Origin of the sequence: Paraburkholderia sp. BCC1886 (genome assembly GCF_900996245.1) — a bacterium.
Lineage (GTDB): Bacteria > Pseudomonadota > Gammaproteobacteria > Burkholderiales > Burkholderiaceae > Paraburkholderia.
On sequence record NZ_CAAJGK010000022.1, the window covers coordinates 1 to 230,686 of the forward strand.

195 protein-coding genes and 1 pseudogene (1 of these 196 cut by a window edge) are annotated in these 230,686 nt (G+C 62.1%); 120 read left to right on the forward strand and 76 right to left on the reverse strand.

Going from position 1 to position 230,686, the window contains the following annotated elements; genetic code table 11:
• Positions 1 to 156: 156 nt before the first annotated feature.
• The 3 genes from FQ746_RS01690 to FQ746_RS01700 are packed head-to-tail and all read right to left on the reverse strand — an operon-like array spanning position 157 to position 4,581.
• Positions 157 to 1,281 carry a lipocalin-like domain-containing protein gene (locus FQ746_RS01690; RefSeq protein WP_144106923.1) on the reverse strand — a complete coding sequence of 375 codons (1,125 nt, stop codon included), beginning with the start codon at positions 1,279 to 1,281 and terminating at the stop codon, positions 157 to 159.
• Complete coding sequence (locus tag FQ746_RS01695) at positions 1,281 to 3,857, reverse strand: FtsX-like permease family protein (protein WP_144106925.1); 2,577 nt, start codon at positions 3,855 to 3,857, stop codon at positions 1,281 to 1,283. The genes FQ746_RS01690 and FQ746_RS01695 overlap by 1 nt, the downstream gene beginning before the upstream one ends.
• Positions 3,847 to 4,581: an ABC transporter ATP-binding protein gene (locus FQ746_RS01700; protein WP_144106927.1), complete on the reverse strand. Its 735-nt coding sequence runs from the start codon at positions 4,579 to 4,581 to the stop codon at positions 3,847 to 3,849. The genes FQ746_RS01695 and FQ746_RS01700 overlap by 11 nt, the downstream gene beginning before the upstream one ends.
• 682 nt (positions 4,582 to 5,263) lie before the next feature.
• On the opposite strand from FQ746_RS01700, the gene FQ746_RS01705 reads away from it, so the two are divergent.
• The 31 genes from FQ746_RS01705 (at position 5,264) to FQ746_RS01855 (ending at position 51,604) form a co-directional block, all read left to right on the forward strand.
• Positions 5,264 to 6,817 (forward strand): NuoM family protein, encoded by a 1,554-nt coding sequence (locus FQ746_RS01705; RefSeq protein WP_144106929.1) that lies wholly within the window; start codon positions 5,264 to 5,266, stop codon positions 6,815 to 6,817.
• A 368-nt stretch (positions 6,818 to 7,185) separates the two neighbouring features.
• Complete coding sequence (gene cyoA / locus FQ746_RS01710; protein WP_144106931.1) at positions 7,186 to 8,085, forward strand: ubiquinol oxidase subunit II; 900 nt, start codon at positions 7,186 to 7,188, stop codon at positions 8,083 to 8,085.
• 3 nt (positions 8,086 to 8,088) lie between these two features.
• On the forward strand, positions 8,089 to 10,074 hold the full coding sequence (gene cyoB, locus FQ746_RS01715; protein ID WP_144106933.1) for a cytochrome o ubiquinol oxidase subunit I: 1,986 nt from the start codon (positions 8,089 to 8,091) through the stop codon (positions 10,072 to 10,074).
• A complete protein-coding gene (cyoC, locus tag FQ746_RS01720) occupies positions 10,074 to 10,691 on the forward strand; it encodes a cytochrome o ubiquinol oxidase subunit III (protein ID WP_144106935.1) in 618 nt (205 codons plus the stop codon). Before cyoB ends, cyoC begins: the two co-directional genes overlap by 1 nt.
• On the forward strand, positions 10,692 to 11,024 hold the full coding sequence (gene cyoD / locus FQ746_RS01725; RefSeq protein ID WP_144106937.1) for a cytochrome o ubiquinol oxidase subunit IV: 333 nt from the start codon (positions 10,692 to 10,694) through the stop codon (positions 11,022 to 11,024).
• 204 nt (positions 11,025 to 11,228) lie between these two features.
• Positions 11,229 to 11,576: a winged helix-turn-helix domain-containing protein gene (locus FQ746_RS01730; protein ID WP_144106939.1), complete on the forward strand. Its 348-nt coding sequence runs from the start codon at positions 11,229 to 11,231 to the stop codon at positions 11,574 to 11,576.
• Between the two features lie 268 nt (positions 11,577 to 11,844).
• A complete protein-coding gene (locus FQ746_RS01735; RefSeq protein ID WP_144106941.1) occupies positions 11,845 to 13,014 on the forward strand; it encodes a nucleotide sugar dehydrogenase in 1,170 nt (389 codons plus the stop codon).
• A gap of 565 nt (positions 13,015 to 13,579) precedes the next feature.
• Positions 13,580 to 14,365: an SDR family NAD(P)-dependent oxidoreductase gene (locus tag FQ746_RS01740; protein ID WP_144106943.1), complete on the forward strand. Its 786-nt coding sequence runs from the start codon at positions 13,580 to 13,582 to the stop codon at positions 14,363 to 14,365.
• Positions 14,366 to 14,471: 106 nt separating this feature from the next.
• The gene (locus FQ746_RS01745) at positions 14,472 to 15,899 is read left to right on the forward strand and encodes an LTA synthase family protein (RefSeq protein WP_186310600.1); all 1,428 of its coding nucleotides are present in this window, start codon (positions 14,472 to 14,474) and stop codon (positions 15,897 to 15,899) included.
• Between the two features lie 2 nt (positions 15,900 to 15,901).
• Complete coding sequence (locus tag FQ746_RS01750; RefSeq protein ID WP_144107295.1) at positions 15,902 to 23,536, forward strand: type I polyketide synthase; 7,635 nt, start codon at positions 15,902 to 15,904, stop codon at positions 23,534 to 23,536.
• Entirely contained in the window at positions 23,506 to 24,450 is a 945-nt protein-coding gene (locus FQ746_RS01755; protein ID WP_144106945.1) for a UDP-3-O-acyl N-acetylglycosamine deacetylase, read from the forward strand. Before FQ746_RS01750 ends, FQ746_RS01755 begins: the two co-directional genes overlap by 31 nt.
• A gap of 19 nt (positions 24,451 to 24,469) precedes the next feature.
• Positions 24,470 to 25,810, forward strand: a complete 1,341-nt coding sequence (locus FQ746_RS01760; protein WP_144106947.1) for an aminotransferase class I/II-fold pyridoxal phosphate-dependent enzyme — start codon at positions 24,470 to 24,472, stop codon at positions 25,808 to 25,810.
• Positions 25,811 to 25,835: 25 nt separating this feature from the next.
• The gene (locus tag FQ746_RS01765; protein ID WP_144106949.1) at positions 25,836 to 27,011 is read left to right on the forward strand and encodes a polysaccharide biosynthesis/export family protein; all 1,176 of its coding nucleotides are present in this window, start codon (positions 25,836 to 25,838) and stop codon (positions 27,009 to 27,011) included.
• Positions 27,012 to 27,017: 6 nt separating this feature from the next.
• Positions 27,018 to 27,836: an ABC transporter permease gene (locus FQ746_RS01770; RefSeq protein ID WP_222105838.1), complete on the forward strand. Its 819-nt coding sequence runs from the start codon at positions 27,018 to 27,020 to the stop codon at positions 27,834 to 27,836.
• Entirely contained in the window at positions 27,833 to 28,495 is a 663-nt protein-coding gene (locus FQ746_RS01775) for an ABC transporter ATP-binding protein (RefSeq protein ID WP_144106951.1), read from the forward strand. The genes FQ746_RS01770 and FQ746_RS01775 overlap by 4 nt, the downstream gene beginning before the upstream one ends.
• On the forward strand, positions 28,492 to 29,667 hold the full coding sequence (locus tag FQ746_RS01780) for a chain-length determining protein (protein ID WP_260853849.1): 1,176 nt from the start codon (positions 28,492 to 28,494) through the stop codon (positions 29,665 to 29,667). The genes FQ746_RS01775 and FQ746_RS01780 overlap by 4 nt, the downstream gene beginning before the upstream one ends.
• Before the next feature lie 189 nt (positions 29,668 to 29,856).
• Positions 29,857 to 31,122 carry a UDP-N-acetyl-D-mannosamine dehydrogenase gene (gene wecC, locus FQ746_RS01785; protein ID WP_313955553.1) on the forward strand — a complete coding sequence of 422 codons (1,266 nt, stop codon included), beginning with the start codon at positions 29,857 to 29,859 and terminating at the stop codon, positions 31,120 to 31,122.
• A complete protein-coding gene (locus FQ746_RS01790; protein ID WP_144106955.1) occupies positions 31,119 to 33,527 on the forward strand; it encodes a hypothetical protein in 2,409 nt (802 codons plus the stop codon). Before wecC ends, FQ746_RS01790 begins: the two co-directional genes overlap by 4 nt.
• The gene (locus FQ746_RS01795) at positions 33,524 to 34,993 is read left to right on the forward strand and encodes a class I SAM-dependent methyltransferase (RefSeq protein WP_144106957.1); all 1,470 of its coding nucleotides are present in this window, start codon (positions 33,524 to 33,526) and stop codon (positions 34,991 to 34,993) included. Before FQ746_RS01790 ends, FQ746_RS01795 begins: the two co-directional genes overlap by 4 nt.
• A gap of 105 nt (positions 34,994 to 35,098) precedes the next feature.
• Positions 35,099 to 39,268: a glycosyltransferase gene (locus FQ746_RS01800; RefSeq protein WP_144106959.1), complete on the forward strand. Its 4,170-nt coding sequence runs from the start codon at positions 35,099 to 35,101 to the stop codon at positions 39,266 to 39,268.
• A gap of 75 nt (positions 39,269 to 39,343) precedes the next feature.
• Positions 39,344 to 40,003, forward strand: coding sequence for a class I SAM-dependent methyltransferase (locus FQ746_RS01805; RefSeq protein ID WP_144106961.1), 660 nt, complete (start codon positions 39,344 to 39,346; stop codon positions 40,001 to 40,003).
• A gap of 166 nt (positions 40,004 to 40,169) precedes the next feature.
• The gene (locus FQ746_RS01810; RefSeq protein ID WP_144106963.1) at positions 40,170 to 41,528 is read left to right on the forward strand and encodes a hypothetical protein; all 1,359 of its coding nucleotides are present in this window, start codon (positions 40,170 to 40,172) and stop codon (positions 41,526 to 41,528) included.
• A 63-nt stretch (positions 41,529 to 41,591) separates the two neighbouring features.
• Complete coding sequence (locus FQ746_RS01815; RefSeq protein WP_144106965.1) at positions 41,592 to 42,761, forward strand: nucleotide sugar dehydrogenase; 1,170 nt, start codon at positions 41,592 to 41,594, stop codon at positions 42,759 to 42,761.
• A complete protein-coding gene (locus FQ746_RS01820; protein ID WP_144106967.1) occupies positions 42,758 to 43,870 on the forward strand; it encodes a glycosyltransferase in 1,113 nt (370 codons plus the stop codon). The genes FQ746_RS01815 and FQ746_RS01820 overlap by 4 nt, the downstream gene beginning before the upstream one ends.
• Positions 43,867 to 44,424 (forward strand): hypothetical protein, encoded by a 558-nt coding sequence (locus FQ746_RS01825; protein ID WP_144106969.1) that lies wholly within the window; start codon positions 43,867 to 43,869, stop codon positions 44,422 to 44,424. The genes FQ746_RS01820 and FQ746_RS01825 overlap by 4 nt, the downstream gene beginning before the upstream one ends.
• Positions 44,421 to 45,413, forward strand: a complete 993-nt coding sequence (locus FQ746_RS01830) for a polysaccharide deacetylase (protein WP_313955554.1) — start codon at positions 44,421 to 44,423, stop codon at positions 45,411 to 45,413. The genes FQ746_RS01825 and FQ746_RS01830 overlap by 4 nt, the downstream gene beginning before the upstream one ends.
• On the forward strand, positions 45,410 to 46,729 hold the full coding sequence (locus FQ746_RS01835) for a glycosyltransferase family 4 protein (RefSeq protein ID WP_144106971.1): 1,320 nt from the start codon (positions 45,410 to 45,412) through the stop codon (positions 46,727 to 46,729). Before FQ746_RS01830 ends, FQ746_RS01835 begins: the two co-directional genes overlap by 4 nt.
• Complete coding sequence (locus FQ746_RS01840) at positions 46,730 to 47,815, forward strand: glycosyltransferase (protein WP_144106973.1); 1,086 nt, start codon at positions 46,730 to 46,732, stop codon at positions 47,813 to 47,815.
• Positions 47,816 to 47,828: 13 nt separating this feature from the next.
• Positions 47,829 to 49,292 carry a glycosyltransferase gene (locus FQ746_RS01845; protein ID WP_144106975.1) on the forward strand — a complete coding sequence of 488 codons (1,464 nt, stop codon included), beginning with the start codon at positions 47,829 to 47,831 and terminating at the stop codon, positions 49,290 to 49,292.
• Entirely contained in the window at positions 49,282 to 50,007 is a 726-nt protein-coding gene (locus FQ746_RS01850; protein WP_144106977.1) for a GNAT family N-acetyltransferase, read from the forward strand. Before FQ746_RS01845 ends, FQ746_RS01850 begins: the two co-directional genes overlap by 11 nt.
• 163 nt (positions 50,008 to 50,170) lie before the next feature.
• Positions 50,171 to 51,604 carry a mannose-1-phosphate guanylyltransferase/mannose-6-phosphate isomerase gene (locus FQ746_RS01855; protein ID WP_144106978.1) on the forward strand — a complete coding sequence of 478 codons (1,434 nt, stop codon included), beginning with the start codon at positions 50,171 to 50,173 and terminating at the stop codon, positions 51,602 to 51,604.
• Between the two features lie 22 nt (positions 51,605 to 51,626).
• Here the strand turns inward: FQ746_RS01855 and FQ746_RS01860 are convergent, their stop codons facing one another.
• The 4 genes from FQ746_RS01860 to FQ746_RS01875 all read right to left on the reverse strand — a co-directional run bounded on the left by FQ746_RS01860 (position 51,627) and on the right by FQ746_RS01875 (position 56,509).
• Positions 51,627 to 52,319 (reverse strand): HAD family hydrolase, encoded by a 693-nt coding sequence (locus FQ746_RS01860; protein WP_144106980.1) that lies wholly within the window; start codon positions 52,317 to 52,319, stop codon positions 51,627 to 51,629.
• Positions 52,320 to 52,412: 93 nt separating this feature from the next.
• A complete protein-coding gene (locus FQ746_RS01865) occupies positions 52,413 to 53,861 on the reverse strand; it encodes a cytochrome-c peroxidase (RefSeq protein WP_144106982.1) in 1,449 nt (482 codons plus the stop codon).
• Between the two features lie 141 nt (positions 53,862 to 54,002).
• Positions 54,003 to 55,817 (reverse strand): phospholipase C, encoded by a 1,815-nt coding sequence (locus FQ746_RS01870; protein WP_144106984.1) that lies wholly within the window; start codon positions 55,815 to 55,817, stop codon positions 54,003 to 54,005.
• Between the two features lie 329 nt (positions 55,818 to 56,146).
• On the reverse strand, positions 56,147 to 56,509 hold the full coding sequence (locus tag FQ746_RS01875) for a BON domain-containing protein (protein WP_144106986.1): 363 nt from the start codon (positions 56,507 to 56,509) through the stop codon (positions 56,147 to 56,149).
• Positions 56,510 to 56,780: 271 nt separating this feature from the next.
• Here FQ746_RS01875 and FQ746_RS01880 point away from each other — a divergent pair, with 271 nt between their 5' ends.
• From FQ746_RS01880 to FQ746_RS01900, 5 genes are all read left to right on the forward strand, one after another.
• A complete protein-coding gene (locus tag FQ746_RS01880) occupies positions 56,781 to 58,490 on the forward strand; it encodes a long-chain fatty acid--CoA ligase (RefSeq protein ID WP_144106988.1) in 1,710 nt (569 codons plus the stop codon).
• Between the two features lie 171 nt (positions 58,491 to 58,661).
• Complete coding sequence (locus tag FQ746_RS01885) at positions 58,662 to 58,991, forward strand: hypothetical protein (protein ID WP_144106990.1); 330 nt, start codon at positions 58,662 to 58,664, stop codon at positions 58,989 to 58,991.
• Between the two features lie 322 nt (positions 58,992 to 59,313).
• Positions 59,314 to 60,492, forward strand: coding sequence for a glycine betaine/L-proline ABC transporter ATP-binding protein (locus FQ746_RS01890; RefSeq protein ID WP_144106992.1), 1,179 nt, complete (start codon positions 59,314 to 59,316; stop codon positions 60,490 to 60,492).
• Entirely contained in the window at positions 60,485 to 61,387 is a 903-nt protein-coding gene (gene choW / locus FQ746_RS01895; RefSeq protein ID WP_144106994.1) for a choline ABC transporter permease subunit, read from the forward strand. Before FQ746_RS01890 ends, choW begins: the two co-directional genes overlap by 8 nt.
• A gap of 15 nt (positions 61,388 to 61,402) precedes the next feature.
• On the forward strand, positions 61,403 to 62,413 hold the full coding sequence (locus FQ746_RS01900) for a GlxA family transcriptional regulator (RefSeq protein WP_144106996.1): 1,011 nt from the start codon (positions 61,403 to 61,405) through the stop codon (positions 62,411 to 62,413).
• Positions 62,414 to 62,421: 8 nt separating this feature from the next.
• On the opposite strand, the gene FQ746_RS01905 is transcribed toward FQ746_RS01900, so the two are convergent.
• The gene (locus FQ746_RS01905; RefSeq protein WP_144106998.1) at positions 62,422 to 63,504 is read right to left on the reverse strand and encodes a GlxA family transcriptional regulator; all 1,083 of its coding nucleotides are present in this window, start codon (positions 63,502 to 63,504) and stop codon (positions 62,422 to 62,424) included.
• Between the two features lie 288 nt (positions 63,505 to 63,792).
• Here FQ746_RS01905 and FQ746_RS01910 point away from each other — a divergent pair, with 288 nt between their 5' ends.
• The 7 genes from FQ746_RS01910 to FQ746_RS01940 all read left to right on the forward strand — a co-directional run bounded on the left by FQ746_RS01910 (position 63,793) and on the right by FQ746_RS01940 (position 72,370).
• Complete coding sequence (locus tag FQ746_RS01910; protein ID WP_144107000.1) at positions 63,793 to 65,178, forward strand: L-serine ammonia-lyase; 1,386 nt, start codon at positions 63,793 to 63,795, stop codon at positions 65,176 to 65,178.
• Between the two features lie 37 nt (positions 65,179 to 65,215).
• A complete protein-coding gene (locus FQ746_RS01915) occupies positions 65,216 to 66,460 on the forward strand; it encodes a sarcosine oxidase subunit beta family protein (protein WP_144107002.1) in 1,245 nt (414 codons plus the stop codon).
• A 37-nt stretch (positions 66,461 to 66,497) separates the two neighbouring features.
• Entirely contained in the window at positions 66,498 to 66,809 is a 312-nt protein-coding gene (locus FQ746_RS01920) for a sarcosine oxidase subunit delta (RefSeq protein ID WP_144107004.1), read from the forward strand.
• The gene (locus tag FQ746_RS01925; RefSeq protein WP_144107006.1) at positions 66,806 to 69,808 is read left to right on the forward strand and encodes a sarcosine oxidase subunit alpha family protein; all 3,003 of its coding nucleotides are present in this window, start codon (positions 66,806 to 66,808) and stop codon (positions 69,806 to 69,808) included. The genes FQ746_RS01920 and FQ746_RS01925 overlap by 4 nt, the downstream gene beginning before the upstream one ends.
• Complete coding sequence (locus tag FQ746_RS01930; protein ID WP_144107008.1) at positions 69,798 to 70,454, forward strand: sarcosine oxidase subunit gamma; 657 nt, start codon at positions 69,798 to 69,800, stop codon at positions 70,452 to 70,454. Before FQ746_RS01925 ends, FQ746_RS01930 begins: the two co-directional genes overlap by 11 nt.
• Before the next feature lie 72 nt (positions 70,455 to 70,526).
• The gene (locus tag FQ746_RS01935) at positions 70,527 to 70,790 is read left to right on the forward strand and encodes a hypothetical protein (protein ID WP_144107304.1); all 264 of its coding nucleotides are present in this window, start codon (positions 70,527 to 70,529) and stop codon (positions 70,788 to 70,790) included.
• A gap of 137 nt (positions 70,791 to 70,927) precedes the next feature.
• Positions 70,928 to 72,370, forward strand: coding sequence for an MFS transporter (locus FQ746_RS01940; protein ID WP_144107010.1), 1,443 nt, complete (start codon positions 70,928 to 70,930; stop codon positions 72,368 to 72,370).
• A gap of 18 nt (positions 72,371 to 72,388) precedes the next feature.
• On the opposite strand, the gene ampC is transcribed toward FQ746_RS01940, so the two are convergent.
• On the reverse strand, positions 72,389 to 73,555 hold the full coding sequence (ampC, locus tag FQ746_RS01945; RefSeq protein ID WP_144107012.1) for a class C beta-lactamase: 1,167 nt from the start codon (positions 73,553 to 73,555) through the stop codon (positions 72,389 to 72,391).
• Positions 73,556 to 73,692: 137 nt separating this feature from the next.
• On the reverse strand, positions 73,693 to 74,688 hold the full coding sequence (locus tag FQ746_RS01950) for a GlxA family transcriptional regulator (RefSeq protein WP_186310601.1): 996 nt from the start codon (positions 74,686 to 74,688) through the stop codon (positions 73,693 to 73,695).
• Positions 74,689 to 75,644: 956 nt separating this feature from the next.
• Between FQ746_RS01950 and FQ746_RS01955 the strand changes: the two genes are divergently transcribed.
• The 9 genes from FQ746_RS01955 (at position 75,645) to FQ746_RS01995 (ending at position 87,040) form a co-directional block, all read left to right on the forward strand.
• Positions 75,645 to 76,616, forward strand: coding sequence for a dipeptidase (locus FQ746_RS01955; RefSeq protein ID WP_144107016.1), 972 nt, complete (start codon positions 75,645 to 75,647; stop codon positions 76,614 to 76,616).
• Between the two features lie 57 nt (positions 76,617 to 76,673).
• Positions 76,674 to 77,210 carry a DUF5943 domain-containing protein gene (locus FQ746_RS01960; protein ID WP_144107017.1) on the forward strand — a complete coding sequence of 179 codons (537 nt, stop codon included), beginning with the start codon at positions 76,674 to 76,676 and terminating at the stop codon, positions 77,208 to 77,210.
• A 59-nt stretch (positions 77,211 to 77,269) separates the two neighbouring features.
• Entirely contained in the window at positions 77,270 to 79,333 is a 2,064-nt protein-coding gene (locus tag FQ746_RS01965) for an NADH:flavin oxidoreductase (RefSeq protein ID WP_144107019.1), read from the forward strand.
• 2 nt (positions 79,334 to 79,335) lie between these two features.
• Positions 79,336 to 81,249: a (Fe-S)-binding protein gene (locus FQ746_RS01970; protein ID WP_144107021.1), complete on the forward strand. Its 1,914-nt coding sequence runs from the start codon at positions 79,336 to 79,338 to the stop codon at positions 81,247 to 81,249.
• Positions 81,250 to 81,253: 4 nt separating this feature from the next.
• Complete coding sequence (locus FQ746_RS01975) at positions 81,254 to 82,441, forward strand: electron transfer flavoprotein subunit alpha/FixB family protein (RefSeq protein ID WP_144107023.1); 1,188 nt, start codon at positions 81,254 to 81,256, stop codon at positions 82,439 to 82,441.
• Complete coding sequence (locus FQ746_RS01980; protein ID WP_144107025.1) at positions 82,438 to 83,205, forward strand: electron transfer flavoprotein subunit beta/FixA family protein; 768 nt, start codon at positions 82,438 to 82,440, stop codon at positions 83,203 to 83,205. Before FQ746_RS01975 ends, FQ746_RS01980 begins: the two co-directional genes overlap by 4 nt.
• 73 nt (positions 83,206 to 83,278) lie before the next feature.
• A complete protein-coding gene (locus tag FQ746_RS01985; RefSeq protein ID WP_144107027.1) occupies positions 83,279 to 84,592 on the forward strand; it encodes an aromatic ring-hydroxylating oxygenase subunit alpha in 1,314 nt (437 codons plus the stop codon).
• Positions 84,593 to 84,643: 51 nt separating this feature from the next.
• On the forward strand, positions 84,644 to 85,888 hold the full coding sequence (locus FQ746_RS01990) for a hybrid-cluster NAD(P)-dependent oxidoreductase (RefSeq protein ID WP_144107029.1): 1,245 nt from the start codon (positions 84,644 to 84,646) through the stop codon (positions 85,886 to 85,888).
• 294 nt (positions 85,889 to 86,182) lie between these two features.
• On the forward strand, positions 86,183 to 87,040 hold the full coding sequence (locus tag FQ746_RS01995; protein WP_144107031.1) for a glycine betaine ABC transporter substrate-binding protein: 858 nt from the start codon (positions 86,183 to 86,185) through the stop codon (positions 87,038 to 87,040).
• A 71-nt stretch (positions 87,041 to 87,111) separates the two neighbouring features.
• Here the strand turns inward: FQ746_RS01995 and purU are convergent, their stop codons facing one another.
• Positions 87,112 to 87,987: a formyltetrahydrofolate deformylase gene (gene purU / locus FQ746_RS02000; protein ID WP_144107033.1), complete on the reverse strand. Its 876-nt coding sequence runs from the start codon at positions 87,985 to 87,987 to the stop codon at positions 87,112 to 87,114.
• Positions 87,988 to 88,224: 237 nt separating this feature from the next.
• Here purU and FQ746_RS02005 point away from each other — a divergent pair, with 237 nt between their 5' ends.
• Genes FQ746_RS02005 through FQ746_RS02025 form a run of 5 tightly spaced genes read left to right on the forward strand, consistent with a single transcriptional unit; the run spans position 88,225 to position 94,197 of the window.
• On the forward strand, positions 88,225 to 89,682 hold the full coding sequence (locus FQ746_RS02005; protein WP_144107035.1) for an MmgE/PrpD family protein: 1,458 nt from the start codon (positions 88,225 to 88,227) through the stop codon (positions 89,680 to 89,682).
• Positions 89,683 to 89,718: 36 nt separating this feature from the next.
• Positions 89,719 to 90,603, forward strand: a complete 885-nt coding sequence (locus FQ746_RS02010) for an oxaloacetate decarboxylase (RefSeq protein ID WP_144107037.1) — start codon at positions 89,719 to 89,721, stop codon at positions 90,601 to 90,603.
• Between the two features lie 3 nt (positions 90,604 to 90,606).
• Positions 90,607 to 92,022 carry a 3-isopropylmalate dehydratase large subunit gene (gene leuC / locus FQ746_RS02015; protein ID WP_144107039.1) on the forward strand — a complete coding sequence of 472 codons (1,416 nt, stop codon included), beginning with the start codon at positions 90,607 to 90,609 and terminating at the stop codon, positions 92,020 to 92,022.
• A 2-nt stretch (positions 92,023 to 92,024) separates the two neighbouring features.
• A complete protein-coding gene (gene leuD / locus FQ746_RS02020; protein WP_144107041.1) occupies positions 92,025 to 92,675 on the forward strand; it encodes a 3-isopropylmalate dehydratase small subunit in 651 nt (216 codons plus the stop codon).
• 43 nt (positions 92,676 to 92,718) lie between these two features.
• On the forward strand, positions 92,719 to 94,197 hold the full coding sequence (locus FQ746_RS02025; protein WP_260853850.1) for an MFS transporter: 1,479 nt from the start codon (positions 92,719 to 92,721) through the stop codon (positions 94,195 to 94,197).
• Positions 94,198 to 94,227: 30 nt separating this feature from the next.
• Here the strand turns inward: FQ746_RS02025 and FQ746_RS02030 are convergent, their stop codons facing one another.
• From FQ746_RS02030 to FQ746_RS02040, 3 genes are all read right to left on the reverse strand, one after another.
• Positions 94,228 to 95,082 carry a GntR family transcriptional regulator gene (locus FQ746_RS02030; RefSeq protein ID WP_144107043.1) on the reverse strand — a complete coding sequence of 285 codons (855 nt, stop codon included), beginning with the start codon at positions 95,080 to 95,082 and terminating at the stop codon, positions 94,228 to 94,230.
• 125 nt (positions 95,083 to 95,207) lie between these two features.
• A complete protein-coding gene (locus FQ746_RS02035; protein ID WP_260853851.1) occupies positions 95,208 to 96,503 on the reverse strand; it encodes an acyl-CoA dehydrogenase family protein in 1,296 nt (431 codons plus the stop codon).
• A gap of 27 nt (positions 96,504 to 96,530) precedes the next feature.
• Positions 96,531 to 97,100, reverse strand: a complete 570-nt coding sequence (locus FQ746_RS02040; protein WP_144107047.1) for a peroxidase-related enzyme — start codon at positions 97,098 to 97,100, stop codon at positions 96,531 to 96,533.
• Positions 97,101 to 97,421: 321 nt separating this feature from the next.
• Here FQ746_RS02040 and FQ746_RS02045 point away from each other — a divergent pair, with 321 nt between their 5' ends.
• The 5 genes from FQ746_RS02045 (at position 97,422) to ligK (ending at position 103,093) form a co-directional block, all read left to right on the forward strand.
• Positions 97,422 to 99,011, forward strand: coding sequence for a tetratricopeptide repeat protein (locus FQ746_RS02045; RefSeq protein WP_144107049.1), 1,590 nt, complete (start codon positions 97,422 to 97,424; stop codon positions 99,009 to 99,011).
• A gap of 164 nt (positions 99,012 to 99,175) precedes the next feature.
• Positions 99,176 to 99,952: an IclR family transcriptional regulator gene (locus FQ746_RS02050; protein WP_144107051.1), complete on the forward strand. Its 777-nt coding sequence runs from the start codon at positions 99,176 to 99,178 to the stop codon at positions 99,950 to 99,952.
• Between the two features lie 95 nt (positions 99,953 to 100,047).
• Positions 100,048 to 101,364: an MFS transporter gene (locus tag FQ746_RS02055; protein ID WP_260853852.1), complete on the forward strand. Its 1,317-nt coding sequence runs from the start codon at positions 100,048 to 100,050 to the stop codon at positions 101,362 to 101,364.
• A gap of 17 nt (positions 101,365 to 101,381) precedes the next feature.
• Positions 101,382 to 102,407, forward strand: a complete 1,026-nt coding sequence (locus tag FQ746_RS02060; RefSeq protein ID WP_144107053.1) for an amidohydrolase family protein — start codon at positions 101,382 to 101,384, stop codon at positions 102,405 to 102,407.
• Between the two features lie 2 nt (positions 102,408 to 102,409).
• On the forward strand, positions 102,410 to 103,093 hold the full coding sequence (gene ligK / locus FQ746_RS02065) for a 4-carboxy-4-hydroxy-2-oxoadipate aldolase/oxaloacetate decarboxylase (RefSeq protein WP_144107055.1): 684 nt from the start codon (positions 102,410 to 102,412) through the stop codon (positions 103,091 to 103,093).
• A gap of 12 nt (positions 103,094 to 103,105) precedes the next feature.
• On the opposite strand, the gene FQ746_RS02070 is transcribed toward ligK, so the two are convergent.
• Entirely contained in the window at positions 103,106 to 103,999 is an 894-nt protein-coding gene (locus FQ746_RS02070) for a LysR family transcriptional regulator (protein WP_144107057.1), read from the reverse strand.
• Between the two features lie 97 nt (positions 104,000 to 104,096).
• Between FQ746_RS02070 and FQ746_RS02075 the strand changes: the two genes are divergently transcribed.
• On the forward strand, positions 104,097 to 104,600 hold the full coding sequence (locus tag FQ746_RS02075; RefSeq protein WP_144107059.1) for a lactoylglutathione lyase family protein: 504 nt from the start codon (positions 104,097 to 104,099) through the stop codon (positions 104,598 to 104,600).
• 154 nt (positions 104,601 to 104,754) lie between these two features.
• Positions 104,755 to 105,855, forward strand: coding sequence for an NADH:flavin oxidoreductase/NADH oxidase (locus FQ746_RS02080; RefSeq protein ID WP_144107061.1), 1,101 nt, complete (start codon positions 104,755 to 104,757; stop codon positions 105,853 to 105,855).
• A gap of 90 nt (positions 105,856 to 105,945) precedes the next feature.
• Here FQ746_RS02080 and FQ746_RS02085 read toward each other — a convergent pair whose 3' ends face one another.
• Positions 105,946 to 107,457 carry an MDR family MFS transporter gene (locus FQ746_RS02085; protein WP_144107063.1) on the reverse strand — a complete coding sequence of 504 codons (1,512 nt, stop codon included), beginning with the start codon at positions 107,455 to 107,457 and terminating at the stop codon, positions 105,946 to 105,948.
• 245 nt (positions 107,458 to 107,702) lie between these two features.
• Here FQ746_RS02085 and FQ746_RS02090 point away from each other — a divergent pair, with 245 nt between their 5' ends.
• The 4 genes from FQ746_RS02090 to FQ746_RS02105 all read left to right on the forward strand — a co-directional run bounded on the left by FQ746_RS02090 (position 107,703) and on the right by FQ746_RS02105 (position 113,368).
• The gene (locus tag FQ746_RS02090) at positions 107,703 to 108,761 is read left to right on the forward strand and encodes a LysR substrate-binding domain-containing protein (RefSeq protein WP_144107064.1); all 1,059 of its coding nucleotides are present in this window, start codon (positions 107,703 to 107,705) and stop codon (positions 108,759 to 108,761) included.
• Positions 108,762 to 108,874: 113 nt separating this feature from the next.
• On the forward strand, positions 108,875 to 110,491 hold the full coding sequence (locus FQ746_RS02095) for a tannase/feruloyl esterase family alpha/beta hydrolase (RefSeq protein WP_144107066.1): 1,617 nt from the start codon (positions 108,875 to 108,877) through the stop codon (positions 110,489 to 110,491).
• Positions 110,492 to 110,512: 21 nt separating this feature from the next.
• Entirely contained in the window at positions 110,513 to 111,823 is a 1,311-nt protein-coding gene (locus FQ746_RS02100; RefSeq protein WP_144107068.1) for an MFS transporter, read from the forward strand.
• 75 nt (positions 111,824 to 111,898) lie between these two features.
• Positions 111,899 to 113,368 carry an FAD-binding oxidoreductase gene (locus tag FQ746_RS02105; RefSeq protein ID WP_409932353.1) on the forward strand — a complete coding sequence of 490 codons (1,470 nt, stop codon included), beginning with the start codon at positions 111,899 to 111,901 and terminating at the stop codon, positions 113,366 to 113,368.
• Between the two features lie 42 nt (positions 113,369 to 113,410).
• On the opposite strand, the gene FQ746_RS02110 is transcribed toward FQ746_RS02105, so the two are convergent.
• The gene (locus tag FQ746_RS02110) at positions 113,411 to 113,818 is read right to left on the reverse strand and encodes a RidA family protein (RefSeq protein ID WP_144107072.1); all 408 of its coding nucleotides are present in this window, start codon (positions 113,816 to 113,818) and stop codon (positions 113,411 to 113,413) included.
• Positions 113,819 to 114,038: 220 nt separating this feature from the next.
• Here FQ746_RS02110 and FQ746_RS02115 point away from each other — a divergent pair, with 220 nt between their 5' ends.
• Complete coding sequence (locus FQ746_RS02115; RefSeq protein ID WP_144107074.1) at positions 114,039 to 115,445, forward strand: TIGR00366 family protein; 1,407 nt, start codon at positions 114,039 to 114,041, stop codon at positions 115,443 to 115,445.
• A gap of 13 nt (positions 115,446 to 115,458) precedes the next feature.
• Here the strand turns inward: FQ746_RS02115 and FQ746_RS02120 are convergent, their stop codons facing one another.
• From FQ746_RS02120 to FQ746_RS02170, 11 genes are all read right to left on the reverse strand, one after another.
• Complete coding sequence (locus FQ746_RS02120) at positions 115,459 to 115,854, reverse strand: VOC family protein (RefSeq protein ID WP_144107076.1); 396 nt, start codon at positions 115,852 to 115,854, stop codon at positions 115,459 to 115,461.
• An 86-nt stretch (positions 115,855 to 115,940) separates the two neighbouring features.
• Complete coding sequence (locus FQ746_RS02125; RefSeq protein WP_222105839.1) at positions 115,941 to 116,984, reverse strand: ABC transporter substrate-binding protein; 1,044 nt, start codon at positions 116,982 to 116,984, stop codon at positions 115,941 to 115,943.
• A gap of 10 nt (positions 116,985 to 116,994) precedes the next feature.
• Positions 116,995 to 119,214 (reverse strand): TonB-dependent receptor, encoded by a 2,220-nt coding sequence (locus FQ746_RS02130; RefSeq protein ID WP_144107078.1) that lies wholly within the window; start codon positions 119,212 to 119,214, stop codon positions 116,995 to 116,997.
• 29 nt (positions 119,215 to 119,243) lie between these two features.
• Positions 119,244 to 120,020 (reverse strand): ABC transporter ATP-binding protein, encoded by a 777-nt coding sequence (locus FQ746_RS02135; RefSeq protein ID WP_144107080.1) that lies wholly within the window; start codon positions 120,018 to 120,020, stop codon positions 119,244 to 119,246.
• Positions 120,020 to 121,093 carry a FecCD family ABC transporter permease gene (locus FQ746_RS02140; protein ID WP_144107082.1) on the reverse strand — a complete coding sequence of 358 codons (1,074 nt, stop codon included), beginning with the start codon at positions 121,091 to 121,093 and terminating at the stop codon, positions 120,020 to 120,022. Before FQ746_RS02140 ends, FQ746_RS02135 begins: the two co-directional genes overlap by 1 nt.
• Positions 121,094 to 121,327: 234 nt before the next feature.
• On the reverse strand, positions 121,328 to 122,251 hold the full coding sequence (locus FQ746_RS02145) for an ABC transporter permease (RefSeq protein ID WP_144107084.1): 924 nt from the start codon (positions 122,249 to 122,251) through the stop codon (positions 121,328 to 121,330).
• Complete coding sequence (locus FQ746_RS02150; RefSeq protein WP_144107086.1) at positions 122,248 to 123,294, reverse strand: ABC transporter permease; 1,047 nt, start codon at positions 123,292 to 123,294, stop codon at positions 122,248 to 122,250. Before FQ746_RS02150 ends, FQ746_RS02145 begins: the two co-directional genes overlap by 4 nt.
• The gene (locus FQ746_RS02155) at positions 123,284 to 124,834 is read right to left on the reverse strand and encodes an ABC transporter ATP-binding protein (protein ID WP_144107088.1); all 1,551 of its coding nucleotides are present in this window, start codon (positions 124,832 to 124,834) and stop codon (positions 123,284 to 123,286) included. The genes FQ746_RS02150 and FQ746_RS02155 overlap by 11 nt, the downstream gene beginning before the upstream one ends.
• Entirely contained in the window at positions 124,831 to 126,246 is a 1,416-nt protein-coding gene (locus tag FQ746_RS02160) for an amidase (protein WP_144107090.1), read from the reverse strand. The genes FQ746_RS02155 and FQ746_RS02160 overlap by 4 nt, the downstream gene beginning before the upstream one ends.
• A gap of 6 nt (positions 126,247 to 126,252) precedes the next feature.
• The gene (locus tag FQ746_RS02165; protein ID WP_144107092.1) at positions 126,253 to 127,242 is read right to left on the reverse strand and encodes a BMP family protein; all 990 of its coding nucleotides are present in this window, start codon (positions 127,240 to 127,242) and stop codon (positions 126,253 to 126,255) included.
• A 229-nt stretch (positions 127,243 to 127,471) separates the two neighbouring features.
• Entirely contained in the window at positions 127,472 to 128,257 is a 786-nt protein-coding gene (locus tag FQ746_RS02170) for an IclR family transcriptional regulator (protein ID WP_144107094.1), read from the reverse strand.
• Positions 128,258 to 128,468: 211 nt separating this feature from the next.
• Here FQ746_RS02170 and FQ746_RS02175 point away from each other — a divergent pair, with 211 nt between their 5' ends.
• The 7 genes from FQ746_RS02175 (at position 128,469) to FQ746_RS02205 (ending at position 137,830) form a co-directional block, all read left to right on the forward strand.
• Positions 128,469 to 130,094, forward strand: a complete 1,626-nt coding sequence (locus FQ746_RS02175) for an acyl-CoA carboxylase subunit beta (RefSeq protein ID WP_144107096.1) — start codon at positions 128,469 to 128,471, stop codon at positions 130,092 to 130,094.
• Positions 130,095 to 130,179: 85 nt separating this feature from the next.
• Positions 130,180 to 132,147 (forward strand): acetyl/propionyl/methylcrotonyl-CoA carboxylase subunit alpha, encoded by a 1,968-nt coding sequence (locus tag FQ746_RS02180; protein ID WP_144107098.1) that lies wholly within the window; start codon positions 130,180 to 130,182, stop codon positions 132,145 to 132,147.
• A 44-nt stretch (positions 132,148 to 132,191) separates the two neighbouring features.
• Positions 132,192 to 133,418 carry a CaiB/BaiF CoA transferase family protein gene (locus tag FQ746_RS02185; RefSeq protein ID WP_144107310.1) on the forward strand — a complete coding sequence of 409 codons (1,227 nt, stop codon included), beginning with the start codon at positions 132,192 to 132,194 and terminating at the stop codon, positions 133,416 to 133,418.
• A complete protein-coding gene (locus tag FQ746_RS02190; protein WP_144107100.1) occupies positions 133,415 to 134,632 on the forward strand; it encodes a CaiB/BaiF CoA transferase family protein in 1,218 nt (405 codons plus the stop codon). The genes FQ746_RS02185 and FQ746_RS02190 overlap by 4 nt, the downstream gene beginning before the upstream one ends.
• Positions 134,633 to 134,660: 28 nt before the next feature.
• Positions 134,661 to 135,455 carry an enoyl-CoA hydratase/isomerase family protein gene (locus FQ746_RS02195; RefSeq protein WP_144107102.1) on the forward strand — a complete coding sequence of 265 codons (795 nt, stop codon included), beginning with the start codon at positions 134,661 to 134,663 and terminating at the stop codon, positions 135,453 to 135,455.
• Positions 135,452 to 136,441, forward strand: coding sequence for a hydroxymethylglutaryl-CoA lyase (locus FQ746_RS02200; protein WP_144107104.1), 990 nt, complete (start codon positions 135,452 to 135,454; stop codon positions 136,439 to 136,441). The genes FQ746_RS02195 and FQ746_RS02200 overlap by 4 nt, the downstream gene beginning before the upstream one ends.
• A gap of 57 nt (positions 136,442 to 136,498) precedes the next feature.
• Positions 136,499 to 137,830: an MFS transporter gene (locus tag FQ746_RS02205; protein ID WP_144107106.1), complete on the forward strand. Its 1,332-nt coding sequence runs from the start codon at positions 136,499 to 136,501 to the stop codon at positions 137,828 to 137,830.
• Positions 137,831 to 137,851: 21 nt separating this feature from the next.
• Here FQ746_RS02205 and FQ746_RS02210 read toward each other — a convergent pair whose 3' ends face one another.
• The 8 genes from FQ746_RS02210 to FQ746_RS02245 all read right to left on the reverse strand — a co-directional run bounded on the left by FQ746_RS02210 (position 137,852) and on the right by FQ746_RS02245 (position 146,028).
• Positions 137,852 to 138,508 carry an isochorismatase family protein gene (locus tag FQ746_RS02210; RefSeq protein WP_144107108.1) on the reverse strand — a complete coding sequence of 219 codons (657 nt, stop codon included), beginning with the start codon at positions 138,506 to 138,508 and terminating at the stop codon, positions 137,852 to 137,854.
• 56 nt (positions 138,509 to 138,564) lie between these two features.
• On the reverse strand, positions 138,565 to 139,605 hold the full coding sequence (locus FQ746_RS02215) for a porin (protein ID WP_409932354.1): 1,041 nt from the start codon (positions 139,603 to 139,605) through the stop codon (positions 138,565 to 138,567).
• A 134-nt stretch (positions 139,606 to 139,739) separates the two neighbouring features.
• Positions 139,740 to 140,666, reverse strand: coding sequence for an ABC transporter permease (locus tag FQ746_RS02220; RefSeq protein WP_144107110.1), 927 nt, complete (start codon positions 140,664 to 140,666; stop codon positions 139,740 to 139,742).
• A gap of 1 nt (position 140,667) precedes the next feature.
• The gene (locus tag FQ746_RS02225) at positions 140,668 to 141,807 is read right to left on the reverse strand and encodes an ABC transporter permease (protein ID WP_144107112.1); all 1,140 of its coding nucleotides are present in this window, start codon (positions 141,805 to 141,807) and stop codon (positions 140,668 to 140,670) included.
• The gene (locus tag FQ746_RS02230; RefSeq protein ID WP_144107114.1) at positions 141,804 to 143,432 is read right to left on the reverse strand and encodes an ABC transporter ATP-binding protein; all 1,629 of its coding nucleotides are present in this window, start codon (positions 143,430 to 143,432) and stop codon (positions 141,804 to 141,806) included. Before FQ746_RS02230 ends, FQ746_RS02225 begins: the two co-directional genes overlap by 4 nt.
• Positions 143,433 to 143,442: 10 nt before the next feature.
• Positions 143,443 to 144,525: a BMP family ABC transporter substrate-binding protein gene (locus FQ746_RS02235; protein ID WP_144107116.1), complete on the reverse strand. Its 1,083-nt coding sequence runs from the start codon at positions 144,523 to 144,525 to the stop codon at positions 143,443 to 143,445.
• A 114-nt stretch (positions 144,526 to 144,639) separates the two neighbouring features.
• Positions 144,640 to 145,026 carry a VOC family protein gene (locus tag FQ746_RS02240; RefSeq protein ID WP_144107118.1) on the reverse strand — a complete coding sequence of 129 codons (387 nt, stop codon included), beginning with the start codon at positions 145,024 to 145,026 and terminating at the stop codon, positions 144,640 to 144,642.
• Positions 145,027 to 146,028 carry an isopenicillin N synthase family dioxygenase gene (locus tag FQ746_RS02245; protein WP_144107119.1) on the reverse strand — a complete coding sequence of 334 codons (1,002 nt, stop codon included), beginning with the start codon at positions 146,026 to 146,028 and terminating at the stop codon, positions 145,027 to 145,029. It lies immediately after the preceding gene.
• 348 nt (positions 146,029 to 146,376) lie between these two features.
• On the opposite strand from FQ746_RS02245, the gene FQ746_RS02250 reads away from it, so the two are divergent.
• From FQ746_RS02250 to FQ746_RS02330, 17 genes are all read left to right on the forward strand, one after another.
• Positions 146,377 to 147,495 (forward strand): sensor histidine kinase, encoded by a 1,119-nt coding sequence (locus FQ746_RS02250; RefSeq protein WP_144107121.1) that lies wholly within the window; start codon positions 146,377 to 146,379, stop codon positions 147,493 to 147,495.
• A 113-nt stretch (positions 147,496 to 147,608) separates the two neighbouring features.
• Positions 147,609 to 147,785: a hypothetical protein gene (locus tag FQ746_RS34640; RefSeq protein WP_186310602.1), complete on the forward strand. Its 177-nt coding sequence runs from the start codon at positions 147,609 to 147,611 to the stop codon at positions 147,783 to 147,785.
• Between the two features lie 110 nt (positions 147,786 to 147,895).
• Complete coding sequence (locus FQ746_RS02255) at positions 147,896 to 148,861, forward strand: SMP-30/gluconolactonase/LRE family protein (protein ID WP_144107123.1); 966 nt, start codon at positions 147,896 to 147,898, stop codon at positions 148,859 to 148,861.
• 682 nt (positions 148,862 to 149,543) lie between these two features.
• Positions 149,544 to 150,932: a type III glutamate--ammonia ligase gene (glnT, locus tag FQ746_RS02265; RefSeq protein WP_186310603.1), complete on the forward strand. Its 1,389-nt coding sequence runs from the start codon at positions 149,544 to 149,546 to the stop codon at positions 150,930 to 150,932.
• 11 nt (positions 150,933 to 150,943) lie between these two features.
• Positions 150,944 to 151,852, forward strand: coding sequence for a class II glutamine amidotransferase (locus tag FQ746_RS02270; RefSeq protein WP_144107127.1), 909 nt, complete (start codon positions 150,944 to 150,946; stop codon positions 151,850 to 151,852).
• Complete coding sequence (locus tag FQ746_RS02275) at positions 151,840 to 152,529, forward strand: protein glxC (protein WP_144107129.1); 690 nt, start codon at positions 151,840 to 151,842, stop codon at positions 152,527 to 152,529. Before FQ746_RS02270 ends, FQ746_RS02275 begins: the two co-directional genes overlap by 13 nt.
• 49 nt (positions 152,530 to 152,578) lie before the next feature.
• Positions 152,579 to 153,940, forward strand: a complete 1,362-nt coding sequence (locus FQ746_RS02280) for an FMN-binding glutamate synthase family protein (protein WP_144107131.1) — start codon at positions 152,579 to 152,581, stop codon at positions 153,938 to 153,940.
• Between the two features lie 123 nt (positions 153,941 to 154,063).
• Complete coding sequence (locus FQ746_RS02285) at positions 154,064 to 154,672, forward strand: ANTAR domain-containing response regulator (protein WP_144107133.1); 609 nt, start codon at positions 154,064 to 154,066, stop codon at positions 154,670 to 154,672.
• Positions 154,673 to 155,031: 359 nt separating this feature from the next.
• Entirely contained in the window at positions 155,032 to 156,198 is a 1,167-nt protein-coding gene (gene urtC, locus FQ746_RS02290; protein ID WP_144107135.1) for an urea ABC transporter permease subunit UrtC, read from the forward strand.
• On the forward strand, positions 156,195 to 156,932 hold the full coding sequence (gene urtD, locus FQ746_RS02295) for an urea ABC transporter ATP-binding protein UrtD (protein WP_144107137.1): 738 nt from the start codon (positions 156,195 to 156,197) through the stop codon (positions 156,930 to 156,932). The genes urtC and urtD overlap by 4 nt, the downstream gene beginning before the upstream one ends.
• A 2-nt stretch (positions 156,933 to 156,934) precedes the next feature.
• On the forward strand, positions 156,935 to 157,624 hold the full coding sequence (gene urtE, locus FQ746_RS02300; protein WP_144107138.1) for an urea ABC transporter ATP-binding subunit UrtE: 690 nt from the start codon (positions 156,935 to 156,937) through the stop codon (positions 157,622 to 157,624).
• Between the two features lie 12 nt (positions 157,625 to 157,636).
• On the forward strand, positions 157,637 to 158,137 hold the full coding sequence (ureE, locus tag FQ746_RS02305; RefSeq protein ID WP_186310604.1) for an urease accessory protein UreE: 501 nt from the start codon (positions 157,637 to 157,639) through the stop codon (positions 158,135 to 158,137).
• Positions 158,130 to 158,807: an urease accessory protein UreF gene (locus FQ746_RS02310; RefSeq protein WP_144107142.1), complete on the forward strand. Its 678-nt coding sequence runs from the start codon at positions 158,130 to 158,132 to the stop codon at positions 158,805 to 158,807. Before ureE ends, FQ746_RS02310 begins: the two co-directional genes overlap by 8 nt.
• Positions 158,808 to 158,861: 54 nt before the next feature.
• Positions 158,862 to 159,560, forward strand: coding sequence for an urease subunit beta (locus FQ746_RS02315; RefSeq protein WP_144107144.1), 699 nt, complete (start codon positions 158,862 to 158,864; stop codon positions 159,558 to 159,560).
• Positions 159,561 to 161,273 carry an urease subunit alpha gene (gene ureC / locus FQ746_RS02320; protein ID WP_144107146.1) on the forward strand — a complete coding sequence of 571 codons (1,713 nt, stop codon included), beginning with the start codon at positions 159,561 to 159,563 and terminating at the stop codon, positions 161,271 to 161,273. It begins immediately after the preceding gene.
• Between the two features lie 55 nt (positions 161,274 to 161,328).
• The gene (ureG, locus tag FQ746_RS02325) at positions 161,329 to 161,991 is read left to right on the forward strand and encodes an urease accessory protein UreG (RefSeq protein WP_409932350.1); all 663 of its coding nucleotides are present in this window, start codon (positions 161,329 to 161,331) and stop codon (positions 161,989 to 161,991) included.
• Positions 161,981 to 162,805, forward strand: coding sequence for an urease accessory protein UreD (locus tag FQ746_RS02330; protein WP_144107148.1), 825 nt, complete (start codon positions 161,981 to 161,983; stop codon positions 162,803 to 162,805). Before ureG ends, FQ746_RS02330 begins: the two co-directional genes overlap by 11 nt.
• On the opposite strand, the gene FQ746_RS02335 is transcribed toward FQ746_RS02330, so the two are convergent.
• The 7 genes from FQ746_RS02335 to FQ746_RS02365 form a co-directional block, all read right to left on the reverse strand.
• Positions 162,802 to 163,119, reverse strand: coding sequence for a hypothetical protein (locus tag FQ746_RS02335; RefSeq protein ID WP_144107150.1), 318 nt, complete (start codon positions 163,117 to 163,119; stop codon positions 162,802 to 162,804). The genes FQ746_RS02330 and FQ746_RS02335 overlap by 4 nt on opposite strands.
• A 14-nt stretch (positions 163,120 to 163,133) precedes the next feature.
• Positions 163,134 to 163,829, reverse strand: coding sequence for a tetratricopeptide repeat protein (locus FQ746_RS02340; RefSeq protein WP_144107152.1), 696 nt, complete (start codon positions 163,827 to 163,829; stop codon positions 163,134 to 163,136).
• Entirely contained in the window at positions 163,826 to 164,773 is a 948-nt protein-coding gene (locus FQ746_RS02345; RefSeq protein WP_144107154.1) for a hypothetical protein, read from the reverse strand. The genes FQ746_RS02340 and FQ746_RS02345 overlap by 4 nt, the downstream gene beginning before the upstream one ends.
• Positions 164,774 to 164,791: 18 nt before the next feature.
• Positions 164,792 to 167,188 (reverse strand): N,N-dimethylformamidase beta subunit family domain-containing protein, encoded by a 2,397-nt coding sequence (locus tag FQ746_RS02350; protein ID WP_144107156.1) that lies wholly within the window; start codon positions 167,186 to 167,188, stop codon positions 164,792 to 164,794.
• Between the two features lie 104 nt (positions 167,189 to 167,292).
• Positions 167,293 to 167,733: a N,N-dimethylformamidase, small subunit gene (locus FQ746_RS02355; protein ID WP_144107158.1), complete on the reverse strand. Its 441-nt coding sequence runs from the start codon at positions 167,731 to 167,733 to the stop codon at positions 167,293 to 167,295.
• Between the two features lie 421 nt (positions 167,734 to 168,154).
• Positions 168,155 to 168,754 (reverse strand): ANTAR domain-containing response regulator, encoded by a 600-nt coding sequence (locus FQ746_RS02360; RefSeq protein WP_144107160.1) that lies wholly within the window; start codon positions 168,752 to 168,754, stop codon positions 168,155 to 168,157.
• Positions 168,751 to 169,926 carry a transporter substrate-binding domain-containing protein gene (locus FQ746_RS02365; RefSeq protein ID WP_144107162.1) on the reverse strand — a complete coding sequence of 392 codons (1,176 nt, stop codon included), beginning with the start codon at positions 169,924 to 169,926 and terminating at the stop codon, positions 168,751 to 168,753. The genes FQ746_RS02360 and FQ746_RS02365 overlap by 4 nt, the downstream gene beginning before the upstream one ends.
• A gap of 414 nt (positions 169,927 to 170,340) precedes the next feature.
• Here FQ746_RS02365 and urtA point away from each other — a divergent pair, with 414 nt between their 5' ends.
• The 3 genes from urtA (at position 170,341) to FQ746_RS02380 (ending at position 174,116) form a co-directional block, all read left to right on the forward strand.
• Positions 170,341 to 171,534, forward strand: a complete 1,194-nt coding sequence (urtA, locus tag FQ746_RS02370) for an urea ABC transporter substrate-binding protein (RefSeq protein ID WP_144107164.1) — start codon at positions 170,341 to 170,343, stop codon at positions 171,532 to 171,534.
• 76 nt (positions 171,535 to 171,610) lie between these two features.
• Entirely contained in the window at positions 171,611 to 172,513 is a 903-nt protein-coding gene (gene urtB, locus FQ746_RS02375) for an urea ABC transporter permease subunit UrtB (protein ID WP_144107166.1), read from the forward strand.
• A gap of 58 nt (positions 172,514 to 172,571) precedes the next feature.
• The gene (locus FQ746_RS02380; protein ID WP_144107168.1) at positions 172,572 to 174,116 is read left to right on the forward strand and encodes an amidase; all 1,545 of its coding nucleotides are present in this window, start codon (positions 172,572 to 172,574) and stop codon (positions 174,114 to 174,116) included.
• Positions 174,117 to 174,188: 72 nt separating this feature from the next.
• Here the strand turns inward: FQ746_RS02380 and FQ746_RS02385 are convergent, their stop codons facing one another.
• The 3 genes from FQ746_RS02385 to FQ746_RS02395 form a co-directional block, all read right to left on the reverse strand.
• Positions 174,189 to 174,518 carry a DUF4148 domain-containing protein gene (locus FQ746_RS02385; protein WP_144107170.1) on the reverse strand — a complete coding sequence of 110 codons (330 nt, stop codon included), beginning with the start codon at positions 174,516 to 174,518 and terminating at the stop codon, positions 174,189 to 174,191.
• A 165-nt stretch (positions 174,519 to 174,683) separates the two neighbouring features.
• Complete coding sequence (locus FQ746_RS34645; RefSeq protein WP_186310605.1) at positions 174,684 to 175,055, reverse strand: hypothetical protein; 372 nt, start codon at positions 175,053 to 175,055, stop codon at positions 174,684 to 174,686.
• 120 nt (positions 175,056 to 175,175) lie between these two features.
• Positions 175,176 to 175,649 (reverse strand): Lrp/AsnC family transcriptional regulator, encoded by a 474-nt coding sequence (locus tag FQ746_RS02395; protein WP_144107174.1) that lies wholly within the window; start codon positions 175,647 to 175,649, stop codon positions 175,176 to 175,178.
• A 146-nt stretch (positions 175,650 to 175,795) separates the two neighbouring features.
• On the opposite strand from FQ746_RS02395, the gene FQ746_RS02400 reads away from it, so the two are divergent.
• Positions 175,796 to 179,329, forward strand: a complete 3,534-nt coding sequence (locus tag FQ746_RS02400) for an indolepyruvate ferredoxin oxidoreductase family protein (protein ID WP_144107175.1) — start codon at positions 175,796 to 175,798, stop codon at positions 179,327 to 179,329.
• Between the two features lie 51 nt (positions 179,330 to 179,380).
• Here FQ746_RS02400 and FQ746_RS02405 read toward each other — a convergent pair whose 3' ends face one another.
• Positions 179,381 to 179,701 carry an AMP-binding enzyme gene (locus FQ746_RS02405; protein WP_222105841.1) on the reverse strand — a complete coding sequence of 107 codons (321 nt, stop codon included), beginning with the start codon at positions 179,699 to 179,701 and terminating at the stop codon, positions 179,381 to 179,383.
• 48 nt (positions 179,702 to 179,749) lie between these two features.
• Here FQ746_RS02405 and FQ746_RS35560 point away from each other — a divergent pair, with 48 nt between their 5' ends.
• Complete coding sequence (locus FQ746_RS35560; RefSeq protein WP_409932355.1) at positions 179,750 to 179,821, forward strand: hypothetical protein; 72 nt, start codon at positions 179,750 to 179,752, stop codon at positions 179,819 to 179,821.
• Positions 179,822 to 179,855: 34 nt separating this feature from the next.
• A pseudogene (locus tag FQ746_RS35565) lies at positions 179,856 to 180,062 on the forward strand (TRAP transporter large permease subunit); the annotation flags it as partial.
• A gap of 30 nt (positions 180,063 to 180,092) precedes the next feature.
• Here the strand turns inward: FQ746_RS35565 and FQ746_RS02415 are convergent.
• The 3 genes from FQ746_RS02415 to FQ746_RS02425 form a co-directional block, all read right to left on the reverse strand.
• Positions 180,093 to 180,695: a helix-turn-helix domain-containing protein gene (locus tag FQ746_RS02415; protein ID WP_144107180.1), complete on the reverse strand. Its 603-nt coding sequence runs from the start codon at positions 180,693 to 180,695 to the stop codon at positions 180,093 to 180,095.
• Between the two features lie 76 nt (positions 180,696 to 180,771).
• A complete protein-coding gene (locus FQ746_RS02420) occupies positions 180,772 to 181,536 on the reverse strand; it encodes an enoyl-CoA hydratase/isomerase family protein (RefSeq protein WP_144107182.1) in 765 nt (254 codons plus the stop codon).
• Positions 181,536 to 182,774 carry a CaiB/BaiF CoA transferase family protein gene (locus tag FQ746_RS02425; protein WP_144107184.1) on the reverse strand — a complete coding sequence of 413 codons (1,239 nt, stop codon included), beginning with the start codon at positions 182,772 to 182,774 and terminating at the stop codon, positions 181,536 to 181,538. Before FQ746_RS02425 ends, FQ746_RS02420 begins: the two co-directional genes overlap by 1 nt.
• 255 nt (positions 182,775 to 183,029) lie before the next feature.
• Here FQ746_RS02425 and FQ746_RS02430 point away from each other — a divergent pair, with 255 nt between their 5' ends.
• Positions 183,030 to 184,421 (forward strand): PLP-dependent aminotransferase family protein, encoded by a 1,392-nt coding sequence (locus FQ746_RS02430; protein ID WP_144107186.1) that lies wholly within the window; start codon positions 183,030 to 183,032, stop codon positions 184,419 to 184,421.
• 27 nt (positions 184,422 to 184,448) lie between these two features.
• Here FQ746_RS02430 and FQ746_RS02435 read toward each other — a convergent pair whose 3' ends face one another.
• On the reverse strand, positions 184,449 to 184,997 hold the full coding sequence (locus FQ746_RS02435; protein ID WP_186310606.1) for a helix-turn-helix domain-containing protein: 549 nt from the start codon (positions 184,995 to 184,997) through the stop codon (positions 184,449 to 184,451).
• A 259-nt stretch (positions 184,998 to 185,256) separates the two neighbouring features.
• Here FQ746_RS02435 and FQ746_RS02440 point away from each other — a divergent pair, with 259 nt between their 5' ends.
• From FQ746_RS02440 to FQ746_RS02450, 3 genes are all read left to right on the forward strand, one after another.
• Complete coding sequence (locus FQ746_RS02440) at positions 185,257 to 186,582, forward strand: MFS transporter (protein ID WP_144107190.1); 1,326 nt, start codon at positions 185,257 to 185,259, stop codon at positions 186,580 to 186,582.
• Positions 186,583 to 186,588: 6 nt separating this feature from the next.
• A complete protein-coding gene (locus tag FQ746_RS02445) occupies positions 186,589 to 187,197 on the forward strand; it encodes a glutathione S-transferase family protein (RefSeq protein ID WP_144107192.1) in 609 nt (202 codons plus the stop codon).
• Positions 187,198 to 187,260: 63 nt separating this feature from the next.
• Positions 187,261 to 188,037, forward strand: coding sequence for an aldolase (locus FQ746_RS02450; protein ID WP_144107194.1), 777 nt, complete (start codon positions 187,261 to 187,263; stop codon positions 188,035 to 188,037).
• Positions 188,038 to 188,108: 71 nt separating this feature from the next.
• Here FQ746_RS02450 and FQ746_RS02455 read toward each other — a convergent pair whose 3' ends face one another.
• The gene (locus tag FQ746_RS02455) at positions 188,109 to 189,278 is read right to left on the reverse strand and encodes a zinc-dependent alcohol dehydrogenase (protein WP_144107196.1); all 1,170 of its coding nucleotides are present in this window, start codon (positions 189,276 to 189,278) and stop codon (positions 188,109 to 188,111) included.
• A 19-nt stretch (positions 189,279 to 189,297) separates the two neighbouring features.
• On the opposite strand from FQ746_RS02455, the gene FQ746_RS34650 reads away from it, so the two are divergent.
• The gene (locus FQ746_RS34650) at positions 189,298 to 189,465 is read left to right on the forward strand and encodes a hypothetical protein (RefSeq protein WP_186310607.1); all 168 of its coding nucleotides are present in this window, start codon (positions 189,298 to 189,300) and stop codon (positions 189,463 to 189,465) included.
• A gap of 3 nt (positions 189,466 to 189,468) precedes the next feature.
• Positions 189,469 to 189,978, forward strand: coding sequence for a hypothetical protein (locus FQ746_RS02460; RefSeq protein ID WP_144107197.1), 510 nt, complete (start codon positions 189,469 to 189,471; stop codon positions 189,976 to 189,978).
• Positions 189,979 to 190,003: 25 nt separating this feature from the next.
• Here the strand turns inward: FQ746_RS02460 and FQ746_RS02465 are convergent, their stop codons facing one another.
• The 11 genes from FQ746_RS02465 to FQ746_RS02515 all read right to left on the reverse strand — a co-directional run bounded on the left by FQ746_RS02465 (position 190,004) and on the right by FQ746_RS02515 (position 202,012).
• Positions 190,004 to 191,803, reverse strand: coding sequence for a glycoside hydrolase family 15 protein (locus tag FQ746_RS02465; protein ID WP_260853853.1), 1,800 nt, complete (start codon positions 191,801 to 191,803; stop codon positions 190,004 to 190,006).
• A gap of 25 nt (positions 191,804 to 191,828) precedes the next feature.
• Positions 191,829 to 192,731: an SDR family oxidoreductase gene (locus FQ746_RS02470; RefSeq protein ID WP_144107201.1), complete on the reverse strand. Its 903-nt coding sequence runs from the start codon at positions 192,729 to 192,731 to the stop codon at positions 191,829 to 191,831.
• Positions 192,732 to 192,845: 114 nt separating this feature from the next.
• Positions 192,846 to 193,475, reverse strand: coding sequence for an ANTAR domain-containing response regulator (locus FQ746_RS02475; protein ID WP_144107203.1), 630 nt, complete (start codon positions 193,473 to 193,475; stop codon positions 192,846 to 192,848).
• A complete protein-coding gene (locus FQ746_RS02480) occupies positions 193,476 to 194,627 on the reverse strand; it encodes a transporter substrate-binding domain-containing protein (protein ID WP_144107205.1) in 1,152 nt (383 codons plus the stop codon).
• A 164-nt stretch (positions 194,628 to 194,791) separates the two neighbouring features.
• Positions 194,792 to 196,765 carry a nitric oxide reductase activation protein NorD gene (locus FQ746_RS02485; protein WP_260853854.1) on the reverse strand — a complete coding sequence of 658 codons (1,974 nt, stop codon included), beginning with the start codon at positions 196,763 to 196,765 and terminating at the stop codon, positions 194,792 to 194,794.
• Between the two features lie 6 nt (positions 196,766 to 196,771).
• Positions 196,772 to 197,578 (reverse strand): CbbQ/NirQ/NorQ/GpvN family protein, encoded by an 807-nt coding sequence (locus FQ746_RS02490; RefSeq protein WP_144107207.1) that lies wholly within the window; start codon positions 197,576 to 197,578, stop codon positions 196,772 to 196,774.
• A 63-nt stretch (positions 197,579 to 197,641) separates the two neighbouring features.
• Entirely contained in the window at positions 197,642 to 198,679 is a 1,038-nt protein-coding gene (locus FQ746_RS02495) for an aliphatic amidase (RefSeq protein WP_144107209.1), read from the reverse strand.
• Between the two features lie 193 nt (positions 198,680 to 198,872).
• Positions 198,873 to 199,658 carry an enoyl-CoA hydratase-related protein gene (locus FQ746_RS02500; protein ID WP_144107211.1) on the reverse strand — a complete coding sequence of 262 codons (786 nt, stop codon included), beginning with the start codon at positions 199,656 to 199,658 and terminating at the stop codon, positions 198,873 to 198,875.
• 53 nt (positions 199,659 to 199,711) lie between these two features.
• On the reverse strand, positions 199,712 to 200,344 hold the full coding sequence (locus tag FQ746_RS02505; protein ID WP_144107213.1) for a TetR/AcrR family transcriptional regulator: 633 nt from the start codon (positions 200,342 to 200,344) through the stop codon (positions 199,712 to 199,714).
• Between the two features lie 55 nt (positions 200,345 to 200,399).
• Positions 200,400 to 201,329, reverse strand: a complete 930-nt coding sequence (locus tag FQ746_RS02510; RefSeq protein ID WP_144107215.1) for a phosphatidate cytidylyltransferase — start codon at positions 201,327 to 201,329, stop codon at positions 200,400 to 200,402.
• 53 nt (positions 201,330 to 201,382) lie between these two features.
• Positions 201,383 to 202,012: a lysophospholipid acyltransferase family protein gene (locus tag FQ746_RS02515; RefSeq protein WP_144107217.1), complete on the reverse strand. Its 630-nt coding sequence runs from the start codon at positions 202,010 to 202,012 to the stop codon at positions 201,383 to 201,385.
• A gap of 266 nt (positions 202,013 to 202,278) precedes the next feature.
• On the opposite strand from FQ746_RS02515, the gene FQ746_RS02520 reads away from it, so the two are divergent.
• From FQ746_RS02520 to FQ746_RS02535, 4 genes are read left to right on the forward strand one after another with little or no spacing between them, the layout of a single operon-like run.
• Positions 202,279 to 202,896 carry a CDP-alcohol phosphatidyltransferase family protein gene (locus FQ746_RS02520; RefSeq protein WP_144107219.1) on the forward strand — a complete coding sequence of 206 codons (618 nt, stop codon included), beginning with the start codon at positions 202,279 to 202,281 and terminating at the stop codon, positions 202,894 to 202,896.
• The gene (locus FQ746_RS02525; protein ID WP_144107221.1) at positions 202,893 to 204,659 is read left to right on the forward strand and encodes a bifunctional alpha/beta hydrolase/class I SAM-dependent methyltransferase; all 1,767 of its coding nucleotides are present in this window, start codon (positions 202,893 to 202,895) and stop codon (positions 204,657 to 204,659) included. The genes FQ746_RS02520 and FQ746_RS02525 overlap by 4 nt, the downstream gene beginning before the upstream one ends.
• Positions 204,656 to 206,047: a phosphatase PAP2/dual specificity phosphatase family protein gene (locus FQ746_RS02530; RefSeq protein WP_144107223.1), complete on the forward strand. Its 1,392-nt coding sequence runs from the start codon at positions 204,656 to 204,658 to the stop codon at positions 206,045 to 206,047. The genes FQ746_RS02525 and FQ746_RS02530 overlap by 4 nt, the downstream gene beginning before the upstream one ends.
• On the forward strand, positions 206,047 to 206,496 hold the full coding sequence (locus FQ746_RS02535) for a hypothetical protein (protein ID WP_144107225.1): 450 nt from the start codon (positions 206,047 to 206,049) through the stop codon (positions 206,494 to 206,496). The genes FQ746_RS02530 and FQ746_RS02535 overlap by 1 nt, the downstream gene beginning before the upstream one ends.
• Positions 206,497 to 206,513: 17 nt before the next feature.
• On the opposite strand, the gene speD is transcribed toward FQ746_RS02535, so the two are convergent.
• Genes speD through FQ746_RS02555 form a run of 5 tightly spaced genes read right to left on the reverse strand, consistent with a single transcriptional unit; the run spans position 206,514 to position 210,032 of the window.
• Complete coding sequence (speD, locus tag FQ746_RS02540; RefSeq protein ID WP_144107227.1) at positions 206,514 to 206,936, reverse strand: adenosylmethionine decarboxylase; 423 nt, start codon at positions 206,934 to 206,936, stop codon at positions 206,514 to 206,516.
• Positions 206,933 to 207,088 (reverse strand): hypothetical protein, encoded by a 156-nt coding sequence (locus FQ746_RS34655; RefSeq protein WP_186310616.1) that lies wholly within the window; start codon positions 207,086 to 207,088, stop codon positions 206,933 to 206,935. Before FQ746_RS34655 ends, speD begins: the two co-directional genes overlap by 4 nt.
• Positions 207,085 to 208,593, reverse strand: coding sequence for a DUF4178 domain-containing protein (locus FQ746_RS02545; protein WP_144107229.1), 1,509 nt, complete (start codon positions 208,591 to 208,593; stop codon positions 207,085 to 207,087). The genes FQ746_RS34655 and FQ746_RS02545 overlap by 4 nt, the downstream gene beginning before the upstream one ends.
• Positions 208,594 to 208,602: 9 nt before the next feature.
• Positions 208,603 to 209,613: an SPFH domain-containing protein gene (locus tag FQ746_RS02550; RefSeq protein ID WP_144107231.1), complete on the reverse strand. Its 1,011-nt coding sequence runs from the start codon at positions 209,611 to 209,613 to the stop codon at positions 208,603 to 208,605.
• A gap of 32 nt (positions 209,614 to 209,645) precedes the next feature.
• Positions 209,646 to 210,032, reverse strand: a complete 387-nt coding sequence (locus FQ746_RS02555; protein ID WP_144107233.1) for a DUF350 domain-containing protein — start codon at positions 210,030 to 210,032, stop codon at positions 209,646 to 209,648.
• A 166-nt stretch (positions 210,033 to 210,198) separates the two neighbouring features.
• Here FQ746_RS02555 and FQ746_RS02560 point away from each other — a divergent pair, with 166 nt between their 5' ends.
• Together FQ746_RS02560 and FQ746_RS02565 are read left to right on the forward strand one after the other, a co-directional pair.
• Entirely contained in the window at positions 210,199 to 211,713 is a 1,515-nt protein-coding gene (locus FQ746_RS02560; RefSeq protein ID WP_144107320.1) for a polyamine aminopropyltransferase, read from the forward strand.
• On the forward strand, positions 211,713 to 213,332 hold the full coding sequence (locus tag FQ746_RS02565) for an FAD-dependent oxidoreductase (protein WP_144107235.1): 1,620 nt from the start codon (positions 211,713 to 211,715) through the stop codon (positions 213,330 to 213,332). The genes FQ746_RS02560 and FQ746_RS02565 overlap by 1 nt, the downstream gene beginning before the upstream one ends.
• An 83-nt stretch (positions 213,333 to 213,415) precedes the next feature.
• On the opposite strand, the gene FQ746_RS35475 is transcribed toward FQ746_RS02565, so the two are convergent.
• The 5 genes from FQ746_RS35475 to FQ746_RS02595 form a co-directional block, all read right to left on the reverse strand.
• Positions 213,416 to 214,183, reverse strand: a complete 768-nt coding sequence (locus tag FQ746_RS35475) for a hypothetical protein (protein ID WP_186310608.1) — start codon at positions 214,181 to 214,183, stop codon at positions 213,416 to 213,418.
• Positions 214,180 to 214,986: a DUF2092 domain-containing protein gene (locus tag FQ746_RS02580; RefSeq protein WP_186310609.1), complete on the reverse strand. Its 807-nt coding sequence runs from the start codon at positions 214,984 to 214,986 to the stop codon at positions 214,180 to 214,182. The genes FQ746_RS35475 and FQ746_RS02580 overlap by 4 nt, the downstream gene beginning before the upstream one ends.
• A gap of 147 nt (positions 214,987 to 215,133) precedes the next feature.
• Positions 215,134 to 215,544 carry a hypothetical protein gene (locus FQ746_RS02585; RefSeq protein ID WP_144107241.1) on the reverse strand — a complete coding sequence of 137 codons (411 nt, stop codon included), beginning with the start codon at positions 215,542 to 215,544 and terminating at the stop codon, positions 215,134 to 215,136.
• 28 nt (positions 215,545 to 215,572) lie between these two features.
• Positions 215,573 to 216,181, reverse strand: a complete 609-nt coding sequence (locus tag FQ746_RS02590; RefSeq protein WP_260853855.1) for a copper-binding protein — start codon at positions 216,179 to 216,181, stop codon at positions 215,573 to 215,575.
• A 79-nt stretch (positions 216,182 to 216,260) separates the two neighbouring features.
• Complete coding sequence (locus FQ746_RS02595) at positions 216,261 to 216,785, reverse strand: glycine zipper domain-containing protein (RefSeq protein ID WP_144107243.1); 525 nt, start codon at positions 216,783 to 216,785, stop codon at positions 216,261 to 216,263.
• Positions 216,786 to 217,199: 414 nt separating this feature from the next.
• Between FQ746_RS02595 and FQ746_RS02600 the strand changes: the two genes are divergently transcribed.
• From FQ746_RS02600 to FQ746_RS02630, 7 genes are all read left to right on the forward strand, one after another.
• Complete coding sequence (locus FQ746_RS02600) at positions 217,200 to 217,604, forward strand: helix-turn-helix domain-containing protein (RefSeq protein WP_144107245.1); 405 nt, start codon at positions 217,200 to 217,202, stop codon at positions 217,602 to 217,604.
• A gap of 326 nt (positions 217,605 to 217,930) precedes the next feature.
• Positions 217,931 to 218,848 (forward strand): ABC transporter permease, encoded by a 918-nt coding sequence (locus FQ746_RS02605; RefSeq protein WP_144107247.1) that lies wholly within the window; start codon positions 217,931 to 217,933, stop codon positions 218,846 to 218,848.
• Positions 218,841 to 219,854 carry an ABC transporter permease gene (locus tag FQ746_RS02610; RefSeq protein ID WP_222105842.1) on the forward strand — a complete coding sequence of 338 codons (1,014 nt, stop codon included), beginning with the start codon at positions 218,841 to 218,843 and terminating at the stop codon, positions 219,852 to 219,854. Before FQ746_RS02605 ends, FQ746_RS02610 begins: the two co-directional genes overlap by 8 nt.
• A gap of 14 nt (positions 219,855 to 219,868) precedes the next feature.
• Entirely contained in the window at positions 219,869 to 220,885 is a 1,017-nt protein-coding gene (locus tag FQ746_RS02615; RefSeq protein ID WP_144107251.1) for an ABC transporter ATP-binding protein, read from the forward strand.
• Entirely contained in the window at positions 220,882 to 221,880 is a 999-nt protein-coding gene (locus FQ746_RS02620; RefSeq protein ID WP_144107253.1) for an ABC transporter ATP-binding protein, read from the forward strand. Before FQ746_RS02615 ends, FQ746_RS02620 begins: the two co-directional genes overlap by 4 nt.
• A 21-nt stretch (positions 221,881 to 221,901) precedes the next feature.
• Positions 221,902 to 223,302 carry an LLM class flavin-dependent oxidoreductase gene (locus FQ746_RS02625; RefSeq protein ID WP_144107255.1) on the forward strand — a complete coding sequence of 467 codons (1,401 nt, stop codon included), beginning with the start codon at positions 221,902 to 221,904 and terminating at the stop codon, positions 223,300 to 223,302.
• 49 nt (positions 223,303 to 223,351) lie between these two features.
• The gene (locus FQ746_RS02630; protein WP_144107257.1) at positions 223,352 to 224,911 is read left to right on the forward strand and encodes an ABC transporter substrate-binding protein; all 1,560 of its coding nucleotides are present in this window, start codon (positions 223,352 to 223,354) and stop codon (positions 224,909 to 224,911) included.
• A gap of 140 nt (positions 224,912 to 225,051) precedes the next feature.
• Here the strand turns inward: FQ746_RS02630 and tehA are convergent, their stop codons facing one another.
• Positions 225,052 to 226,074: a dicarboxylate transporter/tellurite-resistance protein TehA gene (gene tehA, locus FQ746_RS02635; protein ID WP_144107259.1), complete on the reverse strand. Its 1,023-nt coding sequence runs from the start codon at positions 226,072 to 226,074 to the stop codon at positions 225,052 to 225,054.
• Between the two features lie 147 nt (positions 226,075 to 226,221).
• Between tehA and FQ746_RS02640 the strand changes: the two genes are divergently transcribed.
• Positions 226,222 to 227,142 carry an AraC family transcriptional regulator gene (locus tag FQ746_RS02640; RefSeq protein WP_144107261.1) on the forward strand — a complete coding sequence of 307 codons (921 nt, stop codon included), beginning with the start codon at positions 226,222 to 226,224 and terminating at the stop codon, positions 227,140 to 227,142.
• Positions 227,143 to 227,152: 10 nt separating this feature from the next.
• Positions 227,153 to 227,311 carry a hypothetical protein gene (locus tag FQ746_RS34665; RefSeq protein ID WP_186310610.1) on the forward strand — a complete coding sequence of 53 codons (159 nt, stop codon included), beginning with the start codon at positions 227,153 to 227,155 and terminating at the stop codon, positions 227,309 to 227,311.
• Positions 227,312 to 227,344: 33 nt separating this feature from the next.
• Here FQ746_RS34665 and FQ746_RS02650 read toward each other — a convergent pair whose 3' ends face one another.
• Together FQ746_RS02650 and FQ746_RS02655 are read right to left on the reverse strand one after the other, a co-directional pair.
• The gene (locus FQ746_RS02650) at positions 227,345 to 229,849 is read right to left on the reverse strand and encodes a TonB-dependent siderophore receptor (RefSeq protein ID WP_144107263.1); all 2,505 of its coding nucleotides are present in this window, start codon (positions 229,847 to 229,849) and stop codon (positions 227,345 to 227,347) included.
• 183 nt (positions 229,850 to 230,032) lie between these two features.
• Positions 230,033 to 230,686, reverse strand: partial view of a FecR domain-containing protein gene (locus FQ746_RS02655; protein ID WP_144107265.1) — the 3' portion only. 327 nt of this gene lie beyond the right edge of the window; the window shows 654 of its 981 coding nt (coding positions 328-981); the start codon falls outside the window, past its right edge; the stop codon is at positions 230,033 to 230,035.

Below are 230,686 nucleotides of genomic sequence, written 5' to 3' on the forward strand. Positions count from 1 at the left end.
CGAGTCGGTCCCACCCCTTCCCATCCCGAACAGGACCGTGAAACGACTCCACGCCGATGATAGTGCGGATTCCCGTGTGAAAGTAGGTAATCGTCAGGCTCCCCAGCAGCAACAGAAACCCCACCGGCCAACGGTGGGGTTTCTGCGTTTACGGCTTCAATGTCCACCGAGTCGTAAAGCATCCGCGTAACCCGTCAACTCGAGATACGCGTGCCCGACCTCCACACCCTCCCGGCTCACCTTCGTCGCGCCTTCCCAATACACCGCTCCTGTCGACTGCCGGGAGTCGAGTTCCTGATCGTCCATCAACGGATCCAGTCGCCATGTCAGCGGGCCGGTTTTAACGCTCATCGAAACGGGATACGCGGTGTTCGTGCGCGGCGAACGCCATGTGCGCAACGGCGTGAAATCGACCTGATCGTGATCGAACGACGTAACCTTCCCCGTCGCGCTTCTTAACGCGGCATGCGCCCACATCGCGTGACCCTCGCGGTTGCGCACTCTGAATGCCATCAACGCCGAACCGTCCGCGAGGTTCGCACCGAGCCAGTCCCAACCGACCGCATCCGCATCGAGCAGGGTGCTCGACCATTCATGATCCAGCCACGCTGAACCATCGACGCGCACCTCCGGCTTCGAGGCATCCGCCCCCGCACCTCGTCGCACGACCCGTCCCGTCACGCGCAATTGCGGCTCGCTGTAGTAATAGCTGGCCTGCTCGGGTCGTGGACCCTTCTGCGAGTAACCCGACTCGCCCTGAACCAGCGGAGCCTGAGTCGGCGTCAACGCGAGACGCAGCGCAAAGCCATCCGCATCGACATCGACGTCGTAATGACCATCCGCCGCGCGCACGATGGTCCACGCATCGAGTTTCACGTCCGTATTGCCGGGCTTCGCGAAGGCTAGACCGAACCCCTCGCGCGCAATCCGTTGATCGTGGAGCAGGTGGCCGACGGTCGGGTCGCTGAGCGCCGCGTGCGCGATGATCAACTGCGAAGGCGCGAACGCACTCGGGTCCGCGGAATCATGACCGGTTGCAGAACGGAAAAACGTGATCTGAAACCCGAGCGGCCGATTGTCCGGCGTCGTGAGCCACCCCGTCGCGTACCACCATTCCGTGCGAAATGCCGGATGCGCGCCACTATCTCTCGTCACGAGAACCGGCCGTCCCGGCGTCACCGCGGCGAACCGTGGCGGGTCGATTTCAGCAAATGCACGATGTCCAGCCAGTCCCACGCCAAACACCGCCGACAATAAACCCGCGCAAACCCACACCCGCATCACCAATCCTCCTTCACCGCACGAACCGCATCCACGGACACGGCGCCACGTCCCGCCATCACCGCCGTCGAGCACGACGACACCAGCATGACGAGCGCGACCGTGCAAAGCGGTATCCACGGAACATGCAGCGACATGCTCCAATGAAACGATTGCGGATTGACGACGAACACCAGAATCAGACTGATCGCGAAGCCGAGCACGAAGCCCATCGCGATACCGCAGGCCGTCAGCATGCCGCCTTCGAGCGCGAGAATGCCGAGGATCTGCGAGCGGGTGACGCCGACGTGTCTCAGCATGCCGAACTCGCGAGCCCGCGCGAGGGCCTGCGCGGAAAACGTCGCCGCCACGCCGAATAAACCAATCACGATAGCGACGCCCTCGAGCAGATACGTCACGGCGAAACTGCGATCGAAGATGACGAGCGTGCGCGCCCGAATCTCGCCAGGCTGCGACAACTCGAGCGACTTGCCGAACGGCAGCGCCCTGATTCCAGCGATCACCCGATCGATGCTCGCGCCTGGCTCGTCGGTAACGGCAACATCGGTGACATTCGTGTCGCCGCTCAAACGCCGATAATCTTCGAGCCGGATCTGGACCGCGCCGGTCTGCCTGACGTAATCGCGCCAGACGCCGGCAACGACGAAGCGATGCCCGCGCTCGCCGAGCGGCAGCGTCACACGTTGGCCAACCCGGTAGCCGTACAGATCGACCATTGCTTCGGATACCCAAACAGGCGTCTCCGATGGTCGCAAGCCGGCGGGCGACAACACCGCGCCCGTCATCTGCAGATTCGCACCGGGATCCGCGACATCGATTTCACGCGCGAGTATCGCGACGTCCGGCCGTGCAGGATCCAGCGTGAGTTGCGAGCTTTGTCCGAACGCCGCGGTCCTGATGCCGGGGACGGCCGCGAGCAACCGCTGTTCGCCTGGCCGCAAGCCGCCCGTATCGCCATTCGGTGCAACGCGCACGTACACGTCGGCGGAAAGCAGATGACCGAGCCAGTCTTCGACGGATACGCGAAAACTGGCCACCATGATGGCCATCGCGACGATCAGCGCGAAGCTCGACAACACGCCGCCCATGGCAATCGACGCATGACCCGGCGCATTCGCGAGCCGCGCGAGCGCCAGCGTCCTGACAGCGCCGGCACTCGCACCGCGCCACGCTGACAGCGCGCGGCTCGCCGCGCCGAATATGAGCGCGGTAATCCGCGGCATCAGCGCGATGCCGCCGACCAGCAACAGCGCAACGGCGAGATAGCCGCCGATCGGTGTATCGAACCACGGCGGCATCTGCGAGAGTGCGCCGGCCGCCAGCAGACAAAGAAGCGCGGGCCAGGGCGTAGCAAGCCGCGCCAATGCGCTTTCCTCAGCGCCGGCCTTTAGCGCCGACGCGGGCCTTGCTCGCGCAGCCTCGAGCGCAGGCGCGAGGCTGCCCAACACCGACACTACGAGACCGAGGAGAAAAAACACGACACTCGCGAGCGGCTCGAAGCCGACTCGAGGTTGCACGCCGGGGAAGTAACCGCCGCCCAGGTCGCTGCCAAAAAAGCGCAGCGCGGCGCTCGCCATGGCAAAGCCGAGCGCGAGCCCTGCCAGCGAACCGAGCACCCCTAGCAGCGCGCCCTCCATCAGAATCTGCCGCAGTAACTGGCCGCGCGTCAGACCGAGAACGCGCAGCACCGCGAACTGCGCACGCCGTCTCACCACGCTCAACGCCTGAGTCGAAAACACGAGGAACGCGCCGGTAAATAACGCCACCAGCGCCAGCACGTTCATATTGATCCGGTAGGCCCGCGAGAGACGATCCGTGCGGCTCTCGGCATCGTGCGGCTCGGCGATCACCCATTCGCTACCGAGTTGCGCCTGCAGCGCACGCCGGAAACGTTCGCGATTCACGCCGCGTTCGAGCAGCAGATCGACTCGCGACAGCTTGCCGACCAGACCGAACTTCCACTGCACGGCAGCGATGTCCATCACGGCGAGCCGTTGACCCGGACGTGTCCTTACGAGCCCGCCGGCGACTCGCAAGTGCACGATCGACGTGCCGTTACGTACGGCCAGATCGTCGCCGACCTTGACCTTCAGCCACTGCTGTGCGGCGACCGACAGAAACACCGTGTCGGCCGCGAGCGTATCGAAAGGCTTTTGAGGCGAGGGCACGCCGATCAGATCGGGCGCGATGCGGCTCGCCTTGAACACGTCGATGCCGAGCAGGGGCAACGACGCGTTGCGCTCCGGCAAGGTGACGTCGAGCGACAGCACGGGGCTCGCGAGCGTCACGCCGGCGCGTGTCGCGATCTGCGGATAAATGGACTCGTCCATGAGTGGCCGCGCGCCGCGCACCTGCAGATCGGCTTCACCGGAAAGGCTCCGGGTGGCTGCGGAAAATTCGTTGAAGGCCGCGCTGTTGATCAATTGAACGGCGTAGCCGAGCGCTACGCCCAGTGCGATGGTTGCGACGGCAACCAGTGCGCGGGCGCGATGACTGCGCCACTCCGCGCCGAGCAGCCAGCGCGCGAGCAGGCGGCGGCCATTTCCGCGCGCACGGACCGCCGGGTCAGCGTGCATCGTCGGCGGAGAGGGCGCGCGACGATACGCCGGCCGGTGACGCAGGCGCGGGGGCGTGCAGGCCGCCGTCGCGAAGAATCAGAATCCGGTCGGCCACGGCGGCGGCCGCTTCGGAATGCGTGACCATGATCGTGGCCGCGCCGGTCAGCTTGCTTTGCAGGCGAAACAGTTCGAGCACGTCGTGCGCGGTGTCGGGGTCGAGATTGCCGGTGGGTTCGTCGGCGAGGATCAGGGTCGGGCGATGCACGAGCGCGCGTGCAATCGCGACACGTTGCAATTCGCCGCCCGACAGTTGCCGCGGAAAATCGGCGCCGCGGCCGCCCAGTCCAACGGTGGCGAGCATCTCGCCGGCGGCCGCCGTCGGCATTTCGTTGAGCAGCAGCGGCAACGCGACGTTCTGGTCGAGCGTCAGGTGAGGCAAGACGTGAAACGCCTGGAACACGAAGCCGAGCTTTTGCCGGCGCAGGCGCGTCGCGGCGTTGTCGTCCAGACGCGAGACCGCGTGGCCGTCGATGAACACGTCGCCGCCGTCCGCCTGGTCCAACCCGGCAATCAGATTGAGCAGCGTCGATTTACCGACACCGGAGTCGCCCATGATCGCGACGAACTCACCCGCGCCAAGAGCGAAATCGAGCGCGGCCAGCACGATGCGGCCTGCGCCATAGTGTTTGCTGAGTCCACGGCATTCGAGTGCGGGAACGGCACCTTCGTCATGAAGCGGCATGCAGGGATCCGGAAAGTCTGGCGAGGGAGCGTGCGATCGATCATGCCAGAGATGCCTGCATCTCTGCACGCGCCATGCTGCAGACAGACGCGGAAAACGTAGGCCATTCGAAAGTCGGACGTCTTTCAGAGCGGTTCGTTATCCGGCTGAAAGGCACTCGGGCAGAGATGTGAGCTTCGGTTCGGAGGCGGTAAAAGGCCGCGAATTGAGTGGCCGGTCAAAATTTTTTTTCTGTTTGAGGTCACACGAAAAATTTGCCGAAAACGCCAAACTGGGTGCCCAAAACGGACCTGTAACAGGCCGAAATTATTCGGCGGAAGTCTCGCGTAGTAGACACTCGTGAAAACCTTTTAATCACCCGCTAAAAACCGTCTTTTTCGTGCAAATTTCGCGCTTGGTCGTGCCCTTTGCAGGTTTGTGCGCGCGCACATTTTGAGTCATTACGCAAGAGCAAACGTGGCAATGGCGCATGAAAGCTGCCGCTGTGACGTTGTTGCGCTGCAAAAGTTTTCTTATCTTGGTAATCTCCCACCCTTGGTCATTCGACTGCGGGTAAACGTGTAGCGGACTGTGCCGCGATCACGTCGTTTTGAGTGAAATAAAACTTACATCTCCATTTCAGTGCTTTCGTTCCTGAAGGTGCTTGAGCGGAGTTTTGTACTTCAAGTTTTTGACAGAACACATGCCATTGCCTCCGCTTCTCAGCCTGCTTATCTGGATCCCCATTGTCGCTGGCCTAATTGTTTTGCGTGCCGGATCTGACGCGGCACGTGGTCGCACCCGCTGGCTCGCTCTCGCCGGCGCGGTCGCTGGGTTTCTACCGGTGTTTCCGCTCGTATCGAATTTCCGCAACGACGTGACGTCGATGCAGTTCGTCGAGAACGTCCGCTGGTCGCCGACCTTCGACATTTCGTGGCACGTCGGCGTGGATGGCGTCTCGCTCTGGCTGGTGGCGCTGACGGCGCTGACCACGATCATCATCGTCGTGGCCTCGTGGGAATCGATCACCGAGCGCACCGCGCAATACTTCGGCGCGTTTCTTATGTTGTCGGGCTTCATGCAGGGTGTGTTCACCTCGCTCGACGGCATGCTGTTCTTCATCTCGTTCGAAGCGACGCTGATTCCGCTGTATCTGCTGATCGGCACGTGGGGTCATTCGAACCGCTCGTATGCCGCGGTGAAGTTCTTCTTCGTGTCGTTCCTCGGCTCGCTGATGATGCTGATGTCGATGCTGTACCTCTACAGCCAGACGCACAGCTTCGACCTCGCGCTGTGGCGTGAGACGCATATCGGCACCGTGCCGCAAATCCTGATCTTCCTCGGCTTCCTCGCCGCGTTCGGCGTGAAGGTGCCGATGTGGCCGCTGCACACGTGGCTGCCCGACGTCCACCTCGACGGCCCGACCGGTGCCGCGGTGATGATCGGCATGCTGAAGCTGGGCGGCTACGGTCTGTTGCGCTTCGCGCTGCCGATCGCGCCGCAGGCCAGCCACTTCTTCGCGCCGATGATGATTACGCTGTCGCTGATCGCCGTCGTCTATTCGAGCCTGCTTGCGCTCGTGCAAACCGACATGCGCCGCCTGCTCGCGTATTCGACGATTGGCCACATGGGTCTCGTCACGCTGGGTCTGTTCGTGTTCAACCGCATCGGTCAGGCCGGCGCGATCGTGCAGATGCTGTCTTACGGTGTGATTTCCGGCGCGATGCTGTTGTGCACCGGCATGCTTTACGAGCGCACCAAAACCGCTTCCATTTCCGAATATGGCGGCGTCGCGAATACAATGCCGCGCTTCGCTGCATTCGTCATGCTGTTCTCGATGGCCAACATCGGTCTGCCGGGCACGTCGGGTTTCGTCGGCGAGTTCATGGTGCTGATGGGGGCGATCCGCTTCAACTTCTGGATCGGCGCGATTGCGGCGACCACTCTGGTTCTCAGTGCGGCCTACACGCTGTGGATGTACAAGCGCGTGATCTTCGGCGCGATTGCGAATGCGCGTGTTGCGAAGCTGGCCGATATCGGCAAGCGCGAGTTCGCGTTGCTCGGCGCGCTGGCGTTGCTGGTGCTTGCGATCGGATTGAATCCGAAGCCGTTCACCGATGCCATCGATCCGTCGGTCGGCACGTTGCTCGCGCAATCGGAACGTTCGTCGCATCCGGGCGATTCGGTTCCGGAGAACGAGCATCTGCAAGCCGCGGCGCCGACTCCGGCATCCGCGACTTCGCGCACGCCGGGCTGAGGCATGGAGTGGATTGCGGTTGCAGCATAGGTGGGACCGATGTTGTAATGCCGGCGCGCGGTCAAGGCGCCGGGCCGCGTCTGGCAAGTGCTGTTACGCGTTGCGACTCTTCGGAGTCTTTTCGCGTTTTAGCGCTTGTTTGAAGGGGGTTTACGTTTCTGACACGACTTGCGGAACAGGCAATGACGTGCGATGTGTTCCAGTCTGCACGGCTCGTGCGGCAACATGTCACACGCTATTGCGACGCAATAGATCGTTGCAGAAACAACGCTTTATTTCCCCCTTGGCGTCCCTTTATTATGCGAGCGCTTACTAATGGAGAGCGGTCTAATGACGTTCGTTGATGCAGTACAAAAGAGGCAAAAACTATGAAAGGAAAGACTCTACGAGGGTCGATGGGGTTCCTTTCTGCCGGCCTCATGTTGTTGCTATCGGGTTGCAGCAACCTCGACATTTTGAATCCGAAGGGCAGTGTGGGTCTCGCCGAACGCGATCTGATCGCGACCTCGACGTGGGCCATGCTGATCGTGGTGGTGCCGGTTATCGCACTGACCTTGCTGTTCGCATGGCGTTATCGCGCGACCAACAAGGACGCCAAGTACCAACCGGGCTGGACCCATTCGACGGCTATCGAAATCGCCATCTGGACGATTCCGACGCTGATCATTATTTTCCTCGCCGTGTTGACTTGGAAGAGCACGCATGAGCTCGACCCGTATCGTCCGCTCGAGTCGCAGGTCAAGCCGATCAACGTGGAAGTCGTCGCACTCGACTGGAAGTGGCTGTTCATCTATCCGGACCTCGGCATTGCGTCGATGAACCAGCTGGCCATTCCGGTCGGCACCCCGGTGAACTTCACGATCACGTCCGACACGGTGATGAACTCGTTCTTCATTCCGCAACTCGGCGGCCAGATCTACGCGATGGCGGGTATGCAAACGCGTCTGCATCTGATTGCCGACGAAGCGGGTGACTATGCGGGCACCTCGGCCAACTTCAGCGGCAAGGGCTTCTCGGACATGAAGTTCCGTACGCTCGCGCAATCGCCGGCCGACTTCAACGCATGGGTCGCGAAGGTGCGTGCCTCGTCGGATAACCTGAGCATGGACCGTTACCACACGGTGTCGGCACCGTCCGAGAAAGCGCCGGTGAGCTACTTCTCGGCGGTCGATCCCAAGCTCTTCCACAACATCATTGCCCATTACAACAACGGTAACGTCATGGACAACATGAAGGACGCCAACTGCGCGCCCAAGGTTAAGGGGTAACGCATGTTCGGAAAACTCTCACTAGACTCGATTCCGTACCACGAGCCGATCATCATGGTGACGGCCGCGGGCATCGCCATCGGCGGTGCGCTGGTACTGGGTCTGATCACCTATTTCGGAAAGTGGCGCTACCTGTGGACCGAATGGCTCACGTCGGTCGACCACAAGAAGCTGGGCGTGATGTACATCGTGGTTGCGCTCATCATGCTGTTCCGCGGCTTCGCGGACGCCATCATGATGCGTACCCAGCTGGCGCTGTCGTATAACGCGCCAGGCTTCTTACCGCCACACCATTACGACCAGATCTTTACCGCGCACGGCGTCATCATGATTTTCTTCATGGCGATGGCGTTCATGGTCGGCCTGATGAACATCGTCGTGCCGCTGCAGATCGGTGCTCGCGACGTCGCCTTCCCGTTCCTCAATTCGTTGAGCTTCTGGATGACGGCGATCAGCGCAGTGCTGATCAACATCTCGCTCGTGATCGGTGAATTCGCGCAAACGGGCTGGCTGGCGTATCCGCCGTTGTCCGAATTGCAGTTCAGTCCGGGTGTCGGGGTCGACTATTACCTGTGGAGCTTGCAGCTCTCCGGTATCGGCACCTTGCTGACTGGCGTGAACTTCTTCGTGACCATAGTGAAGATGCGCGCGCCGGGCATGACGTTCTTCAAGATGCCCGTGTTCACGTGGACCGCGCTGTGCACGAACGTGCTGATCATGGCTGCGTTCCCGATCCTGACCGTGACGCTCGCATTGCTGGGTCTCGACCGTTACCTGGGCATGCACTTCTTCACGAACGACGCTGGCGGTAACGCCATGTTGTACCTGAACCTGATCTGGGCCTGGGGTCACCCCGAGGTGTACATCCTGATCCTGCCGGCATTCGGCGTGTTCTCGGAAGTCGTCGCCACCTTCGCCAAGAAGCCGCTGTTCGGCTACAAGACGATGGTGTGGGCGACCTGCGCGATCATGGTGCTGTCGTTCCTCGTGTGGCTGCATCACTTCTTCACGATGGGTTCGGGCGCCGACGTCAATTCGTTCTTCGGTATTGCGACGATGGTCATTGCGATTCCGACCGGCGTGAAAGTGTTCAACTGGCTGTTCACGATTTACCGCGGCCGCCTGCAGTTCACGCCCGCGATTCTGTGGACGCTCGGCTTCATGGTGACCTTCACGATCGGCGGTATGACCGGCGTGATGATGGCGATTCCGGGTGCGGACTTCGTGCTGCACAACAGCCTGTTCCTGATCGCTCACTTCCACAACGTGATTATCGGTGGCGTGCTGTTCGGCTACCTCGCCGGCTTCAACTACTGGTTCCCGAAAGCATTCGGCTTCAAGCTCAACGAAAAGCTGGGCAAGGCGTCGTTCTGGTTCTGGCAGATCGGTTTCTGGGTGGCATTCACGCCGCTGTACGTGCTGGGCTTCATGGGCATGACGCGTCGTCTGAACCACTACGACAATCCTGACTGGCACCCGTGGCTGCTGTTCGCGTGGGTCGGTGCGGTGCTGATCGCAATCGGTATCGTGTTCCAGGTGCTGCAACTGGTCGTCAGTATTCGCGACCGTAACAAGCCGGAAAACCGCGACCTGACGGGCGACCTGTGGGATGCCCACACGCTGGAATGGGCGACGAGCTCGCCGCCGGCGTCGTACAACTTCGCGATCATTCCGGAAGTGCGCGAGCTGGATGCGTTCTCCGACATGAAGTCGCGCAAGAACCAGGCGAAGCCGGTGTATAGCGACATTCACATGCCGTCGAATACGTCTGCCGGTGTCGTGACTGCCGTGTTCTCGCTGGTGCTGGGTTTTGCTGCTGTTTGGCACATCTGGTGGCTGGCCATCATCGGTCTGGTCGGCGCGATCGGTACGGTGATCGTGTATAGCTTCCAGAAGAACGAAGGCTTTTACATTCCGGCGGCCGAGGTCGCGGCAACTGAAGAGAAACGTTCCCGCGCTGCTGCGCAGGTTGCGTTGGAGGTGGATTGATGTCAAACACTACGATTACGGCCGACGCGCATCATCATGACGCGCACCACGCCGATCACCCGCCGTCGCATTCGGTATTCGGCTTCTGGCTGTACCTGATGACCGACTGCATCATCTTCGCGTCGCTGTTCGCAGTGTTCGCGGTGATGAGCCACCAGTTCGCCGGTGGCCCGACGGGCAAGGATCTGTTCGAGATTCCCGGCGTGGCGCTCGAAACGACCATGCTGCTGCTGAGCAGTATTACGTACGGCTTCGCCATGCTGGGCGCGCACAAGAACCGCAAGGGCGTGCTGCTGTTCTGGCTGGCCGTGACGTTCCTGCTGGGTCTGTCGTTCCTCGTGCTCGAACTGCGTGAGTTCTCGCACCTGATCGCCGAAGGCGCCGGCCCGGACCGCAGCGCGTTCCTGTCGTCGTTCTTCACGCTGGTCGGCACGCACGGTCTGCACGTGACGTGCGGCCTGATCTGGATGGTGGTGTTGTCCATCCAGATTCTGAGCCACCGTGACCTGACCGAACGCGACATGATCCGCCTGACGTGCCTGAGCCTTTTCTGGCACTTTCTGGACGTCGTGTGGATCGGCGTCTTCACCTTTGTCTACCTTGCGAACGTGATCTAAATGGACCATAGCCATAACGCAAACTCGGGTGAGAGCCACGGCAGCCTCGGCAGCTACGCGACCGGTTTCATTCTCTCCGTCATCCTGACCGTTGCCGCGTTCGGCCTCGTGCTGAACCACACGCTGACCGGCGAAAACGCCTTGTACGCCATCGCGATTCTCGCGGCCGTGCAGATCGTCGTGCATCTGGTGTTCTTCCTGCACATGAACACCTCGTCGGCACAACGCTGGAACGTCACGGCGTTCGGCTTCACGGTACTCACCGTCGTGATCCTGATCGTCGGCTCGTTGTGGATCATGCACAACGTCAGCATGAACATGATGTCCCGCTAAACAGCAACCTCTCTGCTGTCGAAAAGCCCCGTAAGACGAAAGTCTTACGGGGCTTTTTCATTGGGACTTTCACCATTCCTCAACGAAATGCAATGGAAAGCTTGGCGTCAAGGTAGTCGAGTAGAATCGGTGCGCATACATCTATGTATCTCGCATCGCCGGCGAATCTTCTGCCGGTTGCTCAGGTTGTCGATTAGCGCGCCCATGACCCGTCCTGCCGATATCTATCTACGCTTCCTGCAACTCACCGACACGCTGAGGGGGCTGACTTCGTTGCCGTCGCTCGACCCGCTGGAAGAGCGGATTCTCGCGCTGGTTGCTCGCGCGAGTCAGGCGCACGAGCGCCTGTCGGTGCGGGACATGATGGCGAGAAGCGAGTTGGGTTCGCCGGCCATGCTGCACGCGCGGCTCAAGTCGATGCGCGAAAAAGGCTGGGTGAGCCTCGCCGATACCGACGATGCCCGGCGCAAACAGATCGAACTGACCCAAGCCGCATTACTGCATTTCGACGATCTGTCGGCGTGTCTCGTCAAGGCCGCCCGTAACGGCTAAGAATTTTCGACGCAAACGTTTGGCTGCTCAGGGAAGACCCTGGTGCGGAGTGTTGTTGCTTGCGAACAGGTTCGTAAAACGCTATATTTTTTATACCAAAAAAAGAGAACCTGAGAGAGTCGTACTGCGGCTACACAAAAAAAGCGGAGCCGCTGGGGCGCTGTAGAGTGCTCTGGCGGGGCCGCATTTTTTATTTGTGGTCGGAGGCGATTGGCATTGGCTGCGAAAATGGTAGCCTGATGCTCTTTTCCGTCCGTGAGAAATCTGCATGAAAATCGCTATTGCTGGCACCGGCTACGTCGGCCTTTCTCTCGCCGTATTGCTTGCCCAGCACAACGAGGTCATCGCGCTGGACATCGTGCCCGAGAAGGTGGCGATGCTCAACCGCAAGGAGTCGCCAATCGAAGACTCCGAGATCGAGGATTTTCTCGCACATAAGCCGCTTAATTTCCGCGCTACGCAGGATAAAGAAGATGCGTATGTCGGTGCGGACTATGTCGTCATTGCGACGCCCACGGACTACGATCCGCAAACAAACTACTTCAACACCGGCTCTATCGAGAGCGTTATCCGCGATGTCATTGCAATCAATCCGAATGCCGTGATGGTTATCAAATCGACGATTCCAGTCGGTTATACGGAACGCACCCGGGAGACGCTGGGCACCGAGAATCTGATCTTCTCACCCGAATTTCTGCGTGAAGGCAAAGCACTGTACGACAACCTGCATCCATCGCGCATCGTGGTGGGCGAGCGGTCGAGGCGTGCGGAGATTTTCGCCGAGTTGCTGAAGCAGGGCGCGGTCAAGGATGAGATTCCGACGTTGTTTACCGGCAGCACCGAGGCCGAGGCGATCAAGCTTTTTGCCAATACTTACCTGGCTATGCGCGTGGCTTATTTCAATGAGCTCGATACGTATGCGGCGCAGCATGGTCTGGATACGCACCAGATCATCGAGGGTGTGTGCCTCGATCCTCGCATTGGATCGCATTACAACAATCCGAGCTTTGGGTACGGTGGGTATTGCTTGCCTAAGGATACGAAGCAGTTGCTTGCTAACTATAGCGATGTGCCGCAGAACCTGATTCATGCGATCGTAGCTTCGAATAGTACGCGGAAGGATTTTATTGCCGACAGCGTGGTGAAGCGGCAGCCGAAAGTGGTGGGGATTTATCGACTGGTGATGAAGGCCGGGTCGGATAATTTTCGCGCTTCGAGTATTCAGGGGGTGATGAAGCGGATCAAGGCGAAGGGGATAGAAGTTATCGTGTATGAGCCGGCCATGCAGGAGGCTACGTTTTTCAATTCCGCTGTGGTGCACGATCTGGATGAGTTCAAGCAGTCTGCGGATGTGATTCTGGCGAATCGGTTGACGGCGGATCTGGCGGATGTGGAAGGGAAGGTTTTTACAAGGGATTTGTTTGGGGGGGATGCGTGAGAGCAGGCTGGGGGATAGGTGTTTTTCGATGCGCCAGCGTGCAAGGTAGATGGTGTTTCTGTTCCAGACGGATAGTAGAGCAACCCAATGGTCTTCGTGAGGATGACGCGGTGTCTACTCCAAGAAATAATTGGAAATATAGAAACTGTTACCGAGCCCTTAATTCACCAATTTCCTCTCCCGTGGCGAGAGCGGTCAATGGGCGGGGGCGAATTTGCCATAGCGACGAATACCTGTGAATCTCCCCTTCACTCGTGCTGCTTATTGTTTATCACCCACTACCCCTGTATAGTGCCGTCGACGATAGGCGTGCATTCGACCCGCCGCCGTCAGAGCGAGACAGTAGTGAAAAGGGCGCGCCGCGAAGCCCGGCTTGATCTCCATCGATTAGCTGGCCAGCAAAGTCTGGCAATTCCGCTCACCAACCCAGTTTCGGGCACGCCAATCCGGTGATTAGCGCTGAATTGTTGTTTGTGTTTAGAGCTTCGCAGCTATACAAATCGCGAATACTAGATTCACTGAGAGAGTAGATAGCAAACGATTATGGTTTGCACCTGGGGGCAATATGAGCACGGGATTACCGCGTGTGGTCGTTATTACGGGCGGTAGCGCCGGGCTAGGGCGCGCACTCGCGCTGTGTTATTCGGCACCCGGCATGACGCTGGGCGTGATTGGCAGAAATCTCGAACGACTCGAAGCCGTTGCCGCCGAATGCCGCGCGAACGGCGCTGAGGTCGTGGTCGGTGCGATGGACGTGCGCGATTCCGCGGCCGTACATGACTGGATGATCCAGTTCGACTCGCAGCATCCCATCGATCTGCTTATCGCCAATGCGGGCGTCGCCAGCACGTTGACCTCGTCGGAAGACTGGGAAGACGTCACGCGCACCGCCGAGGTGGTCGACACCAATCTCTACGGCGCGATCCATTCCGTGCTGCCTGCCATCGAGCGCATGCGTACGCGCCGCCGCGGCCAGGTCGCCGTGGTCAGTTCGCTTGCTGCATTGCGCGGCATGGCCATTTCTCCCGCTTACTGCATGAGCAAAGCCGCGCTGGTTGCGTACTGCGATTCGGTGCGTCCAATCCTCGCGCAGGACCGCATCGGCATGTCGGTCGTCATGCCGGGTTTCGTACGCACCTCGATGAGCGACGTTTTCCCCGGCAACAAGCCCTTCATGTGGAGCCCAGAAAAAGCCGCGCTGTACATCCGCAAGCGTCTGGCTAAGCGCCGCGTCGAGATTGCTTTTCCGTTCACGCTGGCCTTCGGCATCAAACTGCTGCGTCTGCTACCAGTCGCGCTCGCTGACCTGATTCTCGGTCGTCTGTCCTACCTTCCTCGCCGGATAACGTGAAGTGGTGCCCGGACTTGCCATTGCGGCTGCCGCAGTCGTCTGCTCGTTTATCGTCGACGCCATTGCGATTCCCCGCCCATCGTTAGACCGACCGTTGGCAGCGCTCATGCTGCACGTCGCGGCGGTCGCGCTCGTGATCTGCGCGAGCCTTTCGCTGACAGGACGGCCGATTTTTTCGACGGTGCTCGTCGTCGTGCTGATCGCGTTGCTCGCCGTTATCGGTAATGCCAAGTACGAGTCGCTGCGCGAGCCATTCGTCTTCACCGATCTGACCTTGTTCAGTCAGGCCTTCGCTCACCCGCGTCTCTATCTGCCGTTCCTCGGCATCGACAAGGCGCTGGCCATCGTCGTCGGTGTGGCGGCAGCGGCGACGGGCTTCGTACTCGAAACGCCCATCGGCATGCTGGGGCGCTGCGTGTCGGGAGTACTCGCGGTGAGCTGCGTGCCGCTCTGTCTGGTGCTCGCACGTCGTCTGTCGCCGACGCTTCACCCGGAAGCGGATCAACTTCGATTCGGTTTCCTCGCATCGTTCGTCACCTACCTCATCAACGGACTCGGGCGAGCCGAGAAGCACGCGTTTGCCCGTGCAGTCGACTCGGGTCCGTTTGCAAACGGTCGCCCGGAAACACGACCGGATGTGATCGTTATCCAGAGCGAATCGTATTTCGATGCGCGACGCATGAGCGAGTCGATTCTGTCCGGCCCCTACGTGCAATTCGACCGTGCTCGCCGCGAGTCTTTCGAGCAAGGCCAACTGACGGTGCCGGCCTGGGGCGCCAATACTATGCGTAGTGAATTCGCGTTGCTGACGGGATTGCCCTCGACGGCACTGCGTTATGCACGTTTTTATCCCTACTTGTACGTGCGTCGCGTGTGTGCGTCGATCGCCGGTTATTTCAGCCGCGGCGGTTATCTCACTGCGGCGCTTCATCCTTATTACGCGGATTTCTTCGGTCGCCGCAGAGCTTTCCGCTTTATGCAGTTCGACCGTTTTCTTAGCATCGAGAACTTCGACGATGCGCCTCGCGTGGGACCTTATATTGGAGACGCCGGGGTGACCGATGCTATCATCGGCCTCCTGCAAGAATGTGACGATCGACCGGTCTTCGCGTTTGCGATCACGATGGAGAATCACGGTCCGCTCCATCTGGAACCGGTTGCCGCCGGCGAGTCCGACACGCGGCACAGCCTCGGGGACGATGCTCGCTGGCGCGATCTGACCGCTTACCTTCGACACATCGAAAACGCGGACAAAATGATCGGCAGACTGACCGATTACCTGCGCAAGCGTAAGCGTCCGGCGGTGCTATGTTTTTATGGCGACCACGTTCCTGCTTTAAGCTCCGTATTCGATGCGCTCGCCAGCGAGCCCATCCATAGTGATTACCTTATTTGGCGAAACTTCGGGAATGATCCCGGCACCCGCCGCGATGTTCCTGTCGAAACCCTCGGTTGTGCAATACAGCGCGCAATGATGCTCGAAGACCGCATCGAAGCCGATCCGCAAACCGAGTTGCAGCAGACGCCAGCATGACGATGGAAAAAAAAATTGCGATTATCGGGATAGCGTGTCGCTTTCCTGGTGGGGTGAAAGGACCCGACGAGTTCTGGAAATTACTTTGCGACGAACGCGACGCGGTGACTGTCGTGCCGCCGGGCCGGTTCGGCACCGCGTATCACCAGCATCCATCTAAACGCGAGCCAGGCAAGAGCTATACCTTTGCCGCCGGCGTCCTCGACGACGTCGCGGGATTCGACGCAGCCTTCTTTGGCGTATCGCCGCGTGAAGCGACGCAGATGGATCCGCAGCAGCGCCTTCTACTCGAACTCGCATGGGAAACCTTCGAGGACGCCGGCGTGCCGCCGGCCTCCATGCGCGGCCGCGACTGCGGCGTGTATGTCGGCGTGGCCGGCATGGACTACGGCAACCGCAACATGGCCGATCTGAATACGGTCGATCCGTATTCGGCAACCGGCAATACGCTGAGCATCGCGTCGAATCGCGTGTCCTATCTGTTCGATCTGCGCGGACCGAGTCTATCGGTCGACACTGCGTGTTCGTCGTCGATGGTGGCGCTGCACCAGGCCGTGCAGGCCTTGCAATCGGGCGAAACGGAAATGGCGCTTGCCGGTGGTGTCAATCTGCTGCTGCATCCATTCGGTTTCGTGAGCTTCTCGAAGGCGTCCATGCTGTCTCCGCGCGGCCGTTGCCGCGCATTCGACGCGACCGGCGACGGTTACGTGCGCGCCGAGGGCGGCGCCTTCGTTCTGCTGAAGCCGCTCGACCAGGCGCTCGCGGACGGAGATACGATTCACGCCGTCATCGCCGGTTCCGGGGTCAACTCCAACGGTCATTCGTACGGCGGCATCAGTGTGCCGTCGGCCACGATGCAGACCGAACTGCTGCGCAACGTGTATCGGCGTGCCGGCATCGATCCGCACTCGCTTGCCTATCTCGAAGCGCATGGCACCGGAACCTCCGTTGGCGATCCGATCGAAGCGCGCGCGCTCATCGACGCCGTCGCCGGCGGTCGGGCCGAGGCCGATCCGCTGCTGATCGGCTCGGTAAAAACCAATATCGGTCATCTGGAAACCGCTTCGGGCATGGCGGGTCTGGTGAAAGCCATCTTGTGCCTGAAGCATCGCGCGGTGCCGCGCTCGCTGCATTTCGACGCGCCGAATCCCGGCATCGATTTCGAGGGCGGCCGCTTGCGCGTCGTCGATCGCTTCACGCCGCTCGAAGCCCGCGACGACACGCCGTTGACGATCGGTATCAACTCGTTTGGTTTCGGCGGAACGAATGCGCACGTCGTGCTCACCGAAGGTCGTCAGGTTCTGGAAGACGCGCGTTCGATCTCTCGTAACGAAGGCCGCTTGCCGGCTCTCGTTCTGAGTACCCGTTCGGCGCCCGCGGTCGCGGCTCTTGCTGCGCGTTACCTCGAGCGTCTCGACGCCGGCGCCGACTGGTCGGCGCTCGCGGCCGGCGCGGCGCGCGGTCGTCAATGGCTGCAACACCGCGCGGTCGTTGCGCCGGCTAATTTGGATGAAGGACGCGCGGCGCTACAGGCACTCGCGGATCCCTCGACGGATCCCACGCTGCCTGCGTACGTTGCACTCGGCCAGGCAGTGGAAGCGCAATCCCGCGTGGCGTTCGTGTTCTCGGGCAACGGTTGTCAGTGGGCCGGCATGGGCAAGCAACTCTATGCCGAAGACCTAGTGTTCCGCGCCGCGCTCGACGAGGTCGATGCGCTATGGCAAGCCGACGGCAATGCGTCGCTCGTCGCGGAAATGACCGAGGGCGTCAGCGATGTCTGGCTAGCAGAGACAGAAAACGCGCAACCATTGCTGTTCGCGATGCAAGTCGGTATCACGCGCGTGCTGAACGCGCGCGGCGTAGGCTGCGACGCGACCGTCGGCCATAGCGTCGGCGAGATCGCGGCCGCGTGGGCATCCGGTGCGTTGACGCTCGCCGAAGCAGTGCGCGTTATCCGGATTCGCAGTGCTGCGCAGGGTCTCACGCGAGGCACCGGCAGAATGGCCGCGGCCGGCATTGGCGAGGCGGCCGCGCGCGAACTGATCGCGCGACTGCACCTCGAGTCGACGGTCGAGATGGCCGGCAGCAACAGTCCGGAAGCCGTGACGCTTGCCGGCGCGCTCGACGATCTGAAGGCAATCGGTGCGGCGCTCGCATCGAACGGCACCTTCTTCCAGTTGCTCGATCTCGACTACGCGTTTCACAGCAGCCGCATGAATCCGATCGAGCCGATCGTGCGCGAGGGTCTTGCGGATCTGTCGCCGGGCGAAGGCACGCTGCCATTCGTCTCGACGGTGACGGGCGACGTGTTGTCCGGTACCGCGCTCGATGCCGGCTACTGGTGGCGCAACATTCGCGAGCCGGTGCGTTTCGGCGACGCCATCGCGCGTCTCGTCGACGACCGCGTTCGCGTGTTCATCGAAGTCGCGCCGCACTCCATCCTGCGCACCTACGTGAAACAGACGCTGGCTGCGTTGAAGGTAACCGGCGTGGCCGTGTCGACGCTCAAGCGTCATCACGAAAGCGCGGAGACGCTGGAGCATGCCATTCTGTCGGCCGTCGCGCAGGGCGCCCGCGTGGACCTCGACCGCTTCGTGCCGGACGGACCTCGCACGGCGTTGCCGACTTATCCGTGGCAGCGCGAACAGCACTGGCTCGAACAGAGCGTCGAAGGCTATAACCTGCTGAACCGTCGCGTCGACCATCCGCTGCTCGGCTACCGTCTTCACGAACACGCGTTCGCGTGGGAGAACCCGCTCGATCCGCAAAGCGTGCCAATGCTCGCCGATCACGTCGTCGACGGTGGTGTCGCGTTTCCGGGCGCGGGCTACGTAGAGATGGCGCTGGCCGCCGCGCGGATGTTCTTCCGCACGCCGGAGGTGGCGCTCGAGAACCTCGAAATCCGCATGCCGGTCGTGTTCCAGCCGTCGCATGCGAAGCTGTTCCGTTTCGTCATCGAGCCGCGCACCGCGTCCTTCGTCATCGAGACACGCGACCGCATGAGCGAGGCTGCGTGGACCCTGAACGTGACGGGACGTTTGCTCGCAAGTGGAAGCACACTCGATGCGCGCAGCGCGCCCGACCCGTCGCTGCTCGCGCGTCTCGTAGCATCGGCGCCGACCGATGGCGACGCTTTGTACGCCAGCACTTCGGCAATTGGCCTGAGCTATGGGCCGGCGTTCCGTTGGGTGCGTACCGTGCAGGTGTCGGGCGATACAGCATTGGCCGAGTTGGCCACGCCTGCCGTGCTCGACGATACGCAAGAACTCGCACGCTACCTGTTGCATCCCGCGTTGATGGATAGCGGTTTCCATCCGCTGTTCGCCGTGCTGGGCCAGGCCGGCGCCGCGCTCGACGATGCGCGCTCGGCGTTCGTGCCGGTGCAGATCGAACGGATCGACTTCTTGCGCGGCGATGCCGTTGAGCGTGTGCTCGTTCGCGTGCATCGCCGCAATCCGCATTCGATCGTCGCGTCGATCGAGTTTCTCGATGCGCACGATGCCATCGTCGCGCGGCTGTCAGGCTGCCGTTTTCGTCGGGTCGATCTGGCAGGGCGTCGCCACAGCGCGCCGGCACATTTCACCTATGCGCTGGAAGCGCGACCGTTGCCGAACGAGTTCACGGCCGACGCGCTGCCGAAGCCCGCCGCGCTACTCGACCGCGCGAGTCTGCAGGTCGCCTCGCACGAAGACAACGCACACCGCACGCGGCATCTGACGGAAACGTTGCCGTTGCTCGACGTGCTAGTCGGTTTGTATGCACTGAATGCGCTCGATTCGGTGAATGCTTTTACCCAGCCGGAAGCGCCGTCGGATTCGAATACGCAATTGCTGGCGCGATTGGCCGAGATCGCGGTCGAGGACGGGCTCGCTCATGTCGAGGGCGGACGTCTCGTGCGCGACGACGCGGCGTGTGCGTCGATGCCTGAGCAGGGCGCACTGTGGCGCGAGGTGCTGGCTTCGTCGCCGGCGCATGTTGCCGAACTGACGCTGCTCGCGCATGTCGGGGCCGCTCTGCCGCGCGTGCTGCGCGACACTTCGCCTGACGCTTCGCCTGATGCCCCGTCTCACGGCGCATTGCTCTCGTCGACCGGCCGCAGTCTGGTCGAGCAGTTCTTCGATGCCTCGCCGACCTGGGCGCATACGCGCGCCATGCTTGCCGCTTGTGTCGACGCAGCGCTCGCGCACTGGCCGCGTACGCGTCGTTTGCGGGTGCTGGAGATCGGCGCGCTCAGCAGCGAAACATTGCAGCCGCTCGACATCGGCGTGTCCGCTGCACGGTGCGAGCACGTGCTGGCCGGAACGCATCAGCAACTTGCCGCGCTCGATGCGGAAACGCACGCTCACGTACAGACGCTGCTGGTCGCCGATAACGAGCCGCTGTTCGCGCGCTGCCGCGATGCGCTTCCGTTTGATGTAATCGTCGTGAACCGGATGCTCGGCGAACAGGCCGACCCGCTCGCCGTGTTGCGCACGATCGCCGAACGGCTCGCGCCGGGCGGCTTCGTCGTGCTGGCGGACTCGCGTCGCAGCCGATTCGGCGACCTCGTGGTCGGTGTCGCCGGCCGCGAGATCACGAAGACGGCCAACGGCACGTTCGGTCCCGCCGCACTCGTGTCGCTGTGCGAGCGTGCGGGTCTGCAGGACGTGACGCGTTACAAGGAGCAGGACCTCGACCTCGAGGGTGCGCCGACTCTGGTTGTTGCGCGCCGGCCGGCGTCCGCGCCGCGTGCGACAAGCAGCGCGGAGCAAGCCGCGGCGCCGCGCTGGCTCCTCGTTCAAGATTCCGCCGATGCTTTCGGCGACGCACTGGCCGGCGAGTTCACCCGCCTCGGCTGCGAGATCGAAGTCGGGCCGGTGGGCGACGTAGCGTCGTGGCTGGTTCGCCAGACATCTCCCGCACAAATCGTGTTCGTCGCTCCGCTCGCGAATCTCGACGATGCAGATGGCGCCGACCTTATGCGAGCGCAGGAAGGCGGGGCACTCGCACTCGCTTCGCTCGTGCGTGAACTTGACGCACGCGGGCTGGTCGCGCGCACGCAACTCGCCGTCGTGACCCGAGGCGGTGCGCCGTTCGACGGCAGCGCTGCCACCCAGCCGGATCAGGCAAGCCTGTGGGGTCTAGGCCGCGTGCTGGCCAACGAATATCCCACGCTCTCACTGCGCCTGATCGACGTGACCGGGGCGGATGCGCAAGCATCGTCGCGTCTGGTTAGAACGCTGCTCGACGACGACGGCGAAGAAGAAGTGGTGATCGAATCTCACGGCCGGTTCGTCCCGCGCATGTTGCCGTCGCAACAGGCGGCACGACGCAGCGACGACGAGCGCGAGCCGTCGTCAACTGTGCTTGCGTTCGGCATGCCGGGTTCGCTGCGCAATCTCGAATGGTTTGCGCTGCCCGAGCGCGAACTGCGATCCGGCGAAGTCGAAATCGCGCCGGCTGCGACCGGCCTGAACTTCCGTGACGTGATGTACGCAATGGGCCTGCTCTCCGACGAAGCGGTCGAGTCCGGCTTCGCGGGCGCGACGATCGGTATGGAGCTGTCGGGGCGGATTGTTCGTGTCGGACCCGACGTCAAGGGCTGGGCGCCCGGCGATGCCGTGCTCGGTTTTGCGCCGGCATCGTTCGCGACGCGTGTCGTCACGCGCGCGACCGCGATTGCGCGTAAGCCCGAGCCGATGTCGTTCGAAGAGGCCGCAACCATTCCGACCACGTTCTTCACCGCGTATTACGCGCTGTGCGAACTGGCGCGCCTGCGCCGCGGCGAGCGCGTGCTCGTGCACGGTGGTGCGGGCGGCGTCGGTATTGCGGCGATCCAACTGGCGCGCCACCTCGGCGCGGAAGTCTTCGTGACGGCCGGCAGCGATGAGAAGCGCGAATTCGTTCGCCTGCTTGGCGCCGACCACGTGTTCGATTCGCGTAGCCTCGCGTTCGCCGATCAGATTATCGAGCGCACGCAAGGCGAGGGCGTCGATGTTCTGCTGAACTCGCTCGCGGGCGAGGCGATGGTGCGCGGCATCGATACGTTGCGGCCGTTCGGCCGTTTCCTCGAACTGGGCAAGCGCGACTTCTATGAGAACAGTCAGATCGGCCTGCGGCCGTTCCGCAACAACATCAGCTATTTCGGCATCGACGCCGATCAATTGATGGGCGTATTGCCCGGACTGACCCGACGGCTGTTTACCGAAGTGATGGCGCTGTTCGCGGATGGCGTGCTGCATCCGCTGCCGTATCGCGCGTTCCCCGCGGCCCGCGCCGAGCAGGCGTTCCGTTACATGCAGCAGGCGCGTCAGATCGGCAAGGTGCTCGTCACGTATCCCGCCGGCACGCCGGAGTCGACGCGCGGCACGCCTGCGCCGACGCCACAGCTGGATCCGCAGGCGGCGTATCTGATCGTCGGCGGGACCGGCGGGCTGGGTTACGCGAGCGCGCGCTGGATGATTGCGCGTGGCGCGCGGCACGTGACGTTGGCAAGCCGCAACGCAGCGCTCGAACCGGCGCAGAAGCAGGAAATCGAACGCTGGCGCGATGAGTTGGGCGCGATCGTGTCGGTGATGTCGTGCGACGTGACCGACGCATCGGCGCTCGAACGCCTCGTCGTGTCGATCGAAAAGACCGGTACACCGCTCAAGGGCGTGCTGCATTCCGCGATGCGTATCGACGACGGCCTGCTGCGCAACCTCGACGACGCGCGCATGAAGGCCGTGCTCGAACCGAAGATTGCGGGAGCCTGGAATCTGCATCGCGCGACGCAGCGCTGTGCGCTCGACTTCTTCGTGCTGTATTCGTCGGCGACGACGTACCTCGGCAATCCGGGCCAGGGCGCGTATGTCGCCGCTAACAGTTTTCTCGAAGCGCTGGTCGCGCATCGTCGCTCAACCGGTTTGGTCGCAACCTTCATGGCGTGGGGACCGATCGAAGATGTCGGTTTCCTCGCGCGCAATAGTGTGACCCGTGAAGCGTTGCAGGCACGAATCGGCGGTGCGTCGATCACTTCCTGCGAAGCGATGGCAGCGCTCGAGCAGATGCTCGCGCGCGGCACGGCTGGTGAAGCCGTGGTGCGGCTCGACTGGTCGGCGATTTCGCGCGGCATGCCGGCGGCGCAGGCGCGTCGCTACACCGCGCTGCAAACCGGCGATGTCGCCGATACGCCGGGCGAGGACGGCGCGCTGCTCGAACGGCTGCGCGCACTGCCGAGACCGGAAGCCATCGCGCTGGTCGAGACCGGCTTGTGCGCTCAGATCGCGCGCATTCTGCATATGTCGCCCGAGCGCATCGACCTCGACCGCTCCGTCCTCGATCTCGGGATGGACTCGCTGATGGGGATGGAACTCGGCATGGCGATCGAGGAATCGTTCGGCGTCAAGCTGTCGATCATGGCGATTGCGGATGGAGCCACGGTGCGCACGCTTGCCGTGCGTATCGTCGATCTGGTCGACGAACGCGAAGCAGAAGAAGCCGCGCCGGATGCGGCCAACGTGAGCGACGAACAGGTTGCCGCGCTGGTCGCGCAGCACGCTCTCAACGAAGACGAGGCGCGCGCGATGCTCGCACGGGGTCAAGCCCAGACGCAGCCACACGCTCACGAACATCAGGGGGACGAGTCATGTCAGTCGACGCCGGCGTTTGCCGAGTAAAGCTGCCTTCGGGCTGGCACGCGAGCGAGGGCACACTGGCGCGACCGCTGGTGCTGTCGGGGCGCGGCTTGCATACCGGACAACGCGTGAACGTGCGGATTTTGCCCGTCGATCCCGCGGGCGAGCGGCACGGTATCGTGTTTCGCCGGGTTCGTGGCGGCGCACCGCTCGGTGTGGTGGCGGCCGACCCGGCGCTGCGCCTCGGCCAGCCGCTTTGCACGATGCTACGCGGCGCCGACGGCGTCGGCGTGCGTACCGTCGAGCATCTGCTCGGCTCGCTGCTGGTGTGCGAGATCGATCATGCGATCGTCGAACTCGACGCTGAAGAAGTGCCCATTCTCGATGGCAGCGCCCAGCCCTGGATCGATGCGATCAAGGCGTGCGGGCGCGCAGCGCTGCCGCAACCGAAGCGCTTTTTGCGCGTGCTGAAATCGGTTGGCGTGGCCGACGGCACAGGCGCCGCGCTTCGCGAGATGCGCGTCGAACCGGCTGATCACTATCGGCTCAGCGTGCATAACAACGACCTGAAGGGTTTCGGCGATATGGAGTGGCATGGCGAGCTTACGCCACGCACGTTCGCCGACGAGATTGCTTCGGCGCGCTCGTACGGCCAGATCAAGTGGGCCGTGCCGGCGATCGTGGTCGGCTTGCTGAGCGGCAAGCCGATCTTGCGCGGCGCGCGCCTTTCGTGCACGGCGGCGATCGTCGGCAAGCGGGTGGTGGGCGGCCTGCGTCAGCCGGACGAATTCGTGCGGCATCGCGTGCTCGATCTGGTCGGCGACCTCGCACTGGCGGGCGCGCCGCTGCTCGGTCATGTCACGGCGCGACGGCCTACGCATGAAATGAACTACAGACTGCTCGCAGCGCTGCTCGGTACGCCCGGCGCTTATGAGTGGGTCAACGCGGACGCTTGACGCGGGCGGAAAGGATCACATGGGACTTGGAGAACACGTTCGCCAGCAACTGGCGGCGAAGGCGCTGAAGCGGCAGATGGAACGGGCGATCGATGCATCGACTGTTCCTCGCGCTGCTGATGCCGCGACTTCGTCCGTTGCACCAGTCGAATCGGCGCGGAGCCGATTCGAGGCGATGCCGCAGTATCAGCAAGTGCGCATCATGCGCGAGATGGGCGAAACGCTGCGTGTCGATTCGCCCTTCTTTCGGGTGCATGAAGGCATTGCGGGCGCGACTACGCGGATTGGCGGGCGCGAGTACGTGAACTTTGCGAATTACAGCTACCTGGGTTTCGCAGGCGATCCCACTATCGCGGAACGCGCGAAGGCGGCGATCGATCGTTACGGGACCTCGGCATCGGCGAGTCGCATCGTTGCAGGCGAGCGCCCCGTGCATCGCGAACTCGAGCGCGCGCTCGCGGCGTTCTACGAAACCGACGACTGCGTCGCCTTCGTGAGCGGCCATGCGACGAACGTCACCGTGATCGGCGCGCTGTTCGGCCCGGGCGATCTGATCGTGCACGACGCGCTCGCGCACAACAGCATCGTGCAGGGCGCACAGCTCAGCGGTGCGAAGCGTTTGAGCTTTGCGCACAACGACTGGCGCGCGCTGGACGAATTGCTGACGCGTGTGCGTCGGGAGTATCGGCACGTGCTGATCGCGATCGAAGGGTTGTACAGCATGGACGGCGACTTGCCTGATCTCGAGCGATTTTGCGAGCTGAAGGAACGACACGGCGCGTTTCTTCTGGTCGACGAGGCGCATTCGCTCGGTGTGCTCGGCGCGACGGGACGGGGTATTCGGGAGCATTGCGGCGTGGCGTCGGATCGTGTCGACCTGTGGATGGGCACGATGAGCAAAACGCTGGCGGGCTGCGGTGGTTTTATCGCGGGCTGTCAACCGCTCGCCGATATGTTGCGTCATCTTGCGCCGGGTTTCTTGTACAGCGTGGGGCTTGCGCCTGCGCTTGCAGCTGCTTCGCTGGCATCGCTAGAGGGTTTGATTGCGCAACCCGAACGTGTTGCGCGCTTGCGCGAGCGTGGACAGCAGTTTTTGACGGAGGCGCGCGCGGCAGGGCTGAATGTTGGTACGAGTGCGGGGTATGCGGTGGTGCCGGTGATTACCGCCAGTTCGCTGAAGGCCGCGCAGTGGGCCAATGCGTTGTTCGAGGAAGGTATCAACGTGCAGCCGATTTTTTATCCTGCGGTGGAGGAGAAGGCTGCACGGTTGCGGTTTTTTATTTGCTCGACGCATGAGCCGGAGCAGATTAGCCGTACTATTTCGGCGGTGGCTCGGTTGGCCGGCTGTGCCGCGCAGTGATACGAATTGGGAATCTGATAGTTCAATGAAGACGAACATTTTTGCAGTGTGTCTGCCTGTGCTTTTAACGCTTTCCGGATGCGGCACGTTTCCCGACTGGTTGCCGACGTCGGGCGCGAGTCGTCAGCAGATTATTGAACAGGACGGCGCACCCAACGTCGAAGGTGTCCAGTTGGTGGATGTCAACGATGCGGTGGCTCGCAAACTCGCTGAATCTAAGAAATTAGGTCAATTCTCGGATACTTTCCCGGGGGGGGAGGCAAACAATTACCTGATTGGTCCAGGGGATGTCATTGCAGTGACGATCTGGGAGGCGCCCCCCGCGATGCTTTTCGGCACGATGGCACCGGTATCTGGATCTGCGCCTTCAGTAAGCGTGAATGCAGCAAACGGCATTACATTGCCAGCACAAATGGTCGCATCTGACGGTACCATCGCCATCCCGTTCGCGAGTCGGGTAACAGTGAGTGGTCGAACGACTGAACAGATCGAAGCGAGCATCGTCAGCCATCTGAAGGGGAAGGCTAATCAGCCGCAGGTGTTGGTAACGGTCACAAAGAACAATGCGTCGAATGTCACTGTGGTGGGTGAGGTCAACAACAGCGCGATGATGCCACTCACGCCGAAGGGCGAGAGACTACTGGATGCATTGGCGTTTGCTGGCGGTTTGAAGCAACCGGTCAGTCATATGGCAGTGCAGCTTTCGCGTGGAAATGTCTCGGCCACGATGCCGCTTGATTCGGTAATTCGCGACCCGATGCAAAATATCACCCTTAAGCCGGGGGACGTCGTGACGGCGCTGTTTCAGCCACTGACCTTTTCGGTTCTCGGTGCCACGGGTAAGAACGATGAGATTCCGTTCGAAGCTCAAGGTATCTCACTTGCACAAGCGCTCGCCCGCTCAGGGGGTATGAGCGATAACCGTGCGGACGCTCGGGGAGTCTTTGTTTTCCGGTTCGAGGACGCCAAGCTAGTCGACAAGAAAGATCTTTCGGTGCAATCCGTCAGGGGCACGGTCCCTGTTATCTACGAAATCAATTTGCGCGATCCCGCCGCATTTTTCGTGACGCAGAATTTCCCAATCCAGAATCACGATTTGATCTACGTCACAAATTCTCCCGGCGCCGAGTTCAGGAAATTCTTGTCGTATATCGCAATGGTGGCCGATCCTGCGGTTACCTTCACTCGCGATTTTCAGTAGCGGATAATGATGGCAAGAGTTCGTACTCCGTTCGAAGTCACGGTTTCTGTGTGGCGCGCGATTTTTCTTCGCGAAGCGCTAGATCGTCTGTTTGAGGCGCGGGCAGCGTGGTTGTGGCTACTGGTTGAGCCGATCATTTACATATTGATCCATGCATTCGGACTTGAGACGTTTCGTATCCATGAGGTCGGTGGTTTCGCGATCAATATGTGGATTATCAGCGGATTTATAGGCTTTCTCCTTTGGCGTAGAACTTGGACGCAAGTTTTGCATGGTATCGATTCCAATCGTGCGTTTTTCGCATATCGACAGGTGAAACCTCTGGACGTTGCCATCGTTAGAGCGGTGCTGGAACTGTTTCTGATGGTGCCAATATCTATCGTCCTGATCGCTATCACCATCGCTGCGGGCCACGCCATCACGCCTGATTTGGTGAATCCCGTTTGGCTTCCTCAAGATCCTCTGTTGGTGATCGTCAGTGTCTTTGGACTGTGGCTGCTGGGGTTGGGATTTGGTCTTGTTACTTCAGTCGCTATGCGTTTTGTTCCTGAACTGGATCACATCTTCAAAATACTTTATTTGCCGCTCTATTACATATCGGGGGCGTTGCTACCGTTGTTGCTTTTCATACCCGAGCCGTATCAATACATTTTTGCTGACAATCCTGTCGTCGCTGGGCTAGAGACGATGAGGCAGGGATTTATGCCGACATATCACACTATCGATGGCATTAGTCTCGGCTATTTGTACGCTTGGGCCTTGGGGCTGCTGTTGGTTGGATTGGGCTTGTATAAACGTTTCTCAAGAAAGCTGGTGATGCGATGATTGTTATCGAGGATGTTCACAAGCGTTATCACACAGAGCACGGACCGGGGAAGTGGGTGCTACGTGGAATCAATATGACCATTCCGTCTCGAAGAAGTGTCGCACTGATCGGACACAACGGCGCGGGCAAATCCACCTTGCTGCGAATCATTGCTGGCATTGATTTTCCTAATAAAGGTCGGGTCCAGCGTCTCAGTCGGGTATCGTGGCCTGTGGGTGGGGGTGGATTAGAAGGGACGCTAACAGGGCGTCAGAATGCCAAATTTGTCTGTCGTATTCACGGGCATCAGGATGAGTTGGCAGATCGTCTTGCGTTCATTGAGGACTTTGCTGAGTTGGGCGATGCTTTCAACGAACCCGTGCAGACCTATTCCTCTGGCATGCGGTCGCGTTTGCAGTTCGGTCTGTCTTTGGCTTTTGATTTCGACATATTTATCTCCGACGAGGTCACCGCCGCAGGTGATATGAAATTTAGAAAGAAAGCAGCTGAGGCATTCAAGAGTGCAACGGGGAATGCTAGCGTGATCATGGTGGCTCACGATGAGGGAACTCTGAGGCAGTTTTGCCAATCAGCCATCTGGATCAACGAGGGCCAAGCTTATTGGTTCGACGACTTGGACAACGGACTAGCTGCATACAAGAACGAGCTATTTTCATGAAAGAACAAATCGCAGCTGAGACCATGCGCTCAGGCCCTGGGTGGGCCGGCGCATATGAAAAATTGAGAACGGCGCTCTTATCTGTCCGGGTATTTCGATTGATTACTTGGATGATAATCGTCTTTACCATCATCTCGATTCCGTACTGGCTGTTCGTCGCTTCAGATCGCTATGTTTCTCAGGCAACCATTATTTTGCAGAGAACCGACCAAGCCAACAGTTCAAGCCTAGTCATACCTGCAATCGCAGCGGCTGGCGGAGCCAGCTTGGCCAGTACCGATCAACTTTTACTTCGTGAATATCTTCTTTCCGAAGATATGCTGGAGAAGTTGGACGCTGCGCTTGAACTGCGCGCTCACTACAGTGATTGGCGCCGAGATCCCGTCTCGCGGATGTGGTTCAAGAATGCTCCGAAAGAACAGTTTTATCAATATTGGCTAAACCGTATCAGTGTCGATTACGACACTTACAGTGGCGTATTGCGCATCAATGCCCAAGCCTACGACTCCAAAACCGCGAACGCAATCGTCGAGTTGATGGTCCAGTTAGGCGAGGCGCATATGAACGAGATCGGACATCAGCTTGCCCAGTCGCAAGTCGATTTCCTGTCGAAGCAGGTCACGCTTGCTCATGACCGTTTCCTAGGCGCAACTCAAGACCTGATTAGCTTTCAAAACCGTAAAGGGTTGGCAGCTCCGCAGAACACCGCGGAGAGTGCGAACACGCTCATCGATAATCTTGAAGCGCAAAAAGCCGCCGTTGAGACGCAACTTGCTTCTTTGCCGCCTAATTTAAATCGAGATCAGCCTACGGTCATGATGCTCAAGCAGAACATTAGTGCTTTGCGGCAGCAGATCGCTCAGAAGCGTGCTGAATTAGCTTCACCAACAAATCGGACGCTTAACTACACCGTCGAGGAATACCAGCGTCTGCAACTACAGGCGAGTTTTGCGCAGGATTTGTACAAAACTGCACTAACCTCGCTCGAGCAGGGTCGGATGGACGCGGCGCGCATGCTGAAAATGGTCTCGATTTTGCAATCTCCCACAATGCCCGACTACCCACTAGCTCCGACGCGTTTCTACAACGCATTTGTCACGCTATTGATTGGGCTGTCGATAATTGGCGTCGCAAAATTATTGGAAAGCATCATTCTTGATCACGTGGATTGAGTCGGACAATCGGTGGGGACATTCTCTCAAACTAGGACTCGGACATCATGGACGCAAGTAGTCGAACCGGCCAAATTGTTATTGAAAGAAGCGTGTCTTTTCGCTGGCTGCATAGCAATTTGCGTTTAAGGGAGCGCAGCTTGCCACGTGACGAAGTAGCTCCATGGTCAGTGATACTGTGAGTGCATTTTGAATACGATTTCGATAGTTGGCCTTGGGTATATCGGTTTGCCAACGGCTACTCTGTTTGCTGCGCGCAAAATCAGAGTGATTGGCGTTGACGTTTCCTCGCACGTCGTGGATACCATTAATCGCGGAGATATCCATATCGTTGAACCTGAACTAGATATATTGGTCCAGGCGGCAGTATCCGCTGGCTATCTGCGTGCGACCATGCAGGCGGAACCTGCCGACGCCTTCGTCATTGCCGTGCCGACTCCGCTAACCGCGGATCAAAAGCCCGATCTAAGCTGCATCCAAGCTGCTGCAATGTCAATTGGTCCAGTATTACGAAGCGGTAATCTTGTAATTCTTGAATCGACTTCGCCGGTTGGAACCACGGAGCAGTTAGCAAGTTGGTTGGCAGAGATTAGGACGGATCTCACGTTCCCGCATCAGGCCGGCGACGGATCTGACATACGAATTGCTTATTGTCCCGAGCGAGTCTTGCCGGGAAGGATCGTACATGAGCTCGTTATGAACGACCGGGTCATCGGTGGTATGACGCCAAATTGTTCGGAAGCGGCTGTCTCGCTCTACAAGTCCTTCGTGCAGGGCGAGTGCTTTGTTACGACGGTGCGGATCGCGGAAATGTGCAAACTGACGGAGAACAGCTTCCGCGACGTAAACATTGCATTCGCTAATGAATTGTCGATGATTTGCGATGAGCAGGGAATCAATGTGTGGGAACTGATTCGTCTTGCCAATCGACACCCACGCGTCAATATATTGCAACCAGGGTGCGGTGTGGGTGGGCACTGTATTGCGGTTGATCCCTGGTTTATCGTAGACAGTGCACCGACGCAGGCGAAGCTGATTCGGGCAGCACGCGAGGTAAACGATGCGAAGCCCGAGTGGGTGGTCAGGCAGATAGAAGAAGCTATCGAGGGCCTGATTCGATCGGGTATGGCTGCCAAGGATATCTGCATCGCTTTTTTGGGAATTGCATACAAGGCTAACATCGACGATCTGCGCGAAAGTCCAGCACTTGCAGTCGTCGAAGCAGTAACTGCACACCATAAAGGGAGAGTCGTAGTGGTGGAGCCTAATCGCGAAGCGTTACCCGATAGCCTTGTGCGTGCAGAAGTTTTTCTGATGAATTTAGAGGAGGCAGTCTCCCGCGCGCACCTCATCATTTTGCTTGTTGATCATGCCGCCTTTAAAGGCGCATTGCCCAAACTGAGCAGCAAGCAAGTGCTTATCGATACTCGAGGAATCTGGAGCAACGCCAAATGACGATAGATCATCTAAATCAAATCAATCTCGAATGCCGTTTGGTAGAAGTCGATGAGGAAAACGAGCTCTTGTTGCTCCAACTGCATCAGGTGCAGGAGGAATTGGAGCGTTCTTACCAGCGCAATGACGAATTGGCGAAGGGGGAATTGCATGGCTCGACGAGCTACACGACGCTCCCAAAAAGCTTGCCGGATAGCGATCTCACCGAAGCTTTGGCAGAGAACCTACGTTTGCAAGCTCTCGCGGAGGTCCAGCGCAAAGTTTACGCTTATCAGCAGCAAAATGCTTTAAACGCTACGGTGGGCAATCTTCTGATCGAGGCAGTGGAATCGCCGAAGGTTTTCGTCAGGTTGCCTGGAAAGTTAAGCAAGATCTGGCGCGCAAACAGGCAGCAAACACCACCCGCGTCGCTAGGCGGCAAAAGTTTTAGCAAGGTCGTCGAGGCATTTAAACAAGGCGGCTTCGTCACTGTCGCTGAGCTGATGGATAAGCACGCGATTGCGCCCTCCGTTCAAGCCAGCGGCTACACGAGTCTTGCGCGGTATCTGATGGAGGGCGATCGTGCCAATGCCAGAGATGCTGCGCGTCAAGCGTACGCGCTTGATCCAAAAGCCTTCCGACTCAAATGGCTCGCTTTCAGGCTGCACGAAGCAGGCGATGTGATCGAAGCTGAATCCATGCTCGATATCCTGCCGCCGGATACAAAATTTAGCGAGTCTGAGACTCGGCAGGCTAACCGCCTTAGACTTGAGGCAAAAAGTAAGCGTCAGTTTGAAGCGAAGCAACAGGCCGGTTCATCCGAACAACGCGTCGGATTCGAGCGCGAATTGCACCGTCTCGAATCCGAAAGACTTCAACAATCGAAGCTCGCTACTGAACGTTTGCAAGAGGTCGGCGCTCTTCAGCGGGCACGGGCGCAGTTGGAGCAGCGGCTCTCTCTGCTTGAAGGGCAGTTGAAGGACATTACTCGGCAGGCTAGCGAGCGCAAGCAGGAAGTTGAAGCGCTGAAGCGAGTGAAAGAGCCGCTTGAGAAAAAGGCATTCGCGCTAGAACAGCGGCTGATCGAAGTCAATGTGCAACTCACTGACCGTAGTCAACATATCAACGCTTTGACGCAGGCCATGCTACGCCTCGAAAAAGTGATTTCGGAAGGCGCGCGACAACTGGACGAAGCTGCGTCACAGGTCACTGAACGTGACGAGAAACTTAGAGCGTCGGAGCAAGCTCGACTCCTGCTCACCGAGGAGAATGCCGCGCTTGCGAGGCAGCAGGAAGAAGCTTTCGCTAAAGCAGGTGAGCGTCATCATGCACTAAAGGCCTTGGAGCAAACGGTAATCCACCTTCAACGTGAAAAGGCTGCGCTTGAGGGACGCATAAATGCGGGTAACAAACGGGCCATCGAACATAGCCGGGAGATCAAGACGCTAAAACAGATCACGGCACATTTGGAACGAGAAAAGTCGACCGCTGGAAAAAGGCATATTGAGGTAGCCAAACTACTGGCTGCATCTAGCAGAGAAGCGGGTGAATTAAAGCAGGCGAATGCTCAGCTAGCACAGGAACACGCGATTTCGGCACAACGGCACGATGAAGTTGTCAAATTATTGGCCGAGCGCAGCCAAGAAGCGGTCGCTCTAAGACAGGCAAACGCACAACTGACCCAAGATCGATTGGTTTCTGCGGAAAGGCACGGTGAAGTAGCTAAACTTTTGGCCGAGCGTAGCTCGGAAGCGGGCGCTTTCAAACAGGCGAATGCTCAGCTCGAACAGGAAAAGTTGGTTTCCAAACAAAGACATGAGGAAATAGCCAAGCTGCTTGCGGAATGCAGTCGGGAATCGGGCGCATTGAAGCAGGCAAATGCCCAACTGGTACAAGACAGGTTGGTTTCGGCGGAAAGGCACGATGAAGTAGCCAAACTTTTGACCGACTGTAGCAGGGAAACAAGCGCCTTAAAGGAGGCAAATAGCCAGCTCCAACAGGAAAAGTTGGGTTTGGTAGAAAGGCATGATGAAATTGCTAAGTTGTTGGCCGAATGTAGCCGGGAAGCAGGTGCATTGAAGCAGGCGAATGCTCAACTCGCACAGGAGAAATTGCTTTCCTTAGAGCGGTACGAAGAAGTAGCTAAACGGTTGGTTGAAAGTCATGAGGTCGGCAACGCAGCGGCGCAAGCCAAAACCCGTATCGAGCAGGAGAAAGCCGCCATCGCGGCACGATACGAAGGCGTCCTGAAACTGTCCGAGGAACGCCTTCAACGAATCGATGGATTGCAACTGCAAGTCAAAAATTACCAGGCTAATGAAGCAAATTGGGACGTTTGTCAGCGGTTGGTGAAAGAAGACTTGGCTAGTGCTGAGGCTCAGCTCAATTTGATCAAGCAAATAATGCTTCAGGAGCCGGTGCAATGAGCGAGGAGCCAATGACCGGCAATCTTGAAAGAGTGTCTGCAAGTAGTGGCAGCGTTGGTACCGCATCTAAAGCGGAACCTGTACATGATGATGCAGCGGGTTGCGAAGGGACCCTGCTAGAGCGCATGCGTGGTTATTGGCGGATGGGCGATTGGGAGAACCTGTCGTGTCTTACCATCGAAGAACTACGAGTAAACCCCGATCGCGCCGAATTGGCGATGCTCGTGGTGGCTGGTCGTTTGCAACTCAATCAGTTCAGAGATATCCAGCAATTTATCCAGCTCGCTCGTGAGTGGGGAGCGAGTCAGAAATCAATCTGCGAAATTCTTGCTGCAGGGGTCCACAACAGTCTTGCCCGCGTAGCTGCGATCGACAAACAACCGGCCCGGGCTCTCAAACATTTCGAGATCGCGATTGGAGCTGCTTCAAACGGGAACGACGTCAAGTTGATCGCGCAAACAAGGCTTGCCGAGCAACTTCATCGGCTTTCTTCAAGAGGCGAGCAGAAACCTGCTGTTGCCATGCAGCGCGCTGGACAGAGTGAGACGTCGAACATACTCGTCCAGATAGAAGCTGTATTGGAAAATACTCCTGATGCTCCTCCACTACTAATTGCCGCCGCAGAAGCTGCACAGCGTAACGGTGACCTTCAAAGCGCGATTCGATATTGGCAAAGATTGGCGTCTGTAGACGGCGCGGAGATGAGCCAACTATACTATGATCGACTTGCACAAGCGTACAAGGAGATCAAGAGTTTTCCGTTGGGGAGTGCCGGAGATGAGGCTTTGCTTGGCGACACAGACAAGCATCAGGTGCTCGGCCGAATCCACCAGATATTACAACCCTCGAATTATCTGGAGATTGGCGTACAGACGGGCAAGAGTATAGCTTTGGCAAAGTGTAATGCCATTGGTGTAGATCCGGCGCCGACGATTTCGGTTGCACTACCTGACCGGGTGAAATTGATACGGGCAACAAGCGATCAGTTCTTCGCGGAACAAGCCCTGAACCTGCTAAGTGAACCGGTCGACATGGCATTCATCGACGGTATGCATCTGTTCGAATATGCATTGCGCGATTTCATAAATATCGAGAAGTACGCGGGACAGCATACGTTGGTGGTGATTGACGACATTCTTCCGGTGGCGCCTGCGCAGGCAGCCCGTGATCGCAAGACGAGAGCCTGGACAGGAGATGTCTGGAAACTGCTCCCCATCTTGCGTGAACGGCGACCAGATCTCTCGCTATTACTGTTGAATGCTTATCCGACCGGGCTTGTTTGCATTTCCGGGCTGAATTCAAAAAGTACTGCACTTCAGAAGGCTTATCGAGAAATTGTTTCTGAGTGGTCAAATATCGTCTTAGTACCTGATGAAATCCTCTCGCGAGTCGGAGCGCTTCCGTGTGAACATTCGGATCTCGATATGTTGATAAAGCGTTTGCGAGCAATGCGCACGAAACGCTGAATCGACTCTGAATGACTTCAAGGGTCGCTTGGATTGGTTCAGGACGAGCCCCGCCAAGATTATTTTTGTAAATATATAACTCTACTGACGGTTTCGAAGTTATCCATGAGCCTAAAAAATAATACATCACTCGCGCTCGGCAATTTCTCCATGCGTGCTGGAGACTTCGCGGACGCAATCAAACACTACATTGACGTTGTAACGCGAACGCCAATCTTGGGTAGAAGCATAGCCGCAAATCTCGTCTTGGCAAAAAAAAGGTATCGGTCGACACGCGTAGACGCTGAGGCGAAAACGGTGGGCGTCTGTAGTTGGGATCTTTCTCATAACTGCGCCGGCCGTGCATATACATTAGCGATGATTTATCGAGAATTCGCAAACGTGGAGCTGATTGGAAGCATATTCCCGCAGTTCGGTCGAGATATCTGGGAGCCGATCCGGAACGCTTCGATCCCTATGCATAGCTTTGTGGTCGAAGATGATTCACATTTCATGGAGCAAGCCATTGAGCTAGTAGCTGCCCATCCATACGACATTGTTCATCTCTCGAAACCCCGCGCACCCAACATTCTGATCGGATTCCTTTACAAGTTGATTTGGGATTCGGTCGTTTTTGTCGACATTGACGACGAAGAGCTTGCTTTTGTCAATGCGGACTCAGCGGTTAGTCTCGAAGACTATCGCGCGCAACTTCTTGAGCTGCCCCCGTTGGATAACCTTATTGGAAGGGACTGGACACGCTTGGCAGTCGGGTTGTCAGGGGCATTTGATGGCGTCACCGTCGCTAATGCAGCGTTGCAACAGCTATATGGTGGAGACATCGTTAGGCACGCGCGCGATGAGAAACTGTTCAACCCGTCTTTGGATCAAAAGCGTGAATCCCGAGAGAAGTACGGTATTGATGTAAACAAGAAGGTCATACTGTTTTTTGGGACTCCCCGGGAACACAAGGGCTTGATCGAAACGGCGACCGCCGTTGCGGCGCTCAAGCGAGATGACGTGCAATTTGTCATCGTTGGCGATTTTGCGAACCACGTATTCAAAACTAAGTTGCAACAAGTCAAAGGTTGCGACTTCTTCTTTGTCGGAAACCAGCCGTTCGATAAGCTGGCCGAAGTCGTGGCTATAGCCGACTGTGTCGTTTTATTGCAAAACGATGAGCTCGAAGCAAAATATCAAGTGCCGGCTAAACTGACCGATGCGCTTGCGATGGGCGTTCCGGTAATCTGCTCGGCGACGCCGGGGACGGCAGATCTGCAATGTGAGAGTCTGATTTTCCTGACAGACAAAGAACAATTAGTGGAGGCGCTTAGAGAATGTCTCTCACTGAAAGAATTAGTGTCTTTGGCAATGTCTGGAGATTTGAGAGCGTTTTTCACAAAAAATCTATCAATTGCGTCGCAGATAGCAATATTGCAGAAGTTGTGTGCCGGTCGTTTGGAACCGAAAAACGTCATAACTGATGCTAGGGTGTTGGCCAACGCGTTGCCATCGCTCGGTATATTGAGTGTGCTGACTAGCATCTCGTCGAATGAACCGGAGAAAGGCGCGACAGCTTCCTCCTTGTGGCGGGGGAGAGCATCCGGTGACGCACACTCAAAATCGCAGGTTGAGTCACGCAGCACCTTTGACGAAAAATGCGATCTTGGGATCATCGTACTAAACCTTAATGGCGCTGTCCTTCTGGACAGGCTTTTTGAATCTCTCCATCGCAACCGACCCAACTTATCCTTCCGTATTCTTGTTACTGATCATGCCTCCACAGATGATTCGCGGGCCGTTCTCGAACGTTGGTCGCGACATTTGCCAATAGAAGTCAACTACGCGCTGGAAAACCATACATTCTCGTTTTCAAATAATCGTTGGGCGGAGCGTCTAGTCGGGTGTGAAAAGCTCCTTTTTCTCAACAACGATATTGTTTTTGAACGAAACGTTCTGGATCAGATGGCGCATGTCCTAACCGATCCTTCGGTTGGTGTCGTTGGTATCGATCAATGGGAGCCTACTGACGAGAACGGAGAACGTCAATGGCATCACTGCGGAATAGGTTTCAAGTGGGACGCACAGTATCGATTTTGGCGGCCATTCAATATGAGGCACCCCGAAGGTCCAAACCAAGCATTGACGCGTGCGGTTCCTGCAGTGACAGGGTCTGTGATGATGGTTCGCCGACGAGAATTCTTAGCTCTGGAAGGTTTCGATGAGGGATACAACTACGGTTACGAAGACGTAGACCTGTGCTTTTCGTTCAAGCAAAAGTTAAGGCTGAAATCGGTTTGTGTGACGTCAAGCGACGTTATCCATGCTGATGGTGTGACGCGTAAGAAAACACCTGGCGGCGAACTCAAGCAGCAGCGGCTTGGAAATATCGAACGACTTCGGAAGAAATATACTGGCCATATAACGAGAATGCAGCGCCAACTGTTGCTTGGCGTGCAACCGCTATCTCAGGTAGCTCCACGTGTCGCCTTCGCCGTCACGGAGGTTGGGAAGCACGCATCGGCCGGTGACCTGTTCACTGCAATGGAACTTGGCCAGTCATTCGAATCCGAATTCGGATGGCACGTGGAGTACCGTCCGCGCGGCGAGCAATGGTACTCGCTAGAGAACATTGATATCGTTATAGCCATGGTCGATGTCTATGATCCCAGACGTATTCGAGACGCGCATCCCGGCCTGGTGAAAGTGGCTTGGGCGCGGAACTGGTTCGAACGTTGGTGTGATAGAGAGTGGCACGACGAATATGACGTCTATTTCGCGTCCTCAGGACGTGGTGCCGACTATTTCGCCCAGCGACTTGGACAGGTGCCGAGAGTCCTGCGGATTGCAACAAATCCAGAGCGATTCAACACGGATCTGCGATCACCGGAGTCCAGCGAAGATTTCGTTTTCACCGGCAGCTATTGGAACGTAGAGCGCCAGATTGTCAGCGCGTTATCGGCGCTGCCTGATACGGTAAATGGTGCGATTTATGGAAAGAACTGGGAAAAAGTCCCACAACTTGCAGGGCTTTCGAAAGGCTTCTTACCATACGATGAGCTGCCCGAGGTGTATAGAAATGCCAAGATTGCAATCGACGATGCCAATCACGTTACGAAACCATGGGGATCTGTGAATAGCCGAGTCTTTGATGCGTTGGCGGCTGGTTGTCTGGTTGTAACGAACTCGCGATCTGCGTCGGATGATGTGTTTAACGGCGAGCTGCCGGTGTACGAGACGCCGGAGGACCTAGCAGAGTTGATAATAGTTTATTCGACTGACGAAGCAAAAAGAATGACGCTTGTCGATAAACTTCGCCGTCGAGTAATCGACGAACATACTTACATGCAACGTGCGTATGAGTTCAGGGAGCATCTCAGAGACCATCTCAGTGGTGCGCTGCGGTTTAGCGTCAAAATTCCCGTGCCTAAACGCGAGCAAGCGGCTGAGTGGGGTGATTACCATTTTGCTGCGAGCTTGGCTCGCGAACTGAGAGCGTATGGCCATCGCGCGCGGATTGACTTCCTGCCGGATTGGGAACGAGGCGACGCGGAAGGCGACGACGTGACCCTGGTTCTACGCGGGTTGTCGGAGTACAAAGTTAAGCCAGGCCAGTGCAACCTTGTCTGGTTAATTAGTCACCCAGAGAAAGTGGGTGACGAAGAACTGAACTCCTACGACCGCGTTTTCGTCGCTTCGCATCGTTATGCACGGCACTTAGCATCCCGGCTTCGGGTTCCGGTAGATGTGCTGCTCCAGTGTACGGACGACCGAAAGTTCAATTTGCGAGCGGCAGCAGGTTTAGACGCTCCTGCAACGGAAGTATTGTTTGTCGGAAATTCGCGGAACCAGTTCAGAAAGATCGTGCGTGACGCCCTGAGCATTGGCATCAGTCCAGATATCTATGGGACGCGGTGGGAGAACTTTGTTCCTGCTGAAATCATTAAGGGGACTAACGTGCCCAACAACGAATTACCTAGCTACTATGCTAAGGCAGGCGTTGTGCTTAACGATCATTGGTCTGACATGGCGGCTCATGGTTTCTTGTCGAATAGACTGTTCGATGCTGTAGCATGCGGAGCAAATGTTATATCGGATCGCTGTGAAGGCATAGAGGAAGTATTCGGCGATTCCGTTGCAATCTATGAGTCGGCGGCCGAATTGGCAGGCCTTGTGGAAGGTGTTGGTCAAAAGAGAGGCGAGCATTCCCGCGCCAGGGCCAGTGCGAAGGTTGTGGACGCAAACAGTTTCCGCGTGCGAGCGAAAGAAATCCTTTCTTTTCTGGATCTCAATTGAAGTACATGATCCACGGGTCGAGACATAACACTTCAGCATACAATCGTTTGATTTTTTTTGAAGAATTAGATAGCTATGAATCTCTTAGAGCGTAAATCACCGAGCCACATCGATGGCATCAAGCAAGTCCAGGTTGGTTGCGGCCCTCACAACGTGCTGGAGGATTGGTGGAATGTCGATATCCGTGCCTTCAAGGGTGTTGATGAAGTGATGGATGTGACAAAGGTCTGGGCTTGGGAAGGGATTCTCGACTACATCTATGGTGAGCATTTCATTGAGCACTTGGAGCTCGGTGGAGCAATAAGTTTTCTGAAGAATGCGTTCAACTCGCTCAAGCCTGGGGGGAAAATTAGGCTGTCGACCCCCGCCGTTGAATGGGTGTTAGCAACTCACTTCGATCTCGAGTCAAAGGACGACGAAGTGAGGGTCCATCAGACTTTTGCTACTAACAGAGCTTTCCATGGTTGGGGTCATCATTTCCTTTACTCGCGTCCTTTGTTGAAAAGCTTAGTTGCCAGTATCGGTTTCGAGGATGTCAAGTTTTTCCCTTACGGAGAAAGTAACGATCCACGTCTTGCCAATATGGAGCGACATGGCGGATTCCGAGTTTCTAAAGGCTTTCCTTCTGTATGGACCGTCGAGGGAACACGTCCGAAATCAAACGTTTCTGCGGACGAAAATTTTTTGGCGAGATGTCAAAATGAGTATTTGAAATACGTCGCGTCCGGACATTGACTCTACCGGGTTGGCGCCGAAATTGACCGGCCGAGTCTCATACTGCTTTTGGCCTCAGTTGGCTCGGAGTTGGTTCTTTGTTCTCAACCGTTCGGATGATCAAGGCGAGGACGTCGGTGCATTCAGATAACTGAAGTGTGTTCAACTGTTTCGGGAAGGGTTCAATATGCGTTTCTTTACAGTACTAGGATTCCTTGCATTACTTTTCTGCAAGCCGGCGCTCAGTCAGAACATTCATCCTGCTGCGCCAATGGAAAAACCTTCTGGAATACAGGCAGGGCATCGAGACGACGAGGAAGGGTTCCCCCATTTGTTGTTCAGTAAAGAGCAAGTGACTGCTGTTGCTTCTTCTGGTTCGCCTAACATCGTTGCTGCGAGAGAAGCATTGGATCAGCGGGTCCGTTCGCGCCTTGGTGCATTGCAAGAGGACTTGAATGTTTACAAAGGTTGCAAGATCGATGAATACACAAAGGCATTGACGTATGAGCACGGAAGCGCGTCTCGAGATGTAGCCGACTTTGCAATGTACTCCGCGATTTTTTCCGGTCCGCAGGCGGATTCCGCTCGACAAGCCGCAGCAAACATTTTGACCAAGTGGGCTAGTTCAGCCGACTATCTCCTTGCTGCGTCGAAAAATGGATTTGCTGGTTTCTGCGACAGCGCAAACCAACCGTCGCAAGACGCTCGCTTCGCAGTAGGGTTAACTTTTGGCCGGGGCGTTCCTGACCTCGTAGTCGGTTATGAGATGCTCAGGATGCAAAATGCGCTGACGCATGTTCAAATTCAGCAGATCGACCATTTCATGGATGCGCTCTACACTATCGAGTTGAGCGCAATGAGATACCGCGCAGACAACTCCAATTTGGACTGCAATCGGTTCAGTAATCATGTTAGTGTGCAACTTGCGGCCCTCACTTTTCTTGCGGCGGTTGAGAACAATCACCTTTCCCTTGAAGATATCGCTAATGGATCGGGCGGGAAAATCGCTATTCCGCTCTCAACGCAAGTGTCAAAGGCGATCTATTTGGGGGCAAATGCTCCGCTGAAGTGTTTTTCGAATCAGGATAATCCAGAGCTATATCAACAGATTTCAGAAGTCAACGACGGAGAAATTGTAGATAGATTTCGAGCAAAGCCTTACCAGACATTTGGGTATCCGACGTTTTCCCTTGAGCATCTGTTGCTCAGTGCATTAGTCCTCAAGCGAGAGGGCATCAATCCGACGGCCGCGGAAAAGGCGCGACTTGTTGCTGCGTTGCATTACTACGGTGAATTGCTCTCGCAGAGCCAAGCAGGGCGAGGCTTGAGTGCGAAATTCCGTCAATATCAGGGGAAGAACGTCTTTGGGCCTCATACTGCGGACGGTAGTGATTTTGCGCTAAATCCTTTTATTATTGGGTCAGTGCTCTTCCCGGACGACGGAGAGACCAGCTCGCTTATTCGGAGTTATTTAACGCGGAACGGCGGACTTTCTCTTTCGCCTTCGATATATCTTCCGCTGTTGGCGGGATTCCGGAATGACTGACGGATTGACGCATCACTTATACGCGGCGGATGATCTCCTGCCGCCTTGCCTCAGAGAACCCGTATGAAAATCGCAATCGCCGGCACCGGCTACGTCGGCCTCTCTCTCTCCGTCCTGCTTGCGCAGAACAATGAGGTCGTCGCGCTCGACATCGTCCCTGAGAAGGTGGCTATGCTTAACCGCAAGCAATCTCCGATCGAAGACACCGAGATCGAGGACTTTCTCGCGCACAAGCCGCTCAACTTCCGCGCCACGCAGAACAAAGAGGAAGCCTACGCGAGCGCCGACTACGTCGTCATCGCCACCCCGACCGACTACGATCCGCAGACGAACTACTTCAACACCAGTTCCATAGAAAGCGTGATCCGCGATGTCATGGCAATCAATCCGCAAGCGGTCATGGTCATCAAATCGACCATTCCCGTCGGCTATACGGAACGTACGCGAGAAGCACTCGGCACAACCAACCTGATCTTCTCGCCCGAATTTCTGCGTGAAGGCAAAGCACTGTTCGACAACTTGCACCCTTCGCGCATCGTTGTCGGAGAACGCTCCATGCGGGCTGAAATCTTCGCCGATCTCCTGAAGCAAGGCGCACTCAAAGAAGATATTCCCACGCTATTCACGGGCAGCACGGAAGCCGAGGCGATCAAGCTGTTCGCCAATACCTACCTCGCGATGCGCGTTGCCTATTTCAACGAGCTCGACACGTATGCTGCCCAGCACGGTCTGGACACCCACCAGATCATTCAGGGCGTGTGCCTCGATTCGCGTATCGGCTCGCACTACAACAACCCGAGCTTTGGCTACGGTGGATACTGCCTGCCCAAAGACACCAAGCAGTTGCTCGCGAACTACAGCGATGTGCCGCAAAACCTGATCAACGCTATCGTCGAGTCGAATAGTACGCGTAAAGATTTTGTGGCCGATAGCGTCTTGAAACGCCAGCCAAAAGTAGTCGGCATTTATCGGCTCGTCATGAAAGCCGGGTCCGACAATTTCCGCGCATCGAGCATTCAGGGCGTGATGAAACGCATCAAGGCCAAGGGTATCGAGGTCATCGTGTACGAGCCCGCAATGCAGGAGTCCACGTTCTTCAATTCGGCCGTGGTAAGCGACCTGTCGGAGTTCAAGCAGTCCGCGGATGTGATTCTGGCTAACCGCGTGACACCCGATCTCGCAGATGTCGCAGACAAGGTGTACACCCGCGATCTGTTTGGCGGCGACGCATGAACGGCCTGAAGCCGGCTCACACAGAACCCTCTGCAGAGACACTTCCTCGCATTCTGTTTTTCAATGTTAATGGCTCGGGAATGGGCCATCTGAATCGTTGTCTGGCATATGCGCGACGTTTGCGTGGCCGGGCACGGCCGGTTTTCTTTTCCTTGGCGTCGGCTATCGAAATCATCGAAGAGATGGGATTCGAGGCCGATTACTACGTGTCGCCTTACTGGTCGACGAGTTCGACGTTCGCCTGGAATAGCGAGTTAGCCATCCGGTTCGGCATGCTCCTGGAGCGGGTTCGCCCGGATGTGATCGTGTTCGACGGCACATGGCCCTTTCAAGGATTTCTGGCTGCGTGCGAAGCATATGGATCCCCGGCGCTCGTCTGGTCTAATCGCGGCTTGTTGAAGGCCGGGTCCAAGACCGTCACGGTAGACGAAGCGCTATTCGACCTGATGATCCAACCGGGTGAAATCGACGCGATCGAAAGTCGCTCGCCACTCGTGGGCCATGGGGAACGAGTGGTGGTTCCGCCAGTGTGTCTGCTCGAAGAGGACGAATTACTGGACCGTCTGGCCGCAAGAGACGCGCTAGGACTCGCGCAGAAAGGCCGGTTTGCGCTGTTTGCGCTAGGGCCGGGCAATCTCAAGGATGTCGCTGGTATCGGGCACGGACTGATCCGGATATTCGCAGCTGCCGGTTTTCAGGTGGTTTGGGTGCGCGCGCCCATTTCGGTGCGGGACATCGACCTCCCAGCCGGAGTGCAACCGCTTTCGGTTTATCCGCTGGCCCGCTATCTGAGAGCGTTCGACGTCTTCGTCGGTGCAGCGGGCTATAACACCTGCTGCGAACTCGTTCAGGCGCGTGTTCCTTCCTTGCTGGTGCCCAATACCGGATTGGCCGACGATCAGATGCAACGCGCGCAGATGTTGGCAAGCGTCATGCCAGTCGTCGTGTCGGCTTGCGAAACGGACCAGCAGCGTCACGAAGCATTCGACGCATTGACCAACAAGATTAACTTGGCGCCGACGGAATATCCGGCGATTCCCATGAATGGCGCCGCATTGGCGGCCAATGAAATTTTGGCTTTAGCCATGAAGCGGGAGCAAAAGCATTGAGCGTGATTGCTGAAACCAAGGCGCTGCGAGCGCAGTTGAAAGCGCTCGCGGCCAAGCCCGAGTGGGATATGCTCACGCGCTACGATCTGCTGGGCAAAAAGCCGCCCAGCGCGTTGAAAGACCGGCTTTGGCGGCGCGTACGGCGCTTTCTGGCGGCCGCGCGCCTGATTTCGCCCCACGTCACCCCTTATACGTGGATGCCTACCCTCAAGCACAGACCGCTTGCTGCCGATGTAAACACATTGGCCATCTGGGCGGTCGGTGCGAATCGGAATGAACTTCGCGCAGCGTGCGAGGGCTTCTCGAAGAAACTGGAAAATGCGGACACTCTGGCCCCGGTACTGATGACCGACGTCGCGGATTTCGCCTTCTATTCGCGGCTGGGATGGCTCGTGGAATATCTGCCTGAGTTGAGCGGCGAAGGGCAATCGTATCGGCAGAAAAAGCTGGCTTATCTCGCATGGCGTTATCGGCATGCTTGCACCGTATCGTTCAGTGCGGGTCTGGCTGGTGAGCAGGAGTGGAATGCATTGGTGAAGGTGAGTAGAAAATGATGGAAAAAAACCGCTATGCGATGGTGACGGTCGACACCGAAGCGTTGCCCAAGCGTGCCCCGCACGACCACGTCCAGCGGTTGATGTGGGGGGTGCACGAGCGCGGCACGGCTGGTATTAAAGAAATGGCGTCGATCGGCGACGAGTTCGGCATCAAGCACGTTTTCTTCGTCGATCAATGCGGCGCATGGTCGTATCTGGACGAAACAAAAGAAGTCGTCCGCTGGTTGGACGCAGCAGGGCAGGACGTGCAACTTCACACACATCCGGAGTACTTGCCCGACTCATTCTGGGCGGAACACGGTCTGGCACGCCGGCCGCAGTACATGAATCAATATACGGACGACGCGCGCGCGGAGTTCGTCATCAAGTATTTCCGCGACCTGATAGCCAATGAAACCGGAAAGCCGGTGCTCTCACATCGGGCGGGTTCGTTTCGCTGGAACGCCAGTACGATCCGCGCGCTCGACGCCGCGGGCGTGCGTCTGTCGTTCAACAATTCGACGACCGCCGTGCATGCCGGTCAGTGCCTCTACAGCGAGCCGACGAACCTGCCGTTCGCATGGTCGAACGGTGTAATCGAAGTGCCGATGACGGAGAAGAAGATTTTGCCGAAGGTGGGCAAATCCGAATGGTGGGCGCGGCTTACTTATCCAGAGTCGCCTTATTTCCGCTTTCGCCCCTGGTGGGGCAAATTGCTGCTGGACGCGCTGAGCGGCAGTCCGAACTTCTCCATTTTTCTTCTGCATTCCTGGTCGCTGCTTTACTGGGACGAACAAGGCTATGCGACCTACCGCAACGATCAACGGGTCGAGGGCTATAGAAAACTGCTGGCTCGTCTGACGAAAGACTACGACGTCATCACGAGCGCGGAGTTTCTCGACCTGCATGCTCGCGGAAAAATCAAGACGACGCACACCGTCGATCTCGCGCGAGCTGAATTGAGTCAGGCCGCACCGGTCACGTCACCCGGAAAAGTGCGGGCATGAGCGCCGCGCTGGATTCCTTGCAAACGCTGGTAAGCGAACCGTGGCTGGCCATGAATCGCTGGATGACCGTGCGCGCGTTGGAGCACCGGTTGAAGCGCCGCGCTGGGCCGATCTCGTTCCAGGCGGATGCGCAGAGCATGCTGTATGTCGCCGCGAGCGCGTTGCCTTATCACACGAGCGGCTACACGACGCGCACGCACGAGGTGATTCGAGCCTTGGCCTCGGCGGGCGGGCGCGTGCATGCGTTGACGCGGCCGGGTTATCCCGGCGACCGTTTCGATCGGCTGCGCAACGTAGCGGGCGAAGCGACCCTGGTCGGCGAGGTGCGGTATCTGCACGCGGCGGGACCGGCCAATAACCGGCCGGTTCTGTTCTATGCGCTGCAGGCCGCGCGGGTGGTGGCGCAATGGGCAAAGCAGCATCGCGTATCGGTTATTCATGCGGCGTCGAATCACGTCAACGCGCTGCCGGCATTGCTGGCTGCGCGGCAATTGGGTATTCCGTTCCAGTATGAAATGCGAGGCCTCTGGGAACTCACGCGCATTTCGCGCACGCCGCATTACGAAGGGCGCCAGGGTTTCCAGCAAGGCCTGCAACTCGAAGGCCTGGTCGCGCGCCACGCCGACCGCGTATTCGTCATCTCCGAGCAGTTGGGCCGTTATGCACGCGAGCGTTGGGGCATTGCCGAGGAACGCATGTTCCTGCTGCCCAATTGTGTCGAGCCAGAGCGTTTCGCCAGTCTTCCCGTACAGGAAGTCGAACCCGATACCATCGGCTACGCAGGCTCGCTGATGGCCTACGAGGGTCTCGATACCCTCATCGACGCCGTGGCGCTGCTGCGCACGCGCAATACCCCCGTGAAGGTCTATTTCGTCGGCGATGGCGAAGCGCGTGTCGCACTCGAAGCGCAGGTACAACGGCTCGGACTGTCGGACCAGATCTTTTTTTTAGGCCGGGTGACGCCGGAAAAAGCGCAGGAGACAATCGGCCGCTGCTCGCTCGTCTGTATTCCGCGCAAGCCGTTCAAGGTCTGCGAAATCGTCCCGCCTATCAAACTGGTCGAAGCCATGGCGATGGGCAAGCCGGTCATCATCCCCGATTTGCCGGTGTTCTGCGATGAAATGGGCACGGACCCGGCCGGCTGGTTTTTCAAATCGGGCGATACGGTGGATCTCGCGCGCGTGATCGACGCCGCACTGGCCGATCGTACGCAACTCGCCGCTATGGGCGAACGGGCAAAAGAATATGCGACCACGCAGCGAAGCTGGCGCGACTTCGTGATAAAGGCACTGCCTCAAAGTGCAGGGATGGATTGAATGGTCGGCAGGGTCATTAGGAAACTGGGTTCACTCGTCTACGATTATCCGACGGTGTCGGAGGACGTAGCGCGAGACGGGCGCTTCGGCCGTCTGAAAATCGCATTGGTCACGGACTATTTCACGGCCGACTGTTTGTCGGCGGAGTGCCGCGTGCGGACCATGACGCCCGCGAATTACCGCGATGTCATCGCAAACTGGAAGCCAGACCTTGTTCTCGTCGAATCGGCGTTTCATGGCGTGGACGGCAGTTGGCGTTACGAACTGGCTAAACAGCCCAGGCTATTGCGACTGACTAAACCCACGGCGATTTTCGATCTGGTCGAGTTCGCTAAAAAAGCGGGTATTCCAACTGTATTCTGGAATAAGGACGACGGCCCCTTCTTCGACGCGTTCATCGACGTAGCGAAGGTGTTCGACTACGTCTTTACGACGGATGCAGAGTGCCTCGCACGTTACCGCGAGCAGGTGCCGGCTCACGTGCCGGTCAATACGTTAATCATGCCGTATCAGCCGGCTTTCCACAGTTTTACGGGCTTCGATTTCAAGCGTAACGAAGCGTGTTTCACCGGTAGCTACTACCGGCGTATCCTTAACGAGCGGCGCCGGTTCCTCGACATGGTGTTCGACATTTGCGAACACAACCAGATGCGGATCAATGTCTACGACCGCAATCACGACCGGCTGTCGCGGCACCTCGAGTTCCGTTTTCCGAAGATGAGTCAGTTGAGCCTGCACGGCAAAGTACTGCATCGGGAAACGGCGCTCGTCTACAAATCGCATGTTGTCTCTCTCAACGTCAATTCGGTAACGAGTTCGGAAACCATGTTTTCGCGCCGTCTGGTCGAAATTCTGGCGTGCGGTGGCATTGCCGTGACGAATCCGAGTCGTGCTGTCGATCGCTATTTCCGCGATTTTTGCCACGTCGTGAATACGCACGAAGAAACCCGTGAGTTGTTCACGCGCCTGCAGCACGGTCCGTCACGCGAGGACCAGGATCGCGCCGAAGCAGGCGCAATCTACGTGCGGCAAAACCATACGTGGGCACATCGGTTGGACGAGATCTGCGCCGTCGTGAAGCTTTGAGGAATTGACCACGATGCTCGCGTTGCTCTCCGTGATCTGTCAGTCGGTGTTTTTCATCGTCGTGGTGTATTTCGCGCTCTATGTGGTGCTGGAATTGCGCGTCTTTCTGATTTCACGCAATGTCGAGCAGCGCAAACTGACTGATTTCGCCCAGCACGTCGTGCACGAGACCGACGTATGGCCGGCCGTCAGCGTGTTGCTGCCGATCTGCAACGAGTACGAGGTGGTCGAGCGGCTAATCGGCGCCGTCTGCCGTTTGCGCTATCCAGGCGGGGCGTTGCAGATCCTGGTACTCGACGACTCATCTGATAAGACAACCGAACTGGCCCGCGCAAAGGTTGAACAATTCGCGGCACAGGGCGTCGATATACGCCTGATCAAGCGTGAAAATCGTAAAGGTAACAAGGCGGGGAATCTCGTCAATGGCATTCAACAGTCGAACGGAGAATTTTTCGCGGTGTTCGATGCGGACTTCGTGCCGCCCGTCGACTTCCTGCTGAAAACCATTCCGTGTTTTAAAGATCCCGAACTTGGTTTCCTGCAAACGGGGATCGGCTACGAGAATCGCGACGTGTCGTTCCTGACGCGTTTCCAGGCCATGGAAATGGGCCATCAGCAATATGTGACCGTAGGCTTGAGCGAAGACGGCGACATGGCGTCGCTCAGCGGAAGCTCTTGCGTGTGGCGGAAAACATGCGTCGACGCATTGGGCGGCTGGAACGCGTCGACCGTCACGGAAGACGTGGATCTCGGCTATCGCGCACAATTCGGCGACTGGAAATATGCGTACCTGCACGACGTGGTATCCATGTCGATGCTGCCCGAAACAATTAGCGCTTTTCGCGTTCAGCGCGAGCGTTGGGGGCGCGGCCTGATTCACAGCGGCTTCAAGCACGCAAAAGAAATGCTGCTGCACCGCATGCCGTTGATCAAGCGCATGCACGCGTTTTCCGTGATGTTCTCTTCGGTCTTGCTGGCTTCGATCTACATGCTGGTCATGCTTAGTTTGCCGCTGGCGTATCTGGTTCATTTCGATGGCGAAACCATGCGTTGGGGCACGCTGGTGTTCTTCGTGCTCGTCGCGATCTGGGGCATCGTGAATACTCTGGGTGCGCGAAAGGGCGCACGATTCGAAGACAAACTCAGCTTCTCGCAGGACCTGTGGAATACCTACCGTTATATCTCGATGTTCCTGCCGATGTCCTGGTACTACTTCGCGGGCGGCGCGCGCGCATTGTTCGGTATTCACGACGACTTTCACAGAACGCCGAAGGGTAAGCGTGCATACCGGGCAGTGATTCCGCGGCTCGACTCCGTGCTGCTGACAGGCGATGTGTTTACGTTTTTCTATTCGCTGACGGCGGTTGCCGTGGCTTTGCGAAGCGGCAATTATTTTATGATTCCGCTGGATGTCACCGCCTGCGTAGGTTTTGGCATGGTTCTCTACTGGACGTGGAAAGAGCGAAATGAACGATGAAGTACTAAAGACGACGCCCACCACAACCAGCGAATTTGGCTCTCGTCAAAGCGATTCCCGAAATGTGGGCGCGTTGTCGTTTCGTGCCGCGCGCGCGAGCGACGCGGCTGTGTGCGCGCCGCTCGTATTCGAGTCCGGTGAGCATGAGTTCGAGTTTTTTCTCGGAGTGCCGGCCGCGCAGTGCATCGCGTTTCTGACTTACGCGTTCGCGCTGCGAGGCGGGCGCTTTTCCTGGCGTCGTCACGAAGTCGCGGTCGACGCCCAAGGGCAGATCGTCGCCGTGCTCGCGGCGCATGACGGTCGCCGCATCCTCGCCGACGACCCGCACGTGGTGTGGACACTGCTGCGTCATTTTGGTCCGCTGCGCATGGTGCCGATGCTATTGCGCGGCCTCATTCTCGAAACCGAACTGCCCAAACCGAAACGCGCAGAAACGCTCGTCGCGCATTGCGCGACGCTAGCCGATGCGAGAGGCAACGGAGTTTTCACAGCGTTATTCGAGCACGCGCTGAGTGGCTCGCAATCGGTGCAGCGCGGGCTCGATGCCAACCAGCGTGAAATCGTACTCGACGTACTGGTCAACAATCCTCGCGCAGCGGCGCTGTACCAGCGACTTGGCTTCGTCGCACTGCCGCGCAGGCGGCCAGTTTCGCGCCGTCTGCCGGCTCAGCTCGAATCGGTGCGTATGAGGCTCGGCGCGCGAAGCGGGGCTTGACGTTCCGCTATCATGTGCTCACTGGCGGCGCCCCACGGCCTGCCTTACTGCATTTATTTAGAGCACAATGAGCGTCGCGCGGCCCGAATGATGGGTGTCGACACATTTCGCGACCAGTCGAAGCAATTGCGTCGGGTCAACATACAGAGAGAGAGGAAAGACCATGCACATCCATCCAGTCATTCTCTGCGGCGGCAGCGGCACCCGCCTGTGGCCGATGTCGCGCGGCGGCTACCCCAAGCAATATCTGAAGCTCACCGGTGAACATTCGCTGGTCCAGCAAACCGCTCTGCGTCTGGGCGGTATCACCAACATTTCCGCGCCGATCGTCGTGACGAACAACGACCAGCGCTTCCTCGTGGCAGAGCAGTTCCGTCAGATCGGCGTCCCGGCATCGGCCATCGTGCTGGAGCCGGTCAGCCGTAACACTGCCGCCGCCATTGCCGTCGCCGCGTTGCTCGCGCTACGGGACTCTCCCGAAGCCCTTTTGCTGGTGCTGCCCTCCGACCATGTAATCGCTGGCGAAGCGGCCTTCGTGAAGGCCACTGAAGCCGCCGCGCAAATCGCCCAACAAGGCTACCTCGTCACCTTCGGCATCACCCCCACCGAACCGCACACCGGCTACGGCTACATCCGCGCCGGCGCCCAACTCGGCGACGCCGCCAACACCTTCGCCGTCGATTCCTTCGTCGAAAAACCCGACGTAGTCACCGCCCAATCCTTCCTCGACGGCGGCGAGCACTACTGGAACAGCGGCATGTTCATGCTCAAGGCGTCCACCTACATGGACGAACTGCGCAGCTATCAGCCGGAAATCGCGCTACAGGCCGAACTGTCGCTGGAAGGCGCGGAGCAGGACAACGACTTCCTGCGTCTGAACGCCCAGGCATTTGCCGCCAGCCCCGACATCTCGGTAGATCACGCCGTGATGGAAAAAACCCGCCGCGCGGCGGTGGTCACCGTCTCCGATCTGGGCTGGAACGACATCGGCTCGTGGACCGCGCTGGCCGATATCGCCGAACTCGATCCGCAGAACAACGCGTTGATCGGCGACGTGCTGACCGATTCTGTCACCGGCTCGTACATTCGCGCCGAACATCGCCTGGTCGCCGCAATCGGACTGGACAACGTGGTGATCGTCGAAACAGCGGACGCCGTGCTGGTCGCTCATCGCGACAAGGCGCAGGACGTCAAGAAAATCGTCGCGCGTCTGAATGAGTTGGGGCGCCACGAGTCCATCACCCATCGCCGTGTCGTGCGGCCGTGGGGTTCTTACGAAGGCATCGACAGCGGCGACCGCTTCCAGGTCAAGCGCATCATCGTGAGCCCCGGTGCGCAACTGAGCCTGCAGATGCACCACCATCGCGCGGAGCACTGGATCGTCGTGAAGGGCACCGCGCTCGTCACGAACGGCGACAAGGAAATCATGCTGACGGAGAATCAGTCGACGTATATTCCGCTAGGCGTGACGCACCGTCTGCTGAATCCGGGCAAGATTCCGCTCGAGTTGATCGAAGTGCAATCGGGCGCGTATCTGGGCGAGGACGACATCGTCCGCTTCCAGGACACGTACGGTCGTGTCCCGAACAAGGTTTGAAGAAGGCCCGGCCCGCAGCGCTTCAACCCTGCTTGCCGCGCCACGCGGCAAGTAGCGCAGGCAAGCTCGCCATGTCCTGAAACACCTGCACGGCACCCGCTGCGAGCAACGCAGCGGCGCTGCTATGCCCGAGTTCTTTCGGGCAATAACCGAACACCGTCGCCCCGGCCGCCACGCCCGCGGTCGCACCGGTAACGGTGTCCTCGACCACCGCGCAACGCGCCGGATCGATACCGAGGCCCGCGGCGGCCGCCAGATAAACGTCGGGATAAGGCTTGCTACGCGGCGTTTCGTGTCCGCTGAAAATGCGTCCGGCGAAGCAGTCCAGCATGTTCGCTTTCGTCAATTGCAATTCGACCTTGATGCGGTCGGCGCCGGACGCAACGGCAATGCGTCCCTCCAGCGTTTTATAAAGCGCGCGCACGGCAGTCTCGGCGCCGGCAATCGCTTCCAGTTCGACATCGAGCGCCGCATTGCGCCGCGCGCGAAACTGCATGAGCCAGTCGGTGGTGATCGCAAAACCGGTGCGGGCTTCGATCAGCGCCGCCTCGTCCTTCACGGCCTTGCCGACGAAAATGCGCATCGTCTCCGCCACGCTGAGGCTCCAGCCGAGTTCGCCGAGCATCTCGGTCAGGATGCGATTGGTGATGGGTTCGGAATCGACGAGCACGCCGTCGCAGTCGAAAAGTACGGCGTCGAAAGGGAAATCGGCCATCGGGCAGGGTAGGAAGAGAGGTCGCGAAGCGGATAAGAATACCGCACAACGTCACGACCTCCCGACCCGCCACACAGCGCGACGGCGGGGCTGTTAGCTCCCCGCACCCTTATATCCGTCGCTCAACGTCTTCATGAAGGCAATGATGTCGTTGATATCCTCATCGCTCATCGCCGGCTTGTCGCCGAGCTTGCGGTCGAGCGGCGCATCGGCATTGTCGATGTTGGCCTGATACTTGACGGGCAGATCGTCGTACTTCTGCACCTTGCCCGACGCATCGCGCGGATAGATCTTTTCCGGCGACGTATTGCGCAGATTATAAAAGTCCATCACGTGCTTGAGATCGTGATAAACGCCGTTGTGGAAGAACACCGTGCGTTCCGCCGAATTGCGCAGCGTCGGCGTCAGGAACATGCCGCAGTACTGGGTCAGATTCGTCAGATCGCCGCGGAACGGCCCGCACACGCCCATATCGTAGAACTTCGGATTCTTGTTGACCGGAATAGCCGTGTTGCGCGGCACGCCGAGCGCTTCGTATTGCGTATCGGTAAACACTGGCGGCAAGCCATCGGCACTCGGCGCGCTCAAGTGGCAGCCGGCACAGTTGGCCTTGTCCTTGTCGTTGAACAATTGCAGGCCGTGTAATTCGGCATGCGTCAACCGCGTCTTGCCTTCGAGCCAGTAGTCGTACTTGCTGCTGAACGCATGGAACGACTGGTCCTCGATCTGATAACGCGCCACGGCGAACATCGCTTCGGACACCAGCAGGCTGGTGTTGTTCGTGATGGACGGCCCGAACATCTGCTTGAACTGGTCGACGTACTTCGTTTGCAACAGCTTGTGCGCAACGTCTTCCGGCGTAGCGTTGGCCATTTCCACGGGGTTGGTCAGCGGTCCGAGCGCCTGATCCTGCAGCGTGTCGGCACGGCCGTCCCAGAACACGCCGCCTTGCGGCACCATCGCCGGCGCAGTGGGCGCCACCGATGCGTTCTTTTGCGCGCGCTGCACGCCGGTTGCGGCGGCGGCCTGTTGCGTCAGGCTCACGGCGACGTCGGTATCGCCCTGATCGGGACCGATGCTAAACGGTGCCTGCCGGTACAGATACGCGAGCGACGGCGGCGGACGGTAGCCGGCCTGGTCCAGATGCGCACCGCCCATCTGCACCGGGAAGGCATTGTCCGGGCCATACGAATGCTGCGGCGAATGGCACGATGCGCACGACTGCGTGCCGGAAGCGGACAACGACTTGTCGAAGAAAATCTGCCGGCCGAGCAGGGCGACCGCGCTCAGCGGTTCGCTTGGCGGACGCATCAAATGCACCGGCGCCGGGTTCGCACCCGTGATGTTCTCGACGATCTCACCGATAGCAGGCGGCATGCGCTCGGGGTACACCAGCGCATAAGCCGAACAGGCCACGCCGGCCAGCACGACGCCCGCGGCGCTCCATGCCACGAGGCGTAACCACGAGCGACGGGTAATGACCGGACCCGGCTCGCCTCCGTTGGGTAGATGGGCTGACAGGGCGTCTGAAGGAGTGTTCATGGCAAGGGTAACGAATGGACGAAGTAACGGAGTAACTGGGTACCAGTGGATCGCAACACCGACGCGATCGAAAAGCAAAATCGAGCCAGTACCTTCATACTGGCTCGATGCACGACTATTGCTTACGGTCGATGCCGCTCATCAGATAGCAGGGGCTGCCGACAGCTTGGTGCCCAGCGTCTGATCCAGATACAACGGCGGATTGTTGCCGGCACCCGTGAAGTCGAACATGTTCATGATGCTGCCCGCGCTCGCGTCGAACGAACCGCCGCCGAGGCGCTGCTTACCGAGCCAGTTGTCTTCGATGAACTGCACGACCGACGCTTGGGTGATCGGCGTGTCGTCGACGAAGTTGACCTTCGCCCACGGCGACACCACGATGAACGGCGTGCGCGTACCCGGGCCGCAGCGGCCGTTGACCGCGCCACCATTCACGCCTTGCGGCTGCACTGCGCCTGCTGCCGTACATTGACCCGCGCCGCTCAGGTTGTCGCTGCCCGCTACGGTCGCGCCGCCGGCCGATTGCGCCGTGGTCGAGTCGAACGAAGAGCTGGTCGGCGCCTTGTAGCGGTGGTCGTACCAACCGTCCGAATCGTCGTAGGCGATGATCACGGCGGTGTTCTTCCAGTCGGGTTGTTGCTGCAGGAAGTTGATCACCTTGGTGACGAAAGCCTGTTCGTCGATCGGATCCGAATTGCCCGGGTGGCCGTCGCTGACTGCCGGCGCCTTCAGGAAGTTCACCGACGGGAAGTTGCCCGCCTTCACCGCGGCGAAGAAGTCGTCGGTGTCGTACTGGTGGTGAACCGGCGTCGCCGTATTGTCGAGCGGATCGGTCGCGCCGATCACAGCCGTCGACGACGGACGCGTATGCGCGAGGTTGGCGGTGCTGGCGTAGTACTGGAACCAGTTGTGATGCTGCGTATAGTCGACTTCGCTCGCGCCGAGTACGGACGAGTAGGTCGAACGCGCACAACCGGTCGTGCCGTTGGCGTTCACGGTCTGCAGGTTGAAGCCGCCCATGAAGCCGCCCCACGTCAGACCCTTGGCATTCAGCAGGTCGCCGATGTTCTTGTTGGCCGACGACATGGCCGCGGTCGGCGAGCTGCCTGCCTTGATCGTGCAGACGTCACCCGTCGGGTCCAGGTCGCCCACCATCGTGAAGCCGCCGGCGCCGTCCGGAATCGCGTTGGCCGAGGTGCCGCCCGTGACCACCACGCCGTTGTTCTGACCGGACACCACTTCGATCGCACCCGGCGTCGACGGACCGAACGTGTCGGTGTACGCGTTGTCGTTCAGCGCGAAGTTCTGCGCGTAGTTCCACATGGCCGTGACGGTATTGCCGTCGAAGTAGCCGAGCACCTGGCCCTTCGTGCCGAAGGCGCCCGTGCTGCCGGCAATCGTCGACGTCGCTGCGGTGAACAGCGGGAACGAGTCCATCGCGCCGTTGTTATAGGCGAGCTGCTCGGCAGCGTACGCGTGGTTCTGGCTCTTCGTATTGGCTTGCGAGCGGTCCAGACGGAAGGGCAGCAGGTCGGCCGCGGGCAGACCGAGGCCGGCGACGGCGACGGTACCGACCATGCGGCCCGCCGTGTTGGGCGACGTCGTCAACGCGTTCGGGTTGGCGGTGATCAGGTTGTTGCTGCTGAGGTTGTTGACCGTCGGCGTGCCGCTTGCCGCGGTGAACGCCGGCTCGCCGACCGGATTGGCGGCGGTCGGATAGGTACCGAAGTAATGGTCGAATGCGACGTTCTCGCCGAAGATCACCACGACGTGTTTGATCGGCGTGAGGGTGGCAACCGAGTCCTGCGCCGACACCGTTGTCGCCGGTGTCGATGCGCCGGCGGGCGCCGACGCGCCCGTCGTGCTGGCCGCGGGCGAACTCACGCCGTTATTGCCACACGCTGCGAGCGCAAGCATCGCCGCAAACGGAATGGGTAAAAGGGTTCTACGGAACATGTGACAGACTCCAGATTCGACTTCGCCGTGCAGCGTTTCCATCAGACGTGTGGGGAATCGCTGTGCTTGTTGTTGGAAATACGGGGAAAGGCCTTGCTGCAAGAAACTGCGCGCATTGGACCATTCGTTCATTAAGATTTCGGGGCGTGTGCATTACTAAATGCCTCCTGCTGCATTCGAATTAATAACTTTGGCTGACGTTTTGCTAACGGAAGAATTCATGCGAAGCGGCGAGTGTTTCTTTTTGAAGCGCTCAATAAAACGGGCCGCTGTGCGATGCAACAGCGGCCCGTCGGTTCAGTACTTCGTCATGCGCTTGCGTCAGCCGATCAACCGCCGCTGCCGCCTTGCGTGCCGATGGTCAGTTTGTTATTCACCGACTTCACGCCGGGAACCTGGTTCGCCACGTCGGCGGCCTGCTGGATCTGGTCGCCTTGCGGCACCGAACCCGTCAACGTCACCGCGCCGCCACGCGCGCGAACGAAGACGTTCGACACATCGAAGCCCTGCGCTTTCGACAAGGCCTTGCGCACGTCGAGGCCCAGCTTGCGATCCGTCTTCTTGACCGTCTTGGCGCTCGGCGCCGTCATCGCGCCGGAGTCCGTCGTGTCGCTGGCCTGTGCATAAGCACCGGACGCGGTCGCCACGCACACCGCGAGACCGAGCACCTTCAACAGATTGAGTGTTTTCACGTTATCTCCATTCCTTCGAAAAGTTGTTGTCGTTTCGTCGCCTGCAAAAAACACCGCGCTTGCGAGCACGTCTGCGCTCGCGGGGAGCACTCTGTCTTGAGGAAGAGTGTGGGTGCGACGCTCCCGGCGCGGTTAAACAATACTCCAGCGAACCTGTCGACGTGGGAAAAACCTCGCCTTCATAAAAAGAATGAACGTGCTTTTATTTACAGGCAGGAGAGCCGCACGTATGATGGGCCGCACAGCAGGACGATAACAATCGGAGACGCCGATGAATCAACGCCATCACCCGCATTGGCCGCCGCACGCGCCCATGCATCTGACGCTGCCCGAAACCAGCCTCTTCTACAACGCCGAAGTCTCGGCCGCGCGTTTTCCCGACAAACCCTTCGTCGTCTTCTACGACACGCCGCTGTCGTTCGCCGCATTCAAGGACCAGGCGGAGCGTGTCGCGGGTTATCTGCAGCAGGAGTGTCACGTCAAGGCTGGCGACCGCGTGCTGCTGTACATGCAGAACAGCCCGCAATGGATCGTCGCCTACTACGGCATCCTGCGTGCGAACGCAGTGGTGGTGCCGGTGAATCCGATGAACATGGGCGCCGAACTGGCGCATTACGTGGAAGACACCGGCGCCACCACGATCGTCGCGCCGCAATGTCTGTTCAACCATGTCGAACCGTTGATGGGTGACGGCCAGAGGCCGGGCTTGCGGCACGCAATCGTGGCGACGTATAGCGATTATCTGCAGCAGCCGTCGAGCATTCCCGTTCCCGAGTTCGTCAAGGCGCCGCGCCAGTCGTTTGGGAGGCCGGGCGTAACGGCTTGGCACGAGGTGCTCGAGCGGCGTCTGGCGCCAGGCCCGCTTACCGCCGGTCCCGACGATCTCTGCGTGATGCCGTACACGTCCGGCACCACCGGCAAGCCGAAAGGGTGCATGCATACGCATCGCAGCGTCATGAGCACGTTGCTCGGCGGCTGCGTGTGGTTCGGGTCGCAGGCGGACAGCGTGGCGCTATCGGTGCTCCCGTTCTTTCATGTCACCGGCATGCAGGGCGGCATGAACAGCGCGATGTTCTCGGGCGCAACCATCGTGCTGCTGGCGCGTTGGGACCGCGACGCGGCCGCGCGCTGCATCGAGAAGTATCGCGTCAGCACCTGGCAATCCATCTCGACGATGATGGTCGACTTCCTGTCGAATCCGCAATTGGGCGACTACGACCTGTCGAGTCTCACGGCGACGCGCGGCGGCGGTGCGGCCATGCCGGACGCGGTGGCGAAGAAGCTGAAGACGCTGACCGGACTCGATTACGTCGAAGGCTACGGTATGTCCGAAACGGCCGCAGGCACGCACATCAATCCGCCGCAGCGTCCGAAACCGCAATGTCTGGGCATTCCCGTATTCGACGTCGACTCGCGCGTGATCGATCCGCTTACGCTGCTCGAACTGCCGCAAGGCGAAACCGGCGAGATCGTCGTCAACGCGCCGCAGGTCATGCAGGGCTACTGGCGCAATCCGCAAGCCACCGCGCAGGCGTTCGTCGAACTCGACGGCAAGCGTTTTCTGCGCACGGGCGACCTCGGCCATATCGACGAAGACGGCTATTTCTTCATGACCGATCGTCTCAAACGGATGATCAATGCGTCGGGCTACAAGGTCTGGCCCGCCGAGGTCGAGGCGTTGATGTACCGGCATCCGGCCATCCACGAAGTCTGCGTAATCGGCGTGAAGGACGGCAAGCGCGGCGAGACGGTCAAGGCGCTGGTGGTGCCCGCCGGCGCACAGGCGGGAACGCCGAGCGAGCAGGACATTGTCACGTGGGCGCATGGGCAGATGGCGTCGTACAAGGCGCCACGGATCGTCGAGTTCGTCACGTCGCTGCCGAAATCGGGCAGCGGCAAGATTCTCTGGCGCAAATTGCAGGAAGACGACGCGGCGCGCACGGCGGCAGCCGGTGAGCAGACGGGCGGCACGCCGGGTTGACCCGCTCAGGCAGAGAAGACACGCGATCCCGCCCCCCTTTGTGCTTAATCTGCAATTTGCCTGTAATCTCTGTCCGGCGGGCGCGTGCCGACTATCGCGCGCGACTCGCACCGATACACGGAACGCGAATACACACTCGGCTTAGCCAACTTTCCAAGGGGAAAATCTGTGATGAAGAAAGCAACCGTCAAACAACTCATGCTCGGCCTGGCCGTGAGCGCCATGGTGGCCGGCAGCATTCCGCTTGCCAACGCGCAAGCGGCGAGCGATGCGACGGCCACGGCTGCGCCTGCCACCACGGCAAGCAGCGCGAAGGCTGCGAAGGCACAGCATCGCGCGGAACGTAAAGCGGCCCGCAAGCAGGCGCGCGCGAAGAAAAACGCCGAGTTGAAGAAGCTCGAAGACGCAGGCTATCAGCCGGGCGCAGACGACCCGAACTATCCGAGCAACCTGCAGAAGGCTCAGAAGAAGGCCGCGGCCGCATCGGGTGCGAGCCAGTAAGCGAAGTTCCGGCCACGCGAACCGTTCTGGTTCGTGTGGCCAACCAGACCGACTCATCCGGCCGGTGTTTCGCGCACCGCGCCAACCCCACTTGCTCTGGCGCGACACGCCGGACAATCCCGCCAAGCTCTTGCAAACCCATACCCCTAGGGCTTTCCAGCCCGTGCCGGCGCCGTCGTCTGCGCGCGGTTGTCGTATTTCCACACGTGCCTGTCGCAAATAGTCGGCAACGCGCACTTTTGGCTGGCAACTATGTAGGCACTGCGCGGACGCACGTCCGCCTCGCGGGCAACTTGTTGCATGAGACCGGAGAGAGCATTCCATGAATTCCCCCAAGGTCGTGGTCGAAGGGCTGTGCAAGGTGTTCGGCACCAATCCGAAACAGGCAGTCAGCCTGCTTGCGGGCGGCGCGACGAAAGAAGAAGTGTTCGCGAAGACCGGACAGATCGTCGGCGTGCATAACGTGTCGTTCGAAGTGAAAGAAGGCGAGATCTTCGTGTTGATGGGCCTGTCGGGCTCCGGCAAGTCGACGCTGATCCGTCTGATCAACCGCCTCGTCGAACCGACCGCGGGCAAGGTGCTGATCGACGGCCGCGATGTCGCGAGCGTGCCGCGCTCGGAGTTGACCGCGCTGCGCCGCAAGGACATGAGCATGGTGTTCCAGTCCTTCGCGCTGATGCCGCAACGCACCGTGCTCTCGAATGCCGCGTTCGGTCTGGAGGTGGCGGGCGTGGGCCGCAAGGAGCGCGAGAAGCGCGCGATGACCGTGCTCGAACAGGTCGGCCTCGCGACCTTCGCCGGCAAGTTGCCCGCGCAACTGTCGGGCGGCATGCAGCAGCGCGTGGGACTCGCGCGCGCACTCGCGGTCAACCCGTCGCTGATGATCATGGACGAAGCGTTCTCCGCACTCGACCCGTTGAAGCGCAAGGAAATGCAGAACGTGCTGCTCGATTTGCAGCGCGAACAGCAGCGCACGATCCTGTTCGTGTCCCACGATCTGGAAGAAGCCATGCGCATCGGCACGCGCATCGCCATCATGGAAGGCGGCCGCGTGGTGCAGATCGGAACGCCGCAGCAGATCATTACGAACCCCGCCGACGATTACGTGCGCGCCTTCTTCGACGGCATCGACACCAGCCGCTACCTGACCGCCGGCGACCTGATGCAGACCGACGCCGTGCCGCTCATGCAGCACTCGCCGCAGATCGACGCCTCGAGCGTGGCCGCCACGCTCAACGGCAGTGCCGACTACGCGTTCGTGCTCGACAGCGAGCGCAAGATTCGCGGCTTCGTGTGCCGCGATGCAATGGGCAGCGCATCCCCGCAACTCAACCAGATCGAATGCATCCGCCGCACGACGCCGCTCGACGACGTGGTGGAGCGCGTGGTGGCGAGCCGCGCGCCGCTGCCGGTGGTCGACGCGGACGGCGCCTATTGCGGCTCGGTCAACAAGACGAATGTTCTGAACGTACTCACCCGTCATCGAGGTTCCCATGTCTGATGTCATCCCGCTCGGCGCCTGGGTCGATCATGGCGTTCATTACCTGCTCGACCACGACGGCAAGACCTTCGACTCCATCGGCAAGGTGATCGAGAGCTTTGCCGCGGCCGTCGAACACGGCCTGCAATCGGTGCCGATGTGGGCACTCATGGCCATTTTCGTGGGCATCGGTTTGTGGCGGGTCGGCTGGCGCTTCGCGCTGTTCACCCTGCTCGCGTTGCTGCTGATCTACGGCACCGGGTTCTGGGATCAGATGGTCATTACGCTCGGTCTGACGCTGTCGTCGACGGTGATCAGTCTGCTGCTCGGCGTGCCGCTCGGCATCTGGGCCGCGAAGAGCCGCTATGTGGAGATGGTGGTGCGTCCGGTGCTCGATCTGATGCAGACCATGCCGGCCTTCGTCTACCTGATTCCCGCCGCGATGCTGTTCGGCCTCGGCCGCGTGCCCGGCATTCTCTCGACCGTGATCTTCGCAATGCCGCCGGCAGTGCGTCTCACGTCGCTGGGCATCAAGCACGTGAACCGCGAAATCGTCGAAGCGGGGCAGGCCTTCGGTTGTACGCCATGGCAATTGCTCTACAAAGTGCAGTTTCCGAACGCGTTGCCGTCCATCATGACCGGCGTGAACCAGACCATCATGATGGCGCTCTCGATGGTGATCATCGCGTCGATGGTCGGCGCCGGTGGCTTGGGTAACGACGTGCTGGCGAGTATTCAACGTCTGGACATTGGGCTCGGCTTCGAAAGCGGTCTTTCCGTGGTGATGCTGGCGATCATTCTGGACCGCATCACGGAGAGCTTCGGACGTGCCCCGGGCATGGCGCGCGCGCCGCTGCTGTCGGGTTTGCGCAGCGTGATGAAGGTCCGCCGCGAGCCTGCGGCACAGCACGGCTAAGCGGCCACTACGCCCATGAAGCGCGACGAGATCGTGGCTGTGGAGTCTCATAGCGGGACCGAAGCCGAGGCGCCGTTGTCGAAACTCGCGCATTTCGGCTTCCTCACGCTGCCGAACTTTTCGATGATCGCTTTCACCAGCGCGATCGAAGTGCTGCGCATGGCCAACTACGTGGGGCGCGCGGAGCACTACCGCTGGTCCGTGCTCACGCCGGACGGCGAACCCGCGCGTGCCAGCAATGGCATCACGGTCACACCGACCACTACGCTCGACAAAGCGGGCATGCCGGACGTGCTGATCGTTTGCGCCGGCTGGAACGTCGCCGACCATGTGAACGACGAGGTCATCGCACTGCTGCGCGCGGTGGCGGAGAAAGGCATTCCGCTCGGCGGTATCTGCACGGGACCGTATGCGCTGCTGGCTGCGAATCTGCTGGACGGGTATCGCTGCACGGTGCATTGGGAAGATATGTCGCCGCTGCATAAACGCTACCCGCACGTGCGTTTCGCAGACGAACTGTTCGTTATCGACCGCGATCGCATGACCTGCACGGGCGGCACTGCACCGCTCGATCTGCTGTTGAATCTGGTGGCTTTACGCTTGGGCCATGCAGTCGCGGCGCAAGTGTCGGAGCAGTTCATTCTCGAGCGCATTCGCGGCTCGACCGATTATCAGCACATTCCCGTCGACGCCCGCGTCGGCTTTTCGCGGGCCGAGTTGATCGAAGTCGTGCGGCTGATGGAAGCCAACATCGAAGAACCGCTATCGCTCGATGAACTCGCGCGGCTCGTTCATCTGTCGCAACGGCATTTGCAGCGCATGTTCAAGATGTTCCTGAGCGTGTCGCCCACGCATTACTACCTGACCCTGCGTTTGCGCCGCGCGCGCGAACTGTTGCGCAATTCCGATGCATCGATCTCGCGTGTCACGACGGTGTGCGGGTTTCATTCGCCCTGTCATTTCAGCAAGGCTTACCGTGCGCAATTCGGGCATGCGCCTAGTGTGGAGCGGCGGTCATCCGTGTAGATCGCGCTTCAGATCGCTTGCGCCCGGCCTGGAAACGTTTCGTCGTAGCCGGCGCCATCGTCCACTTCGGCCGCCGTGCCGCGTTGCTCGCGATACATCACTGGCGGTAAACCGAACTGTTTGCGAAACTCGCGGCCCAGATGCGACGCGTCGGAAAAGCCGCAGCTGGACGCAATATCCGCGACGGTCTTGTCCGAACTCGTCAGCAGCCACGCGGCGGTGCGCAGTCGCACCTGCTTCGCGTAGGCTTGCGGCGCCTTGCCGGTTTCCGCCTTGAAAAGCCGCTCGAGTTGCCGCGGCGAGAGGTCGAGCTTGCGCGCCAGTTCGTCGAGCGATAACGAACGGCCCACGTGCTGCTCCATCAGCAGAATCGCGCGCTTCACCTTGGGGTGCGTGGCCGGTGCGAGCCCTGGCGGATGCGGCTGCGGTGCGTTGCCTTTCTGCATGTCGTCCACCAGCAGAATACGCAGCGCCTTCTGCACGGTAGCGGTTTCGAAGTGACGCAACAGGATGGCGGCCGCCACGTCGATCGACGCGCGCCCGCCGGAACATGTAATGCGCCGCCGGTCGATCACGAACAGACGGTCCGCAACCAGCGCTTCCTCGTTGACGGCCGGAAAACGCTCGATGAAATCCCAGTAATGAAACCAGCTCACGCAGATGCGATACCCGTCCAGCACACCTGCGCGCATCAGCGAGAACACGCCGGTGCACATGCCGACCAGCGTGGCGTCGGCAGCGGCTGCGCGGCGGATGAAAGCGAGCGTGGCGTCGTTCGTGGCGGGCCCCGAATGCAGCAGACCGCCTACCACGACGACGTAATCGAAAGGCTCGGCGTGCTCGAAGGTTTCCCACGGCGTGATCTGGATGCCGCAACTCGCGCGCACCGGCGCCAGGGTTTCCCCGATCACGCTCCACGAACAACGCACCGGCTTGCTGAAATCGCCTTCGTCCGCGGACAGACGCAACAGGTCGACGAAACCCGAGAACGCGGTCAGCGTGAAATTCGGCAGCAGGATGATGCCGAAGCGGATGCGCTGCTTCGACGTGCCGTCGACGGATTGAAGGGGAAGCGGATCAGCGGGATTCATGCATGCGGGCAGCTTGAAAAAGGGTCTAGGAGAGGATAGCAAAGACGTTCGCTGCAACACCTGCCACGACGACGCTGCCGGCCCGTTTCCGCATTGTGCCGCGCCAGATAAACCGTCGGTGAGCGGGCCTGTCGCAAATGCGTCAGAACTCATCGCAAATGCGCCGCGGCGCTTGGCGGCGGCGCGGCTTGACGCCACTATCCCACTGTCATGCCGTTTTTATTCTATCGGTGCAATTCGACGTGCGGTGCAATAGCGGCTAGTTTCAGTCAACGCACAAGGCAAGCGATGAACGTCAGCGTGTTCGATCTGTTCAAGGTCGGTATCGGTCCTTCCAGCTCGCATACGGTCGGGCCGATGATCGCTGCCTGCCGCTTCGCCTCGCATGTGGAAGACGCGAATCTGCTCGGCTTCGTGCGTCGTGTAAAGGTCGACCTGTTCGGCTCGCTGGGCGCGACCGGCAAGGGGCACGGCACGGACAAGGCGGTGCTGCTCGGGCTCGAAGGCAATCTGCCCGACCGGATCGACCCCGACCTGATCGAACCGCGCCTGCGGGCGATTCGCGAAACCAGACAACTCGTGCTGCTCGGCAAGCATCCGGTGAAGTACGACGAGCGCGAGCATCTGGGCTTTTTCCGCAAACGCATGCCCGGCACGGGCGTTGTGCATCCCAACGGCATGCGCTTTCAGGCCTTCGATGAAAACGCTCAACTGCTGGTCGAAAAAGAGTATTACTCGATCGGCGGCGGCTTCGTCGTGAATCGCGACGGCGACCGCGTGAACGGTTTGCGCGCGAGCGCCGAGGTGCCGTATCCGTTTCGTACCGGCGACGACCTGATGCGGGTGTGCCGCGAAACCGGCTTGTCGATCGCCCAGATCACGCTGAAAAACGAATGCGCGGCGCGCTCCGAACAGGACGTGCGCGACGGCCTGCTGGCTATCTGGCGCGCGATGTCGGCGTGTGTCGAACGCGGCTGCAAGGTGCGCGGCGAGTTGCCGGGGCCGATGCAGGTGAAGCGCCGCGCCGCCGACCTCTGCACGCAACTGCGGGCGCGCTCCGAAGAGTCGTTGCGCGATCCGCTCTCCATGCTCGACTGGATCAACCTGTATGCGATGGCGGTGAACGAAGAGAACGCGGCCGGCAGCCGCGTCGTCACCGCGCCGACCAACGGCGCCGCCGGCGTAATTCCGGCTGTCCTGCATTACTACGTGAAGTTCATGCACGCGTCGAATGACGAAGGCATCGTCACCTTCCTGCTGACGGCCGCGGCCATCGGCATCATCTATAAAGAAACGGCGTCGATTTCCGGCGCCGAGGTGGGCTGCCAGGGCGAAGTGGGCGTCGCCTGCTCGATGGCCGCGGCGGCACTCGCGGCGGTGATGGGCGGCACGCCCGTGCAGGTGGAAAACGCCGCGGAAATCGGCATGGAACACAACCTCGGCATGACCTGCGATCCGGTCGGCGGCCTCGTGCAGATTCCCTGCATCGAGCGCAATGCAATGGGCGCGATCAAGGCACTGAACGCCGCGCGCATGGCGATGAAGGGCGATGGCCAGCACTACGTGTCGCTCGACAACGTCATCAAGACCATGCGCGAGACCGGTGCGGACATGAAGACCAAATACAAGGAGACGTCGCGCGGCGGACTCGCCGTGAACGTCATCGAATGCTGAGAGTAAAACGCCGCAACATGGAAACCAGGGAACCACGATGAGCCGCTATTCGATATTCAGCCTGTTGCGCAACGGGATGTCGTATCACGAGAACTGGGAACGACAGTGGAAGAGCCCCGAGCCGAAACGCGAGTACGACGTCGTGATCGTCGGCGGCGGCGGGCACGGTCTCGCCACCGCGTATTACCTTGCGAAAGAACATGGCGTGCGCAATATCGCCGTGCTGGAGAAGGGCTGGATCGGCGGCGGCAATACGGCGCGCAATACGACCATCGTGCGTTCGAACTACTTGTGGGACGAGTCCGCCGCGCTCTACGAGAAAGCGATGAAGCTGTGGGAGGGCCTGTCGCAAGACCTCAACTACAACGTCATGTTCAGCCAGCGCGGCGTGATGAACCTCGCCCATACGCTGCAGGACGTGCGCGACACGGAACGCCGGGTGAATGCGAACCGCCTGAACGGCGTGGACGCCGAATTCCTCACGCCCGAACAGATCAAGGAAATCGAGCCGACCATCAACCTGAATAGCCGCTATCCGGTGCTCGGTGCGTCGATCCAGCGGCGCGGCGGCGTGGCGCGGCACGATGCGGTGGCTTGGGGCTTCGCGCGCGGCGCGGATCAGGCCGGCGTGGACATCGTGCAGAACTGCCAGGTCACGGGCATTCGCCGCGACGGCAGCCAGGTGACCGGGGTCGATACGACGAAGGGTTTCATCAAGGCGAAGAAAGTGGCCTTGGTTGCCGCGGGCAATACCTCCACGCTCGCCGATATGGCCGGTGTGCGTCTGCCGCTGGAAAGCCATCCGTTGCAGGCGCTGGTGTCGGAGCCGATCAAGCCGGTGGTGAATACCGTGGTGATGTCGAACGCGGTGCACGCGTACATCAGCCAGTCCGACAAGGGCGATCTGGTGATCGGCGCAGGCGTGGACCAGTACACGGGCTTCGGCCAGCGCGGCAGTTTCCAGATTATCGAAGGCACGCTGGAAGCGATCGTCGAAATGTTCCCGGTGTTCTCGCGCGTGCGGATGAATCGCCAGTGGGGCGGCATTGTCGACGTGACGCCGGATGCCTGCCCGATTATCAGCAAGACCGATGTGAAGGGGCTGTACTTCAACTGCGGTTGGGGCACGGGCGGCTTCAAGGCGACCCCCGGTTCGGGCTGGGCGTATGCGCACACCATTGCGAAGGACGAACCGCATCCGCTGAACGCGCCGTTCTCGCTGGAGCGTTTCTATACCGGTCACCTGATCGACGAACACGGCGCCGCCGCCGTTGCTCATTAACGCCTGCTAACGCACACGCATTTGCAAGAGGAAGACCATGCTGCTGATTGAATGCCCATGGTGCGGGCCACGCGCCGAAACCGAATTTTCCTGCGGCGGCGAGGCGGATATCGCCCGTCCGCTCGAAACCGACAAACTCACCGACAAGGAATGGGGCGACTACCTGTTCATGCGCAAGAATCCGCGCGGCGTGCATCGCGAGCAATGGTTGCACACGCAAGGGTGTCGCCGCTGGTTCAAGGCGCAGCGCGATACGGTGAGCTATGAGATTCAGGGCTACGAGACGTTCGAGCGTCCGTTGCTCGCGCTGGACGACGCGGGTCAGGAGAGCGGAGGTCGAGCATCATGAGCCAGCAGGACCGACTCCCGGGCGGCGGGCGCATCAACCGCGCGATCGTGCTGAACTTCACGTTCAACGGACGCCAGTATCAGGGCTTTCAGGGCGACACGCTGGCCTCCGCGCTGCTCGCCAATGGCGTGCATTTCGTCGCGCGTAGCTGGAAATACCATCGGCCGCGCGGCATCGTCACGGCAGGGGTGGAAGAACCGAATGCCGTCGTGCAACTGGAAACCGGCGCGTACACGGTACCGAATGCGCGCGCGACCGAAATCGAGTTGTATCAGGGGCTCGTCGCGACCAGCGTGAACGCGAAGCCGAGCATCGAGAAAGACCGTATGGCGGTCAACCAGAAGATCGCGCGTTTCATTCCGGCGGGCTTTTACTACAAGACCTTCATGTGGCCGCGCAAATTCTGGCCCAAGTATGAAGAAGTCATTCGCGATGCCGCCGGTCTCGGCCGTGCGCCGGAGCAGACCGATGCGGACCGCTACGACAAGTGCTTCGCGCATTGCGACGTGCTGGTGGTGGGCGGCGGCCCGACCGGGCTCGCGGCCGCGCACGCGGCGGCCTTGTCCGGCGCGCGGGTGACGCTGGTGGACGATCAACCCGAACTCGGCGGATCGCTGCTGTCCTGCCGCACGGAGATCGACGGCAAGCCGGCATTGCAATGGGTGCAGAAAATCGAAGACGAACTGCGCCAGATGCCCGAAGTGAAAATCCTGTGCCGCAGCACGGCATTCGGCTATCAGGACCACAACCTCGTCACGGTCACGCAACGTCTGACCGACCATCTGCCGGTCTCGCAGCGCAAGGGCACGCGCGAACTGATGTGGAAGATTCGCGCGAAGCGGGTGGTTCTCGCCACCGGCGCGCACGAAAGGCCCATCGTATTCGGCAACAACGATCTGCCGGGCGTGATGCTGGCGTCGGCCGTGTCGACGTATCTGCATCGCTATGCGGTGCTGCCGGGTCGCCACGCCGTCGTGTTCACCAATAACGACGACGGCTATCAGTGCGCGCTCGATCTGAAAGCCGCTGGCGCTCAGGTGACGGTGGTGGATCCGCGCACGGGCGATTCGAACGGGACCTTGCCGGCATTGGCACGGCGGCATGGCATCAAGGTACTGAGCGGGATGGTGGTGACCACCGCGCAAGGCAAGTTGCGAGTGGCCTCGGTGGACGTGGCGGCTTATGCAAGCGGCCAGGTGGGCCCTAAACATACGTCGTTGAATTGCGACCTGCTCGCCATGTCCGGCGGCTGGAGTCCGGTATTGCATCTGTTCGCGCAGTCGGGCGGCAAGGCGCACTGGCACGACGAGAAGGCCTGCTTCGTTCCGGGCAAGGCGATGCAGCCGGAAACGAGCGTCGGCGCGTGCGCGGGCGACTTCAATCTGGGCCGGGGCATCCGCTTTGCAGTGGATGCGGGCGTCGAGTCGGCGCGCGCGACCGGACATATCGTGGCGCGGCCCAATCCCGTGCAGATTGCCGAGATCGTCGAAACGAAGCTGCTGCCTTTGTGGCTGGTCGGCGGACGCGAACTGGCGGCGCGCGGGCCGAAGCAGTTCGTCGATTATCAGAACGATGTGTCGGCCGCGGATATTTTTCTCGCCGCGCGCGAAGGCTTCGAATCGGTCGAGCATGTGAAGCGTTACACGGCAATGGGCTTCGGCACCGATCAGGGCAAGCTCGGCAACATCAACGGCATGGCGATTCTCGCGCAGGCGCTCGGCAAGACGATTCCCGAGACCGGTACGACGACGTTCCGGCCGAACTACACGCCGGTCAGTTTCGGCACGTTCGCGGGCCGCGAACTGGGCGAGTTTCTCGACCCCGTGCGCAAGACGGCGGTGCATGAATGGCACGTGGAAAACGGCGCTGCATTCGAAGATGTCGGCAACTGGAAACGCCCCTGGTATTACCCGAAAGCCGGTGAAGATCTGCACGCGGCGGTGGCGCGCGAATCGCTCGCGGTGCGGACCAGCGTCGGCATTCTCGATGCCTCGACGCTCGGCAAGATCGATATACAGGGGCCCGATTCGGCGCAACTGCTGAACTGGGTCTACACGAATCCGTGGAGCAAGCTCGAAGTCGGCAAGTGCCGTTATGGCCTGATGCTCGACGAAAACGGCATGATTTTCGACGACGGCGTGACCGTGCGTCTCGCCGACCAGCACTACATGATGACCACCACCACCGGCGGTGCGGCACGCGTGCTGACGTGGCTCGAACGCTGGCTGCAAACCGAATGGCCCGACATGCGCGTGCGGCTCGCATCGGTCACAGACCATTGGGCGACCTTTGCCGTGGTCGGCCCGAATAGCCGCAAGGTCTTGCAGAAGGTTTGCCAGGACATCGACTTTGCGAACGCGGCGTTCCCGTTCATGAGCTATCGCGAAGGCACGGTAGCGGGCGCCGCTTCACGGGTGATGCGCATCAGTTTCTCCGGCGAGCTCGCGTATGAAGTGAACGTGCCAGCGAATGTCGGGCGTGCGGTATGGGAAGCATTGATGGCCGCCGGTGCGGAATTCGACATGACGCCGTACGGCACGGAAACCATGCACGTGCTGCGCGCGGAGAAGGGTTACATCATCGTCGGCCAGGATACGGACGGCTCGATGACGCCTTACGACCTCGGCATGGGCGGGCTCGTCGCGAAGTCCAAGGACTTTCTCGGCAAGCGTTCGCTCACACGCTCCGACACCGCGAAGGCCGGGCGCAAGCAACTGGTCGGCTTGCTGTCGGACGACCCGTCGTTCGTGATTCCCGAGGGCTCGCAGATCGTCGCGGGGCCGTTCCAGGGCGAAACCGCGCCGATGCTCGGCCACGTCACGTCGAGCTATTACAGCCCGATTCTCAAGCGCTCGATCGCGATGGCGGTCGTGAAGGGCGGTCTCGAGAAGATCGGCGAAACGGTCACGATTCCGCTTTCGGGCGGCAAGCTGATGGCAGCCAGAATCACCAGCTCGGTGTTCTACGACAGCGAAGGAGCACGTCAACATGTGGAATGAAACAGGCAACCCGAGCCCGGTGGTGGACCGTGCCGTGGGCAAGCAAACCGGCGTGTGGCAGGAGTCGCCGCTGGTCGGCGTGGCTGCCGCGCTTAAAAAACATCAGGCGAGCGCGTCGGCGGTTTTTCATCTCGGCGAGCGGCCGTTTCTCGAACTCGTGAACGTGCGCGGCGATCTGCGCGATGCGGCGTTCGTGAGCGCGGTGGAAGGCGTGCTCGGCTGCCGGCCGCCCGCGAAGGCCAACACGGTCGCGCGCGGCAACGGTTACGACATGTTGTGGCTCGGCCCGGACGAATGGCTGGTGCGCTCGGCGACGGCGCACGACGCCACCGGCACGGCGCCCTTGCAGGCGAAACTCGGTGCTGCGTTCGCGGGTTTGTTCGCGTCGGCGGTGGATATCGGCAGCGGTTATACGGTGCTGGAAATCAGCGGTCGATGCACGCGCGAAGTGCTCTCGCGCGGCTGCCCGCTCGACCTGCATCCGAACCTGTTCGGCGACGGCCAATGCGCGCAGAGCCATTACTTCAAGGCGTCGATGACGCTGCTGCCTACCGGCGCGAACAGCTTCGACATCGTCGTGCGCCGCAGTTTCGCCGACTACTTCGTCAAGATCATGCTCGATGCGGCCGCGCCGCTGATGTCGTGAACCACGGCGAGCGACGCGTATGCTGCAATTCAAGCGCCGCTCGTGTCCGGCATGGCGCTGCATGGTATCGACATGCCCGCTAGCCGTCTCGCCACCGCGCATCTCACCGAGCGCGCGATCCAGCAGCACGACGCCGATGCCGCGCTCGCATTGCTCGAACGGAGCATCGCGTTGCGGCATCGGCGTATCGCGCTGATCCGTTATCTGCTTGCGCAACGACTCGGCGCTGCGCTGCAATCGCGCCATCACGATTACGTTCATGACGTGGCCGCTCGACTGAGTGCGGATGCGCTGTCGCGCATTGTCAGCGCGGCGCAGGAACGGTCGCGCCTGTAGTTCGCAGGGTCGTCGACGGCGTCTTCATCCTATCCCGATGACGCATTCCTTCTATGTGGCCGATTTATGTCGTCGTCTACTGAAAGTACCTGAAAGGAACGTCCACGCGGCCGATGCCGCCCTAACCCGGGGATGATATGTCTACCGCTTTCCAGCCTCATGCGCAGCCTCGCGTCCCGTCTCGTCATAGCGCCGCGGCGCGGCTCGAGCGTCTGCCGTTCTCCGGTTACCACCGCACCATTTTCGTCATCATCGCCATCGCGTTCTTTTTCGATTCGGTCGACCTCGGCACCATGACCTTCGTGCTCGGTTCGATCAGAACCGAGTTCCATCTGTCGAGTGCGATGGCGGGGCTCGTGGCGAGCGCCAGTTTCTTCGGCATGGTGATCGGCGCGGCGATCGCGGGCATGCTCGCGGATCGCTTCGGGCGTCGGCCGGTCTTTCAGTGGAGCATGGTGTTGTGGGGACTCGCTTCGTATCTGTGCTCGACCGCGCACAGTGTCGACGCGCTGATCTTCTATCGCGTGTTGCTCGGCTTCGGCATGGGCATGGAGTTTCCGATCGCGCAGACGCTGTTGTCGGAGTTCGTGCCGGCAAAGTCGCGCGGCCGGCTGATCGCGTTGATGGATGGCTTCTGGCCGCTCGGCTTCATTGCATCGGGCGTGGTGTCGTATTTTGTGCTGCCGGCCTTCGGATGGCGGACCGAATTTGCGTTGCTGGCGATTCCCGCTGTATTCGTGCTGATCGTGCGCCGGGTCGTGCCGGAGTCGCCGCGTTGGCTCGAACACCGCGGACGTCTCGCCGACGCGGACAAGGTATTGGCCGAAGTCGAAGCCAAGGTGATGAAAGCCAGCGGCCTGACGCAACTGGGTACGCCATCGATGGTGCAGGAACCGCCGGCGGCGAAGGGCGCCAGTGCGTTCCGCGAAATCTGGAGCGTGGCTTACCGGCGCCGCACGATCATGGTGTGGACGCTGTGGTTCTTTGCGCTGCTAGGTTTCTACGGTCTCACTTCGTGGCTCGGCGCGTTGATGCAGCAGGCCGGGTTCGCAGTGACGAAATCGGTGTTGTACACGGTGTTGATTTCGCTCGGCGGCATTCCCGGCTTTATCTGCGCCGCGTGGCTGGTGGAACGCTGGGGACGCAAGCCGACCTGCATCGCGTCCCTCGCAGGCAGCGCGGTAATGGCCTACGTGTACGGGCAAACCGCATTGCATGCGCAAACGCCGACGCTGCTTATCTGCGCGGGCCTCGCCATGCAGTTCTTTCTGTTCGCGATGTGGGCCGTGCTCTACACGTACACACCGGAGTTGTATGGAACGGGTGCGCGCGCAACGGGTTCGGGGTTCGCGTCGGCAATCGGCCGCGTGGGTTCGTTGATCGGACCGTATGTGGTCGGTGTGGTGCTGCCGATGTTCGGCCAGGGCGGCGTGTTCTCGCTCGGCGCGATGTGTTTCGTGATCGCTGCCGCGGCCGTGTGGATCATGGGCATCGAGACGCGTGGGTTGACGCTGGAAACGCTCGTTTCCGAAGCGGTGGAGAACGACGCGCCAGGTGTGTTGAGCCCGGCGCGCGACTGACGTTTTTTATCAAGTCGGTTAGTGAGAACGATTGGCCAGCGCGCTCAGTATCCGGTAAGCCGCATTCACCCGGTCTTCGTTGGGGATGTTTCTGTTGGCGAGGATCACGATGCCCAGATGTTTCGCCGGAATAAAGGCGACGTAGGTGCCAAAGCCGTTGGTCGAACCGGTCTTGTTGATCCAGACGTCGTCACGCGGCGCGAGCGGCGGCGTGATGGCGGTGGCCGGCGTCGCGTTCAGCATGGCGGGCGCGTTGCCGTCCTGCAGGTTTTTCAGCGCGACGGGGTACGGATACTGTTCCCAGATCAGATCCTGCGTCAGCGCGCCGGACGTGAAGTACGCCGTATGGGTCTGCGTAATGGCGCGCTGCAGCGAGTCGTTCAGCGCCAGCAGATGCATGTTTGCCTGCACGAAGCGGTTCATGTCGGCGGCGGTGCTTTTGATGCCGTATGCCTCGGTGGCCAGCACGCCGGGTGACACGCGCACGGGCGTGCCGTCTTTGCGGTATCCCTGCGCGTAGTCCGTCATGTGTTCGGGCGGCACGTCGAAGTACGTGTCCTTCATGCCGAGCGGCGCGAACAGGCGTTGTTCGACCGACGCAGCGAACGGCTGCCCGAGGCTCTTCGCCGTGATCAGACCGAATGACCCGATGCCCGGGTTCGAGTAAGTGCGATAGGAGCCCGGCGCGTAGGTTGGCTTCCACGTCTTGAAGTACGCGAGCAGTTGCGTGTTGTCGTGAATCTCGTCGGGCACCTGTACCGGCAGACCGCCTGGCGTATGGGTGCCGAGTTCGAGCAGGGTGACGTCGCCGAACGGCGCACCTTGCAGCGCCGGCAGATGTTGACCAACCGTGTCCGTCAGCGCCAGCTTGCCGTCGAGTTGCGCGCAGGACGCGAGCGTCGCCGTGAACGTCTTGCTCACCGAGCCCAGTTCGAACAACGTGTGTTGCGTCACCGGAAGCGCGGCTTGCGTCGACGCGACGCCATAGTTGAAGACGAACGACTGACCGTTGCTTACGACTCCAACTGCCACGCCCGGGATCCGGTACTTCGCCATCATGGGCCGGATGGCCGCGTCGACGGTCGAACGAATGGCCGGCTCGCGACTCGCCGCGTGGCCGATGGGAGAGACGGCGCTCAACGCGCACACGATAGCTGCGCTGAGGCTGAATGCCTGAAACTTCATGAAGGGGATTCCTTGATTGTCGGATCGACGGAGCGTGTCGTGGCCGTACTATCCGGCTTTCGCGACCGGCTGACAATCGAGGATAAGTTGCGCGAGGCTAAAGAAAATCTTGGGACCGCGCTTGTTTCTGCCGACGCTCAGGCCGCCATGACGGGGGCGATGGTGAGCGAGGGCGCCTGTTTGCGGCGCTCGCGCGTGGGGGCGGTACCGAAGGCATCGCGATAGCTTTTGGAGAAATGGCAGGCCGACTGGAAGCCGCAGGCCATGGTGATGTGCATGATCGACATATCGGTTTGCAGCAGCAGTTCGCGTGCGCGGCGCAGGCGTAGCGTCAGATAGTAATGCGTGGGCGTCATCCCGAGATGCTCGCGGAAGAGCCGTTGCAACTGCCGTTGCGACATTCCGGCCAGACGGGCGAGCTCTTCGCGAGAGAGTGGTTCTTCGATGTTGTTCTCCATGAGTGCGATGACTTCGAAGAGCGACTTGTTGGCCGAGCCTAGCCGCGCGACTAGCGGCATTTTTTGTTGGGCGCTGGTATCGCGTACGTGTTCGACGATGAATTGTTCGGCGATCTGCGTGACTTTGGCGGTGCCTACGCGTGGCGCGATGAGGTTGAGCATCATATCGAGCGGCGCGACGCCGCCTGTGCAGGTGACGCGATCGCGGTCGATGACGAACAGTTCTTTGAGGAAGCGCGTCTCGGGGAATTCTTCCTTGAGCGCCGACATGTTTTCCCAGTGGATGGCGCAGGCGTAGTTGGCGAGCAGACCGGCGCGAGCTAATGCGTAGGTGCCGGTGCAGAGACTGCCGAGGACGCTGCCGAGGCGCGCGAAGCGACGCAGTGCGGAGAGATGGGCGGGGGTGGTGGCGCGTTGCACGTCGATGCCGCCGACGACGAAGACGATATCGGGGGTGGGGAGATTGTCGACCGGGATGGTGTCGACGGCGAGGCCGTTGCTTGCCTGGACCGGGCCGCCGTCGGGGCTGACGATGGACCAGCGGTAGAGGGTTTGCCCAGTGAGGTAGTTGGCCATGCGTAGCACTTCGATCGCGTTGGTGAAGGCGATCATGGTGAAGTTGGGGACTGGCATGAATGCGAAGTGCGACAACGACGCCGTGCGATCGGTGGACATGGGGGTGGGGATCCTTCGGATCTGTAAGGTGCCGGGGGGCTTTTTTGTGATTCTGATTAGGTTTGCAACTTGTGTGCCATCAGGGGGAACCCTCGCTGGGGTGGGGTTTTTGTTGGTTTTGTTGTTCGTTTTGTTTGGGGATGGGTTGGATCGCTAAGCGTTGTGGGGCGGGGGGGCACCAGAAGCGAGCCTGGTGGTGGAGGGTGCACCTTGGCGGCGCAGGGGTGAAGGTTTTTTTTGTTGGTCTGGAATCTTTGGCCTTTCCTTGATTTGGTAGTGGTCTATTAGCGTTCCCCCTGTGCGGGGGGGCACTTACTTCTCTTTGCCGCCGCAAAGAGAAGTAAGCAAGAGAAAGCGGCTCACACCGCTAACTGTTAAGCGGGCCCCGCAGCATTTCATCGGTAGTGGTGCATCTGGAATCCGGTCCCTCGCGCATTCGACGTCAGTGACAAAGCACTCATCAGCTCCCACTCCGCACTGCGTGCGTCGCGGATGGGTACACCACGGAAAGCGGAAAACCGAGGGGGTAGAACGACGCGGGGGCGCGCGAAGCGCCGCCGGAAGAATGACTGCCTTGTCACTGAGGCGGAATGTGCGAGAACACGGATTCCAGATGCACCACTACCAGAAAACTCGCGCGGGGCCCGCTTAAGAATTAGCGGTGTGAGCCGCTTTCTCTTGCTTACTTCTCTTTGCGGCGGCAAAGAGAAGTAAGTGCCCCCCCGCACAGGGGGAACGCTAATAGACCACTACCAAATCAAGGAAAGGCCAAAACAACGAGAGGCCAAAGGCCAAAAAGCCAGCGCAACGAAAAACCCCCAGATGGCGGAAAAGGCAAAAAACCCGTCTTAAATGACAAATTGGCGTGACGGAACACCGTCAAAAATAGACCAAACAAAGCCCTCGGACAAGCGCCGCCCAGGCGCCCCCTTCCGACCACGCCTGGAGCCCCCTGAATGCCCACTCTCCACGAATCCAGCATCATCATCGACGGCCTGAACATTTCGAAATTCGAACACTCCGTCTTCGAAGACATGAAAAAAGGCGGCGTGACCGCCGTCAACTGCACCGTCTCGGTCTGGGAAAGCTTCCAGAAAACAGTCGACAACATCGCGGAAATGAAACAGCAAATCCGCGAACACAGCGAAATCCTCACGCTAGTCCGCACCACCGACGACATCCACCGCGCAAAAAAAGAAAACAAAACCGGCATCATCTTCGGCTTCCAGAACGCCCACGCTTTCGAAGACAACCTCGGCTATATCGAAGCTTTCAAAGACCTCGGCGTCAACGTCGTGCAACTCTGCTACAACACGCAAAACCTGGTCGGCACCGGCTGCTATGAACGCGACGGCGGCCTGTCCGGCTACGGCCGCGAAGTCATCCAGGAAATGAACCGCGTGGGCATCATGGTCGATCTCTCACACGTAGGCGGCAAAACCTCCTCCGAAGCCATCGCCGCATCGAACAAGCCGGTCTGCTACTCGCACTGCTGCCCGTCGGGCCTGAAAGAACACCCGCGCAACAAAACCGACGAGCAACTCAAGGAAATTGCCGACGCAGGCGGCTTCGTCGGCGTAACCATGTTCGCCCCCTTCCTCAAGCGCGGCCCGGATGCGACCGTCGACGACTACCTCGAAGCCATCGAGTACGTGGTCGATCTCATCGGCGAAGACCAGGTCGGTATCGGCACCGACTTCACGCAAGGCTACAGCACCGAGTTCTTCGACTGGATCACGCACGACAAAGGCCGCTATCGCCAGTTGACCAACTTCGGCAAGGTCGTCAACCCGGAAGGCATCCGCACCATCGGCGAGTTTCCAAACCTGACCGCCGCAATGCAACGCGCAGGCTGGAGCGAATCGCGCATCAAGAAAATCATGGGCGAAAACTGGGTGCGTGTGTTCGGCGATGTCTGGAAGGTTTGAGCACAACGCTCTGAACAGAAAACGCCACCACGTACCCACTAAAACGGAACTCCGCACATGCAACCTCAACTGCCTATCGACGTCGATCCCGCCACCGGCGTCTGGACCACCGACGCGCTGCCGATGCTCTACGTGCCACGCCACTTCTTCACCAACAACCACACGGCGGTCGAAGAAGCGCTCGGTCTCGATGCCTATGCGGAAATTCTCTACAAGGCCGGCTACAAGTCCGCCTATTTCTGGTGCGACAAGGAAGCCAAACAGCACGGTATCAGCGGAATGGCAGTGTTCGAACACTATCTGAACCGCCTGTCGCAACGTGGCTGGGGCCTCTTTACGATTACGGAGTCCGATCCGTCCACCTCGCACGCTCGCGTCGAATTGCACAACTCGTCGTTCGTCCTCGCGCAGCCAGGCAAGGAGGGCAAGCTCTGCTACATGTTCGCCGGCTGGTTTGCCGGTGCGATGGACTGGGTCAACGACACCGCGCCGGACACGAGCCGCAAGGGCCCGCCGTCGCAGTCGCGCGAGGTGCAGTGTGCGGGCGAGTGCAAGCATCACTGCGTATTCGAAGTGTCGCCGCTCGCCGCGTGAATCACGTCGGCGCATAAGCACTCCGCCCATTTCTTCCGAGCAGTCCGAGGTCGATCGCGATGCGTTACCCGAATCTTTTCAAGCCTCTCACGCTGAATCAGCTGACCCTGCGTAACCGCATCGTCAGCACCGCGCACGCGGAAGTGTATGCGGAGCCAGGCGGGCTGCCCGGCGACCGATATATCCGTTACTACGAAGAGAAGGCCAAGGGCGGCGTGGGCCTCGCCGTGTGCGGCGGGTCGAGCCCGGTGTCCATCGACAGTCCGCAGGGCTGGTGGAAATCGGTGAACCTGTCCACCGACAAGATTATCGATCCGCTGTCGCGTCTCGCGGAAGCCATGCATCGGCACGGCGCGAAGATCATGATTCAGGCGACGCACATGGGCCGCCGCACGGCGTTTCATGGCGAGCACTGGCCGCATCTGATGTCGCCATCCGGCGTGCGCGAACCGGTGCATCGCGGCAATGCGAAGATCATCGAAGTGGAAGAAATCCGTCGCATCATCGACGACTTTGCCGCGGCGGCGAAACGCATCAAGGCCGCAGGCATGGATGGCGTCGAAATCTCGGCGGCGCATCAACATCTGATCGACCAGTTCTGGAGCCCGCGCACCAACTTCCGCACCGACGAGTGGGGCGGCTCGCTGGAAAACCGTCTGCGCTTCGGCACCGAAGTGCTGAAAGCCGTGCGCGAAGCGGTGGGCGCCGACTTCTGCGTCGGCCTGCGCATGTGCGGCGACGAGTTTCATGAAGATGGCCTTAATCACGACCAACTCAAGGAAATCGCTCAGGCCATGAGCGAAACCGGCCTGATCGATTACATCGGCGTGATCGGCTCCGGTGCGGACACGCACAACACCCTCGCCAACTGCATGCCGCCGATGGCCTTGCCGCCCGAGCCGTTCGTGCATCTGGCTGCGGGCATCAAGTCCGTCGTCGACGTCCCGGTGATGCACGCGCAGAGTATTCGCGACGCGGGCCAAGCCGAACGCCTGCTCGCCAACGGCATGGTCGACCTGGTCGGCATGACGCGCGCGCAGATTGCCGACCCGCATATGGTCATCAAGATTCGCGACGGCCGCGAAGACGAGATCAAGCAGTGTGTCGGCGCGAACTACTGCATCGACCGCCAGTACAACGGCCTCGACGTGCTGTGCGTGCAGAACGCCGCGACATCGCGCGAAGAAACCATGCCGCACGTCATAACGAGAACACGCGGGCCGAAGCGCAAGGTCGTCGTGGTCGGTGCGGGTCCGGCGGGGCTCGAAGCGGCGCGCGTGGCGAAATCGCGCGGGCATGACGTGGTGCTGTTCGAAAAGAACGACTACGTCGGCGGTCAGATCATGCTGGCCGCGAAGGCGCCGCAACGCGAGCAGATGGCGGGCATCGTGCGCTGGTTCGACATGGAGACGAAGCGTCTCGGTGTCGACCGTCGCCTCGGCGTCGCGGCCGACGCGAGCGCCATCATGGCCGAGAAACCGGACATCGTCGTGCTCGCCACGGGCGGTTCTTCGTTCACCTCGCAGGTGGCGGGGTGGGGCGTGGAAGCGGGCCTCGCGGTCAGTTCGTGGGACATCCTGTCGGGCAAGGTCGAACCGGGCAGGAACGTGCTGGTGTACGACGGAGTGAGCACGCATGCCGGGGCCGGCGTCGCCGATTTTCTGTCGAGCCGCGGCTCGAATGTCGAAATCGTCACGCCCGATGTGAAGGTCGCCGACGACGTGGGCGGCACGACGTTCCCGATCTTCTATCGACGCCTGTATGCGCAAGGCGTGGTGCAGACGCCGAACTACTGGCTCGACAAGGTCTATGAAGAAGACGGCAAGAAGATCGCCGTGCTGCGCAACGAGTACACCGAAGAACAGGAAGAGCGCGCGGTCGATCAGGTGGTGATCGAAAACGGCATCGCGCCGAACGACGAGCTCTACTGGGCGCTGAAACCCGAATCGGTGAATCGCGGTCAGGTGGACGTGCACAAACTGTTCGCCGCCGAACCGCAACCGTGGCTCGCCGAAGAACTCGGCAACGGCCGCTTCCTGCTGTTTCGCGTCGGCGATTGCATTTCGATGCACAACATTCACGGCGCCATTTACGACGCGCTGCGCCTTTGCAAGGATTTCTGACGATGAACCCCGTGTTTGTCATCACCGTGCTGTTGTGGTTGTCGGTGGCGGGTCTGGCGTTCGCACTCGCGAAGCGCGCCGCGTATTGGCGCGAAGGCCGCGCGACGGCGGCGGGCGCCTATGGCTGGGTCAATCTGCTGGCCATTCCGAAGCGCTATTTCGTCGATCTGCATCATGTCGTGGCACGCGATCCGTATATCGCCCGCACGCACGTGGCGACCGCGGGCGGCGCGATTCTCGCGATGGCGCTGGTGTTCGTCAACTACGGCCTTGCCATCTATTCGGTGTGGCTCGACCGGCTGATCTTTCTCGCGGCGTTGATCATGCTGGTCGGCGCGGTTTTCGTCTGGCGTCGCCGGCATGGTGCAAAAGCGGTGCCCGCGCGTCTGTCGCGCGGACCCTGGGATCATCTGCCGCTTCTGCTCGGCGGCTTCGCGCTGGGTCTCGTGCTGTTCATCGCGTTGCCGGCTGCGGCGATGTCGGGCGCGCTCGCCGTTATCGTCGCGTTGCTGATTGCGGCGGGCGCGTTCACGATGACCTTCGGCGCGGCCCGTGGTGGTCCGATGAAGCATGCGCTCGCCGGACTGCTGCATCTCGCGTTTCATCCGCGTCAGGAGCGCTTTGCCGAGCGTAACGACAACGATGCCGTGCCGCCGACCGCGTTGAAAGCGCCTTTGCTCGACGCGCAGGAATACGGGGTGGGCAAGCCGGTCGAGTTTCGCTGGAACCAGTTGCTCAGTTTCGATGCGTGCGTGCAGTGCGGCAAATGCGAGGCGGCCTGTCCGGCGTTTGCCGCGGGCCAGCCGCTCAATCCGAAGAAGCTGATTCAGGATCTCGTGACCGGAATGGTAGGCGGCACGGACGCCGCCTATGCCGGCAGCCCGACGCCCGGCATCGCGGTGGGCCAGCATGGCGGCGCCCCGGACAAGCCGCTGATCGCCACGCTGATCGAAGCGGACACGCTGTGGTCGTGCACGACTTGCCGCGCGTGCGTGCAGGAGTGCCCGATGCTGATCGAACACGTCGACGCGATTGTCGATATGCGTCGCAATCAGACTTTGGTGGCGGGCAGCGTGCCCGGCAAGGGACCGCTCACGCTCGCCAATCTGCGCGAAACGGGTAGCGCGAACGGTTACGACATTGGCGCGCGTTACGACTGGGCCGTCGATCTGCAAGTGCAGGTCGCACAGCCGGGCCGCCCGGTGGACGTGTTGTTGATCGCCGGCGAGGGCGCGTTCGACATGCGTTATCAACGCACGCTGCGCGCACTCGTCAAGGTGTTGAACCGTGCGGGTATCGACTATGCCGTGCTCGGCGGCGTCGAGACCGATACCGGCGACACGGCACGGCGTCTCGGCGACGAAGCCACGTTCCAGCAACTCGCGCACGGCTTGATCGGGACGCTTTCGCAGTACACGTTCCGCAAGATCGTGACGCCCGACCCGCACGTGTTGCACAGCCTGCGCAACGAATATCGCGCATTGGGCGGCTTTTACGATGTGCAGCATCACACCGCGCTGATCGATGAACTGGTGCAGGGCGGCAAGCTCTCGCCGCGGGCGGTGGTCGCATTCGCGGACCGCAAGATTACGTATCACGACCCGTGTTATCTGGGCCGCTATAACGGCGAGACCGAAGCGCCGCGCCGTGTGTTGAAAAGCATCGGTATCGAAATCGTGGAAATGGAGCGCAACGGTTTGCGCGGCCGCTGTTGCGGCGGTGGCGGCGGCGCGCCGCTCACCGATATTCCCGGTAAAAGACGCATTCCGGATATCCGCATCGACGATGCTCGCGCCACGGGCGCGGGGATCGTCGCGGTGGGTTGCCCGAATTGCACGGCGATGCTCGAAGGCGTGGTCGGTCCGCGCCCGGAAGTGCTCGACGTTGCCGAACTGGTTGCAGCGGCGCTGGAGTAATGCGATGAACACGCTCAAACGAATCGATCCGCGCCGGCCCTTCACGATCACGGCGGACGGACTGCGGCGCATTACGCTCGGTGTCACGGGTGTAGCAGATACGGCGGCCTATAAAGAGGCGACCGGTCATCATCGCGAGCAGGCGAAGCCGCGCCGCACGACAGCGCAGCCTCGACGCGTGCTGCTGGTGGCCGCCCATCCGGATCGCGGCGCGCTTGACGAGCATGCACGCCAGACCCTCGCCGCCGCCGCGCTCCTCGCGGACGCGGCGACCGAGGTCGTGCTGCTGGCCTTCGGCGAATTCACTGCCGATGCCGCCGCGCTCGGCGCCGACAAGCTGATCGAGTTGCCGATGTTCGATCGCCGCCAGTTCGCGCCGTTCGACGAACTCAACGCGCTGACGGCCTGTATAGCCGCGTATGCGCCGGCCCATGTGTTCCTGCCCGACAATGCGACCGGCGACGGCGATCTCGGCCGGCGCTATGCCGCGGCCAGTCACGCGAGCGTTGCCACGCATGTGGTTGAAATCGACGCCGCTCATGTCGCCAGTTATATCCGCACGAATACAGCGTTCGCGGTACGCGCGCTGCCGGACGTGGTGCTGCTCGCGCCGCATGCGGTCGATCCCAGGCTGCCGTTCGTCGGCGCGGGCGAGCGGGTGATGTGGCGCTTCGACGGCACGGCGTCCGGGTTACCAGCGCTAAACGCGCCTGAAAACCGGGTGCGCGATCTCGGCATCGAGGAGATCGACGCCGCCGAGATCGCGCTCGAAGAAGCGGATTTCATCGTGTCGGCAGGGAACGGCGTGAGCGACGTGGCTGCATTCGAGTCGCTGGCGGCGACGCTGGGCGCGGCGATCGGCGCGAGTCGCGTAGCGGTGGACGACGGCAGATTCAGCCGCGACAAACAGATCGGCGCCACGGGCAAGACGGTGGAGGCGAGCGTCTATATCGCGTTCGGTATCTCCGGCGCGGTCCAGCATTTGCAGGGCATCAAGGATTGCCGCCACGTGATTGCAGTGAATCTCGATGCGAGCGCACCCATCGCCAAACGCGCGAATCTGACGGTGATCGGCGATGCGCGCGAAACCATCGTCGCGCTCGATGAAGCAGCGGCTGCCGCCAGAAGTGCGCGCGGCACAGGTGCCGCGCTGTTGAAAACGCCGGCCGCCGCCGAAGGAGTCGCCGCATGAAAATCGCCGTACTGGTCTCCGTGGGACGACATCCGGTCAGCGGCACCGCGCGCTACAGCCGCAACGACGCGGCGGCACTGACGATAGCGCTGTCGCTCGCGAAAGCCCACCATGCGTCGCTCGATGTATTGCATGCGGGCGATGCGTCGAACCCCGCGCTCAAGGAGTATCTCGCGCTGGGAGCGCGTGTGGTCGAAGTGCTGGAAGCGCCTGCTACTTCCGATACGGCCGCGTTATTGGCGACCCGGCTCACCGGCTACGACCTCGTGCTATCCGGCACGCGCGCGGAAGGCGCATTCGACACCGGCATGCTGCCGTACCAGGTGGCCGCCGCGCTCGATATGCCGCTCGTCGGCGCCGCAGTCGATCTGAACGTGCGCAACGGTGTGGCCGAGGTTCGCCAGTTCATGCCGAAGGGTTTGCGCCGGCGTGTCGAAGTGAGCTTGCCGGCATTGATCGCCGTGCATCCGCTCGCCAATGCGACACCGGCCTATGCGTACGCGCGTCTGCGCGAAGGGACGATCGAGCCGATCGCCACGCAAGCGCGACCGGAAAACGATGAGCACCTTGCATGGACCACACGCGCCGCGACCGCCAAACCGCTGCGTCTGGCGGCTGCCGAAAAGCGCTCGGGCCACGCTCGCATGCTCTCGGCCACCACGACGGAAAGCCGCGGCGGCAGCGTCGTAATTGAAGGGAGTTCCGTCGAAAAAGCACAAGTGATTCTGGCGTATTTGCGCGAGCATCAACTCGTGGATTACTGATTCCCGGTTCGGGCCAGCACGCGACCAGGAGGGCCTGGCGCGGCGCCAGACGTGACATGCAACGGAGCACACAATGAAAGTCTCGGCAGACGTTCGCGCAATGATCGAACGCCGCAAAAAGAATCACACGCTGGAAGCGCCGTTCTATACGAGTGAAGCCATTTTCGCGCTGGATCTGGACGCGATCTTCCGGCAGCACTGGATTCAGGTCGCCGTGGAACCGGACGTGCCGGAGCCGGGCGATTACATCACCGTGGAAATCGGCCACGACTCCATCCTGATCGTGCGTGACGACGACATGCAGGTACGCGCGTTTCATAACGTCTGCCGCCATCGCGGTGCGCGTTTGTGCAATGCCGAGAAGGGCTCGCTCGGCAATATCGTCTGCCCGTATCACAGCTGGACCTATAACCTGAACGGCGACCTGATGTTCGCCGAACATATGGGCGAGCAGTTCGACCGCTGCAAACACAGCCTGAAAGCCGTGCACGTGCAGAACCTCGCCGGACTCATATTCATTTGCCTCGCCGACACGCCGCCGGCCGATTTCGATGTCGTGCGTGCCGCGATGGAACCGTATCTGCTGCCGCACGATCTGGCCAACTGCAAGATCGCGGCATCGATCGACCTCGTGGAAGACGGCAACTGGAAACTCACGATGGAGAACAATCGCGAGTGCTATCACTGCGTGGCGAATCACCCCGAGTTGACAATCTCGCTCTATGAATACGGTTTCGGTTATCAGCGCACGCCCGATAACGAAGCGGGTATGGCCGCATTCGAAGCCACCGTCGCGCGTCGTACCGCGCAATGGGAAGCGATGAAGCTGCCTTCGGCGGAGATCGAGCGGCTCGCCGATCTGGTAACGGGTTTTCGCACGCAACGTCTGCCGCTCGATCGGGACGGTGAATCACAAACTCTCGATGCCAAGGTCGCATCGAAAAAGCTGCTCGGCGGTTTCGAGCAGGCTGACCTGGGCGGCCTGTCGTTCTGGACCCAGCCCAATTCGTGGCATCACTTCATGAGCGACCATATCGTCAGTTTTTCAGTGATCCCGTTGTCGGCGGGCAAAACGCTGGTGCGCACCAAATGGCTGGTTCATAAGGATGCACGCGAGGGCATCGACTACGACGTCAACAACCTGACGGCAGTCTGGCGCGCGACCAACGACCAGGACCGAGCGCTCGTCGAGTACTCGCAGCGCGGCGCGAGCAGCAGCGCGTATGAGCCGGGACCGTATTCGCCATTCACCGAAGGCCTCGTGGAAAAGTTCTGCGAGTGGTATATCGCGCGTCTGGACCATTACAGCCATGCGCCCGAAGCGAACGATGCCGGTGGCAACGCGACCGCTACGCATGGCGAAAAAGTCGTCTCTTTCATGCGCTAGCCGCGACAGTAATTACAAGCCACCAGAAGCCACCAGAAGCCGGAGAATTCAATGATGCGCGATCAGGCGACGTTGCAGGCCAGCCCCTCGCCGACCAGCCGTGTGACACAGCCGCAGTTCTGGGACGCACTGCCGCGCCGCTGGAATAGCGACACCGACGACACGTTGATCTGTGCGCAGGTCCGTCATGAAACGCACGATGTCAAAAGCTTTATCTTTCGCGCGCCAGGCGAGCGGGCTTTCGTCTTCGAGCCGGGACAGTTCATTACCCTGGAACTGGAGATAGACGGCGAAGCGGTGAACCGCTGTTACACGATCTCCTCGCCGCCGACGCGCCCGCATAGCATCGCCATTACCGTGAAGCGGGTGCCCGGCGGAAAGGTGTCGAACTGGCTGCACGACCACCTGCAGGTCGGCGGCGAGGTACGCGTGCTGGGGCCGTCGGGCGAGTTCACCTGTGCGCGGCATCCGGCGCGCAAACTGCTGTTTCTGTCGGCGGGCTCGGGTATTACGCCGCTAATGTCCATGAGCCGCGCGCATCACGAACTCGGCGAAGACAGCGATATCGTGTTCGTGCACAGCGCGCGAACGCCCGACGACATTATCTTCGCGCGCGAACTCGATCTGATCGCATCGAACCAGACGGGTTTTCGCACCGCATTCGTGTGCGAACGAGTCGGTGCACGCACCAACTGGCATGGCGTGACGGGGTTTCTGAGTCTGCCTCTTCTCAAACTCATCGCACCGGACTTTCTCGAACGCGAGATTTTCACCTGTGGCCCTGCGCCGTATATGCAGGCGGTGCGCCAGTTACTGGACGAAGGCGGTTTCGACCGCACGCATTATCACGAGGAAAGCTTTTCGTTCGAGACGGTCAGCGAAGTCGCGGCGCAATTGACGACCGCGCATGTCGCCGACGCGTTGCAGGCTACGGCGACCTTGCTCGCGCCGGAGGCCGCCGCACAGAGTTTTATCGACACCCGCGAACAGGCGGCGGGTTTCGCGCCCGCACCGATTAGCGAACCGGTGCAAACCTCGTTCAAGGTGAGCTTCGCCCGAAGCAACCGCGAAATCGAATGTGGCAGCGGCCAGCATGTGCTGGATGCGGCGAAGAAAGCCGGCTTGCGTCTGCCCGCGTCGTGCACGCAGGGCATGTGCGGTACGTGCAAGGTCAAGCTGGTCTCCGGAGAAGTAGCGATGAAACACGCGGGCGGAATTCGTCAGCGTGAGATCGATCAGGGTATGGTGCTGCTTTGCTGCAGCAAGCCGCTGACCGACCTCGTCGTGGATAAGTAAGAAGGAAGCAGGGCAGCAGGTCGGCGGTACACGAACGCACGAACACACGAACACACGAACGCACGAACGCACGAACGCACGAACGCACGAACGCACGAACGCACGAACGCACGAACGCACGAACGCACGAACGCACGAACGCACGAACGCACGAACGCACGAACGCACGAACACACGAACGCACGAAGTCGCGTGCGGACAACTGGATGTCGTAAAACAACGCTAAGCGGCAATTCTGGCTGGCGATTCTAAATGCTCATTACACGGCTCTGTACGGCGAACGGGAGAATAACGGTGAGACTGATCCAAAAGATTCTGGTGTTGAGCGCAATGAGCGCTGCGTTGGCGGCAACGAGCGCGAGCGTGTCGGCCGATACGAAACCGACTATCAAGATCGGCTACGTGGAAGGCTGGGACGACAGCGTCGCGACCTCGAACGTCGCGGCACGCGTGATCGAGAAACGTCTCGGTTATCAGGTGCAACTCGTGCCGGTCGCGGCAGGCGTGATGTGGCAGGGCGTGGCGCGCGGCGACCTCGACGCGACGCTGTCCGCGTGGCTGCCGGTCACGCACGGCGCTTACTGGAACAACTTCAAGGACAAGGTCGTCGATCTCGGTCCGAACTTCAACGACGCGAAGATCGGCCTGATCGTGCCGGAAAATGCGGACGTGACGACGATTGGCGATCTGGAAGCGAAGAAGGCCGAGTTCGGCGGCCGGATCGTCGGGATCGATGCGGGCGCCGGTGTGATGCAGAAGACCAGCGAAGCCATCAAGGCCTACAAGCTCGACTACAACCTGATGCCGAGTTCGGGCAGCGCGATGACTGCGGAACTGGCGCGTTCGGAATCGGCGAGCAAGCCGATTATCGTGACCGGCTGGAAACCGCACTGGATGTTCGCGAAGTACAAGCTCAAATTCCTCGACGATCCGCAGAAAGTATTCGGCGAATCGGAGCACGTGGATAACGTGGCAAACCCCGACCTCGAGAAGAAAGCGCCGACCGTGGCCGCTTTCCTGAAGAAATTCCAGTGGAAGCCGGGCGAGATCGACAGCGTGATGCTGGCGACGCAAGGCGGCGAGAAGCCGACCGCCGCCGCCGATGCATGGATCAGCGCGCATGGCGACCGGGTGGATAGCTGGGTGAAGTAACCGCGCACGAGCAGGTCATCGAACAAAGAACGCCGCTTATCGAAAAGCGGCGTTTCTTTTTGCTTCAGGCTTTATTGCAGCACGACGGTCCGGTCACCGTTGATAAACACCCGGCGTTCGATAAACGCCTTCACCGCACGCGCCAGCGTGATGCATTCGACGTCGCGGCCGGTGGCCAGCAAGCGGTCCGGACTGTACGAATGATCGACCCGTTCCACCACCTGCTCGATGATCGGACCTTCGTCCAGATCGTCCGTCACGAAATGCGCGGTCGCGCCAATCGACTTCACGCCGCGCGCATGCGCCTGGTGATACGGCTTCGCGCCTTTGAATCCCGGCAAAAACGAATGATGGATATTGATCGCGCGTGCGGCGAGCGCGCGACTCGTCTCGCCTGACAGAATCTGCATGTAGCGCGCGAGAATCATCAACTCCGCACCGGAGCTTTCGAACAGGTCGAGTAGCCGCGCTTCCTGTTGCGGTTTGGTCTCCGCGGAAATCGGCAGATGATGAAACGGCAGCCCGTGCTGCGCGGCCAACGGTTCGAGATCGCGATGATTCGAGCCGATCCCGACAATATCCATTTTCAGTTCGCCCATACGCCAGCGGAACAGCAGATCCGCGAGACAGTGCTCGAGTTTCGACACCATGATCAAGACCTTCGGGCGGGTCGCGACGTCGTGCATTGCCCAGGTCATGCGAAAACGTTCGGCAATCGGTTCGAACTCGCGCCGCAACGTGTCGACCTGCGGCATGTCGTTTTCCGGCACGGCGTGAAAGACGCAGCGGACGAAGAAGCGTTCGCTGAGTTCGTCGTCGAACACGGTCAACTCGTCGATATAACAGTGGTGCCGGTCGAGGAAGCCGACGACGGCGGCGACCTGGCCGGCTGCGCTCGGACACGCGACGGTCAGCACCCGTTGATCGGGACGGGAATCGGCGGACATGTGCTCTCCATATGAACGATAAGACGCTGCAGCGGGGCGCAGCAGGCATTCATGCAGTAGAGCAAACCAGCATGGGATGCGGCTAGAAGTTAAACGCCTTCGCAGTGGAATGGGAGCGTCAGACCTAATTCGACGAAAGCACCGATGGGTGTAAACCCCGTAGACCGTCGCGCGATATTGGTTGTTATACTCTTATAACAATATCGCCGACGCTCAATTATTCGGGATGGACTGATCATGGCTTCTTCGACACCAAACGCCAGCGCCGCCCCGCTGGCCTCAGGTCCCACCGATCCACACGGGCCGACCGGCCAGCTCGCCACATGGCTTGCCCGCGTTCAGCTCGACGACATCCCGCAAGCCGCGCTTGAACGCGGCAAATATCTCACGCTGGATGGGCTCGGCTGCGCGCTGGTCGGCGCGCAACTGCCGTGGTCGCGCAAGGCGGTCGAACTGGTGTGCGCGCTGGAAGGCAGCGGCGAATCGAGTCTGATCGGCTGGGGCCGCAAAACCACGCCGTCGGCCGCGGCCTTGTTGAACGGCACCTTCATTCAGGGCTTCGAACTCGACGACTTTCATCCGCTCGCGCCGCTGCATGCGGCGTCGGTCGTGCTGCCTTCGCTGTTCGCCAGCGCCGGCCTGCTGGGCCATGTCAGCGGCGCACGCTTCCTGCTCGCCGCGATGTGCGGTTACGAAGTCGGACCGCGGGTCGGGCTCGCGTTGCACGGCTCGCAAATGCTGTCGCGCGGCTGGCACTCGGGCGCCGTGTTCGGTACGCACGCGAGCGCCGCGGCCGCCGGCAAGCTGCACGAACTGAACGCAGGCGCCTTCGAAGACGCGCTCGGACTCGCCGGCACGCAATCGGGCGGACTGATGGCGGCGCAGTTCGAAGCGATGTCCAAGCGCATGCATCACGGCTTCGCGTCGCGTAGCGGTCTGTATGCGGCAGTGCTCGCAGCAGGCGGCTATACCGGCATCAAACGCGTTTTCGAGCGCGACTACGGCGGCTTTTTGTCGACCTTCGGCGAGGGCCATGCGCCCGACGCGAGCCAGGTGTCGTCGGAACTCGGCGAGCGCTGGGAAACGCCGCGCTACGTCATCAAGCAATACTCGGCGATGGGGGCCTTGCTCGCGCCCATTGGCGCGGTGCTCGACGTCAGGGCGCGGCGCGGCATCACCGCGGCCGATATCGTGAAGATCGACCTGGAGTGCGCGAGCGCGGCGTTCCATCACGGCGGCTGGCAGGCCGAGCGGCCGCTCACGCCGATCGGCGCGCAGATGAATATGGCGTACGCCGTCGCGGTGGCCGCGCTCGACGGCGCGGCGCTGATCAAACAGTTCAGCCCGGAACGGATCGACGCCGACGACGTGTGGGACTTCATGCAAAAAATTACGGTCCGGCACGACGAGGCCTTCGATTCCGAAGGACCGCTCGCGCGTGGCGCGGTACGCATCCGCTTCACGTTCAGGGACGGTTCAGGCGAGGAATTGCTGCTGCGTCATCCGCAAGGACAGCCGCTCGTGCAGGTGTCGAACGAGGGAATTCTCGACAAGTTCCGCACGCTGACCTGCAACGTGATCGACGCGAAGCGCCAGCGGCGCATCGAAGAACTGGTGCTCGGACTCGAGCGGCTCGCCGACGTGCAGGAACTGATCGACGCATTGGCGCCACCCGTCGCCGACGCGCTTGCCTGACACGCATCCGCGATTCCACGCACAAGGAGAGAACGCATGACTGCTGCAGCCACCCTGCGAGCCTTGCTCGCCCAACCCGACATCGTGATCGCCCCCGGCGCGTACGACGGCTTTACTGCGCGACTCGTGGAGCGTGCCGGCTTTCCTGCGGTCTACATGACCGGCGCGGGCACCTCGGCGCGATACGGTTTGCCCGACTACGGGCTATTGACCATGACGGAGATGGTCGGCAATGCGACAACGCTCGCGGACGCCGTGAGCATCCCGGTGATCGCCGATGCCGATACTGGCTACGGCACCGAACTGAACGTGGTGCGCACGGTCCGTCATTACGAACGCAGTGGGGCTGCCGCGATTCATATCGAGGACCAGGTGGCGCCGAAGCGCTGCGGGCATCTCGAGGGCAAGGAGATCGTCTCGCGCGAAGAGTTCGTGGCGAAGATCCGTGCGGCGGTGTTCGCGCGTCGCGATCCGGATTTCCTGATCATCGCGCGCACCGATTCGCGCGCGGTGAGGGATCTCGACGAAGCGATCGCGCGGGCGAACCTGGCGCTGGAGGCAGGCGCCGACATGGCTTTCGTCGAAGCGGTGCAGTCGCTCGACGAACTTGCTGCCGTGCCGCAACGTGTGCACGGCCCCTGTCTGCTGAACGTGGTGCGTGGCGGCAAGACACCGAACATCGACCTGCGCACGGCCAACGAACTGGGCTACCGTCTCGCGATTCTGCCGAGCCTGCTGATCGGCGAGATTGCCGACGCGTGCATGCGCGCGCTGGGTCAGTTGAAGGCGACCGGTCAACCGCCGGCGCTCGCCGATGGGCCCACGCTGCAGGAGCGCTTCCGGCAATTGGGCGCAAGCGAGTGGGACGACATGCGCACGCGCTTTCGCTCCGCGACGCTTCAGACTGCCGGGTCGGAGTGAACGATGAAAGGCCAGAACACGACCGCCAGAACGCTGTTCGACAAGATCTGGGACACGCACGTGGTCGCGGACCTGGGCGAGGGCTGGGCGCTGCTGCATATCGACCGCCATCTGCTGCACGATCTGTCCGGCACCGCGGGCTTATACGAACTGGCGCAGCGCAAGCTGCCGGTGCGTAATCCCGAACTCGCTTTTGCGACCCCCGATCATGCCGTGTCGAGCGCGCCGGGCCGCACCGGCGACACCTTCGCGGGCGGCGCGCGGCTCTATCACGGTCTGCGGCAACTGGCGTCCAAAGCGCAGATCAGACTGTTCGATCTCGGGCAGCCCGGGCAAGGCATCGTTCACGTGATGGCGCCGGAGCTGGGCATCGTGCAGCCGGGCAGCACGCTGATTTGCGGCGACAGCCACACCTGTACGAACGGCGGGCTGGGCGCGCTCGCGTTTGGTGTCGGCTCGTCGGAGGTGGCCCATGCACTCGCGACGCAAACGCTCCTGCAGCAGCGGCCGAAAACCTTACGCCTCTGGTTCGACGGGACGCTCGCGCGCGGCGTCAGTGCGAAGGACCTGATCCTGCATGTCATCGGCAAGCTCGGGGCCGATGCCGGCACGGGCTACGCGGTCGAATATGCGGGCCCCGCGATCCGTGCGCTCGACATCGAAGCGCGCTTGACGCTCTGCAATCTGTCGATCGAACTGGGCGCGAAGATCGGCATGATCGCGCCCGACGAAAAAACCATCGACTGGCTCGAAGGCCGCGCTTACGCGCCGTCCGGTGCCGACCTGCAAGCGGCGCGCGCGTACTGGCGCTCGCTGCCCTCCGACGACGGCGCCCGCTTCGATCGCGAAGCGCGCTTCGACGTGAGCGGGATCGCACCGACCCTCACCTGGGGCACCAGCCCCGAACACACGATGGCGGTGGACGGCATCGTCCCGAATCCCGCGGATGCGCCCGACGCGATGCGGCAGGAAGCGTGGCAACGCGCGCTCGACTACATGGGGCTGACGCCGGGCGCGGCGCTGATCGGCACGCCCGTGGATTGGGTGTTCATCGGCTCGTGCACGAACTCGCGGCTGCCGGACTTGCGGGTGGCGGCGAGCATCGTGCAGGGCCGCAGGGTTGCGGCCCACGTGACCGCGTGGGTCGTGCCCGGATCGGAGACCATCAAACGCGAAGCGGAAGCCGAAGGGCTGGACCGTATTTTCATCGAGGCCGGCTTCGCGTGGCGCGAGCCCGGTTGCAGCATGTGCGTGGCGGCCAACGGCGAGCAGATTCCGCCGAAGGCCCGTGCCGTGTCCACGTCGAACCGGAACTTCGTCGGCCGCCAGGGGCCGGGCGCGCGCACGCATCTGGCCAGTCCCGCGATGGCCGCCGCCGCGGCAATCGCGGGCGCCATCGTCGATATCAGGAGTCTGTAGCCATGGAAAAAGTCTCGCTCATCGACGGGCCGGCCGCGCCCTTGCTGCGCGCGAACGTCGATACCGATCTCATCATCCGCATCGAGCGGCTGACGTCGACGCCGCGCAGCGAACTCGGCCCTTATGCATTCGAAGCGCTGCGCTATCGCGACGACGGCAGCGAAGAGCCGTCGTTCGTGCTGAACCGGCCGCCGTTTCGCGGTGCGCCGATCCTGCTGGCAGGCGCGAATTTCGGCTGCGGGTCCTCGCGCGAGGGCGCGGTGTCCGCGTTGTGGGGCATGGGCATTCGCTGTGTGATTGCGGAGAGCTTCGGCGATATTTTCCGCAACAACTGTTTTCAGAACGGCTTGCTGCCGGTTCGCCTGCCGGCCGACGCAGTGCGTTTGCTCGGCGACGAATGCAGCGACGGCGCGTCGATGTCGATAGACCTGGCGCAGCAGATCGTTCGCTCACCGGGCGGTCGCGAATTCCCATTCGAGATCGAAGCACTGCGGCGCGATGCGCTGTTGCGCGGCCTCGATGAAATTGCCCAGACCCTGCTGCGCGAGCCGGAGATTGCAGCGTGGCAGCAGCGTGACCGCTTGCAGCGGCCCTGGCTGTGGAACGTGTCGGCGTCGGCGGCGAGGCCAACGGCCACGAGCGAATCCGTCTGAACCGCTACCGCGCCTTTGCATAAAACAGAAGAAGGAGACAGGCATGTCATCGTCCAATGACGCGATGGGTCATGCGCCGCCGGCCGTCGCTGCGCAACAGGCGCGTGCGCGTGCCGCGGCGAGTCAGGCCGTGCTGATCGGTGCGCGACTCGATCGTCTGCCGGTCGGTAAAACGATCTGGCTGCTGGTGGTGCTGATTTCACTCGGCGGTTTCTTCGAGTTCTACGAGCTGTTCTCGACCGCTTATATCGCGCCGGGCATCGTGCGCTCGGGCGTACTGTCGGCGACCACGCAGGGCTTCTTCAGCATGAACGGTATCGCCGCGTTCATTGCGGCGGCGTTCGCCGGACTATTGGTCGGCACGCTGCTGTTCGGCTCGATTGCCGACCGGTTCGGGCGCCGCCCGGTGTTCACCTTCGCGTTGCTCTGGTACACGCTGTCCGCGGCGATCATGGCGTTCCAGAGCACGCCGCCCGGCCTGAACTTCTGGCGCTTCATGGTAGGCATCGGGCTAGGCGTCGAACTGGTGACTATCGACAGCTATGTCAGCGAACTCGTGCCCAAGCACTTTCGCGGCCGCGCCTTTGCGCTGAACCAGGTGGTCACGTATCTCGCGGTTCCCGCGATAGCGTGTCTGGCGTGGCAACTGGTGCCGCTCGCGCCGCTGGGTCTGGACGGCTGGCGTTGGGTCGTGCTGATCGGTTCGGTGGGCGCGGTGTGCATCTGGGCGATCCGCCGGCGCATTCCGGAGAGCCCGCGCTGGCTCGCCGAAAACGGTCAGAGCGAGCGCGCCGAGGCGGTGATGAGCGCGCTCGAACAGCGGATCGAGCGGGAAAGCGGCCGCCCTTTGCCTGCCCCCGAGGTCGATGTGGAAGTGCCGTCATTGGGTGCCGGCAGCGGTGAACGAGGGCAGTTCAGCGAGATATTCCGGCCCGCGTACCTGCCGCGAACGGTGATGCTGAGTCTGTTCCACGTCTTCCAGACCGTCGGGCTCTACGGCTTTTCGAACTGGGTGCCGACGTTTCTGATGAAGCAGGGCTTCGAGGTGACCACGAGTCTCGCCTACACGATCGGCATTACGCTCGTGATGCCATGCGGCCCGTTGCTGGCGATGTCGTATGGCGATCGTTTCGAGCGCAAATGGCAGATGGTCGCGTCCGCGTTGCTGGTGGCGCTTGCCGGTTTGTGTTTTGCGCAGGCGCGCAGCGCGGTCGGCATCGTCGTGACCGGGGCGCTGGTGACCTTGGGCGCCACGACGCTCTCGTATAACTTTCACGCGTACCAGTCGGAGCTTTATCCCACCCGAGTCCGCGCGCGGGCGGTCGGTTTCGTCTACTCGTGGAGCCGGTTGTCCGGCATCTTCAGCGGCTTTCTCGTGTCGTATGCATTGAGCCGTGCCGGTGTGCCGGGTGCGCTGATGCTGATAGCCGGATGCATGGGGATGGTCGCGCTGGTGATTGCATTGCTCGGCCCCGCGACGAAGGGCAAGTCGCTGGAGTCGCTGGAGTCACTCACGCGTTGAGCCCGTGCACGGTGCCGGGCGGCGCTTCGATCAGGCGCGGCGGTTGGCGGTCGAGGGGCTCTTGCGAGCGGGTTTCTTCGTCTCGTTCACCTCGTGCGGCACGTCGTGAATGACCTGGCCCGTGCGCAACGTGTCGATGGAGTCGACCGTCATATCGGTCACGATGCGGCTGCGTTCCGGCGATACCGTGATGGTCAGGCGCTGCACCGGTTGGCGGTCGGTGTCGTAGACGAGGCGCGTGGTGCGCAGAAGCGGCATGCCGACTTCGGTGCCGAACCAGACCGCGTAAGTCGGGTCCGCGGCTACCGCGGTGATCTCCTGAATGACGCGGCCGAACTCGATGCCCTGACTCATCAGGATTTCGAAAAGTGCGCGCTTTTTCAGGCTCGCCGCAGTGACGGCTTTGCTGTAGCGGCCGGGCACCCACGCGTCGGACACCATCACCGTTTCGCCGCCGCGTTTGCGCAGCCGTACGGCATGCACCGCCTCACCATCGGCCTCGAGTTGCAACTGGGCGGCGATAGGCGCGGGCGGTGTGACGAGTTCGACCTGGATGACTTCGACCTGAGTCTCGTCGGCGGCTTTTTGCAGCGACTCGACGAAGCCGAGCGTCGCCGCCTGACGCGGTACCGGCAGATCGCCGCGCACGAAGGTGCCGAGCCCCTGACGGCGTTGTACGAAACCTTGCGCTTCGAGATCGGCGAGCGCGCGTCGTGCGGTAATGCGCGATACCGCGAAGTACGTGCACAGGTCTTCTTCGCGCGGAATCATGCTGCCTGCCGGATAGGCTCCCGTGACGATGCGCTCGCGCAGCACGACGAACATCTGGCGATGCAGCGAGGTGCCGCGCGTTCGGGCGAGCGTGGGAGCAGTCGAGTCGGACATCGTTGGGACCAGTAGCGTAGGACGGAAGGGCGACGAGGCGCGCAGAAGAATAGATGACACGGGCGCGACCTCAAAACCGGATGATGATATACCGTCATAGCAATAGTCTCAATGCTGCCGCAGGCTCACACGGTGCCCAGTATGCCGAGCCAGGCCTGCCCGATCACTTCGTGTGACGCATCGGCGTTAGGCGGATGAAACGCGCCGGCCCGCACGTCGCGATACAGCCGCTCCAGTTCCGCGCGTTTGGACAGCGCACCCGCGCCGGCAATCTGCAGCGACAGGTCGACCACGCGCACCGCGCCATCCACGGCGTGCTGCTTCGCGGCGAGCAGCCGCGCGATCCAGGGCTCGTCGGCGGGATAACCGGCCCACCAGCGATCCGCGACACGTTCGAGCAACGCTTCGATGCTGTCGAGTTCGATCGCGGCCTCGGCGACGGTCTTCTGCGTGAACGGCTTGTACGCGTAGCTTCGGCCCTGCAGCAGCGCGGACGAACGGCTCTTCGCCGAAACGAGCGCGAGATCGAATGCGCGCTTCGCCACACCGAAATACACGGCCGCGAGACCGGGCAGGACGGCGCCGAGAATGCCGTCGACGAACGGGTCGTTGGGCACGCCCGCCGGCAGCACGCGGATCACGCGATCGGCGGTCGCGACCACGCCTTCGAGCAAGGTGTCGTCGCTTTGCGTCGCGCGCAGGCCGAGCGTGTCCCAGGTTTTCACCGTGCGATGTCCCGGCGCGTCGCGTCGAATGAACGCATGCACGATCTTCGGATGATCCGGGTCCGAATCGTCTTTTCCATGCACGCCGAGCCAGTCCCACGCGGGCGCGAGCGAGGTGAAGATCTTGCGGCCCTCGAAGCGGTAGCTGCCGTCCCCGAGCGGTGTCGCCTTCACGAACGAATGCGCAAGCCCGAGGTCGTTGCCCGGCTCGCCGTGACCGGCCGCGAATACTTTGCCGGCGGCGGCTTCGCTGAGAATCCATCTGGCCGAATCATCGCCGTGTCGCAACAGATGCAGCGCCGCGCCAATCCAGTATTGATGCATGTTCAACGCGAGCGCAGTGGCGGGCGCGCGGCTCGCGAGCCGCACCTGTTCGCGGATCAGTTCGGGCAGCGTCAGACCCAGGCCGCCCAGTTCGACCGGCACGCTGGCGCGCAGAAAACCGGCCTGCTTGAGTTCGTCGAGGTCTTCGGCGAAGAAACGGTTCTCCTGGTCGTACGACGCGGCGCGCAAGCCGATGCGTTCGAGCAGGTCGTCGGATAAAAGCGCTTTGCTTGCTTGCCGCGAGGAGCGGTCGTGCGCCGCGGGGTGTGTCGATGCATGCGTCGATTCATGCGCCGCGTCATGCGGCGCTGTCGCGGGCGGGGCGAAATCGGCCAGACGCAAAGACGTGTCGTACTCCAAGGCTGTGCTCACCATTCGGGTCTCCTGTGCAGCGTCGGGTCAGGCGAAATACCGGTCGTCGGGCAACACGCCGGTACTGATGAAAATGCGATTGGTGTGGTTGAACCACGACGCGGTTTCCACCGCTTCCAGAATCGCCGGTTCGGACAGGCCTTCGCGACGCAGCCGCTCGAAGTCCGCGTGATCGACGCTGCGCGGGTTCTGCGTCACCTTGAGCGCAAGGTCGGCGAGTGCCTGCTCGCGTGAAGTCAGCGATGCGAAGTGAAGGTCGGTCGCGACGCGGCGTGCTTTCGCGTGGTCGTCGAGCGCCGCGCCGAGCGCGTGCGTGTGATGCAGCGCGCACAGACCGCAGCCGTTGGCGGTGGAGACGACCACGGCGATCAGCTCACGTTCGGCGAGCGGCAAGGTGCTGCCGGTCGCGCTGAACAATTGCTCGAAGTAACGGACGAAACGGCGCGCCGTGTCCGGATTCAGCGACAGCGCGCGAATCCAGTTGTCGCCACCGTGTGCTTCGACCAGCTTGCTGATATCGTCCGGCAGCGACTCGGGATCGGCCGCGCCGAGTCTGGAAATAGGTGCTTCTGTTCGACTGTCGAGAACTACTGTCATATCGACGCTCCTGGTAGAGTCCGTTGCACAACGAGGCGGATGCAGTCGATAGTGGTGGCAGTTGCGCGCGTACGCCAATAACGATTTGGCATTTGCAAAGCGGTGCGGATGCAATGCGGGTGCAATGCGGGTGCAATGCGAATGCAATGCGGCGCGATCGGCAAAAGAGCGATGCAATCGCAGGCTTGGGATCTGCGCGAGCATGGCCTGAGCGATTCGAACAGACGGACTGCTATGCTCGCGGCACCGAGTTCATGCAAGCCGACGCGGCATCCCGCGAAACGCGCGCATGAAAAAAAGCTCTCAACGCGCTAATCCGACATGAGTTCATTGCCTGCTGGCGAACCCGACCAGAAATTCACCGACGCGCTCGCGAAAGTGAAACCGCTCCTCGCGATGCAACCGCCGTTGCCGCGCGAGCAACTGGCCGAAGCATTGCAACTCGCGGCGGTGAGTTCGCTCGGTTTGGGTCGGCTCGACGATGCGCAGTCGTACTGGCGCCGCGCGATCGAAACGAACCCCGCCTTCGTGGACGCGTACCTCAACCTCGGCAAACTGCTGAAAGGACTCGACCGGCTCCCCGACCTCGAGCAGTTGTACCGGCAACTGCTGGCCGTGCACCCCGATTTCGCGGATGCCCACAATCACCTCGGTTCGGCACTGCAGGATCAGGGGCGTCCCGCCGAAGCGGAAGCGTCGTACCGCCGGGCGGCGACATTGAGCCCCGAACGCGCGGAGTTCCATTACAACCTGGGCGTCGTGCTGCGACCGCTCGGCCGCTGGGACGAAGCAGCCGAGGCCTATCGACGCGCCGTCGCAACGAGCCCCGACTTCGTCATCGCTCATAGCAACCTTGGCAATGTACTGAAAGAACTCGGACGCTTGCCGGAAGCGGAGACGGCCTACCGTCAGGCGCTTGCCATCCGTCCCGGCTATCCCGTTGCGAAGTTTGCGTTGGCGTTATTGCTCATTAGCGTGGGGCGCTTCGACGAAGGCTGGCGACTCTACGAAGGGCGTCACGACGACCCGACTTCGCCGCAATACACAACGCAGCAGGTGTTGCGCCGACCCCATTGGCAAGGGCAACCACTGGCGGGCAAGAAACTGCTGGTGTGGCAGGAAGGCGGACTGGGCGACGCCATTCATTTCGGCCGCTATTTTCCGATGCTCAAGGCCTTGGGCCCCATCGAAATAGCGTTTGCCTGCAGCGCGACGCTGCATCGACTGTTCGACACGGTCGAGGGCGTCGACGTCGTGTTGAGTCACGAAGCGGGCCTCACCGCGGCCGCGCAATACGATTACTGGCTGAGCCCTTTGAGTGCGCCGCTTCATCTGGGCACGACGCTCGACAACATTCCTCTGCCGGTACAGTTCAAATTGGCGCGCCCCTGGTTGGAATCATGGGGCGCGTATCTTGCCGCGCTTCCTCCCGGTCCGAAAATCGGCCTCGTCTGGAAAGGCAACCCGAAACACCATAACGATGCCCATCGGTCTCTACCAGCATTGGCGATGCTGGCGCCGCTCTGGCGCATCCCCGACGCCAACCTGAATTTCGTCAGTCTGCAAAAAGGCGCGGGCGAGGACGAAGCGCGAACGCCGCCCCCCGATCAGCCTTTATTGCATCTGGGTACCGATGTCGCCGATCTGGCCGACAGTGCGGCGATCGTCGCGCAACTCGATCTGGTGATCTGCGTGGACACGTCGCTGGCGCATCTGGCCGCCTCGGCCGGCACGCCGTGCTGGGTGTTGCTGCCACCCGAAGACGTCGACTGGCGCTGGATGCACGAGCGAACCGACAGCCCGTGGTATCCGCAAACGGTGCGGCTGTTCCGCCAGCCTTTGAACGGAAAATGGCGCGACCTCATCGAACGGGTTCGCGAGGCCTTGGCCGCGCGATTCACTCCCCGCTAGCGCTTCGTTCAGCGCCCGATTCCCTTTTAATCCCCCCGCATTTCTCAATCGGCGAGATGGCGTCGACACGTCCGTTGCATTGACACGTCCAACGCCACAGGACTACCATCGTCCCATCTGACGCAAATGAGTTCTATCAGATAGAACAACCGGAGACTTTCATCATGGCCCGAAACAGCGAGACTGCGCGCCAGCCGCAGGGCGTGACACCCAGCGGCATCGACGTGCTCGATCGTGCAGCGGCAATTCTGTTCGCGTTTCGCCGCGACGACGAACCCCTGACGCTGACCGAGCTGTCCGAGCGCACCGGCCTTTACAAAAGCACGCTGTCGCGGCTCGCGCAGGCGCTGTGTCATCACCATCTGCTCATCAGACTGAGCGACGGCCGTTACTGGGTCGGCTCGTCCGCGCTGCATCTGAGCGCGGTCTACGAGGCCGGCTTCGATCTGCGCGACATCCTGTTGCCGGCCATGAAGGAACTGAGCGCCGAGTCTGGCGAGGCCGTCTCGTTCCATGTGCGCGAACACGACCATCGTGTGTGTCTGTATCGCATCGCGTCGCGCCATTCGATTCGTGCGGAAGTGCATCAGGGCGACGTGCAGCCGCTCGAACGCGGCGCGGGCGGCCGGGTGCTGCTGGCGTTTTCCGGCGAGCCCGGCGAGCCCTACGACACGGTGCGCCGCCACTACGTGTACTTATCCATCGGCGAACGCGATCCAGAAACCGCGGGCATTTCCGCGCCGGTGTTCGGCGTGGGGCAGGAGCTGATCGGCGCGCTCGGCATCGTGGGACCGGCCGCGCGCATGGGCATGAACGAGATGGAAAGTTACCGGCCGCGGCTTCTGCAGTTCGCCGCGCGCGCCACTACGGCATTAGGCGGCGACGCCGCGCCGCTGTTGCAGGCTGCGCTCGAAGCAGGACCGGCACGCCGGGCCGCATGAAGCCGCGCGTGGCGGCCACGGGTTATTAAATCGTCGTCATCGATATCAACGAGAGACAAGCTATCCCGTCGAGGGAAGCAGGAGGAAACAGCATCATGTTCAAGTGGTATTCCGATTTGACGAAGTCCGAGAAGCGCACCTACTGGGCGTGCTTCAGCGGTTGGGGACTCGACGCGATGGACACGCAGATGTACGCGCTGGCCATCCCCACGCTCATCGCGCTATGGGGTATGACGCGCGGCCAGGCCGGCGTGCTCGGCACGACGGTGCTGATCATGGCGTCGCTGGGCGGCTGGATCGCCGGCATTCTCGCGGACCGGTATGGCCGCGTGCGCATCTTGCAGATCACCATTCTGTGGTTCTCCGCGTTCACGCTGCTTTCCGCATTCACGGATTCGTTCTGGCAGTTGATGGTGACGCGCGGTCTCCAAGGACTCGGCTTCGGCGGCGAGTGGGCGGTGGGCGCGGTGCTGATCAGCGAGACCATTCGCCCGCAGGTGCGCGGTCGCGCGGTGGGGTCGCTGCAGGCGGGCTGGGCGATCGGCTATGCGGTGGCGGTGCTGCTCTCCACGCTGCTCTTCAATACGCTCGAACCGGCGATTGCGTGGCGCGTGCTGTTCGCCATCGGCCTGCTGCCGACCCTGCTGGTGCTGTGGATTCGCCGTCATATCGAAGAAGCGCCGATGTTCGCGCAGAACCTGCGTGAACACGCCGCGGAACGCCCGAGCATCTGGGCCGTGTTCGACCGGCCGATCCGCGCGACGACCTTCAAGGCGATCCTGCTGACCTTCGGCATCTACGGCGGCAACTACGTGATGATCACGTGGCTGCCCGCGTATCTGAAACTGGTGCTGCATCTGTCCATCACCAATGTCGGCGGTTATCTGGCGATCAATATTCTCGGCTCGTTCGCGGGCGCTTTCCTGAACGGCTGGATGGCGGACCGCTTCGGCCGGCGCCGCACGTTCGTGGTGATCGCGTGTCTGCAGGCGGTCGCGGTGGCCACGTACACGCTTGCCCCCATCACGCTGCCGGTCACGCTGGTGCTCGGCTTCGTGCTCGGTACGCTGCAATCGGGCACGGCTGCGGGCACCGGCGCGTATATCGCCGAACTGTTCCCCACCCGCATCCGGGCGTCGGCGCAAGGCTTGTGCGGCAACGCGGGCCGGGCGATCGGCGCCGTGATGCCGGCGATGGTCGGCGTGCTCAGCGCGAAGTTCGAACTCGGCGCGGCGATGGGATTGTGCGCGTGCGTGTCGTATCTGCTGGTCGTGATCGCCGCATTGATGCTGCCCGAAACGCGCGGCAAGGACCTCGCGACGGAATCCACGGCGGCGCCGGCCGACCCCGCAGGCAGCGCAGCGAACACCCACTCGAAGACGGGCGAGCGTCACGCCCAGGAAGTCCGCTAGGCAATCAGGAAAAAACCATGATCATCGATATTCACGGTCACTACACGACTGCACCGAAAGCGCTGGAAGACTGGCGCAACCGTCAGATCGCCGCACTCGGCAACCCGGCCGCGCAGCCGAAAGTCTCGGAGCTGAAAATCAGCGACGACGAACTGCGCGAGTCGATCGAGACCAACCAGTTGCGGCTGATGCGGGAACGCGGTCTCGACCTGACCATCTTCAGCCCGCGCGCGAGCTTCATGGCGCATCACATCGGCGACTTCGAGGTATCGAACACGTGGGCGGGTATCTGCAACGAACTCTGCTACCGCGTGAGCCAGTTGTTCCCCGAGCATTTCGTGCCGGCGGCGATGCTGCCGCAAAGCCCCGGTGTGGACATCGCCACCTGTGTTCCCGAACTGGTCAGGTGCGTGGAGCAGTACGGCAACGTGGCGATCAACCTGAATCCCGACCCATCGGGCGGCCACTGGACCAGTGCGCCGCTGTCGGATCGCGCGTGGTATCCCATCTACGAGAAGATGGTCGAATACGACATTCCCGCGATGATCCACGTCAGCACGAGTTGCAACGCGTGCTTTCACACCACCGGCGCGCATTACCTGAACGCGGATACGACGGCCTTCATGCAATGCCTGACGTCCGACCTGTTCCGCGATTTCCCGACGCTGCGTTTCGTGATTCCGCACGGCGGCGGCGCGGTGCCGTATCACTGGGGCCGCTTCCGCGGTCTCGCGCAGGAGATGAAGAAGCCGCTGCTGAAAGACCATCTGCTGAACAACATCTTCTTCGACACCTGCGTGTATCACCAGCCCGGCATCGACCTGCTGACCAAGGTGATCCCCGTGGACAACATTCTGTTCGCGAGCGAAATGATCGGCGCGGTGCGCGGTATCGATCCCGAAACCGGCTATTACTTCGACGACACCAGGCGCTACGTCGAAGCCGCGGACATGAACCCGGACCAGCGCGTCAAGATTTACGAAGGCAACGCGCGGCGCGTGTATCCCCGTCTCGACGCCGCGCTCAAGACACAAGGACGTTGATCATGACCGAACTCGGAGTGGTGTATCGCAACATCTCACGCGCGGACAGCCGCGTCGCGGACGGCCTCGGCGCGCTCGGCAGCGCGACCGTGCATGAAGCGATGGGACGCACGGGACTGCTCAAGCCGTACATGCGGCCCATCTATACCGGCGCGCACGCGTGGGGCACGGCGGTGACGGTGCTGCTGCATCCCGGCGACAACTGGATGATGCATGTGGCCGCCGAACAGATTCAGCCCGGCGACGTGGTGGTCGCCGCCATCACGGCCGATTGCACGGACGGCTATTTCGGCGATCTGCTGGCGACCAGTTTCAAGGCGCGCGGCGCCCGCGCACTGATTATCGACGCGGGCGTGCGCGACGTGAGCGTGCTGACCGAGATGGGCTTCCCGGTGTGGAGCAAGGCGATTTCGGCGAAAGGCACGATCAAGGCGACGCTCGGTTCGGTGAACATTCCGGTGGTGTGCGCAGGCGCGCTGGTGAACCCGGGCGATGTGGTCGTCGCCGATCAGGACGGCGTCGCGGTGGTGCCGTCGGCGCAGGCGTTGGCGACGCTCGAGAAGGCCACCGCGCGCGAGGCGCTCGAGGCGAAGAAACGCGACATGCTCGCGTCCGGCGTGCTGGGGCTCGATATGTACAAGATGCGCGAGCCGTTGGCGCAAGCCGGGCTGCGCTATATCGATTGACACGCGAAGGCGTCAGCTTTTTGCCGACGCCGACGCCGACCCGATCCGCTCGCGCAGTAGCTCGACCGCCTGCGCGGCGCATACCGACAGCGGCCACTCGGCGCGATGGATCAGCCAGAGCGTATCCACTACCGGCGCGCCGCACTCGACTACCTGAATCGCGTCCTGCCGGGCGAACGCCTGACGGGCATAGCGCGGAATGACGGTAAAGCCGAGACCGCGCGCGACCGGTTCCAGGATCAGGCCGACCTGGTTGCTGAAGCCTTGGCGCGGCAAGGTGTTGAAACCCGGATTGCCGGGAAAGCGCCGGCTCAGTAGCCGATACGCCATCGCCGGCCCGTCCGGGTGATCGATGAAACCGAGCCGCACCAGGTCTTCCCATTCGTGGACGTTCTCACGCGCCGGCGCGACCAGTTCCAGCGGTTCCTCCGCGAACTGGGTGGCCGTGAGCCGTGGATCGTCCGGCTTCAACGTGACCAGACCCAGTTCGTACTGGTTCTGCAGAACGGCCGCGAGCACTTCCGGGTCCGGCGCGAAGCGATGCCGCACGACCCAGCCGGGGTTCTCTTCCTGCAAGCCGAGCAACAACGGATAGAGCGCAAGCCCGATGCTGCCGGGACTGATCAGGCTGACTTCGCCGCGCGCTTCGTCCTCGCCTGTCAGACGCGAACGCAGCCGCCGGTCGGCGGAATCCATCTCGGTGCAGTAATCGAGCAGAACCTTGCCCGCCGGCGTGACTTCCAGCCGACGCGGCCGGCGGATGACCAGCAATCCGAGTTCGCTTTCCAGATGGCGCAGATGCTGGCTGACGGCCGCTTGCGTCAGTTCCAGACGCTCGGCCGCGCGCGTGAAGTTGCCGACTTCGACCAGCGTGACGAACGTGCGAAGCCATTGCGGATTAAGCATAAAAATAATTTATCGAAACGATTACCGGGGCGTGGTTTTAATTATAGTGTGACGGCGATAAGCTCGTTGGATTCCAAAATCCATAGGAGCCTGCGCCATGCTCACGCCTTATCCCCGTTCTTTCTCTCATATTGGCCTGTCGGTGACCGACCTCGACGGCGCCGTCAAGTTTTACACCGAGGTCATGGGCTGGTATCTGATCATGCCGCCTACCACCATCACCGAAGACACCAGCGCGATCGGCGTGATGTGCACGGACGTGTTCGGCGCAGGCTGGGGCTCGTTCCGCATCGCGCATCTGTCGACGGGCGACCGCGTCGGCGTCGAGATCTTCGAATTTCCGAATGCGCAGAAGCCGGAAAACAATTTCGAGTACTGGAAGACCAGCGTGTTTCACTTCTGCGTGCAGGACCCGGACGTGGAAGGCCTGGCCGCGAAAATCGTCGCCGCGGGCGGCAAGCAACGCATGCCGGTGCGCGAGTACTTCCCCGGCGAAAAGCCGTATCGCATGGTCTATATGGAAGACCCGTTCGGCAACATTCTCGAGATCTACAGCCATAGCTACGAACTGACGTACGCGGCGGGCGCCTATCAGCAGTGAGCATTCGACGATGACAACGCCGTGCCGGTGCGCCAATAGCGGTTTGCTGGGCCGGCGGCGCGGTTAGCCAGTACCTGGTACAGTTCGCCATCGCGGATGCATCACCAGACAACGAATCTCACTGCGAATTTCACGGAATAACCTGGAAATCTTTATGTCAGCTTTGTTCACCCCGTTTCAACTCAAAGACGTCAGCCTGCGCAACCGCATTGCCGTGCCGCCGATGTGCCAATACAGCGCCGTCGACGGCCTGACCAACGACTGGCACGCCACGCACTACAGCAGCATCGCGCGCGGCGGCACGGGCCTCGTGATCGTCGAAGCCACCGCGGTGTCGCCCGAAGGCCGCATCACGCCGGGCTGCACCGGCTTGTGGAACGACGCGCAGGCCGAAGGCATGGCGCGCATTGCCGCGTCGATCAAGGCAGCGGGCGCGGTGCCCGGCATCCAGATCGGCCATGCGGGCCGCAAGGCCAGCGCCAATCTGCCGTGGGAAGGCGACGACCATATCGCCGAGGGCGATCCGCGCGGCTGGGAAACGCTGTCGCCGTCCGCGGTGGCATTCGGCGCGAATCTGCCGAAGGTGCCCAAGGCGATGACGCTCGACGATATCGCACGCGTGAAAGCCGACTTCGTGGCCGCGGCGCGTCGTGCCCGCGACGCCGGCTTCGAGTGGCTCGAACTGCACTTCGCGCATGGCTATCTTGCGCAAAGCTTCTTCTCGGTTCACGCGAACCTGCGTGACGACCAGTACGGCGGCGATGCCGCGGGCCGCAGCCGCTTCCTGCTCGAAACGCTGGCCGCCGTGCGTGAAGTGTGGCCGGAGAATCTGCCGCTGACCGCGCGGTTCGGCGTGATCGAATACGACGGTCGCGACGAACAGACCTTGCAGGAAGCAATCGAACTGACGCGCGGAATGCGCCGCGGCGGTCTGGACATGCTGAGCGTGAGCGTCGGCTTCTCGACGCCCAAGTCGAACATTCCGTGGGGTCCGGCGTTTCTCGCGCCCATCGCCGAACGCGTGCGCCGCGAAGCGGAATTGCCGGTGTCGTCGGCGTGGGGCATCGACTCGCCGCCTATCGCCAACCGCACGGTTGCCGAGCAGCAACTCGATCTGGTGATGGTGGGTCGCGCGCATCTGTCGAACCCGCATTGGCCGTATTACGCTGCGCGTCAACTGAAGGTGGAGCGTCCGTCGTGGGTGCTGCCCGCACCGTACGCCCATTGGCTGGAACGCTACGCCGTAGCCGAATAGGCGTCACGACCGGTCCATGAAAACAGGCGCCCTGCGAGCCATCGTCACGATGGTTCGCAGGGCGTTTTTCTTTATCGACGTTCAACCCGGTCAGTTCTGCTCCGCGGCAAAACCCTGTCCGCTGCGATCCGCGCGCGCAAGATGGAGCGCCAGCAGGAAACCCACGAACATCACGATGCCGCCCGCGATCAGGCTCGCGCCGATCGCGCTGCGATACGCTTCGATCAGGTCGGACCGCTGCGTCGCCGACAACTGCGCAACGGTGCCGGCACCTTGCGCGAGCAGTCCTTCGACATTCACGCCGCTTGGCATGCCGCCGAGTTGCCGGCCGAGCACGAAGGTCATGATGCCGCCCGAAAACGCCACGCCGAGCGAGCCGCCGAGCGAGCGCACGAACGACATGGTGGCGGTCGCCGCGCCGATCGCCGAGGCCGGCACCGAGTTCTGCACGATGACGGTGGCGTTGGGCATGCCGATTCCCATGCCCGCGCCGAGCAGTGCCATCGTCAACAGAAACCAGGGGACGCCCGCGCCCAGATGTGCGAAGGTCGCGAGCGCGGCTAGTCCTGCGCATTCGAGCAGCGTGCCGAGCGCGAGGAGGCTGGCGAAGCGCCGGGTCCGCGTCGATATCTGCCCGCCGACGATCGACGACACCAGCATGGTCAGCACTTGCGGCAACATCATCAGGCCGGCCTGCTGCGGGGTTTGACCGAGCACCAGCTGGAAGTACAGCGGCACGAAAACGAGCGAGCCCATCATCGCGAAGGCCATCGTGCCGGACGCGGTCACGCAGATCGCGTAGGCGCGAATCGTCAGCAGCCGGAAGTCGATGATCGGTTCGGCTGCGCGTTTCTCGACCCGGTACAGCAGGCCGAACGACAGCACCACCAGCACCGCGAGGCTCACAGCCAGCGGCAGGTCGCGGGCGAGCGTGTGCTCGTTGGTATTGAGCATCAGCAGCAGGGCGCTGGTGCCGACACTGACGAGCGCCGCGCCCGTGTAGTCGATCCGGTGTCGACCGCCGCGCGGCAGGCCGGGGAGACTCGCCATTACGATCGCGAGCGACAGCAGACCGACCGGCACGTTGACGTAGAAAATCCAGCGCCACGAGAAATGCGTGGTGATGAAGCCGCCCAGTAGCGGACCCGCGACGCTGCTGACCGCGAAGGCGCCGGTGAACAGCCCTTGGTAGCGACCGCGTTCACCGGGACTGACGATGCTGCCTATCACTGTTTGCGACAGCGTGATGAGCCCGCCGGCGCCGAGCCCCTGAAGACCGCGAAACACGATCAGTTGCAGCATCGAATGCGCAGCGCCGCATAAGCCCGACGCCACCAGAAAGACGATGACGCTCGCCGCGAAGAACGGCTTGCGGCCATACATATCGGAGAGCTTGCCGTACAGCGGAGCGCTGATGGTCGAGGTCAGCATGAAGGCGGTCACGACCCAGGTCATGCGGCTCAACCCGCCGAGATCGCTGGAGATGACGGGCAGCGCCGTCGATACGATGCTTTGATCGAGCGCACCGAGCACCATCGCGAGGATGAGGCCGGTGAAGATCAGATAACGGCGGGAAGCGGAGGGCAGGACAGGTGGGCTCATGAAGAATCGAATGGCGGGCGTTGTGGCGAAATGACGGAGCGTTGCAACTGCCGGTGGGACGCAATGGCTGTACCCGGCGTGCGTGTCGGGGCCGGGTTTTTCCTGACGCGATCTTACGCGAGCGCTTTGACAAGGCGCCGTTGCGCGCGCAACATCACTCGCACCCGACGGGCTACGCGCCGCTACGGCCTGTCATCGGGAACACATAAGAAACAGAACATCGCGGGAAAACACCGAGGAGACGCATGGAAATCCGGCAATTGAAGTACTACGTCGGGGTGGTGGATCACGGCAGCGTGTCGCGCGCCGCGCAACGGCTGTTCATCGCGCAGTCGGCGCTCAGCAAACAGATCGGTGACCTCGAACAGGAACTCGACGTGCAACTGCTGGTGCGCGCGCGCAGCGGCGTGCATGTCACCGAGTCCGGCAAGATTTTCTACGAGTACGCGCAGGCTATCCTCAAACAGATCGACGACGCCCGCACGGCCGTGCACTGCGCGCCCGAATCCATCGTCGGTTCGGTCGTGCTCGGCGTGCCGCAAAGCGCGCTGTTGCCGCTTGCTTTGCCCCTGCTGCAAGCGGCGCGCGAACAACTGCCGCAAGTGTCGCTGCATATGAACGAAGAGCTGACCGGCAATCTGCTCGATCAGTTGAAGCAGGGCCGCGTGGACCTCGCTATTTTCACGTCGAACATTTCGCTGGTGGATGTCGAGTTCGAACCGATCGTCGCCGAGGAGTTTTTCTGGATTCGCGGCAAGGACCAGGCGCCGCCTCGTGCGAGCGGTCACGTCGACACGGGCGAGGTCACGCTCGAAGAAATCGCCGCCCAGCCACTCATCATGTCGGCGATGCAGCACAGCCATTGCATGCGCGCGATCATCGAGCGCGTGTTCGTCGAACATGGCGTGGCGATGCCGCCGCTCGCCGCCGAAATCAACTCGGTGCATATCCTCAAGAGCGCCGTGCGGGTGGGCATGGCGCCGACCATTTTGCCGCTCGCGCTGGTCGCGCCCGAGGTCGAGGCCGGCCATCTGGTCGCGCACCGGATTCGCGCGGAAGGGATGCAGCGGGTGCTGGGCATCTGCGCGTCGCGCGAGATTCCGTTGACCAAGGCGAAGCAGGCCGTGGCGACACTGCTGGCCGACGTGGTGCGCGATCTGGCGCGACGCGGCGCGTGGCCCGGCGGTTATGCCGTTGAAGCGGAGGAACATGCGCACGCGCAAGCAGAGAAGGAGCTGCCAGGCCCGCTCTCCACCAGCGCGCTGCGTGAGCGTTTGCGCAAGCCTCGCGTCGGCGCGGGCTAGCCGCCCATCTCGTCTGCAGATACCCAGTTCTCAAATCCATATTGTTCTTTTCGCGCAAATGGCGCGACGATGGCCGCGCAGGTCCACTAAAAGAAATTCCGGAGACGAGATCCATGGAGCAACGAACATCCGCTGGCAGAGCGGCGGCAGGCGCTCGCGCCCCCTTCGCGTGGCTGCTGGTCGCACTCGCCGCGCAGACGCTCGCCGGTTGCAGCGGCGGTGGCGACAACCTGCAGGTGTCGACCGATCCGCAAACGCTGCGGCAGCGCTGCACGGCGCTCACGGGCACGACGCTCGGCGCCAGTGCCGCGCAGGTCAGCGCCGCGGCGCTCATGCCGGCCTCGGGCGCGACACCCGAGTACTGTTCGGTGAATGCGCAGATGACCGGCTCCCAGTTGAAAATGCAACTGAATCTGCCGATTGCCGGCTGGAACGGCAAACTGGCGTTTCTCGGCGGCGGCGGTTTCGACGGCGTGATGGCGGCGTTCACCGCGAGCTACAACAGCGCGTCGATCCAGACCGACCGTTACGCGACCATGGGCACCAACGGCGGCCACGACGAAGCCGCGACCGACCCGAACTACTTCAAGGCGACCTTCGCCACCGACCCGCAGCAACTGGCGGACTACACCCATCTCGCGGACCATCGCTCGCTGCCGGTCGGCAAGCAGCTGATCAAACAGTTCTACGGCGCCGCGCCCACGCGCAGCTATTTCGAGGGCTGTTCGATGGGCGGTCACGACGCGCTGATCGAAGCGCAACGCTATCCCGACGATTTCGACGGCATCGTGGCGCGTGCGCCCGCCGGCAACGTGATGGGTCTGTTCACGCAGTTCAACCGCATCGCCAAAGCGGTGCGCGTGCCGGCCGCCACGCTCGATGGCGGCAAGCAGACGCTGCTCGCCAACGCGGTGCTCGCCCAATGCGACTCGCTCGACGGCGCGAACGACGGCATCGTCTCGAACCCGTCGGCCTGCCACTTCGACCCGACCGTGCTGCGCTGTCCCGCGGGTGCGGATACCGGCGACAGTTGCCTCTCCGACGCGCAGATCGCCACCGTGCAGACCATCACCACGCCGTTTTCGACGACCGATGGTTCGATCACGCATCCCGGCTACAACTTCGGCCTCGAAAATTCCGCGGATGGCTGGGGCTCGTACATCTGGCCGCAAGCGGCGGCCGGCAACGACTCGTTGCAGGGTCTGTTCTCGGACGGCTTCATTCGCTCGTTCATCACAGGCGATCAGAGTTACAACACGTCGCTCTACGATCCGAACCAGTGGGGTCCGCAACTGGCCAGCATCGGCACGATGTTCGAAGCCTTCGACCCGGACCTGAGCGCGCTGCATGCGCATGGCGCCCGGCTGATCCTGCTGAACGGCACCAACGACACCTCCGTGAGTCCACGTGACACCGCGCGCTATTACGAGTCGGTGGTGACGAAGCTCGGCCAAAGCACGGCCGACGACACCGTCGAACTGTTCCTGGAACCCGGCGTGGGCCACTGCACCGGCGGCGTCGGGCCGGATCAGGTCGATCTGCTGAAGGCGCTGGTGACGTGGACGGAGCAGGGCACGCCGCCGTCGAAGCAGAGCCTCACGCTAACGAAGCTCGACACCGACGGCGCGGTGACCGCGTCGCGGCCGCTGTGCCGGTATCCGGCGTACCCGCGCTACAAGGGTAGCGGCAGCCTGAGCGACGCGGCGAACTACGCCTGCTCGACCCAGTAACCATCACGCGAGGAGACTTCCATGACGACTCACACCGCTGTTCCCGGCCTCGCCGGAATCAGCCTGAGCCAGCGCGACGCCTTGTATCGCAAGGTGGCGTGGCGGCTCATTCCGCTGCTGTTCCTGTGCTACATCGTCGCGTATCTGGACCGCGTCAACGTCGGCTTCGCGAAGCTGCAGATGCTCGGTGCGCTGCAGTTCAGCGACACCGTCTACGGTCTCGGCGCGGGCGTGTTCTTCGTCGGCTATTTTATTTTCGAGGTGCCGAGCAACGTGATCCTGCATCACGTCGGCGCGCGCAAGTGGATAGCCCGCATCATGATTACGTGGGGTCTGTTGTCCGCGGCCATGATGTTCGTCAGGTCGCCGGCCTCGTTCTATGCGCTGCGTTTTCTGCTGGGCGCGGCCGAAGCCGGTTTCTTCCCCGGCATCATCCTGTATCTCACGTACTGGTTTCCGGTCGAGCGGCGCGGCAAGATGACGTCGCTCTTTATCGCCGCGATTCCGGTGTCGGGGATCATCGGCGGTCCGCTGTCGGGGTGGATCCTCAAGAACATGGCGAGCGTCGCCGGCATGGCCGGCTGGCAGTGGCTGTTCGTGCTGCAAGGGCTGCCGACCGTGCTGGTGGGACTGCTGGTATTGCGCTATCTCGACGACCGCGTGAGCGGCGCGCGCTGGCTCAGCGAAGACGAGCGCCGGTCGATCGCTGCCGACATCGGCGCGGAAGCCGCCCGCAAAACCGAAACCCGCATCGGCTCGACCTTGCTGAGCGGCAAGGTGTGGCTGCTCGCCATTATTTACTTCGCGCTCACGTCGGGCCTCTACGGTGTGAGCTTCTGGCTGCCGAGCATCATCAAGTCGATGGGCGTGGCCGATCCGCTGCAGGTCGGGCTGCTGAGCATGATCCCGTGGCTGTTCGGCGTGATCGCGATGGTCGCGGCGGCGCGCAGCGCCGACCGGCGTCTCGAGCAGCGCTGGCACACCGCCGTGGCGGCCGTAGTCGGTGCGGCGGGTCTCTTCATGAGCGTCGAACTGCACGGCAACCAGATGCTGGCCATGACCGGCCTGACGATCGCGACGATGGGCATCATGGCCACGCTGCCGGTGTTCTGGACCTTGCCGACCACGCTGCTGAGCGGCGCGGGCGCGGCGGCCGGCATCGCGCTGATCAATTCGTTCGGCAACCTGTCGGGCTTCAGCGCGCCGTTTCTGATCGGCCTGATTCACGACATCACGCACAGCACGGATGCCGGCTTGCACATGCTCGCCGGTCTGCTGGTGGCCGGCGCGGTGCTGGTGCTGCTGGTGCGGCCCATGAATCGCGCGGCTTGAAGTTCATGTCATTGGCTTGAGGCGTGACGCGTAGCGACGCGGCGCCGACCGATAGAAGAGAGACGTCTCATGCAGATCATCGAACACGCTGAACCATCGACCGTCGACACGCAAGCAACCTCGGCAGAAGCAGCACCAGCGGCAGAAGCAGCGCCGCGCGCACGCCGGTCGCCCTCGCCGGCGTTGCTGGCGCACCTGCAGCACACCTTCGGTGCGCGCTTCTCACGCAGCGCGGCCGTGCTGCTGCAACACGGCACCGACGAATCCGCCTACGCGCCGGTGCCGCCCGATGCGGTGGTGTTCGTCGCCAGCACCGAGGAAGTCGCGCTGGTCGTGAAAGCCTGCGCGGCCGAACGCGTGCCGGTTATCGCGTTCGGTGCGGGCTCGTCGATCGAAGGACATCTGCTGGCGGTGCAGGGCGGCATCTGCATCGACTTCACGCAGATGAACGCACTGCTCGCCGTGCGCGCCGAGGACATGACGGCGACGGTGCAGGCCGGCGTCACGCGCAATCAGTTGAATGCGGCGCTGGTGGGCAGCGGCCTGTTCTTCTCGGTCGATCCGGGCGCCGATGCGACGGTCGGCGGCATGATCGCGACCGGCGCGTCGGGAACCAACACGGTGCGCTACGGCACGATGCGCGACAACGTGCTCAACCTGACCGTCGTGACAGCGACCGGCGAAGTGCTGAAAACCGCGTCGGAAGCGCGCAAGTCGTCGGCGGGCTACAACCTCACGCAACTCTTTTGCGGCTCGGAAGGCACACTCGGGCTGATTACCGAAGCCACCGTCAAGCTGCATCCGCATCCCGAAGTGACGGCGGCCGCGGTGGTCAGTTTTCCGACGGTGCGGGCCGCCGTCGATTGCGTGATCCAGTCGATCCAGAGCGGGGTGTCGCTGGCGCGCGCCGAAATGCTCGACGCGCTGACGATTCGCGCAATCAACGCGCACAACTCGCTGGCACTGGCCGAACTGCCGACCTTATTCCTCGAATTCAGCGGCGGCCAGGCGCAGGTCGACGAGCAGGCTGCGCTAGTCCGGCAGATTGCCGACGAATGCGGCGGCGGCGCGTTTCAATGGGCGACGCGTCAGGAAGAGCGCTCGCGGTTATGGACGCCGCGGCATCACGCGTACTTCGCTTCCCTGCAACTGAAGCCGGGCAGCCGCTGCTTCACGACCGATGCGTGCGTGCCGATTTCGGTGTTGTCCGACTGCATTCAGGAGACGCTCGCCGATATCGACGAGCACGCGATTCTCGCGCCGGTGTTCGGTCATGTCGGCGATGGCAATTTTCATTGTCTGGTGCTGGTAGACCCGAACAACGCCGACGAGGTGAACGCCGGCGAGGCGTTCAGTCATCGCCTCGTGCGGCGCGCGTTGCGCTACGGCGGCACGTCGACCGGCGAGCACGGCGTGGGTCTGCACAAGATCGGTTATCTGCTGGAAGAACACGGCGAGACAGCCGTCGCGTTGATGCGCACCATCAAGCGCGCGTTCGATCCGCTCGATATCCTGAATCCCGGCAAAGTGGTGACGCTCGACTGAGCGTCGCTCGAGCCGACGCACTCGGGATCGTGTCGGCGAGCGTCAAGCGCTCGCGGGCCGGCGCGCGACGAAGTCGATTTCCACCAACGCGTCGTAGGCAAGCCCGGTCACGCCTACGCAAGTTCTTGCCGGCAGACGCCCGGGTTCGAAGAAACGCCGATACGTCGCGTTGAACGCCGCGTAGTCTTCCTGGAAGCGGGTCAGGTACGCGCGCACCACCAGCACGTCCGCAAAGCTCAGGCCGATACCCGCGAGCACGATGCGCAGATTGGCCATCACATTGGCCGTCTGCGCTTCGATACCCTCGGGCAGCACGCCGGGTGCGCCTGGACTATCGGGCATCTGTCCGGTCACGAAAATGAAGCCATCGCTTTCGGTAGCGTGACTGAACGGCCCGACCGGTGTGGGGCCGTCCGGAATCATGTGATACGTGATGGGGAGAACGGACATCGGAATACTCCATGGCGGGTTGGGAAAGCGAGCATGAGATGCAATGGTTGTACCAGTTCCGGTCGCGATCGACGCGACTGATCTGAGCGTTGTGAGCGTTTTGAAAGTTTCATAACCAGTTTGCGCTCGTGGGCTCTCAGGCTTTATGCCGTCCGCACTGCAGCAATCCGTGATTTCGTGTATGTTCCGCGCGGCAAATGCGAACAACAGGATCGAGACCATGAACACCACAAAGACCCCTTCGTCGAATAAGGGCAACGGCGCGGGTAACGGCGGGCACACCAGGAACATCGTCGAGGGGCTCGTCTACGTATTCGAGCAGGTGATGCCCGATCCGTTCGTGCTGGCCATCGGTCTGACCTTGCTGGTCGCCGTGGTCGCGCTGGTGTTCGTACCGCATGTGTCGGTACCGCTCATTCTCACGTCGTGGTATGGCGGCACCTTCAATATTCTCGGCTTCGCGCTGCAGATGATCCTGATTCTGGCGACGGGCTTTGCGATCGCCGATGCGCCGCTGGTCCAGCGCGGTTTGCGGGCGATGGCGGCCAACGTGCACACGCCGACGCGCGCCGCGCTGATCGTGTTCCCGATCGTCGCCGTGGCGGCATGGCTGAACTGGGGACTCGGGCTGGTGGTGGGCGCCTTGCTGTCGCGTGAAATCGCGCGGCGCGTGAAGGTGGATTTCGCGTGGCTCGTCGCCGGCAGTTACTCGGCGTGGTCGGTCTGCAATAGCGGCTTGTCGAGTTCGATCGCGTTGTCGCAAGCCTCGCACGGCAATGCGCTGAACCTCGTGGAAAAGGCCACCGGCCAGGTGATTCCGCTCAGCTCGACGGTGTTCGCGCCGTTCGTCCTCGTGCCGACCGTGCTGGTGGTCGTGATCATGACGGCGATTTTCATCTGGATGCATCCCAAGCAGGACCACGTGGTCGCGTTCAGCGACACCACCGCCGAACCGGCGGCCCAGGCGAACGACGACCCGCATGCACGCGCATCGAGCCGTACGTCGCTCGCGTCGCGCGCCGAAAACTCGATGCTCGGCACGCTGTTTCTGCTCGCGATGGGTGTCGGCTATCTGGCCGTGACGTGGCACGCGAAAGGCTTCGAGCTGGACATCAACACGACTATTCTGATCTTTCTGCTGGTAGGGCTGGCGCTGCAACGCACGCCGATCGCCTACGCCGACGCGATTCGCCGCGCCGCGCGTCAGACCGGCTCGATGCTGCTGCAATACCCGATGTACGGCGGCATCATGGGGATCATGACCGGCACCGGTCTGGCATCGACCATCGCCAAGACGTTCGTGGTGCTGGCGACGCCGGTCACGCTGCCCGTGCTCAGCTATTTCAGCTCGCTGATCATTACGCTGCTGATTCCGAGCGCAGGCGGTCACTGGGCCGTGCAGGGGCCGTTCGTGCTGCCCGCGGCGCTGAGTCTGCATGCGTCGGTGCCGCGTACCGCCATGGGTGTGGCGATGGCCGAGAACGTGTCCAACATGTTGCAGCCGTTCTGGGCGGTGCCGGTGGTGGCGATTGCCGGCATCCGCATTCAACGCGTGATGGGATACACGGCGGTGACGTTCGTCGTGTCGTTGATTGTTTATGCGTTGTCGTTGTGGCTGGTGCCTTGAGCGGCACGGCCCGCTAAACCACCGCCTGATGACAGCAGACCCCGATCTTGTTGCCATCGGGATCGCGAAAGTACGCGCCGTAATAGTCGGGGTGATAGTGCGGCCGTAGCCCGGGCGCACCTTCACACGACCCGCCGGCCGCGAGCGCTGCGGCGTGGGCCGCGTCCACCGTGTTGCGATCGGGCGCGAGCAGCGCGGTCATCTGACCGTTGCCGCTTTGCGCCGGTTGCCCGTCGTACGGGTGGCCGATCAGAAATAGCGGTCGCGGCGCACTGGCCGCGACCCAACCCGCCCAGGGTTTGCCGGATTCGCAGAACTTCAGCTCGAGCCGCAGCGTTGCCATTACCGCCGAATAAAACCGGAAGGCTCGCTCGAAGTCGGTCACGCCGACGAAAACATGTGAAATCATGGCCATCTCTCTCCGAAAGCGAGCGGCGCGCTCGCGTCGTGATGATGGCATCGGCTACCGCTTGTGTTCAACCGGTTTTTTCGACGTCATGCGGGCGGCCGACCTTGCAGGATGCGCTTCGCGTCCGCAGCGGAGAGCGTGTAGGCGAAGTAGGTCTTGTAGAAGCGCTGCGTCATCACGACTTCATCGTCGCCGCGCACCACATCGGGATGCAACACATGCGCCGCCCAGCGCACTTCCAGCGCCACCTCGGGTCCGTAGCGATCCCATGGAAAAACGCCGGCGGGGTTGCGATACACACGATGCTCGCGCACGGCGTCCAGCGTGTCCCATAGCGCGTGTTGCGGCGACGCGTCCAGAGTGCCGGCGTTCGCCGCGAGAATCACGATGTCGGGTTGCCACGCGAGCACCTGCTCGATCGATACCGGTTTCAGATTGCCATTGAGCCTGTCGGCGGCATTGCGGCCACCGGCGGCGCGTATCCACTGGTCGACGATCGTATTCGCGCCATCCACCTTCAACGGCGAGAGCGATGCGATGTGCAGCACGCGGGGACGCTTCGCCGCCGGTAAATCGGCGAAACTCGCGGCGGTATCCGTAATGGTTTGGTGCAGAAACTGCCGGTAGGATTGCGCGCGCTGCCGGGCGAGCGGCGTGGCGAGCGTCGCTGCGGTGAGATCGATACAGCGCAGCATCGACGTGAAATCGTCGAAGCCCACCGGCACCACGTTCAACCCGCTGCGTGTCAGTGCCGCCGCGGACGGATCGGCGCTCGTCGTGAACACGACGTCGGTGTGCAGACGCAGCAGTTCCTCGGCGTTCATGGTCGCGCCGTCGATGCTCTGCGCGTGCGAAAGTCCGGGCGCAATGCGAAACATCCACGGCAACGCGGACGGACGCGCGACGGTGGCGACCACCTTGTCGGCTGCGCCGAGCATCCCCAGCACGGCGTTATGCGCGTACCACGCATCGGCGATGCGCTGCGGCGGGGACGCTTGCGGGGGGTGTGGCGATTGCGGCGTTTGCGCGTGTGCTGCCATCGGCACGCAGGCCAGCGCGAGCGTCGCACAGAGCCGCCCGAGCCGCAGCGGTAGCGATTGCCGCAAAGGCAAAGAAAACGTCCACGTCATCATCCACCCCTCACAGTTCGAACTGCACCGACGCCGAGATCGTGCGCGGCGCGCCGAGTTGTGCGGTCGAATTGCCCGCACCCGTGTAGCCGTTCAGTCCACCCGGCACGATGTTGGTCCAATAGTGGCGGTTGGTCAGGTTGTCGAGCGCGAAACGGAAGGTCACGGCGCGGTCGAAAATACTGGTCAGATAGCCGACACTGAGATCGAAGGTCGCATACGAGCCGACCGAATACGTGTCGCTGTCATCGGTCGGACGCGCGCCGATGTAATGGGCGTTGAAGTCGGTAAACAACCCCGGCACTTGCGGCACCTTGTACTCCGCCAGCACGTTGAGCGCGAACTCCGGCAAACCGACGATGCGCTTGCCTTCGGTCGCGACGCTGCCCGTATCGAACAGACGCGGATCGAGCCACGTGAAGCCGCCGAACAGCGAGAGATCGCGCGTCGCGTGACCGTCGACCATCAGTTCGATACCGCGATTGCGCTGCTCGCCCGCCGTTTGATAGGTGCCGTCCGCTTCGGTGTACGCATACGGCCGGGTGATGCGAAACGCGGCCACCGACGCGTTCACGTTCGCCAGGGCGATCTTGTAGCCGGCTTCCCACTGCTTGCTGCGATACGGCGCGAGAATATTGCCCGCGTTGGTCGAGCCGGCCGGCGCAACGTCGCCTTGTTGCAGGCTGTCTGCGTACGTGACGTAAAAGCTCTGGTTCGCGCGCGGTTTGAAAATCAGGCTGGCCGCGCCGGACAATCCCTGATCGGCCGACTCGCTCGATTGAACGCCCTTCACGCTGTAGTTGTGTGTCGCGAGCCAGCTTTGACTGCCGGCCAGCAACGCGGACCAGTGCGGTGAAAACGTCAGGTCGTCGCTCGCCATCAACGATTGCTGCGAGCTTTGCGCCGATTTATAACGCTGCGTGAAATCGGGCACGCCACTCAATGCATACGTTTCCGGATCGGCAAGGCTGCCCGTGCCGAGCGTCGTGGTTTTTCCGTTAACCGGATTGAAGTTGTCCCACATGAAGCCGCTGGTACCGAGGCTGATCTGGTGATCGACGGGGCCCGTCGTCACATGCCCGTTCAGGTACAGCAGGTTGCTGGTAATCGTGAAGCGGCTCGCGGTCGCCGTCGAAATGGTCGACGTATAGTGGCCGGCGTTGTTGGTGAGCGTATCGGTGGGCGTGGTCGACTCGCGGTCGGCAATCTGGCGCAGCACGCCCGCGCTCAGATGCCAGTTCGACGAAAAGTCATGGCGCAGGCGGATCGAACCGGTATCGGTCGTGTCGTCGTTGCCGCCCTGCGTCGAGCCATAGGCCGGGTTGGTCGGATCGAGCGCGGCGGGGTAGTGGACGCCGCTTGCCAGCGCGAAGGTCGGCGGGAGACCTTTGGCCACGTAGTGATAGTGGCTCACGTTGGTTTCCACCACCGTGTCCGGCGACAGATGAAAGTCGAGCGCGAGGCTGCCGAGCTGACGGCGAATCGTACTGTGATCGGTATAGCCGTTGCCGGTTTCATCGAGCAGCGTGAGGCGGTAGCCGATCGCCTTCGACGGACCCACGCGATCGGACAGGTCGACGCCGCGCAGCACGCGGCTCTGCGTGCTGTAGCCCAGCGTGAAGCGCAGCAGACGCTCGTCGGTCGGGCGCTTCTGGATGTAGTCGAACGTGCCGGCGGGATTCGCCGGTCCGTATAGCGCACCGGAGAGACCGTTGAGCACTTCGATGCGGTCGAACTGTTCGAGCGGATAGTCGGTGGTCGACACCACGTTCATCCCGTCGATCCGGCTGTTCTGCACCACACTGCCCTGAATGCCGCGACTCTGCGGACGCGCGCCGTCGCCTTGAACCGAAGGCAGGTAACGCAACGCATCGGCGATGCTCTTGAGTTGCTGGTCCGCAATCAGATGCTGCGGCACGACGTTCACCGAGTAGGGCGTATTCACGCGCGCGACCTGGCCCAATGGGCCCATGTCGGTCTGTTTCACTTGCAGCGTCTGGCTGGGCGACGTGCTGGCGGTGACGGCAACGGAAGGCAGGACAACCGGCTGTCTGGCGGCGAGCGGCGCGGCGGCCTTTGGAGTTGCGGCCGGTGTGCTCTGTGCGGTTGCTGCTGTCGGCGCTGTCGGCGCTGTCTGCGCGAACGCGATACCCGCGGGCGCCAGCAGCGCCGCTGTTAACGTTGCGTTGATCGAGCGTGCGCGCCGTTCATGAAGTCGATGTGTTTTCATGTGGATCGAATTGCAGTGTGGAGTTTTTGTTATTCGCCGCCGCCCGGCACGAAAAAGCGCGAGCGGCCGATGTCGAGTTGCTCGACCGGTACGTCGTAGAGGGCGCCGATGGCGGCAGCGGTGATGACTTCATGCGGCGGCCCGTTCGCGATCACGCGGCCCGCCGCCAACAGAACGGCGCGCATCGCGCATTGAATCGCTTCGTCGGGACGATGTGTGGTTTGCAGAATCGCGTAGCCTTCGCGGGCCAGTTCCGCGAGCAGGGACAGCATGCGCAACTGGTGGCCGAAGTCGAGGCCGGTCAAGGGTTCGTCCATGACCAGGATCGGCGCTTCCTGGGCAAGCGCACGCGCGAGCAGCACGCGTTGCCGTTCGCCGCCGGAGAGCGCCATGTAGTTGCGTGCCGCGAGCCCCGCGATATCGAGCCGCGTCAGCGCCGCTTGCACGACGCGGCGGTCGTCAGCCGACAGCGCGCGGCCGAGACCGGCATGCGGCACGCGCCCCAGCGCGACGATCTGTTCGACGGTGTACGGGAAGCTCGCGACATGACTTTGCGGAACGTAAGCGACGCGCCGCGCGATGGCGGGTCTGCGAAGCTTGCCGAGTGCGACACCGTCCAGCAGCACTTCACCGGATTGCGCGGGCAACAGGCCGAGCAGAATGCGCAGCAGCGTGCTTTTGCCTGCACCGTTCACGCCCAGCAGCGAGACGATCTCGCCCGCCTCGACGCACAGACTGACGCGATCGAGGATCAGCGCGTGCGCGCGTCGATACACGATCTCGCGGCAGGCCAGCGATGCGCGCATCACGAACCTCCCTGACGAAGCCGTCGCAGCACGAACGCGAAGGCGAGTGCGCCGAGCAGTTCCGTAACGATGCCAAGCGGTATCTCGCCCGCCGACACGCTGCGCGCGCAGGTGTCGGCGAGAATCAGCGCGCTCGCGCCGAGCCATGCGCTCATCGGCAGCACGCGCTGGTTCGACGCCCCGACGATCGCGCGTGCAATATGCGGCACCAGCAAACCGATCCAGCCGATCATGCCGGCAAGCGATACCGTCAGCGCCGAGATCAGGGTCGCCACCGCGATGACGCCGAGCCGGATCGCGCCAACCGGCACGCCGAGGCTGCGCGCTTCGTCGTCGCTGAGCGACAGCGTATCGAGCAGGCGGCCCGCCTTGCACAGCACGAAGGTGCCGAGCAGTAGCGGAATCGCCAGCCGGCCGAGATCGGTCCAGCCGGTTTGCGCGAGGCTGCCGAGCATCCAGTAGACGATGGCGGGCAATTGATCGAGCGGATCGGCGACGTATTTGACGAGCGACAGCAGCGACGAGAACATCGCATTCGTCACGAGGCCGCCGAGCACGAGTATGAGCACGCCACCGCCTTCACTAACCCCGGCACCGCCGCCGGCGAAGCGCGCGATGCTCAAACCGAGCGCAACCGAAGCCGTGCCTGCGCCGAATGCGAACACCTGCACCCACGCGCCATGTGCGCCGAGCACGATGCCGAGCGCCGCGCCGGAGGCCGATCCGCTCAGCACGCCGAGCAGTCCGGGTGAGACCAGCGGGTTGCGGAACACGCTTTGATAGGTCGCGCCCGCCACCGACAGCGCAGCGCCGATCAGCCCCGCAGCAATGAGACGCGGCAAGCGCGATTCGACGACGATCGCGTGAAACAGCGCGTAGCGTTCAGGTGCTTCACGCAGATGCAGCGCGGCGGCGAGCGTGCTCAGCACTTCGCGCGGGCTGAGCGCATAGCGTCCCGCGCACAGCGATAGCAGCACGCTGAGCGAGAGCAGTGTCAAAGCGGCAAACGATGCACGCGATTTGAATGTCGACGTGGCGAAACGCGGTGTAGTCCGCGAAGGGAAGATCGACATGGACAAGCAGAAGCCACGCGCGGACGACGCGGGCGGCTAGTGGAAAGCGTCGTATCTTATGGGATATAACGAAACCGGACCGCGAAGCGCGCAGGGCTTCAGCCCGCTTTTTGGCGGGCTAGAGCGCTGTATGCAAATGATTTTTTTGCCTCGTGGCAGTCAACGAAAGCGTTCGATCGCCTCATGCGACGTAGCGTCGCAGGCAGGGGTCGCGATGCACGGCAGCGCCAATTTTTAACGCTCGCCTTTGACGAACGGCCTCATCAATGCCTGCGGACCGATTGCGCGTCGTGCCATCGGAATCATCGCGACGATGGCGAGCAGATAAGGCGCCATCAGGAAGACCTGATACGGAATGCCCGGGAACAACGCCTGCAAACGCAACTGATACGCGTCGAACAACGCATACAGCAGTGCGCCGAGCAGGCCGAGCCCCGGCCGCCACGCGCCGAACACGACCAGCGCGAGCGCCATCCATCCGCGGCCCTGCACCATGTTGATCACGAAGCTGTTGAACGCCGCCGTCGTCAGAAACGCGCCGCCCAGCGCCATCAGTGCGCTGCCGGCGGCCAGTGCGCCATAACGCAGCCACGCCACACTCAAACCTTGCGCCTGCGCCGCCTGCGGATTCTCGCCGGCCAGGCGTAGCGCGAGTCCCAGTGGCGTCAGCCACAACAGATACGCGAGCACGGCGGTCAGCGCGAACGCGAGATAGGTCGGCGCGGTGGCCGACAGGAACGGTGCGCCGAGCACCGGCAGGATTAGCGGCGCGAACGGCTGGATGGTGGGCGGCGAGCCGTTCGAGGTCACGCTCACCGAATAGACGAACGAAGCGAGACCCGAGGCGAGCAGGGTGATGCCGAGTCCCGTCACGTGCTGCGACTGTGCGAGCGTGATCGAAAACACGCCGTGCAACAGCCCGAATACCGCACCACATAGCGCCGCGATCAGCCACGCGGTCCATAGACCGCAGCCCGCATGCGCGGCAAGCCAGGCCGCCAGCGCGCCGACCGTCATGATGCCTTCGATGCCGAGATTGACGATCCCGGCTCGCTCGCACAGGAGTTCGCCGAGCATGCCGAAGACGAGCGGCGTCGCAATGCGCAGAACCGCAGCCCAGATCGTGGCTGTAAGAAGGATGTCGAAGGAAGCGCTCATCGTCTGATCCGGTAGCCGAGTAGAAACGACGTGCCGAGCATCACGAACAGCGACAGGCCGACCATGACGTCCGCGATATAACCCGGCACGTTGAAAATGCGGCTCATCGCGTCGGCGCCCACGAACACCACGGCGACGACGAAGGCCGACGGCACCACCGCGAGCGGATTGAGTTGCGCGAGCATCGCCACGATCACACCGGTGTAGCCGAAGCCGGGCGACAGGTCGCCGGTGACGTAGCCGCGCAGGCCCATCACTTCGACCGCCCCGGCGAGCCCCGCGAGTCCGCCCGACCACAACGCGGTGACGAGCATCACACGGGTCGCCGACATACCGGCAAAGCGGGCCGCCTGAGGATTCGCGCCGACCACGCGGCGTTTGAAGCCGAGCACCGAGCGCGCTTCGACGAGACTCGCGATCAGCGCGAACGCCAGCGCAATCACGAAGCCCCAATGCAGCCGCGTTTGCGCCATCAGTTTGGGCAAGCTCGCCTGGTCGGCGACCGGCATGCTCTGCGGCCAGCCCATCGACAGCGGATCGCGCATCGGGCCTTGAATGAGCATCGAAACGATCAGTCCCATCACGAAGTTCAGCAGCAGCGTGGTCACCACTTCGTCGACATTCAGAAAGCGCTTGAGTAGCGTCGGGCCGAGCAGATAGAGACTGCCCGCGAGCGCGCCCGCCACCAGCAGCAAGGGGATCAGCACGATCGCAGGCGCGGCGATCCAGCCGCTGCCGAGCGCAGCGACCGCTAGTGCGCCCGCATAGAGCTGGCCTTCCGCGCCGATGTTCCAGAGGCGCGCGCGAAACGCGATCGCGCACGCGAGTCCTGTGAAAATCAGCGGTGTGGTGCGCGTCAAGACCTCGCTGATGGCGAGCCGCGACCCGAGCGCGCCGACCAGCAACGCGCGCCAGCTTGGCAGGATCGGCGCACCGGCCGCGGCGATCAGCAGCGACCCGAGCAGCAGCATCACGAGCAGCGCTAGAACGCTTGCGGCGGCAACGCGATAGGGCGAACCGGTTTCGCGGCGTTCAATGCGCATGGTCGGTGTCGCCGGGAGTGTGCGTTGGGCGCTCGCCCAACATCATCAGACCGATTCGCCCACTGTCGAAATCCGGTCCGTCGAGCGGCGCCGACACGTTGCCGTTCTGCATCACGACGATGCGGTCGGCCAGCGCGAAGGCTTCGTCGAGATCTTCGGTGACCAGCAGAATGCCCGCGCCGCGTTCGCGCGCGTCGAGTAGCCGCGCGTGGACTTCCGCGATCGCGCCTTCGTCCAGTCCGCGAGCCGGCTGGCAGGCGACGATCAGACTCGGTCCGGTCGTGAGGCCGCGGCCGATGATGAGCTTCTGCATATTGCCGCCGGACAGCAGACGGGTGCGTTGGTCGGGGCCCTGGCAACGGATGTCGTAGTCGGCAATCAGCTGCCGCGTATGCCGCCGCGCGGCCGCCTTGCGAATCCAGCCGTAGCGCGCGAAGCGGGGTTCGTGCAGGTCTTCGAGCACGGCGTTTTCCCACAGGCTCAGGTCGCCGGCGACGCCTTCTTCATGACGGTCCTCGGGAATGCGCGCAACGCCGAGCCGATGCATCGCGTCGGCATCGGCACGCACGACCGGGCGGGCATTGCGCGTCATGCTGCCTGCGCCGGTTTTGGGCCGCGTCAAACCGCTGACCAGTTCGATCAGCGCGCGCTGCCCGTTGCCCGCCACGCCGACTACTGCGACGATCTCGCGTTGCCGCACCGTGAGCGTCGCATCGCGCAAGCCGGGCGTGCCCGCCACCGTTACGTGGTCGAGATCGAGCACCGCTGCGCCCGCTTCGAGCGGCTGGCGCCGTGGCCGCGTCACCCGGCGACCGACCATCAGTTCGGCGAGCGTGGCGCGATCCAGTTCGACAGCCGCCCGCTCGGCGACCAGTGCGCCGCTACGTAAGACGGCCACCCGCTGCGCGACGCGCAGCACTTCATCGAGCTTGTGGCTGATCAGGATGACCGACAGACCGTGCTGGGCCATCCGCGTGAGCGTGTCGAACAGCGACAGCGACTCGGCCGGCGTCAGCACGGCGGTGGGCTCGTCGAGCACCAGCACGTCGGCCTCGCGATACAGCGACTTGAGAATCTCGACGCGCTGACGTTCGCCCACGGAGAGACGCGCGACGCGTGCGTCGGGATCGACGTCCAGACCGAATCGCGCGGAGAGCGCGCGCAAGCGCTCGCGTGCTTTGCGTCGCTGCGACGCGAGCCGCCAGACCGGTTCGGTGCCCGCCATCACGTTTTCCAGCACGGTGAGATTCGCCGCGAGCGTGAAATGCTGATGCACGAGACCGATCCCGGCGTTCAGCGACGCGCGCGGCGATCCCGGTGGCAGCACCCGGCCGTCGATCAGGATCCGGCCGGCGTCCGCGACATAGTGGCCGAACAGAATGTTGATCAGCGTGGTCTTGCCCGCGCCGTTCTCGCCGAGCAGGCCGAGTATCTCGCCGCGCTCGAGCGTCAACGAGATGTCGCGATTGGCGTAGAAATCGCCGAAGCGTTTGGTGATGCCTTCCAGTTGCAGCAGAGGCGTTGCAGCGGACTGCGTCATGGGATGAAGCCGGGCGCGACCAGCGGCCAGGGCGCCTGTTGTTCGAGCACATTGGCGAGCGACAGCAGCACGGGTTCGGCGCCCTGGCGCGCCATCAGTTGCACCGAGAGCGGCAGCGCGTCGTGCATCCGATGCGGCACCGCGATGGCCGGACAGCCCGCCGCGTTGGCGAGCGCCGAAAACGGCGCGTAACGCGTGAAGCGGGCGAAGTGCGCGTCGAGGTCGTCGCCGTCGGTGCGCAGCACGCCGATCTCTGGTAACGATTCGGCGAGCGTGGGCGTGAGCAGCACGTCGATCTGCGTGAAGAAGTCGGTCATCAGATCGGTCGCGCGCGCCACGCCGAGTTCCGCCTGTTGATGCGTCAGTGCGTCGAGCGTGACGCCTCGGCGGGCCGCGAGCCAGGTGATCGGTTCGAGTTCGTGCGCGGCGGGATGAAGTGCCAGCATTGCGGCGGCGCTGCGGCAAGCGTAGGTTTCGAAGGCGAAGGTGGCGTCGGCACTGGCAAGCCGTAGGCTTTCTATCTGCGTGGTGCTCACGCCGACCACGCGGTGTCCCGCCGCGCTCAGCAGACTGGCTGCCGAGGTGGCGGCCTGCTGCCAGGCGCCGTCGACGGGGACGCCTTGCACGGCGTCGAGCAGGATCGCAATCGTGAGCTTGCCGGCGCCCGTGTCGCCCGTGTCGCCCGTCTGACCGGTTATCGCCTGCCACACGGCGCGCGCATCGCGCACGCTGCGCGTCAGCACGAATTCGGCGGCGAGCGTGCCGAACACATTGCCGTAATCCGGCCCGCGCGGAATCGCGCCGCGGCCGGGTTTCAGTCCGAGTACGCCGCACGCGGCGGCGGGGATGCGAATGGAGCCGCCAGCGTCGGTGGCGTGAGCAATCGGCACGATGCCGGCCGCGAGCGCAGCGGCCGAGCCGCCCGACGAGCCGCCGGAACTGCGCGCCGTCGCCCATGGATTGCGTGATGGCGCGCCGCACGCGGGTTCGCTGGAAAGATTGAGGCCGAATTCGGGCACCGTGGTTTTCGCGAACGGCACGAAGCCCGCGCGTCGTAACGCGGCAATCAACGCGCCGTCTTGTGGAGCGGGTTGATTCAGACGCTGCAGTACGCGCGAGCCGGCGAAGGTCGGTGTGCCGCCGAGCGGCGCACCGAGATCCTTGGTGACGATCGGCACGCCCGCAAACGGTCCGCCGGCGTCGGGGTTGAGCCTGTCGGGCGGCGCGTCCGTGTCATGCGCGTGATGAACGTCATGCGCGTCATGACTCAGCGCGCCGAGCACGGGCTGCAACCGCTGGGCACGGCGCTGCGCTATCGCCAGCAACGTGGCGGCGTCGGTACGCCGCTCGGCGACCGCTTGCGCGAGCGCCGTCGCATCGGCGGCGACATAGTCCTGCTCGTCGAAACTCATCGATGCCTAGACGGGTTTGGCGTCGTTGACCGGCACCTTGAATGCGCCGGACCTGATCGCCGTGCGGCGCGCTTCCATTTGCTTGAGCGCGTCGGCGGGCACCAGCGAACTGTCGAACGTGATGTCGTTGCCGCCGTGCGCCATCATGCTGTACGGGCTGTAGTCCTGACCCACGGGCTTGCCTGCGGCGACATCGGCGAGCACCGCTTCGAGAATCGGATCGAAGTACCACTGCGCGTTGGAGAACACCGTGCCGGGGTAACGCGGCATGTAGTCCATCAGCGAGCCGATTGCCAGCTTGCCGCGCATCTTCGCGCCGTCCGCCGTGCCGATGCGTTCGCCGAACAGGATGTCGCAGCCGCTGTCGATCTGCGCGAGCGCGGCTTCCTTGGCCTTCGGCGGATCGAACCACGTATTGATGAAGCCCGCCTGGAACACGAGACCGGGCTTCGCTTCCGAGGCGCCCAGCCGGTACGCGTTGATCAGCCGGTTGACTTCGGGAATCGGATAACCGCCGACCGCGCCGAGCTTGCCGGTTTTCGTCATATGCCCCGCGAGGATGCCGGTGAGGTAGGCCGCCTCGTGGTTCCACGTGCCGAACACGCCGAAGTTGCCGCCTGCGGGACCGCCGCTCGAACCCATCAGGAAGCCGATCTTCGGATAGTCTTTCGCGACCGCGCGGCTATCGCGTTCGGTGCCGTAGGACTCGCCGACGATCAGTTGCACGCCCTGGTTCGCGTACTCGCGCAGCACACGCGGGTAGTCGGTGTTGGAGACCGACTCGGAGAACACATAGTCGATGCGACCGGCTTTGGCCGCCTGTTGCAGCGCTTCATGAAGGCGCGCATTCCACGCGTTCGCGATCGGGTCCGAATGAACGCCCGCGACCTTGATCTTCGGGGCGGCCGCGAACGCGGCGTGGCTCAACACCGGCAGCGTTGCGCCGGCGACCAACCCCGTCAGCAATCGACGTCGTGAAATGCGAACCTCGGCCATAACGCTCCTCCAGTAAATGTCGATTTCGACAGGCAAAGCGGCTGGATATGCAACATGCGTACCAAGCGGGCTGGCTGCATGGGATTGGCCGCGTAGCTTGAGCTGGAAGCGCGACGAAGTGTGATTGGGCGTGGTTGGTCCGCCCCAAAATTGACCGTTCGGACAGGTTGTGGGGCATGCATTCCTCGTGATGGAGCGCGGCGTTTATCTCATGGAGATGCGACTGGCTTCATGAAGTGGCGGCGTTGGCCCGCGCCAGCGCCGCTTCGATTTTCGCTGCCTCCGCCTGCATCGCGGCAGCGAGCTGCGGCTCTCTTTCGAGCACCCGCTCCGATAGCGCGGCCATGCTGAGCGACGCGAGCGCGTCGCCCGACGGCGCACGGATCGCGACCGCGATACCGCCCATTCTCGGCACCACGGCGTCGATGAGCACCGCATAGCCCTTCGCGCGGGTGACCTCGATCGCTTCCAGCAGAAACGGCTGGGTCAGCATCGGGTAGCGCGACAGACGCGGCCCGATTTGCGACAGCACCACGTCGCACTCCGCCTGCGGCAGCGTGGCCAGTACCGCGAGTCCGCTCGAGCCGACACCGAGCGTGCGGCGGCTGCCGATGTCCTGGTAATTCGCGCGAATCGGGTAGCTGCCCATTTGCAGATCGACGCACACCATTTCCAGCGAACTCAGCACCGACACGATGGTGGTGTCTTCGAATGCGCCGCTCAGTCGCATCAGACTGGGCCGCGCCAGTTCGCGCCAGTCGACCGGCTCGCTCACACCCTTGGCGATACGCGCGACCTCGGGGCCCAGCCGATAGCGTTTGGTGGACGTGTCGCGCACGACGAGCTGTTCGCGGATCAGCGTGTCGAGAACTCGCATGGCGGTGGCCTTGTCGAGGCCGCAATAGTCCGCGATATCCACCAGCCGGGTATTGCGTCCGTCGGTAAGTGCCTTCAGCACGCGGCAGGCTTTTTCGATTGCGCCCATCGATGCGGTTGCCGGTTGTTTGCTTGCCATGTTCGATTTCTATAAAAGTTTCATTGAATGAAACTAATAACTTAATTTGGCCGGATGGATATTAGTAAAAACCCGCAATTAAAGCAAATTATGTTGCGCTTAAAGCCTGCTTTTTCCTAATATGATGCTTCCATCGCGAAAGACCTAAGGTTTCATTGAATGAAACTTTATCAGAGTCCTCTGCGAGTGAACAGCAAAAGGAAAGAGGCGCATGGCAATTTTCGAATCCCGGGTCGCGACGGCCAGTGAATCGTTCGAACAGAACCGCCAGTCGATGCTGGCGCTGCTCGCCCGGCTGCGCAGCATCGAGGCGGCCACTCGCGAAGTGTCGGACGCCGCCGGTCCGCGGTTTCGCAAACGCGGCCAGTTGCTGCCGTCCGAACGGCTCGCCATGCTGCTCGACCGGAATTCGCCGTTTCTCGAACTGTCGACGATCGCCGGTTACGGACTGGCTGCGCCGCGTGCGGACGGCAAGGTCATCGGCGGCGGCGGTCTGATCGCCGGTATCGGGTTTATTCAGGGCGCGCGCTGCATGGTGAGCGTGTCCGACTCGGGGATCGACGCGGGTGCGTTCCAGCCCAAGGGCCTCGAAAAGCTGCTGCGCATACAGGACATCGCGCTCGACAACAAGCTGCCCTTCGTGCAACTGGTGGAGAGCGCCGGCGCCAATCTGCTCGCCTATAAAGTCGAGAACTTCGTTCATGGCGGCCAGAAGTTTCGCAACCTTGCGCGGCTGTCGGCCGCGGGCCTGCCGGTTATCACCGTCACGCATGGCGCGTCGACGGCGGGCGGCGCGTATCAGACCGGCCTGTCGGATTACGTCGTGATGGTGCGTGGACGCTCGCGGGCGTTTCTCGCCGGGCCGGCGTTGCTGCTGGCGGCCACCGGCGAGATCGCCACCGACGAGGAACTGGGCGGCGCCGAGATGCACGCGTCTATCACCGGGCTCGGCGACTACCTGGCGGAAGACGATCGGGACGCGTTGCGGATCGCCCGCGAAATCGTCGGCTCGCTGGACTGGAACCGGCACACGGCGAGCGCGCCGCGCGGCGCGTTTCGCGAACCGCGCTACGACGCGGAAGAACTGCTCGGCATCATGCCCGACGATCACCGGCGCCCGGTCGATATGCGCGAGGTCATCGCGCGCGTGGTCGACGACTCGGACTTTCGCGAGTTCGGCGCGCTGTACGGGTCGGCCACCGTCTGCGGCCATGCGTCGATCCACGGCATGCCGGTGGGGATCATCACCAATAACGGGCCCATCGAGCCGTCGGGCGCCGCGAAGGCGACTCACTTCATTCAGGCCTGCTGCCAGTCGGCTACGCCGCTGCTGTATCTGAACAACACCACCGGTTTCATGGTCGGGCGCGCGTTCGAGGAAGGCGGCAGCATCAAACACGGCTCGAAGATGATCCAGGCGATCACCAACGCGAACGTGCCGCAAATCACGCTGTTCTGCGGCGCGTCGTTCGGCGCGGGCAATTACGCGATGTGCGGGCGCGGGTTCCAGCCGCGCTTCTGTTTCGCGTGGCCGAATGCGAAGACCGCGGTGATGGGCGCGGAGCAGGCCGCGCAGACCATGGTCAACGTGAGCCGCGCGGCGATGATCCGCAAAACGGGGGAGGCCGACGAAGTCAAACTCGCGGCGCTCTCCGCGAAGGTGATCGCGAATTTCGAAAGCCAGATGGATGTATTCACGACCAGCGCGCATGTGCTGGACGACGGGATCATCGACCCGCGCGAGACGCGCCGCGTGCTCGCCAGCGTGCTGGAAATCTGCCGCGACGCGGCGAGCCGGGCGGTGTCGCCCATGCAGTTCGGCGTGGCGCGACCTTGAGCGCGAGGCTGCGCCACCCGGCCATTCATTCAAACGGCGAGCCGCGAGTCTTGCCGAGCCGTTTTCGATCAAAGGGAATCGTTCGATGCGCAGTATCAACAAGCTTCTGATCGCCAATCGCGGCGAGATCGCCATGCGCATCATGCGCACGGCTCGCGCGATGGGCATCCGCACCGTGGCGATCTATTCGAGCGCCGACGCCCAGTCGCTGCACGTAACGAACGCCGACGAAGCGGTCTGCGTGGGCGAGGCGCCGCCTGCCGATTCGTATCTGAACATCGCGGCGATCGTCGCGGCCGCGTTGAAAAGCGGTGCGGACGCCGTGCATCCGGGCTATGGCTTCCTGTCGGAGAACGCCGCCTTTGCGGAAGCCTGCGTGGCAGCCGGCCTGATCTTCGTCGGGCCGCCGGCTCACGCGATCCGCTCGATGGGCGACAAGGCGCAAGCCAAGGCGTTGATGCGCGAAGCCGGTTTGCCGTGCATTCCCGGCTATGACGGCGACGCGCAGGACGACCGCACGCTCGCGCACGAAGCGCAAAAGCTGGGCTTCCCGGTCATCGTCAAGGCGACTGCGGGCGGCGGCGGGCGCGGCATGCGGATCGTGCAGACGGCGGCGGACTTCGAGCGCGCGCTGGACTCGGCGCGCTCCGAAGCCCGCAACGCGTTCGGCAGCGACCGGATGATCGTCGAGCGCGTCGTCACGCAACCGCGTCATATCGAAATCCAGGTGCTGATCGATCAGTTCGGCCACGGCGTGCATGTCGGCGAACGGGACTGTTCGGTGCAGCGGCGTCATCAGAAGGTGATCGAAGAAGCGCCGGCCGCGCATCTGGCCGTCGCCACCCGGGAACGGATGGGCGCCGCGGCGGTGGCGGCGGCGATCAGGCTCGGCTACGAGGGCGTCGGCACCTTCGAGTTTCTGCTCGATGCGCGCGGCGAGTTCTATTTCATGGAGATGAACACGCGGCTGCAGGTCGAACATCCGGTAACCGAAGCGATCGCGGACATCGATCTGGTCGAGTGGCAATTTCGCGTGGCGATGGGCGAGCCGCTCCGTCTGACGCAAGCGGAGATCCGCCTCGCCGGGCATTCGATCGAAGTGCGCCTGTGCGCGGAAGACGAGGCCAACGGCTTCATGCCGCAAAGCGGCACCATCGACCGCTGGCAGGTGCCCGACACGGTGCGCGTCGAGCACGCGGTCGAGTCGGGCAGCATCGTGTCGCCGTATTACGACTCGATGTTCGCCAAGCTGATCGCTACCGGCAGGACCCGCGAGGACGCGCGACGCAAACTGGTCAGCGCATTGCGCGACACGGTGGTGTTCGGCCTGAAGACCAACCGGCAGACGCTGATCCGCTGTCTCGAGCATCCGGCCTTCGTGGCGGGCGGCGTCGATACGGGCTTTCTGCAAGCGTATCCCGAAGTGCTGGCCGCGCAGCGTGCGGACGCCGATCCGCTTGCGCTGGCATTGGCCGGCGCGCTGCTGGTGCAGGGTGGCGACCGTGGCCCCAGTGGCGCCGGTGTCCAGCTACGTGGCGCGCGCGCGTCGACCGTGCATCTCAAGGACGACGCCGCTCACGCGCACACGTTACAGGTGGCGCCGACCGCCGCCGCGGGGTGGCTGGTGACGCTCGGTGAGCAGCACATCGTTTTTTCGCACATGCGGGTCGACGCGGGGCAGGTGCGTTTCACGCTGGAGGGGGTGGATCGCCGGGCGTTCTGGCATCTCGCCGGTTCCCGCATCCACGTGCAACTCGACGGCCGCGCGTCGTCGTTCGCCGACACGACCTACGCGCCTTCGTCGCAGGCGGACGAGGGCGTCGCCGACGGTCGCGTGCGCGCCATGTCGAACGGGCGCGTCGCGGCGCTGCTGGTCGCCGTGGGCGATGCGGTCCAGCAAGGCGACGATCTGCTCACCGTAGAGGCGATGAAGATGGAACACACGCACAGCGCCCCCGCAGCCGGCCGTGTCACGCAGATTCTCGTGGCCGCCGGGCAATCGGTTGCGACCGGCAAGGTGCTGATCGAACTCGAACTCGAGGTGCCGGCATGAGCGCCGACGCCTTCCTCAACCCGGGCAGTGGCAAGGAAACTCCGATGCAATCCGGCACACGTGGTGCATTGAGCGGTATCAAGGTGGTCGATCTGTCGCGCGTGCTGGCGGGTCCGGCTTGCGCGCAAACGCTGGCCGATCACGGCGCCGATGTCGTCAAGGTCGAGTCCCCGGCGGGCGACGACACGCGTCTGTGGGGGCCGCCGTTCCGCGACGGCGGCGCGTCCTATTACATGGGCGTGAACCGCAACAAGCGCGGCATCGCGCTCGACCTCACGCGCGACGATGCGCGCGAGATCGTGCTCGATCTGCTGGAGGACGCCGACATCCTGATCGAGAACTTCAAGATCGGCACGATGGAGCGCTGGGGGCTCGGCTTTACCGAAGTCCTGCAAAAACGCTTTCCGCGCCTGATCTATTGCCGGATCAGCGGCTTCGGCGCAGACGGTCCGATGGGCGCGATGCCGGGCTACGACGCGGTCGTGCAGGCAATGTCGGGTCTCATGAGCATCAACGGCAATCCGGCCAGTGGGCCGACCCGCATCGGCGTGCCGATCATCGATCTGGCGACGGGGCAGGTCAGCGTGATCGGCGTGCTGCTTGCGCTGTTCGAGCGCGAGCGTTCGGGGCATGGACAGTTTCTCGATATCGCGCTGTACGACGTTGCGTTGACGCTGCTGCATCCGCCGGCCGCCAACTGGTTCATGTCGGGCAAACCGCAACCGCTGCTCGGCAACGGGCATCCGAACATCGTGCCGTACGACAAGTTTTCGACGGCGTCGACCGATGTCTTCATCGGCGTCGGCAACGACCGGCAGTTCCGCTCGTTCGTGCAGGCGATCGGCCGGCCCGAGCTCGCCGCCGATGCCCGCTACAGCACGAACCCGGCGCGCATCCAGCATCGGGCCGAATTGCGCGAACTGCTCGACGCCGAACTCAGGCAGATCGACGGCGAAGCGCTGTGCGCGTCGCTGACCGCCGCGGGCGTGCCCGCGGGACCGGTTCGCGACGTCGGCCGTGCGTTGTCCGATCCGCATACGCTGCACCGGAACATGCGGGTGTCGCTGGACGGCTACGAAGGCGTCGGCGTGCCGGCCAAGCTCTCGCGTACGCCCGGTGGCGTGCGGCTGCGCCCGCCGCGTTTCGCGGAACATTCCGCCGAGGTGCTGCGCGAGCTGAACTATTCCGACGCGCGGATCGACGCGCTGGTGGAAAGCGGTGCGCTGCAGTTGTCCGCGCCGCAGGAAGAGACGCAGGAGGACCGGTTGTGAGTGCCTATGACGGTGAGGGAGCGCCCTACGCGGGCTTGCGCGTCCTCGACCTGAGTCAGGGTATCGCCGGTCCGTACTGCGGCTCGCTGCTCGCGCGCCAGGGCGCGAACGTCGTCAAGGTCGAACCGCCGGCCGGCGACTGGGCGCGGCTGATGGGCGGCGGCAAGGACGGACTGACGGCGCTGAGCATCGGCGCCAATGTCGGCAAGCGCGCGATCTGCATCGACGCGACCCTGGTTGAAGGGCGCGCGCTGTTGCTGCAATGCGTCGAGCGGGCCGACGTCGTGATCGAAAGTTTCCGGCCGGGCGTGATGGACAAGCTGGGGTTGTCACAGGAGGCGCTCCACGCCTGCAATCCGGGCCTCGTCGTGGTGTCGATTACCGGGTTCGGGCCCGACGGTCCCTATCGGGCCCGTGCGGGTTCCGACTCGGTCATCCAGGCCTTGAGCGGAATGATGGTGATGAACCGCGACGGCGCCGGTACGCCGCGCCGCATCGGCATGCTCGCCGTGGATGCCGCTTGCGGCGTGTACGCCGCGCAGAGCGTCGGCGCGGCGCTGTTTGCGCAGGCGAAGAGCGGGCTCGGCCGGCGCCTCGATATCTCGCTGCTGGCAGTGGCGGCCTCGTTGCAGACCATCCCGATCCTCGACCATTTCATGTTCGCGGGCGAGAAGCGCGTGCCGGTCACGGTGCCGTCCGGCACCTTCCAGACCGCCGATGGGTTCATCAACGTCACGGCCTTGCGCAACGAGATGTTCTTTGGCTTGTGCCGTGCGCTCGGTCAGGACGAATGGGTGAGCCACCCGGACTGGGCCACCAACGAGCAGCGTCTGCAACATGCGGCCGATATCAATGCGCGAATCGCCGACGTATTGGTCGGCGCGACGACCGCTTCGTGGGTCGAGCGCCTGCAGGCGCAGGACGTGTTGTGTGCGGCGGTCAACGATTACGACGCGTTCGTCGACGATCCGCAAGTTCGGCATGCACAGGTGTTTGGGCGGCTGATGCTCGATGGCGTCGCGGGTGTCGCTGCCGGCTTGCCGCTGCCGGCGGTCCCAGGCTTGCCGCCCGGTGCCCACGAGCGCGAGCGCACGACGGTTCCGCGGCTGGGCCGCGACACCCGCGCCGTGCTCGCGGAAATGGGGCTGCCGGAAACGGAGATCGCGCGCCTGATCGAACAGCGGGTGGTGTTCACGAGCGCCTCCGCCACCTGAGTCCTTAACTGCTTTCGATGGAACGACGATGGAAGAGCTTCTGGTAGAGAATCACGCCGCGGTGCGCGTCCTGACGATGAACCGCCCGGCGAAACACAATGCGCTGAATACCGGTTTGACGGCCGCGCTGGTCGATGCGTTGAGCGCGGCGGCCGCGGACGACAGCGTTCACGCGATCGTGCTGGCCGGCACGGGCAAGTCGTTCTGCGCCGGAGCGGACACGAGCGAGTTCGCGACGCTGTCGGGTAGCGGCAATGGCAACGGCGACCACAATGAAAACGCTAATGGCGAAGAGAGAGCCGCCGCCCACGGCGCGGACGCCGCGAACCGCCGCGCCGACCTGACCGCCTCCTTGCACGCCGCATTCCCGCGCACCGCCAAACCCATCGTGTCCGCGGTGCAGGGCAATGCGCTGGGCGGCGGCGCGGGACTCGCGCTGGCCTGCGATCTGATGGTCGTTGCCGACGACCTGCGGCTTGGCTACCCCGAGTTGAAGCACGGTATCGTCGCGGCCATCGTGATGGCGAATCTGGTCCGTCAGGTGGGTCAGAAGACCGCGTTCGGGCTGGTCTCGACGGGCCGGCTTCTCGACGGTCGAACCGCCGTGGATCTCGGCCTGGCTCACGAATGCGTCCCGCCCGATAAATTGCGCGAGCGCGCGGTCGGCCTCGCCGAGCAACTGGCCGGCTGGTCGCCGCAAGCGATGCAGGCCACCAAGCGGCTGTTCTATCGCGTCGCGAATCTGCCGTTCGACGAAGCGCTGGCGGTCGGCCGCGATGCCAACGTGATGATGCGCGGCTACGGTAAAAAGGCGGCCCAATGAACGATCACGCCAGTCTGTCCGCGGTCCGTGAGACTGCGAGCCCAAGCCGCGACGTGGTGATCTGCGAATGTTTCGCCCGCGATGGCTTGCAGCACGAAACGCAGGTGCTGGAGGCGGGCGTGAAAGCCGGGCTGATCCAGCAGATCGCGGCGGCCGGTTTCGAGCGGATCGAAGCGACCTCGTATTCGAATCCCAAGGTCGTGCCGCAGTTCGCCGATGCCAGCGACGTGCTGCGCACGCTGCCGCGCGAAGCCGGCGTCTTCTACAAAGCGACCTGTGCGAACGTGCGCGCCGTCGAGCGGGCCGTCGCGGATCGCGAGGCCGGTTTTGGCGCGAACGAAATCAGCTTTCTGGTCTCCGCATCGGAATCGCATTCGCTGAAAAACCTGAAACGCAGTCGCGCGGATCAGTGGGACAACGTCGCCAGCATGCGCGCGCAGGCCGGTGACGGTTTCCGGATCGTCGGCACGATCTCGGTGGCGTTCGGCTGCCCGTTCGAAGGCTATGTCGATCCCGCGCAAGTCCTTCGCGACGTCGAGCGGTTCCTGTCGCTCGGCATCCGCCTGGTCGCGCTGGGCGACACGACCGGCATGGCGACGCCGGCCAGCGTCGCGGCGCTGGCCGGACAGATTGCGCGAGCGTGTCCGGAAGTGGAACTCGTCGCGCATTTTCACGACTCGCGCGGCACCGGCCTCGTGAATTGCGTGGCGGCCTACGACGCCGGCGTCCGCTATTTCGACTCGGCGCTCGGCGGCGTGGGCGGACATCCGGCCGGGCTCACCTATGGCGGTGGTTACACCGGCAATGTCTGCACGGAAGACCTCGTGAACCTGTTCGAGTCGATGGGCATTGCAACCGGTATCGATCTGAAGGCACTGCTCGCGCTTGCCAACACCTGCGAGACCACACTCGGGCGCAAGTTACTGGGACATGTCACCCACACCGGCCTGAACCCGTTGATCGGGCTTGCTACCGCAGTCAAATAAAAAAACCGACCCCCGGCGTTCGCGGATCGGCCGGGCGGATTCAATCTGGAGGAGATCATGGAAATTGCACCGACCGTTGTTCCGGAAGACGAACCCGCTGTGGCAAGCGTCTATACGAAAGTTTCGTGGCGGCTCATTCCCGTGCTGCTGCTGTGCTATTTCGCGGCCTACGTGGACCGCATCAACATCGGTTTCGCGCAGGCGTCGATGAGCAGCGACCTGAAGTTTTCGACCGCGATTTTCGGACTGGGCGGCGGCATTTTCTTTATCGGCTATCTGCTGTTCGAAGTGCCGAGCAACCTGCTGATGGAAAAGATCGGCGCGCGTAAAACGCTGTCGCGAATCCTTATTCTGTGGGGAGCGATCTCGAGCGCGATGATGTTCGTGCGCACGCCGGAATCGTTCTATATATTGCGCTTCCTGCTCGGCGTGGCGGAGGCCGGTTTCTTTCCCGGCGTGATTCTTTATCTGACGTACTGGTATCCGGCACAACGGCGCGCGAAGATCGTCGCGCTGTTCATGACGCCGGTGGCGTTTTCCGGTTTGCTCGGCGGCCCGCTGTCCGGCTGGATCTTGCAGAACTTCGACGGGGTGAACGGCTGGGCCGCCTGGCAATGGATGTTTCTGATCGAAGGATTGCCGTCGATCCTGCTCGGCCTTGCCGTCATGCTGATTCTCGACGATCGTCCGTCCGACGCGCGCTGGCTCGATAACCGTGAACGGCAGATTCTGGAGCGGGCGCTGGTCGACGACCATTCCGCAGGCCGGCATGGCGACTGGCACAGTCTGCTAGTGCTGCTGAAAAACGCCCGCATCTATGTGCTGACGCTGATCTACTTCGCGCTGGTGGCCGGCGTGATCACGATTTCGTTCTGGATTCCGGCCATCATCAAATCGGTGTTCGTCGGCGGTACGCATGTGCAGATTGGCTGGCTCACCGCGATTCCCTATGCGTGCGGCGGCATCGGCATGGTGTTGATGGGACGCCATTCCGATCAGACCGCGGAGCGTCGCTGGCATTGCATCGCGTCGTTGCTGGCGGGCGCGATCGGCATTGCCGCGTTGGGCGCGGCCTCGCATAGTCTGCCGATCGCGCTGGTCGCGATGTCGCTGGCGGCAATCGGCATCTTCTCCGGCTTCGCCACGTTCTGGGCGGCCGCCACGCAGTATCTGTCGGCGACGACGATTGCCGCCGGGCTTGCGCTGGTGAGTTCGCTCGGGCAACTGGGCGGCTTCGTCAGCCCGATCCTGATCGGCTCGTTGAAGGCTTCGACCGGGAGTTTCGCGGCGGGGCTGTATGGAATCGGCGCGATTCTGCTGATCGGCGCGGTGGGGATGTTCTGTTTGCCGACGCCGAGGGTCGAGAGGGGGGGCGTGCGGGTGTCGTGAGAGGGGGGCGAGCTCCCACCCTCAGCGCCCACCCGCCGCCGCCTCGATCCGCGCCACCACCCCCGCCGTATCCGTCACCTCCGCGAACTCATAAGCCATCGCGGTCAGCGACACGCGCTGCACGTCTTCCGCCGTGACCGCTCCGAAGCCCATGTCGGGGTAAGGCATGGCCGCGTTGGCATCGGCCAGCACGACGACCTTGTACTCGCGATGCGCGGCATCGCGTACGGTCGTCTCGCAGCACACGTTCGTCACCGTCCCGCACACGATGATCGTATCGACGTCCCGCGCACGCAGGATCGTGTCGAGATCGGTGTTATGAAACCCGCTGTAAAACAGCTTGTCGACGACGATATCGTCGAGCTGCGGCGATAGCGCATCGATAATCTCGATGCCTGGCGTGCCGCGCGCGAGAATCGTATCGACGTTCGGATAGAGATCGCGCATCCGGCCCGTATCGCTGCCGTCGCCACGCACGACGTGACGCAGATAAATCACCGGCATCTGCGCCGCGCGACAACGCTGCGCGAGCCCGCTGATCGTGTCGACGATATCGACGGTGGAGGGCACGTAAAGCGCGCCGTCCGGATCGCAGAAAACCCGCTGCATATCGACGATGATCAGTGCCGTGCGGCGCGGATCGAGCTTCCAGCAAACTTTGCTAAACGGTGCAGTCATGTTCGGAGAAAAAGGTCAGGTGAAGGGCCGCCCTTGAAGCGGCCCGGTTACATCCGTTAAAACTTCGCGCGCAGACCCACACCGTAGGTGTTGCCGCTCGACATGTTGCTGATGTGGTCGTACATGTAGGCCGCGTACACGTCGGTACGCTTCGACAGCGGGTAGTCATAACCGAGTGCCGCGGTCTGACGCGTCTGGTCGTAACCGCCGCCGTCACGCGAGTACGCATACGACGCCATCACCGTACCCGGGCCGACCGGGATCGACGCGCCGCCTTGCGCCGTGTTCACATGCCAGCTCGAAATGGTCTGCTGGTCGTACGTGTACATGTACTGGCCGAAGAACTTCACGTACTTCAGGTCGTACGACACGCCGGCTTGCGCGACGCTCTGGCTCTTCAAACCCGGAACGCCCGATGCGGCGAGGCTGCCCAAGTCGCTCGGCGAGTTGTTGAAGTTCACGTACTGGTAGACGGCGGTCGCCGCGAACGGGCCGTGGAAGTACAACACCTGGCCGCTCCACTTCTTCGCGCCGTTCTGCGTCGTATTGCCGAGCGCGTACATCGCGGTCGCCGTCAGGCCGTTGAAGTTCGGCGACGCGTATTCCACCGCGTTGCTCCAGCCGGAGTCGCCGGTCACGCCCTGGTCGGTCGAGTAGGTCGGGAAGGTGCCGAGGCCGAGGTAGGTGTGCCACACCATCGGCGAAAATTCGTAGGAGTCGATGAACGGGTTGAACAGGATGGTCGACACGAACAGCGGCGTGGTCAGACGGCCGGCGGTCACGGTGCCGTACGGCGATTCGACGCCGACGTACGCGTTACGCGAGAACATCGTGTCGCCGGTGAAGCGGCCGTACTGGCCGTTCTGTGCGAGGAAGAAGCCTTCCAGCGCGAAGATCGCCTTGTAGCCGTTGCCCAGATCTTCGGAACCCTTCAAGCCCCAGTACGACGTCGACATGCCGCCGCCGGACACCTGCACGGAGGTTTTGCTGCCGGGGAATTTCTGCGCGCCGACCCATTCGTCGACCTGACCATAGAGTTGCACGCTCGATTGCGCCTGGGCGGACGACGCGCCGGCCAGCAAACCGGCCAGCGTCAGCGCGCTGTAGGCAAGACCCGAACCACCAGACTTGATGCCGAATTTTTTCACGAATTTTCCCCAGTTGCGGCCAATTGGGCCGGTTCAAAAAGCAGACAGATGTTGTTGTGATGGACCGTTACGCCGTCGTCGCTTCAGCGCCGTTCTTCGCGCAGATAAGGCTCGCCGAGCGCGCCGGGCGCGTCCTGGTCGCCGCGCTTCATCCACGCTACCCAGACCATCACGCCGAGCGTGATCACGTACGGCGTCATCAGCACGAAGTACTGCGGCAAGGCGACGCCGGCGGCATTGAGTTGGGGAATCAGCGCTTCGATGCTGCCGAACAGCAACGCGCCCGCAAGCGCTCGCCATGGCGACCAGCGCGCGAAGATGACGAGCCCGACCGCAATCCAGCCGCGCCCGCCGGTCACGCCGGCAATCCACAGTTTGGTGCTGATGACAGACAAATACGCGCCCGCCAGTCCGACCAGCGCCGAGCCGACCAGAATCGCCAGAAAGCGGTAGCGCAGAACGGCGACACCGGCGGCATCGGCGGCCTGCGGATTCTCGCCGACCGCGCGCAGGCGCAACCCCGGCGTGGTCCGCTGAAAATACCAGGCGACCGCGGCGAACAGGAACGGCGTCAGATACACGACGAGATTCTGATGGAACAGCCCACCCACCAGCGGCAATTGCGCAAGCGGTCCCAATGGCAGCGAAGGCAAACCCTGCACTGGATGATTGGTCCAGTCGAGCAGCGTGCCGAGCAGGCTCGTGCCGCCTTCGCAAAGAAACACCAGCGCGAGCCCCGCGATGATCTGGTTGATACGCAGCCACACGGTGAGCACGGCGAACAGCACGGAGACGGCGGACGCCGCGGCCATCGCGCAGACCAGCGCGAGGCCGGGCGAGTGCAGTTGCAATTGGGCGCCGATGCCGGCCAGCGCGCCGACCAGCATCAGCCCTTCGGCCCCGAGCGAGAGCACGCCCGCGCGTTCGGGAATGATCAGTCCGAGTGCGGCGAGCGCGAACGGTGTGGCGAAGTCGGGCAGATTGCCGAGCCAGGAAGCGATCAGTGCCATGTCATTGCCTTTCGCTGACGACCGGACAGAACCGGTGACGCACGAAGAAATCCGAAGCGGCCACGCTGATGACGAGAATCGCCTGGATCAGCTGGACCATCGAAAATGGAATCTGGTAGAAGACCTGCAGGCTGCGTCCGGAGACGAACAGCACCGCAACGAGAATGGCCACGGCGCTCGCGCCGAGCGGATTGTTGCGCGCCAGAAAAGCGATCAGCACGCCGGAGAAGCCGTAACCCGTATAAAACGACTGCGTGAGCCGGCCTTCCTGACCGACCGCGATCAGGAAGCCCGACATGCCCGCCACCGCGCCCGACAGCAGCACGGTGCCGGTCAGCAGATGACGCACCGGCACGCCGAGCGCACCGGCGACGCTTTCGCTCGCATGCAGAAAGCGCAGGTACAGACCGGCGCGGCTGCGTTCGGTGAACCACCAGGCCGCGAGCGTGACGACGGCCGCGAACAGGATCGCGCTGCTGATCTGCCCGGGCAGATGCGGCAGCAGCGCGAAATCCGGAAACTGCGGCGAATGCGGAAACGAATCCTTAGGGTCTTGCCACGGTCCATAGACGAGTTGCAGCAGAAAATTCGCGGCGACGTAGTTGAGCATGAGGCTCGAAATGATCTCGTTGATGCCGAGCTTCACTTTCAGCACGAGCGGCAGCACGACCCACAGCAATCCGCAGATCAGCGAGGCGAGCAGCATCAACCAGAGACGCGTCGCGTGCGGGCCGACGTCGTAGAACGAGATGCCGGTCGCGCCGATCGCGCCGAAGATCATCTGACCTTCGAGGCCGAGATTCCAGAAGCGCGCGCGAAACGCGATGGCTGCGGCAATCCCGACCAGCACCAGCGGCGCGGCCTGGAACAGCACGGCGCGCAGGCTCTCGCGGTCGAACAGCGTCTGTACAAGGAACTCGTCGAGCAGATCGCCGGCCGAAACGCCGGCCGCCATCAGGATCGCGCCGCTCAGCGCGAGACCGGCAGCCAGCGCCAGCGCGAAGATCGCGGCACGACGCGCGCGGCTTACTTCCTGGCGCAGTTCGAGCGTGTAACGGCGCGACAGGAGAGGTTGACGTGGCATGCGCGAGGACGATGCGATGAGCGGTTCTTTACGCGTGTCGGGTTGTGTCGGCGTCATGCTTGCAACAGTTCGGGGTGAGCAGGGCCGTCGGGCGGCGATCCGTTGGGCGGCGATCCATTGGCAGACTTAGTGGCGACCATCGCCTGACCGACGGCGAGCCGGTCGGCCGGCGCGGCGAATTCGGCGACGATGCGCCCACGCACGATCACGCCGACACGATCGGCCAGCGCCAGCACTTCATCGAGGTCTTCGCTGATGAGCAGCACGGCCGCGCCTTGGTCGCGCGCCATCCGCAAGCGTTCGTGCACCTGCGCGCCGGCGCGCGCATCGAGTCCGCGGCTCGGGCTATGCGCCAGCACGAAACGCAGCGTGCGGCTGAACTCGCGCGCGATCACGAGTTTCTGCGCATTGCCGCCGGACAGGCCAGCGGTTTTCTGGTTCGGCGAACGCACGCCGCGCACGTCGAAGGCCGCGACTGCGGCGAGCGCATCGGCCTCGAGTCGCGCGCGGTCGAGGCGCAGGAAACTGCCGTAGCGGCCGCTATGCACCTGGCCGACGCCGAAGTTCTCGGCCACCGACAGATCGCCGGCCAGCGCCAGCCGGTAGCGGTCCGCCGGAATCGACGCGATGCCGAGTTCGCGGCGCGCTTCGGTATCGAGCGCGCGCAGGTCGCCGGCTTCGGCGAACTCCAGCACGCCGGTTTGCACGGGCACGAGTCCCATGATGGCGCCCGCGAGTTCGCTCTGACCGTTGCCGCCAATGCCCGCGACGCCGTAGATCTCGCCCGCCCGCACCTGCAGATCGATACCCGCGAGCGCGGGCGGACCGTTCGCCGCCGAGGTCCGCACGTCGCGCAAGGTCAGCCGCGTGGGCCCGGGTTCGGCGCGCGGTCGGGCCGGCACCGTGGCGGCTTCGCCCACTGTCAGGCGCACCAGTTCGGCCTCGTCCACGTCGCGCGGATCGAGCGTGGTCACGGTGCGGCCCGCGCGCATCACGGTGACGCGATCCGCGTAACGGCGCACGTCGGCAATCTTGTGCGTGACGAGCACTACCGCCGCGCCTTGGCGCGCGAGTGTGCGCACCGTCTCGAGCAGACGCGCGGCTTCGGTGTCGGTCAGCACGGCGGTCGGTTCGTCGAGAATCAGAATGCGTGCGCCCGCAAGCATCACTTTCAGAATTTCGACGCGTTGCTGCTCGGCCACCGAGAGTTGCGAGATCCGCCGCCCGGTGTCGATGTCGAAGCCGAGTGCCTGCGCCTGCCGGTGGATCATCTCGCGCAGCGCGATCAGCTTGCGGCCATGCGAGAGCGTGCGCTCGAAGGTCTCTTCGGGCAGCCCCAGCATGATGTTTTCGAGCACCGTGAACGGCGCCACCAGCTTGAAATGCTGGTGCACCATGCCGATGTGCTCACGCGCCGCATCACGTGGGCCGCCGAAACGCACGGGATTGTCGTCGACCAGCAGCACGCCGGCCTCGGGCGTGTAGAGGCCGGCCGCGATGTTCATCAGCGAGGATTTGCCCGCGCCGTTCTCGCCGAGCAACGCATGCACCTCGCCCCAGCGCACGGTGAAGTGCGCGTCGTCGAGCGCGACGAAGCCGTCGAAACTCTTGCGGATGCCGCTGAGCGACAGCGCATCGGACGGGCGGGGCGCGGGGCTCGCGCCTTCAGGCAGATCGCTCATTGGCGTGCGCTCATTTCTGTGCGGTCACGCCTTTGACGAACCAGTCCATCTTCCACAGGTCGCCGTCGCTCAACACGCTGCCGGCCGGCACGCGCAGTTTGCCGTCGCGGTCCGACAGCGGGCCCGCATAAATCTGCTTGCCATGGATGATCGCGTCGCGCTCGGCCATGATGATTTTCTGTTTGTCCGCCGGAACCGCTGCGCCGAAGCCGGCGATATCGGTGCCGCCGTCTTTCATCTCGATCAGCGCGCCGGTCGGCGAGGGCTTCCAGTTACCCGCTTCGATCTTGCGCACTTCGGGAATCAGGAATTTGTCCCACACCCACACCGACGAGCACACCGTCGCCTTCGGCGCGAACTGGCGCAGATCGCGGTGGTGTCCCGTGCCGTACACGCCGCGTTCCTGCGCGACGATTTGCGGCGTCGGTGTATCGACGTGCTGGCCGATCACGTCGGCGCCGTGATCGATCAAAGCCATTGCAGCGGCGCGCTCCTTCACCGGATCGTTCCACGCACCCGTGTAGATGACGGTGAGCGTCGCATTCGGATTGATCTTCTGCGCGCCGAGTTCGTAGGCGTTGATGGTCCAGTTGACCACGCCGAACGGATTCGCCGCGACGAAGCCGAGCTTGCCCGTCTTCGAGGCCGCGGCTGCGGCCATGCCGCAGAGGTACTGGCTTTCATACGTGCGACCGTAGAACGATTCGAGGTTCGGCGCGTTGGTGGTGCCCGACGCGTTCAGGAACGCGACGTCCGGGTGCCTGGCGGCAAGCTGCTTGAAGGTATCCGAGTAACCGAACGCCGTGCCGATCACGATATTCGCGCCGCGCTGGATGAAGCGCTCCGCGACCGGTGTAATGGCCGACGAATCTTCCGGAATGCTCTCGACGAACTGGATTTTCTGGCCGAGCGCGGCTTCCATCTTCTTGCGCGCTTCGTCGAACGACTCGGTCCAGCCGCCGTCGTTTTTCGGACCGAAGTAGAGCATGGCGATTTTCGGCGGACCCTTGAGCGTGAAGCCGTCGGCGAAGACCGGCGCGGCGCAGCAAAGGAGCGACGCGAGTGTGATACCTGTAAGCAGCTTGCGGAGCATGGGCGGTGGTCGGATAAAAAAGGTCAGGGGACTGCGGACGCCACGCGTCGCAGACGATTTTCTTTTTGCCGTGCGGGTTGTTGCGATGGCTTCTGCAGTTTTTTACTGCGTTGCCTACATCATGAAGTTGATACGGAACACGTTGCCTTCCGGGTCCAGCAGCACCGCCTGGTACCAGTTGTAGTAGGTCACGTAGGGCGGCTTCACGAGCGTCGCGCCGGCCGCGACCGCGAGCGGCACCATGCGGTCCACGTCGGCCTGACTATCCACGTCGATGTTCAGCAGGAACTTGACGCCGCGGGTTTCAGCGTGATCTTCGAGATGCAGCAGCGCATAGGCATCGAGCGCGTTGAAGCCGAGGCTCGACTTGCCGGTAGCGAGCCCGCGAAAAATCGGCGAGCGGATCGCCTCGATTTCCGCGAAGCCGAACACGTGCTGATAGAAACCCGACAACGCGACCACGTCGCGCGCGAACACGTTCACATACGAGAGATGCGCCATTCAGGCTGCCTCCACCGTGCCGCCGAAGGTCGTCTGCTTGACGAACTTCGAGCGCAGGTGATCGCCGGAGGAAATCGGCGCATAGCGCGGGCTCTCTCCCGCAGCGAGACAGCCGGGCAGACACTCGACCATGGCGTCATAGTTCGGCTGATGGAAGAACACCAGCGACTGCCGGCGATTCGTAGCGGCGATGTCGAACGGCGGGTTCTCCACGCGATGCATGGTCGAAATCCATTGATCGTTGGTCCACTGCATCATCAGATCGCCGATGTTCACTACCAGCGCGTCGTCGATCAGCGGCACGTCGACCCATTCGCCCGCGCGGTTCACGGCCTGCAGGCCGCGGTCGTCGGGGCGCACGATGGTCAGGCTGCCGTAGTCGCTGTGCGCGCCGGCGCGCAACTGGTTCGGCAGCGGCGCTTCGCGCTGGGCCGGATAACTGAGCACGCGGAACATGCTGATATGGTGATCGATACGATCGTCGAAGAAATGTTCCGGCAACGCGAGCGCGAGCGCGAAGATGCGCATCAGCGAACGCGACAGTTCGCTCATCACGAGAAAGTACTCGTCCCATGCCTGCTGGAAACCGGCGATGGGCGGATAGACGTTCGGTTCGAAGTGCGGGCCGGCAGCGGGGCCGCGGTGGTAATCGTCGTTGGGCACGTTGGCGGGACCGATCGAAAACGATTCCTTCAGGTCGCCGGGCGTGGCTTCTTCGAGGCTATACGAGAGGCCTTCTTCGCCCACTGCGCTGTAGCCGCGTACCGCGTCGATGCGCGGACGGTCCACCTTGCGTTTCTCCGCGAGCGGTAGCGCGAAGAATTCGCGCGAGACCTTCGTCACGCGGTCGATCAGTTCGGCCGGCACGCCGTGATTCCTGATGACGAGAAAGCCGATACTGCGGCACGCTTCGTCGACTTCCTTCGCCACCTTCGCGCGGCCTTCGGGTGTGCCCTCGAAATACGGCCCAAGGTCGATAACGGGCACATGCAGAAGAGTCATAGTGTAGTCTCGCAGTCGGTCCTGTTCATTTGCTGGCAATTGGCCGGTGCGTAGCGGTCAATCCGCTGCTTTACGCGGCCTTACGCTAGCGGCGGCCACACAATGCAACGTTCGTGCCTATCTGACCGGTCGGACAGGTTTGCGGAATCCGGCCTGACGAGCCGGGCAACGGCGGGGTCGATCGAAGCGTGCGCGGACTCATTCGAATCCGCTTCGCCAGTCGTTCGCGGCACACAAAACGTGCATCAGGCACAGTGTCGGGGCGGCCGGCGGCGCTCTGCACCTGTTTGACCGACTGGTCAGGATTGGCCTTCACACTGCGCTGTTCGAGGCACATGAGGACAAGCTATGCGACTCGCCGATTTCATCCGTCACGACATGGAAGCGATTCTCGCGGACTGGGAAAAGTTTGCCCGCACCCTGTTGCCGGCGGCCGCGAATCTGCGCTCGTCGGCGTTGCGCGATCACGCGCAGCAGATTCTCGAAGCCGTGGCCAACGATCTGTGGACCTCGCAAAGCGCCGAGGCGGAACTGGCGAAATCGACGGGACAGATGCCCACACTTGCGGGCGCACCGGAAACGGCGGCCCAGACGCACGCGATACTGCGCGCGCGCGGCGGCTTCGACATCACCCAACTCGTTGCGGAGTACCGTGCCTTACGCGCCAGCGTGTTGCGTCTGTGGCTCGCTGCGTGTCAGCCCGGTGCGCCCGATCAGGGCGACATCATCCGTTTCAATGAAGCGATCGATCAGGCGGTTGCCGAGTCGGTCGGGTATTTCAGCGCGCAGGTGGACCAGGCTCGCAACCTGTTGATCGGCATGCTGGGACACGATATGCGCAGCCCGCTGCAGACTATCCAGGCGACCGCGTCGTATCTGGTCGCGTTGAATGCGGGCGAGAAAGTGTCGGCCGCCGCAGCGCGCCTGATTCGCGGCGGCGAGCGTATGCAGGGGCTACTCGACGATATGCTCGATTTCAACCGGACGCGGCTTGGCCTCGGCATCAATATCGCGCCGGCCGCTGTCGATCTGGCCGACCTGCTCGCCGACGAAATCGGCCAGTTGCAGGCCGCGCATCCCGATCGCCATATCGAGTGGCGTGCGTGCGGCGACTGCGCGGGTGTCTGGGACGGCCGCCGTTTGCAGCAACTACTCGGCAATCTGGTGTTGAACGCGCTTCGCTACGGCGCGCCGGACGAGCCGGTATGCGTCACGTTGAACGGTGAGCCGGCCGAGGTCTGTCTGGCGGTGAAGAACAGCGGCCCGGCCATCGAGATCGACGCGCTGGAGCGTATCTTCGATCCGTTGCATCGCGGCATGCATCAAGGCGACCCGAACACGGAGGGCAGCCTCGGGCTCGGACTGTATATCGTGCGGGAAATCGCGAAGGCTCATGGCGGCGAGATCGGCGCATGCTCGGACGCGAACGGAACGGTGTTCGCCCTGCGTTTGCCGCGACGCTGTTAGGCGGGCTCGACGATACGTCGAACGCGTGGGCCCAACCTAACGATTTCTTCATCCGGCGCGGCAGCGATTTAATGCAGCATGGCAGGCATCTTTCATTGCGAACAGGATTGACGATGCTTGCTTCACGTCCCGCCCCAGGTCCCGCTTTCTTTGCACGACGCCCCCGCTCGGTTGCCAGAACCGTGGCGGTGCTGGCCGGGCTGGTGTCCGCCGCGGTCTCTCCGCTGGCGAATGCTGCCGGGTTGCCGCCGTATGCGAACCTGTCGACGCTGCACGTCGAACCGAGTTAACAGCCGACTGAACCGGCTGGCTTTATAGCTGTCTTTCAGAATGATTGAAGACCAGGCAGGGCTCGATTGGATCGGGCCTGCCGTCATCGGCTATTCAAGGAGACACAGCGATGAACCATCCGTCCGGGCCCACTACCCGCATCCCCGACTTTCCCGCCGAACTGAGCTTCGCGCCCATTCCGCCCTCCGAGCAGGCTCTCCCGACGCTGATTGCCGAACCCTGGTTCAAGGTGTCCAGCGAATTCAAACAGCTCGAAGGCCTCTGCTTCGATCGCGATGGGCGTCTGTATTTTCTCGAGGTATTCGGCGGCACGATCTATCGTCTCGATACGGGTAGCCGGCAGTTGACGGAAATCTGTCGCGCCGAGGGACTCAACCCGGCAGCAATCAAGATTCACAAGGACGGTCGCCTGTTCGTGTGCTGCCTCGGCGACTTCAAAAACGGCCAGATCTTCACGATGGACCCCGACGGCGGAAACCGTCGAACGATTCTCGACGGCTACGTGGCGGACGATCTGGTGTTCGCGAAGGATGGCGGCTTCTACTTCACGCATTTCGTGGGCACGTCGTGCGAGCCGACCGGGGGCGTCTATCACGTGTCGGCCGATTGGCGCACCGTCACGCCGATCCTCGAGAAAATGGCCGGGCCGAACGGTGTCGCGCTTTCCGTCGACGAGCGCATGTTGTGGGTGACCGAGACCAATGCCAACCGCCTGCACCTGATCGAACTCGACAGCAGCGGCACCGGCATCGCCCCGTACGGCACCTGCGTTCCTTATCACTTCACCGGTTATCACGGCCCCGACTCGTGCAGTATCGACGCGGCCGACAACCTCTATGTCGCCATGTATTGCCAGGGACGCGTGATGGCGTTCAACCGGTTCGGCTTCCCGATCGGCCAGGTGCTGATTCCCGGGCGCGAGCGGGGGCATCACCTGCGCACGACCCATCCGATGATCGTCCCCGGCACGAACGATCTGCTGATCTGCACCAACGACCATGAGAAAGGCGAAGGGTCGTGGATTTTCAGGTCGAAAGCGTTTGCAGTGTCACACGAGAGCTTTCAGTTCCAGTAACACGGCGCGTGCGACGAAACGCCGGCTCGCGGGCGGTCTCCTGACGGTTGCCCGATCGCAGCCAGATTTGCTGATACGATCTCATCCGCAAGCAAAAAGGGCGGACGCCCGGATCATTCAATCTATCGAGCAAGAGGTGCATATGTGGGTGCGTTTTCTGGCGCTGTTTCTGGTGGCAGGTGCCGCAGCTTCCCTGACGGGCTGCAACACCGTGGCGGGTGCGGGTAGGGACGTCACGGATTCAGCGCACGCGGTTCAACGCGCTCTGTAAGTTACGGAAGCGGCGCGGTTCAGAGCACCAACGGTGTCCGCGCCGCCACTATTTCCTCATCTGGTCGACGTCGCTTTGCATAAGCATTGCTGCTGACCTATCAGAAGCAGGGTGCCGTTCCCGGGCACCGAAGCACCATCCCCTAAGTAAATCGCACTGATTTGACGCAATAACAGCGGCATCGCACGAGAAGCCCGCAGCCTTATGCCGCCCGAAGTGTTTATCAGCATGAATTTAATGTTCATGTTGGTAATCATGGCATGGAGGTTGCGTAAGGGGTTCACGAGGGGGAAGTGCTGCGTCTCCGTAGTTTCCTGATAGGAAAAATTGTTTCGCTTTGATAAATTAGCGCGGCCATGCAAACAGGCATGGCTCGTCAACCAGTCTGCAATGTTGCTGCAAGGAGTGACGATGAACCTGAACGATGCGAGCAAGCTGCCGATCAACGAGTTGGGTAGCGTGCCCCGCTTTGGCTCGGCTGAGGAAGCGCAAGACTATCTCACGCAACGTGGCGTGAAGTACGTGCTGGCGCAGTTCGTGGATATTCACGGCGTGGCGAAAGCGAAGTCGGTGCCGGTCGCGCATCTCGGGAGCGTGCTCACCGCGGGCGCAGGCTTTGCGGGCTTCGCTATCTGGGGCGTGGGCATCGAGCCGAACGGCCCCGACTACATGGCCGTGGGCGATCTCGCGACGCTCACGCCCGTGCCGTGGCAGGACGGCCTCGCACGCATCGTCTGCGACGGTCATGTCGACAGGAAACCATGGGCCTACGACTCGCGCGTCACGTTGAAGAAGCAGGTCGCACGCATTACGCAACGCGGCTGGACCTTGTTCACCGGACTCGAACCGGAGTTCTCGCTATTGAAGCGCTCGGTCACCGGCGCGATCGAGCCATGCGATCCGAGCGATACGCTCGCCAAACCGTGCTACGACTACAAAGGACTGTCGCGCACGCGCGTATTCCTGGAAAAGCTCACCGAATCGATGCGCTCGGTGGGCATCGACGTCTACCAGATCGATCACGAAGACGCGAACGGTCAGTTCGAAATCAACTACACGTATACCGATTGCCTGACTTCCTGCGATCACTACGTGTTCTTCAAGATGGCGGCCTCCGAGATCGCGAACGAGCTGGGCATGATCTGCTCGTTCATGCCGAAGCCGTTTGCGAATCGTCCCGGCAACGGCATGCATATGCACATGTCGATCGGCGACGGCGAGCGCAATCTGTTCGCCGACAAAAGCGACCCGCTCGGTATGGGACTGTCGACGCTCGGCTACCAGTTCACCGCCGGACTGCTCGCGCACGCGCCGGCGCTCGCCGCGCTGTGCAACCCGACCGTCAACTCGTATAAGCGCCTCGTGGTGGGCCGTTCGCTGACGGGGGCGACGTGGGCGCCGGCTTATATCAGCTACGGCAACAACAATCGCTCGACGATGGTGCGCATGCCGGGAGAGCGCATCGAACTGCGTTTGCCCGATGGCGCATGCAACCCTTATCTGGCCACCGCCGCGGTGATCGCGGCGGGTCTCGACGGCGTGGAACGCGAACTGTCGCCGGGCGAACCCGCCAACGAGAACCTGTACGAATGGTCGCCCGCACGTCTCAAGGAACACGGCATCGGCATCCTGCCGCAGAACCTCGAGCAGGCGCTCGACGCGCTGGAGCGCGATCGTCTGATCTGCGATGCGCTGGGTCCGGTCGCCGACGAATTCATCAAGCTCAAACGGATGGAATGGCTCGAGTACATGCGCCACGTTTCCGATTGGGAAATGAAGAGCTATCTGGAATTTTTCTAAGAGAGTCGACTATGTGTGGAATTGTAGGTTTGCTGGTCAAGACACCGGCATTGCGTGCACAACTCGGTGAGCTGATGGTGCCGATGCTGATCGGCATGACCGAACGCGGACCGGACTCGGCTGGCCTCGCGGTATTCGGCAGCACGGTGAGCGAAGGCCGCCGCAAGCTGAGCCTTTATGCGGGCTTTACAGAAGCGGGAAACGACTTCGACTGGAATGGTTTGCGCGAAGCACTCGACGGTGCGCTGAACGTCCATGCGAGCATCGACGCCAAACGCAATCATGCGGTGCTGACCGTGGACGGTGACGTCGGCGTCGTCAAGGCGTGGCTCACCGGGCATTTCCCGAAGCTGTTCCTGCTCTCCACCGGTCGCTCGATCGATCTGTACAAGGATATCGGTTCGCCGGCCGAAGTCGCGCAACGTTATGACTTTTCGAAACTGACCGGCTCGCATCTGGTCGGTCACACGCGTATGGCGACCGAATCGGCGGTCACGCCCGATCGGGCGCATCCGTTTACCGCGGGCGAAGATTTCTGTCTCGTGCATAACGGGTCGCTGTCGAACGCACATGGCGTGCGCCGCAAGCTGGAACCGCAAGGCATCCGTTTCGAAACGGATAACGACACCGAAGCCGCATGTCGCTTTCTCGAATGGCGTCTGCGTGAAGGCGACGAATTGCCGGCCGCCCTGCAAAAAGGCTTCGAAGAACTGGACGGCTTTTACACCTTCCTGATGGGCACCTCGACCGAACTGGCGCTGATTCGCGACCCGTTCGCCTGCAAGCCGGCGGTCGTGGCCGAGAACGACGACTACGTCGCGATCGCATCGGAATTCCGCTCGCTCGCGCATTTGCCCGACATCGGGAATGCCCGGGTATTCGAACCCGCCCCCGAGGAGATGTATGTATGGAAAGCATGAAGTTCGACCTTGAAGGGTCGTCGGTCCGCGAACTGAACCAGTACCTGCACGGCGCGAAGGAAGCGCTGGAAGGCGTACACGTCGATGTCGCCACGCCGAACGGCGCGCATAACATCGCGGTCGGCGTGAACGCGCACGTGACGGTCACGGTGCAGGGGCACGCCGGCTATTACGCTGGCGGCATGAACCAGCTGGCGACCATCGTCGTGGAAGGCAGCGCGGGCACTGGCGTCGCCGAGAACATGATGAGCGGCAAGGTGCATGTGAAAGGCTTCGCGTCGAATGGCGCGGGGGCATCGGCGAATGGCGGCCTGCTGGTCATCGACGGCGATGCGGGTCTGCGCTGCGGCATCTCGCTCAAGGGCGGCGATATCGTGGTGGGCGGTTCGGTCGGCAGCTTCTCGGCCTTCATGGCGCAGGCGGGCCGCATGGTGATTTGCGGCGATGCGGGCGATGCGCTCGGCGACTCGCTCTACGAAGCGGTCCTGTATGTGCGTGGCGACGTGAAGTCGCTCGGCGCCGACGCACGGTACGAGCCGATGACCGAAGCGGACGTAGCGGCGGTCGGTGCGCTGCTCGACGCCGCGGGCCTCGCTCACGATCCGCATTCGTTCAAACGGATCGCCTCTGCCCGCACGCTCTATCACTGGAACGCCGACGCGGACCAGGAATATTGAACGACGGTTGCATCGGCAACTGTCCACCCCGTTCATCGAGAAGGTCCCCATGGAAGCCAAACCCATCCATTTCGCCCGTTTGCAGCAGGAAGAGTCGCAAGGCTACGACCGCAAGACGATCGACTACATCCACACGGCCGCGCAGCGCGGCCTCTACGAAATTCGCGGACTCGGCGCGAAGCGTCGCGTGCCGCATTTCGACGACCTGCTGTTTCTCGGCGCGTCGCTGTCGCGTTATCCGCTCGAAGGGTATCGCGAGAAATGCACGACGCAGACGGTGCTCGGCACACGCTTCGCCAAAAAACCGGTGGTCCTCGATATTCCGATCACGATTGCGGGCATGAGTTTCGGCGCGCTGTCGGCGAACGTGAAAGAAGCGCTCGGCCAGGCCGCGACGGCGATGGGCACCTCCACCACGACCGGCGACGGCGGCATGACGCAGGAAGAGCGCCGCTCGTCGAAGACGCTGGTGTACCAGTGCCTGCCGTCGCGCTACGGCTGGAACCCCGACGACGTGCGGCGTGCCGATGCAATCGAAGTGGTGATCGGGCAAGGTGCGAAGCCGGGCGGCGGCGGCATGCTGCTCGGTCAGAAGGTCAACCCGCGAGTAGCGTCGATGCGTACGTTGCCGGCCGGTGTCGATCAGCGTTCGGCGAGTCGTCATCCCGACTGGACCGGTCCGGACGATCTGGCGATCAAGATTCAGGAACTGCGCGAGATCACCGATTGGGAAAAGCCGATCTACGTGAAAGTCGGCGCGACGCGCACGTTCAACGACGTGAAACTGGCCGTGCATGCGGGCGCGGACGTCGTCGTGATCGACGGGATGCAGGGCGGCACGGCCGCTACGCAAACCTGCTTCATCGAGAACGTCGGGATTCCGACGCTGGCGGCGGTGCGTCAGGCCGTCGACGCGCTGGAAGACCTGAACATGAAAGGCACCGTTCAATTGATCGTATCGGGCGGCATTCGCAGCGGCGCCGACGTGGCCAAGGCACTCGCGATGGGCGCGGATGCGGTGGCGATCGGGCAGGGCATGCTGATGGCGCTCGGCTGCAACAGCGACACGTATTTCCAGAACGGTGCGTTGCATCCGGCCGGCGCGGACTACGCGGCGCTCGGTACGTCACCCGGATTCTGTCATCACTGTCATACGGGTAAGTGTCCCGTAGGCGTAACGACGCAGGACGCGATGCTCGAGCAACGCGTGCAACCCGACGAAGGGTCGCGGCGGGTTCGCAACTATCTGAAGACGCTCAATATGGAACTCACGACGATTGCACGGGCTTGCGGCAAGCAGAACGTGCATCACCTGGAGCCGGAAGATCTGGTTGCGCTGACCGTCGAGGCCGCGGCGATGGCGCGTATTCCGCTCGCCGGTACCTCGTGGATTCCGGGGCATTCGTACTAGCCAGGCGTGAGCGACGATGCCGCGCGTCAAGTTGCACACGAATAATGTCATGTGCATACTACGGACGCGCTGGAGGGTGGCAACGCCTTCGTGCCGGATGTAGTCCCGTTATGAGGTGCAGTGATGAAACGCCATCCTTTGCCGAACACGTCTCAAGGGCTCCGCGATATCCGCTCGCTGAAGGTCGTCGCCATTCATCCGCTGGATCAGGACGGCGAGGAGTTGCTCGCGCAACTTCGCCGTATCGGTTGCCGTGTCTGCCGCTTCTGGCCCGCGCCACTGACGTTGCCCGAAGAGACGGACCTCGTCTTCATGGCGATCCGGCCGGAGACGATCTCGAAGCCGCTGCCGTGGCTCGAGGGACCTGGCGCGCGGCCGGTCATTCCGGTCGTGACTTACGAGAATCCGATCTTCATCGAGATCGTCATCAAGCTGAACGCTTATTGCTCGGTGCCTTCGCCGGTGCGCTCGTTCGGCGTGCTCACGGCGATTGCGGTGTCCTTGCATCAGCACAAGAATCGCGTGGCGCTGGAACGCTATGCGCAACGTGTGACGGACAAGATGGCGGACCAGCGCAGCATTCAGCGCGCCAAAACCATTCTGATGGAGACGCGTAACCTGAGCGAGCCGCAGGCTCACGAACTGTTGCGCTCGCGGGCGATGAGTCAGCGGCAGTCGCTCGAAGGCGTGGCGGACACCATTATCAAGGCTCATGAAAGCCTGCATTTTTAATAGTCGCAAGGGTGCACGGGAAGCCCGTAATGCACGGGAAGAGTGCTTCGTAACCCCAGCTTGGTGAGTCTCTGTTCGCGAGATATCGGGCAATACCGCGCCGCGCTTTACTCCCGCTGCATGGCATAGGTCTTGCAAATCCCAGCTACGTGAGTGCGCCGGTTCTGATCCGCTAGCTCGCGCTTGCACCGAATTCCGTCGTACGTGACAAAGGCGTCCCGTACGGCACCGGCCAAAAAGCCCGAAAACCAGGTTCGTCCTGGCTTTCGGGCTTTTTTTTCGCTTTTGTTTTCTTCCGGATCGCTTTGACCGCTCGGGTTCGCCTCGCGGGCCCACTGAAATAGAGGTATCGCGCAAACATGAAAATTTCTCCTCTCTCTTCGCCGCGCAATCCCGCGCCGGACGCGGCTCGCCCCGTGGCGAGCGACTGGCGTGTGGCGGGCCTGCTTGGCAAGTACTCGGTGCCGATCCTCGCGATGATGCTGCTCATCGCAATCCCGGCGCTGACGGGTGCGTTCCGTCTGGGCCTCTTTGCCAAGTATCTGAGCTTTGCATTTTGCGCCGTGGGGCTGGTGCTGACCTGGGGCTACGGCGGCATTCTGAGCCTTGGGCAAGGCATCTTCTTCGGGCTGGGCAGCTACATGATGGCGATGTACATGAAGCTCGAAGCCAGCGCCAACGATCCCGCAGCGGCGGTGTTCGGCGGTGGCGGCACGCCCGTGCCCGACTTCATGACGTGGAACAGCATCGACAAGCTGCCATGGTGGTGGGTGCCGTTCGAACATGCCTGGTTCGCGTTGCCGATGATCCTGATCCTGCCGGCATTGGTCGCCTTCATCCTGGGTTATGCGAACTTCAGAAAACGCGTAGGCGGTGTGTACTTTTCGATCGTGACGCTGGCGCTCGCTTCCATCATGTCCATCGTCATCATCGGGCAACAGGGCTATACGGGCGGCGTGAATGGCATTACGAACCTGCCGACGTTCATGGGCTATAGCGTGCAGAGCAATACGGCCACGCTGGTGATGTATTACGTCACCGCCGTGCTGTTGCTGTGCGCGGTGCTGGCGGGCCGTTTCATTCTCGGCAGCCGGCTCGGCAAGGTGCTGATTGCGATTCGCGACCGCGAGGACCGGATCCGCTTCTCCGGTTACGACCCGGCGCTATTCAAAGGCTTTATTTTTGCGGTCGCCGCGTTGTTCTCCGCAGTCGGTGGCGCGATGTTCACGTTGCAGGTCGGCTTTGCGTCGCCGTCCGTGTGCGGCATCGTGCCTTCCATCGAAATGGTCATCTATGCGGCAGTGGGCGGCCGGCTTTCGCTGGTGGGGGCGGTGTACGGCACGGTCATCATCGGCGCGGCAAAGAGTTTTCTGTCGGAGAACTTCGTCGGTTTCTGGGTGTACTTCATCGGCGCTCTGTTTATTTTCGTGCCGATGTATCTGCCCAAAGGTCTCGCAGGCGTCATCGAATGGCTGCGCGAGCGTCGTCCGGCCCGTCGGGAAAGTACTCAGGGAGCCGCGCAATGACCAACATGATTCTGGCAGTGGAAGGGCTGACGGTATCGTTCGACGGGTTCAAGGCGGTGGACGACCTGAACTTTTATGTCGAGGAAAAAGAACTGCACGTGGTGATCGGCCCGAATGGGGCGGGTAAGACCACGTTGCTCGACATGATTTGCGGCAAGACGAAACCGACCGCGGGCACGATCGAATTCAAGGGCCTTTATCTGGAGACGATGCTCGAATATCAGATCACCCGTGCAGGGGTCGGTCGCAAATTCCAGAACCCGATGGTTTATGAAGACCTGACCGTCTCCGAGAACCTCGAGATTTCTTATCCGAAGAAACGCGATGTGATCGGCTGCCTGTTCTTCAATCGCAGTCAGTCCGTCGTAGATGAGATCGAGCGCGTCGCCCAGCTCATTTTTCTCGACGACCAGCTGGACCGCAAGGCGGCGCTGCTCTCGCACGGGCAGAAGCAGTGGCTCGAAATCGGCATGCTGCTGATGCAGGACCCCGAGTTGTTATTGCTGGACGAACCCGTGGCCGGCATGAGCGCGCGCGAACGCGAGCTGACCGGCGACCTGTTGCGAAAAATTGCGGAAGGCCGTTCGGTCGTCGTGATCGAGCACGACATGGAGTTCGTGAAATCGGTCGCGCACAAGGTCACAGTGCTGCATCAGGGCAAGAAACTCGCGGAAGGAAAAATGGATGTGGTGCAGAACGACCCGCGCGTGATCGAAGTTTATCTGGGACATTGACCATGCTGGCTATCGACAATCTGAATGTGTTCTACGGCGAGAGCCATGTGCTGCACGATCTGAGCTTCGACCTGTCGCCGGGCGAGACGGTCGCGGTAATGGGCCGCAACGGCATGGGAAAGACGACCTTGCTCAAAGCGCTGATCGGCATGATTCCCTCGCGAAGCGGCCGGATCAGGCTGAACGAGCGCGAGCTCGTGAAGGCCAAAAGTTACGAGCGGGTCGCGGCCGGGTTCGGCTACGTGCCGCAAGGCCGGATGATCTTTCCGTATTTGAGCGTGGAAGAAAACATTCTGTCGGGCATGGACCGGTTCAAGCGGGCGGAAGTGCCCGACTATATCTTCGCGTCGTTTCCGGTACTGCATGAGATGCGTCACCGGCGCGGCGGCAATCTGTCCGGCGGTCAGCAGCAGCAACTGGCGATTGCGCGCGCGCTGGTGTCGGAGCCGAAAGTACTGATTCTCGACGAGCCGACCGAAGGCATTCAACCGTCGATCATCAAGGAAATCGCGCGTTCGCTGAACAAACTGAAGAAGGAGCGCGATTTTGCGTTGATCGTGTCGGAGCAGGTGCTCTCTTTCACGCTCGATATCGCGGACCGTTTTCTGATTATCGAAAAAGGCCGCTTCGTGCATAGCGATACGCGCGCGAACGTCGACGCCGATCGCATCATGCGCTATCTGACCATCTGAACGGTGATGTCCATGATTACCTACACGTCTATCGTCGGCAGCGCGTCGGAACCGGAGATTGCCGAACGCTTGCACGACCTCGAACATCGCGGCGCGGTGGATACGGTCACGCTTAGCGCCGACGACATTCGCCGGCGCCGTTTGCGCGCGACCACGCGCGGCGGCGTCGAGTGCGGCATCGCGCTGGACCGTCAGACGCAACTGTTCGACGGCGCCGTGCTGTTGCTCGATGCGCAGGGAGCGCTGGTGGTGCGAACCGAGCAGACCCGCTGGCTCGGTATGCTGCCGCGCGATACGGCGAGCGCGCTGGAACTCGGCTACTTCGCGGGAAATATGCACTGGGAGGTGCGCTTCGACGGCAACGTGCTGGAGATCGCGCTGAAAGGGCCGGTAGAAGATTACCGTGCACGGCTTGCACCGTTATTGCAAAGTGGGCGAATCGGCGAATTGCAGCCGGTGCATTCCCATTCCCATTCGCACGATCACCATCACCACGAGCACGCCCATGACTGAATTCGCCGGCTTGCTGGCGAGCCTGCAGCAATCGGACAGCTTCTTTCCGAGCGGGTCGATGGCGTTTTCATGGGGCCTCGAAGCCTTGCAGCAGGATGGGCTGGTCAAGGACGCCGCGTCGCTCGCGGTATTCGTCGAGTCGCAGGCGCTCGACCGTTGGGCGGGACTCGATCAGGGCATCGTGTGTGCCGCCTGGCGCGCAGTTTCGCTCGACGCGTGGTTCGAGGTCGATGCCTGGGCCGAAGCCGTTTCGCTGCCGGAGCCGATGCGTCAGGGGGCGCGGCGGCTCGGCCGCACGCTCGCCGAAGTGCATGCCAGGCTCGATTGCGGACTCGCCCGGGACCTACGGGCGGCCATCGTGAGCCAGCGTACCCCCGGGCATCTGCCGGCCGTGCAGGGCGCGTTATGGCGCAGTTTCGGTATCGACGAAGACAACGCCCGTGCGATCTCCGCGCATACGGCCTGCACGGGCGCGGTGAGCGCGGCGGTACGGCTGGGCATAGTCGGGCATCTGGACGCCCAGCATGTGCTGACCGCGTTGCGTGCACCGCTTGCCGCGATCCTGGCGCGGCCCGCTCCCGCGCTCGATGAATCGTGGTCCAGCACGTTTGCCGCGGACATCGCCGTGATGCGTCGTCACCGGCACGATGCGCGGCTCTTCGCCAATTGAACCCGGCAGACGCAGATCACACGCAATAGCAGATAACGGACAACGGACGCGCGCATGTTACTGACACCGACCGAGTACGAACGCCTGACGCTGTACACCGCCGCGCAACTCGCGCGGCGGCATCGCGACAAAGGCCTGAAACTGAATCATCCCGAAGCGGTAGCGATCATCGCCGATGAGATTCTCGAAGGCGCGCGCGAGGGCCGCAGCGTCGCCGACCTGATCGCCTATGGTTCGACCCTGCTCACCGAAGACGACGTGCTGCCGGGTGTCGCCGATCTGCTGCCGATGTTGCAGGTCGAAGGCTCGTTTCCCGACGGCACGAAACTGGTGACGGTCCATCAGCCGATTCGCGCAGGAAAAGAGGCGCGTGCTGCGGACGCGGTAGTGCCGGGCGAACTCGTCACCGCCGACGGTGAAATCGAACTGAACGCGGGCCGCCCGAAGGTGGTGCTGACCGCCATGAATACCGGCGACCGGCCAATTCAGGTCGGCAGTCATTTCCATTTCTTCGAGGTCAATCGCGCACTGCGTTTCGATCGGGCAGCCGCATTCGGCATGCGTCTGGACATTCCGGCCGGCACCGCCGTGCGCTTCGAGCCGGGCGACAACAAGGAGGTCACGCTCGTCACGTTCGGCGGCACGCGTGAGATTTATGGACTCAACGGTTTGACGGAAGGGCCGGTGGATGAAGCCGGTTTGCGCGAAGCCGCGCTCGGCCGCGCCGCCGCACGTGGTTTCAAGGGAGCTTGAATGGCAAAGATGACACGCAGGGCCTACGCCGAAATGTTCGGCCCGACGACCGGTGACGCGTTCCGTCTCGGCGATACCTCGCTCTTCGCGGAGATCGAACACGACTACGCGGTGCCCGGCGACGAATGCCTGCACGGCGGCGGCAAGACATTGCGCGACGGCATGGGCCTGAAAGCGGGACACGACAGCGCCGACGGCGCACTCGACATGCTCATCTGCAATGCCACGATCATCGACCCGGTGATTGGAGTCGTGAAGGGCGACATCGGTATCAAGGACGGCCGCATCGTCGCGATTGGCAAAGCGGGCAATCCCGAAACGATGGACGGCGTGCATCCGAAACTGATCTGCGGCGTGGCGACCACCGTGAAAGACGCGGAAGGCCTGATCGCGACACCGGGCGGAATCGACGTCCACGTGCATTTCGATTCGGCGCAGTTGTGCGAGCATGCGCTGGCCTCGGGCCTGACGACGTTGATCGGCGGATCGCTCGGGCCTATCACGGTCGGTATCGATTGCGGCGGTTCGTGGAACGTCGGCCGCATGATGCAGGCGTCCGAACAGTGGCCGCTCAATTTCGGCTTTCTCGGGCGCGGTAATTCGAGCAAGCCCAATTCGCTGATCGACCAGTTACGCGGCGGTTGTCTCGGCCTGAAGATTCACGAAGACTGGGGCGCGATGCCGTCGGTCATCGATACCTGCCTGAGCGTGGCCGACGAATACGACTTCCAGGTGCAACTGCATACCGACACGCTGAACGAGGCCGGTTTTCTGGAAGACACGATTGCCGCGATGAAGAACCGCACGATTCACATGTATCACACCGAGGGCGCGGGCGGCGGCCACGCGCCCGACATCATCGCGGTGGCGGGGCGCATGAACTGTCTGCCGTCGTCCACCAATCCGACGAACCCTTACACCATCAACACGTTCGACGAGCATCTCGACATGATCATGGTGTGTCATCACCTGAACCCCGCGGTGCCGGAAGACGTCGCGTTCGCCGAGTCGCGGGTGCGCGCGCAAACCATTTCCGCCGAAGACGTCCTGCACGATCTGGGTGCGATCTCGATGCTCGGCTCGGATAGTCAGGGCATGGGACGTATCAACGAAGTGATCTGCCGGACATGGCAGCTGGCGTCCAAAATGAAGGACCAGCGCGGCCGTCTGCCGGCCGAGCGCACGACGCGCGGCGACAACGAACGCATCAAGCGCTATATCGCCAAGTACACCATCAACGCGGCACGTACTTTCGGCATTGCCGACACGGTGGGTTCGCTCGAAGACGGCAAGCTCGCGGACATCGTCTTATGGCGTCCCGCGTTCTTTGGCATCAAGCCGGAAGTGGTCATCAAGGGTGGGTTTATCGCGTGGGGCGCGATGGGCGATTCAGCGGCGTCGCTGATGACCTGCGAGCCGCTTGCGATGCGCCCGCAATGGGGCGCATTCGGCCGCGCACCGTCGGCGCTCTCGGTGAACTTCGTCAACCCGCTTGCCATCGAAGCGGGAACGGCGGCGAAGCTCGGACTCGCGCGGCAACTGGTCGGCGCTTATGGCACGCGCTCGTTGAGCAAGGCGGACATGCTGCACAACGATGCCTGTCCGAATCTCACGGTGAATCCACAGACTTTCGACGTCATGATCGACGGTCAGATCATTCGCTGCGATCCGGCGCGTGAAGTACCGCTGTCGCGACGTTACATGATGCGCTGAGCGGTCGAACCATCGACCGGTCTTTTTGATTGACGACTGATAGCGGAGGCATCCGGTGGCACTTCAAATGCAGGCTTTCGAATTTCAACCCGCGTTGCACGCATCGCCGCGCGCGGCCCGTGTGGGCATTGGCGGACCGGTCGGCTCGGGCAAGACGCGTCTGCTCGAACAGTTGATTCCGCGTTTCGCCGCAAGAGGTATCGACCTGGCGGTCATCACGAACGACCTCGTCACGCACGAAGACGCCGAACGGGTTCGCCGCAGCGGCCTGATCGATCCGGCCCGCGTGCTCGCGGTGGAAACCGGTGCGTGTCCGCACACGGCTATCCGCGAAGACCCGACGCTCAATCTGCAAGCCGCCGACGAACTCGATTCGCGCTACGACGGCTTGCAACTGGTGCTGATCGAATCGGGCGGGGACAATCTCGCGTCGTCGTTCTCGCTGGACCTGGTCGATTACTGGATCTTCGTCATCGACGTCGCGGCGGGCGACGATATTCCGCGCAAGCGCGGACTCGGTGTGGTGTCATGCGATCTGCTGGTCATCAACAAGTTCGATCTCGCGCCGTATGTCGGCGTCGATCTCGACAGAATGGTGCGGGAAGCCCGCGAGGTGCGCGGACAGCGCGCCGTGGCGTTGACCAACTGCGCAACGGGCGCCGGCGTCGACGAGGTGGTCGACTCGATCATGACCAACGTACTGTTCGATGCGAATTGATACGCTGCCGGCAGGGGCCGGACTGTGCGAGCCGCAACTCGACCTGTGTTTTACGCGCGCGCCGTCGGGCGCGACCTATCTGTCGCGGCAGCGTGCGGGTTATCCGTATCACGTAGGCCGGTTGTTGACGGCGGGCGGGTCCGGTGAGGACGCGCGCGTGATCGTGCAGTCGTCGTCCGGTGGGCTGTTCGAGGACGACGACGTCGGCCAGCACGTCGTTGCAACCGCTGGCGCGCGGGCACGCGTCGAGACCGCAGCCGCAACCATCGTTCATTCGATGACGCGCGGCTTCGCGCATTCGCGCGTGCGCATCGAGGCACAGGAGGATGCGCGGCTCGACTGGTTGCCGCATCCGTCGATCCTGTTTCCGGGTGCGCGACTGACTAGTCGCATCGACGCAGTGCTGCATCCGGGTGCGCGTATTCTGCTCGCCGACAGCTATACGAGTCACGATCCCGCGGAGCAGGGCACGCCGTTCGGCGCGCTCGATGCGGGCATTGCCGTGCGCGATGCGAACGGCCGTCTGCTTGCGCGCGACCGGTTCCGTCTCGATGGCGCATCCGCGCGGCCATTGGGGGGCGTGAGCGCGCAGTTTGCCGCGCATGGTGGGCTGATGGTGCTGACTCTCGACAACGAAGAGGCGAAGGCCGCGGTCGGGTCACTGGAGCATGCCACCGTGGATGCGTTTTACGCAGGCGCCAGTTTGCTGCCCGGCGGCTGCGGTGCGTTCCTGCGCGTCCTGGCACCCGACAGCCTGAGTTTGCGCACGGCGCTCGATCGTGCGATCGACGCCGTCCGCGCTGTGTCGGTCTAGCTCGACGGGTGGGCCGGTTCCTTGAGCCGCTTGCGGTACAGAATCACGAAGCGGGCCGGTGCGCTATCCGCTTGCAGCGCTGCGCGGCTCAAGCGGTAACGCGAGGTCATGAAATCGATGACCGCGTCAGCGGCGGCTGCGGAAAGTGCGGGCTTCCACATCCAGATATCGTCGCGGCGATCCAGCGCACAGGCGTCGAACAACGCGCGGTCGGGGTCGCTGGCCGCGCCGATCACCCAGTCTTCCATCTTCGCGCCGAATTCCTTGATGTAGCTGAAGCACTCGAATTTGATCTGCTGAACGCTGTAGTTCATGGCCTTTCTCCGATTCAACCAGGCACGGGCATCAGGCGAGCCGGCGAAGTACTCGCTGCCGTGCGCGAGCGCCATTGATCGAACAGACTCGCACCGGCGCGCTTTTCTTCGACCGACATATCGCCCAGCACGTTTTCCAGTGCATTGAGCGCGTTGCCGACACCGTGCTGCGCGGCCAGCGATAACCAGACGAACGCCTGTACCCGGTCGCGCTCGACACCGCGTCCAGTCGCGTACGAAAAACCGACACGGGCTTGCGACGGGTAATGACCCTGTTCGGCGGCGCGTCGATACCATTGCGTTGCCGCCGTATCGTCCTGCGCGACGCCGCGCCCTTTTGCGTAGAGGCTTGCCAGGTTGGCCTGGGCGAACGGATCGCCGTTTTCGGCCGCGAGCATGATCCAGCGGACGCCTTCGGCTTCGTTATGCAGCGACGCGTTGGCCGACATCAACATCGCACCGAGATTCGTTTGCGCCTGCGTATGACCTTGCAGTGCGGCTTTTTCGTACCATTGCATGGCACGTTGCAGATTCGCCTCGCAGCCTTCGCCGTTCGCATGCAATGCGGCCAACCACGCCTGCGCATCGCGATCGCCGTTTGCGGCAAGCGCTTCGAAAGCCTGAAATGCGGCGTCGAATTGACCTTTTGAATAGAGCCGGGTGGCGTGTTCGAGGTCGGAGGAAAGGGTCGTGTTCTGCGCGGCGATCATGCGTGAGTTCCTGTGAGCAAAGTAGAAGCGGTGCTTTGGGCGATACGCGTGGCCAGCGTGGCTTCGAGCCATTGCATCGCGTCGGTTGGAATGGCGCTCGCAGCAGCACGACGCTCGAGCAGTGCGTGCCATCTCGCGAGCGAACGTGGTCCGTATGTGCTGATGCGGCACAACGTGCGCTGCAACGCGATGGGTTGAAGGATGATTGCGCAGCGGCTCGTACTATCGGACAGCACGATCAGATTCGGAAAGCGCCACGTCGCCACCACGGGGCTGCTGTCGCTATCCGTGTATTCGGTACTTTCGAAAATTCCGCACGTGCTGGTCGAGCCCGCGCGCTTAGAGCCGGCGGCAAGACGTTGACCGACGTGTTTCCAGTTGCCTTCCTGTTCGAGCCAGGCCGACTCGTGCCGTAGCGCTGCCGGTTCATCGCAGGCCATGTCGGCGACGGCGGCGTCGGGCGTAAAACTCCCGCCCGCCGGGTCGAGGTGCACGAACACGAGCGGTGCGGCCGAGGCGACGCGCACGCCGAGCAAACGCTCTGGACGCAGGCCGAGGTACTGATACATCTCGGGAGTGAGCGTATCGGTGTCGGCCGCCTTGATCGGCACGCGATCGCGACTGTGTCCGCAGGACGTGAACGAACAGGATGTCTTTGCACCTTGCCGGCATTGCAACGGCACGATGCGGCAACCGCCGTGTTGCGCAAGGTTAAAGCGTCCCGCGAGCCGACCGCTCGCGAGTCGCTGCACATGCACCGCGTGGTCGCCGACCGTGAAGGGTAGTAAATCGCCCGCGCCCTGAATGTCGTCGTCGACGCCGATGCAGATCCACTCGCGGGTCCAGACCGCGTCGTCTTCGAGCTTCGAAAAAGCGAGCGTGCTGTAAGCGTCGGCATCCAGCAAGCGGGGCGCCGGCACGTATGGCGTGACGAGTTCATTCATGGCGTGGTCTCCCTTCGATCAGCTGGTGGTGACGACGGACGGCGACTCGTAATCCGCACGGCCGCGATGCACCACCGCACTCGACGGAGCGGCCGGTAACGGGCCGTCCGCCGCGAAGCGGTCCAGCACGTTCTTCGTTAGCCGCGAAATGTTGTTGTTGCAATTATTCCAGGGCAACGAACCGCAGTACGCAATCGAACTGAACGCGAATGCACCCCCGCCGTTGGGTGTTTCGTGGAAGGTGATGTCGGCGCGCACGCGGGGATGCACGGTGCCGTCGAGTCCTTGCTGGTTGAAGCCGAAATCTTCCATGACAAGCAGGTACGCTTCGGTGTGACGGCCGGCCGAGGTCGCGACGGTCAGAATATGCGGTGGCGAGCCCAGCATCGTATCGACGATATCGAGTTCCAGGCCCGCAGCGCCGCCACCGACGAGGCCGAAGTTGCCGAGGTTTTCGTCGTAGTCGATGCCGTCGAAGGCCCACGCCACCCGTTCATCGAGACTTTCCGGCGTACGGGAGAAGTAGCTGGAGATGTCGAAGCCTTCCGACGACATGCCGGTGCCCGCCACCGAATGCAGATAGCGGCCGCGAAAGCGCCACATGCCGCCGAGTTCGCCCGTACCCTGATGGTAGTACTCGCCAGGGTCCGCACGCCACGTCCGGATGCCCGACTCGCAGCGTCGCATTTCCGTGACGATGCCACGTCCCAATCCGTCGTAAGCCGGATGATACGAATGCACCCAGTACCAGCCGTCCGCACCCATATACATGATGCGGCCGCCGCGTTGCGTATAGTCGTGCAGCGCGTCGAGTTGCGGGCCGGAGTTGTGTTCGGGATGCGAGCCCGTGATGATCACGTTGTAGTCTTCGAGACGCGCGAGTCCGTCGTACGTGAGGTCTTCATCGGTGAACACATCGTATTCGTAGCCGAGCGTTTCGAGCCAGTACACGAGGTGCAGGTCGGCCGGATATTGCCACGGTGCCTGCGCCAGAAAGTGGTCGTACTTCGGCCGGATGCTCAAAATAGGGCGTAGCCGCGACGACAGGCAGATGCCGCTGCCATCCGTATGCGTGTCGTAAATCGAGCCCGCATATTCGCGGTGCTCGGCGAGAAACATGTTCTGCTGCTGCATGATCGGCACGCGATAGACGAACAGTTCCGCTCCACCCGCGTTACACGCGACGTGTTCGTTGGCATAGGCCATGTAGCTGATGGTCGGCACCATCACCGCGATCCTGGACTTCTTTGCGCCTAGCTTCGGCACGATCCAGAACGGAATGTAGTCTTCGTCGCCTTCGGCGGTGGTCAGCTTGGCCGCGTAGAAGCGGCTTTTTATTTCTTCCGGTACGGTCCATTCGAAGCTGACGTCCCAGCGCGCGTTGTCGAGGTCGTCGTCGTGAAAGTGAATCGCGCCGTACTCTTTTTGCGCGTGCTTCCACGCGAAGTTGTGACCGGACCAGTTATAGCCGGTCATCGCGCGGGTCGGGCAGTTCACCAGTTGCGCGTCGAACTTGTAGGGGCCCTGGTCGCGGCAGACGAGCGTGTCGATCCCGTCGGAGAAGTCCCAGGCCGCGACGATGCATTCGGATAGCGCGCCGGTCGGCCCCGAGTTGCGACGCTCGGTCAGGCCCGGTTGGACACCGGCCTTCATCGTTTCGATTTCGAAGCGGGACAGCGCGCGATTGCACAAACGCGGACTGTCGATTTTGCCGTTATAGTGGCCGCCGATCAACACGCCCTGCGGCATGGACGAGCGTCCGAGCGGCCCGCTTTCGGTGCCCTTCGTAAAACCGGCGATCACCAGCGGAAGGTCGGTATGGGTGATCGGACCGGCGAACTGCGCTTCGACAGGCGGCACGACCGGATCCAGCGCATAGACGATCTGCGGCTCGTGATACAGCGTGACGGCACCCGTTTTCGCATCGAAACTGGCGGCGAGAAAGTGCCACGCGTGATCCCGCAAACGCGCGCCGGTCGCATACGTCTGGTCGTCGATGCGCAACTCCACACAACCGTCTTCGTTAATGAAAAGACCATAGCCCGCGCCGTTCGACCACTTCGTGACCAGACCCTGTTCGCCGTGCTTCCAGTAACGCGCATCGGTGCGCGGCGTGGTCGGCCATACCCAGCATTGCAAGGTGAAGCTCTCGACATGCAATTGCGGCGCGTCGGGAACATAGCCGTACGAGCCACCGTAGACTGCCTGCGGGCGTCCCTGATAAGTCGCCTCGCAATCCGATTTAACGTCTTTTTCAATGAAGCCGGGGCCGCGTGGATTCGTGTCGCCATTAATGAGTTGCACGATCGACGCATGGTATTGCGATGGGCCGTCGCAGTTGACGTAGAACTTGATCGTGTCGCCGGGATGGACGCTGAATTTGTCGGCGTAACCGGTGAGTCGCATTGCACACATAAAGAATCGCTCCTGCCTGCTTGCCGCCCGGTTGGACGGCGGTATCGTGGTCCCGCGCCGTTTATCGACTAGCCGGCGTGGGGTGAGGCCTGGTGCATCTGCTTTCAGGTCACCGGCCAGTTGTCGTCGCGGCGCTTGTAACCTTGCGAGTAGTGTTCGGGCATGCCGTCCGTTTCCGACATTTCGTCGAGTCGCATCAGGAAGATGGCGTGCTGGATATCCTGCTCGCTCGTGTAGACATCGTCGGTGGCGAATACCGGAGGCACGCCGCGAATACCGGACAGACGGCCGATGCGCCATTGCGCATCGATCTCGGTGCAAATCACCACGAGTTTGTTCTTCGGCGACGCACCGCGCATGCGCAGCAGTACGCGGCGCAGGTCCGCATGCTCGTGAGTGCCGCCCGTGACGACGGTCGTGTCGCCGGGTGTCGCGCATTTGAGTACCGAAAAGCCTGCAACGCCATGCATGGACTCCGTGCACTCCTTGTGAAGCGCGATAAGACGGTCGCGTTCGGGGGTGCCTTTCCTGGGGATAGGAATCATGAGATCAACCTCTTCAAGGTTAAAAGGATGACTAACCGTATCGTCAGCCATATCGAGCCAGGCTCGTCGTTCGGGTTCGGGCGTGCGGCATCGAAGAAGCGACCGGAACCCCGAGGACGAAAAAAAGCCCGACATGCCAGGGCTACTGGCATGTCGGGCTTTTTGGCCTTTTGCTGAACGAGACGTCTTTGTCACGTTCAACTTCAATCGGGTCTGCTTACTGCGAGAGTCAATAGGCAACAAATATGCCTATTGGCACGGATAGATCGTATTTTCCTGTTCGAGTACTTGCAGGCGGGGCTCGCCGCCGCAGAGAGTCCATTCCTTTTCCTGCATTGCGGTGTTTTGCAATCCAGTTCAGCGTTCGTCCGGTGTGCCAGGTCGCACGCGGATGGTGCGCTTCGCACTGTGAACGGACATGCTAACTTCGCATCGTGCCGGTTCTCACGATTTCGTCGGCTACGTTTTCGATCAATGCCTGGTTGTTGCGCGCCTGCGAGCACAACACTTTATAAGCTTCGTCGCCGGAAAGTTGTCGTGTCTTCATGATGATCGATTTGGCGAGTTCGATGGTTCTCTGTTTGCCGGCCTTCTGCTCCGCGCGATGAATGAACTGTTGCAGAGACTTGTGCTTCTTGTGCTGCGCAATCGTGACCGCAATGGCAGTGAGTACGCCGGAGGAGCGCACGGGTGACGAGATCACGCTAAACGCATTCAGTTGCATGACGGCTTCTATCAGGACCGGGTTCTCGTAGGTCAGCACGGGAATGATGGGTGGCGCGTTGTCGTCGTCGAGCCATTCATGATGGTAAGAGGCCGTTTGCGGCGCGACCGACATGATGACGAGATCGATGGAATGAAGTTCGGCGTCGAGATTCGGCCAGCACACCCGGACCTTGCAGCCGATCCGCTTCAGATGTCCGAGCAGTTCGATCCGATCCTGGTCTGGCGGGTGAAGCACCGCGATCCGCAAGGATCGTATGTCCTGCAAAGATTGCGGCGTAGGCGGGCTGCGCGTCATGACCAGCTTCCCGCAACGGCGCTCAGGCCGTGCTCGGAAGGACCGCCGCCGGCAGGCGTATGGGCGATGACGAATGGATCGGCCCGCAGGACCTCGGGCATCGACCTGACGATATCGAACTGTCCGCTCGAATTGGCCCGCCCGATTCGCGTGTGAAGATACGCATGATGGTTCTCTTCGTCCATCCGCACGCGGCCTTGTGGCGCGTCGAACTCCATGCCGGGAATCGCGCGCAACAGCGAGACCGGGTCGTCGCTGCCCATCATGCGCATGGCGTTCGCGAGAATATGCATCTGGAAGTACGCGGCTTCCCAGCACATGTTGGTCACGGCGTCGCGGCCCATGAAACGGCGGTAATTCTCGAGGCACTGGCGGTTGGTCTGAGTATCGACCGACTGGAAATACGAGGCCGAAGTGAAATGGCCTTCGCCGAGGTCCGCGCCCATTGCGGCAATTTCGGCTTCGGAAGTCGTGACGCTCGCGATTGGCGTGACGCGCGGGTTAAGGCCGCTCTTCGCGAAACTGCGGTACAGGTGTTCGACGCCGACGCCCACGACGGTGGAGAACACGAAGTCCGGTGAAAGCAGGGCGATGCGTTCCGCGATGGCGCGATAGTGGTCTTCGCTGGCGTCGAGCGGTACGTAGGTTTCTTCTACGGTCTCGCCGCCGCGCTCGAACACGAAGTCCTTCATGATGCGATTGGTTTCGTAAGGGTAGATGTAATCCGAACCAATCATGAATACCCGTGAGCCGAACTTCTCCAGCATGTAATCGGCGAGCGGCACGCAGGTCTGGTTGGGCAGCGTGCCGGTACAGAAGACATTGCGGCTGTATTCGAAACCTTCGTAGAGCGTGGGGTAGAAGAGCAGGGCGTTATGGCGTTCGACGACGGGGATGACCAGCTTTCTGCCGCTCGACATATAGCAGCCCATGATGAGCCGCACGCCTTTGTCGACGATCAGATCTTCCGCCATGGTGGCGTAATTCGCCGCGATCGAGCCGGGGTCGCGCACATGAAGCTGGATTTCCCGGCCGTTGATGCCGCCCGCCCGATTGATTTCGTCGACAGCGAATAGCGTGGCGCTTTGCTGCGATGCTTCGATGAGACCTGTCACACCAGTGGTGGAATACAGCACGCCGATCTTGACGGGTTCACTTCTGGGTAAAGACATATTGGTTTTCCTGTGACGCCGATGCGTTTGCCATGACGATTCACTCACCCAGACTTGTGCGTGCAGGTCGGGCCGCGCACAAACGCCGTGCATGTCTGCTACATCTTGGCGTGTGGTGCGGCGATCTGAACGAGTTTCACAAGCCGCTATTCGATGAGGGCATCGTGATTGAATCCATATATAAGGCGATGCCAGCGAATCGACGGATATCGACGAACGACCCGTAATTTGGCATGGACCTTGCTCTTCTACACTCGTGGTCAGCAGCAGCACGCCAGTCCTGCACAACGATCATAGTGAATTCCGCCGCGTCTGACAAAGGTGTCATATACGGCAAAGGCCAAAAAGCCCGCCAGCTAAGTTCGACTTGGCTGCGGGCTTTTTTTTGTCTGAAACTTTCTCGATGAAGGCAACATGAAAAATTCTCGCCGCGACTTTTTGAAGCAAGCCGTTGCTGCAACTGCCGCTACCGCACTGCCGGGTTCGTTGATGCTGGGTGCGTCCGCGGCCAATGCCGCGGAGTCGATCAAGGTCGGCATCCTGCATTCGCTGACAGGCACGATTGCGATTGCCGAGGCACATGTGGTCGACGCGGAAAAGCTCGCTATCGACGAAATCAATGCGGCTGGTGGCGTGATGGGCCGGCAGATTACACCGATCGTCGAAGACGGTGCGAGCGACTGGCCGACCTTCGCGGAAAAAGCCCAGAAGCTGGTGGAAAGTGACAAGGTCGCCGCCGTGTTCGGCTGCTATACGTCGGCGTCGCGTAAAGCGGTGTTGCCCGTTTTCGAGCGTTATAACGGACTGCTCTACTATCCGACGTATTACGAAGGCCTGGAGATGTCGAAGAACATCATGTACACCGGGCAGGAAGCAACACAGCAAACCATTCCCGCGGTGAACTGGGCGGCAAAGAATAAAGGCAAGAAGTTTTATCTGATCGGCTCCGACTATATCTGGCCGCGCACCACCAACCGCATCGCCAAGGCCGCCATTGCAAAAGCAGGCGGTACGGTACTCGGCGAAGATTACTTCCCGCTCGGCGCCACCGAGTTCTCCTCCGTCATCAACAAGATCAAGGCCGCGAAGCCGGACGTGATTCTCTCGACGATCGTCGGCGGTTCGAATGTCGCGTTCTACAAGCAGCTCAATTCAGTGGGTATCACCGGGAAGAACCAGGCGATCATGGCGCTCGCCGTGACCGAAGAAGAAGCCATTGGTATCGGCAAGGACAACCTGGTCGGCGTTTACTCGAGCATGGGATATTTCCAGAGCGAAAAGAACCCGCAGAACGAGAAGTTCGTGAAGGCATTCAAGGCAAAGTACGGCCAGGACCGTGTGCTCGGCGACACGCTCGAAGCGGCCTACACCGCGGTTTATCTGTGGAAGCTGGCAGTCGAAAAAGCGCAGAGTACCGACGTCGCCAAAGTTGTGGCGGCCTCGTCCGGGCTTGCGTGGAGCGCGCCGGAAGGCGACGTGCATTTCCATGTGAGCAATCACCATTTGTGGAAGCACTCGCTTATCGGCATGTTCCGGCCTGACGGGCAGGTGGATATCGTGTACGAGTCGCCGTTGATCGAACCGAATCCTTTTCCGAAGCTCGGCTAAACGCAGTTCTCTCGCGCGGCCAGGCATCGTGCACGCCGGTCGCGCGTCCGCGACATTTCACCGACAAGGTCGCCACATGACTCTCGATGTCTTTCTCGTACAGGTATTCAACGGCCTGTCGCTATTCACGGTGCTCGCGCTAATGGCGGTGGGACTCGCTATCGTGTTCGGGCTGATGGGCGTGATCAATATGGCGCACGGCGAGTTGATGGCGCTCGGCGCCTATATGACCTATGTCACGTCCGTCGTCTTTCAGCGCTTTGCACCGTCGTTGATGGGTGTTTATTTCCTGGTCGGCATCGTGGTGGCTTTCGTCGTCACGGCGGCGGTCGGCTTCGTACTCGAGCGGGTGATGATCCGGCGGCTCTATCACCGGCCACTGGATACGATGCTCGCGACCTGGGGTCTATCGCTCGTGCTGCAACAGGTATACCGCCAGGTGTTCGGACCGATCGACGTCAGCGTGCCGACCGTGAGCTGGCTGAAGGGCGCGTGGAACGTCACGCCGAACATCGGTCTGCCGCTGAGCCGCATCTTCATTCTGTTCCTCACGCTGGCCGTGGCGCTGGCGGTCTATCTATTCCTGTTTCGCAGTCGCTGGGGCCTGCGGATCCGCTCGGTCATGCAGAACCGTGCGATGGCGGGCGCCGCCGGTATCGATACGGAGCGCGTCGACGCCGTGACCTTCGCAGTCGGCTGCGGTCTGGCCGGCATCGCCGGCAGCGCGTTGACGATGCTCGCCTCGACCGGCCCGGTGACGGGGCAGCAATACATCGTCGATACCTTCGTGGTGGTGGTGTTCGGCGGAATCGAAAGTTTGCTGGGCACCTTCCTGTCGGCGTTTGCAATCGGTCAGCTTCAGTCGATGTTCGAACTGCTGCTGAGTGGATCGATGGCGAAAGCGACCATTCTTCTGCTCGTGATCGTTGCGTTGTACTTCCGCCCGCAGGGTCTGTTCGCACTCAAACTAAGGCGTTGAAGCGAATGAAGACCGGCCGGCCCGTGTGATCGACCAGAAGAATTGAACGGAGTGCTAGATGACGCAAGCTTTTGCAGCAACAGGTATCGAGCTGGAAACGCTCACCGTGCAAACGGTGCAGGAAGGCTTCGCAAGCGGACGCTTTACTGCGGAATCGCTCGCTAAAGCCTGCTTCGAGCAGATCGAAGCGTATAACGGCCGCTACAACGCACTGATCTTTCTGAACCCGGCGGCACTCGACGACGCGCGCGAGATCGATCGTCGCCGTGCAGGGGGAGAAAAGCTCGGACCGCTGGCCGGCGTACCGGTAGTCATCAAGGATCCGATGGACATGGTGGGGTTTCCGACCACGGCCGGCTGGTCGCTGCTGTACAGCAAGACCGGCGGTGTCGATCTGATGCCCGCCACGGATGCGCCGGTCGTCGCGCGAATGCGTGCCGCCGGTACCATCATGCTCGGCAAGACCAACGTGCCGGTTTTGAGCCATTCGGGCACGCATGCCGACGACAGCTGGGCCGGTCCCACGTTGAACGTCGTCTTGCCCGACCGCGTGCCGGGTGCGAGTAGTGCGGGAACGGCGGCCGCGGTCGCTTCGGCAATGGCCGTGCTGGGCCTCGCGGAAGAAACCGGTGGCTCGATTCAGAATCCGGCGTCGTCGCAGGATCTGGTCGGCATCAAGCCGACTATCGGCCTCGTGCCGAATGCGGGCGTCGTGCCGCTATCGGGTAATCGCGACGTGGTGGGCCCGATTGCCCGCAATGTACGCGACGCGGCGCTCTGTCTCGATGTACTCGCCGGTTATTCGTCGGAAGACCCGAAGACCCTGGCCTCGGTCGGTCACGAACCGGCGGGCGGCTACACGGCTGCACTGAGTGTCGACGCACTGGCCGGCAAGCGGATCGGCCTCTATGGGCCGGGCTGGCGCACGCAAGCCTTATCGGATGAAGCCACGCAACTCTACGCGCGTGCGCAGCAGGAATTGAAAGCCGCCGGGGCCGTGCTGGTCGACGATCCGTTTGCCGGAACCGCCTTTGCATCGCTACGCGAGCCGACTGCGCCGCTGGCGAATTTCGATGCGCGTGGGCTGGAGTCGATCCCTTACGACGTCGAGCAATATCTGAAGCGTCTCGGTCCGGATGCCGCCTTGAAAACCTTCGCGCAATTCGCCGCGGCCACCGCGCCGCAGAATGCGTTCGGTCCAACGGGCGTGCTGAACTTCATGAACAGCTTGCCGGAGTTCGTCGCGGCGCTGGCCGATCCATCGAGTCCGCCCGATATCTCCGCGTTCATCGCACTCAAGTCGACGTACCTGAAGATCTTCGATACCGTGATGGCCGAACATCGGCTCGACGCGCTGGTGTTTCCGCAGATGCGCTGCGAATTGCCGCCATTCCAGGGCAAGGAAACGATTCAGGAAACGACAGTGGGGGAATTGAACATCGCAGGCTTGCCGGGCGTGACGGTGCCGGCGGGGTATTACGCGTCGGGCTCGCCCTTCGGCATTATCTTCGTGGGACGCCAATGGGACGAAGCGTCGTTGATCGCCATGGCTTACGCGTACGAACAGGCCACACTGCATCGCAAACCACCCAAACTAGGTTAGCCAGATGCAAAGGCTCGCGACCGCGCATGACGCCAGTAGCGAGCCTTTCAATTTACCTGCAACACTTATTACTTATTGACCGAAGTAGATCGACCGCGCAGTCGTGGTGTGTGCCGTGCTCACATGAAAGCGATGTCCGGCGGACGAGGAACCGTTGGCGACACCGCCGACGCCTGTCGTATCGCGTTCTGCAGCGACACGCGCTTCGGCGGCCTGGATGTTCTGCGGGTAATCCTCGGCATTGTTTGCTGCCGGGTTATAGCCGGCCTTTTCGAGTTGCGCCAGTTGGGCGCGGACTTCGGCGCGAGTGACGGGTTGACTGGTTTGATTCGATTGTGCGAACGAGGCGACGGGAGCGGCAAGAACGAGTGCAACAGCAACAGCCTTGATGAGCGAGTTCATGATAACTACCTCCAGAGTTGTGTTTTATCCGGTGCTACAGACACCTTTGTCTGCAACCGATGAAACGCAGTCTAAGAGGCAGCGACTTAAGGGTAAATACTTAAGTCAAGACATGACTGTTGCTGTTAGCGCCCCAATGACGAATGCCGGAGCGCGAAGCGATGTTCAAAGCGTCTGGCGAATCTGCTGCAATTCGAGGTTGCCGACGACCTCGTGATGATCGCGTCGCAATGCATGCATGCGGCGAAGTTGTCGAACCGTGGATCGTGCCGCGCGTGCCGCACCGTATAACCATTCGATTGCGCCCGCTGCAAAGACCAGGAACAGCACACCGAGAATCAACGCATAGGCCGTCACGGACATGATCGCGTAACGCGAATTTTCATCGTTCATATGGTCCGCCCACAGATCGGGCAATTGCAGCAGCACATATCCTGTTGCGGCGGCTAAAGCTGTCCATAGCAGAAACACGGCAATCGAAAAGACGAAGTAGCAGAGATTGCGCGTGACTCCCCGTGCGGCATGTAGATAGCTCATGATCGACTCCAAGAAAGGGTTTCCCGGTGTAGTTGCCGATGCAACCGCCCCTGATGTCTTGATTACGGCAGGGCGAAACGGGGACTTGATATCGAACAGACGCTTTAAATGGGATTTTTTTTAATCCGCCGCGGTACGCACCGGCAGCGCCGTCTTGTACACCGTGCGCCGCAACGCCACCGACGTATTGATATCGCGTACGCCGTCGATTTTCGTCAGCCGCGTCATGACGAATCGCTCGATGCCGGAGATGTCCGGCGCCACCACGCGCAGCATGTAATCGAAAGCGCCGGTCATCAGATAGCACTCCATCACCTCCTCGCATTTCGCAATGGCGCGCTCGAAAGCGGCGAGCCGCGATTCGGTTTTCTTCTCTATCGCAACGGACACGTACGCATTGACCGGGAAGCCCGCCTTCTCCTGATCGAGCAGGGTCACGTACTGCGTGATGACGCCTTGCTCTTCGAGCAGGCGGATGCGCCGGTAGAACGGCGACAGCGAGAGTCCGACGTTCTCCGCGAGGTCGCTCGCCCTGGTATGAGCGTCGTGTTGCAGGTCGTTGAGAATGCGAACATCGATACGATCGAACTTCATTGGCAGGAATTCCCAAATGAACGAGCCGTTTATGAATTTTTTGCTAAACGGACGATAAATGATGGCCAACTTTGGCACAAGTCATTTTCATTGACTGCTTAAACTGAGGGCACGAACCCACAGAAAAAACAGCAGGAGACAACGCGATGAACATGCGAGCCATCGGCGGCGGCGACCACCGGATCGATTCCACCTACTCACTCGAAGACCGCTATAAGCGCGAAGAGGGCCCGGTGTTCCTGACCGGCACCCAGGCGCTGGTGCGTATCCTGTTCGAACAGGCACGCTGCGATCAGGCGGCGGGATTGAATACCGGCGGACTGGTCTCCGGCTATCGCGGCTCTCCATTGGGCGGCTTCGACCAGGAGTTGTGGCGGCAGCGCACCTTGTTGTCCGGGCATCGAATCCGTTTCGAACCCGGCCTGAACGAAGACCTCGGCGCGACCATGCTGTGGGGCGCGCAGCAGATCGACGCGTTCCCCGGCAAGCGCGTCGACGGCGTGTTTTCGATGTGGTACGGCAAGGGGCCGGGCGTCGATCGCACCGGCGACGTGTTCCGCAACGCGAATATTCTCGGCACGTCGCGCACCGGTGGCGTGCTCGCGGTGGCCGGCGACGATCACGCTGCGCAGTCGTCGATGTTTCCACATCAGACCGACCACGTGTTCGAAGGCACGATGATGCCGATCCTGTTTCCGGCATCCGTCGACGAATATATCGATTTCGGCTTGTACGGCTATGCGATGTCGCGTTTCGCCGGCGTGTGGGTCGCGTTCAAGGCGATCACCGAGACGGTGGAAAGCGGCCGCTCGTTGCGCGTGCAAGCACCGGCAAGCCGCTCGCCGTTCCTGACGCCCACCGATATTTCCATCCCCGCGCGTGGCCTCGGCTACGACCCGGACCTGCGCTGGCCGCAGGAGCGCGCGGAACTCGAACGCCGTCTGCTCGACGAGCGTCTTCCGGCCGTTCAGGCATTCGCCCGTGCGAATCCGGTCGATCGCACCATCGTGCGGCCGCGTGGCGCGCGTATCGGTCTCGTCACGGTCGGCAAGGCGCATGGCGACGTGCTCGCCGCGCTTGCATTGCTGGGCCTCGACGAAGCCGCGCTCGCCGATCTGGGCATCGGTCTCTACAAGGTCGGCATGATCTGGCCGCTCGAAGCGCGCGGTCTGCAAGCGTTCGCACAAGGGATGCAGGCGCTCTGCGTAGTCGAGGAAAAGCGCTCGTTCGTCGAGCGGCAAATCAAGGAAGCGCTGTTCAACGTACCGGCCGGCGAGCGTCCTGCGGTGTACGGCAAACTCGGGCGTAACGACGCGCCGCTGCTGCCGGCCGCACTGGAATTCTCGCCGCGCCAGGTCGCCGAAGCATTACGTGGATTTCTGCTTGCAGAGGGTGTGCAGTGGCGGCCCGATCAGGAACAGACGGCAGCGGCAGCACCGACTGCCTCGCGCCTCGCCGGCCGCACTATCGCGCTCGTGCCGTTAGCCGAACCGTTGACGCGCACGCCGTTTTTCTGCGCGGGTTGCCCGCACAACACGTCCACGCGGGTGCCGGACGGGTCGCACGCGGCGGCCGGTATTGGCTGCCACATCATGGCGCTCGGGCAACGCGACGATACCTCGACGTTCTGCCAGATGGGCGGTGAAGGCGTGCAATGGGTAGGCCTGTCGAGCTTCACCGACATGCCGCATCTGTTCGTCAATCTGGGTGACGGGACCTATCAGCATTCGGGCAGTCTGGCGATTCGCCAGGCCGTCGCTGCAAAAACCGACATCACCTACAAGATCCTTTTCAACGACGCCGTTGCGATGACCGGCGGCCAGCCTGCGGAAGGCGGCTTGACGGTCGCGCGGGTCGCGGCGCAACTGGTCGCCGAGGGCGTCGGCAAGGTGGTGGTCGTGTCGGACTCGCCGTCGAACTACAAGCCGCGTGGCGCCATTGCTCTGCCGGCAGGCGTCGATGTTCTGCATCGCGATGCGCTCGATGCATTGCAACGCCATTTGCGCGAACAGCGCGGCGTCTCGGCGATCATCTACGACCAGACCTGTGCGGCCGAAAAGCGGCGACGCCGCAAGCGCGGCAAACTGATCGATCCGCCCAGACGCGTAGTGATCAATCCGGCCGTGTGCGAAGGCTGCGGCGACTGTTCCGTGCAATCGAACTGCATCGCCATCGAGCCGCTCGAGACCGAACTCGGTCGCAAGCGCGCGGTGAACCAGTCGAGCTGCAACAAGGATACGTCGTGTTTAAAGGGCTTTTGTCCGAGCTTCGTCGAGGTGGCGGGTCTCGAACCGGCTAAACCCGACACTCAGCGCATCAAGCGACTCGAGGCTCAATGGGCGTCTCGCTTGCCGCCGCCGGCCGCGTCGGCCCAGACATGGGCGTTGGCGCAAAGCGCGCGCATCGTCGTCGCGGGTATCGGCGGCACGGGTGTCGTGACGATCGGCGCGATTCTGGCGATGGCCGCGCACCTGGAAGGCAAGGGTGCGTCGACGCTCGACTTCACCGGCCTCGCACAGAAGAACGGCGCGGTGATCAGTCATCTGCAGATTGCCGCGAGTGCACAACAGATTCTCACCTCGCGCATCGACGCACACGCTGCCGACGTGATGATCGGCTGCGATGCGGTGGTGGCCGCTTCGGCGGGCGCGCTGTCGCGCTTGCAAATGGGTACTTCGCGCGCCGTGGTGAATAGCGCAATCACGCCGCCGGCGGATTTCGTCGGCAACGGCGATTTGCCGATCAGCCTCGACGCGCATCGCACGGCCATCGACACTGCGCTCGGCGGCGCAGGCGACTTCTGGGATTGCGCGGGCGCGGCTCAAAGCCTGTTCGGCGATGCGCTCGGCACCAACATGATGATGGTCGGCTTCGCATTCCAGCGCGGCTGGATCCCATTGTCGGAAGCCGCGATCATGCGGGCGATCGAACTGAACGGCGCCGCGGTGTCGCTCAATCAGCGGGCGTTTTTCTGGGGACGGGTGCTCGCACACGATCCGGCCGCGTTGAACGCGACGGTGGGCAACAGGACGGACGTGCCCGAAGCGTTCGACCTCGAGCGCTTTATCGAACGACGCGTAGCGGACCTGCAGCATTATCAGAACGCGGCTTACGCACGTCGTTATAGCGCGCTGGTCGACTCGGTCGTGCAGGCGGAACAGCGCGTGAACGGTCAGGCCGGCCCGCTTGCCGAAGCGGTGGCGCGTCACTACTTCAAAGTGCTGGCCTACAAGGACGAATACGAAGTCGCACGGCTGCATACGGACGGCCGCTTTGCCGCGACGCTCGCGAACGCTTTCGACGGTCGCGCACGGACCACGTTCTATATGGCGCCGCCGCTGCTGTCCAAACGCGACCCGCGCACCGGACGGCGCGCCAAGATCGCTCTGCAGGGCGCGTGGCTCGAGCCGCTTTTGCGTGTGCTGAAACACGGCAAGGTACTGCGCGGTACGTGGCTCGATCCGTTCGGCCGTCAGCAGGACCGGCGTATCGAACGTGCGCTGATCGGCGAGTATGAAGACGACGTGCGGCTCGCGCTGGGACGTCTCACGACGGCCAATTTCGATGCGGCCTGCAAACTGCTGGCGGTGCCGGCTTCGATTCGCGGCTTCGGTGTCGTGAAGGAACGCAGTTACGAAGTGGCGCAGCGTGAGCGGCGGATATGCCGGGAAGCGCTGTAGAAAGAAAAAGGTGCGGCTGCAGGCAGCCGCACCGATCTCTGGACCAGGCTCTCAAGCGTCGATCAACTCCCGCCGCTTCAATTCATCCAGCACCATCCGCTTCGGCACCTTCCCATAGCCCGATTTCGGCAAAGCGTCCCAATACAGCACGCGGCGCGGCATCTTGTACTTCGCGATACGCTCTTTCAGAAACTCGAGCAGGTCCATGTCGTCGCATCGAGCGCCTGGATTCAGCACGCACACCGCGACGCCCACCTCGCCCCATTGCGGATCGGGCACGCCGACCACCGCCACTTCGGAAATCGCGCCATGTGTGAGGATCGCTTCTTCGATCTCGCGCGGATACACGTTCGAGCCGCCGGAGATATACATATCCGACGCGCTGTGCCGCTGTTCATTTTTCTCGGGCTGTTGATGGAAATGACCGGCGTGGTGCGCGCAATAGTCGGTTTCCTCGGCAATCTGCTCGGACATGTACGCGCCGGGTTGTAGTTCGTGCTGATCGGCGCAATGTATCTGGTCTCGGCACTATGCGATGGTCGTGGTGCTCTCGATGGGGGTGGGATTGTTCACGCCGCCGTTCGGTGTGGGTTATTACTCGGCCTGCGTGATCAGCAAGGTGCATCCTGACGAAGGCACGCGTCCGATAATCGGTTATGTGATTGCACTCGTGATCGGGCTAATCGTGGTGGCGGCGGTGCCGTGGTTGTCTACCGGGTTCTTGCCGGGGTGATGGAGGGGGCGCGCATTCGTCGGGCGTGCATCAGTCCCGGTCGCCCTGGCTGTACACGAACATCGACAGGAACTGGATTGGCGTTTTGATCAGCCGCTCCGGGCCGTGCGGCACGTCGGCCTGGAACGTCAGCGTGTCGCCGGGATGCAGGATATAGGTCTGCTGGCCGTGCCGATATTCGATCACGCCCTTGAGCATGTGGATGAACTCGGTCCCGGGATGCTCGAAGACGGGAAAGGTTTCCGATTCGTCGTCCATGGTGATCAGGAACGGTTCGAACAGTTTTTTCGGTCCCTGGTCGTAGGCGAGCAGGTGATAGGTATGACCCCGCCGCGTGCCTTTGCGCACGACTTCCATGCCTTCGCCTTTCTTGACGAGCTGCGCGCCGCCTTCGGGCGCATCGAAACGGCGGAACAGCGTGGACATCGACACGCCCAGCGCGTTGGCGATCCGGTTCAGCACGTCGAGCCCGGTCGAGGTTTGCGCATTTTCGATCTTCGAGAGCATGCCGCGGCTTATGCCGGCCTGCTCGGACACCTGGGCGATGGTCAGTCCATGGCGCAACCGGAGTTCGCGAATCGTCGTGCCCAGGTAGCGTTCGAGCGAGGTTTTGCTGTCTTCGCCGTTTTGCATGGTTTGTCGGACTTCGTGTAAAGGCAAGAGCGTAGCAGATAGAAAAGGACGTCTGCCGCCTTGCACGAGCCCGACGTCAATAACTCACTTTCTGCCCCGCGAGAAAGGCCTTCAAACCGAGCTTCGCATCGGCGCTCGTAAACGCGCGTTGACCCAGAACCGCCTCTCTGCGAAACGCGTCGTCCATAGGCAGATCGGCGAGCTCGCCGACCGCCTGCTTGATCAACTGAACCGCGCCCGGACTAAGCCGGCTGATCGCGGCGGCCAGCTCATACGCGGCAGGCAGCAGGTCGGGTGCCGGCACGACGTGGTTGATCAGCCCCATCTCCGCGAGTCTTCGCGCGGTGAAGCGCTTACCGCTGACGAGCAGTTCCATCGCGAATGCATAGGGGATCTGTCGTGCGAGTCGCACGAGTGTGCCGCCGGCCGGTACGATACCCAACCCGGCTTCTGGTAGAGAAAATTCGGCCTGTTCAGCAGCGATGCGGATATCCGTGCCCAGCATGATTTCGAAACCGCCGCCGAAGCATAGCCCGTTGACCGCGCAGATCACCGGCTTGTTGAGCTTCGTATGCTTCAGGTGCGCATCGTCCCATTCGGAGATATCGAAGTTGTCGCTGGCGAGGGCAGGGATGGACTCGGTCAGATCGGCGCCGACGCAAAAAGCACGCTCTCCGCTTCCGGTCAATACGACGACCCGAACCCGGTCGTCTTCACGGGCTTCGATAAATGCACGGCCGAGATCCTGGTACATCTGCAGCGTCAGCGCATTCAGCTTCGCGGGACGGTCGATGGTGAGCGTCGCGATATGCCCGTCGACTTTGTAGCGGATATTCGACATCAGATCACTCCTTCTTTCTGGAGTCGTTCGTATTCGTCGCGCGGCATGCCGAGCCATTCCAGGAATATCGACTCGTTATGCTGACCGAGCAACGGCGCCGCCGTCAAAGGAGTGCCCGTCGTCCCGGACATCTTGATGGGCGAGCCGAATACCTCGAACTTCGCTCCGCCGAATTCGACGGGCACGATCATCTCGCGAGACACGACGTGCGGGTCGTTCACCACTTCGCCAATGTTCTTGATCGGCGAAAGCGGGAAGCGGTCGCCTGCCAGCGCTTCGAGTTCCTGTTTCGTATAGCGGGCACACCAGCGTTCCACGACAGGACGGACACGGTTTTCATAAACCGTCGCGTCGAATCGCTTTGCCATCGTATCGATCTCGCCGTCGCCTGCCAGTTCGGGTTCTCCGAATGCGCGGCAGGCCTCGCGCCAGAACTTGTCGGTATAGGCGCCGAAGAAAACGTGGCCGTCGCGACATGCATACATGCCGTACGGCCGCACGAACGGATGGTCGTTGCCGAGCGGCGCAGCGACGGTCTGATTACTCGTGAAATTGACCACCGCGTTTTCGGTCAAGGTCAGAACGGAGTCCTGTTGCGAGACGTCGACCATCTGTCCCACGCCGGACGTCGCGACGGCTCGCAGTGCGGCCAGCGTGCCGATCGTCGCATAGAACGAGCCGGCGAGGTCGCCGATAATCGTGCCCACTCGCATCGGCATATCTGGCATCCCGTTCATCGACCACAATCCGCCGGATGCCTGCGCGCTATTGTCGTACGCGGGTCTCGACGAGTTCGGACCGGACTGCCCGAAGCCGCTGATCGCGGTGTAGATCAGGGCGGGATTGATTGCGCGCAGCGTGTCGTAATCGAGTCCGAGCTTCTTCATGGTGCCGGGCCGGAAGTTCTCGACGACGACATCCGCCTTCGCGATCATCTCCTTGAATAGTCGCTTGCCTTCGTCTCGCTTCAGGTCGATCGTCACGCCGCACTTGTTGCGGTTGTATTGCGCGAAGAAGCCGCTGCGAGATTCACCCGCTACGTCTGCAAAAGGCGGGAAACTGCGGACATAGTCCGCGTCGTCGGGGTGCTCGATCTTCACGACAGTGGCGCCCAGGTCTGCGAGCATCATCGTGCAGTACGGGCCCGCTACGACTCTCGTCAGGTCGAGTACGGTAATGCCCGCGAGCGATGGACCGGCGTGCGGATCCGGACGCATCGCATTGGCGGCGGTATTCATGAAGTGATCCTTAGTAATGGTATTCGAGTGCTTTTCAGCGGCGTGACAGGGCGCTACGACCGCAACCGGTCATAGGCAATATTGATCTGTATGATCCCGTCTCCCTGCTTTGCTTTTTGCTTGTCGCGGGAGGCATTCACCACGGCTCGTTGTCTGGACCTAACTGTAGCGGGTCTGTACCATAAGAGAAGGCACAGTTGGGCCAGACAGTTGCGCGACACGTCGGGACACTGCGCAAAACAGAACGAGCGGAACATGCAAAACAAACGAGGTTCCCTGGCTGACGGGATCGCCAGATCGCTGCGTCAGCAAATCGCCGACGGTGCATTCCGGCGCGGAGAAAAGCTTCCATCCATTCGCGATCTCGTGCGAATGCACGGTTACTCGAAGAACACGGTGGTCGAAGCGTACGAGCAACTCGTGGCTATCGGTGAAGTCCGGCCGAAGCGCGGCGCGGGTTATTTCGTTTCGGACGAGCACGAGCCCGAGCCTGCTGCGAGTGCCGGACCTTCCGCGCGCCTGCGCGAGGCAATCGATACGGTCTGGATGCTGAGAGAACAAACCAATAACGACCCGCTTCATTTACCGCTGGGGCACGGCATTCCACCGGCTTCATGGCTCGCCGACTGCAGACCGGAGCGCTACCAGCAGCAGGTCTTGCGCGCGAGTGCCGGACGTATGCATCAATATGGCAACCGCTTCGGATATACGGCGCTACGCCAGGTTCTGGAGCGCAGGCTGTACTCCATTGGCATCCATGCAAACGCGAATCAGATCGTCACCACCAATGGCGCCAATCATGCAATGGACCTGATCATCCGTTGCCTTCTTCGTGCGGGCGATACGGTGCTGGTTGACGAGCCGGGCTACTATCCGCTGTTTGGGAAAATCAAGCTGCATGGGGCGATACCGGTAGGCGTGCCGCGTCTCGCCGACGGCCCGGATCTCGATGTACTCGAACATCTGTTGAAGACGACACGCGCGCGATTGTTCTTCACTCAATCGGTCGGGCAGAACCCGACCGGCTCTGACACCGCGCCGTCGAAAGCACATCGCATCCTGCAACTGGCGGACCGATACGACATGATCGTGGTGGAAAACGATCCGCTAGCCGATCTGAAACCGGCCGCGGCGGCGCGCATTGCTACGTTGGATCAATTGCGCCGGACGGTTTATATCGGCAGCTTCACGAAGTCGGTGTCGGCCAGCTTACGTGTCGGTTTCGTGGCCTGTCATACCGATCTGGCCGACGATCTGGCCGACGTAAAGATGCTCGTGCAGGTGAGCGGATCGGAATATAGCGAACGCCTGCTCGACACGATACTGAGAGACGCGAGGTTCACCCGCTATATATCGAAGCTGAAAGCGCGCGTTAAGGTAGAAACGGAGAAAGCGCTGAAAGTTCTCGACGAGGCCGGTGCCACACTCTTCGCCGCTCCGCAGGAAAGCCTTTATCTCTGGGCGACACTCGACGCCTATCCCGATTCAATGGAACTGGTCAGAGAGATGTTGAGCCGCAATATCAGCCTCGCGCCCGGTGCGGTGTTCTACCTGGACAATCAGAAGCGCCAGGCGTGGTGCCGTTATAACGTGGGCTATACGCACGACCCGCGCTTCGTGGCGGCCATTGCCGCGGCTCGCCGATAAGCAGGGTTTCACTGTGAAGTGAAGGCGCTATTCGTCGCGCGTTCCGGTCACGACGACGAGTACCTGGGCCTCGTCGCCCAGATTGCGAACCCGATGTTTGACGAGCCCCGGGAACTGCAAAAAATCGCCTTCGCGCAAGATAATCGACTGATCGGCCAATTCGATTTCAATCGCGCCGGAGAGCACGTAGAAGATCTCGTCGCCGGAATGGTAGGCCGCTTCCTTGAGTTCGGTGTCCGCCGTCATTCTCAATAGTAATGCGGTCGGACCATCGCCGCCGCCGACGCGGCTAAGGGGCGCGTAATCGTAATCGGCCCCTCGTTCCTTGCGGTAGTGACGTTCGCTCGCGCGTACCAGATGCATCACGCCCTTGTCGACCTGTTCACCGAGTAAACCCGCAGCCGATGTGTGAAGCGCCTGGGCGACCCGCATCAACGCGGAAACAGAGACCGTTTTCTCGCCGCGCTCGAAGCGCGACAGATGCCCTTTGCTGATACCCGAGAGCGTGGCCAGTTCGTCCAGCGTCATGCCGTGGCGCTGCCTGAGCGCGCGCGTGAGTTCGCCTGGATGTTGCACTGCGGTGTCCGCCGCACGCTCGCTACCACGCGCCTTCGCTCTGCTTTTGCGCTCGTCAGTCGACAAAAAATGCCTCCGTATTCCTGTTCGCCGTCGATTCGTCCCGCTGCCCGCCTCATGCATATCCGGCAAAAAATTATTTTTGAACAGGATGCGGGAAGGATTCTAAACGAATAGACTGGCGACGCATTGGACAACAAAGTTGTCCAATGGGCAAACGTCGACAACAGGGGCAGTAAGACGAGAAAAGGGGCAGACGATGAACACGGTCAGGCAGGAGGCGCCGGAACTGGCGCAAGGTACGGCGCCGGGCAATCGGCGGATGGTGCGGGTGGCGGCAGCCTCGATGGCCGGCACGGCGATCGAGGCCTTCGACTTTCTGGCGTACGGCACGGCAGCGGCATTGGTGTTCAACAAGCTCTTCTTTCCGGGACTCGACTCGGCGACGGGCACACTGGCTGCGTTCGGCGCCTTTGCGGCGGGGCTTTTTGCGCGGCCTGTCGGCGGTGTCATCTTCGGTCATTTCGGTGACCGGATTGGCCGCAAGTCCATCCTGATCCTGAGTCTTGTGCTGATGGGACTGTGCACGACGCTGATCGGATTACTGCCGACTTACGATTCCATCGGCATCTGGGCGGCCGTGTTGCTTGTCGTACTGCGTATCGGGCAGGGTGTCTCTTTCGGCGGTGAGTTGGGCGGTGCGGTTCTGATGGCGGTCGAACATGCGCCGGCAGGCTCCAAATCGTTCTACGGGAGCCTGCCGCAAGCCGGTGCGCCGATTGGCATTCTGCTGTCGACCGGCGCGTTCGCGCTGGTCAATATGCTCCCTAATGCCAGCTTCATGAGTTGGGGTTGGCGCATTCCGTTTCTCGCCAGCGCGGCGCTGATTGCCGTCGGCGTCTTTATCCGCATGAAAGTCGAAGAGACGCCCGAATTCGACGCGGTCAAAAAGCAGCACAAGGTCGCGACAATTCCGGCACGCGAGGTACTCGTGCATCACTGGCGGCCGCTCCTGCTGGCCATTGGCGGCAAGCTGGCCGAGGTGACGCTGGTCTACACGATCATCGTATTTTCGATTTCGTATGCCACCGCGAATCTTGGCTTTACGCGTGCCAACGCGCTCAATGCCGTACTGATCGGCTCGCTTTGCCAGATCGTGACGATTCCCCTCTTCGGCTGGCTGGGTGACCGCATCGGCGCGCGCCGGCTTTATATCATCGGCACGCTGCTGCTGGCGATCATGGCGATGCCGCTGTTTCATGCGATGGGCACGGGCTCGCTTCCGCTTTATACGCTGGCCGCCGTGACCGCGCTCGCGCTGAACTATGCGATTATTTTCGGACCACAATCGAGTCTCTACGCGTCGCAGTTTCCGGCTGAATTGCGTTATTCCGGCATTTCAATGGGTATTCAGATCGCGGCGGCGATCGGCGGCGGTCTGGCGCCGCTGATTGCTTCGTGGCTGGTCTCGCATGTCGGCGGCATCGGTTCGGTCGGTATTTATCTGAGCGTGCTCGGACTGATTGGTGCGTTGAGCGCATGGATGATGAAGCCGACCTCGTCGGACCGACCCATTAAAGGATGAGCCGCCATGCAAACGCTTTATGACCATCCGCTGTCCGGCAACTGCCACAAGGTGCGCCTGTTGCTGTCGATGCTCGGGCTAACGTATCGCAGCGAATTCGTCGATGTGCCGAACGAGGCGCACCATGCACCCTGGTTCGGCCGTATCAATCCATTGCGGCAGATTCCGGTTCTCGAAGACGAGGGCACGCTAATGTGCGACAGTCAGGCGATCCTTACTTACCTGAGCCATCGCCATGCACCGCAGTGGCTGGGCGATACGCCGGAAACGCAAGGGTATGTCGTGCAGTGGTTGTCGTTCGCGGCGAACGAGATCGGCAACAGCCTGCAACCGGCGCGCCTTTACTATCTGCTCGGCGAGAAAGTCGATATCGAGGCAGTGAGCGCGAAAGGACGGCGCGTGCTCGAAGTACTCGACGCGCACCTTGCGGATCGCGAGTGGCTGGCCGCCGCGCGGCCCACCATTGCAGATCTCGCGTGCGTGCCTTATGTCGCGCTCGCTCGCGAAGGACATTTGCCACTGGACGATTACCCGCATGTGATTGCATGGATTGCGCGAATCGTCGCGCTGCCGGGGTATATATCGATGCCCGGCCTGCCACCCATGGCCAATTAGCCGGCAATCGACGGATTGCCTGCAAGTACTCAATTTCCGAACATCCCGACACGGAGAATAACCATGCTTACCGAGACAAAACTGGCGGCGACCGATCAGGCGGTCACCGAGATGGCCGCGCGACTCGATCTGGGAAACTGGACCGAGAAGGAGAAAGTGGTCCTCACATGCCGCATGCTGGCCATGGAAAACCATTCGGAAACGCTGGCCGGCCAGATCACCGTGCGCTGCCCGGACGGCACGTTTCTGACGACACCGCTGGCGGTCGCTTTCGACGAAGTCGAACCGCGCCATGTCATGCGCGTCGACGACTCGCTACGCGTGCTGGAAGGCGAGGGCATGCCGAACCCGGCCGTGCGGTTTCACCTGTGGGTGTATCGCCGCCGGCCGGACGTTCAAAGCATCGTACACACGCATCCGCCGTACGTATCGACGCTGTCGATGACCGGCCGTCCTTTGCGTGTCGCGCATATGGATGCCACGCCGTTTTTCGACGACTGCGCGTTTCTGAAGGAGTGGCCGGGGTTGCCGATCGCCGACGACGAGGGAGAGATCATCTCGGGCGCATTGGGCAGCCGCAGGTCGATTCTGCTGGCGCACCACGGTTTTCTGGCGGCAACGTCGTCGATCGAAGAGACGGCGTATCTGTCGATGCTGATCGAACGCGCAGCACGCAATCAGATTCGTGCCGAGACGCTGGGCCCGATTACCGAACTCAATCCCGTGCTGGCGAAAGAGTCGCATGACTTCCTGCTGCAGTCGAGCGTAGTCAGGGCGAGCTTCGCGATGTTCGCGCGACGGGTTTTAAGGCAGGCGCCGCAAGCGCTTCGCCGCGATTAACGCCTGCGCGGTAGCTAGCCGCACCGCACCGCATCGTGTTTCGTCAGACCGATGCAGTGCGGCGGTTTACGTCAAGGCTTCAACACGACCTTGATGCAACCGTCTTCCTTGTCGCGGAACGTTTTGTACATACCCGGACCCTCTTCCAGCGGAACGGTATGGGTGATGACGAACGAGGGATCGATCTGTCCTTCCTGAATCCGCTTGAGCAGGTCATCGGTCCAGCGTTTGACGTGCGTCTGGCCCATCTTCCACGTGAGACCTTTGTTCATTGATGCGCCGAATGGAATCTTGTCGATCAAGCCGCCATAAACACCGGGGACGGACAACGTACCGGCAGGACGGCAGACATAAATCATTTCGCGCAGGACATGTGGGCGATCGCTCTCCAGCATGACCGCCTGCTTGACGCGGTCGTACATGGCGTCGAAGGAGCGCGTGGCGTGCGATTCCATGCCCACCGCGTCGATGCATTTCTCCGGCCCTTTTCCGTGAGTGAGATCTTTCAGCCGGTCGAGCACGCTTTCGTCTTCGAAGTTGATGGTGATGGCGCCGCCCGCGCGCGCCATGGCCAGACGTTCCGGCACGCGGTCGATGACCACGACCTGTTTTGCGCCTAGCAACACCGCGCTGCGGATGGCCATTTGCCCGACCGGACCGGCTCCCCAGATTGCCACCGTGTCGTCGGGCTGGATATCGCAATTCACCGCGGCCTGCCAGCCGGTCGGAAAGATGTCGCCGAGAAACAGTACCTGCTCGTCGGTAAGCCCATCGGGTATTTTTACGTGAGTCGTGTCGGCCATCGGTACACGCACGAATTCTGCCTGGCCGCCTGCGTAGCCGCCGGTCAGATGCGAATAGCCGAAGAGTCCGGCAGTCGTATGGCCAAAAACCTTATCGGCTTTCTCCTTGTTGCGATTGCTGCGCTCGCAGACCGAGAAATTGCCGCGCTTGCACTGGTCGCATTCTCCGCAAAAGATAGTGAACGGTATGACCACGCGTTCGCCGACCTTGAGTTGAGTGTTGTCCTTGCCGACTTCGACGACTTCGCCCATGAACTCGTGTCCCATGATGTCGCCGCTTTCCATGGTCGGCATGAAGCCGTCGAACAGATGCAGGTCGGAGCCGCAAATCGCGCAACAGGATACCTTGATGATCGCGTCGCGACCTTCCTCGATAATCGGATCGGGGACCGTATCGCAACGAATGTCGTGCTTGCCATGCCAGCGAAGTGCTCTCATTTGAATCTCCTGAATGCTGATGGCCGACTCCTCTATCGCGCGTCTGCCCGATATTGCGTTCGGCTCTTTTTTGCAGCAACGGGCATTCCAATGGGCTCAGGTATATTCGCTCCTGGAACGTGAACAGGGAACGGCGCTTGCTTCAGTCGATGCGATCGTATCGTTCTGTTTTGTCGAGAGAACCTGATCCATGCCGAAACGCGCACCCTCTACGCCTTTTCTGATCGCGGAGCGAGTTGTCATCGGTCTTTACGACGGAGGTGTTCTGTCGCCGGCAGTGCTCGAGCGGGTGCTCAAGGCATTCGTGCAGGACGTTGCGGATTGGCAGACGACACCCGACTTGCGGTCGGTCGATGGGCGATCCCTTCATGAAATTGTCGTTTCGACCATGATGCCGGACCATGCGGGTGAATCCGTACCGGACTCGTTCATCGCCGTCATTGAACATCTCGCCGACAGCCACACGAAAGCCAGCAACGCGTCCGTCGAAGCGGACAGTGGAGATACCACTCCCGCAAAGCGGCGCGCGGCCAGAAAGAAGCAGGAGCCGGAAGAAGAGGCGGATAACGGCGAACTACTGGCGCAATTGTCGGGAAGCGCAAAAGCTGCCTCGCCAGGCCGCTCGCGCGGCGCGAAACGGGAAGCGAGTTCTGCCGGATTCAATCCCTTCGTCAATGCGGCGCCGCCCCGCCGGAAGTAGTGCGAGCAGGACAACGCCCAGGTACCTATAGCGACGAGCCAGGCGTGAGAGCAGTGAGCGCCTGAACGATCGCAAGATGTGTGAGACCTTGCGGCAGATTGCCGAGATACCCGCCGGTATGCGGGTCGGCCATCTCCGGATAAATACCGACGCCGCCGTCGAGTGCTTCGACTACGGCGTCCAGCGCCTGCGTAGCCGCCTCCGTTTGCCCGAGCAACGCGCGCGCTTCGATGTACCAGAACGTACAGGCCAGAAAACAGCCTTCTTCCCCGGCCATTCCGGTGTACCGATAGTGGAAGGGGCCTGCGCCCAACTCACGCTGAATGGCATCGAGCGTACGGGTCATACGGTCGTTGCCGTCGAAACGGAAACGCACGGCCAGCGCCATCGAAGCGTCGAGCTTGTCGCTGCCGGGGTACATCACGTACGCGCCTTTTTCTTCGGACCATCCATACCGCTCGATCCATTCGGCGATACGGTCGCGCTCCCGTTCCCAGCGATCGCGGCAGGTGGTCGGCAGTTGTCCGCTGTCGGCGAGTTCGACCGCCCGCGCGAGTGCTTCCCAAGTGCTCAGTTTGGACATCGTGTAGTGCTGGGCTTCTTCCAGCTCCCAGATGCCCGCGTCCTTGCGTCGCCAGTTGTCCGCGCATTGATCCGCGAGCCGTGACAGCGTTTGAGCGCTTTGCGAATCCAGAATGTTGCCGCTGCGCACGAACACGGCGGCGGTGCCGAATATATCGCCGTAAATACCGTGCTGATGTTGATGCGCGGCCGCATTGCCGGTAATCACGGGCGCCGAATTTCCATAGCCGGGAAGATTCAGCGGGATGACGCCGGGCACCTTCCCTCCGGACAAGCCGAACAGAACCCGCGCGCCTTCGGTCTCGATCTGCTTCAACAACCAGGAGAAGGCGGCCTTGGCTTCGGCCTGCGCATCCATCCGCAAGAATGCCTTGATGGTGTAGCCGGCATCGCGGACCCATGCGTACCGGTAGTCGAAGTTCTTGTTACCGCCGATCCGTTCAGGCAAAGAAGTCGTGGCGGCCGCGGCAATCGCGCCGCTCGGCGAGTACAGCAGGAGCTTGAGCGCCAGCGCGCTGCGCACGAGCAGCGCGCGGTGCGGGCCGTCGTAACGAAGGTGGCCGGTCCATTCGCGCCACGCTTCATCCGACCGGTCGATGCGCCCGTCGATCACGTCGATGGGCGGCACGACCAGCGGTTCGTCCTGACCGGCGACAATGGCAACCGTCTGGCGCTCTCCTGCACGAACAACGCAATGGGCGAGCAGTCCGCTATCGTCGTGCGATTCGATTTCCATGCCCTTGCTATGCAGGACGAGCCCAAGCACACGACCCGCGTGAAACACATCGTGTCCGCCGATGATCGAACAATAAGGGCTGATCGTATCGCCCTGACGGCTAAAACGGATACGGATTTCGAATCGAACGCTACCCGACAGCCCTTCGACACGACGCGCCAGTTCTGCCCAGGGCAGTCGGCCGGCACCGCTGCTGTTGTGCGACTCGATAAGACGCGCGCGACCCGTCGGCGTCGTGAACACCGTCTCGAGTACATTGCTGTTGGGCAGATAGCGCCGCTCGACGCTGAACTCGTCGGCGGGCGTCAGCGAGAAATAGCCGCCTTGCTGCGCGTCGAGCAGCCGGTCGAATAGCGGCGGCGAGTCGATGCCCGGCACACACCACCAGTCGACCGAGCCATCGGCGCCGATCAGTGCGACCGAGCGGCCGTCACCGACCGCGCCATAAGATTTAAGCGGCAAGGTCCCATTATGGTCCCGTTGCCACGTTTTGCGTTCATTGCTCAATGGTTCGATACCTTTAACACGTCGATCAAGGCAGGTGATTGCCGCCGGTCACGCCATATACTTCGCCGGTAATGAAGCTCGACTCCTGCGACGCGAGCAGCACATACACGGGCGCGAGTTCGGCGGGTTGTCCCGGCCGTTTCATCGGCGCTTCCGAGCCGAATTTCTCGATCTTGTCCTGCGGTTGACCGCCGCTCGGTTGCAGTGGTGTCCAGACCGGCCCGGGCGCGACGGCGTTCACGCGAATCCCCTTGCTGATCGCCTGTTTGGCGAATGCATGCGTGAAGGCGGTAATGGCCGCTTTGGTCGAGGCATAGTCGAGCAGGCCGGCGCTCGGCTGATAGCTCTGGATCGACGTGGTGTTGATAATGGTTGCGCCCGGCGGCAGATGCGGCAGCGCAGCCTTGCAAAGCCAGAACATTGCAAACACATTCGTACGGAACGTTGCTTCTATCTGCTCGGTGCTCAGGTCGGCGATATCGTCGACATAAGTCTGCTTGCCCGCGACGTTGACGAGAATGTCCAGACCGCCGAGTGCCGAAACCGACTTGTCGATCAAGGTCTTGCAGAACGCTTCGTCGGAAATGTCGCCTGGCAGCGTGATGGCTTTGCGCCCGGCTTCCTCGACGAGTTTGACGACTTCGCGGGCGTCGGCTTCTTCGCTTTCGAGGTAGCTCAGTACCACGTCGGCGCCTTCGCGTGCGAAGGCGATGGCGACCGCCCGGCCGATACCGCTGTCGGCGCCTGTAATGAGTGCGCGGCGACCGGCAAGACGGCCGAAACCTTGGTAACTCGACTCACCGTGATCCGGCTTCGGCGTCATGTCTTTGGCGAGACCGGGCGCGGGTTGCGGTTGACGCTCGAAATCCGGCTGCGGGTACTGGGTGCGCGGATCCTGCATTGCGTACTGATTCGGGACATGGGACATCAATCGACTCCTTGCGTATAGGTGACGACGGAGGGAAGGCTTCCGTCAGGGTCACCACATTCAGCAAGGGGTATTCCCGAGTTGGCAGGAAAGCGTTTTCGTGGAGGGCGAGTCTTACGTCTTCCCCAGCGACAGAATTTCACTCGCGTTGATAATCGCGTCGGCAATCTCTTCCGTTGTCACGCGCTTGCTCATTGCCTGCTCGCGGATCAGGTCATAAGCCGCGCCATCCGAAATCCGGTGCGTGCGCATCAAAATGCTCTTCGCGTCCGCAATACGTCGCACACCGAGTAGCTTGGCTTCGAGCTTACGGATCTTGCGGCTCTGTTCCTTCGATTCACCGTGCACCCGGCGCGCCACGACCAGCGCGGAGAGCAGACCGAACGAGCGCACCGGCGACGGCAGCACCGCGCAGGCTCCGACCTGCAGAACCGAATCGACGATGGTCGGGTTCTCGTACGTGACGATGGTGATGATGGCGGGCACCGGGTCGGCCTCGAGCCATTCATAAGCGGCGCCCATCGACTCGGGGCGTATCGCCAGAAAAATCACGTCGATGCCTTCGGGCAACGCGGGTAACGGCGGCCAGAACGCCTGCACCTGGCAACCGATGCGCTGCAATTGCTGGGTCAGCAATTTGCCGTCCGAGTCGTCGGGATGAAACACCAGCACGCGCAACGTGCGCAGGTCTTTCAATAACGAAGGCGTTGCGCGAGTCGAGCGCCGATGGCCGGAAGCCTCCATTCAGAGCTCCAGCGAAGTCAGCGCGGTGGTCCAGTCGCCGAGCGAATGGGTCACGAGATAAGGATCGGGATGAACCGCGCGGGTCGCTTCACGCACGATCGTGAACTTGCCCTGCGAATTGACGACGCCGATTCTCGGGTAAAGACAGGTGTGGTGATTGGTCGTGTCGATGCGAACGCGTCCTTGCGGCGCGTCGAATTCGCTGCCGAGAATATGCGGCAGGATATCGACGATCTCGTCGCTGCCCGCCTGTCTGAACGCGTTGGCAAAGATATGCAGCTGAAAATAGGCCGCTTCCCAGCACATATTCGGCACGGCATCCTGGCCGAACATTCGCCGAAAACGTTCGAGCGTGAGCACGTTCTGCGCGGACTGGATCGACTGGAAATAGGGCGCCGCGGTGAAATGTCCGGCGGCTACTTCGTTGCCCATCTGGCTGATTTCCGCCTCGGACGTGGTGAGACTTGCAATCGGCATCCGTTTGGGGTCGAGGCCTGCCTCGGCGTACGCGCGATAGAACGTGGCCGTCGAATCGCCGACGACCGTCGAGAAGATAAAGTCCGGTTGCTTCGCGCGAATGTCGTCGAGTATCGGCTTGAAATGCGCGGCGCTCGCATTGAGCGGCACGTAGCGCTCGCCGACTTTGTCGCTGCCTTGGCGCTGCAGCACCAGTTCGCCCATGATCCGGTTCGACTCGTAAGGGAAGATGTAATCCGAGCCGACCAGATAAACACGCGCGCCGAAATTCGAGGTCATGAATTCGGCCAGTTGCACGCTGTTCTGGTTGGGCGCCGCGCCCGTGTAGATAATGTTGCTGGAAAACTCGAAGCCTTCGTAAATGGTCGGGTAGAACAGCAGCTTGTTCCATCGTTCGACAATGGGCAGCACCGCCTTGCGGCTGCTCGACATATAGCAGCCGAACAGCACGTTCACGCGATCCTGCACGATCAGTCGTTCCGCCAGCGCGGCATAAACGGCCGGGTCCGATTGCGCGTCGTAGATGACGGGCACCAGTTCGCGACCGTCCACACCGCCCGCGTCGTTGACTTCCTGAATAGCGAGCAGCGTGCCCTGCAGCTGGGAACAGCCGATCGTGGAGGTGGCGCCGCTGGTGGAGAAGAGAACGCCCACGCGAACCGGATCGTTAGCCATGGTGGCTACCTCGCGGTGAGCAACGCGAAGACGACACGAACATCGGCAGCAGGATGGATCGGTAGAGCAGGGGCATGCGAATGAAGTCTCGTGACATGGCGCTGGATTGATTCAAAGGATAATCGATCAATAACCGGTACAGGTTGTCGATATCGCTCCCGGCACTAGCCGGCGAGTTGGGCGTAAAGCGCGGAGAGTTGCGCGGGCAACGCCTGCGGCTGGCTCGCCGAGCGGCAGGTCGCGCGGCCGACGATGCGGCGCATGTAATCGGCCGGCCCGGCGTCGATGGCAATGCCGGCGGTCACGATACCGGCGCGACGCGCGTCAGCGGCGGCAACGCACGCATCGTGGACGAGATACTGCGCGTCGAACACGTCGATGTCGGACGGCACACCGTCGGTGATCGCAATGATCGCTCGCCGCTCGAGTGGCTCCGCTGCCAGTAGCGTCGTCGCGTGGCGCAGCGCCGCGCCCATGCGCGTCGAAAAGCGCGGGACGGCCGCGCGAATGGCGGCCTCGCGCGTCTGATCGAGCGGCACGCCGAAATCGAGCAGCCGGTAATAGTTGACCGCCGCGCGCGTGTCCGACGCGAAGCCGTGCACGGCGATACGGTGTCCGGCTGCCTGCGCAGCGCGGGCGAGCAGCAGTGCGGCGTCTTTTTCCAGGTCGAGTATCGACCTGCCGCGCTCGCCGATCGGGTCGCCGCTGGACGCCGACAGATCGAGCAGAAGCAGCATGCTGATCGCGCGAGTAGCCCGGCCTGGGCGTGTGAATACGCGGTGCTCGGGTGTGTGTCCGCGACGCCGGTCGATCGCGTGCTCGATCGCCGCGTCGAGGTCGAGGTCTTCTCCTTCGGACTGGCGGCGCAAGCGCGTGTTGCGGGTGAGACCGGCGAGCGCCGGCAAGCGCAGAGCAGGTAAAGCGGCAGGGGCACTTGCGAAAGACGTGAGGGCTCGCGATTGTGAAGATCGTTCGATCACGGTGCACCACGACGATCGCAACAAACCTAACCGATAGTCCCATTCCGGATAGACGACACGCCGCGTTTCCGGCTCCTCCCACGGTGGCGAGTCGGCAGGCTGCGTTTCTCTCGGAACGAGCGCGGCGGCAACGGGCGACTGCGTTTGCAGTTCCTGCGTTTCATCCGGGGGCTCGGTATTCGTGTAGACCCAGAGATAAGTATTGTCATCACGGTACGCAGCGGGCACCACGTACTGCTGCGCATGAAACCTCACCCGCATCTGCCCGAGATCGTTGGCAAGAATGGAGCCGATCTCGCGAAATGCCTCGTAATTCCCGAGCGTATTCGCACGTTCTTCAAACAGTCTGCGTGCTTTGTTCACCCAGAAATTGTCGTCGCAATAGGACGGTTCGATCAGCGCATAGTTCATTCGCGAGATCAGGGCGGAAAACGACAGGCCTTCGGGATCCAGCGCACGTGCCAGCAAAGGTCTGAACCACTCGCGCAGACCCGGACATTCGCGCATCAATAAACGCTCCACGCGCGCATCTTCCACTGCCGAGATGACGGCGAGGCTCATGGGCTTGAGCGTGCCTGCAGCGAGACCCGCCGGCGAATAACGAAGATGAGCCGCCGCATGCGCCACCGAGGCTCGAAACAACTGCGTCGGCTCGGGGGCGTCGAGCGCCGTGGAATCGGCGGCAAGCAGAAGGTGGGTCGACGTCAGGATCGCCCGCTGCGGCGCTGCGCTCAGACTGTCGAAACCTTGCGACTGAAGCTGCATGCGACGCCCGGCCAGCGTATCGAGCAGCAGGTTCAGCGACGCAAGGGCGGCGGGCAGGCGGGTCGTGCCGGCTTCGGCCGAGATGGCTTCCGTTGCGCGCGGGTCCTGCAGACTGAAATAGCGTTGCCGTTTGCCAGGATCGTTGGGATAGAGGCGCAAGCCGGTCAGCAGCCAGGCGGCGATAGCATCGGCGCACAAGCGCTTCGTCAGTTCGGGCAGCACCGAAACAGCGGCTTCGCCGCTGGCCGCGTCGAAATCGTGTAGCGCGCCGAACCAGCCCGCTAGCCTGGCGGTCGCTTCAAAGTCCGATCCTTCTTCGCACGCGCGATTGAGTACGTCGTCGAAAGACGGCGGCTCCGGCATGACGCGCTCCGTGATGACCCTGGTTTCCATGCAACGTCACGCGAACTGCGCGTCGATGAGATGGCGCAACGTCTGCGTCATATCGGGGTCGTCGGTCAGCGCCTGCGTGATCGTTGCTTCGCAACTGGCGCGCGGCGTGACGCCGGCGCGAATCAGCGTCGCCGTATAAATCAGCAGACGGGTGGACACGCCTTCGTCCAGGCCGCGTTCCTTGAGCGAGCGCGTATGGTGCGCGAGCTTCACCAGCTGACGCGCGAGGTCGTGCGGCACCTGACCTTCCTGCGCGACGATCGCGCTCTCTATCTCCTCATCGGGATAGTCGAACTGCATGGCGACGAAGCGCTGTCGTGTCGACGGCTTCAGGTCTTTCGAACGGCTCTGATAGCCCGGGTTATACGACACCACGAGCTGAAAGTCGGGATGCGCGTGCACCAGTTCGCCGCGCTTGTCGAGTGGCAGCACGCGCCGCGCGTCGGTCAGCGGATGAATCACGACCGTCGTATCCTGGCGTGCTTCGACGACTTCGTCCAGGTAGCAGATCGCGCCGTTGCGCACGGCCGTCGTGAGCGGTCCGTCGTGCCATGTCGTACCCTGCGCGTCGAGCAGATAACGCCCGATCAGGTCCGAGGCGGTCATGTCCTCGTTACAGGCCACGGTAATCAACGGGCGGTTCAGCTTCCACGCCATGTGCTCGATGAAGCGCGTCTTGCCGCAACCGGTCGGTCCTTTCAGAACGACCGGCAGGCGATGCGCGTACGCATGGGTGAACAGCGCGATTTCATCGCCTGCTGCGCGATAGAACGGTTCGCTGGCGACGCGGTACGGGTCGAGATCGGTGAGCACGAAGAGAGAGTCCCTGGTTGGAGAAGAAGGCGGCTATCCGCTGGCTGCCGCCTGCCCGACGGACTAGCGATGTTCCACCGGCTCGTGCGGAATACCTTCTATCGGGCATTCGGGTGTGCCGATCGTCGAACGCGTGAGCGCCTCGACTTCCTTGCGCGTGCCGTCCGGGTCGTTGATCCATTTGCCGTAGAACTCGAACGGACAGGCGGCGACGCCCAGCGCGCCTTCACCCGAGTTCAGCTTGCCGGTATAGCCACGATGCAGCAATTTGAACAGGTGATTGTTCGACTGCATGTTCTTGCGGGCGTCGCGAATCAGGCTGATGGACAGCTCGCCGTAGTTGATGCCCATTTCTTCGGTCCCGCATTCGCCGAGCGCGCGGCCATCGAAGCCGATGATCGACGAGCCGCCGAAGTACGAATACACGCCGTCGAATCCGGTCGCATTCGCCACCGCCACGTACGAGTTGTTCATCCACGCCATGGTTTTGGCGACCATGGCCTGCTGTTCTTTGGCCGGGTACATATAGCCCTGGCAACGCACGATCAGTTCGGCGCCGCGCATTGCGCAGTCGCGCCAGATCTCCGGATAGTTGCCGTCGTCGCAGATAATCAGGCTGATCTTCATGCCTTTCGGGCCTTCCGACACGTACGTGCAGTCGCCCGGATACCAGCCTTCGATCGGCGCCCACGGCATGATCTTGCGATACTTCTGCACGATCTCGCCCTGGTTGTTCATCAGGATCAGTGTGTTGTACGGCGCTTTGTTCGGATGCTCCTCGTGACGCTCGCCCGTCAGCGAGAAGACGCCCCAAACGTTCGCCTTGCGGCAGGCCGCCGCGAAGATTTCGGTTTCCTCACCGGGAATGGTGGCGGCGGTTTCGTACATTTCTTTCGCGTCGTACATGATGCCGTGCGTCGAGTACTCCGGGAAAATCACCAGGTCCATGCCCGGAAGACCTTGCTTCATGCCGACCAGCATCTCGGCAATCTTGCGCGCGTTGGCGAGCACTTCCGCCTTGGTGTGCAGTCGCGGCATCTTGTAGTTGACGACCGCTACGCCGACGCAATCCTTGGTGCTGCCAATATCTCCGTGTCGCATTTCATCACTCCAGTGGGTCGTTCGAAGGGGGCGAAAATCGAAAACAAAAAGGCCCGAGCCGGTATGAACCGGGTCGGGCCTTTTTGCCTTGCACTCCGCTGGCGATATTGGCAGCGAGTGCGAAATGTGCAGGACAGTTGTTGTCCTGGGTGAATTTATAGCACGGCGATTTTCTGATCAAAAAAGATTTTTTTCATCGATTCCTGAACACCGGCTTACGTTTTTCCAGAAACGCGTGCATGCCTTCTTTCTGTCCTTCGGTCGCAAAGGTGGCCTGAAACAGTGCACGTTCATGGACGATGCCTTCGGCGAGCGTCGACTCCATCGCGCGATTCACGGCCGCTTTGGCCATGCGGACGGCGGGTGCGTTGAAGCCGGCGATAGTGCGCGCGGCGTCGAGTGCGGTCTGCAGCAGTTCGCCCGAAGGCACGACACGCGCGACGAGTCCCGCCGCCAATGCTTCGGCCGCCTTCAGGTTGCGCCCGGTCAGAATCAGATCCATCGCCAATGCCTTGCCCACGGCATGGGTGAGCCGCTGCGTGCCGCCGATGCCGGGCACGACACCGAGTTTGATCTCCGGTTGCCCGAACTGCGCATCGTCCGCGGCGATGATGAAGTCGCACATCATCGCCAGTTCGCAGCCGCCGCCTAGTGCATAGCCGCCCACGGCCGCGATGATCGGCTTGCCGATCGTGCGCACACGGTCCCACTCGGCAAAGATGTCGTCGGCATTCAGTTCGCAGAAGCTCTTGTCGACCATTTCCTCGATATCCGCACCCGCCGCGAACGCGCGAGCGCTGCCTGTCAGCACGATGGCGCCAATGCTCTCGTCCGCATCGAAGGTTCGCAGCGCGTCGAGTACCTCGCGCGATAGCTGGCGGTTCAGCGCGTTGAGTTGCTTCGGCCGGTTCAACGTAATGAGCCCGACACCGTCGTGTCGTTCGATGACGATCGTGGAGGAAGGGGTCGAAGAGTTCATGTCTGCTCCTGGTAATTTAATTAGACCAAACGATTAGTAAATGGCAAAAAAACTCAGGTCTCGAGCAGACGGAAAAAGCCGCCCGCAAAAGTTTGCAAAGGGGCTCCGGAGCGCGCGAGCCGGGCGCGCAGAACGGCGCCTTCCCAGCCCGTCCAGAAGAATTCGGCCAGTTGTGCGCAGTCTGCCGTGGCGGGCAGCGTCCTGTTCTGCTGCGCGAGTTGCAGGCATTCGGCAAGACGGTCTTGCCAGTCGGCGAACACATTGTTCAAGCGACCGCGATACGACTCGGGCAGCGCGCTCATTTCCTGGCCAAGATTGCCGATCAGGCAACCGCGACGGTAGTCGTAGCGACGCATGCCGCGATCCGCATCGTCTACGAAGTCCTGAATGCGTTGCAGAGGGGCGCGGGAGGGATTGCGGAGAAACCGGTTCAGCTTGCTCGCGAAAAATCCGGAGTAATGCTCGATGAGTTCCAGCCCGAACGCTTCCTTGCTGCCGAAGTAGTGATAGAACGAGCCTTTGGGAACCGATGCTTCGCGCAGGATGTCTTCGAGCGCCGTGGCGGCGAAGCCTTTTTCCGTCAGCATGGCGACGCCGGCCCGCAGCAGGGCTTCGCGGGAGTCGCTATAGCCGTTCAGTTCTTTTGGCGGCCGGCCGCGACGGCGCAAGGTGAGAGGCGTGTCCATCCGGGAATATTAGACTACTTGGCTACTAAATGCGTCGATTTTTGCGTCGAGAATTTTACGCGTACAGATAGCGGACCAGATGAAAGAACACGGGCGCGGCGAAGCAGATGGAGTCGACCCGGTCCAGCGCGCCGCCGTGGCCGGCGATCATCGAGCCCCAGTCCTTCGCACCCAGCGAGCGTTTGACGGCCGACAGCACGAGTCCGCCGACGAAGCCGGCCAGCACGATGGCAAGCGACATCAGAAACGCTGCGCCGAAGTTGAACGGCGTGATGCGGTACAGCGCGGCGCCGCACAGCGTAGCCAGCAGACCGCCGCCGATAAATCCTTCGACGGTCTTCGACGGACTCAGGCGCGGAGCGATCTTGTGTTTGCCGAACAGCTTGCCGACCACGTACTGGAACACGTCGCTAATCTGTACGACCAGCAGGAAGAAAAACAGCAGCAGCGCGTTTTGTCCTTCATAGCGCGGAATATCGAGTATCAGCAGCGCGGGCGCATAACTCAGCCCATACACGCAGACCATCAGCGCCCAATGAATCTTCGAATTGCGGCTAAGGAATTCATGGGTGTCCTGAGTGAGCGCGGACACGAGCGACAGCGTAATGAACAGATGCACCGGCACGAAGATCGAGAACATGCCATACCACTTCAACCAGAGCAGCAGGTACTGCACCGGAATGGCGATAAAGAACGCAATGAACAGCGTGGTGTGATCGCTGGGCGAAGTGGGTGTCAGCGTGATGAATTCACGCAGCGCGAGATACGACGCAAACGCGAACACCAGATACGTGGCGGCCGGCCCGAGGCCGATTGCGATGGCCATGACGGCAATCATTCCCCACCACGCGCGAATGCGCTGGTTCAGATTCGCGATGGTCGAACTCTTTCCGCCGTCACGCCACGCGAGGATCGCGCCGATGAGCGACGCGATCGCCAGAAAACCGGTTACGCCGCCCACGAGTTCCCAGAACGCTGTCCGCATAGTGTGTGTCGATCCGTTATGAAAGTTGAGGCATGCCCGAACGTACGGCGCGCTTAGAGGGGTTGCCGCACTGGCGACAGCGCCACCACGGCGTCGTGCGCGCGCTGCAGGAATTCTGTTTTGGGTTCGTTCTGCGCGAGCGCGAGGCTGGCGCCGAAATGCACTTTGCAGATCAGCGGTACGGGCCAGATGGCGCCTTTAGGCATGATGCGCTGCAAGTTCTCGAGATACACAGGGCACAGTTCGATATCCGGAAACTCGCTGGCGAGCCGGAACAGCCCGCTTTTGAAGGGCTGTGGAAGGGCTTCGGCACTCCGTGTGCCTTCCGGGAAGATGATGATCGAATAGCCGAGTCGCAATGCTTCGCGCACTGGTTCGAGCGGATCGCTATCGCCTTCGTGCTTGCGGTCGATCAGGACGACGTTCAGCAGGTTATTGGCGATGTGGACTTTCGTTCTGCCGCGCTGCCAGTAGTCGCGTGCCGCAACCGGTCGCACCATCGCGCGAATCTCGCGCGGCAACGCAGCGAGAATCGCTAGCGTGTCGATATGGCTCGTGTGGTTCGAGAAATAGATCTTTTGCGTTGCGCCCGGTGCGCTGCCGTGCCAGACCGGATAAGCGCCTGCCACGAGGCGCACCACGCCGAGCAGGAAATCCCGCTGCCACGCGTGCCAGATAATCATTGAAGACGACTCATCGACAGCACCCCTCGCGGCAAGCCGCAACGTCCTGGTTACAGGTCTATTTTCAATTAATAATTCGGCGATTCTTTCAGTGGCCGCATTATGCCGAGTTTCCACGCGCGATACCATCCCGTAAGCGGCTTTCGATCTCCTTGACGTTTTGCCTTGTTTAAAAGACGATGTCGCTGTTTCCAGTCATGGAAAGCCATCGCGTGGGCGCCGGACAAATCGCACGATTACGTTGCCGAACTGGTCGAGATATAAAAATGAGCGTGTACGCCTTGAAGCCGAAGTTTCAGAACCTGCTGCGCCCATTGGTGCGGCGGCTAGCGCAGGCGGGGGTGACGGCCAATCAGGTCACCGTTTTCGCCGCTTTGGGTTCGATCGCGGTGGGCCTCGTCGCGGGATTCGCCTTTCCGAATGACCGGCTATTTTTACTGCTACCCGCGTGGTTATTTTTACGGATGGCATTGAATGCAATCGACGGGATGCTGGCGCGTGAATTCGGCCAGAAAAGCGCACTCGGCGCCTATTACAACGAACTCGGCGACGTCGTATCCGACATTGCGCTGGTTTTACCGTTCCTCGTCATTCCCGCATTCAATCCGGCCGATATCTGGGCTTTCGCGCTAATCGCCGTCGTGGTGGAATGCGCAGGACTGATCGGGCCGCTCGCGGGTGCAACGCGCCGTTACGACGGGCCGCTTGGCAAGAGCGACCGGGCGGTGGCGGTCGGCGCGTTCGGCTTATGGGTGGGCCTCGGATTGCCGGTCGCGACATGGGCGGACTGGTTGTGGCGCGCGCTCGTATTGCTCTCGCTTATCACCATCGTCAAGCGCGTCAGGAACGGCGTTGCCGAAACCCGGCCCGGAGCACGACCATGACTGCTCGCCTAGCCGAAGAGCAGTCTTTCGCCACGCACGACGGGCAGCAGCTTTTCTATCGCTATTGGCCAGCGGCGGCCGATGTGCCGCGGCGAGGCGCCGTCATTCTGTTTCATCGCGGCCACGAGCATTCTGCACGAATGGCCCATCTGGTCGACGAACTCGATTTGCCGGGGCATGCGTTCTTCGCGTGGGATGCTCGCGGACACGGCCGCTCGCCGGGGGAACGCGGGTATAGCCCGAGCGCCGGAACATCGGTGCGCGATATTCAGACCTTCGTGGATCATATCCGCGACTTCTACGGCATTGCGCCCGAAGATATCGCCGTGATCGGGCAAAGCGTGGGCGCCGTGCTCGCGGCCGCCTGGGTGCACGACTATGCGCCACCGATTCGCGCACTGGTGCTGGCTTCTCCCGCATTCAGAATCAAGCTGTATGTGCCGCTCGCATTGCCCGGATTACGCTTGATGTTCAAGCTGCGCGGACGCTTCTTCGTCAACAGCTATGTCAAGCCGAAATTGCTCACGCACGACCCGGCGCGGATTGCCAGCTACCAGTCGGACCCGCTCATTGCGCGGGCCATTGCGGTCAATATGCTGCTCGATCTGCACGACATGGCCAAACGCGTGGTCGCGGATGCCGCAGCGATTACCGTGCCGACCCAGGTGTTGATTTCCGGCGCCGACTGGGTCGTGCACCGCAAACCGCAAGACCAGTTCTTCGAACGCCTGAGCGCGACGCGTAAGGAGCGGATCGTGCTCGACGGTTTTCATCACGATACGCTCGGCGAACTGGAGCGCGAGCGAGCAACCGGCCCGATCCGTTCGTTCGTGCTGCGTGAATTCGACACGCCGCAAGCGCCGGTTTCTTTGCTCGATGCGCATCGACACGGACCGTTCGCGGATGAATACACGGCGCTAAAGCAATCGCCGTCGGTGGCGATGGCCGCGTATTGGGCGTCGTTGCGCGGCGGCCTGCGCGTGTCGAGCCTGGTGTCCTCCGGTATTGCGCTCGGTTTTCAGCGAGGTTTCGATTCGGGCTCGTCGCTCGACTACGTGTATCGCAATCGGGCGGAGGGGCACTCGCCGCTCGGCAAGCTGATCGACCGGAATTATCTCGACTCGATTGGCTGGCGCGGTATACGTCAGCGCAAGCTCAACATCGAAGAACTGATAGCCGATGCGATAGCGCGCCTGCAGCGCGCGGGTGAACCGGCGCGGATCGTCGATATTGCAGCAGGACACGGCCGGTATGTGCTCGATGCGATTGCCGGCGCTACACGTGGCCGCGCGAACATCGAGCGTATTCTGCTGCGCGACTACAGTCCGCCGAATGTCGAAGCCGGGCGCGCGTTGATCGTCGAAAAGGGCTTTGGCGGTCAGGCGAGTTTCGAACTCGGCGATGCGTTCGACGCCGAATCGCTGGCTGCACTCGAACCTCGTCCGACGCTCGCCATCGTTTCGGGTCTCTATGAGTTGTTCAGCGACAATGCGCCAATCCGCGCTTCGTTGGGCGGACTCGCTCGAGCCGTCGCACCGGGCGGCTATCTGGTGTACACGGGCCAGCCGTGGCATCCGCAACTCGAATTCATTGCCCGCACGCTGAAGAACCATCGCGGCGAGCCGGCCTGGGTCATGCGGCGGCGCTCGCAGACCGAACTCGACGAACTCGTGGCAAGCGCGGGCTTTCGCAAGGTCGCGCAGCGCATCGACGAGTGGGGCATCTTCACCGTTAGCCTCGCTCAGCGGGTAACCGACGCATGAGTCGTCCGTTCGGCGATCGGGACAGTGGACAGCGCGCCACGTTCGCGGCCAAAGCCTTGCTGCTTGCTTCAATGGGCGCGATATTCTTCTCGACCTACGGTTTCGCCAACTGGCTGGCGGGACGGCATGCGAGCGTTCCGTCGTTCAGCTTTGCGTGGGAGCATGCCATCCCATTCTGGCCTTGGACCATCGTGCCGTACTGGTCGATCGATCTCTTCTACGCGCTGTCGTTTTTTCTGTGGATGTGGCGTACCGATCTGCTCGACCACGTCAAGCGTCTCCTGACCGTGCAGATCATTTCGGTCGTCTGTTTCATCGTGTGGCCGCTGCGTTTCGGTTTCGAGCGTCCCGCGGCGGATGGCGCGGCCGGTGCGCTTTTCACGCTGCTCGCGGGCTTCGACAAGCCGTTCAATCAGGCGCCTTCACTGCATATCGGCCTGCTGGTGGTGTTGTGGGCCGTCTACGGTATGCGCGTAACCGGTGCGTGGCGCTGGGTACTGCACATCTGGTTCGCGGCGATCGGCGTTTCTGTTCTAACGACATATCAGCACCATCTGATCGATGTACCGACTGGCGCGGCGGTCGGCTGCTTCGCGCTATTCCTGTTTCCTGTGCGGACTCGGACGGCGTCGAACCGCGATCCGGCGGATGCCGTCACGCTCCTGACGGCGCGGCGAATCGCGCGACTTTATGCGGTGGGCGCTTTGCTGATGGTGTTCGTGGTCTGGCTCGTCGTGCCGGTTTCGGTGCTGGCCGGGTTGCTGTGCGGTTGGCTCGCATTAGCCTTGCTAGGTACAGCCTGCGTTTATCTTCAAGGCGACGCCGCCTGGTTTCAGAAGCACGAATCGGGCAGCCATGCATGGGCCGCGCACGCGCTTTTCGTACCGACCATGCTCGGTGCGTTCATCAACTCGCGGGCATGGACATGGCGACAGTCTGTGCCGACACCGGTCGGCCACGCCTTGCTGATAGGCCGCACGCCGACGCGGCGCGAAGTACGCGCTGCGAACGCTACCGGGATTGTCGATCTCACGGCGGAAATGCCGCGCTGGACGCGTACGGATGCGCTCGTCCATTACCTATGCGTCCCGCAGCTCGACCTGGTGCCACCCACGCTCGCGCAATTGCAGCAGGCAGTCGCCGCAATCGAGCGTCTGCACGCGGAAGGTCGCACGGTACTGGTGTGTTGCGCGCTAGGCTATTCCCGCAGCGTGTTGAGCGTCGCGGCATGGCTGGCTATGCATCTGGACATTCGCGATGCGAATGTCGTGCTCGGGCGCCTGCGTGAAGCGCGACCGCAGGCCGTCGTGTCCGCGCAGAGTGCCGCGCTGCTGCAGCGATTCATCGACCGGCGCGAGCGTTTGCCAATAACAGAGGAGAGCGCGTGATGAACCGGCCTTTAGCGGCGACTCATCTCAAACTGTCAGCCGCACTCGGTCTGCTCGATGCGGCCTTCTTCATTGCGCTACTGACGCATGTGGCGGCGTGGGTTGGAGTAGGACTCGCTTTTACGTTGCTATCGTGGGCTAGCGTCGCGATGAGCGTGGCGAGTGTGGTGATTGCCATCGTGGCGCTATGGCTGCTGATTCGCGTGACGATCGACCGCCGCCTGTTCGCCGCGCTTTCGCACATGACTGGAACGTCGGGCGAAGCCGGCGGTCTGGAGGCGCTGGACCAGGCGCTGCTGGAACTCGGATGGATAGACCGGAAGAAAGCCGGCCGGCCGCTCGATGAACGTGTGCGTGGCGTGACGAAGCTGCTTCGACAAAGCGTTGCACTGGCTGTGCTGCAATTGCTGATCGTCGCCGCAACTGCATCGCACGGTGCGTTTTTCTAGCGAATGAGACGCCGCCTTCAGCCAGGCGTTGTTGATCCGCGCTCGCATGTTCGAACGCTCTGCACTTCGGCTCGTAACGCTCGAGCGATCCTGGCGACTGCGTGGCCGGCATCGGCGCGTCCACACATGAAAATATCCAGCGCCGCGAAGCGATGCTCGGGCCACGTGTGAATCGTGATATGCGACTCTGCGAGCAGAACGACACCCGTTACGCCTTGCGCACCGCCGAACCGATGAAAATGCGCCGATAACACGGTCGCACCGGCGGCGTGTGCGGCGTCCACCAGAATCGTTTCGAGCGCCGTGGCATCACGCAGCAGGGCGGCTGCGATACCGTCGAGATCGGCGAGCACATGCGTGCCGTGCGCATCGCGCGGCGTGAGCGTAGGGTGGGCCGCGCTCGTCCCGGTGCTTGTTTCGCTGCTCGTTTCGCTGCTCATTTATGCGACCCATACGACGAATAGCCGCTACGCGACGACGTCGAGCCATAACCGGAGCCGCCGCTGCCACCGCTGCCCGTCATCGTCGTGCAACTGAACATGACGACCACGGTGGCCGCGTAAAGGATGTACAGCACGTGCCGCAGCTTCACTTCGACTCCTGATGAAAGGACCGCCAGATCCACTCCGGCGCCCACAACGCCACCATGCCGACGACCACCAGAACCGTCGCGCCGTCGAATTCGAACAGCTTGTCGAAATTGATGAACGCCATGCCGACGGTCGCGACCCAGGGCCATGGACCGAAGCCGACGGTAGTCGCTTCTTTTGCGTCGCTGCCTGCGTTTGCCTTTGAAACGGTTTCCTTCTTTTGGGCCGCCAGCGCGGGCAGGCCGAAGCGTTCGGCCACCTTGTTATTGCCGATCGGTCTGGCACGCGACCAGACGATTTCAGCGGCGGTGGTTTCGCGAGTCATCTTGAAGTCGCGCCATTTGAAATCGACGATCGACGTGCTATCGCCGACCTGTACCCGCCAGTTGAATGCGCCGGCCACGTAGGTCACCTGCGCGTCGTAGCGCTCCTGCTCGCGATAGGTCTTGCCGCTTTCCAGTACCTTGCCGTCCTGGCTTAGCATCGGCCAGGTATTGAGCACCTCGACGCGCTCCCACGCGCCCTCGCTATGCACGAGCCACAGAAAGCCGCGTTCGAGGTGATGAAGCAGATATTCGTCCCAGACGGATTCGCCATCGGATGTACGGCAACGCATCACGCCGAGTACGGTGTACTTCGCGCCATCGAAGGTTGCGCTCGCACCGAGCGGCAATGCCGTTTCGATCGCTTCGACTTCGCGCTTCCTGGAAAACAGCGTGGTCTGTTCGGCACTGCAATCGACGCCCGCATGGCAGGCACCGCAAATCACGTAATTGGCGACGCCGACCGGACACTCGAGCGCCGCACCGCAACTCGGGCACGTGAACGCACCCAGTTCGCCGCGGTAGCGGCCGGCCGATTCGCGAATCTCCGCTTCGTCGCGTAGACCTCGACAGGCCAACGCGTCGAGCTCCACCGACTCGCCTTTGTAGACTACCGGTGCGCCGGAGTCCGAGTCCGAGTAGTCCAGCGTGATGAACCGGTCTTCATAACGAAAGTCCGCCACGCGTGCCTGCCAGCCGTTGCCGACGCTGAATGGCAATTCTCCTTCTCCGCCCACGCATTGCGCTGTGCGTATATCCGATGCGAGATAGCGCTGGCCGTCGAATTCGAACCCGACGCCCGGGCGCAGTGAATCGAAAAGCGGCAAGTTATTACCTGCGTTTTCCCGATTCTGCTGCGTGGTCACGGTGTATTGGCCGGACGCATCGGAGAGCCAGCCGAAACTGCCGTCGTCGAATACCGCATACCACTCTGTCCAGAATCCTGCGTCGTAACGCAACTGGATGCGGCCGAGCAGGGAGAACGGTCGCGACCCATGCGAGCCCGTCACACCGAGCTGCAGCGGCGAATAGTCCTCGAATACCGATGCTATTTCACCCAGCCGCTCGACCGCCTCGCCACGTTTGAGCAGCGTGCTGCGGCACGACGCGCACACGGTCATGACGGCCGCAGCGGATCGGAATTCGAGCGGTGCACCGCATTGAGGACACGAAGTACTGAACATCGATACGCTTTATTGAGTCAGCTTCGCGAGAATGTCGGCTTTCGCCTTCGCATAGTCGTCTTCGGTGACGAGGCCTTTGTCGAGCAGGGTCTTGAGTTGCTGAAGACGCTCGACGTAATCGTTCGACGGATTCGCCGGCGGAGTAGTTTGCGGCGTGTGCGGTGGCGCGTTCAGCGCGCCCGTCATGCTTTGCGCGATGGCCGCGCCGGCCGCGATTCCCGCACCGATTCCGGCGACGCCGCCCGGGTTCTGCGCCGCGAGCGGGATGGACTGCGCCGCCTGGTACTGCGCGAACCTGTTCAGATCGCCGCTCACGCCGACGCTAATGCGGGCGTCGAGTGCCTTCTGCAAGGCTTCGGGTAGCGACACGCTTTGCACGGTGAACGAATCGAGCGTGACCCCATAGCGCGCAAAGGTGGGCGCGAGCGCCGTGCCGATTCGCTGCGACAGGACTTCCTGATTCGCCGCCATATCCACGAAGGCAACGTCGGCGGAGCCGAACGCGACACTCATGGCGGTGACCACGAGATTGCGCAATTGCTGCTCCAGATCGTCGACCGTATAGACTGCGCGCGTCCCGCTTATCTCGCGATGAAACGCCGGCACGTCGACCACCCGGTACGAGTAAATGCCGAACGCCCGCACCTGCACCAGCCCGAATTCGCGGTCGCGAATCGTGACCGGCTGCGGTGTTCCCCAGCGGCGTCCCAACTGCAAACGCGTGCTGAAAAAGTACACGTCGGATTTGAAGGGCGACTGGAACAGCTTGTCCCAATTGCGCAAACTGGTGAGTACCGGCAGCGTACGCGTCGTCAGCGTGTAAAGACCGGGGCTGAATACATCGGCGATTCGCCCTTCGTTGACGAATATCGCCATTTGCGATTCGCGTACGGTCAATTGGCCGCCGTACTGGATTTCCTGATCCTCCATGGGAAAACGCCACGCCAGTACGCCGTCGCCGTCTTCCAGCCACTGCAGTACATCGACGAACTGTTTGCGAATAAACGAACCGAGACTCATGATGGACTCCCTGGCGTATGGCGCCGTGTGAATCAGGTGAGACAGGCTGCATTGATGATACCGACCACAAGCGAGGCCGTGCCCATTAACCCGCCCATTGCGGTATTGCGCGATTCGATCGCCTCGTTCATGCCGGGCAGCAGGCGCGTGAGCAATGCGTACGTGATGACCTGCACGACCATTGCACCCAGCGCCCAGATCAATACCAGCATGAGGGTGGAGTTATGAGCAATGCTCGAAGCAAGCGTCAGGCAGAAGCCGAGCAGGGCACCGGCAAAGGAAAGCAGCGCGGCGACATTGCCTTCGCGGATCAGACCCAATTCGTCGAACGGTGTGACCTTGAGGTAAACTGCCGCGAATATGAGAATTAGCACAAACGCCGACAGTAAATGAATCCCATAAGAAAAGGCATCATTCATTCAGTCCCCCGGATTGTGTATGCCGGGCATGCAGGTGCGAATGCCGATGTGGATGCAAACGCGCATGCCGATTGTGCCGGCCTCGATTATGGGTACAGCGTGATTAAATGCAACGCTGAAATCGTCGCTAGTATAGCCAGATCGGACCGGAGTGCCCAGCGCAATGATCCGGCATAATCGCATACTGATTCTTTCGGTACTGGTTCTCGCTTCATGCGGACTCGGTTATGAATTGATCAGCAGTACCCTGTCGAGCTATCTGCTCGGCGACTCGGTATTGCAGTTCTCATCGGTGATCGGCTGCTACCTGTTTGCGATGGGTGTCGGCTCATGGCTTGCGAAGTTTATCGACGACGACGACGTGCTCGACCGTTTCGTCGATATCGAGCTGCTGGTCGGTCTGCTCGGCGGCCTGTCGGCCGCGTTGCTGTTCGGTGTATTCGCGTGGCTCTCCGCGCCGTTTCGCGCGGCGCTCTATGCGATGGTGCTGATACTCGGCACGCTGATCGGCATGGAAATACCGCTGGTGATGCGCGCGTTCCAGCAGCGCCGCCAGGCGTTTCGCCATACCGTCAGCGACGTGCTGAGTTTCGATTATCTCGGCTCGCTCGCGGTCTCGCTGCTGTTTCCGCTCGTGCTTGCGCCGCGGCTCGGCCTGCTGCGCACGGGTTTTCTGTTCGGTATTCTGAATGCGATGGTGGCGTTGTGGACCACCCATACGTTTCGCGCGGAAATCAGTAACGTGCCGGGTAAGCTGGCGCGCGCCGCGCTGGTCATCAGTCTGCTCGGCGCGGGTTTCGCGTTGTCGGAGCGCATGACGCATTGGGCCGAGCACGGACTGTACGGCGACGAAACCATCTTCTCCGAGACCACGCCTTACCAGCGCATCGTGCTCACGCAATGGCACGACGACATGCGGCTGTATCTGAACGGCAATCTGCAATTCTCTTCGCGCGACGAGCATCGTTATCACGAAGCGCTGATTCATCCGACGCTCGAAGCACTGCCGTGGGCGAGGCACGTTCTGGTGCTCGGCGGCGGCGACGGGCTGGCCGTACGTGAGATCCTCAAGCATCGCAACATACAGACGGTCACGCTGGTCGATCTCGACCCGGCGATGACGCGGCTCTTTTCGACTTCCGCGCCGCTCGTCGAACTCAACCAGGGTTCGCTGAAAGACCCGCGCGTGCATGTCATCAACGACGACGCGGTACGTTGGCTCGAATCCAATGCCGACGTATTCGACGCCATCGTCGTGGACTTTCCCGATCCGACCAACTTCGGTCTGGGGCGCCTGTATTCGGTGCCGGTGTACCGGATGCTCGCGCGGCATCTGTCGGAGAACGGCTATGCGGTAATTCAGTCGACCTCGCCGTATTTCGCGCCGCATGCGTACTGGACGATTGTCGACACGCTGCGCGAGGCCGGCTTCAATACGTGGCCGTACCATTGCTATGTGCCCTCGTTCGGCGATTGGGGTTTCGTGATTGCGGGCAAGCGCCGCGACTATACGGTTCCAACCCACTATGCGGAGCCACTGCGCTGGCTCGATGCGCAAACCGCCGTCGAGATGTTTCATTTCCCCGCCGACATGCCCGCGTTGCCGATGGCGCCGAACCAGTTGAACGACCAGCCGCTCGTCCGCCTTTTCGACGAAGACTGGAAGCACGTGCTGCGCTAATGGACCGCCGCACTTTTCTGCTGACCGGCGCGGCGGCGTCGCTGGCCGCCTGTGGCCGCAACGGCTGGGTCGAGACGACGCCGTCGATCGATAGCCCTGGTATGCGCGAAGGGCATGCGCTGCGCGACCACCGTAGCTTGCCGGCGCCGTCCGGCACGCTTGAAACGGACATTGCGATTCTCGGCGCGGGCGCGGCCGGTTTGTCGTGCGCATGGCATCTCGCGCGGGCAGGGCACAAGGACTTCGTCGTGCTCGCTGGGCCCGAGTTCGGCGGCAATGCGGCGGGCGGGCGTTATGGCGATCTCGGTTATCCGAAGGGCGCGCACTATCTGCCGCTGCCTTCGATGGAATCGGTCCACTTGCGCGACATGCTCGCGGACCTCGGCGTGATCGAGGCGGATCCGTTCACCGCCCGACCGGTGTTCGACGAAACCGTGCTGGTTCATGCTCCCGACGAACGCCTGCTGATCAACGGGCAGTGGCAGGACGGACTCGTGCCCACACTCGGCGTGAGCGCTGCGGAACTCGCGCAACAGCAGCGCTTTTTCGCCTATACCGACACGCTGCGCACGGCCTTCGGCGACGACGGCCGCAAGGTGTTCTGCATTCCGCTCGCGCAGTCGTCGCAAGATGCACGCTGGCGCGCGCTGGACAAACGCTCGTTCAAACAGTGGCTGCTCGATGAGGGCTATAGCGCGCCTTCGCTGCACTGGTATCTGAATTACGCGTGCCGCGACGATTTCGGCGCGGGCTACGAAGCGGTGTCGGCGTGGGCGGGGTTGCATTACTTTTCGTCGCGCGGCGGTCACGCCCGCAATGCCGAAGACGGTGCGGTATTGACGTGGCCGGACGGTCTGCACAGCATGGTGAGCAAGCTCAGCGCGTCGATCACGCAGCGGGTGGGCGCCGCAACATGGCTGCGATCGGGATTCGCCGCGCGGGTCGACGAAAAGAGCCGACGTGTAGAAGTATTGTGCGTACGCGTGGGCAGCGATAACTCGCTCAGCACCTTCGTGCTCAGAGCAAGGCGCGTGGTCAGTGCCATGCCCTTATTCGTCGCTCGCCATGTGATACCCAGCATGAGCGCTCAGGGTTTCGATGCGTCGCGCGACTTACCGCCACGCGCGCCGTGGCTGGTTTCCAATTTCCTGATGGACGGCATGCCCCGTGAAGCGCAAGGCGTGCCGCTCGCGTGGGATAACGTGGTGTATCACGGTCCCGGGCTCGGTTACGTGGTGTCGACGCATCAACTGATTCGACTGTCGCCACCGCAGCGGTCGGTGTTTTCCGCGTATCAGGCGCTCGATGTCAGAACACCCGACGAGACGCGACGCTGGCTGGTCGCGGCACGTGCCGAGGATCTGCGCGAGCAGGCCGCGATCGATCTGTTCCCCGCCTATGGCCGCGATTTATGGCGTCATGCGGCGGCACTCGAAGTCACCGTGCGCGGTCATGCGATGGCTACGCCGGATGTCGGCTTTCTCAGCCGCCCCGGCTTGAACGCACTGCGTGAAGTCGACGGTCCGGTTCTTTTTGCGCATGCGGATCTGTCGGGTATGTCGTTGTTCGAGGAAGCTTCGTATTGGGGTGTGCTGGCGGCTCAGCGGGCCTCGAGGTAGGCTGAGCGCCCGTTGAACTCGTACTTCGACATTGGCGATAGGGACGACCTGGATCAGATCGTCCCATCGGCAGCATCGGGCCTTCACCTCGGCGGATTGACCACCACGTACTGCACGGTCGAGCCTACGTATTGAGGCTGGTACCAGTAGCCGCCACATTGCTGATACGCAATGCCGTTGACGATGATGCTGGAACAACTCGGCGGCAAGGACGCGACCGTGGCGCCGACCACCACCGCGGTGGTGACGCCGACCGCAACGCCGACTGCCACCGGGTCCACGTACCAGCCGTCGTCGTGGTGATGATGGTCGTCGTCGTGATGGCCATCGTCGTGGTGTCCATCGTCGTGGTGTCCATCGTCGTGGTGCCCGTCGTCGTGGTGTCCGTCGTCGTGGTGTCCATCGTCGTGGTGTCCATCGTCGTGGTGATCGCCGCCTCCGCCACCGCCGTGGGAATTGCCGCCACCACCGCCACCGTTGCCGCCACCACCACCACCACCGTTGTGAGAGTTCCCACCGCCACCGCCACCGCCGCCATTACCACCACCATGAGACGGCTGCCCACCACCGCCACCATGCGACGGACCGCCGCCTCCCCCCGACGGACCACCAGAATTCCCGCCGCCGCCATGCGGTGCGCCACCGAAATTCCCACCGCCACCCCCCGACGGTCCGCCGAAATTTCCCCCACCGCCATGCGGTGCACCGCCGAAATTTCCGCCGTGAAATCCCCCTCCGCCATGGACGCTCGTGCGCGCGCCGCCGCGCATGCCGAATGCAAAAGTCGTCGTCGATGTCGTCGAGAATGCGACGACCAGCGCAATGCCAGTAAGACGCGTGAGTGGTTTCATTGCGCGTCTCCTTGCTGCCCGTCGTCCGGCGATGGGTCCGGTTCGCGGAACGGGATTTCATGCGCGCCGCGACCCGGCTGGAATCTGAAAGTGGCCGCATCGAATTTCGGATTCAGCGTCCAGTGATAATTGACCGCGTGCTGCGGCCGCGACGGCTGCGTGGTATCCGTCACGACGAAGCGGCACGGCAACGGGCGCGAGCCGCTCTCGATCCAGAGCTCCCAGTCGAGCCCCGGCTGCTGGTACGCGTAGTGGTTGCACCACTTGCCGTCGACCTTGTCGAGTCCGATGAACAACGCACTGGTCAAGGTCTTGTCGTCTTCCTGCTGGCCCCAGTAAAACAGATCGACCAGCGGAATCTGCACGCCGTATTTTTCGTCGGCGTCGGTGACCACCTGCTTGATGGTGGGCGGTGCCGGGAGTCTGCTGTAGTAGCGATGGGTGTCGTCGAACAGCACGACGGAGTGGCCGTCGTAGACCATACCCTTCGGCGCGCGGCTGCCTGTTATGACAATTTTGAACCTGTCCGGCTTCCGTACGGACATCTCGGTGTGGTGCAGGAAGCCGATGGTCTGTCCGGTTGTCACGACGCCATCCGTCACGCTGTCCGCCTCGATACGGAAGCTGTTCAGACCGCGTAGATACGTCCCGAGCCGGTTCAGGGCGTCGACCGCCGGGGTTTGCATCTCCGGCTGCGCGGCGAGCGGTTCGTCGCTGCCCGACGACGGCGCCTGCGCGAATGCGGGACTCGCAACATGGGCGAGCGCGACGAGGCAGCCAAGCAGCAGCCGTTTTTTTATCATCGCTGGTCCGCCGCGGCCCGCATGGCGACTGACATCATGCCCGGTATCACACCCGGAATCGCTGCAACGAAAGATCGACAGGTTCATGAATTCTCCGAAGTGACTGACAACCAGTGACCCAGTAGACGCGCTGCGCTCAGGTAACGCTCACCGTGTCTGTCTCACGGCGTTTCTCGCTTGCCATCCGAGTCGTTCGCAATCGGCCTTCACACGTGTGGCATATTCTTTCGGGTCGCTCGAGCGAAGCGCGCGAAACTGTATCGTCTGGTCGGCTTCGGTATTCCAGCCTCGTTGCCATCGGTTCTCGAAGTCGGTGGCATCGGTGAGCCTGCTTTTCAGCTTCGACTTGTACCGCTCGATGCGGGTCGACTGCGTACCGCAAAACTCTGCCGCGAAGTGGGCGCGAGCGCCGGCGGCCTCGGCGTTTTCGTTGTCGCGGTCTTCGCCGGCGATGCCGGGCGTGGTCACGAGACCGGTCGTACAAACAATCAGCAGCATGGTCAGCGTCGTCAGCAGGGGCGTATTCCGCTTATGGCGGAAAGTGTTCATCCATGTCATGACGGCCCCTTGACGACGTGTGAGACGACTACTTCACTTCGACGCCGTCCCGCGATACCGACGCAGCCGCGGCAGCCACGAACACCGCACGGACGGAATCGCCGGTCTTCAGTTTGTCGAGCGCAATATCGGGCGTCGCGTCGAAAGTCTCCGTGCGTTCCGGTCCCCGCAACGTAATCCGGCCATGCTTGCGGTCGATCTTCTGAACGGTAGCGATCACTTCCACGCGTCGCGCGGACGCCACCACGCCGCCCGAAGCCGGCTGCGCGACCTCGGTCTCCACGCGCTCGCGAATGCCGCGGGTGGCCAGCTTGTCCGCGCTGATCAGAATCGCGTTCTTGTAGGCAATGTCGACGGTGTCGCCGACGCGCAACTTCGTCACGTCCGCGACTTCCCGATTGATTTCGATCACCGCGAGGTTCCCGCGAGGTCCACGCAGCGTGACGGTGTTGGAATCGGGCGATATACCGACGACGCTCGCCTGGATATGAAGCAGCGCCATGGCACCGACGGCCGGTGTGCCGGAGGCGACGCCGGCATCCTGCGCGCTGGCTGTCCGAACGACCGGAACGCCAGGCAGCGCCAGCGCCGCGACGATCGTTGCGCACACCGCCATGAGCCGGTTGAAACGGAGCATGTCTTTCTCCTCGGGACAAAAAGTCAGAGCCGCTATCGGGTACCGATGCGGAAAATCTTCCGAACCACGTTCAGGATGGCTATTGAACCGCGTAGCCCTTGCCCTGCATGCAGGCGCCATAGGCGCGCCAGTACAGGTTCAGCGTGGACTGCTGGCTGGCCTGCGCGTACTGCGCCTGAGCCGCATGCTGTTGCCGGCTGCGGACCCCGCCGACCATGGCGCCTGCGGTCGCACCCACGGCTGCGCCGTGACCCGCGTCGTGATGATTGACATCGCCGATGATGGCGCCCGCCGCCGCCCCGCGCGCCGCGCCCGCAACACGCGCGCCGGTGGGCGCCATCGGCGGTGGCGGCGCCTGCGCGACGACAGCGGGGTCGACGCCGGTGTTCTGTTTGGCCCAGGCATAACAGGCGCCGTCATCGGATGCCTGACGCTCCGGGCTTTGTCCGTGCGAGGGATAAATGGCGGGTTTCTGCGCGAATGCGCAAGGGGAAAGGCCGAGACAAACTACGAGTAATGCGGGACGCCAGAAATACTGGATTGCCGTGTCTGAATAAAACGCGAACGTGTTAATGCCTGCCGCAAGCCGGACGGAATTATCCATTTTTAATCCTCGTATAAATTATTAAATCGATCTTTAATAAATACGTCGGGCAGACACGAATTCATGCGGCATCTGATAACTGCCGAAGTTCGCCATTTTATTTAACTGAAACCGGCCACGATTCAATGTGGATAAGCGCGAGAGCCTGCCGGCCACGCGTTGGAAAATTCACCGAATTACGTCACGCTTAGGACGATAGATAACGTTCTTTCGGAATGCAAGGCATTTTTGGAAACGGTCTGACCAGGGCGATCCGGTGCATCATCGGCGATAACCGCCATGCCTCGATAAAACGCTGCCTAATCTGGAGGGTCCGCAAAGAGATAATTTGCATGGCGGGTAAAAATCGCCTATTTGTTCTTCACCACAATATGCATTTTCATGCGTCTTTTCGTGATGGGCGGGAGCAGGACGATGCGCAATCCGCGAGATGAACTACCGAGCGTCGCGCGCAGGATTTCGGCCGCACGCATGCTGGGCAACGGCGCGACCGTCGAGGAGGTGGCGAGCGAGTTACGGCTGTCGGTGCAGACCGTGCGCCGCTATCGATCCATTTTCGATGCCGACGGGCTGGAGGGGCTGCGCGACATGCGTCTCGGCGGCAAGGCACCCGCGCTGGACGCGCAGGCACTCGCCTGGTTGACCGCAGCGATCGAAGGATCGGCCCGCGCACATGGTTTTAGCAGCGACAGGTGGACCAATGCCCGTGTTCGCGAATTGATCGCCACGCGGTTCGGGGTTCGTCACTCCCGCGTTCATACGTGGCAAATACTGACGGACCTCGGCATCGCCGATCGTCTGTCCAAATCCGCGCTTTGAGTTCGGCACCCCGGGCAGGCGGAATCGATCCAGCGAAGACGCCGTTATTGCGACCGATATAGACGGTATCGAATCGATATGGCTGACCCAGGCATCGATAAAAGATGCTTCGACGTCGAATAGCCCAATACGACGACATCGCTTTTTCCCCGAGCGTCCTCATGCGATTTACTTAGCATGATTGGTCGTTTAGCGATGCGGCATGACGGCTTTAGACTGCGCGCTCCTTCCTGCGCTTTCTGCAATCCGGCCATCGATAGCGACGCGATGAATCCACAAACTCTTCTCTCCGTGCAACGCCTGCCGACGCGCGCAAGGCGTCGGTCATGATCGCTTACTTGCTGCGCCGCCTCGGTCAAGGCTGCGTCACGGTGTTGCTCGTCATTGCGATGATCTTCATCGTGGTGCGGGCGATCGGCGACCCCACGCATCTGATGTTGCCGCCCGAAGCGACCGAAGCGGACCGCCAGGTGTTGCGTCAACAGATGGGGCTCGACAAGCCTTTGCCGGTGCAATTGGGGCGCTTCCTCGAACAGCTGGCGCACGGCGACTTCGGCAACTCGTATCGTTTCTCGCGGCCGGCGTTGCCCGTCGTGGTCCATGCTGCGTGGCCGACCTTGCAACTGGCCATCGCGGCGATGCTGGTGGGACTGCTGACGGGCCTGCCGCTCGGTGTGCTGGGCGCGCTCAGACCCGCCGGTCTGGCGGATCAGATCGGCAACGTCTTCGGCATGATCGGGCAGGGCGTGCCGCCGTTTTTTCTTGGCCTGGTGTTCGTGCGGTTCTTTTCGCTGCAACTGCATTGGCTGCCGACCAGCGGCTACGGTGCCGCCCGGCACCTCGTGTTACCCGCGCTCGCATTGGGCTGGTACGCGGGCGCCGGCGTATTGCGGCTGACCCGTTCGAGCATGTCGACCGCGCTGCAGGGCGAGTACGTGAAATTCGCGCGGCTCAAGGGAATGCCCGAGCACGTCGTCGTGTTGAACCACGCGCTGCGCAACGCATTACTGCCGGTGCTGACGTTTCTGTCCCTGCAGTTCGGCATGCTGATGGGCGGCGCGGTGTCGGTCGAGGTGGTGTTCGGCTGGCCGGGCCTCGGTCAGCTTCTGTACGACTCCATCAACAATCTCGACTACACCGTCGTGCAGGCGGCTGTCGCATTTGCGGCCGTCGTGTTCGCGCTGACCAATCTGGCGGTCGACGTGTTGTACGCCGCGCTCGATCCAAGGATCCGTTATGGCTGATCCCATCCACGGCGCGCAACAGCCGCAGCCTGCACACCCATCGCCCCGTTCTTCGCCGCGCTTTTCGGCCGGCTTTTCGCCCACCGTTTCGCCCCGCGTTTCGCCCCGCGTTTCCCCCCATTTCGAACAGACGCCCGCCGAACCGCTGTCCGCTCTGTTGCTCGCAGCGCCTTCGTCGCGCCGACCATGGCGTATCGCCCGCATCCAGCAATGGGCGGCCGCGCTGGTGCTGCTCGTCGTCGTCGCGGCGGCGCTCGGTGCGCCGCTCTTCATCGCGACCGATCCCACCGCGATCTCGCTGTCCGACGTGCTCGGCGCGCCGTCGGCGGCGCATTGGTTCGGTACCGACCAGATCGGCCGCGACGTGCTCACGCGCACGCTCTATGGTGCGCGCGTCTCGCTCTTCGTCGCGCTGAGTACCGTGGCATTGGCCGGCTCGGTGGGCGCCGTGCTGGGACTGGCGGCAGGTTACCTGGGCGGCGCGGTCGACGCGGTCGTCATGCGGCTCGCCGACATCCAGCTCGCTTTTCCCGCAGTGATTCTCGCGATGGTGCTCGCGGGCGCGATCGGCGTGAATCTGGGCAATCTCATCGCGCTGCTCGCGCTGGCTCACTGGGCCCGCTTCGCACGCGTGCTGCGCGGCGAAACGTTGACGCTGAAGTCGCGCGAATTCGTGCTGCTCGCACGGCTCGCCGGCGTGTCGCGAATCGTCACGCTCGCGCGGCATATCGCGCCCAATGTCACGGGGATTTTCCTGGTGCTTGCCACGCTCGATATCGGCAGCGTAATCATTCTCGAATCGACACTGAGCTTTCTCGGACTCGGCATTCAACCGCCGCTCGCGTCGTGGGGCGGGATGATCGCCGACGGGCGCGGCGTGATCGACACCGCGTGGTGGATCTGCGTGTTTCCCGGTCTTGCACTGGCGTTGACGGTGCTGGCCGCGAATCTGCTGGGCGACGCGTTGCGCGAGCGCTTCGACGCGACCGTCCCCGACGCGTGGTGATAGTGGAGCGTCTCATGGACATCATTCTCGAAACCCGCAACCTGACCACCCGTATCGCGACACCAGCGGGCATCCTGACCGCCGTCGATCACGTCAATCTGAAGCTGGAACGCGGCCGCGCGCTGGCGCTGGTGGGCGAGTCCGGCTCGGGCAAAAGCATGACCTGCGCGTCGATCGTCGGGCTGCTGGCGGGCAATGCCAAAGTGGTGGAGGGCGAGGTGCGCTTCAACGACCTGACGTTGACGGACCAGACGGGCGCCGCGTTGCGCCGGATACGCGGCAAACGGATCGGCATGGTGCTGCAGGACGCCATGACTTCGCTCAACCCGCTCCTGACGATCGGCGCGCAACTCGCCGAGACGTTCCGGCATCACCGCGGGATTCGAAACCGGCGCGAGCTGCGCCGCCTGTCGATCGAAGCGCTGGAGGCGGTGGGCATTCCCGCTGCCGCCGAGCGGCTCGCCAGCTATCCGTTCCAGTTCAGCGGCGGCATGCGGCAGCGCGTGTGCATCGCCATCGCAATTGCCTGCGAGCCGGAACTGCTGCTGTGCGACGAGCCGACCACCGCGCTCGACGTGACCGTGCAGGCGCAGATTCTGCAATTGCTGCGAACGCTGCAACGGCAGCGCGGCATGACGATTCTGTTCGTCACGCACGATCTGCATCTGGCGCGCAAGTTCTGCGACGACGTTGCGGTCATGTACGCGGGACGGATCGTCGAACGCGGTCCGATCGAACAGGTCTTCGCGACCCCGGCGCATCCCTATACCGAAGGCCTGTTGCGTTCCACGCCCCGACTCGCGGCGCACACGGAGCGCCTCGCGACCCTGCAAGGCGGTGCGCAGGCAGATCGCGCCGACAGCACCGGCTGCCGTTTCGCCGCCCGTTGCGAGTATGCGCATGCTGGTTGCGCGAGTTACCCCGACTGGTTTGCATGGGACGACGGCGCACGCGCCGCCGCTTGCTGGGAGGTGCCGAACCGAATCGCGGTGCCGGCCAACGCGCGTCCGTGGCGAGGGGAAGCCGCATGAGCGAGACCGGTTTCGTCCACGCAGAGAACCTGCATCGAACCTACAGCGTGCGGCGCGGTCTGTTCGGCCGCGCGCGTGCGCTGCATGCGGTGTCGGGTGTGTCATTCGAGATTCCCAAGGGAGAAACCTTCGGCCTCGTGGGCGAATCGGGCTCGGGGAAAAGCACCATCGCGCGCATGCTGCTGGCGGCCGAACCGGCGACCAGCGGACAGGTGCGGATCGGCGACCTCGTACTCGGCAGTCTCGACGCGTCCGGCGAAAAGCGTCTGCGGCGCACGGTGCAACCGGTGCTGCAGGACCCGTATAGCGCGTTGAGTCCGCATTTACGCGTGGCGGGTATCGTTGGCGAGCCGCTTGGTGCGCACGGTTTGCGGCAAGGTGCCGAGCGCGACCCGTACATCGATTCGATACTGAACAGCGTGGGCCTCGCTTCTTCCCTGCGCCGCCGCTATCCGCGCGAACTGAGCGGCGGCCAGCGGCAGCGGGTCGCCATCGCGCGCGCCCTTGCGCTCGAACCGCAGGCGCTGGTGCTCGACGAACCTGTTTCCGCACTCGACGTCTCCGTGCAGGCGCAGATTCTGAATCTGCTGAAAGACCTACAGCGCGAGCGCGGCTTGAGCTATCTGCTGATCTCGCACGATCTCGCCGTCGTCGCCTATATGGCGAGCCGGGTCGGCGTGCTCTATCTCGGCGAGATGATGGAGCAGGGCACGCGCGACGACGTGATACGCCGCGCGCGTCACCCGTACACGCAGGCGCTGATCGCGTCGAGCGAGGCGGGCCTCGACGGCCCGGTGGCCGCGCGCGGCGAGATTCCGTCGCCGCTCGATCTGCCGCCGGGGTGTCTGTTCGAGCCGCGCTGTCCGCATGCGAGCGCGCGCTGCCGCAACGAGCGGCCCGCATTGCGCCCGCTGTCGGCGACTCACCGCATTGCCTGTCATTTCGATCTGCCCGCGGTGGATGCGGTCAGCTCCGCCGACGCTTCCCTCTCATGAACGTGAGCACGACTTCTTTCCATGGCTAAAGAGATTCGCATCAACGCTTTCGTACTCGCCGCGCCGTCGCATCTGTCGGCGGGTTTATGGCGGCATCCGCGCGATCGTTCGCTCGAGTACAACCGCCTCGCTTACTGGACCGATCTTGCGCGTATCGCCGAAAACGGCTTTTTCGACGGCATTTTTCTCGCGGACGGTATCAGCCTGTACGACGTCTACAAGGGCAGCAGCGACCCGGCATTAAGGCTCGGCGTGCAGTTTCCGCGACTCGACCCGGTGCTGCTGATCTCCGCGATGGCGCACGTCACACAGCATCTCGGCTTCGGTGTCACGAGCAGCGTGACCTACGAGCCGCCGTATCTGTTCGCGCGCCGCATGAATACGCTCGACCATCTGACGGGCGGACGGGTCGGCTGGAATATCGTCACGAGTTTCGGCGACAGCGGCACGCGTGCGCTGAAGGGCGAGACGGCGAAGCCGCACGACACCCGCTACGAAATTGCCGAGGAATACATGGAGCTGGTCTACAAGCTCTGGGAAGCGAGCTGGGAAGACGACGCCGCGCTGCGCGACCGCGCGGCGAGCGTTTTCGTCGATCCGTCGAAGGTGCATGTGATCGACCATCAGGGCGAGCATTTTCGCAGTCAGGGCATCTTTATCGGCGAGCCCTCGCCGCAACGATCGCCGGTGCTGTATCAGGCCGGTGCGTCCGGGCGCGGGCGCGAATTCGCCGCGCGTCACGCCGAATGCGTGTTCGTCGGCGGGCCGACGAAGCGGATCGTGCGCGATATCGTGAGCGACATACGCGAGCGCGCGGTGAAGTTCGGCCGTCGGCCAGAGGACATCGCGTTCTTCGCGTCGCTCGCGGTGATTCCCGCCGCGACCAGCGAAGCGGCGCACGCCAAACATCGCGACTATCTGCAATACGCGAGTCACGAAGGCACGGCTGCGTTGCTGTCGCGCTGGACCGGGATCGACTTTTCGACCTATCAACTGGACGATGTGCTCAAGCACGTGCACACCGAAGGCATGCAATCGGCGATCGCGCGCTATACCGCGGACGTGGATCGTCAATGGACCTTGCGGGAAGTGCTGGAACGCGCCGCGATAGGCGGCGGTGGCGCGCTGGCGATCGGCTCGCCCGCCGAAGTGGCCGACGAGATGCAGTCGTGGATGGAAGAAACGGGTATCGACGGTTTCAATCTGGGTTATGTACTCGCGCACGAGAGTTTCAGCGACTTCGCCGAACTCGTCGTGCCGGAATTGCAGCGGCGTGGTGTCTACAAGCGCGCCTACCGCGACGGCACGCTGCGCGAAAAGCTGTTCGGAGCGGGGCCGACCTTGCCCGACTCCCATCCCGGCGCCGATGCGGCGCGGCAACTCCGGCGCGACGCGCCGGAACCGTCCGGTTCTCACGCCTGACGCGTCATCCGCTTTATTTCTGATATTCAACGCAATACGGAGTGCATTCATGATTCACAGGCTTTTCGCCGGCCGTGCAGGGACGACCCTTGCATCGGCCGTCTTCGGTATGGCGTTGCTTGCCGGCGCGGCGCCCGCGCATGCGGTCGGCGGCAAGCCGGCGGTCGATAAAAATACCCTCGTGGTGGCGCTGTCGGCGGAACCGGGCAATCTCGATCCGCAAGTCGCGCCCAGTGTCGATTCGGCCAAGTACGCATGGAACGTGTTCGACACGCTGTATGGGTTCGACCGGACCGGCCAGCTCGTGCCGCGTCTGGCTACCGCGTACAGGATCAGCGACGACGGATTGACCTATACGTTCACGCTGCGTGCCGGCGTGAAGTTCCAGAACGGCGACGCCTTCACGTCGGCGGATGTGAAGTACTCGCTCGAACGCGTGCTGGCACCCGCAACCAGGAGCACACGTCGACCGTATTTCGTCAATACGGTGGAGTCGGTGAGTGCACCGGATGCGCACACGGTCGTGTTCAAACTCTCGCAGCGTGACGGCGCGTTTCTGAACAAGATTGCGGGCTACCTGTATATCGTTCCGCAGAAGTACACCGAGTCGCTGCCCAACCCCGAGGCTTTCGCGCTGGCGCCGATCGGCACGGGTCCTTATCGCGTCGCTTCGCACACGGTGGGGCAGTCGCTGGTGCTCACGCGTTTCGACGGTTTCTGGGGAACGAAGCCGGGCATCGAGACGATTCGCTACCGCTTCATTGCGGAGCCGTCGAGCCGCGTGAGCGCGCTGCTGAACGGCGAGGTGGATCTGTCGACGGACGTCAGCGCGTCGGATGCGGAGCGTCTACGCAGCGACAACAAGGTGGCGGTGCTGTCGGTGCCGGGCGGCAGTCCGCTGCACGTGCGCATCTATTCGAAGGACCCGTCGAGCCCGTTCAGCAAACGTGACGTGCGGCTCGCGCTGAACTATGCGATCGATCGCGACGCGATTATCAAAAGCGTGTTTCGCGGCGCGGCCGCGCCGCTCGCGTCGACCATTCCGTCGAGCTATCCATACGGCAGCAATCCCGATCTGAAACCTTACCCGTACGATCCGGCGAAGGCGCGCAAGCTGCTGGCCGATGCGGGTTATCCGAAGGGCTTCGACACCAGCGTCTACTGCGCGGCCGCCTTCCCGCGCACGCTGTGCGAAGCGGTTGCTGCCTACTGGTCGCAAATCGGTGTGCGGGCGCAGATCAAGGTGGTCGATTACGTCGCGTTCAACCGGATCAACAACGTGCATCAGAGCGGCCCGCTCGCGTTCTCCGAATTTGGCAATGCCATCTACGATCCGATTCACGTGATCGGCGGATCGGTGGCGAAGGACGGCACGTGGTCGGACTACTACAACCCGCAGGTCCAGGCGCTGATCGACAAGGTGGGCGGCGAGTCGGACCGCGGCAAGCGCGATGCGCTATTCCGCCAGATTCTCGCGCTGACGCATGACGACGGCGAAGCGGTGCTGATCGCCGAACTCAGGCTGAACTATCTGAAAGACCCGTCGCTCGACTGGCAGCCGCAGTCGGCCGGTTGGAATCTGGAGTTCCGCTCGGCGGTGTGGAAGTAGGGGGCCGCCGTGTGTCGCGAAGGCTGCGGGCCATCTACGGCCGGCGGAAGATGCCTGGGTCGGATCAGGTTGACTCAGTCTTTCTCATGAGATTCGAGAATACTCAAATCTCATGAGCAGTCTCGATACTCCACGCCAGATCAGACTTTACCCACTGCCTGCGCGCGCAGCGCCGCCGCCGGTTTTTCCGGCAGGCTCGCAATCCGTGCTGCCGCCGCCGGCAACAACTTGCCTGTCGCCAGCAACTGCAATGTCCTGGCAATCAGGATGGCGATGACGATGTTCGCCACGATGAACAAGCCAATCGCCAGCCATTGAATCGCGCCGGTCGCGCCGCGCTCGACCATCCGCATGGCCATGGTCGGAAGCGCGGCGACACCGAAGCTGAATGCCCAGTACCCTGCGTTGAACGGTTGTTGCCGTACCCAGGGCAACAGGCGGATTATCAACAGCGCCTGAAACAGCCCATAGCCGAACAGCAGCTGCGCGAACAGATCCGGCACGCCGCCGGTGAGTGCAAGATACGCGACGCCGCCGACCACCGGCGGGGCCAGTTGCACGCCGAGAGTCGGGCGCAGAGCGGGCGCCATCGGCTCGTTCACGGCGACCCGGTGCAGGATGATCGATTCGATCGCAAGCCATGACAGCAAACCGGCGCCGAACAGCCACGCCGCGAGATGAGGCCAGCCGAGGGTTGCCGCAGCCGTCGCACCCACGAATCCCGGCGCTACGGTGGGCAGATAGATGGCCGGGGTCACGAGTTCCGGCTTGCGTCCGCCTTGCCACAGCCGTCCCTGGAAGGACAGGCCGAGCATCAATTCTCCGGCGATACCGAGCACGAACAGCGCGATCGCCAACGTCCGCGAGTACGCCAGCACCGCCTGAGCCGCCAGCAACGTCGAAACCGGCAGCAGCGAGACAAACTGCGATTGCATCGGATCGGCCAATTCGGCTTGCGCCGTGCTTCGGTCCGCGATCCATTTCTGCAGGTACATGGCCACCAGAAACAGCCAGAAGGCCACGCTGACAATCGTGAACGCGGTGGCCGCGTCGGCCGGAAAGCCCCAGATGCGGACCGCGACACGCCATGCATTCGCCAATGCCAGCAGCCCGACGGCGATGCCGAAAAATCCAACCGGGATGAACCTGCGCGTGTTTTCCATGACCGATCTCCTGTGCTGGCAACCAGTGGGCCGCCCGTGCAGCTAATATCGGGCTTTCCAGTCCCGGTCGCCGCGCCAGGAGTCTCGGAAAAGCGCGCGATCGTCTCGAACTCGCGTTGAAGCCCCCTTGCCAGGAGCAGATCGACCATGCAAGCGCTCGACCAGCTGATACGCCTCGCCCGGATACAGGGGATGCTCGACTTGCGGTGTCTGTTCATCGGGCCGCTCGACGTCGACCACCCGCCCGAACCGCCGGGCACCGCGGCTTTCCACGTAATCCTGTCGGGCCAGTGCTCGTTGCGTCGCAAAGGGGGCGCCCAGGTCGATCTGGCTGCGGGCGATGTCGTCGTTTTGCCGCGAGGCGACGCGCATATGATCAGCGTCTCGGGCGAAGCCGCCGCTGCGCGAATGCCCACTACGCTGGTCAACGGTGCCGTGCCGGTGCGCAGCAACCTCGAGGGTGGCCCGCCCAGTCTCGATCTGCTCTGCGGCCGCTTCGCCTACGCGCCGCCGACACCCTTGATGGACGCGCTCCCCGACGTGATTCAGGTCAGATTCCCGGACCAGCCGCTGGAATGGATGGTCGCAACCTTGCGAAGCGAGTCGGAAGAAGCGCGGGCGGGTGCCGAGTCGATCGTCACCGCGATATCGACGGCCTTGTTCACGATGATCTTGCGGGTGTGGTTGGCGGATGCGCCCCGACTCGGCGGGATTCTGGCGTTGCTGTCGCATAAGCGTATCGGCCAGGCGATGCTCGCCATGCTCGGCGCGCCCGGGGAAGCATGGACGCTGGCAAGGCTTGCCGAACAGGCCGCGATGTCCCGCGCCAGTTTCATGCGCGTCTACGCGACGCTGGCGACCGAGCCGCCACTGCAATTGCTCGGCACGATCCGGATGCAACTGGCAGGCCGCCTCCTGACTGAGTCGTCGCGCAAGATCGGCGATATTGCGGCCGAGGTCGGCTACAACTCGGAGGCGGCCTTCTCCAAACGATTCAAGGAAGTGTTCGCGCTGTCGCCTGGACGCTACCGGCACGAGCGTGCGGCGGACGACGCGCCAGACGCGTAACGCGAGCACGGTGACGACGATCAGTCCGAGCACGATCAGTACGGCGCCCGATACGCGTTCGAGCCAGGGCAGCGCCTGTGCGAACCTGCGCAGCACGGCCTGGTTGCCGATGACGATGGCCACCAGCAGATCTCACAGCAGCACGACACTGAACATCCACGTGCCGTAGACCGTTTTCCAGGCGGCGCTCGCGCCGGCTCCGTCACCAGAGATACCTTACCGTACCGATGATCGCGCGGCGCTCGCCGAACTCGCACGAGCCTGCGCTCTGGCAGCCGGTCAGATATTCGCGATCGCCGACGTTCTGCACGTTGATGGCCAGCGACGCGCCTTTCAAACGTCCGTCGATATGGCCCAGATCGTAGCGCGCCATCAGATCGAACACGGCGTAGCTCGCGGTCTTCCACAGATTGGCGGTGTCGCCGTAAGAACCGCTGGTGTAGCGCACGCCCGCGCCGACTTCGAGCCCCGACAGCGCCGCACGGTCGAAGCTATACGTGGCCCACAGGCTCGCCTGATGCTTCGGTATCAGCGGCAACTGCTTGCCGGGTTGCGACGCCGTGTTCGACGCCAGCACGCGCGTGTCGGTGAACGAGTAACTGGCGATCAGCTTGATCTGTCGCGTAAGTGCGGCGCGCGCTTCCAGTTCGACGCCGCGCGAGCCGACTTCACCGGTCTGCACGGCATACAGAATGTTCTCGGGGTCGGGCGTCAGCACGTCTTTCTGCTTCATGTCGAAGAGCGAGACCGCGAACAACGCATCGAAACTCTTCGGCTGATACTTGATGCCGATTTCCGTCTGCTGGCCGCGTGTCGGCGTGTAGGGACGGCTGCCCGATTCCGGCGACGTCGTGCCGATCTGCGGTTCGAACGACGTCGAGTAACTGACGTAGGGCGCCACGCCGCTGTCGAACAGATACCCGAGCGCGGCGCGTCCGGTGAACGCATTGTCGTTCGCGTAGCTGGTCAGGTTGGTGCGCCGGTTGTTCAGCGACGCGCGCGACCAGTCGTTGCGCCCGCTCAGCGTCAGAATCCAGCGGTCGAGCTTCACCTGATCCTGCAGATACACGCCGTACTGGTTCAACGTCTGCAGGTTGTTCGCGGTGTAGGTGATAGCCGGCGTCACGCCGGTGTTGACCGGATTGAAAATGTCGATCGAACTCGTCGCGACCGTGCCGGTGTAGTTGTCGATGGTTTCGCGGCGGAAGTCGAAGCCCGCGAGGATCGTGTGCTCCAGTCCGAACGTCCTGAACTTGCCCTGCACCTGGTTATCGACCGTGAACTCGTCCATGCTGCGGTTGATGTCCGTCGTGCGCCGCAGCAGCGTGCGGTAATCGCTCGGCAGGCCGGTCGCCGGATCGGTGACGAAGCCGTTGCCCCACGTCGAATAGTTGTGGGTTTTGACATGCGCATAGCGCACGGCCTGCTTGACCTTCCAGTCGTCGTTGAACGCGTGATCCGCTTCGTAACCGACCGCATAATATTCACGGTTCAACGCGTCGCGGCCGGCGTCGCCGAGATTCAGATTCGAATGAATCTGCCCGAGCGGATTGGCGTAAAGGGTGCCGTACGCGGGATAGTATTGCGTCGCGATGCCGGCGTCGTCCTTCTGATACTGCGCGAGCAGTGTGAACGAGGTGTCGGCGCTCGGGTGGAACGTCAGGCTCGGGGCAAGGTAGGTGCGGTTGTCGTCGGCGCCGTCCACTTGCGTGCCGCTATCGCGTCGCAGTGCGACGAAACGGTACAGCAACTTGCCGTCAGGATCGACCGGCCCGCTGAAATCGAATGCGCCCTGCACGCGATCGTGGCTGCCGCCGTCCAGTTGCACTTCATGACGCGCGTCTTCGGTGGGCCGCTTGCTCGTCATGCTGATAATGCCGCCGGGCGGATTCTGGCCGAACAGCACCGACGACGGTCCGCGCACGACTTCCACGCGTTCGAGGCCGAAGGGTTCGGATTGCGTGCCCTGGCCGCCGAGACCATACGGCAGCATCAGGCCGTCCAGGTAGAAGTTCGGCATGAAGCCGCGCACGCGCACATAGTCGCGGTCGGTCGTGACGCCGAACGTATCGCCGCGCACGCCGGGCGAATAGCGCAGCGTCGCACCGACACTTTGCGCCGCCTGATCCGCGATCTGGCCGGCGGTCACGACCGAGATCGATTGCGGCGTTTCGAGCAGCGGCGTGTCGGTCTTGGTGCCCGCCGCGCTGCGCAGCGCCACATAGCCGTCCGTCTCCGTCCACGCTGTTTCGACGTGGCCTTTGACGTGAACTGGCTTGAGCATCGTCGGATCCGTACTGGCGGGCGGCGTGGGCAGCCGGTACAGCTTGTAGGCGCCGCCCTCGACCAGCGTGGCGGCGACGCCCGAACCCCGCAGCAACGTATCGAGACCTTCCGACGGCGCATACGAGCCGTGCAGTCCCGCGCTTTGCACGCCATGAGTCAGCGCGGGATCGGTGCCGATCATCAAGCCCGAGTGGCGGCCGAACGCGATCAACGCGTCGTCCAGGTTGCCGGCGGGAATGTCGTAGCGGCGCACGTCGTCGCGGCGCACGTCGTCGCCGGCATGGGGCGATTGCGCGTGCGCATCGGTCGCGCTCAGCACGGGTGCCGCACTGGCGAAGGTCATGGCAATCGCCAGCGCGAAAAGATTCGGTGCACGACGGAAAGCGCGGCGCGTGGTGGCGCGTGAATGAACTGAAACCATGAAAAGGCCTTGAATCGATCGTTAGATGGACGACGTTGCCGTGCGCCTCGGCATCGTCTTATGAGGTCTAACGCGCGAAATGCGAAACAGTGCCGGATTTTTTTCGGTGGGTTGGGTAGGTGGGTGTCGTCGATGGACGAGTCAGGGCGTCGGCAGAAAAATGCAACCGCGGCGGTAACGCAATCAACGTTGCGTGACGGTGACCCAATAGCGGGTCCGGCTTTGAACGCTGACAGGCAGGATGTTCTCCAGTAACCGGAGCGCCTTGTCGGTGTCCTGCACGGAGAAGATGCCCGTCACGCGAAGCGCGCCGACCGTCGGATCGCAACGCAGGATGCCGCGCCGGTAGCGGGCCAGTTCCGCGATCAGGTCCGCTAGCCGCATGTTGCGGGCAACCAGCAGCCCGTCGAGCCATGCCGTCGTGCTCGTATCGAGCGCAGTCGGCTCGACGTATTCGCTACGGTTGAACGACGCGGTCTGTCCGTGAGTCAGCGTCAGTACGCGGCCGGCCGCATTGTCCGGGCGGATTTCCACCGCGCCTTCGAGCACGCCGACTTGTGTGTCGCCCCCGGTTTCATCCGGCTGACGGACGACGAAGCGCGTGCCGATCGGCGTGATGACGCCATTGCGGGTGGCGACATGCAGCGGACGTCCGGCCGGGTCGTGCCCGCTCACCACGAGGATTTCGCCGCTATACAGCGTGATGCGGCGCTGCTGCGCGTCGAAGCGCACGTCGGCGGCCGTGTTGGTGTTCAGCGTCAGTCGCGTGTTGTCCGCGAGCACGAACTCGCGGCGCTCGCCCGCGGCGGTGCGATAGCCGGCCGTCCAGCCACGCCA

Bases quoted from the DNA above. Each gene is read 5' to 3' on its own strand.
- cyoD (WP_144106937.1), top strand. From the start codon at position 10,692: ATGGACCATAGCCATAACGCAAACTCGGGTGAGAGCCACGGCAGCCTC.
- FQ746_RS02615 (WP_144107251.1), top strand. From the start codon at position 219,869: ATGGACATCATTCTCGAAACCCGCAACCTGACCACCCGTATCGCGACA.
- FQ746_RS02610 (WP_222105842.1), top strand. From the start codon at position 218,841: ATGGCTGATCCCATCCACGGCGCGCAACAGCCGCAGCCTGCACACCCA.
- FQ746_RS02395 (WP_144107174.1), bottom strand. From the start codon at position 175,649: ATGAAGTTCGATCGTATCGATGTTCGCATTCTCAACGACCTGCAACAC.
- FQ746_RS02170 (WP_144107094.1), bottom strand. From the start codon at position 128,257: ATGGCAAGCAAACAACCGGCAACCGCATCGATGGGCGCAATCGAAAAA.
- FQ746_RS02225 (WP_144107112.1), bottom strand. From the start codon at position 141,807: ATGACGCCGACACAACCCGACACGCGTAAAGAACCGCTCATCGCATCG.
- FQ746_RS01860 (WP_144106980.1), bottom strand. From the start codon at position 52,319: ATGGCCGATTTCCCTTTCGACGCCGTACTTTTCGACTGCGACGGCGTG.
- FQ746_RS01840 (WP_144106973.1), top strand. From the start codon at position 46,730: ATGGTCGGCAGGGTCATTAGGAAACTGGGTTCACTCGTCTACGATTAT.
- FQ746_RS02525 (WP_144107221.1), top strand. From the start codon at position 202,893: ATGACTGCTCGCCTAGCCGAAGAGCAGTCTTTCGCCACGCACGACGGG.
- purU (WP_144107033.1), bottom strand. From the start codon at position 87,987: ATGTCCGCCGATTCCCGTCCCGATCAACGGGTGCTGACCGTCGCGTGT.
- FQ746_RS01845 (WP_144106975.1), top strand. From the start codon at position 47,829: ATGCTCGCGTTGCTCTCCGTGATCTGTCAGTCGGTGTTTTTCATCGTC.
- FQ746_RS02095 (WP_144107066.1), top strand. From the start codon at position 108,875: ATGGAGCAACGAACATCCGCTGGCAGAGCGGCGGCAGGCGCTCGCGCC.
- FQ746_RS02400 (WP_144107175.1), top strand. From the start codon at position 175,796: ATGAACATGCGAGCCATCGGCGGCGGCGACCACCGGATCGATTCCACC.
- FQ746_RS02155 (WP_144107088.1), bottom strand. From the start codon at position 124,834: ATGACGCAGTCCGCTGCAACGCCTCTGCTGCAACTGGAAGGCATCACC.
- FQ746_RS01700 (WP_144106927.1), bottom strand. From the start codon at position 4,581: ATGCCGCTTCATGACGAAGGTGCCGTTCCCGCACTCGAATGCCGTGGA.
- FQ746_RS02310 (WP_144107142.1), top strand. From the start codon at position 158,130: ATGACTGAATTCGCCGGCTTGCTGGCGAGCCTGCAGCAATCGGACAGC.
- FQ746_RS01855 (WP_144106978.1), top strand. From the start codon at position 50,171: ATGCACATCCATCCAGTCATTCTCTGCGGCGGCAGCGGCACCCGCCTG.
- FQ746_RS02140 (WP_144107082.1), bottom strand. From the start codon at position 121,093: ATGTCGATCTTCCCTTCGCGGACTACACCGCGTTTCGCCACGTCGACA.
- FQ746_RS02250 (WP_144107121.1), top strand. From the start codon at position 146,377: ATGCGACTCGCCGATTTCATCCGTCACGACATGGAAGCGATTCTCGCG.
- FQ746_RS02360 (WP_144107160.1), bottom strand. From the start codon at position 168,754: ATGACGCGCAGCCCGCCTACGCCGCAATCTTTGCAGGACATACGATCC.
- FQ746_RS02415 (WP_144107180.1), bottom strand. From the start codon at position 180,695: ATGCAAAACGGCGAAGACAGCAAAACCTCGCTCGAACGCTACCTGGGC.
- FQ746_RS02530 (WP_144107223.1), top strand. From the start codon at position 204,656: ATGAGTCGTCCGTTCGGCGATCGGGACAGTGGACAGCGCGCCACGTTC.
- FQ746_RS01830 (WP_313955554.1), top strand. From the start codon at position 44,421: ATGATGGAAAAAAACCGCTATGCGATGGTGACGGTCGACACCGAAGCG.
- FQ746_RS02195 (WP_144107102.1), top strand. From the start codon at position 134,661: ATGGAAGAGCTTCTGGTAGAGAATCACGCCGCGGTGCGCGTCCTGACG.
- FQ746_RS02545 (WP_144107229.1), bottom strand. From the start codon at position 208,593: ATGTTCAGTACTTCGTGTCCTCAATGCGGTGCACCGCTCGAATTCCGA.
- leuD (WP_144107041.1), top strand. From the start codon at position 92,025: ATGGAAAAAGTCTCGCTCATCGACGGGCCGGCCGCGCCCTTGCTGCGC.
- urtD (WP_144107137.1), top strand. From the start codon at position 156,195: ATGACCAACATGATTCTGGCAGTGGAAGGGCTGACGGTATCGTTCGAC.
- FQ746_RS01970 (WP_144107021.1), top strand. From the start codon at position 79,336: ATGAACCCCGTGTTTGTCATCACCGTGCTGTTGTGGTTGTCGGTGGCG.
- FQ746_RS02050 (WP_144107051.1), top strand. From the start codon at position 99,176: ATGGCCCGAAACAGCGAGACTGCGCGCCAGCCGCAGGGCGTGACACCC.
- FQ746_RS02420 (WP_144107182.1), bottom strand. From the start codon at position 181,536: ATGTCGAATATCCGCTACAAAGTCGACGGGCATATCGCGACGCTCACC.
- FQ746_RS01800 (WP_144106959.1), top strand. From the start codon at position 35,099: ATGAGCCTAAAAAATAATACATCACTCGCGCTCGGCAATTTCTCCATG.
- FQ746_RS02510 (WP_144107215.1), bottom strand. From the start codon at position 201,329: ATGCGGACAGCGTTCTGGGAACTCGTGGGCGGCGTAACCGGTTTTCTG.
- FQ746_RS02060 (WP_144107053.1), top strand. From the start codon at position 101,382: ATGATCATCGATATTCACGGTCACTACACGACTGCACCGAAAGCGCTG.
- urtE (WP_144107138.1), top strand. From the start codon at position 156,935: ATGCTGGCTATCGACAATCTGAATGTGTTCTACGGCGAGAGCCATGTG.
- FQ746_RS02185 (WP_144107310.1), top strand. From the start codon at position 132,192: ATGCAATCCGGCACACGTGGTGCATTGAGCGGTATCAAGGTGGTCGAT.
- FQ746_RS02605 (WP_144107247.1), top strand. From the start codon at position 217,931: ATGATCGCTTACTTGCTGCGCCGCCTCGGTCAAGGCTGCGTCACGGTG.
- FQ746_RS02440 (WP_144107190.1), top strand. From the start codon at position 185,257: ATGAACACGGTCAGGCAGGAGGCGCCGGAACTGGCGCAAGGTACGGCG.
- FQ746_RS02005 (WP_144107035.1), top strand. From the start codon at position 88,225: ATGGCTTCTTCGACACCAAACGCCAGCGCCGCCCCGCTGGCCTCAGGT.
- FQ746_RS01935 (WP_144107304.1), top strand. From the start codon at position 70,527: ATGCCCGCTAGCCGTCTCGCCACCGCGCATCTCACCGAGCGCGCGATC.
- FQ746_RS02550 (WP_144107231.1), bottom strand. From the start codon at position 209,613: ATGAGTCTCGGTTCGTTTATTCGCAAACAGTTCGTCGATGTACTGCAG.
- FQ746_RS02205 (WP_144107106.1), top strand. From the start codon at position 136,499: ATGGAAATTGCACCGACCGTTGTTCCGGAAGACGAACCCGCTGTGGCA.
- FQ746_RS01910 (WP_144107000.1), top strand. From the start codon at position 63,793: ATGAACGTCAGCGTGTTCGATCTGTTCAAGGTCGGTATCGGTCCTTCC.
- cyoA (WP_144106931.1), top strand. From the start codon at position 7,186: ATGAAAGGAAAGACTCTACGAGGGTCGATGGGGTTCCTTTCTGCCGGC.
- FQ746_RS02280 (WP_144107131.1), top strand. From the start codon at position 152,579: ATGGAAGCCAAACCCATCCATTTCGCCCGTTTGCAGCAGGAAGAGTCG.
- FQ746_RS02470 (WP_144107201.1), bottom strand. From the start codon at position 192,731: ATGTCCCATGTCCCGAATCAGTACGCAATGCAGGATCCGCGCACCCAG.
- FQ746_RS34640 (WP_186310602.1), top strand. From the start codon at position 147,609: ATGCTTGCTTCACGTCCCGCCCCAGGTCCCGCTTTCTTTGCACGACGC.
- FQ746_RS02505 (WP_144107213.1), bottom strand. From the start codon at position 200,344: ATGGACACGCCTCTCACCTTGCGCCGTCGCGGCCGGCCGCCAAAAGAA.
- FQ746_RS01740 (WP_144106943.1), top strand. From the start codon at position 13,580: ATGAGCACGGGATTACCGCGTGTGGTCGTTATTACGGGCGGTAGCGCC.
- FQ746_RS02355 (WP_144107158.1), bottom strand. From the start codon at position 167,733: ATGATTCCTATCCCCAGGAAAGGCACCCCCGAACGCGACCGTCTTATC.
- FQ746_RS02210 (WP_144107108.1), bottom strand. From the start codon at position 138,508: ATGACTGCACCGTTTAGCAAAGTTTGCTGGAAGCTCGATCCGCGCCGC.
- FQ746_RS01810 (WP_144106963.1), top strand. From the start codon at position 40,170: ATGCGTTTCTTTACAGTACTAGGATTCCTTGCATTACTTTTCTGCAAG.
- leuC (WP_144107039.1), top strand. From the start codon at position 90,607: ATGAAAGGCCAGAACACGACCGCCAGAACGCTGTTCGACAAGATCTGG.
- FQ746_RS02070 (WP_144107057.1), bottom strand. From the start codon at position 103,999: ATGCTTAATCCGCAATGGCTTCGCACGTTCGTCACGCTGGTCGAAGTC.
- FQ746_RS02220 (WP_144107110.1), bottom strand. From the start codon at position 140,666: ATGGCACTGATCGCTTCCTGGCTCGGCAATCTGCCCGACTTCGCCACA.
- FQ746_RS01880 (WP_144106988.1), top strand. From the start codon at position 56,781: ATGAATCAACGCCATCACCCGCATTGGCCGCCGCACGCGCCCATGCAT.
- FQ746_RS02535 (WP_144107225.1), top strand. From the start codon at position 206,047: ATGAACCGGCCTTTAGCGGCGACTCATCTCAAACTGTCAGCCGCACTC.
- FQ746_RS01765 (WP_144106949.1), top strand. From the start codon at position 25,836: ATGAAGACGAACATTTTTGCAGTGTGTCTGCCTGTGCTTTTAACGCTT.
- FQ746_RS01930 (WP_144107008.1), top strand. From the start codon at position 69,798: ATGTGGAATGAAACAGGCAACCCGAGCCCGGTGGTGGACCGTGCCGTG.
- FQ746_RS02080 (WP_144107061.1), top strand. From the start codon at position 104,755: ATGTCAGCTTTGTTCACCCCGTTTCAACTCAAAGACGTCAGCCTGCGC.
- FQ746_RS02625 (WP_144107255.1), top strand. From the start codon at position 221,902: ATGGCTAAAGAGATTCGCATCAACGCTTTCGTACTCGCCGCGCCGTCG.
- FQ746_RS02085 (WP_144107063.1), bottom strand. From the start codon at position 107,457: ATGAGCCCACCTGTCCTGCCCTCCGCTTCCCGCCGTTATCTGATCTTC.
- FQ746_RS02555 (WP_144107233.1), bottom strand. From the start codon at position 210,032: ATGAATGATGCCTTTTCTTATGGGATTCATTTACTGTCGGCGTTTGTG.
- FQ746_RS02135 (WP_144107080.1), bottom strand. From the start codon at position 120,020: ATGCGCGCATCGCTGGCCTGCCGCGAGATCGTGTATCGACGCGCGCAC.
- FQ746_RS02385 (WP_144107170.1), bottom strand. From the start codon at position 174,518: ATGAACTCGCTCATCAAGGCTGTTGCTGTTGCACTCGTTCTTGCCGCT.
- FQ746_RS01750 (WP_144107295.1), top strand. From the start codon at position 15,902: ATGGAAAAAAAAATTGCGATTATCGGGATAGCGTGTCGCTTTCCTGGT.
- FQ746_RS02600 (WP_144107245.1), top strand. From the start codon at position 217,200: ATGCGCAATCCGCGAGATGAACTACCGAGCGTCGCGCGCAGGATTTCG.
- ampC (WP_144107012.1), bottom strand. From the start codon at position 73,555: ATGAAGTTTCAGGCATTCAGCCTCAGCGCAGCTATCGTGTGCGCGTTG.
- urtC (WP_144107135.1), top strand. From the start codon at position 155,032: ATGAAAATTTCTCCTCTCTCTTCGCCGCGCAATCCCGCGCCGGACGCG.
- FQ746_RS02345 (WP_144107154.1), bottom strand. From the start codon at position 164,773: ATGAATGAACTCGTCACGCCATACGTGCCGGCGCCCCGCTTGCTGGAT.
- FQ746_RS02585 (WP_144107241.1), bottom strand. From the start codon at position 215,544: ATGACATGGATGAACACTTTCCGCCATAAGCGGAATACGCCCCTGCTG.
- FQ746_RS02590 (WP_260853855.1), bottom strand. From the start codon at position 216,181: ATGCTCCGTTTCAACCGGCTCATGGCGGTGTGCGCAACGATCGTCGCG.
- FQ746_RS02255 (WP_144107123.1), top strand. From the start codon at position 147,896: ATGAACCATCCGTCCGGGCCCACTACCCGCATCCCCGACTTTCCCGCC.
- FQ746_RS02515 (WP_144107217.1), bottom strand. From the start codon at position 202,012: ATGATTATCTGGCACGCGTGGCAGCGGGATTTCCTGCTCGGCGTGGTG.
- FQ746_RS02455 (WP_144107196.1), bottom strand. From the start codon at position 189,278: ATGAGAGCACTTCGCTGGCATGGCAAGCACGACATTCGTTGCGATACG.
- FQ746_RS02595 (WP_144107243.1), bottom strand. From the start codon at position 216,785: ATGGATAATTCCGTCCGGCTTGCGGCAGGCATTAACACGTTCGCGTTT.
- FQ746_RS01820 (WP_144106967.1), top strand. From the start codon at position 42,758: ATGAACGGCCTGAAGCCGGCTCACACAGAACCCTCTGCAGAGACACTT.
- FQ746_RS02120 (WP_144107076.1), bottom strand. From the start codon at position 115,854: ATGATTTCACATGTTTTCGTCGGCGTGACCGACTTCGAGCGAGCCTTC.
- FQ746_RS02165 (WP_144107092.1), bottom strand. From the start codon at position 127,242: ATGGCCGAGGTTCGCATTTCACGACGTCGATTGCTGACGGGGTTGGTC.
- FQ746_RS01940 (WP_144107010.1), top strand. From the start codon at position 70,928: ATGTCTACCGCTTTCCAGCCTCATGCGCAGCCTCGCGTCCCGTCTCGT.
- FQ746_RS01870 (WP_144106984.1), bottom strand. From the start codon at position 55,817: ATGTTCCGTAGAACCCTTTTACCCATTCCGTTTGCGGCGATGCTTGCG.
- FQ746_RS34645 (WP_186310605.1), bottom strand. From the start codon at position 175,055: ATGAGCTATCTACATGCCGCACGGGGAGTCACGCGCAATCTCTGCTAC.
- FQ746_RS01695 (WP_144106925.1), bottom strand. From the start codon at position 3,857: ATGCACGCTGACCCGGCGGTCCGTGCGCGCGGAAATGGCCGCCGCCTG.
- FQ746_RS01925 (WP_144107006.1), top strand. From the start codon at position 66,806: ATGAGCCAGCAGGACCGACTCCCGGGCGGCGGGCGCATCAACCGCGCG.
- FQ746_RS02285 (WP_144107133.1), top strand. From the start codon at position 154,064: ATGAAACGCCATCCTTTGCCGAACACGTCTCAAGGGCTCCGCGATATC.
- FQ746_RS01735 (WP_144106941.1), top strand. From the start codon at position 11,845: ATGAAAATCGCTATTGCTGGCACCGGCTACGTCGGCCTTTCTCTCGCC.
- FQ746_RS02495 (WP_144107209.1), bottom strand. From the start codon at position 198,679: ATGCGACACGGAGATATTGGCAGCACCAAGGATTGCGTCGGCGTAGCG.
- FQ746_RS02245 (WP_144107119.1), bottom strand. From the start codon at position 146,028: ATGACTCTTCTGCATGTGCCCGTTATCGACCTTGGGCCGTATTTCGAG.
- FQ746_RS02240 (WP_144107118.1), bottom strand. From the start codon at position 145,026: ATGGCGCATCTCTCGTATGTGAACGTGTTCGCGCGCGACGTGGTCGCG.
- ligK (WP_144107055.1), top strand. From the start codon at position 102,410: ATGACCGAACTCGGAGTGGTGTATCGCAACATCTCACGCGCGGACAGC.
- FQ746_RS02230 (WP_144107114.1), bottom strand. From the start codon at position 143,432: ATGAGCGATCTGCCTGAAGGCGCGAGCCCCGCGCCCCGCCCGTCCGAT.
- FQ746_RS02150 (WP_144107086.1), bottom strand. From the start codon at position 123,294: ATGCGCATTGAACGCCGCGAAACCGGTTCGCCCTATCGCGTTGCCGCC.
- FQ746_RS01775 (WP_144106951.1), top strand. From the start codon at position 27,833: ATGATTGTTATCGAGGATGTTCACAAGCGTTATCACACAGAGCACGGA.
- FQ746_RS01745 (WP_186310600.1), top strand. From the start codon at position 14,472: ATGCTGCACGTCGCGGCGGTCGCGCTCGTGATCTGCGCGAGCCTTTCG.
- FQ746_RS02460 (WP_144107197.1), top strand. From the start codon at position 189,469: ATGCCGAAACGCGCACCCTCTACGCCTTTTCTGATCGCGGAGCGAGTT.
- FQ746_RS02475 (WP_144107203.1), bottom strand. From the start codon at position 193,475: ATGGAGGCTTCCGGCCATCGGCGCTCGACTCGCGCAACGCCTTCGTTA.
- urtA (WP_144107164.1), top strand. From the start codon at position 170,341: ATGAAAAATTCTCGCCGCGACTTTTTGAAGCAAGCCGTTGCTGCAACT.
- FQ746_RS02330 (WP_144107148.1), top strand. From the start codon at position 161,981: ATGCGAATTGATACGCTGCCGGCAGGGGCCGGACTGTGCGAGCCGCAA.
- FQ746_RS02030 (WP_144107043.1), bottom strand. From the start codon at position 95,082: ATGTCCGACTCGACTGCTCCCACGCTCGCCCGAACGCGCGGCACCTCG.
- FQ746_RS02175 (WP_144107096.1), top strand. From the start codon at position 128,469: ATGGCAATTTTCGAATCCCGGGTCGCGACGGCCAGTGAATCGTTCGAA.
- FQ746_RS01690 (WP_144106923.1), bottom strand. From the start codon at position 1,281: ATGCGGGTGTGGGTTTGCGCGGGTTTATTGTCGGCGGTGTTTGGCGTG.
- FQ746_RS02040 (WP_144107047.1), bottom strand. From the start codon at position 97,100: ATGACAGTAGTTCTCGACAGTCGAACAGAAGCACCTATTTCCAGACTC.
- FQ746_RS02025 (WP_260853850.1), top strand. From the start codon at position 92,719: ATGTCATCGTCCAATGACGCGATGGGTCATGCGCCGCCGGCCGTCGCT.
- FQ746_RS01915 (WP_144107002.1), top strand. From the start codon at position 65,216: ATGAGCCGCTATTCGATATTCAGCCTGTTGCGCAACGGGATGTCGTAT.
- FQ746_RS01890 (WP_144106992.1), top strand. From the start codon at position 59,314: ATGAATTCCCCCAAGGTCGTGGTCGAAGGGCTGTGCAAGGTGTTCGGC.
- FQ746_RS02565 (WP_144107235.1), top strand. From the start codon at position 211,713: ATGGACCGCCGCACTTTTCTGCTGACCGGCGCGGCGGCGTCGCTGGCC.
- FQ746_RS02125 (WP_222105839.1), bottom strand. From the start codon at position 116,984: ATGACGTGGACGTTTTCTTTGCCTTTGCGGCAATCGCTACCGCTGCGG.
- FQ746_RS02075 (WP_144107059.1), top strand. From the start codon at position 104,097: ATGCTCACGCCTTATCCCCGTTCTTTCTCTCATATTGGCCTGTCGGTG.
- FQ746_RS02145 (WP_144107084.1), bottom strand. From the start codon at position 122,251: ATGAGCGCTTCCTTCGACATCCTTCTTACAGCCACGATCTGGGCTGCG.
- FQ746_RS02335 (WP_144107150.1), bottom strand. From the start codon at position 163,119: ATGAACTACAGCGTTCAGCAGATCAAATTCGAGTGCTTCAGCTACATC.
- FQ746_RS01980 (WP_144107025.1), top strand. From the start codon at position 82,438: ATGAAAATCGCCGTACTGGTCTCCGTGGGACGACATCCGGTCAGCGGC.
- FQ746_RS01760 (WP_144106947.1), top strand. From the start codon at position 24,470: ATGGGACTTGGAGAACACGTTCGCCAGCAACTGGCGGCGAAGGCGCTG.
- FQ746_RS02340 (WP_144107152.1), bottom strand. From the start codon at position 163,829: ATGATCGCCGCGCAGAACACGACCCTTTCCTCCGACCTCGAACACGCC.
- FQ746_RS02405 (WP_222105841.1), bottom strand. From the start codon at position 179,701: ATGTATATCTCCGGCGGCTCGAACGTGTATCCGCGCGAGATCGAAGAA.
- FQ746_RS02275 (WP_144107129.1), top strand. From the start codon at position 151,840: ATGGAAAGCATGAAGTTCGACCTTGAAGGGTCGTCGGTCCGCGAACTG.
- FQ746_RS01795 (WP_144106957.1), top strand. From the start codon at position 33,524: ATGAGCGAGGAGCCAATGACCGGCAATCTTGAAAGAGTGTCTGCAAGT.
- FQ746_RS02315 (WP_144107144.1), top strand. From the start codon at position 158,862: ATGTTACTGACACCGACCGAGTACGAACGCCTGACGCTGTACACCGCC.
- cyoB (WP_144106933.1), top strand. From the start codon at position 8,089: ATGTTCGGAAAACTCTCACTAGACTCGATTCCGTACCACGAGCCGATC.
- FQ746_RS01965 (WP_144107019.1), top strand. From the start codon at position 77,270: ATGCGTTACCCGAATCTTTTCAAGCCTCTCACGCTGAATCAGCTGACC.
- FQ746_RS02445 (WP_144107192.1), top strand. From the start codon at position 186,589: ATGCAAACGCTTTATGACCATCCGCTGTCCGGCAACTGCCACAAGGTG.
- FQ746_RS02630 (WP_144107257.1), top strand. From the start codon at position 223,352: ATGATTCACAGGCTTTTCGCCGGCCGTGCAGGGACGACCCTTGCATCG.
- FQ746_RS01730 (WP_144106939.1), top strand. From the start codon at position 11,229: ATGACCCGTCCTGCCGATATCTATCTACGCTTCCTGCAACTCACCGAC.
- FQ746_RS02620 (WP_144107253.1), top strand. From the start codon at position 220,882: ATGAGCGAGACCGGTTTCGTCCACGCAGAGAACCTGCATCGAACCTAC.
- FQ746_RS02055 (WP_260853852.1), top strand. From the start codon at position 100,048: ATGTTCAAGTGGTATTCCGATTTGACGAAGTCCGAGAAGCGCACCTAC.
- FQ746_RS01770 (WP_222105838.1), top strand. From the start codon at position 27,018: ATGATGGCAAGAGTTCGTACTCCGTTCGAAGTCACGGTTTCTGTGTGG.
- ureC (WP_144107146.1), top strand. From the start codon at position 159,561: ATGGCAAAGATGACACGCAGGGCCTACGCCGAAATGTTCGGCCCGACG.
- glnT (WP_186310603.1), top strand. From the start codon at position 149,544: ATGAACCTGAACGATGCGAGCAAGCTGCCGATCAACGAGTTGGGTAGC.
- FQ746_RS01705 (WP_144106929.1), top strand. From the start codon at position 5,264: ATGCCATTGCCTCCGCTTCTCAGCCTGCTTATCTGGATCCCCATTGTC.
- FQ746_RS02480 (WP_144107205.1), bottom strand. From the start codon at position 194,627: ATGGCTAACGATCCGGTTCGCGTGGGCGTTCTCTTCTCCACCAGCGGC.
- FQ746_RS02650 (WP_144107263.1), bottom strand. From the start codon at position 229,849: ATGGTTTCAGTTCATTCACGCGCCACCACGCGCCGCGCTTTCCGTCGT.
- FQ746_RS02640 (WP_144107261.1), top strand. From the start codon at position 226,222: ATGCAAGCGCTCGACCAGCTGATACGCCTCGCCCGGATACAGGGGATG.
- FQ746_RS01960 (WP_144107017.1), top strand. From the start codon at position 76,674: ATGCAACCTCAACTGCCTATCGACGTCGATCCCGCCACCGGCGTCTGG.
- FQ746_RS02450 (WP_144107194.1), top strand. From the start codon at position 187,261: ATGCTTACCGAGACAAAACTGGCGGCGACCGATCAGGCGGTCACCGAG.
- FQ746_RS02010 (WP_144107037.1), top strand. From the start codon at position 89,719: ATGACTGCTGCAGCCACCCTGCGAGCCTTGCTCGCCCAACCCGACATC.
- speD (WP_144107227.1), bottom strand. From the start codon at position 206,936: ATGAGCAGCGAAACGAGCAGCGAAACAAGCACCGGGACGAGCGCGGCC.
- FQ746_RS01885 (WP_144106990.1), top strand. From the start codon at position 58,662: ATGAAGAAAGCAACCGTCAAACAACTCATGCTCGGCCTGGCCGTGAGC.
- FQ746_RS02090 (WP_144107064.1), top strand. From the start codon at position 107,703: ATGGAAATCCGGCAATTGAAGTACTACGTCGGGGTGGTGGATCACGGC.
- FQ746_RS02425 (WP_144107184.1), bottom strand. From the start codon at position 182,774: ATGAATACCGCCGCCAATGCGATGCGTCCGGATCCGCACGCCGGTCCA.
- FQ746_RS02270 (WP_144107127.1), top strand. From the start codon at position 150,944: ATGTGTGGAATTGTAGGTTTGCTGGTCAAGACACCGGCATTGCGTGCA.
- FQ746_RS02580 (WP_186310609.1), bottom strand. From the start codon at position 214,986: ATGATAAAAAAACGGCTGCTGCTTGGCTGCCTCGTCGCGCTCGCCCAT.
- FQ746_RS02365 (WP_144107162.1), bottom strand. From the start codon at position 169,926: ATGTCTTTACCCAGAAGTGAACCCGTCAAGATCGGCGTGCTGTATTCC.
- FQ746_RS01920 (WP_144107004.1), top strand. From the start codon at position 66,498: ATGCTGCTGATTGAATGCCCATGGTGCGGGCCACGCGCCGAAACCGAA.
- tehA (WP_144107259.1), bottom strand. From the start codon at position 226,074: ATGGAAAACACGCGCAGGTTCATCCCGGTTGGATTTTTCGGCATCGCC.
- FQ746_RS01900 (WP_144106996.1), top strand. From the start codon at position 61,403: ATGAAGCGCGACGAGATCGTGGCTGTGGAGTCTCATAGCGGGACCGAA.
- ureE (WP_186310604.1), top strand. From the start codon at position 157,637: ATGATTACCTACACGTCTATCGTCGGCAGCGCGTCGGAACCGGAGATT.
- urtB (WP_144107166.1), top strand. From the start codon at position 171,611: ATGACTCTCGATGTCTTTCTCGTACAGGTATTCAACGGCCTGTCGCTA.
- FQ746_RS01815 (WP_144106965.1), top strand. From the start codon at position 41,592: ATGAAAATCGCAATCGCCGGCACCGGCTACGTCGGCCTCTCTCTCTCC.
- choW (WP_144106994.1), top strand. From the start codon at position 60,485: ATGTCTGATGTCATCCCGCTCGGCGCCTGGGTCGATCATGGCGTTCAT.
- FQ746_RS01990 (WP_144107029.1), top strand. From the start codon at position 84,644: ATGATGCGCGATCAGGCGACGTTGCAGGCCAGCCCCTCGCCGACCAGC.
- FQ746_RS01985 (WP_144107027.1), top strand. From the start codon at position 83,279: ATGAAAGTCTCGGCAGACGTTCGCGCAATGATCGAACGCCGCAAAAAG.
- FQ746_RS02380 (WP_144107168.1), top strand. From the start codon at position 172,572: ATGACGCAAGCTTTTGCAGCAACAGGTATCGAGCTGGAAACGCTCACC.
- FQ746_RS01755 (WP_144106945.1), top strand. From the start codon at position 23,506: ATGTCAGTCGACGCCGGCGTTTGCCGAGTAAAGCTGCCTTCGGGCTGG.
- FQ746_RS02485 (WP_260853854.1), bottom strand. From the start codon at position 196,765: ATGGAAACCAGGGTCATCACGGAGCGCGTCATGCCGGAGCCGCCGTCT.
- FQ746_RS35475 (WP_186310608.1), bottom strand. From the start codon at position 214,183: ATGAAACCACTCACGCGTCTTACTGGCATTGCGCTGGTCGTCGCATTC.
- FQ746_RS02115 (WP_144107074.1), top strand. From the start codon at position 114,039: ATGAACACCACAAAGACCCCTTCGTCGAATAAGGGCAACGGCGCGGGT.
- FQ746_RS01805 (WP_144106961.1), top strand. From the start codon at position 39,344: ATGAATCTCTTAGAGCGTAAATCACCGAGCCACATCGATGGCATCAAG.
- FQ746_RS02350 (WP_144107156.1), bottom strand. From the start codon at position 167,188: ATGTGTGCAATGCGACTCACCGGTTACGCCGACAAATTCAGCGTCCAT.
- FQ746_RS01975 (WP_144107023.1), top strand. From the start codon at position 81,254: ATGAACACGCTCAAACGAATCGATCCGCGCCGGCCCTTCACGATCACG.
- FQ746_RS02045 (WP_144107049.1), top strand. From the start codon at position 97,422: ATGAGTTCATTGCCTGCTGGCGAACCCGACCAGAAATTCACCGACGCG.
- FQ746_RS01780 (WP_260853849.1), top strand. From the start codon at position 28,492: ATGAAAGAACAAATCGCAGCTGAGACCATGCGCTCAGGCCCTGGGTGG.
- FQ746_RS01955 (WP_144107016.1), top strand. From the start codon at position 75,645: ATGCCCACTCTCCACGAATCCAGCATCATCATCGACGGCCTGAACATT.
- FQ746_RS02180 (WP_144107098.1), top strand. From the start codon at position 130,180: ATGCGCAGTATCAACAAGCTTCTGATCGCCAATCGCGGCGAGATCGCC.
- FQ746_RS02520 (WP_144107219.1), top strand. From the start codon at position 202,279: ATGAGCGTGTACGCCTTGAAGCCGAAGTTTCAGAACCTGCTGCGCCCA.
- FQ746_RS01835 (WP_144106971.1), top strand. From the start codon at position 45,410: ATGAGCGCCGCGCTGGATTCCTTGCAAACGCTGGTAAGCGAACCGTGG.
- FQ746_RS02235 (WP_144107116.1), bottom strand. From the start codon at position 144,525: ATGCTCCGCAAGCTGCTTACAGGTATCACACTCGCGTCGCTCCTTTGC.
- FQ746_RS01905 (WP_144106998.1), bottom strand. From the start codon at position 63,504: ATGAATCCCGCTGATCCGCTTCCCCTTCAATCCGTCGACGGCACGTCG.
- FQ746_RS02100 (WP_144107068.1), top strand. From the start codon at position 110,513: ATGACGACTCACACCGCTGTTCCCGGCCTCGCCGGAATCAGCCTGAGC.
- FQ746_RS01850 (WP_144106977.1), top strand. From the start codon at position 49,282: ATGAACGATGAAGTACTAAAGACGACGCCCACCACAACCAGCGAATTT.
- FQ746_RS01950 (WP_186310601.1), bottom strand. From the start codon at position 74,688: ATGTCCACCGATCGCACGGCGTCGTTGTCGCACTTCGCATTCATGCCA.
- FQ746_RS34650 (WP_186310607.1), top strand. From the start codon at position 189,298: ATGGCCGACTCCTCTATCGCGCGTCTGCCCGATATTGCGTTCGGCTCT.
- FQ746_RS02110 (WP_144107072.1), bottom strand. From the start codon at position 113,818: ATGTCCGTTCTCCCCATCACGTATCACATGATTCCGGACGGCCCCACA.
- FQ746_RS02160 (WP_144107090.1), bottom strand. From the start codon at position 126,246: ATGAGTTTCGACGAGCAGGACTATGTCGCCGCCGATGCGACGGCGCTC.
- FQ746_RS02200 (WP_144107104.1), top strand. From the start codon at position 135,452: ATGAACGATCACGCCAGTCTGTCCGCGGTCCGTGAGACTGCGAGCCCA.
- cyoC (WP_144106935.1), top strand. From the start codon at position 10,074: ATGTCAAACACTACGATTACGGCCGACGCGCATCATCATGACGCGCAC.
- FQ746_RS01790 (WP_144106955.1), top strand. From the start codon at position 31,119: ATGACGATAGATCATCTAAATCAAATCAATCTCGAATGCCGTTTGGTA.
- FQ746_RS02430 (WP_144107186.1), top strand. From the start codon at position 183,030: ATGCAAAACAAACGAGGTTCCCTGGCTGACGGGATCGCCAGATCGCTG.
- FQ746_RS02500 (WP_144107211.1), bottom strand. From the start codon at position 199,658: ATGAACTCTTCGACCCCTTCCTCCACGATCGTCATCGAACGACACGAC.
- FQ746_RS01865 (WP_144106982.1), bottom strand. From the start codon at position 53,861: ATGAACACTCCTTCAGACGCCCTGTCAGCCCATCTACCCAACGGAGGC.
- FQ746_RS02130 (WP_144107078.1), bottom strand. From the start codon at position 119,214: ATGAAAACACATCGACTTCATGAACGGCGCGCACGCTCGATCAACGCA.